General features: G+C 65.9%; 206 protein-coding genes, 3 tRNA genes and 3 pseudogenes (1 of these 212 only partly in view). 137 read left to right on the top strand and 75 right to left on the bottom strand.

Translation table 11 applies throughout. From position 1 onward, the window contains the following. A protein-coding gene (locus tag M9902_RS04085) for a patatin-like phospholipase family protein (RefSeq protein ID WP_297221292.1) crosses the window boundary here: on the top strand, positions 1-201 show its 3' portion. Its footprint begins 954 nt before the window's first position; 201 of the gene's 1155 nt are visible here — the last part of the coding sequence; its start codon lies off the left edge, out of view; the stop codon is at positions 199-201. 76 nt (positions 202-277) lie between these two features. Then, entirely contained in the window at positions 278-1063 is a 786-nt protein-coding gene (locus M9902_RS04080; RefSeq protein WP_297175012.1) for a 3-hydroxybutyrate dehydrogenase, read from the top strand. Here the strand turns inward: M9902_RS04080 and M9902_RS04075 are convergent. The 3 genes from M9902_RS04075 to M9902_RS04065 all read right to left on the bottom strand — a co-directional run bounded on the left by M9902_RS04075 (position 1053) and on the right by M9902_RS04065 (position 4577). Then, positions 1053-2843: an ABC transporter transmembrane domain-containing protein gene (locus M9902_RS04075; RefSeq protein WP_297221291.1), complete on the bottom strand. Its 1791-nt coding sequence runs from the start codon at positions 2841-2843 to the stop codon at positions 1053-1055. The two genes, M9902_RS04080 and M9902_RS04075, sit on opposite strands and share 11 nt — an antisense overlap. A gap of 73 nt (positions 2844-2916) precedes the next feature. Next, the gene (locus M9902_RS04070; RefSeq protein WP_297221290.1) at positions 2917-3972 is read right to left on the bottom strand and encodes a hypothetical protein; all 1056 of its coding nucleotides are present in this window, start codon (positions 3970-3972) and stop codon (positions 2917-2919) included. Beyond that, positions 3969-4577 carry an RNA polymerase sigma factor gene (locus M9902_RS04065; RefSeq protein ID WP_297221289.1) on the bottom strand — a complete coding sequence of 203 codons (609 nt, stop codon included), beginning with the start codon at positions 4575-4577 and terminating at the stop codon, positions 3969-3971. Before M9902_RS04065 ends, M9902_RS04070 begins: the two co-directional genes overlap by 4 nt. A gap of 114 nt (positions 4578-4691) precedes the next feature. Here M9902_RS04065 and M9902_RS04060 point away from each other — a divergent pair, with 114 nt between their 5' ends. Then, the gene (locus tag M9902_RS04060) at positions 4692-7556 is read left to right on the top strand and encodes an EAL domain-containing protein (protein ID WP_297221288.1); all 2865 of its coding nucleotides are present in this window, start codon (positions 4692-4694) and stop codon (positions 7554-7556) included. Positions 7557-7627: 71 nt separating this feature from the next. Here the strand turns inward: M9902_RS04060 and xseA are convergent, their stop codons facing one another. Further along, positions 7628-9058 (bottom strand): exodeoxyribonuclease VII large subunit, encoded by a 1431-nt coding sequence (gene xseA / locus M9902_RS04055; protein WP_297221287.1) that lies wholly within the window; start codon positions 9056-9058, stop codon positions 7628-7630. Between the two features lie 18 nt (positions 9059-9076). After that, a protein-coding gene (locus tag M9902_RS04050; protein WP_297221286.1) for an IS3 family transposase occupies positions 9077-10233 on the bottom strand; the annotation gives its coding sequence in 2 pieces (ribosomal slippage) (positions 9077-9993 and positions 9993-10233; 1158 coding nt in all). Positions 10234-10701: 468 nt separating this feature from the next. On the opposite strand from M9902_RS04050, the gene ispG reads away from it, so the two are divergent. Both ispG and M9902_RS04040 read left to right on the top strand, forming a co-directional pair. Then, entirely contained in the window at positions 10702-11955 is a 1254-nt protein-coding gene (gene ispG / locus M9902_RS04045; RefSeq protein WP_297221285.1) for a flavodoxin-dependent (E)-4-hydroxy-3-methylbut-2-enyl-diphosphate synthase, read from the top strand. A gap of 148 nt (positions 11956-12103) precedes the next feature. Further along, complete coding sequence (locus M9902_RS04040) at positions 12104-12451, top strand: hypothetical protein (protein WP_297221284.1); 348 nt, start codon at positions 12104-12106, stop codon at positions 12449-12451. A 94-nt stretch (positions 12452-12545) separates the two neighbouring features. On the opposite strand, the gene cysK is transcribed toward M9902_RS04040, so the two are convergent. Continuing rightward, complete coding sequence (cysK, locus tag M9902_RS04035; RefSeq protein ID WP_297221283.1) at positions 12546-13505, bottom strand: cysteine synthase A; 960 nt, start codon at positions 13503-13505, stop codon at positions 12546-12548. A 29-nt stretch (positions 13506-13534) separates the two neighbouring features. Continuing rightward, the gene (gene cysG / locus M9902_RS04030; protein ID WP_297221282.1) at positions 13535-14992 is read right to left on the bottom strand and encodes a siroheme synthase CysG; all 1458 of its coding nucleotides are present in this window, start codon (positions 14990-14992) and stop codon (positions 13535-13537) included. Positions 14993-15153: 161 nt separating this feature from the next. Between cysG and M9902_RS04025 the strand changes: the two genes are divergently transcribed. Beyond that, positions 15154-16137 carry a LysR substrate-binding domain-containing protein gene (locus M9902_RS04025; protein WP_297221281.1) on the top strand — a complete coding sequence of 328 codons (984 nt, stop codon included), beginning with the start codon at positions 15154-15156 and terminating at the stop codon, positions 16135-16137. 111 nt (positions 16138-16248) lie between these two features. Here M9902_RS04025 and M9902_RS04020 read toward each other — a convergent pair whose 3' ends face one another. The 5 genes and pseudogenes from M9902_RS04020 to M9902_RS04000 form a co-directional block, all read right to left on the bottom strand. Beyond that, positions 16249-16965 carry a phosphoadenylyl-sulfate reductase gene (locus M9902_RS04020; protein WP_297221280.1) on the bottom strand — a complete coding sequence of 239 codons (717 nt, stop codon included), beginning with the start codon at positions 16963-16965 and terminating at the stop codon, positions 16249-16251. Positions 16966-16989: 24 nt separating this feature from the next. Further along, a pseudogene (gene cysI / locus M9902_RS04015) lies at positions 16990-18697 on the bottom strand (assimilatory sulfite reductase (NADPH) hemoprotein subunit). A 209-nt stretch (positions 18698-18906) separates the two neighbouring features. After that, positions 18907-20745: an assimilatory sulfite reductase (NADPH) flavoprotein subunit gene (locus M9902_RS04010; protein WP_297221279.1), complete on the bottom strand. Its 1839-nt coding sequence runs from the start codon at positions 20743-20745 to the stop codon at positions 18907-18909. A 167-nt stretch (positions 20746-20912) separates the two neighbouring features. Then, positions 20913-21626, bottom strand: a complete 714-nt coding sequence (locus M9902_RS04005; protein ID WP_297221278.1) for an energy transducer TonB — start codon at positions 21624-21626, stop codon at positions 20913-20915. Between the two features lie 336 nt (positions 21627-21962). Further along, entirely contained in the window at positions 21963-22640 is a 678-nt protein-coding gene (locus tag M9902_RS04000) for an SIMPL domain-containing protein (RefSeq protein ID WP_297221277.1), read from the bottom strand. 243 nt (positions 22641-22883) lie between these two features. Here M9902_RS04000 and M9902_RS03995 point away from each other — a divergent pair, with 243 nt between their 5' ends. The 4 genes from M9902_RS03995 to tldD all read left to right on the top strand — a co-directional run bounded on the left by M9902_RS03995 (position 22884) and on the right by tldD (position 30409). Then, positions 22884-23453: a nucleoside triphosphate pyrophosphatase gene (locus M9902_RS03995; protein ID WP_297221276.1), complete on the top strand. Its 570-nt coding sequence runs from the start codon at positions 22884-22886 to the stop codon at positions 23451-23453. Next, positions 23450-24928, top strand: a complete 1479-nt coding sequence (gene rng / locus M9902_RS03990; RefSeq protein WP_297221275.1) for a ribonuclease G — start codon at positions 23450-23452, stop codon at positions 24926-24928. Before M9902_RS03995 ends, rng begins: the two co-directional genes overlap by 4 nt. Before the next feature lie 108 nt (positions 24929-25036). Next, the gene (locus M9902_RS03985) at positions 25037-28924 is read left to right on the top strand and encodes a YhdP family protein (RefSeq protein ID WP_297221274.1); all 3888 of its coding nucleotides are present in this window, start codon (positions 25037-25039) and stop codon (positions 28922-28924) included. Positions 28925-28969: 45 nt separating this feature from the next. Beyond that, complete coding sequence (tldD, locus tag M9902_RS03980; protein ID WP_297221273.1) at positions 28970-30409, top strand: metalloprotease TldD; 1440 nt, start codon at positions 28970-28972, stop codon at positions 30407-30409. Between the two features lie 140 nt (positions 30410-30549). Here tldD and yjgA read toward each other — a convergent pair whose 3' ends face one another. Further along, complete coding sequence (gene yjgA / locus M9902_RS03975) at positions 30550-31071, bottom strand: ribosome biogenesis factor YjgA (protein ID WP_297172156.1); 522 nt, start codon at positions 31069-31071, stop codon at positions 30550-30552. Between the two features lie 23 nt (positions 31072-31094). Between yjgA and pmbA the strand changes: the two genes are divergently transcribed. Further along, complete coding sequence (pmbA, locus tag M9902_RS03970; RefSeq protein WP_297172154.1) at positions 31095-32465, top strand: metalloprotease PmbA; 1371 nt, start codon at positions 31095-31097, stop codon at positions 32463-32465. Positions 32466-32658: 193 nt separating this feature from the next. Further along, positions 32659-33711: a lipoyl synthase gene (lipA, locus tag M9902_RS03965; protein ID WP_297221272.1), complete on the top strand. Its 1053-nt coding sequence runs from the start codon at positions 32659-32661 to the stop codon at positions 33709-33711. A gap of 243 nt (positions 33712-33954) precedes the next feature. Here the strand turns inward: lipA and M9902_RS03960 are convergent, their stop codons facing one another. Further along, positions 33955-34914, bottom strand: a complete 960-nt coding sequence (locus M9902_RS03960; protein WP_297172150.1) for a DMT family transporter — start codon at positions 34912-34914, stop codon at positions 33955-33957. Between the two features lie 230 nt (positions 34915-35144). Here M9902_RS03960 and M9902_RS03955 point away from each other — a divergent pair, with 230 nt between their 5' ends. The 8 genes from M9902_RS03955 (at position 35145) to M9902_RS03920 (ending at position 44688) form a co-directional block, all read left to right on the top strand. Continuing rightward, positions 35145-36686, top strand: a complete 1542-nt coding sequence (locus M9902_RS03955; RefSeq protein WP_297221336.1) for a serine hydrolase — start codon at positions 35145-35147, stop codon at positions 36684-36686. A 49-nt stretch (positions 36687-36735) separates the two neighbouring features. After that, the gene (locus M9902_RS03950) at positions 36736-37119 is read left to right on the top strand and encodes a YbjQ family protein (protein ID WP_297172148.1); all 384 of its coding nucleotides are present in this window, start codon (positions 36736-36738) and stop codon (positions 37117-37119) included. A gap of 12 nt (positions 37120-37131) precedes the next feature. Beyond that, positions 37132-37749, top strand: coding sequence for a DUF4126 domain-containing protein (locus M9902_RS03945; RefSeq protein WP_297221271.1), 618 nt, complete (start codon positions 37132-37134; stop codon positions 37747-37749). Between the two features lie 151 nt (positions 37750-37900). Beyond that, positions 37901-40504 carry a bifunctional aspartate kinase/diaminopimelate decarboxylase gene (locus M9902_RS03940; RefSeq protein ID WP_297221270.1) on the top strand — a complete coding sequence of 868 codons (2604 nt, stop codon included), beginning with the start codon at positions 37901-37903 and terminating at the stop codon, positions 40502-40504. A gap of 24 nt (positions 40505-40528) precedes the next feature. Next, entirely contained in the window at positions 40529-41995 is a 1467-nt protein-coding gene (gene murL, locus M9902_RS03935; RefSeq protein ID WP_297221269.1) for a UDP-N-acetyl-alpha-D-muramoyl-L-alanyl-L-glutamate epimerase, read from the top strand. A gap of 4 nt (positions 41996-41999) precedes the next feature. Beyond that, complete coding sequence (murD, locus tag M9902_RS03930; protein ID WP_297221335.1) at positions 42000-43394, top strand: UDP-N-acetylmuramoyl-L-alanine--D-glutamate ligase; 1395 nt, start codon at positions 42000-42002, stop codon at positions 43392-43394. Positions 43395-43492: 98 nt separating this feature from the next. After that, on the top strand, positions 43493-44275 hold the full coding sequence (locus M9902_RS03925) for a dienelactone hydrolase family protein (protein ID WP_297221268.1): 783 nt from the start codon (positions 43493-43495) through the stop codon (positions 44273-44275). Positions 44276-44388: 113 nt separating this feature from the next. Further along, entirely contained in the window at positions 44389-44688 is a 300-nt protein-coding gene (locus tag M9902_RS03920; RefSeq protein ID WP_297172133.1) for a hypothetical protein, read from the top strand. A 9-nt stretch (positions 44689-44697) separates the two neighbouring features. On the opposite strand, the gene M9902_RS03915 is transcribed toward M9902_RS03920, so the two are convergent. Continuing rightward, the gene (locus tag M9902_RS03915) at positions 44698-45687 is read right to left on the bottom strand and encodes a polyprenyl synthetase family protein (protein ID WP_297221267.1); all 990 of its coding nucleotides are present in this window, start codon (positions 45685-45687) and stop codon (positions 44698-44700) included. A gap of 142 nt (positions 45688-45829) precedes the next feature. Here M9902_RS03915 and ssb point away from each other — a divergent pair, with 142 nt between their 5' ends. From ssb to M9902_RS03860, 11 genes are all read left to right on the top strand, one after another. Further along, complete coding sequence (ssb, locus tag M9902_RS03910; RefSeq protein WP_297172128.1) at positions 45830-46342, top strand: single-stranded DNA-binding protein; 513 nt, start codon at positions 45830-45832, stop codon at positions 46340-46342. 125 nt (positions 46343-46467) lie between these two features. Further along, positions 46468-47805: a site-specific integrase gene (locus M9902_RS03905; RefSeq protein ID WP_297221266.1), complete on the top strand. Its 1338-nt coding sequence runs from the start codon at positions 46468-46470 to the stop codon at positions 47803-47805. 43 nt (positions 47806-47848) lie between these two features. Further along, on the top strand, positions 47849-49372 hold the full coding sequence (locus tag M9902_RS03900; RefSeq protein ID WP_297221265.1) for a site-specific integrase: 1524 nt from the start codon (positions 47849-47851) through the stop codon (positions 49370-49372). Beyond that, complete coding sequence (locus tag M9902_RS03895; RefSeq protein WP_297221264.1) at positions 49365-51212, top strand: hypothetical protein; 1848 nt, start codon at positions 49365-49367, stop codon at positions 51210-51212. The genes M9902_RS03900 and M9902_RS03895 overlap by 8 nt, the downstream gene beginning before the upstream one ends. A 6-nt stretch (positions 51213-51218) precedes the next feature. Then, on the top strand, positions 51219-51671 hold the full coding sequence (locus M9902_RS03890) for a hypothetical protein (RefSeq protein WP_297221263.1): 453 nt from the start codon (positions 51219-51221) through the stop codon (positions 51669-51671). A gap of 69 nt (positions 51672-51740) precedes the next feature. Next, positions 51741-53198 carry a type I restriction-modification system subunit M gene (locus tag M9902_RS03885; protein WP_297221262.1) on the top strand — a complete coding sequence of 486 codons (1458 nt, stop codon included), beginning with the start codon at positions 51741-51743 and terminating at the stop codon, positions 53196-53198. Next, positions 53198-54406 carry a restriction endonuclease subunit S gene (locus M9902_RS03880; RefSeq protein WP_297221334.1) on the top strand — a complete coding sequence of 403 codons (1209 nt, stop codon included), beginning with the start codon at positions 53198-53200 and terminating at the stop codon, positions 54404-54406. Before M9902_RS03885 ends, M9902_RS03880 begins: the two co-directional genes overlap by 1 nt. Next, a complete protein-coding gene (locus tag M9902_RS03875; protein ID WP_297221261.1) occupies positions 54403-56754 on the top strand; it encodes a type I restriction endonuclease subunit R in 2352 nt (783 codons plus the stop codon). The genes M9902_RS03880 and M9902_RS03875 overlap by 4 nt, the downstream gene beginning before the upstream one ends. Next, complete coding sequence (locus M9902_RS03870) at positions 56751-57506, top strand: hypothetical protein (protein WP_297221260.1); 756 nt, start codon at positions 56751-56753, stop codon at positions 57504-57506. Before M9902_RS03875 ends, M9902_RS03870 begins: the two co-directional genes overlap by 4 nt. Beyond that, positions 57503-58228 (top strand): DUF6602 domain-containing protein, encoded by a 726-nt coding sequence (locus M9902_RS03865; protein WP_343231869.1) that lies wholly within the window; start codon positions 57503-57505, stop codon positions 58226-58228. The genes M9902_RS03870 and M9902_RS03865 overlap by 4 nt, the downstream gene beginning before the upstream one ends. 288 nt (positions 58229-58516) lie before the next feature. After that, positions 58517-58999, top strand: a complete 483-nt coding sequence (locus M9902_RS03860; protein WP_297172125.1) for an acyl-CoA thioesterase — start codon at positions 58517-58519, stop codon at positions 58997-58999. A gap of 104 nt (positions 59000-59103) precedes the next feature. On the opposite strand, the gene M9902_RS03855 is transcribed toward M9902_RS03860, so the two are convergent. Together M9902_RS03855 and M9902_RS03850 are read right to left on the bottom strand one after the other, a co-directional pair. Beyond that, complete coding sequence (locus M9902_RS03855; protein WP_297221258.1) at positions 59104-59850, bottom strand: C40 family peptidase; 747 nt, start codon at positions 59848-59850, stop codon at positions 59104-59106. Between the two features lie 254 nt (positions 59851-60104). Next, entirely contained in the window at positions 60105-60653 is a 549-nt protein-coding gene (locus M9902_RS03850; RefSeq protein ID WP_297172119.1) for a C40 family peptidase, read from the bottom strand. Positions 60654-60714: 61 nt separating this feature from the next. On the opposite strand from M9902_RS03850, the gene M9902_RS03845 reads away from it, so the two are divergent. The 3 genes from M9902_RS03845 to M9902_RS03835 all read left to right on the top strand — a co-directional run bounded on the left by M9902_RS03845 (position 60715) and on the right by M9902_RS03835 (position 64258). Then, the gene (locus tag M9902_RS03845; RefSeq protein ID WP_297172116.1) at positions 60715-61197 is read left to right on the top strand and encodes a peptidylprolyl isomerase; all 483 of its coding nucleotides are present in this window, start codon (positions 60715-60717) and stop codon (positions 61195-61197) included. A gap of 234 nt (positions 61198-61431) precedes the next feature. Continuing rightward, complete coding sequence (locus tag M9902_RS03840) at positions 61432-62838, top strand: DUF418 domain-containing protein (RefSeq protein ID WP_297172113.1); 1407 nt, start codon at positions 61432-61434, stop codon at positions 62836-62838. Between the two features lie 148 nt (positions 62839-62986). After that, positions 62987-64258: an FAD-dependent oxidoreductase gene (locus M9902_RS03835; protein ID WP_297221257.1), complete on the top strand. Its 1272-nt coding sequence runs from the start codon at positions 62987-62989 to the stop codon at positions 64256-64258. 188 nt (positions 64259-64446) lie between these two features. Here M9902_RS03835 and M9902_RS03830 read toward each other — a convergent pair whose 3' ends face one another. The 3 genes from M9902_RS03830 to parE form a co-directional block, all read right to left on the bottom strand. Beyond that, positions 64447-66426, bottom strand: a complete 1980-nt coding sequence (locus M9902_RS03830; RefSeq protein ID WP_297221256.1) for an alpha/beta fold hydrolase — start codon at positions 66424-66426, stop codon at positions 64447-64449. A 121-nt stretch (positions 66427-66547) separates the two neighbouring features. Beyond that, positions 66548-66823: a hypothetical protein gene (locus M9902_RS03825; protein WP_297221255.1), complete on the bottom strand. Its 276-nt coding sequence runs from the start codon at positions 66821-66823 to the stop codon at positions 66548-66550. A gap of 32 nt (positions 66824-66855) precedes the next feature. Further along, entirely contained in the window at positions 66856-68745 is a 1890-nt protein-coding gene (gene parE, locus M9902_RS03820; RefSeq protein WP_297221254.1) for a DNA topoisomerase IV subunit B, read from the bottom strand. Positions 68746-68996: 251 nt separating this feature from the next. On the opposite strand from parE, the gene M9902_RS03815 reads away from it, so the two are divergent. The 7 genes from M9902_RS03815 to truD all read left to right on the top strand — a co-directional run bounded on the left by M9902_RS03815 (position 68997) and on the right by truD (position 76291). Then, on the top strand, positions 68997-70682 hold the full coding sequence (locus tag M9902_RS03815) for a CTP synthase (protein ID WP_297172098.1): 1686 nt from the start codon (positions 68997-68999) through the stop codon (positions 70680-70682). A gap of 199 nt (positions 70683-70881) precedes the next feature. Continuing rightward, complete coding sequence (gene kdsA, locus M9902_RS03810) at positions 70882-71715, top strand: 3-deoxy-8-phosphooctulonate synthase (protein ID WP_297221253.1); 834 nt, start codon at positions 70882-70884, stop codon at positions 71713-71715. A 330-nt stretch (positions 71716-72045) separates the two neighbouring features. After that, positions 72046-73437, top strand: a complete 1392-nt coding sequence (gene eno, locus M9902_RS03805) for a phosphopyruvate hydratase (protein WP_297221252.1) — start codon at positions 72046-72048, stop codon at positions 73435-73437. Between the two features lie 12 nt (positions 73438-73449). Then, the gene (gene ftsB, locus M9902_RS03800; RefSeq protein ID WP_297172091.1) at positions 73450-73815 is read left to right on the top strand and encodes a cell division protein FtsB; all 366 of its coding nucleotides are present in this window, start codon (positions 73450-73452) and stop codon (positions 73813-73815) included. After that, complete coding sequence (gene ispD / locus M9902_RS03795) at positions 73812-74498, top strand: 2-C-methyl-D-erythritol 4-phosphate cytidylyltransferase (RefSeq protein ID WP_297172087.1); 687 nt, start codon at positions 73812-73814, stop codon at positions 74496-74498. The genes ftsB and ispD overlap by 4 nt, the downstream gene beginning before the upstream one ends. A 118-nt stretch (positions 74499-74616) precedes the next feature. Then, positions 74617-75120 carry a 2-C-methyl-D-erythritol 2,4-cyclodiphosphate synthase gene (gene ispF / locus M9902_RS03790; protein ID WP_297221251.1) on the top strand — a complete coding sequence of 168 codons (504 nt, stop codon included), beginning with the start codon at positions 74617-74619 and terminating at the stop codon, positions 75118-75120. A gap of 31 nt (positions 75121-75151) precedes the next feature. Next, positions 75152-76291 (top strand): tRNA pseudouridine(13) synthase TruD, encoded by a 1140-nt coding sequence (gene truD, locus M9902_RS03785; protein WP_297221333.1) that lies wholly within the window; start codon positions 75152-75154, stop codon positions 76289-76291. Between the two features lie 42 nt (positions 76292-76333). On the opposite strand, the gene M9902_RS03780 is transcribed toward truD, so the two are convergent. The 4 genes from M9902_RS03780 to M9902_RS03765 form a co-directional block, all read right to left on the bottom strand. Continuing rightward, the gene (locus M9902_RS03780; RefSeq protein ID WP_297221332.1) at positions 76334-78040 is read right to left on the bottom strand and encodes a cbb3-type cytochrome c oxidase subunit I; all 1707 of its coding nucleotides are present in this window, start codon (positions 78038-78040) and stop codon (positions 76334-76336) included. After that, positions 78040-79014 (bottom strand): cytochrome c, encoded by a 975-nt coding sequence (locus M9902_RS03775; RefSeq protein WP_297221250.1) that lies wholly within the window; start codon positions 79012-79014, stop codon positions 78040-78042. Before M9902_RS03775 ends, M9902_RS03780 begins: the two co-directional genes overlap by 1 nt. After that, positions 79011-79277: a hypothetical protein gene (locus M9902_RS03770; RefSeq protein WP_297221249.1), complete on the bottom strand. Its 267-nt coding sequence runs from the start codon at positions 79275-79277 to the stop codon at positions 79011-79013. The genes M9902_RS03775 and M9902_RS03770 overlap by 4 nt, the downstream gene beginning before the upstream one ends. A 150-nt stretch (positions 79278-79427) precedes the next feature. Then, positions 79428-79964, bottom strand: coding sequence for a hypothetical protein (locus tag M9902_RS03765; RefSeq protein WP_297221248.1), 537 nt, complete (start codon positions 79962-79964; stop codon positions 79428-79430). Between the two features lie 76 nt (positions 79965-80040). On the opposite strand from M9902_RS03765, the gene surE reads away from it, so the two are divergent. From surE to M9902_RS03740, 5 genes are all read left to right on the top strand, one after another. After that, complete coding sequence (surE, locus tag M9902_RS03760) at positions 80041-80838, top strand: 5'/3'-nucleotidase SurE (protein ID WP_297172072.1); 798 nt, start codon at positions 80041-80043, stop codon at positions 80836-80838. After that, a complete protein-coding gene (locus M9902_RS03755) occupies positions 80835-81515 on the top strand; it encodes a protein-L-isoaspartate(D-aspartate) O-methyltransferase (RefSeq protein WP_297221247.1) in 681 nt (226 codons plus the stop codon). Before surE ends, M9902_RS03755 begins: the two co-directional genes overlap by 4 nt. Beyond that, positions 81512-82126 (top strand): YqaA family protein, encoded by a 615-nt coding sequence (locus tag M9902_RS03750; RefSeq protein ID WP_297172066.1) that lies wholly within the window; start codon positions 81512-81514, stop codon positions 82124-82126. The genes M9902_RS03755 and M9902_RS03750 overlap by 4 nt, the downstream gene beginning before the upstream one ends. Continuing rightward, positions 82123-82908, top strand: coding sequence for a peptidoglycan DD-metalloendopeptidase family protein (locus M9902_RS03745; protein ID WP_297221246.1), 786 nt, complete (start codon positions 82123-82125; stop codon positions 82906-82908). Before M9902_RS03750 ends, M9902_RS03745 begins: the two co-directional genes overlap by 4 nt. Positions 82909-82971: 63 nt before the next feature. Then, positions 82972-84240, top strand: a complete 1269-nt coding sequence (locus M9902_RS03740) for a TPM domain-containing protein (RefSeq protein WP_297221245.1) — start codon at positions 82972-82974, stop codon at positions 84238-84240. A gap of 25 nt (positions 84241-84265) precedes the next feature. On the opposite strand, the gene M9902_RS03735 is transcribed toward M9902_RS03740, so the two are convergent. The 5 genes from M9902_RS03735 to M9902_RS03715 all read right to left on the bottom strand — a co-directional run bounded on the left by M9902_RS03735 (position 84266) and on the right by M9902_RS03715 (position 87888). Beyond that, complete coding sequence (locus tag M9902_RS03735) at positions 84266-84937, bottom strand: DUF3108 domain-containing protein (protein ID WP_297221244.1); 672 nt, start codon at positions 84935-84937, stop codon at positions 84266-84268. Between the two features lie 43 nt (positions 84938-84980). Then, positions 84981-85625, bottom strand: a complete 645-nt coding sequence (gene purN, locus M9902_RS03730; RefSeq protein WP_297221243.1) for a phosphoribosylglycinamide formyltransferase — start codon at positions 85623-85625, stop codon at positions 84981-84983. After that, entirely contained in the window at positions 85625-86737 is a 1113-nt protein-coding gene (gene purM, locus M9902_RS03725) for a phosphoribosylformylglycinamidine cyclo-ligase (protein WP_297221242.1), read from the bottom strand. The genes purN and purM overlap by 1 nt, the downstream gene beginning before the upstream one ends. Before the next feature lie 259 nt (positions 86738-86996). After that, on the bottom strand, positions 86997-87491 hold the full coding sequence (locus M9902_RS03720; protein ID WP_297172047.1) for an SRPBCC family protein: 495 nt from the start codon (positions 87489-87491) through the stop codon (positions 86997-86999). After that, the gene (locus tag M9902_RS03715) at positions 87469-87888 is read right to left on the bottom strand and encodes a metalloregulator ArsR/SmtB family transcription factor (protein ID WP_297221241.1); all 420 of its coding nucleotides are present in this window, start codon (positions 87886-87888) and stop codon (positions 87469-87471) included. Before M9902_RS03715 ends, M9902_RS03720 begins: the two co-directional genes overlap by 23 nt. Positions 87889-87943: 55 nt before the next feature. On the opposite strand from M9902_RS03715, the gene M9902_RS03710 reads away from it, so the two are divergent. Genes M9902_RS03710 through hda form a run of 3 tightly spaced genes read left to right on the top strand, consistent with a single transcriptional unit; the run spans position 87944 to position 90989 of the window. Next, the gene (locus tag M9902_RS03710; protein WP_297172041.1) at positions 87944-89059 is read left to right on the top strand and encodes a DUF2066 domain-containing protein; all 1116 of its coding nucleotides are present in this window, start codon (positions 87944-87946) and stop codon (positions 89057-89059) included. 3 nt (positions 89060-89062) lie between these two features. Next, positions 89063-90283 carry an AI-2E family transporter gene (locus tag M9902_RS03705; RefSeq protein WP_297172038.1) on the top strand — a complete coding sequence of 407 codons (1221 nt, stop codon included), beginning with the start codon at positions 89063-89065 and terminating at the stop codon, positions 90281-90283. Beyond that, on the top strand, positions 90270-90989 hold the full coding sequence (gene hda / locus M9902_RS03700; protein WP_297221240.1) for a DnaA regulatory inactivator Hda: 720 nt from the start codon (positions 90270-90272) through the stop codon (positions 90987-90989). Before M9902_RS03705 ends, hda begins: the two co-directional genes overlap by 14 nt. A gap of 68 nt (positions 90990-91057) precedes the next feature. On the opposite strand, the gene M9902_RS03695 is transcribed toward hda, so the two are convergent. After that, entirely contained in the window at positions 91058-92962 is a 1905-nt protein-coding gene (locus M9902_RS03695; RefSeq protein WP_297221239.1) for an autotransporter domain-containing protein, read from the bottom strand. 121 nt (positions 92963-93083) lie between these two features. On the opposite strand from M9902_RS03695, the gene M9902_RS03690 reads away from it, so the two are divergent. After that, positions 93084-93653 carry a sigma-70 family RNA polymerase sigma factor gene (locus M9902_RS03690; RefSeq protein ID WP_297221238.1) on the top strand — a complete coding sequence of 190 codons (570 nt, stop codon included), beginning with the start codon at positions 93084-93086 and terminating at the stop codon, positions 93651-93653. 114 nt (positions 93654-93767) lie between these two features. Continuing rightward, the gene (locus M9902_RS03685) at positions 93768-96659 is read left to right on the top strand and encodes a serine/threonine-protein kinase (protein ID WP_297221237.1); all 2892 of its coding nucleotides are present in this window, start codon (positions 93768-93770) and stop codon (positions 96657-96659) included. A gap of 69 nt (positions 96660-96728) precedes the next feature. On the opposite strand, the gene murU is transcribed toward M9902_RS03685, so the two are convergent. Then, complete coding sequence (gene murU, locus M9902_RS03680; protein WP_297172023.1) at positions 96729-97430, bottom strand: N-acetylmuramate alpha-1-phosphate uridylyltransferase MurU; 702 nt, start codon at positions 97428-97430, stop codon at positions 96729-96731. Then, complete coding sequence (locus M9902_RS03675; RefSeq protein ID WP_297221236.1) at positions 97427-98452, bottom strand: phosphotransferase; 1026 nt, start codon at positions 98450-98452, stop codon at positions 97427-97429. Before M9902_RS03675 ends, murU begins: the two co-directional genes overlap by 4 nt. 51 nt (positions 98453-98503) lie before the next feature. Between M9902_RS03675 and M9902_RS03670 the strand changes: the two genes are divergently transcribed. The 4 genes from M9902_RS03670 (at position 98504) to fabB (ending at position 103675) form a co-directional block, all read left to right on the top strand. Beyond that, positions 98504-99907 (top strand): mannose-1-phosphate guanylyltransferase/mannose-6-phosphate isomerase, encoded by a 1404-nt coding sequence (locus M9902_RS03670; RefSeq protein WP_297221235.1) that lies wholly within the window; start codon positions 98504-98506, stop codon positions 99905-99907. Between the two features lie 147 nt (positions 99908-100054). Next, a complete protein-coding gene (locus tag M9902_RS03665; protein ID WP_297221234.1) occupies positions 100055-101803 on the top strand; it encodes a hypothetical protein in 1749 nt (582 codons plus the stop codon). 145 nt (positions 101804-101948) lie between these two features. After that, entirely contained in the window at positions 101949-102464 is a 516-nt protein-coding gene (fabA, locus tag M9902_RS03660) for a 3-hydroxyacyl-[acyl-carrier-protein] dehydratase FabA (RefSeq protein WP_297172009.1), read from the top strand. A gap of 2 nt (positions 102465-102466) precedes the next feature. Further along, on the top strand, positions 102467-103675 hold the full coding sequence (fabB, locus tag M9902_RS03655; protein ID WP_297221233.1) for a beta-ketoacyl-ACP synthase I: 1209 nt from the start codon (positions 102467-102469) through the stop codon (positions 103673-103675). An 18-nt stretch (positions 103676-103693) separates the two neighbouring features. Here fabB and M9902_RS03650 read toward each other — a convergent pair whose 3' ends face one another. From M9902_RS03650 to M9902_RS03625, 6 genes are all read right to left on the bottom strand, one after another. Continuing rightward, positions 103694-105394 (bottom strand): SulP family inorganic anion transporter, encoded by a 1701-nt coding sequence (locus M9902_RS03650; RefSeq protein WP_297221232.1) that lies wholly within the window; start codon positions 105392-105394, stop codon positions 103694-103696. Further along, positions 105394-105648 (bottom strand): helix-turn-helix domain-containing protein, encoded by a 255-nt coding sequence (locus tag M9902_RS03645; protein ID WP_297221231.1) that lies wholly within the window; start codon positions 105646-105648, stop codon positions 105394-105396. The genes M9902_RS03650 and M9902_RS03645 overlap by 1 nt, the downstream gene beginning before the upstream one ends. 252 nt (positions 105649-105900) lie before the next feature. Continuing rightward, on the bottom strand, positions 105901-106737 hold the full coding sequence (locus tag M9902_RS03640; protein ID WP_297221230.1) for an alpha/beta fold hydrolase: 837 nt from the start codon (positions 106735-106737) through the stop codon (positions 105901-105903). 17 nt (positions 106738-106754) lie between these two features. Then, the gene (locus M9902_RS03635; RefSeq protein WP_297171994.1) at positions 106755-108155 is read right to left on the bottom strand and encodes a PhoH family protein; all 1401 of its coding nucleotides are present in this window, start codon (positions 108153-108155) and stop codon (positions 106755-106757) included. Between the two features lie 202 nt (positions 108156-108357). Continuing rightward, positions 108358-108828 carry a peroxiredoxin gene (locus M9902_RS03630; protein ID WP_297221229.1) on the bottom strand — a complete coding sequence of 157 codons (471 nt, stop codon included), beginning with the start codon at positions 108826-108828 and terminating at the stop codon, positions 108358-108360. A gap of 5 nt (positions 108829-108833) precedes the next feature. Then, positions 108834-109394 carry a glycine cleavage system protein R gene (locus M9902_RS03625; protein WP_297172204.1) on the bottom strand — a complete coding sequence of 187 codons (561 nt, stop codon included), beginning with the start codon at positions 109392-109394 and terminating at the stop codon, positions 108834-108836. Positions 109395-109607: 213 nt separating this feature from the next. Here M9902_RS03625 and dapA point away from each other — a divergent pair, with 213 nt between their 5' ends. Both dapA and M9902_RS03615 read left to right on the top strand, forming a co-directional pair. Further along, complete coding sequence (dapA, locus tag M9902_RS03620; protein WP_297221228.1) at positions 109608-110510, top strand: 4-hydroxy-tetrahydrodipicolinate synthase; 903 nt, start codon at positions 109608-109610, stop codon at positions 110508-110510. Between the two features lie 11 nt (positions 110511-110521). Continuing rightward, the gene (locus M9902_RS03615) at positions 110522-111034 is read left to right on the top strand and encodes a hypothetical protein (RefSeq protein ID WP_297221227.1); all 513 of its coding nucleotides are present in this window, start codon (positions 110522-110524) and stop codon (positions 111032-111034) included. A 16-nt stretch (positions 111035-111050) separates the two neighbouring features. Here the strand turns inward: M9902_RS03615 and M9902_RS03610 are convergent, their stop codons facing one another. Together M9902_RS03610 and M9902_RS03605 are read right to left on the bottom strand one after the other, a co-directional pair. Beyond that, positions 111051-111230 carry a hypothetical protein gene (locus M9902_RS03610; protein ID WP_297221226.1) on the bottom strand — a complete coding sequence of 60 codons (180 nt, stop codon included), beginning with the start codon at positions 111228-111230 and terminating at the stop codon, positions 111051-111053. A gap of 105 nt (positions 111231-111335) precedes the next feature. After that, positions 111336-111411, bottom strand: a tRNA-Glu gene (locus tag M9902_RS03605). 608 nt (positions 111412-112019) lie between these two features. Between M9902_RS03605 and pcnB the strand changes: the two genes are divergently transcribed. The 4 genes from pcnB (at position 112020) to M9902_RS03585 (ending at position 116248) form a co-directional block, all read left to right on the top strand. Next, a complete protein-coding gene (gene pcnB, locus M9902_RS03600; RefSeq protein WP_297221225.1) occupies positions 112020-113390 on the top strand; it encodes a polynucleotide adenylyltransferase PcnB in 1371 nt (456 codons plus the stop codon). Further along, a complete protein-coding gene (folK, locus tag M9902_RS03595; RefSeq protein WP_297221224.1) occupies positions 113391-113948 on the top strand; it encodes a 2-amino-4-hydroxy-6-hydroxymethyldihydropteridine diphosphokinase in 558 nt (185 codons plus the stop codon). It begins immediately after the preceding gene. Positions 113949-113976: 28 nt separating this feature from the next. Next, positions 113977-114792 carry a 3-methyl-2-oxobutanoate hydroxymethyltransferase gene (gene panB, locus M9902_RS03590; protein WP_297221223.1) on the top strand — a complete coding sequence of 272 codons (816 nt, stop codon included), beginning with the start codon at positions 113977-113979 and terminating at the stop codon, positions 114790-114792. 88 nt (positions 114793-114880) lie between these two features. Beyond that, the gene (locus M9902_RS03585; RefSeq protein WP_297221222.1) at positions 114881-116248 is read left to right on the top strand and encodes a replication-associated recombination protein A; all 1368 of its coding nucleotides are present in this window, start codon (positions 114881-114883) and stop codon (positions 116246-116248) included. Between the two features lie 100 nt (positions 116249-116348). On the opposite strand, the gene M9902_RS03580 is transcribed toward M9902_RS03585, so the two are convergent. Continuing rightward, the gene (locus tag M9902_RS03580; RefSeq protein ID WP_297221221.1) at positions 116349-116927 is read right to left on the bottom strand and encodes a Fe-Mn family superoxide dismutase; all 579 of its coding nucleotides are present in this window, start codon (positions 116925-116927) and stop codon (positions 116349-116351) included. A 132-nt stretch (positions 116928-117059) separates the two neighbouring features. On the opposite strand from M9902_RS03580, the gene grxD reads away from it, so the two are divergent. The 6 genes from grxD to M9902_RS03550 all read left to right on the top strand — a co-directional run bounded on the left by grxD (position 117060) and on the right by M9902_RS03550 (position 125165). Beyond that, positions 117060-117383 carry a Grx4 family monothiol glutaredoxin gene (gene grxD, locus M9902_RS03575; RefSeq protein WP_297172754.1) on the top strand — a complete coding sequence of 108 codons (324 nt, stop codon included), beginning with the start codon at positions 117060-117062 and terminating at the stop codon, positions 117381-117383. Then, entirely contained in the window at positions 117380-118159 is a 780-nt protein-coding gene (locus M9902_RS03570; RefSeq protein WP_297172757.1) for an SDR family NAD(P)-dependent oxidoreductase, read from the top strand. Before grxD ends, M9902_RS03570 begins: the two co-directional genes overlap by 4 nt. Beyond that, a complete protein-coding gene (locus M9902_RS03565) occupies positions 118156-118749 on the top strand; it encodes a YhgN family NAAT transporter (RefSeq protein ID WP_297172760.1) in 594 nt (197 codons plus the stop codon). Before M9902_RS03570 ends, M9902_RS03565 begins: the two co-directional genes overlap by 4 nt. Positions 118750-119037: 288 nt before the next feature. Continuing rightward, positions 119038-122394, top strand: a complete 3357-nt coding sequence (locus tag M9902_RS03560; protein ID WP_297221220.1) for a TonB-dependent receptor — start codon at positions 119038-119040, stop codon at positions 122392-122394. Positions 122395-122475: 81 nt separating this feature from the next. Next, on the top strand, positions 122476-123894 hold the full coding sequence (gene ppnN / locus M9902_RS03555; RefSeq protein WP_297221219.1) for a nucleotide 5'-monophosphate nucleosidase PpnN: 1419 nt from the start codon (positions 122476-122478) through the stop codon (positions 123892-123894). 311 nt (positions 123895-124205) lie between these two features. Further along, a complete protein-coding gene (locus M9902_RS03550) occupies positions 124206-125165 on the top strand; it encodes a site-specific integrase (protein WP_297221218.1) in 960 nt (319 codons plus the stop codon). 52 nt (positions 125166-125217) lie between these two features. Here the strand turns inward: M9902_RS03550 and M9902_RS03545 are convergent, their stop codons facing one another. After that, positions 125218-125793, bottom strand: a complete 576-nt coding sequence (locus M9902_RS03545) for a hypothetical protein (RefSeq protein WP_297221217.1) — start codon at positions 125791-125793, stop codon at positions 125218-125220. Positions 125794-126401: 608 nt separating this feature from the next. Next, positions 126402-126737 (bottom strand): hypothetical protein, encoded by a 336-nt coding sequence (locus M9902_RS03540; protein ID WP_297221216.1) that lies wholly within the window; start codon positions 126735-126737, stop codon positions 126402-126404. A gap of 427 nt (positions 126738-127164) precedes the next feature. Between M9902_RS03540 and M9902_RS03535 the strand changes: the two are divergent. The 4 genes and pseudogenes from M9902_RS03535 to M9902_RS03520 all read left to right on the top strand — a co-directional run. After that, positions 127165-127448: pseudogene (locus M9902_RS03535) on the top strand (IS3 family transposase); the annotation flags it as partial. 632 nt (positions 127449-128080) lie between these two features. Next, entirely contained in the window at positions 128081-128335 is a 255-nt protein-coding gene (locus M9902_RS03530) for an SOS response-associated peptidase family protein (protein WP_297221215.1), read from the top strand. Between the two features lie 167 nt (positions 128336-128502). Beyond that, the gene (locus M9902_RS03525; protein ID WP_297221214.1) at positions 128503-128853 is read left to right on the top strand and encodes a helix-turn-helix domain-containing protein; all 351 of its coding nucleotides are present in this window, start codon (positions 128503-128505) and stop codon (positions 128851-128853) included. Between the two features lie 188 nt (positions 128854-129041). Further along, complete coding sequence (locus M9902_RS03520; RefSeq protein ID WP_297221213.1) at positions 129042-129860, top strand: site-specific DNA-methyltransferase; 819 nt, start codon at positions 129042-129044, stop codon at positions 129858-129860. Here the strand turns inward: M9902_RS03520 and M9902_RS03515 are convergent. After that, positions 129847-130026 carry a hypothetical protein gene (locus M9902_RS03515; protein ID WP_297221212.1) on the bottom strand — a complete coding sequence of 60 codons (180 nt, stop codon included), beginning with the start codon at positions 130024-130026 and terminating at the stop codon, positions 129847-129849. The two genes, M9902_RS03520 and M9902_RS03515, sit on opposite strands and share 14 nt — an antisense overlap. A gap of 70 nt (positions 130027-130096) precedes the next feature. Between M9902_RS03515 and M9902_RS03510 the strand changes: the two genes are divergently transcribed. Next, positions 130097-130294, top strand: coding sequence for a hypothetical protein (locus M9902_RS03510; RefSeq protein ID WP_297221211.1), 198 nt, complete (start codon positions 130097-130099; stop codon positions 130292-130294). A 58-nt stretch (positions 130295-130352) separates the two neighbouring features. Here the strand turns inward: M9902_RS03510 and M9902_RS03505 are convergent, their stop codons facing one another. Next, entirely contained in the window at positions 130353-130790 is a 438-nt protein-coding gene (locus tag M9902_RS03505; RefSeq protein ID WP_297221210.1) for a hypothetical protein, read from the bottom strand. 335 nt (positions 130791-131125) lie between these two features. On the opposite strand from M9902_RS03505, the gene M9902_RS03500 reads away from it, so the two are divergent. The 5 genes from M9902_RS03500 (at position 131126) to M9902_RS03480 (ending at position 134455) form a co-directional block, all read left to right on the top strand. Next, positions 131126-131350 (top strand): hypothetical protein, encoded by a 225-nt coding sequence (locus M9902_RS03500; RefSeq protein ID WP_297221209.1) that lies wholly within the window; start codon positions 131126-131128, stop codon positions 131348-131350. A 50-nt stretch (positions 131351-131400) separates the two neighbouring features. After that, positions 131401-132354, top strand: coding sequence for a hypothetical protein (locus M9902_RS03495; protein ID WP_297221208.1), 954 nt, complete (start codon positions 131401-131403; stop codon positions 132352-132354). Positions 132355-132475: 121 nt separating this feature from the next. Continuing rightward, positions 132476-132742 (top strand): hypothetical protein, encoded by a 267-nt coding sequence (locus M9902_RS03490; RefSeq protein WP_297221207.1) that lies wholly within the window; start codon positions 132476-132478, stop codon positions 132740-132742. Between the two features lie 1024 nt (positions 132743-133766). Beyond that, on the top strand, positions 133767-134183 hold the full coding sequence (locus M9902_RS03485) for a hypothetical protein (RefSeq protein WP_297221206.1): 417 nt from the start codon (positions 133767-133769) through the stop codon (positions 134181-134183). Further along, positions 134180-134455: a hypothetical protein gene (locus tag M9902_RS03480; protein ID WP_297221205.1), complete on the top strand. Its 276-nt coding sequence runs from the start codon at positions 134180-134182 to the stop codon at positions 134453-134455. The genes M9902_RS03485 and M9902_RS03480 overlap by 4 nt, the downstream gene beginning before the upstream one ends. Before the next feature lie 2437 nt (positions 134456-136892). Here M9902_RS03480 and M9902_RS03475 read toward each other — a convergent pair. Beyond that, entirely contained in the window at positions 136893-137123 is a 231-nt protein-coding gene (locus M9902_RS03475) for a hypothetical protein (protein WP_297221204.1), read from the bottom strand. A gap of 303 nt (positions 137124-137426) precedes the next feature. Here M9902_RS03475 and M9902_RS03470 point away from each other — a divergent pair, with 303 nt between their 5' ends. Beyond that, on the top strand, positions 137427-137684 hold the full coding sequence (locus M9902_RS03470; RefSeq protein ID WP_297221203.1) for a type II toxin-antitoxin system RelE/ParE family toxin: 258 nt from the start codon (positions 137427-137429) through the stop codon (positions 137682-137684). Beyond that, positions 137668-137994, top strand: a complete 327-nt coding sequence (locus M9902_RS03465) for a helix-turn-helix transcriptional regulator (RefSeq protein ID WP_297221202.1) — start codon at positions 137668-137670, stop codon at positions 137992-137994. The genes M9902_RS03470 and M9902_RS03465 overlap by 17 nt, the downstream gene beginning before the upstream one ends. Before the next feature lie 472 nt (positions 137995-138466). On the opposite strand, the gene M9902_RS03460 is transcribed toward M9902_RS03465, so the two are convergent. The 3 genes from M9902_RS03460 to M9902_RS03450 form a co-directional block, all read right to left on the bottom strand. Then, on the bottom strand, positions 138467-139387 hold the full coding sequence (locus M9902_RS03460) for a replication initiator protein A (protein ID WP_297221201.1): 921 nt from the start codon (positions 139385-139387) through the stop codon (positions 138467-138469). A 1-nt stretch (position 139388) separates the two neighbouring features. Beyond that, on the bottom strand, positions 139389-139709 hold the full coding sequence (locus M9902_RS03455; RefSeq protein WP_297221200.1) for a hypothetical protein: 321 nt from the start codon (positions 139707-139709) through the stop codon (positions 139389-139391). A 365-nt stretch (positions 139710-140074) separates the two neighbouring features. Further along, a tRNA-Val gene (locus tag M9902_RS03450) sits at positions 140075-140149 on the bottom strand. A 181-nt stretch (positions 140150-140330) separates the two neighbouring features. Here M9902_RS03450 and M9902_RS03445 point away from each other — a divergent pair. From M9902_RS03445 to M9902_RS03290, 32 genes and pseudogenes are all read left to right on the top strand, one after another. After that, entirely contained in the window at positions 140331-141047 is a 717-nt protein-coding gene (locus M9902_RS03445) for a polysaccharide biosynthesis/export family protein (protein ID WP_297221199.1), read from the top strand. 24 nt (positions 141048-141071) lie between these two features. Beyond that, the gene (locus M9902_RS03440; protein WP_297221198.1) at positions 141072-143357 is read left to right on the top strand and encodes a polysaccharide biosynthesis tyrosine autokinase; all 2286 of its coding nucleotides are present in this window, start codon (positions 141072-141074) and stop codon (positions 143355-143357) included. A 4-nt stretch (positions 143358-143361) separates the two neighbouring features. Next, positions 143362-144822 (top strand): DnaJ domain-containing protein, encoded by a 1461-nt coding sequence (locus M9902_RS03435; protein WP_297221197.1) that lies wholly within the window; start codon positions 143362-143364, stop codon positions 144820-144822. Further along, positions 144819-146078 (top strand): hypothetical protein, encoded by a 1260-nt coding sequence (locus M9902_RS03430; RefSeq protein WP_297221196.1) that lies wholly within the window; start codon positions 144819-144821, stop codon positions 146076-146078. Before M9902_RS03435 ends, M9902_RS03430 begins: the two co-directional genes overlap by 4 nt. A 50-nt stretch (positions 146079-146128) precedes the next feature. Next, positions 146129-146554, top strand: a complete 426-nt coding sequence (locus tag M9902_RS03425; RefSeq protein ID WP_297221195.1) for a hypothetical protein — start codon at positions 146129-146131, stop codon at positions 146552-146554. An 84-nt stretch (positions 146555-146638) separates the two neighbouring features. Then, on the top strand, positions 146639-148036 hold the full coding sequence (locus M9902_RS03420) for an O-antigen ligase family protein (RefSeq protein WP_297221194.1): 1398 nt from the start codon (positions 146639-146641) through the stop codon (positions 148034-148036). An 81-nt stretch (positions 148037-148117) separates the two neighbouring features. Then, positions 148118-149563, top strand: a complete 1446-nt coding sequence (locus M9902_RS03415) for a nucleotide sugar dehydrogenase (protein ID WP_297221193.1) — start codon at positions 148118-148120, stop codon at positions 149561-149563. 108 nt (positions 149564-149671) lie between these two features. Continuing rightward, positions 149672-149821 (top strand): annotated as a pseudogene (locus tag M9902_RS03410) (NAD-dependent epimerase/dehydratase family protein); the annotation flags it as partial. 70 nt (positions 149822-149891) lie between these two features. Beyond that, positions 149892-150401, top strand: coding sequence for a helix-turn-helix domain-containing protein (locus tag M9902_RS03405; protein ID WP_297221192.1), 510 nt, complete (start codon positions 149892-149894; stop codon positions 150399-150401). Continuing rightward, entirely contained in the window at positions 150398-151045 is a 648-nt protein-coding gene (locus tag M9902_RS03400) for a nucleotidyl transferase AbiEii/AbiGii toxin family protein (protein WP_297221191.1), read from the top strand. Before M9902_RS03405 ends, M9902_RS03400 begins: the two co-directional genes overlap by 4 nt. Next, complete coding sequence (gene galE, locus M9902_RS03395) at positions 151042-152070, top strand: UDP-glucose 4-epimerase GalE (protein WP_297221190.1); 1029 nt, start codon at positions 151042-151044, stop codon at positions 152068-152070. Before M9902_RS03400 ends, galE begins: the two co-directional genes overlap by 4 nt. Beyond that, positions 152010-153116 (top strand): dTDP-glucose 4,6-dehydratase, encoded by a 1107-nt coding sequence (gene rfbB / locus M9902_RS03390; RefSeq protein WP_297221189.1) that lies wholly within the window; start codon positions 152010-152012, stop codon positions 153114-153116. The genes galE and rfbB (M9902_RS03390) overlap by 61 nt, the downstream gene beginning before the upstream one ends. Beyond that, positions 153113-154000 carry a glucose-1-phosphate thymidylyltransferase RfbA gene (gene rfbA, locus M9902_RS03385; protein WP_297221188.1) on the top strand — a complete coding sequence of 296 codons (888 nt, stop codon included), beginning with the start codon at positions 153113-153115 and terminating at the stop codon, positions 153998-154000. Before rfbB (M9902_RS03390) ends, rfbA (M9902_RS03385) begins: the two co-directional genes overlap by 4 nt. Beyond that, entirely contained in the window at positions 153997-154557 is a 561-nt protein-coding gene (gene rfbC, locus M9902_RS03380) for a dTDP-4-dehydrorhamnose 3,5-epimerase (RefSeq protein WP_297221187.1), read from the top strand. Before rfbA (M9902_RS03385) ends, rfbC (M9902_RS03380) begins: the two co-directional genes overlap by 4 nt. Beyond that, positions 154554-155426: a dTDP-4-dehydrorhamnose reductase gene (rfbD, locus tag M9902_RS03375; RefSeq protein ID WP_297221186.1), complete on the top strand. Its 873-nt coding sequence runs from the start codon at positions 154554-154556 to the stop codon at positions 155424-155426. Before rfbC (M9902_RS03380) ends, rfbD (M9902_RS03375) begins: the two co-directional genes overlap by 4 nt. Positions 155427-155535: 109 nt before the next feature. Next, on the top strand, positions 155536-155868 hold the full coding sequence (locus tag M9902_RS03370) for a DUF4258 domain-containing protein (RefSeq protein WP_297221185.1): 333 nt from the start codon (positions 155536-155538) through the stop codon (positions 155866-155868). Next, a complete protein-coding gene (locus M9902_RS03365) occupies positions 155865-156359 on the top strand; it encodes a helix-turn-helix domain-containing protein (RefSeq protein ID WP_297221184.1) in 495 nt (164 codons plus the stop codon). Before M9902_RS03370 ends, M9902_RS03365 begins: the two co-directional genes overlap by 4 nt. A 92-nt stretch (positions 156360-156451) precedes the next feature. Further along, positions 156452-156784 carry a MarR family EPS-associated transcriptional regulator gene (locus M9902_RS03360; protein ID WP_297221183.1) on the top strand — a complete coding sequence of 111 codons (333 nt, stop codon included), beginning with the start codon at positions 156452-156454 and terminating at the stop codon, positions 156782-156784. 99 nt (positions 156785-156883) lie between these two features. Next, positions 156884-158194: an oligosaccharide flippase family protein gene (locus M9902_RS03355; protein ID WP_297221182.1), complete on the top strand. Its 1311-nt coding sequence runs from the start codon at positions 156884-156886 to the stop codon at positions 158192-158194. Positions 158195-158276: 82 nt separating this feature from the next. Then, positions 158277-159179 (top strand): sulfotransferase, encoded by a 903-nt coding sequence (locus M9902_RS03350; protein WP_297221181.1) that lies wholly within the window; start codon positions 158277-158279, stop codon positions 159177-159179. Next, entirely contained in the window at positions 159169-159765 is a 597-nt protein-coding gene (locus tag M9902_RS03345) for an acyltransferase (RefSeq protein WP_297221180.1), read from the top strand. Before M9902_RS03350 ends, M9902_RS03345 begins: the two co-directional genes overlap by 11 nt. After that, entirely contained in the window at positions 159762-160868 is a 1107-nt protein-coding gene (locus M9902_RS03340; RefSeq protein WP_297221179.1) for a glycosyltransferase, read from the top strand. The genes M9902_RS03345 and M9902_RS03340 overlap by 4 nt, the downstream gene beginning before the upstream one ends. Then, positions 160865-162061 (top strand): glycosyltransferase, encoded by a 1197-nt coding sequence (locus tag M9902_RS03335; protein ID WP_297221178.1) that lies wholly within the window; start codon positions 160865-160867, stop codon positions 162059-162061. The genes M9902_RS03340 and M9902_RS03335 overlap by 4 nt, the downstream gene beginning before the upstream one ends. Positions 162062-162081: 20 nt before the next feature. Beyond that, entirely contained in the window at positions 162082-163173 is a 1092-nt protein-coding gene (locus M9902_RS03330; protein WP_297221177.1) for a glycosyltransferase family 4 protein, read from the top strand. A 6-nt stretch (positions 163174-163179) separates the two neighbouring features. Further along, positions 163180-164241: an EpsG family protein gene (locus tag M9902_RS03325; RefSeq protein WP_297221176.1), complete on the top strand. Its 1062-nt coding sequence runs from the start codon at positions 163180-163182 to the stop codon at positions 164239-164241. Then, entirely contained in the window at positions 164241-165407 is a 1167-nt protein-coding gene (locus M9902_RS03320; RefSeq protein WP_297221175.1) for a hypothetical protein, read from the top strand. The genes M9902_RS03325 and M9902_RS03320 overlap by 1 nt, the downstream gene beginning before the upstream one ends. Further along, on the top strand, positions 165404-166261 hold the full coding sequence (locus M9902_RS03315) for a ChbG/HpnK family deacetylase (RefSeq protein WP_297221174.1): 858 nt from the start codon (positions 165404-165406) through the stop codon (positions 166259-166261). Before M9902_RS03320 ends, M9902_RS03315 begins: the two co-directional genes overlap by 4 nt. Then, positions 166254-167270, top strand: a complete 1017-nt coding sequence (locus M9902_RS03310; RefSeq protein ID WP_297221173.1) for an acyltransferase — start codon at positions 166254-166256, stop codon at positions 167268-167270. The genes M9902_RS03315 and M9902_RS03310 overlap by 8 nt, the downstream gene beginning before the upstream one ends. Positions 167271-167472: 202 nt before the next feature. Continuing rightward, positions 167473-168612 (top strand): glycosyltransferase family 4 protein, encoded by a 1140-nt coding sequence (locus M9902_RS03305; RefSeq protein WP_297221172.1) that lies wholly within the window; start codon positions 167473-167475, stop codon positions 168610-168612. Between the two features lie 126 nt (positions 168613-168738). Continuing rightward, complete coding sequence (locus M9902_RS03300) at positions 168739-169749, top strand: NAD-dependent epimerase (protein WP_297221171.1); 1011 nt, start codon at positions 168739-168741, stop codon at positions 169747-169749. Further along, positions 169746-170825, top strand: a complete 1080-nt coding sequence (locus M9902_RS03295; RefSeq protein WP_297221170.1) for a VanZ family protein — start codon at positions 169746-169748, stop codon at positions 170823-170825. Before M9902_RS03300 ends, M9902_RS03295 begins: the two co-directional genes overlap by 4 nt. Next, a complete protein-coding gene (locus M9902_RS03290) occupies positions 170822-171958 on the top strand; it encodes a nucleotidyltransferase family protein (protein ID WP_297221169.1) in 1137 nt (378 codons plus the stop codon). Before M9902_RS03295 ends, M9902_RS03290 begins: the two co-directional genes overlap by 4 nt. Here M9902_RS03290 and M9902_RS03285 read toward each other — a convergent pair. The 6 genes from M9902_RS03285 to M9902_RS03260 form a co-directional block, all read right to left on the bottom strand. Further along, on the bottom strand, positions 171941-172918 hold the full coding sequence (locus M9902_RS03285; protein WP_297221168.1) for a hypothetical protein: 978 nt from the start codon (positions 172916-172918) through the stop codon (positions 171941-171943). The genes M9902_RS03290 and M9902_RS03285 overlap by 18 nt on opposite strands. Before the next feature lie 314 nt (positions 172919-173232). Continuing rightward, on the bottom strand, positions 173233-175173 hold the full coding sequence (locus M9902_RS03280; RefSeq protein ID WP_297221167.1) for an asparagine synthase-related protein: 1941 nt from the start codon (positions 175171-175173) through the stop codon (positions 173233-173235). A gap of 17 nt (positions 175174-175190) precedes the next feature. Then, entirely contained in the window at positions 175191-176351 is a 1161-nt protein-coding gene (locus tag M9902_RS03275) for a 50S ribosomal protein L11 methyltransferase (RefSeq protein ID WP_297221166.1), read from the bottom strand. Between the two features lie 152 nt (positions 176352-176503). Then, a complete protein-coding gene (locus M9902_RS03270) occupies positions 176504-176677 on the bottom strand; it encodes a hypothetical protein (protein WP_297221165.1) in 174 nt (57 codons plus the stop codon). A gap of 144 nt (positions 176678-176821) precedes the next feature. Beyond that, complete coding sequence (locus tag M9902_RS03265) at positions 176822-177274, bottom strand: lasso peptide biosynthesis B2 protein (protein WP_297221164.1); 453 nt, start codon at positions 177272-177274, stop codon at positions 176822-176824. Between the two features lie 4 nt (positions 177275-177278). Continuing rightward, complete coding sequence (locus M9902_RS03260) at positions 177279-177572, bottom strand: PqqD family protein (protein WP_297221163.1); 294 nt, start codon at positions 177570-177572, stop codon at positions 177279-177281. A gap of 127 nt (positions 177573-177699) precedes the next feature. Between M9902_RS03260 and M9902_RS03255 the strand changes: the two genes are divergently transcribed. Continuing rightward, entirely contained in the window at positions 177700-179379 is a 1680-nt protein-coding gene (locus M9902_RS03255; protein ID WP_297221162.1) for an ABC transporter ATP-binding protein, read from the top strand. 356 nt (positions 179380-179735) lie between these two features. Continuing rightward, positions 179736-180089, top strand: a complete 354-nt coding sequence (locus M9902_RS03250) for a DUF559 domain-containing protein (protein WP_297221161.1) — start codon at positions 179736-179738, stop codon at positions 180087-180089. Positions 180090-180302: 213 nt separating this feature from the next. Here the strand turns inward: M9902_RS03250 and yeiP are convergent, their stop codons facing one another. The 6 genes from yeiP to M9902_RS03220 all read right to left on the bottom strand — a co-directional run bounded on the left by yeiP (position 180303) and on the right by M9902_RS03220 (position 188307). Beyond that, entirely contained in the window at positions 180303-180869 is a 567-nt protein-coding gene (gene yeiP / locus M9902_RS03245; protein WP_297221160.1) for an elongation factor P-like protein YeiP, read from the bottom strand. 295 nt (positions 180870-181164) lie between these two features. Further along, complete coding sequence (locus M9902_RS03240; protein WP_297221159.1) at positions 181165-181935, bottom strand: SDR family NAD(P)-dependent oxidoreductase; 771 nt, start codon at positions 181933-181935, stop codon at positions 181165-181167. A gap of 171 nt (positions 181936-182106) precedes the next feature. Beyond that, positions 182107-184722 (bottom strand): EAL domain-containing protein, encoded by a 2616-nt coding sequence (locus M9902_RS03235; RefSeq protein ID WP_297221158.1) that lies wholly within the window; start codon positions 184720-184722, stop codon positions 182107-182109. Continuing rightward, positions 184719-185612: a hydroxymethylglutaryl-CoA lyase gene (locus tag M9902_RS03230; RefSeq protein ID WP_297221331.1), complete on the bottom strand. Its 894-nt coding sequence runs from the start codon at positions 185610-185612 to the stop codon at positions 184719-184721. The genes M9902_RS03235 and M9902_RS03230 overlap by 4 nt, the downstream gene beginning before the upstream one ends. A gap of 8 nt (positions 185613-185620) precedes the next feature. Beyond that, positions 185621-186319 (bottom strand): hypothetical protein, encoded by a 699-nt coding sequence (locus M9902_RS03225; RefSeq protein WP_297221157.1) that lies wholly within the window; start codon positions 186317-186319, stop codon positions 185621-185623. Continuing rightward, positions 186316-188307: a biotin carboxylase N-terminal domain-containing protein gene (locus M9902_RS03220; protein ID WP_297221156.1), complete on the bottom strand. Its 1992-nt coding sequence runs from the start codon at positions 188305-188307 to the stop codon at positions 186316-186318. The genes M9902_RS03225 and M9902_RS03220 overlap by 4 nt, the downstream gene beginning before the upstream one ends. 260 nt (positions 188308-188567) lie before the next feature. Between M9902_RS03220 and rfbB (M9902_RS03215) the strand changes: the two genes are divergently transcribed. Genes rfbB (M9902_RS03215) through rfbD (M9902_RS03200) form a run of 4 tightly spaced genes read left to right on the top strand, consistent with a single transcriptional unit; the run spans position 188568 to position 191972 of the window. After that, entirely contained in the window at positions 188568-189617 is a 1050-nt protein-coding gene (rfbB, locus tag M9902_RS03215) for a dTDP-glucose 4,6-dehydratase (protein ID WP_297221155.1), read from the top strand. After that, a complete protein-coding gene (gene rfbA / locus M9902_RS03210) occupies positions 189614-190501 on the top strand; it encodes a glucose-1-phosphate thymidylyltransferase RfbA (RefSeq protein ID WP_297221154.1) in 888 nt (295 codons plus the stop codon). Before rfbB (M9902_RS03215) ends, rfbA (M9902_RS03210) begins: the two co-directional genes overlap by 4 nt. Then, the gene (rfbC, locus tag M9902_RS03205) at positions 190498-191058 is read left to right on the top strand and encodes a dTDP-4-dehydrorhamnose 3,5-epimerase (RefSeq protein ID WP_297221153.1); all 561 of its coding nucleotides are present in this window, start codon (positions 190498-190500) and stop codon (positions 191056-191058) included. The genes rfbA (M9902_RS03210) and rfbC (M9902_RS03205) overlap by 4 nt, the downstream gene beginning before the upstream one ends. Beyond that, the gene (gene rfbD, locus M9902_RS03200; RefSeq protein ID WP_297221152.1) at positions 191055-191972 is read left to right on the top strand and encodes a dTDP-4-dehydrorhamnose reductase; all 918 of its coding nucleotides are present in this window, start codon (positions 191055-191057) and stop codon (positions 191970-191972) included. Before rfbC (M9902_RS03205) ends, rfbD (M9902_RS03200) begins: the two co-directional genes overlap by 4 nt. A 73-nt stretch (positions 191973-192045) precedes the next feature. On the opposite strand, the gene M9902_RS03195 is transcribed toward rfbD (M9902_RS03200), so the two are convergent. The 4 genes from M9902_RS03195 to M9902_RS03180 all read right to left on the bottom strand — a co-directional run bounded on the left by M9902_RS03195 (position 192046) and on the right by M9902_RS03180 (position 195529). Beyond that, positions 192046-192828 carry an enoyl-CoA hydratase-related protein gene (locus M9902_RS03195; protein WP_297221151.1) on the bottom strand — a complete coding sequence of 261 codons (783 nt, stop codon included), beginning with the start codon at positions 192826-192828 and terminating at the stop codon, positions 192046-192048. Between the two features lie 145 nt (positions 192829-192973). Further along, positions 192974-193327, bottom strand: a complete 354-nt coding sequence (locus tag M9902_RS03190) for an FxLYD domain-containing protein (protein ID WP_297170204.1) — start codon at positions 193325-193327, stop codon at positions 192974-192976. Continuing rightward, positions 193324-193812, bottom strand: a complete 489-nt coding sequence (locus tag M9902_RS03185; RefSeq protein ID WP_297170202.1) for a polymer-forming cytoskeletal protein — start codon at positions 193810-193812, stop codon at positions 193324-193326. Before M9902_RS03185 ends, M9902_RS03190 begins: the two co-directional genes overlap by 4 nt. 106 nt (positions 193813-193918) lie before the next feature. Then, positions 193919-195529, bottom strand: coding sequence for a carboxyl transferase domain-containing protein (locus tag M9902_RS03180; protein WP_297221150.1), 1611 nt, complete (start codon positions 195527-195529; stop codon positions 193919-193921). Between the two features lie 96 nt (positions 195530-195625). On the opposite strand from M9902_RS03180, the gene rlmD reads away from it, so the two are divergent. From rlmD to M9902_RS03155, 5 genes are all read left to right on the top strand, one after another. Next, positions 195626-196981: a 23S rRNA (uracil(1939)-C(5))-methyltransferase RlmD gene (gene rlmD / locus M9902_RS03175; RefSeq protein WP_297221149.1), complete on the top strand. Its 1356-nt coding sequence runs from the start codon at positions 195626-195628 to the stop codon at positions 196979-196981. 110 nt (positions 196982-197091) lie between these two features. Continuing rightward, positions 197092-197616: a CYTH domain-containing protein gene (locus tag M9902_RS03170; protein WP_297221148.1), complete on the top strand. Its 525-nt coding sequence runs from the start codon at positions 197092-197094 to the stop codon at positions 197614-197616. Between the two features lie 3 nt (positions 197617-197619). After that, positions 197620-198672 carry a beta-N-acetylhexosaminidase gene (gene nagZ, locus M9902_RS03165; protein ID WP_297221147.1) on the top strand — a complete coding sequence of 351 codons (1053 nt, stop codon included), beginning with the start codon at positions 197620-197622 and terminating at the stop codon, positions 198670-198672. Beyond that, positions 198669-199226 (top strand): hypoxanthine-guanine phosphoribosyltransferase, encoded by a 558-nt coding sequence (locus M9902_RS03160; RefSeq protein WP_297221146.1) that lies wholly within the window; start codon positions 198669-198671, stop codon positions 199224-199226. The genes nagZ and M9902_RS03160 overlap by 4 nt, the downstream gene beginning before the upstream one ends. A gap of 167 nt (positions 199227-199393) precedes the next feature. After that, entirely contained in the window at positions 199394-200140 is a 747-nt protein-coding gene (locus M9902_RS03155) for an S-methyl-5'-thioinosine phosphorylase (RefSeq protein ID WP_297221145.1), read from the top strand. 106 nt (positions 200141-200246) lie between these two features. Here M9902_RS03155 and M9902_RS03150 read toward each other — a convergent pair whose 3' ends face one another. The 3 genes from M9902_RS03150 to M9902_RS03140 all read right to left on the bottom strand — a co-directional run bounded on the left by M9902_RS03150 (position 200247) and on the right by M9902_RS03140 (position 202345). Then, on the bottom strand, positions 200247-200552 hold the full coding sequence (locus M9902_RS03150; protein WP_297221144.1) for a hypothetical protein: 306 nt from the start codon (positions 200550-200552) through the stop codon (positions 200247-200249). 193 nt (positions 200553-200745) lie between these two features. Then, the gene (locus tag M9902_RS03145; RefSeq protein ID WP_297221143.1) at positions 200746-201045 is read right to left on the bottom strand and encodes a hypothetical protein; all 300 of its coding nucleotides are present in this window, start codon (positions 201043-201045) and stop codon (positions 200746-200748) included. A 124-nt stretch (positions 201046-201169) separates the two neighbouring features. Next, positions 201170-202345, bottom strand: coding sequence for an acetyl-CoA C-acyltransferase (locus M9902_RS03140; RefSeq protein ID WP_297221142.1), 1176 nt, complete (start codon positions 202343-202345; stop codon positions 201170-201172). A 158-nt stretch (positions 202346-202503) separates the two neighbouring features. Here M9902_RS03140 and M9902_RS03135 point away from each other — a divergent pair, with 158 nt between their 5' ends. Then, positions 202504-205428, top strand: a complete 2925-nt coding sequence (locus M9902_RS03135; protein WP_297221141.1) for an autotransporter serine protease — start codon at positions 202504-202506, stop codon at positions 205426-205428. A gap of 71 nt (positions 205429-205499) precedes the next feature. On the opposite strand, the gene M9902_RS03130 is transcribed toward M9902_RS03135, so the two are convergent. The 3 genes from M9902_RS03130 to M9902_RS03120 form a co-directional block, all read right to left on the bottom strand. After that, positions 205500-206660, bottom strand: a complete 1161-nt coding sequence (locus M9902_RS03130) for an isovaleryl-CoA dehydrogenase (protein ID WP_297221140.1) — start codon at positions 206658-206660, stop codon at positions 205500-205502. A 107-nt stretch (positions 206661-206767) separates the two neighbouring features. Continuing rightward, positions 206768-207868, bottom strand: a complete 1101-nt coding sequence (locus tag M9902_RS03125; protein ID WP_297221139.1) for a Glu/Leu/Phe/Val dehydrogenase dimerization domain-containing protein — start codon at positions 207866-207868, stop codon at positions 206768-206770. Between the two features lie 171 nt (positions 207869-208039). Continuing rightward, positions 208040-208867: a ChaN family lipoprotein gene (locus M9902_RS03120; RefSeq protein WP_297221138.1), complete on the bottom strand. Its 828-nt coding sequence runs from the start codon at positions 208865-208867 to the stop codon at positions 208040-208042. Positions 208868-208948: 81 nt separating this feature from the next. Between M9902_RS03120 and M9902_RS03115 the strand changes: the two genes are divergently transcribed. Both M9902_RS03115 and M9902_RS03110 read left to right on the top strand, forming a co-directional pair. Next, positions 208949-212626, top strand: a complete 3678-nt coding sequence (locus M9902_RS03115; RefSeq protein ID WP_297221137.1) for a methylmalonyl-CoA mutase family protein — start codon at positions 208949-208951, stop codon at positions 212624-212626. 76 nt (positions 212627-212702) lie between these two features. Continuing rightward, positions 212703-214196: a DUF5677 domain-containing protein gene (locus M9902_RS03110; RefSeq protein WP_297221136.1), complete on the top strand. Its 1494-nt coding sequence runs from the start codon at positions 212703-212705 to the stop codon at positions 214194-214196. A gap of 9 nt (positions 214197-214205) precedes the next feature. Here the strand turns inward: M9902_RS03110 and M9902_RS03105 are convergent. After that, positions 214206-215320 (bottom strand): IS3 family transposase gene (locus M9902_RS03105; protein WP_297221135.1). Its coding sequence is split into 2 segments (ribosomal slippage): positions 214206-215068 and positions 215068-215320, totalling 1116 coding nucleotides; the frame shifts between segments, so codons are not numbered across the junction. A gap of 329 nt (positions 215321-215649) precedes the next feature. Here M9902_RS03105 and M9902_RS03100 point away from each other — a divergent pair. Next, positions 215650-216348 carry a transposase gene (locus M9902_RS03100; protein WP_297221133.1) on the top strand — a complete coding sequence of 233 codons (699 nt, stop codon included), beginning with the start codon at positions 215650-215652 and terminating at the stop codon, positions 216346-216348. 23 nt (positions 216349-216371) lie between these two features. Here M9902_RS03100 and M9902_RS03095 read toward each other — a convergent pair whose 3' ends face one another. Genes M9902_RS03095 through M9902_RS03085 form a run of 3 tightly spaced genes read right to left on the bottom strand, consistent with a single transcriptional unit; the run spans position 216372 to position 219184 of the window. Next, positions 216372-216641 carry a hypothetical protein gene (locus tag M9902_RS03095; RefSeq protein WP_297221131.1) on the bottom strand — a complete coding sequence of 90 codons (270 nt, stop codon included), beginning with the start codon at positions 216639-216641 and terminating at the stop codon, positions 216372-216374. Next, positions 216638-217990: a TFIIB-type zinc ribbon-containing protein gene (locus tag M9902_RS03090; RefSeq protein ID WP_297221129.1), complete on the bottom strand. Its 1353-nt coding sequence runs from the start codon at positions 217988-217990 to the stop codon at positions 216638-216640. Before M9902_RS03090 ends, M9902_RS03095 begins: the two co-directional genes overlap by 4 nt. 21 nt (positions 217991-218011) lie before the next feature. Beyond that, on the bottom strand, positions 218012-219184 hold the full coding sequence (locus M9902_RS03085; protein ID WP_297221127.1) for an SPFH domain-containing protein: 1173 nt from the start codon (positions 219182-219184) through the stop codon (positions 218012-218014). A 309-nt stretch (positions 219185-219493) separates the two neighbouring features. Here M9902_RS03085 and M9902_RS03080 point away from each other — a divergent pair, with 309 nt between their 5' ends. The 11 genes from M9902_RS03080 to infB all read left to right on the top strand — a co-directional run bounded on the left by M9902_RS03080 (position 219494) and on the right by infB (position 230686). Continuing rightward, positions 219494-220039 (top strand): cytochrome oxidase, encoded by a 546-nt coding sequence (locus M9902_RS03080; RefSeq protein ID WP_297173003.1) that lies wholly within the window; start codon positions 219494-219496, stop codon positions 220037-220039. A 2-nt stretch (positions 220040-220041) separates the two neighbouring features. Then, positions 220042-221556: a cbb3-type cytochrome c oxidase subunit I gene (locus M9902_RS03075; protein WP_297221125.1), complete on the top strand. Its 1515-nt coding sequence runs from the start codon at positions 220042-220044 to the stop codon at positions 221554-221556. Further along, entirely contained in the window at positions 221528-222145 is a 618-nt protein-coding gene (locus tag M9902_RS03070; protein WP_297221123.1) for an SCO family protein, read from the top strand. Before M9902_RS03075 ends, M9902_RS03070 begins: the two co-directional genes overlap by 29 nt. Continuing rightward, a complete protein-coding gene (locus M9902_RS03065) occupies positions 222142-222729 on the top strand; it encodes a hypothetical protein (protein WP_297221121.1) in 588 nt (195 codons plus the stop codon). Before M9902_RS03070 ends, M9902_RS03065 begins: the two co-directional genes overlap by 4 nt. 83 nt (positions 222730-222812) lie before the next feature. Further along, complete coding sequence (gene deoC, locus M9902_RS03060; protein ID WP_297221119.1) at positions 222813-223550, top strand: deoxyribose-phosphate aldolase; 738 nt, start codon at positions 222813-222815, stop codon at positions 223548-223550. A 3-nt stretch (positions 223551-223553) separates the two neighbouring features. Next, entirely contained in the window at positions 223554-224759 is a 1206-nt protein-coding gene (locus M9902_RS03055) for a phosphopentomutase (RefSeq protein ID WP_297221118.1), read from the top strand. Positions 224760-224763: 4 nt separating this feature from the next. Next, complete coding sequence (gene deoD, locus M9902_RS03050; RefSeq protein ID WP_297221116.1) at positions 224764-225471, top strand: purine-nucleoside phosphorylase; 708 nt, start codon at positions 224764-224766, stop codon at positions 225469-225471. A gap of 104 nt (positions 225472-225575) precedes the next feature. Continuing rightward, a tRNA-Met gene (locus M9902_RS03045) sits at positions 225576-225652 on the top strand. Positions 225653-225832: 180 nt separating this feature from the next. Then, positions 225833-226465 (top strand): ribosome maturation factor RimP, encoded by a 633-nt coding sequence (gene rimP / locus M9902_RS03040; RefSeq protein ID WP_297221330.1) that lies wholly within the window; start codon positions 225833-225835, stop codon positions 226463-226465. 6 nt (positions 226466-226471) lie between these two features. Then, positions 226472-227959, top strand: coding sequence for a transcription termination factor NusA (gene nusA, locus M9902_RS03035; RefSeq protein WP_297172982.1), 1488 nt, complete (start codon positions 226472-226474; stop codon positions 227957-227959). 111 nt (positions 227960-228070) lie between these two features. Continuing rightward, the gene (gene infB / locus M9902_RS03030; RefSeq protein ID WP_297221114.1) at positions 228071-230686 is read left to right on the top strand and encodes a translation initiation factor IF-2; all 2616 of its coding nucleotides are present in this window, start codon (positions 228071-228073) and stop codon (positions 230684-230686) included.

Genomic DNA, 230686 nt, shown 5'->3' with positions numbered 1-230686 from the left:
ATCCACCGACCCAAGCCCTTCGAATCCCAGAACAAGGATTACGAATTTTCCGCGCAGTCGATGCGTGAGCACTGGGTGGCGGGCATGAGCGACATGCAGGGCTCGCTGGCCCTGCTCGACGCCCACCGGCCGCCGTGCGCGGGCGGTTTCTGCGTCATCGACCACCAGGCCACGCACTCCGAGCGTCGCTACGGCGAGTGACCGTTCCGCCGCACCCATTCCCCCGCAGTACAGGACAACCCCCATGAGCCAGAACATCGAAGTCCACGCCAGCCACCTGCTCAGCCTGAAGGGCAAGCTGGCCCTGGTCACCGGCGCTGCCAGCGGCCTCGGCAAGCGCATCGCCGAGGTCTATGCCGACGCCGGCGCCGACGTGGTCATCGCCGATCTCAAGCAGGAGATCGCGCAAGCCACCGCCGACGAGATCGCGAAGAAGGGCGTGCGCACGCTGGGCGTGGCGATGGACGTGACCGACGAGGCCGCAGTCGAGGCCGGTTTCGCGCAGGTGGAGCAGGCGCTGGGCCCGGTCGATATCCTGGTCAGCAATGCCGGCATCCAGATCGTCGCGCCGATCCAGGACTTCAGGTTCTCGGACTGGAAGAAGCTCATCGCGGTGCATCTGGACGGCGGCTTTTTGACCTCACGCGCGGCGGTGCGGCAGATGATCGCCTCCGGCCGCGGCGGCAGCATCATCTTCATGGGCTCGGTGCATTCGAAGGAAGCCTCGAAGCTCAAGAGCCCCTACGTCGCCGCCAAGCACGGGCTGGAAGGTCTGGCCAAGGTGATTGCGAAAGAAGGCGCCGCGCACAACATCCGCAGCAACGTCATCTGCCCGGGCTTCGTGCGCACGCCGCTGGTGGAGAAGCAGATCCCCGAGCAGGCGCAGGAGCTGGGGATCAGCGAAGAGGACGTGATCAAGAAGGTGATGTTGAAGGACACCGTGGATGGTCAGTTCACCACCGTCGATGACGTCGCGCAGGCGGCGCTGACCTTTGCCGCCTGGCCAAGCAATGCGCTGACCGGTCAATCACTGGTGGTCAGCCACGGCTGGTTCATGCAGTAGCCGGTGCGGGCGCGGCGGTCGCGTCGAGGAATTGCAGTTTCGCCAGTTCGGCGTACAGCCCGCCCTGGGCCAACAGCTGCGCGTGGCTGCCCTCGGCGACCACCCGGCCGTGGTCCATCACCACGATCCGGTCGGCCTTGAGCACGGTAGCGAGGCGGTGCGCCACTACCAGCGTGGTGCGGCCTTGCATCAGGTTTTCCAGCGCTTCCTGCACCGCGCGTTCGCTCTGCGCGTCGAGCGCCGAAGTGGCCTCGTCGAGCAGCAGGATCGGCGCATTCTTGAGCAGGGCGCGGGCGATCGCGATGCGCTGCTGCTGGCCGCCCGACAGGCGGGTGCCGCGCTCGCCCAGTTCGCTGTCGAAGCCCTCCGGCAGCGCGTCGAGGAATTCGCTGGCCTTGGCCGAATCGGCGGCGCCGCGCACCTCGGCGGCGCTGGCCTCCAGCCGCCCGTAGCGGATGTTGTCGGCGGCGCTGGCGGCGAAGATCACTGGCGCCTGCGCGACCAGGGCGATCGCGCCGCGCAGCTGGGCCGGGTCGAAGCGGCGGATGTCGGTGCCGTCCAGCGTGATCGCGCCGATTGCGGGGTCATGGAAGCGCAGCAGCATTGAAATCACCGTGCTCTTGCCGGCGCCCGACGGCCCCACCAGCGCCACCGTCTCGCCGGGGCGCACGCGCAGGCTGAAGTCTTGCAGCGCGGCCTGATCGGGCCGCTGCGGGTAGTGGAAGGTGACGTTGTCGAAGTGGATCTCGCCGCGCAGCGGAATAGGCAGCGGGCTGGGATCGGCGGGGGCGGCGATCGCCGGCGCCTCGTCGAGCAACTCATGGATCCGGCCCATGCCGCCGGCGGCCTTCTGCAATTCGTTCCAGACTTCCGCCAGGGCGCCGACCGAACCGCCGCCGAGCATTGCGTACATCACGAATTGGCCGAGCAGGCCGGCGCTGAGCTTGCCGCTGATGACATCGTGCGCGCCCGACCACAGCACCACGATCACGGCACCGAAAATCAGGGTGATGGCGACCCCGGTGACGATCGCCTGGGCGCCGATCCGGCGCCGCGCCGTGGCCACCGCTACCGCCATTGCGCTGGCGTAGCGCTGGCCCTCGTAGCCTTCGCGGGCGTCGGCCTGAACCGTGCGCACGGCGCCCAGCGCTTCGGTGGCCAGCGCGTTGGCGTCGGCGATCCGGTCCTGGCTGGCACGTGAGGTTTTCTGGATCCGGCGCGCGCCCATCACGATTGGAACTACCGCGCAGGGGATGCCGACCAGCGCCCAGGCGGCGAGCTTGGGGCTGGTGACGAACAGCATCACCAGCGAGCCGATTACGGTGACACAGCTGCGCAGGGCCACCGACATGCTGGAAGCAATGACGCTGCGCAGCAGTTCGGCGTCGGCGGTCAGGCGCGAGACCAGTTCGCCGCTGCGGCTGCGGTCGTAAAAACCGGCGTCCAGTTCGAGCAGATGCGAATACAGGCCGGTGCGCAGGTCGGCGACGACCTTTTCACCGAGCAGGGTGACGAAGAAATAGCGCGCTGCGGTGGCCAGTGCCAGCACCACGATGACGATCAGCACGAAGCCGAACACGCGGTCGATGTTGGCGCCGCTGCTGAAGCCCTTGTCGATCATCTGCCGAAAGGCGATCGGCAGGCTCAAGGTGGCGGTCGAGGAGCAGGCCAGCGCCAGCAGCCAGGCCATGAACAGCCCGGAGTGGCGGCGCATGAACGGCCACAGCGCGCGCAATGCGCCGATCGGCGCCTTGGGCGACGCCTGGGTTCGAGAGTTCATCCGCGCATTTTAGCGGTTCGGCAGGCGCGCCGGGCCGATCCAGGTCAGGCCGGGTGCAGGCTTCGCTGTCGGATCAACGCGGTGTCTCCTGCTCCAGCCCCTTCAGCACTGCGGGGATTCGCTCATTCGGATAGCGTCTGCGGAACTCGGCGAGACTGGCGCGTGCCTCATCCATGCGCCCCGCGTGGGCAAGCTCGGCGATCCGGCGCAGCCAGGCTTCGCGCGCCGAGGGCGAATCCATCGTCGCGGGCGGCAGGTCGGCGTCGGCGTCCTCGGTTTCCGCCGCGGTGCGTGCGGCGCTGGCCGCAGCCGCGGCCTGTGCCGGCGGCGTGGTCGTGGCGGCCGGGCGCGCCGCGGCGGCTGGCGCTGGCGAGGGCGCGGTGAGCGCTTTGGGCGCAGGTGCCGCTTCTGTTGCCATTGCCCGGCGCCGGTCTGCGCCTCCGTGCGTTTGGCGCACGCTGCGCGGGGCTTCATTCGCATCGGCCTCGGCTGGAAATGCGTTGATCGGGGCCGCAGGCGGCGGCGGTGCGACCGGAGCCGGCGGAGCTGCTGGCGCGGGTGCGGGATGCCCGGTTCCGGATTTTTCGGTGACCGATGGCGCCGCGAGGGCCTCCTGCGCGACCGCTTCGGGACGCGGCTGAGGCGGCGCTGCTGCTGCATCCACGGACGCAGCTGACGAGCGGGCAGGCGCGGCCTCGGGCGCCGCCGGAGCGGACAGGCGCCGGGTGCCGGCTTCCTGCGCGGGCGCGACCATCGGGCTGATCGCCGGCGCCGGCACGGCGGTCGGGGCTGGGAGTGCGGGTGGTGTGGGTGGTGCAGCGACTGCCGCCTCCGGTGCCGTGGCGACCGGCCGCGCGGCGTCCATCTGCGCGTGCCGGCTCGGCGCCTGCCGCAGCTGCCAGGCCAGCCCGACCGCCAGGCAGAGCGAGGCGGCCAGCGCGGCCGGCATCTGCCAATGGCGCGGCTGCCGCGGGCTGCGGTGGCCAGCTTCCGGCGGCGCGGTGCGGGCAGCGGCCAGAATGCGCGCGTCCAGTTCCGGCGCCGGTTCGCCGCGGCCACGCAGGCGCGGCAGCTGCGCCGCCAATGCGCGCTCCTCGGCATCCAGCGGTTCGGGCGGGAAGCGGTTCATGGCGCCAGCCTCGCACGCAGTTTGTCCATGCCGTAGCGCAGCCGGGATTTGACGGTTTCCCGGCCGGCGCCGACGATGGCACCGATTTCATCCAGCGACAGTTCCTGTTCGAGCCGCAGCAGCAGCACCTCGCGCTGCTCGCCGGGCAGGCCATCCAGGGCCAGCTGCAGCTGACGGCGGCGTTCGAATTCGGACAGCGCGCGTTCGGGCGTGTCGGGATCGGCGATCTGCGCCAGCCGTTCGTCGGCATCGCTCGGTGCCGGCGGGCGGTGCGCGCTGCGCCGCCAGTGATCACTCAATCGGTGATGGGCGATGGCGAACAGCCAGCTGGCGAAGCTGCCCTCCGGCCGCCATTGCGCGCGCGCGGCGATGATTTTTTGCCAGACATCCTGGAACAGCTCATCGGTCAACGCGTTGTCGCGCAGGTGCCGCAGCAGGTGTCGATACAGCCGTTGCCGGTAGCGCGCGTAGAGCTGTTCGAAGGCCCCGGCGGTCCCGGCCACCCAAGCCGCCATCAGGTCCTCGTCGCTGGCCTCGGGCACGTCCATCGGCACCAGACTATGCGCGGAACCGGCGTTCTGGAAGGGGCGTCGCGAAATTTCCACGCGGTGGATGGCAAGGTGCATACTTCGACAAACGCACCAGTATGTCGGTTGGGGTTGTCCGAGCAGTGGCAAGGATGGCGCCACCCCCGGCTTGCAGGCAATATGACGCGGACGATGAACGCCTTTTCACACGCTGCGCCACCGCCGTCCAGGGAAGCCGCCGTGCGGCAACGGCGCGGGGTGCTGGGCGGCGTGGCCGATCGCCTGGCTCAGACCCTGCCGGTCGGGGCGCGGGTGCGTTTGTCCTGGCAGCATCCGGCGCTGGGAACCGGCAGCGATATCGGCGTCACCGGCGAACCGGCCTCGGCCGGGGCGCTGCGGCTGGGCTGGACCGGCCCCGAAGGCATCATCCTGAACGTGGTGGCCAGCCATCCCCGAGACTGGCCCGAGGGGATTGCGCAGTATTGGCCGGAGAGCGCCCGCCAGCTGGTGGACCAGGCGGTGCTGGCGGTGCTGGCTACGCAGCAGATCGAATCCCTGCAGCGCTCCGAGCAACTGCGCCAGGCCCTGTTCGAGATCGCCGATCTGGCCGGCAGCGCGCTCGACCTGCAGGTGATGCTGCGCAAGGTGCATTCGATCATCGGCGAGCTGATGTACGCCGACAATTTCTACATCGTGCTGTACGACGATCGCCGGCAGGTGATGCGCTTCCTGTATTTCGTCGACCAACTCGACCCTTGGGTCAACGATCCCGAACAGGAGATCCAGGTCACCGAGGAAGGCAACACCCTGACCATGCACCTGCTGCGCAGCGGCGAGACCCTGCGCGGGCCGTCGACGATGTTGCGCGAGATGTTCGGCATTCCAGACCAGCCGGAAAACGGCCCGGACAGCGCCGACTGGCTGGGGGTGCCGATGAGCCGCGACGAGCGGGTCATGGGCGCGCTGGTCGTGCAGAACTATCGCAAGGCAAACGTCTACAGCGAAGACGATCGCATCCTGCTGGCCTTCGTGGCCCAGCACGTCCTGACCGCGCTGGAACGGCGGCAGACCCGCAAACAGCTCGAGTCGCGGGTGGCCGAGCGCACCGCTGATTTGCAGCGCGCCAATGACGAATTGCAGGCCGAGATCATCGAACGCAAGCGCGTGCAGGACATCCAGCGCGCCCTGTACCGGATCGCCGAGCTGTCGATGACCAGCGAGAGCCTCGGCCATTTCCATGCCGAGGTCCATGACATCGTCAGCGGGCTGCTGTATGCGCGCAATTTCTACATCGCCATGCTGTCCGAGGACGGCAGCATGCTCGAGTTCCCGTATTCGGTGGACGAACGCGACCCGGATCGCAAGCCGCGCAAGCTGGCCGATGGGCTGACCGAATACGTGCTCAGGACGGGCCAGCCGCTGCTGGCCGACCGGGAGCGGATCGGCGAGCTGGAAGCCGAGGGCAAGGTGCGCACCCACGGCACCCACGCGGCCTACTGGCTGGGCGTGCCGCTGCTGCACGGGGATCAGGTGGTCGGCGTGATCGCGGTGCAAAGCTATTCGGGTGACGTGAAGTTCAGCGCCGGCGACCAGGACCTGCTGACCTTCGTGGCCATGCACATCGGCAGCAGCCTCCAGCGCAAGCAGGCGCAGGATCGCCTGGTCCAGGCCCACGCCGGGCTGGAACAGCGCGTCAGCGAGCGCACCCGCGAGCTGGCGGAGGCCAACGTCGAACTGGTCGAGCAGATCAGCGAGCGCATGCGCGCCGAGCGCAAGCTCATCCACCAGGCGATGCACGATGCGCTGACCGGGCTGCCCAATCGCCTGCAGCTGCTGGATCGGCTGGGACGGGCGATTTCCTCGGCGGCGCGCGACCCGGAGGCCTGCTTCGCGGTCCTGTTCATGGACCTGGACCGCTTCAAGCTGGTCAATGACAGCGTCGGCCATGCGGTCGGCGACGAATTGCTGGTCGAGGCTGGCCGGCGGATCGTCGGCTGCGTGCGCGGCAGCGACGTCGTTGCGCGGCTGGGCGGCGACGAGTTCGCGATTCTCGCCGAACGCCTCGAGAACCCAGGCAAGGCCGAGGAGCTGGCGCACCGCGTGCTCGCCGCGCTGTCGGCCCCGGTCTGGGTGGCCGGGCGCGAGCTGTTTCCCAGTGCCAGCATCGGCATCGCGGTCTGGCATCCGCGCTACCACAGCGGCGAGGAGATGCTGCGCGACGCCGACGCCGCCATGTACCGGGCCAAGCAGGACGGGCGCGATCGCTGCGCGATGTTCGACGAGGAAATGCACCGCGAGGCAACCCGCAGCCTCGACCTCGAAGCGGACATGCGGCGCGCGATCCAGTCCGAGCAGTTCCTGCCGCACTACCAGCCGATCGTGGACATCCGCAGCGGCGAAGTCTTCGGCCACGAGGCGCTGCTGCGCTGGCAGCACGAGCAGCTGGGCCTGCTGCTGCCGGGCCAGTTTCTGGACATCGGTGAGGACAGCGGCCTGATCGAACAGGTCGATTGGCTGATGTATGCCCGGGTGATCTCCGACATCGCCAGTCATTCCCTGCCCGGCTATGTCGCGATCAACGTGTCGCCGCGGCATTTCCGCGCGGCGGATTTTTCCAGTCGTCTGCTCGGATTGATCGAGGGGGCCGGCCTGGGGCCGGATCGGCTGCGCGTGGAAATCACCGAGGTGGCCCTGCTCGATGACGCGCCACGCACCCGCGAATGCCTGGACGTGCTGCGCCGGCACGGCATCCTGGCCCAGCTCGACGATTTCGGCACCGGGTTCTCCGCGCTGTCCTACCTGCACCGGTTCCCGATCGCCAGCCTCAAGATCGACCGCAGCTTCGTATCCGGACTTGAGGGCAATGTGCGCCACGAAAGCATTGCGGTGATTCGCGCGATCATCGCGCTGGCCGGCAGTCTGAACATCGAACTGATCGCCGAGGGCGTGGAAACCGAGGGTCAGCGGCAAACCCTGATCGAGCTGGGCTGTACCCACGCCCAAGGCTTCCTGTTCGGACGCCCTGTGCCGCTGGCCCTGTCTGGATTGGACGGCTGATTCATATGGCACATTCGAGCGGTTGGTTCAAGCGTGACTTTTCGTGGCGACGGCTGCGACGCATGCGCCTCTCAGGTCGCGTTGCCGGTCCCGCGCTTGGGCAGGATGCCGGTGACCTGCAGCTGCAAGTCACCGTCCCCGACGCGCGCGCTGGCGCGTTCCCCGATGGCCACGCCGGCGACCGAACGAATGATCGAGCCATCTTCCCGCTGCAGGATGCTGTAGCCGCGATCCACGGTGGCCAGCGGGCTGATGGCATGCAGTGAGCGCGCCAGGCCGCCGAGATGGAGCACGTCGTTTTGCAGGGACTGGATCAGGAGCGCGCGCGGCCGACCGGCCAGCGCCGACAGGCGTTCGCGTTGGCGTTCGACTTGCTGGCGCGGATGGTTGGCGCGCAGGCGTGCGACCAAGGCCTGGAACTGTCCGCGCAGCTGTTCGGCACGCCGGCGCGGATGGCCGGCGCGCAGCTGCGCGACCAAAGTTCGCAGGGTTCCGGACCCTTGCTGCAGGCGCTGCGCCAGGGTACCGGCCAGTCGCAGCTGCGCGTGAACCAGGCGCTGGCGCTGCGCCTCCAGTCGCGCCTGCGGGCGCTGCGCGTGCAAGCGCAGGAAGGCGCGGTCGGCGCGCTGGGCGCGTTCGCGCAGGCCGGACTCGTGCTGGGCAAGCAGGCGGCGCTGCAGGTGCTCCAGCCGCGCGTGCAGTTCGATCGCGTCCGGGGCCAGCAGCTCGGCGGCGGCCGATGGCGTGGGCGCGCGCAGGTCGGCGGCAAAGTCGGTCAGCGAGAAGTCGGTTTCATGGCCAATCGCGGAAATCACCGGCGTGGCGCACGCCGCCACCGCCCGCGCCAGCGCTTCGTCATTGAAGGCCCACAGGTCTTCCAGCGAGCCGCCGCCGCGGGCCAGCACCAACACGTCATAACGGCCGCTGGCATCGGCGCGCGCCAGCAGCGCGCGGATCTGCGCGGCCGCGGCAGTGCCCTGCACCGGCACCGGCAGCAGCTCGACCTCCAGCAGCGGGAAGCGCCGCCGCAGCACGCTGAGGATGTCGCGGATCACCGCCCCGGACGGCGAGGTGAGCACCCCGATCCGACGCGGGAAGGTGGGCAGGGCGCGTTTGCGCGCGGGGTCGAACAGACCCTCGGCGTCGAGCCGTTGCTTGAGTTCCTCGAACGCCCGCCGCAGCGCGCCTTCGCCGGCCTCCTCCATGGTGTCCAGCAGCAGCTGGTAGTCGCCGCGCGGTTCGTACAGTGTCAGCCGTCCGCGCACCAGCACCTGCATGCCTTCCCTGGGGACGAACTTCAGCCATTGGCTCTTGGGCTTGAACAGCGCGCAGCGCACCGCCGCGCGGGCATCCTTGAGGGTGAAATAGAGATGCCCGGAGGCCGGGCGGGCGAGGTTGCCGATTTCACCTTCCACCAGCACCGCCGGGAAGCTGCCTTCGAGCAGCTCGCGCGCGAGGGTGTTGAGCTGGCTGGGTGTGAGGCTGGCGGCGGCTGCGGGCATGGAGGCATCGTAGGGGTTCTACCCCGAAATCACGGACGGTTTGGAAAGAGCTGAAAACTTCTGGTCTTGTCTGATGACTCTGCGTCGCATCCTTGGGTTATGGCGTCGTTCGATATATTCGAACACATCCGCCCTTGCAGCATCGAGTGTCGGGTACTTCGTGCGGTAGACGCGCTCGCGCTTGAGCAGGCCGAAGAAGCCCTCGCAGGCGGCGTTGTCGCCGCAATGACCCACGGCACTCATCGAGCACACCAGATTGTTGGCCGCCAGATAGCGCTGGTAATCGCCGCTTCGGAACTGGCTGCCGCGGTCGGAATGCAAGATCACCGGATAGCTTTCCTGACGCTGCCAGACCGCCATTTGCACGGCCCGGATCACCATCTGTCGGTCCTGCCGGTGATGCATCGACCAGCCCACGACGCGCTGGTCGAACAGGTCCAGCACGATGCACAGGTACAGCTTGCCTTGGCCGGTCTTGAGTTCGGTGATGTCGGTGACCCATTTGGTCTCCGGTTCCAGCGCAGTGAAGTCCCGTTCTAGGTGGTTGCGCACACCCAGAGGCGTCAGCGCGGGGCTCCCGCGCTGACCACGCCGCTTCGGACGCGGCCAGCCTTGCAGTCCGTCAGCAGCCATGATCCGTGCCACCCGGTTCAGGCTTGCCGTCTCGCCTTCCTCGGCAAGATCCTCCTGCATCCGGCCAGCACCCAACGTCCCCCGGCTGTCTTCATGCAGTTCGCGGATGCGGCCAAGCAGGCGCTGGTTGTCGCACTGTCGGTCGCTGGGCAAGCGCTTGCTCCAGTCGTAGTAGCCGCTGGCCGATACCTTCAGGCAGCGGCACATCAGTCGAATCGGAAACTCATCGCGGCAACGTTCGATCACCCGATACCTCGGGACGATCCCTTGGCAAAGAACGTCGCCGCTTCGCGCAAAAAATCCCGCTCCTTCTGCACCCGGGCCAGTTCGCGTTTGAGACGCGCCACTTCCTCGTCCCGGGGCGTCCCGGTGCCACCGAATGCGGTCTTGCCCTGGCTCTGGGCTTCCCGCTTCCAGCGCGTCAGCAGGTTGTCCCGAATCCCCAGCTCCCGCGCCACTTGGGCACAACTGACGCCAGGCCGGCTGGCCTGCTCAACCGCGCCACGCTTGAACTCCTCGCTGAACTTCCTTCGCATTGACATGAACACTCCTCATGGCCTCGATCGGCCTTCTCGTAAGTGTCCGTGAAAACGGGGGTGAACCCTAGCCGCAATCACGCGTATTGGCGTCAGCGGAAAGCCGGTGTGGTGCGGGGCTGGCTCTGGAGTGGCTTGGGCTTGGCTTGAGCCGATGGCGCAAGAAAATCACGGGCTTGGCTTGAACCCATTTCGGTTCGAGCGCGCCATGGATGGCGCGCGGCCGCGCGTCGTAGCCGGAAGCGGAGTTCGCGCGGCGAGCCGAAATGGGTTCAAGCCAAGCGGCGTCAGTGGTTGGCTCAGCGGCTCGGACTCTGCCCAAAGCAAGCCCGTCAGGATTTCGCGGAGGCATTTGACCGGCGCGCTCCACTCGACCCAAGCCGAACCTGCCCATCTGCCAATCTGGCGGCGAAGCCGACCAGGCACCATGCGAGCCTGACGCCGCTCGTCTGCGGCAACCGCTAAAATGTCGGCATGACAAGTCAGGTTCCAGACCGCTACGGCCCGCAGCCCCGCCGCATCACCCGTCAGGTGGATATCGACAGCGTGCGGGTGGGTGGCGGTGCGCCGGTGGTGGTGCAGTCGATGACCAATACCGACACCGCCGATGTCGTCGGAACCGCACGCCAAATCGGTGAGCTGTGGCGCGCCGGGTCGGAGCTGGTGCGGGTGACGGTGAACACGCCGGCGGCGGCGGCGGCGGTGCCGAAGATCGTCGAGCGGCTGGCGATGATGGGCATCAAGGTGCCGATCATCGGCGACTTCCACTACAACGGCCACCAGCTGCTCGCCAAGGAACCGGCCTGCGCCGAAGCGCTGGCGAAGTACCGGATCAATCCCGGCAACGTCGGCTTCGGCAAGAAGAAGGACATCCAGTTCGCGCAGCTGATCGAATTTGCGCTGCGCTACGGCAAGCCGGTGCGGATCGGCGCCAACTGGGGCTCGCTGGACGAGGCGCTGGCGACCGCGCTGATGGACGAAAACGCGCAGCGGGCCGAACCGTGGGACGCGGCGCGGGTGATGCGCGAGGCGCTGGTGCGCTCGGCGCTGGATTCGGCGCTGCGGGCGGTGGAGCTGGGCCTGCCGGCTGAGCGCATCATCCTCAGCGCCAAGGTCAGCGGCGTGCAGGAGCTGATCGCGGTCTACCGCGATCTGGCATCACGCAGCGATTTCGCCCTGCACTTGGGCCTGACCGAGGCCGGGATCGGCAGCAAGGGCATCGTGGCGTCGAGCGCGGCGCTGGCGGTGCTGCTGCAGGAGGGCATCGGCGACACCATCCGCATTTCGCTCACCCCCGAGCCGGGCAGCCCGCGCACGCAGGAAGTGGTGGTGGCGCAGGAGCTGCTGCAAACCCTGGGGCTGCGCGCCTTCACGCCGATGATCACGGCCTGCCCGGGCTGCGGCCGGACCACGTCGGAGTTTTTCCAGCATCTGGCCAAGGTGGTGCAGGATCACGTGCGCGAGAAGATGCCGGAATGGAAGATCAGCCGCCCCGGCGCCGAGACCATGACGGTGGCGGTGATGGGCTGCGTGGTGAACGGGCCGGGCGAGTCGCGCCACGCCAACATCGGCATCTCCCTGCCGGGCACCGGCGAGGCGCCGTCGGCGCCGGTGTTCGAGGATGGCCAGAAGACGGTCACCCTGCGCGGCGAGGGCATCGCCGAGGAATTCGTGGCGCTGGTCGATGCCTACGTCGATCGTCACTACCGGGGCGGCGCGCCGATCTGAGGCAATATCGAGTCATGCCGCATTGCCGTACGCCGCGCGGTGCACGCACTTGCGCGATGGTTCCGGGGTCGAGCATGCTTGGACGAGAGGCAATGTCCCGTTCCAATGTCCTATTCTCCGGCTGACCCCGACGCAGGCGTCCGTATCCATGCCAGACAAGTTCACGAAGCTGGAAGAACGTGGATCGCGCACGCAAATCCTGGTCGTGCTCGCGATCGTCATACTCGGCGCCATCGCGGTCTATCGTTGGGCCACTTCGGACTTTCAGCCGCTCCACGGGCGAGTCGAGGCGGTCGGTGCCGGCACAGTGTCGGCATCCGGGCGTGCCGTTGCGACGGTCTCGGTCCGCCTGCCGGATGGTTCACGCGTGGATGCCGAAGTCGTCAGTGGCGGCCCGCTGGCGGTCGGTGATCGGGTGCGTCTCGTGGTGGGGCCAGACTCTGCGAGCGGAACACCGTACGAGGTCGTGGCGAAACTGCCCGCAACTGCGCCCTGACGGTTCAAGATGCCAAGCCGGAGCAGCGCGTGCCCCACGCGCATGCCGGCCATCCCTGGCCGGCACCGCGTTTGTGCGTGCGTGAAAACGAAGCTCAGCCCTGTGCGGCCAGCCACTCGTCGTCGCTGCCCTCGTTGAGCACGGACCACAGCGGAGAGGAGAAATAGCGTTCGCCGGTGTCGGGCAGCATTGCCAGCAGCACGCTGCCTTCCGGCGCGGTTTCGGCGATCTTCAGCGCGGTGGCGGCGGTGGCGCCGGAGGAAATGCCGACGAAGATGCCTTCCTCGGCGGCCAACCGGCGCGCGGTGGCGAAGGCTTCCTCGTCGGTGATCGTGCGCAGTTCGTCATAGGCCTTGCGGTTGATGACCTCGGGCACGAAGTCCGGCGTCCAGCCCTGGATCTTGTGCGGGTTCCAAGCCTCGCCCTTGAGCAACGCCGCGCCGGCTGGCTCGGTGCCAACCACGCGGGTGTCGGGCCGCGCCAGTTTCAATACCTCGCCGACGCCGGTGAGGGTGCCGCCGCTGCCCCAGCCGCTGACGAAATAATCCAACCGCTTGCCGGCGAAATCGCGCAGGATTTCCGCCGCCGTGGTCTGGCGGTGGTAGGCCGGATTGGCGGGATTGGTGAACTGGCTGGCCCAGAACCAGCCGTGTTTTTCAGACAGTTCCCGGGCCTTTTCCACCATGCCCACGCCGCGGGCGGAGGCCGGGGTGAGGATGACCTTGGCGCCATAGGCGCGCATGGCCTTGCGGCGTTCGATCGAGAAGGTCTCGGTCATCACCGCGACGAACTTGTAGCCGCGCGCGGCGGCGATCATCGCCAAGGCAATCCCGGTGTTGCCGGAGGTGGCCTCGACGATCGTGTCGCCGGGCTTGAGCAGGCCGCGGCGCTCGGCATCGAGGATGATGCCCAGGCCGAGGCGGTCCTTGACCGAGCCGCCGGGGTTGAACGATTCGGCTTTGACGTAGACCGTCGCGTGTTTCGGTGCGAGGCGCTGGAGTTTGATGATCGGGGTGTTGCCGACGGTGTCGAGGATGCTGTCGTAGATGGCCATTGCGATGGGTCCTTTGCGGAAAACGGGATTCAGGCGGCGCGGGCGAGGTCGCTGTTGCAACATCGCTGGCTGGCGGAAGTGATGGGCGACTTGCCGAACCAATGCAGCGAGGTCGCCAGTGCGGCGACTTCACCAATGATCAACAGCGCCGGCGCCTGCACGGCGTGCGCCTGCGCGAGCTGTGGCAATTCGGACAACGGCGCGACCAGCACCCGCTGCTGCGGCAGGCTGCCGTTTTCGATCAGGGCGGCCGGCGTCGAGGCGGGCAGGCCGTGGTCGAGCAGGCGATCGCGCAGCCGCGACAGTCCGGACATGCCCATGTAGAAGGCCAGTGTCTGGCCGGATCGGGCCAATGCCCGCCAATCGTGTTCGGCTTCGCCGCTGCGGGTGCTGGCGGTGAGCAGTTGCAGCGCGCGGGCATGGTCGCGGTGGGTCAGCGGGATGCCCGCGTAAGCGGCGCAGGCAACGGCGGCGGTGATGCCGGGCACGACTTCGCAGTCGATGCCGTGCGCGCGCAGCGCCTGCAGCTCTTCGCCACCGCGGCCGAACACGAACGGATCGCCGCCCTTCAGCCGCACCACGCGCTGGCCGGCCAGCGCCCGTTCGACCATCAATGCGTGGATGCGGCGCTGGGTGGCGTCGTGGTCTTCGCCCACGCGCTTGCCGACTGCCAGGCGATCGGCATCACGCCGCGCCAGCGCCAGCACCTCGGCGCTGACCAGGCGATCGTGCAGGATCACGTCGGCCTCGTTGAGCAGGCGCAGGGCGCGCAGGGTGAGCAGGCCGGGATCGCCGGGGCCGGCGCCCACCAGCGCCACGCGGCCGCGTCGGCCGGCCGGCGCGGCTTGCAGCAGCGCCGTGAGGTGGTGGCGAGCGCCGTCCGCATCACCGCGCCGCAGCAGCGCTGGCACAGGCCCGGACAGGACCTGCTGGAAGAAATCGCGGCGCGCCGGGAGCTCGGGAAGCCGGGTACGGATTCGGTCACGCACTTCGATGAACAGCTGCGCCAACGCGCCGAAGCTGTCGTCGAACTGGAGTTCGAGCCGTTCGCGCAGGTGCCGTGCCAGCATCGGCGCGGCGCCGCCGCTGGAAATGGCGATCTGCAGCGGGCCGCGCTGCACCCGCGCCGGAAGCTGGGCGCTGGCCAGCTGCGCGTCGTCGACCACGTTGACCCAACGCTGGCGCGCCAGCGCCGCGTCGGCCACCGCCCGGTTCACCTCGGGCGCGTCAGTGGCGGCGACGACCAGCCAGGCCGCGTCGAGCTGCTCGGGTTGGAATGCGTCGCCCAGATGAGTGATCTCCCCGGTGCTGACCAGCGCTTCCAGCGCCGGGTCCAGCCCGGGAGCAACGAGCGCGACGTCGGCCCCGGAGGCGAGCAGCGCGGCGACTTTGCGGGCGGCCACGGCGCCGCCCCCGACCACCAGCACGCGGCGCTGGCGCAGGTCGACAAACAGGGGGAACAGTGGCGGAGCGGCGGCTGGCGACATGCGCCCAAACTAGGCCGCTTTCCGCAGATGGGGAAATGGTGGCAGGATTTCGTTTTATGCTGTCACGGCATAAGGCCTGTCTGGAAATGCTTTCAGAGCCATGTATAATTCATCGCTACATGCAGATAAAGCGATGAATTACTTCCTCGGAACCCGCCGCCATGACCCTGACCCAACTGCGCTATCTCGTCGCGATCGCCGATTCCGGCTTCAACATCACCCTCGCCGCCGAGCGCGTGCACGCCACCCAGCCGGGCCTGTCCAAGCAGCTCAAGCAGCTGGAGGACGAGCTGGGTTTCCAGCTGTTCCGGCGCAAGGGGCGCAGCCTGCTGGGCGTGGCGCCGGCCGGCGTCAAGGTGATCGAGCACGCGCGCCGGATCCTCGCCGAGGCCGCCAACATCCGCAGCTATGCCGCCAACGAGCGCGGCGAATACCGCGGTCGGCTGCGCCTGGCCACCACCCACACCCAAGCCCGCTACGTGCTGCCCAAGGTCATCGCGGATGTGACGCGGCGCTACCCCGAAGTCAGCGTGGACCTGTTTGTCGCCGGGGATGCCGAGGTGCTGGCCAAGCTCGATGAATCCGATTTCGCGCTGGTCAGCAGCGCCGGCCGCGTGCCGGAGACCAACGGCCTGGCGATTCCGCTGTTTCGCTGGCAGCGGGTGCTGCTGGTGCCCAAGCCCCACCCGCTGGCGCGTCTGGACGGGCCGCTGAAGGTGGCCGACCTGGCGCGCTATCCGCTGATTTCCTACGAATCCTCCAACCAGCCGGAGTCCTCCCTGCAGCGCACCTTCGCCGCCGCCGGCGTGACGCCGCAGATCGCGATGACCGCGCGCGATGCGAACCTCATCGAAGCCTACGTTCGCACCGGGCTGGGCGCGGGCCTGCTGGCCGAGATGGCGGTGGGCGGACGCAAGGACGATGACCTGCGGGTGCTGCCGGCGCCGGTGGAATTGCCCGAGTGCATCACCTGGGCGATCGTGCCGCGCGGACGGGTGTTGCGCGAATACGCGCTGACCCTGCTGCACGCGCTGGCACCACAGATCGACGGCCGTGACCTGCGCAACATCCTCGAAGGCAACCTGCCGCCGCTGTGGCCGGATCCGCCGCGCTGGCAGGCGAAAGGTGCGACGAATCCGGATTGAAGCGCGCAGGATTGAACGACGCGCCTCGGCGCCGGCGTTGCGCATCGACCGCAGCGCCGCTTCGATCGAACCGATGCCCGCCCAGGCTTCGCCGCAGGGTGCCGCGTGGCCCTACAGGTCGAAATGCAGTCCGCATTCGCGGCGCAGGCCGAAGAAGCGGGTCTGCTTGGGGCTCATGCCGGGCTGCAGCGGGCGGGTGGTGTGGACATCGCCCACCGAGACATAGCCCTGGTGCAGCAGCGGGTGCTCGGGCAAGCCGTGGCGGAGGATGTAGCTGCCGATCCCGAGATCGCTCCAGTCGGCGATCGGATGGAGTTTGAAGCGGCCGTCCTTCAGTTCGAGGAAGTGGATGTGCTTGCGGGTGGAGGCCTGTTCGCGGCGCAGCCCGGCGTGCCAGCAACCTACGCCAAGTTCGTCGAGCGCACGCTGCATCGGTTCGACCTTGTGCAGTTGGTTGTAGCGCTGGATGCCTTCGCTGCCGTTTTCCCAGAGCTTGCCCAGCCGCGCTTCCATCCAGGCGTTGCCGACGTCGGGGCGGTACACCTTCAGGTTGAGGCCGAGCAGCTGGGTCAGGTGGTCGGCGTAGCGGTAGGTTTCCGGAAACAGGTAGCCGGTGTCGATCAGGATCACCGCGATGTCGGGCAGCAGCCGCGTGGTCAGATGCAGGGTGACGGCGGATTGCACGCCGAAACTGGTGGACAGCGCGTGGACCCCCGGAAGGTGGCGCTGCGCCCAGGCGATGCGATGCTCGGCGTCGAGCGCGCCCAGCAGGCGGTTGGCCTCGTCCAGTTCCGCGGACGTGATGGTGGCGGGATGGTAGGTGGGCATGGCGACAGGTGAAATGCGAAAGGGTCAGGCGGCGCCCTCGTCGGGCGCGACGCGGACGTGGGTGGGATAGGACGGCAACGCCACCACACCGGTGCGGTGCAGGAAATCACCGAAGCGTTCGCCGGGCTGGCGCTCGGCGGCGTAGCGCGCCAGCAACGGGTCCGAGCGCGGCCAGAATGTCCGCCTCGGTGGCGTTGTCCAGATACGGCGTGTTCATGCGCTGGCCGCGGTGGTCGCCGCCGAGCATCAGGTTGTAGCGACCGGGCGCCTTGCCGACCAGGGCGATCTCGGCCAGGTACGGGCGCGAGCAGCCGTTCGGGCAGCCCGACATCCGGAACAGGATCGGCGTCTCGCGCAGACCGTGCTTGTCCAGCAGCGGCTCCAGCTGCTTGAGGAAGCCAGGCAGGTAGCGCTCGGATTCGGCCATCGCCAATGCGCAAGTGGGCAGCGCCACGCAGGAGATGGCAGCGCGCGCCAGCGCGGTGGGCGCCTTGTTCTCGCGGTCGAGCCGGTATTGCGCGACCAGCGCATCGATCAGGGCGCGGTCTTCCGGCATCACCCCGGCGATGATCAGGTTCTGGTTGCAGGTCATCCGGAAATGGCCTTTGTGGACCTCGGCGATTTCGCGCATTCCGGTGAGCAGCGGGCGGCCGTCGGGTAAATCGGCGACGCGCCCGGAGGGCAGCGACAGGGTCAGATGCCACAGCCCGTTTTCGGCTTCCACCCAGCCGAAACGGTCGCCGTTGTGGTCGAAGTGGTATGGGCGCGCCGGCTGGAGCTTGAAGCCGGCGCGTTCTTCCATCAGCGCCTGGATTTTGGCGCTGCCGTGGTCGTCGATGGTGTATTTGAAGCGCGCGTGCTTGCGATCGACGCGGTCGCCGAGATCGCGCTGCACGGTGACCGCGGCCTCGCAGATGGCGAACACCTGGTCCGGGGTGACAAAGCCGATGACGTTGGCCACGCGCGGGTAGTGGCTGGGGATGCCGTGGCTGGCGCCCATGCTGCCGCCGATGGCGACGTTGAACCCCGCAAGTTCGCCGCGCTCGTCGACGATGGCGATCAGGCCGACGTCGTTGGCGAACACGTCGACGTCATTCTGCGGCGGCACCGCGACGGCGATCTTGAACTTGCGCGGCAGATAGGCATCGCCGTACAGCGGCTCGTCTTCGATCGTCTCCGCCGGCGGCTGGTCCAGCCACACCTCGTAGTAGGCCTGCGTTTTCGGCTTGAAGTGCGCGGACAGGCGCTGCGCCCAGTCGTGCACCTGTGCGTGCAGGCCGGAGAGCAGCGGATTGCTGGCGCCCAGCACATTGCGGTTGACATCGCCGCAGGCGGAAATGGTGTCCAGCCCGGAAGCGTGGATGGCCTGCATGGCGGCTTTCAGCTCGCGTTTGATGATGCCGTGCAGCTGGAAGGTCTGGCGGGTGGTGACCCGCAGCGAATGGCTGCCGTGGGCGGTGGCGATGCGATCCAGCGCCAGCCACTGACTGGTGCTGAACACGCCGCCGGGTGCGCGGATGCGCACCATGAATTGGTGGGCGGGCTCGAGCTTCTGGCGCCGGCGCTCGTCGCGCAGATCGCGGTCGTCCTGCTGGTAGCTGCCGTGGAACTTGATGGTGCGCTGGTCTTCGAACGACAGCGAGCCGGTGGTGGCATCGACCAGCCCTTCGGCCAGGGTGCCACGCAGATGCCGACTTTCAAGTTTGATTTTTTCGACGGATGGATGACTCATTACGATCCTCTGCCTCTTGCCCCAATCCCGAATCACCAATCACCAATCACCAATCACCAATCACGAATCACGAATCACGAATCACGAATCACGAATCACGAATCACGAATCACCAATCACCAATCACCAATCACAAATCACAAATCACAAATCACAAATCACAAATCACAAATCACAAATCACAAATCACAAATCACCAATAACGGCCCTCAATACACATCGCGCGCATAGCGGCCTTCGCGCTGCAATCTGCTCAGGTATTCCGCCGCCGCGTCGGCATCGCCATCGGCGTGCGCGGCCACGATTTCCAGCAGCGCGGCATGCACGTCCCGACCCATGCCGATGGCGCCGCAGACGTACAGGTGGGCGCCGCCTTGCAGCCAGTCGAACAGCTCGCGACCGCGTTCGCGCAGGCGCTGCTGCACGTAAGTCTTTTCAGCCTGATCGCGCGAGAACGCCAGATCCAGCCGGGTCAGTTCGCCCTTGCGCAGTGCGTCCTGCCATTCGGTCTGGTAGTGGAAATCGGTGTTGAAGTGGCGCGCGCCGAAGAACAGCCAGTTGCGCCCGGAAGCGCCGATTTCGGCGCGCTCCTGGACGAAGCCGCGAAACGGTGCCACGCCAGTGCCCGGTCCGATCATGATCAGGTCGCGGCTGGCGTCGGCGGGGACGCGGAAGCGTTCGTTGGGCTCGATGTAGACCGGCAGCTGTGCGTCCTCTTCCAGCGCGGCCAGAAAGCCGCTGGCGGCGCCGCCGTGTTCGAAGCCATGGGTCTGATAGCGCAGCACGTCCAGGGTGAGGTGGGCTTCCTCGCCGACGCGCTTGCGGCTGGAGGCGATCGAGTACAGCCGCCGCGCCTGCGGCCGCAGTGCCGCCAGCAGGGCGCTGGCGTCCCACGCGGTCGGCCAGCGGCGGAGCACGTCGATGAGCTGGTGATCGGCCAGCAGCGCCGCCAGTGCGGCGTTGCCGGGTTCCAGCAGCGCTTCGAGATCCGCCGCCTGCGCGCGCTGTGCCAGTGCGGAAAGAAACGGCCTCGAAAGCCGCGTCAGTTCACGACGGCTTGCCAGCCATTCGGACAGCGCGAGGGTGTCCTGGTCCTGCGTCACGACGGCATCGCCGTCGAGGTCGGTGGTCTCCAGCACGTCCGCCACCAGCCGCGCCGGGTTGCTGTGGTGGATTCCCAGCGCGTCGCCAGGCTCGTAGCTCAGGCCCGAGCCTTCCAGCGAGAGTTCGATGTGGCGCACGTCCTTGCCGATGCTGCCGTATTGGCGGAAGCCGATGCTCTTGTATTCACGCCCGGTCAGGCGCTGGTTGGTCAGCACGGTGGCGGTGAAGGGCTGCTCCTGCGACCACTGCGGCGCGGCGTGCGGGCGCAGCGGGGTGACGCTGGCCAGATGGATCGCGGCGGCCGGCTTGAGCAATACGCGCGCCTGGGCGAGCGCCGCTTCCCGCCAGGGCTGGGCCGCCGTATCGATGTCCAGATCGGCCTGCCCGAGCGCGTGCGCGCGGCTGGCGCCCAGTTCGACCAGTCTGGCGTCGAGCTTGCGGGCGATGCCGCAGAAATCGGGGTAGCTCGAATCGCCCAGGCCCAGCACCGAGAACTTCAGCTGCGGCAGTTTGGGCGCGCGCCTGCCTTGCAGGAATTCGACGAAACCCAGGCTGTCGTCGGGCGGTTCGCCTTCGCCCTGGGTGCTGATGACCAGGAACAGCAGCTTCTCATTGGCCAGTTCGCGGGTGGGGAAGGCGTCGGCGCGCAGCAGTCGCACCGGCAGGCCGTCGGCTTGCAGGGCGGCGTGCAGCACTTCGGCGGCGCGCCTGGCGTTGCCGGTCTGGCTGCCATACACAATCGTGGCCGGCTGCGCGGCCGCGGTCGGAACTGGCGCAATGGCGGCAGGCGCCGCGCCGGTGCGCGCGAGGGAATGCGCCATCCCGGCCAGATAACCCGAGGCCCACAGCAGGGCGCTGCCGTCCAGGCCTTCGGCCAGGCGGGCCAGCGCTCCGGCAGTGTCCGGGTGCAGCGGCGCGGGCAGGGTGTTGACGGGCAGCGACATCGCGGGCACTCCGTGCCGTTCGAGGTGCTGCGATCATCCCTGCGCGGTTGCGTCCGTTGAAAGGATGCGCGGGCATGAAGCCATGAAAACGCAGGCCGGTGAACCTTCCGATTCGGCATGCACTCATGCCGCCGGCGCGCCTTCCGTGGCACGCCGGGGACCGCCGGTCAGCGTTGCAGGCTGAAGGTGATCGGGATCAGTCCGACCGCCTGCACCGTGCGCCCATCGCGCACGGCCGGCTGGAACAGCCAGCGGGCGAGGACCTGTTCGCGCGCGGCTTCGTCCAACTCGCGGAAGCCACTGCTGCGGTCGATCGTCACTTCCAGCGGGCGGCCATCGACGCCAACCAGCACCCGCAGTTGCACTGTCCCGGCAAAGCCGCGGCGCTGGGCGTTGCGCGGATAGACGGGCGGCGGCGCGCTGCGATAGGCCAGCTGCACCGGGGTCGGGTCGAAGCCGGCGCCGATATCCGTGGGCGGCGCCAGATCGTTCAGGTCGGATGTATCAAGAACCGGTTCGGTCCCGGTCGGCATCGTGAGCTGGCTGCTTGTATTCACGGTCGCCACGGCGTGACGCGGCGGCGCGACCGAATGATCGACCCGCGGCGGCGGGAGGACGGGCTTGGGGAGCTCGACCGGAACCACCACGGGTTCCACGGGCTTGGGCAGGAAGACGAAGGTCGGGTTGGCCGGCGCGGTCGACTCGATGACTGGCGGCGGCAGCGAGATCGGCAGCATGATCACCCCGCCCAGCAGCAGATTGAGCGCGAGCGCACTGCTCAGGGCGATGATGCGGCTGGCCTGCGGATGCGGCGCGGAGGCCGGGCGGATCAGGGCGAAACCACCGGCGGATGCGTGGGCTTTGGCGATGGCGTGGATCATGGTCGACCTCCTTCGGGCTGGGTTGCTGACACCTTGAACCATGCAACGCGCGGAGGCGGGACTTGGGGTTGCCGTCCACCGCGACGCGCTTTCAAGCTGCAACGAATGCGGCGATCCGGCAAGCGGGTTCCGACGTGCGGGAAAACCCGGCGGCGTGGCTCCGCAACACGTTGGAGGAAGACCCCTGGGGGCGGCCGAAAGCCTTGCCACGCCTTGGCTTCGGCGCGGTGCGCGGGCGCCACGGGCAACCGATGCCGGGTTGGCGTCGTGGCGACATTGTCTGAACGAACCTGCAACGGCCCGTTGCCGGTGCGGTTTGCGAAGGAGGCGAACGGATCAGCTGCCGAGCTCGAACTCGACTTCCACCTGCACGCTCAGCGTGGTTTCGCCACTGGCAATCGGCGTGGCGACGTCGGCGACCGGCGCGGCCATGGCGCGCATCCGCGGCATTGGCAGGTTGGCGCTGGCACCGCCTTCGTTGATGCGGATGATCCGCCGCACCTTCACGCCGAGGGCGTCGGCATAGGTCTGGGCCTGCGCCAGCGCCTTGCGCACCGCGTCGCGGCGGGCTTCGGCATAGGCGGCCTCCGGATGTTCGATGCCGAACTCGGGGCCATTGATCTGGTTGGCGCCCGGCGCGATCAGCGCGTCCAGCACCCGGCCGAGGCGCGCCAGCTCGCGCACCTTGACCGCCACCGCATTGTTGGCCTGATAGCCGACGATGGCCGGTGTCTGGTTCTGTTCGTAGCGGTACTGCGGTGCCAGCGAGACGCGACTGGTCTGGATGTCGCGCTCGGCGATGCCGGCGCTGCGCAGCGCGGCGAGCACCTCGTTCATCCGGGCGGCGTTGTCGCGCATCGCCACGTCGGCCGCGTCGGCCTGAGTGACGACCTCGGCGCTGACGCTGGCGAAATCGGGCGCCCGGCTGGCTTCGCCGGTGGCGGACACGGTGAGGGTGGTGCCCTGCGCGGCGGCGGCGACGGCGGGTGAAACCTGCTGGGCGGATGCGGTCATGGGCATGGCGGTAGCAAGAAGGCCGGTGAGCAAGAGCGTGCGGAAGGACATGGTGAACTCCGTGATGGGAGAGTAGCAGGCACCCGTTGGCGTGGAATCGAACGGGCACAATGGACAAATGTACGCATCGGGGCGCCGGCCGGGGTTGATCGTGCGGCCAGCCGGGCGTTCGCGCCTGAACGCGGGCTGGTGTGTACGGTGGAAGCGGGCGGGATGGCACCCGGCTTGCCTTAGACTGCACGCATGTTGCATCTGGCCTCGCGCTCCCCGCGCCGCGCCGAGTTGCTGGCCCGGCTCGGGCTGGAATTCGGCATCCTCGACCTCGACGTTCCCGAACGGCAGGGGGCAAACGAAGCTGCGTCCGACTACGTTCGTCGCGTGGCCCGCGAAAAAGCGGGCGCCGGCTTGCTCGCCGTGGTGGCGGTGGCGGGGGCGGTGGTGCTGGGCGCGGATACCGAAGTGATCCTCGAGGGCGAGGTGTTCGGCAAGCCGGCCGACGCCGCGGCAGCTGCGGCGATGCTGCGTCGGCTGTCGGGCCGCAGCCACGAGGTGCTGACCGCGGTGGCAGTGGTGTCGGCCGGGCGCGAGGCGCAGGCGGTGTCGCTCAGCCGCGTCACGGTGGCGCCGCTGTCGGAGGCCGCGATCGCGCGCTATCTGGAATCCGGCGAGTGGCGCGGCAAGGCCGGCGCCTACGCCATCCAGGGCGTGTTCGAGGCGCAGGTCGCGCGCCTGGACGGCAGTCATTCCGGTGTCATGGGCCTGCCCCTGCACGAAACAGCCGGCCTGCTGCGCCAGTTCGGGGTGCTGCCATGAGTGAGGAATTGCTGGTCAATGTGACGCCGCGCGAAACCCGGGTGGCGGTGGTCGAAAACGGCATGCTGCAGGAGCTGCACATCGAACGCGGCAGCCAGCGCGGCGTGGTCGGCAACATCTACAAGGGCAAGGTGCTGCGGGTGATGCCCGGCATGCAGGCCGCCTTCGTCGACATCGGGCTGGATCGCGCTGCCTTCCTGCATGCCAACGACGTGTACTGGGCGCCGCCGCTGGAGGTGGCCGAGAGCGAGGACGCCGCGCCGATCGCGCCGCCGCCGATCACCGAGACCCTGCGCGATGGCGCCGAGGTGATCGTGCAGGTCGTCAAGGACCCGATCGGCAGCAAGGGCGCACGCCTGACCACCCAGATCAGCATCCCTTCCCGCTATCTGGTGCTGTTGCCGCGTTCGAAGGTCATCGGCGTCTCGGCCCGGATCGAAGACGAGGACGAGCGGGCGCGGTTGAAGGAACAGGTCGGCGGGCTGGCCAGGGGCACCGGCCATGGCTACATCGTCCGCACCAATGCCGAGGGCCAGTCGACCGAAGCGCTGGCGGAGGATGTGGCCTATCTCGGGCGGGTGTGGGCGCTGGAGGAGCGGGCGGCCGCCGAGGCCGAGGTCGGCAGCCGGGTCTACGAAGACCTGAGCCTGCCGCTGCGCGCGGTGCGGGACTTGATCCGGCGTGACGTCGAAAAGGTCAAGGTCGATTCCAATGAAACCTGCCAGCGCCTGCGCGAATTCGCCGCCCGCTACATGCCGGCGCTGGCCGACAAGATCGAACACTATTCCGGCTCGCGCCCGATCTTCGACCTGTATGGCGTGGAGGACGAGATCCAGCGTGCGCTCGACAAGCAGGTGCCGCTCAAGTCCGGCGGTTATCTGGTGATCGACCAGACCGAAGCGATGACCACGGTCGATGTCAACACCGGCAGTTTTCTCGGCCAGCGCAACCTGGAAGAGACCGTGTTCCGCACCAATCTCGAGGCCGCGCAGGCGGTGGCGCGGCAGCTTCGGCTGCGCAATCTGGGCGGCATCATCATCATCGACTTCATCGACATGCAGGACGCCGAGCACCGTCGGCAGGTGCTGCGGACGCTGGAAAAATCGCTGACCAAGGACCACGCCAAGACCACAGTCTACGATTTCTCGCCGCTGGGCCTGGTCGAGATGACCCGCAAGCGGACCGTGGAAAGCCTGCAACGGCGGCTGAGCGAAACCTGCCACGAATGCGGCGGGCGCGGCATGGTGCGCACCGCCGAAACCGTCACCTACGAAATCTTCCGCGAGATCGTGCGCGCGGTGCGCCAGTTCGAGGCCGCCCGGCTGCTGGTGATCGCCTCGCCCAAGGTGGTGGCGCGGATCACCGAGGACGAATCGAACGCGGTGGCGGAGCTGGAGGAATTCCTCGGCAAGACCATCCGCTTCCAGAGCGATGCGCAGTATCTGCAGGAGCAGTTCGATGTCGTGCTGCTTTGAGGCCGTGATTGGTGATTCGTCATTGGTGATTCGCGAAAGCAGACGGTTGCTTTCCCCGATCACCAATCACCAATCACCAATCACCGATCCCGGCCAAAGGCCCCGCCCATGACGTTGCCGTGGCGACAGGGGTTGACCTGGCTGCGGCGGCATGTGTCGCATGCGTTCGTCGCGCTGGCGCTGTTGCTGGCGGTGGGCAACGGCGTGGGCATGCTGCTGCTGCCGGTGCTGGAGCGACATCCGCAGCGGGTGGCGGCCTGGCTGAGCTCACGCGCCGGGCGGCCGGTGGCGTTCGACCATCTGAGCACGCGCTGGACCCGCCGTGGGCCGCTGCTGCGGCTGGATGGTCTGCGGGTCGGCAATCCCGCCGACCCGGTGCGGATCGGTGCGGCCGAGGTGTTGATCGCGCAATACACCGGGCTGTTGCCGGGACGCTCGTTCACCGAAGTCCGCCTGCGCGGGCTGGATCTGACCCTGCGGCGCGCCGCCAACGGGCAGTGGCAGGTGCGCGGCCTGCCGGGGCAGCAGGAGGGTGACGATCCGCTGTCCGCGCTGGAGTCGCTGGGCGAACTGCAGCTGGCGCAGGCGCGCCTGCGGATCCTGGCGCCCGAGCTTGGTGTCGACCTGCGCCTGCCGCGGATCGACGTGCGGATGCAGGTGCACGGCCCGCGCCTGCGTGCCGGGGCGTTGGCCTGGCTGCGCGAAAGCACCGATCCGGTCGCGGTGGCGGTGGACTTCGACCGCGTCAGCGGCGATGGAAGCGTGTATGCCGGCTCGCAGCGCGCCGACTTGAGCCAGCTGGCCGGCGCGTTCGCGGTGGCTGGGGTGACCCCGGAAGCGGGCAGCGGACGATTGCGAACCTGGGGGCTGCTGCGTGAGCACCGCATCGTCGGCATCCGGGTGGATGGGTCGCTGCGCGAAGTGGCGCTGCGCGGTGCGGCGTTGGCGGGATCGCTGCCGCAGACGCGGCGCTGGTCGGCGCTCGACGTGGATGCGCAGTGGTCGGGCACGGTCCGGAATTGGCAGCTGCGGGTGCCGAAGCTGCGCATCAACGACGGCCGGGATTGGGTGCTGGACGGCGTGGCCGTGGCCGGTGGCCAGCGTTATGGCCTGCGCGCGCGTCGACTGCCGACGGCGCCGCTGCTGCAGCTGGCGGCGATCAGCAGCGCGCTGCCGGGCGGCACGCGGCACTGGCTCCAGGCCGCCGCGCCGGAAGCCCTGCTGGAGGACGTGGATGTGCGCGGGGCACGCGGTGACGGCCTCCGCGCCAGTGCGCGCATCCGCGATTTCCGCTTCAATCCGGTCCGGCACGAGCCGGGCATGCGCGGGGTGTCCGGCTGGCTGCAGGGCGATCAGGACGGGTTGCGGATGCGCTTTGACCGCAGCGCGCAGGTGGCGTTCGACTGGCCGGCCGGCTTCGGCGTCGTGCATGCGTTCCACCTGGACGGCGAGGCGGTGCTGTGGCGCGAGGCCGAGGGTTGGACCGTGCGCACGCCGGGCCTGAAGATCGACGGCGGGCAATTGCAGGCGCAGGCGCGCGGCGGGATCAGCTTCCGCAACGATGGCCGCATGCCGCACCTGGACATTGCGGCCGACATCGGCGACACCCCGATCGCGTTGGCCCACGGCTTCTGGATCCACCACCTGATGCCCAAGGCGACGGTGCAATGGCTGGATGCGGCGCTGCGCGGCGGCACCCTGCGCCGGGTCCACGCGGTCGTGGCCGGCGACCTGGGCGACTGGCCGTTCCGCAACGAACCGGGCCTGGCCGGTGCCGGCGTGTTTCGCGCCGAAGCGCACATCGACAACGGCACGATCAAGTTCCAGCCGGACTGGCCGGCCGCCGAGCGCATGGATGCCGACCTGAGCTTCATCGCCGACGGCTTCACCGTCAGCGGACGCGCGCAGCTGGCGGGCGTGCAGGTCGGCGCGCTGCAGGCCGGGATCCGGAGATTCAGTGAATCGGAGCTCAAGGTGGGCGCGGTGGCCGGCGCCGATGCGTCGCGTTTCCTCGCCATGCTCTCGGCCAGCCCGCTGCACAAGGACTACGGCGAGGTCATGGACAACCTGCAGGCGGAAGGCTCGGCGCGGGCGACGTTCGACATGACTCTGCCGCTGGGCGCCGACCAGCCGCATGCGGCCAAGGTCGATGGCACGGTGACGCTGGATGGCGTGCGCCTGCGCGAACAGCGCTGGAATCTGGATTTCCAGCAGCTGCGTGGGCAGGCGCGCTACGATCAGGATGGTTTTCTGGCCGAAGGGCTGCAGGTCAGGAATGAAGGCGCGCCGGGAACGCTGACGCTGCGCGCTGGGCCGAAGGTGCGCGACCCCGCGCAGGCCTTCGAGGCGCAGCTGCAGGCCAGCCACGAGATCGGCGGCCTGCTCGGACGAGTCGATAGCCTGAAGTGGCTGGTTCCCTACGCGTCCGGGCGTTCGACCTGGACCGCCGAGATCGCCATCCCGCGCGGTGTCGGGGTCGCTGCGGGAGCCGCTGCCCCGTCCGTTCTGCGGCTGCGGAGCGACTTGGTCGGCACCCGGCTTGACCTTCCACAACCGCTGCACAAGCCGGCGGCGCAGGTGCTGGCCACCGACGTTGCCATCCGTCTGCCGCTGGATCAGGGTGAAGTCGAGGCCAAGTTGGGGGACGTCATCGCGCTGCATGCGCGCACCCGTGGCGACAAGACCGGGTTGCGAATCGTGCTGGGTGGCGCGGCGGCCGGGGAACCACCCGCCAACGGCTTGTTGATCCAGGGCCAAGCCGAGCAATTCGATGCGCTGGAGTGGATTGGCCTGCTGGCCGGCGGGCAGGGCACGTCCCGGCCACCCTTGCTTGGCGCCAACCTCGGCGTCCAGCGCCTGCGCCTGCTGGGCGCGGAGTTCGCGGACGTGAGCTTGCGCATGCAGCCGGCCGGTCGGGGGAGCGACATCAGCGTGCAGTCCAAGGACATCAGCGGCCGCTTGCGGGTGCCGGAGGGTGCGGGTGCCCCCGTCACCGGGCGCTTCGAGCGCCTGCATTGGCCGGCCGCGGTCGGGCGATTTCCGGCGCCGGCCACGACGCGCGCGCCCGCTGCGACCAAGGACCTCACGCCGCAAATCAACCCGGCCGAGATTCCCGCACTGGCCTTCGACGTGGACGACCTCCGGCTTGGCAACACCGCCATCGGCCACGCCCGTTTCCGCACCTCGCCGATGGCCGGCGGGCTGCGCCTGGACGAGTTCGCCACGACCGGCGGCAAGCAGCGGTTCAAGGGCAGCGGGAGTTGGGTCGGGACCGGCGCCAACGCGCGCAGCGACCTGAAGCTGGCCGTGGACAGCGACGATATCGGGGCGCTGTTGAATGGATTGGGCCTGGACGGCCAGGTGGCGGGCGGCGAAGGGACCTTGAACCTCGTCGCGAACTGGCGCGGCAGCCCGGATCGTTTCGATCTCGCCAATGTCACCGCCGATCTGACGCTGGACGCCCGCGATGGCCGCCTGCTGGAAATCGAGCCGGGGGCCGGACGGGTGCTCGGGCTGCTGGGCGTCACCCAACTGCGGCGGCGCCTGACCCTGGACTTCAGCGATTTTTTCGCCAAGGGCTTCGCCTTCGATCGAATCAAGGGCCAATCGCATCTGGCCAACGGCCAGCTGCATACCGACAACCTGTCGATCCGCGGGCCGGCGGCGGACATCGCGGTGCGCGGCAACACCGACCTGCGCAACCAGCGCTTCGACCAGACCGTCGAGGTCAAGCCCCATTCCGGCGGATTGCTGACCGCCGTCGGCGCGCTGGCCGGCGGCCCGGCCGGCGCGGCCGTGGGCGCGTTGGCCAATGCGGTGCTGGACCGCCCGATGCGCGGCATCGGAGCCAAGACCTACCGCATCACCGGCCCCTGGTCCCAGCCCAAGGTCGAGGTGGTGCCGAACGCGGCGCCGACGGCCGCACCTGCGCCCGCGCCGGCCACCGTCGTCCCGGGGTCGGATGCCGCCAGCGCCAGCAAGGCCGAAAATGGCTGAAACCGGTTTGGCCCTGTCCCCCGCCTCTCGCACACTGACCCGCCAATGAATGCACTGACCCTTGCCGAATCCCGCCTGCTGACCCCGACCGGGTTGGACATGGCCACGCTGGAACGCACCTTCGGCACGCTGCTCGGGGCCGGCATCGATTTCGGCGACCTGTATTTCCAGCATGCCCGCCGCGAGGCGTGGAGCATGGAAGACGGCATCGTCAAGAACGGCTCGCACAGCATCGAACAAGGTGTGGGCGTGCGCGCCATCTCCGGTGAGAAAACCGGCTTCGCCTATTCCGATGAGCTCGATGCGCATGCGTTGATCACCTCGGCGCAGTCGGCCCGCGCGATTGCCCGCGATGGCCGCAGCTGCGGCGCGCAAGCGCTGGCACCCAGCGCGGGACAGGCGCTGTATCCGGCGCTGGACCCCGTCGATGTGCTGGACAATGCCGCCAAGGTCGAAGCGCTGCGCCGCGTGGATGGCCTGCTGCGCGCGCTCGATCCACGGGTGCAGCAAGTGATGGTCAGCATCACCGGCGGCGTGGACACGGTGCTGGTGGCGCGCAGCGACGGGGTGCTGGCCGGCGACGTGCGGCCGCTGGTGCGGATGAATATCCAGGTGATCGTGGAGCAGGGTGGCCGCCGCGAGTCGGGCTTTGCCGGTTTCGGGGGTCGCCATGGTTATGCCGAATTGCTGGCCGACGACCAACCGGAAACGTTTGCTCGCGAAGCGCTGCGACAGGCCTTGGTGAACCTGGAGGCGATCGATGCACCGGCCGGGGTGATGCCGGTGGTGCTGGGCCACGGCTGGCCGGGCGTGCTGCTGCACGAGGCCGTGGGCCACGGCCTGGAGGGCGACTTCAACCGCAAGGGCACCAGCACCTTCGCCGGCCGCATCGGCCAGCAGGTGGCGGCGAAGGGCGTGACGATCGTGGATGACGGCACCCTGGCGGGCCGGCGCGGCTCACTCACCATCGACGATGAAGGCACGCCTACGGCCTGCACCACCCTGATCGAAGACGGCGTCCTGGTCGGCTACATGCAAGACACCCACAACGCGCGGCTGATGGGCATGGCGCCGACCGGCAATGGTCGCCGCGAATCGTTCGCACACCTGGTGATGCCGCGCATGACCAATACCTACATGCGCGCCGGCAATCACGACCCGCAGGAGATGATCCGTTCGGTCAAGCGCGGGCTGTACGCGGTGAATTTCGGTGGTGGTCAGGTCGATATCACCAGCGGCAAGTACGTGTTCTCGGCCACCGAGGCCTATCTGATCGAAGACGGCAAGATCACCGCGCCGGTGAAGGGTGCGACCTTGATTGGCAATGGTCCGGAAACCATGCAGAAAGTGGCGATGATCGGCCACGATCTGGCGCTGGACGATGGCGTCGGCATTTGCGGCAAGGACGGCCAAAGCGTGCCGGTGGGCGTGGGCCAGCCGTCCCTGCTGATTTCGGAATTGACCGTGGGTGGGACGATGACGTGATTGGTGATTGGTGATTCGTGATTGGCAAGAGCGGTGACTTGAGGGCCGGGGCATGGCACAAATCGCGTTTTCCTGCTCCGGCTCTTTCGAATCACCAATCACCAATCACGAATCACCAATCACCAATCACCAATCACGAATCACGAATCACCAATCTCGCGCAGGAGACGGTACAACTCCCGATACGCGCGCGGCGGTTTGTTCTTCGTCTGTTCTTCGCGACAGTTGCGTACCAGCTGACGCAGTTTCTGGCGGTCGGCGTGCGGGTATCGGACCAGCAGTTCGGTCAGCGCGGCATCGCCGTCTTCGCCCAGCAGGGCTTCGCGCAGGGCCTCGGCGCGATGCATGACGGCGGTTTCGCGGCGGGCGGTCTCGCTGTCCGTGCTCATCGCGTCGCGGATGGCATCCAGCGCCTCTGCATCCAGCTGGCGCATCTGCTTGGCCAGGAAGGCCAGCTGCCGCTTGCGCGCCCCGTGCGAAGGAATGCGCTGGGTCTCGCGGATAGGCGTCAGCAGCTGCTCGGGGATCGGCAGATTGCCCAGCTGGGCCGGCGTCAGTGCCACCAGCCGTTCGCCCAGCGCCAGCACGTCCAGCGCCGCGCGGCGTTGTGCGCTGCGGCTGGGGCTGAGAAACTCCCCGGTGTCTTCGTCACGTCCTCGCATCCGCACAGGATAAGCCATTGCCCATGAGCCACCACGATGTTGTTTCCGCGCCCGACGACAGCCCGGCGCGGATTGCCCGCTTGTCCGACCTTGCCCAGCAGCTGCTGGGACGTGCCAGGGACATGGGCGCCGACCAGTGCGAGGTGAATTGCAACGAGGACTCCGGGTTGGCGGTCAACGTGCGCATGGGCGAAGTGGAAACGGTGGAAGCCACCCGCGACCGCGGCGTTTCCGTCACCGTGTATTTCGGGACCCGCAAGGGCAGTGCCAGCAGCGCCGACCTGCGCGAAGACAGCCTGGCCGCCACCGTTGCGCAGGCCTGCGCGATTGCCCGGCATACCGAGGAGGATCCATGCGCGGGGTTGGCCGATGCGGGCTTGATGGCGAAACACCAGGCGGAGTTCGACGGTTGGCACCCGCTGCCGTTTGACGCGGATCGGGCCATTGACGTGGCGCTGGCCTGCGAGGCCGCAGGCCGTGGCGTCGATCCGCGCATCGGCAATTCCGATGGTGCCTCGATGAATGCCAACGCCTCGCTCAGCGTGTACGCCAATTCGCACGGATTCTCGGGCGCCGAGCGGTCGACCTCGTACAGCATCGGCTGCGCGCTGATTGCCGGGGCTGGCGAAGCCATGCAGCGCGATGGCTGGTACAGCGTGGCGCTGGCGCCGCCTGATCTGGAGGCGCCGGATGCCATTGGCCGCAAGGCCGCGCAGCGCGCGCTGGCGCGGTTGCAGCCACGGCAATTGCCGACCGGACAGGTGCCGGTATTGTTCAGCGCGGAGATGGCGCGTTCGTTGATCGGCAGTTTCATCGGCGCGATCTCGGGGGGGGCGTTGTACCGGCGCGCCAGCTTCCTGCTGGACAGCGTGGGCACGCGGGTGTTTCCGGACTGGTTCGCGATCGAAGAGGATCCCTTCCTGCGGCGCGGCTTCCGTTCGGCAGCGTTCGATGCCGAAGGCGTGGCCACGCGACGTTCCATGCTGGTCGAAGCCGGCACCGTGCAGCGTTATGTGCTGGGCAGCTATTCGGCGCGCAAATTGGGGCTGCAAACCACCGCCAATTCGGGTGGCGTCCACAACCTCACTGTCAAGGCCAATGCAGGCGATCTTGCCTCGCAACTGGCGGCCATGGGTCGCGGCCTGCTGGTGACGGAATTGATGGGGCAGGGCGTGAATGCGATCACCGGCGACTACTCGCGCGGCGCGGCCGGGTTCTGGATCGAAAACGGGGAAGTTGCGTATCCGGTGGACGGCATCACCATCGCCGGCAATCTGAAAACCATGTTTGCCGGCATCGAAGCCGTGGGCAGCGACGTGGACCTGCGCTCGCATGTGCGCACCGGCTCGATCTGGATCGACCGGATGACCGTGGCCGGCACCGGAGCGGTCTGAGTGGGCTGAAGGGTTTGGGCGTGGACGGTGCGCGGTCTGGAATGCGCGATTCCGGTTTCGCGCCGCCAGCGCTGTTTTGCCCGGGAAGAATGTCTGTCAACTGCGATTGGTATGATGCGCAGGTTGCGCGGCACCACCCCGCGCCTTGGTTCCATGCGGCCGGCCGGCCGCGGCGACAGCAGGTTTCGAAACAATGAACGACACCAGCAGCGACAGCCTCCGCCCGCTTCCGGGCAGCAAGTTCGTCAGCCCGCAGGGCACCCCGGCGATCAAGGACGGGATCAAGCCGAACAAGCTCAGCGCGGTGCCGGACGTGGATCGCAAGCCGGCGTGGCTGCGGGTCAAGCTGCCGACCGGCGCGCGCTTTCAGGAGATCCGCGAGATCGTGCAGAGCCACAAGCTCTCGACCGTCTGCGCCGAGTCCAAATGCCCGAACATCGCCGAATGCTGGGGCCGCGGCACCGCCACCCTGATGCTGATGGGCTCGGTGTGCACCCGCGCCTGCAAGTTCTGCTCGGTGTCGACCGGCAATCCGAATGGCTGGCTGGACCCGCTGGAGCCGGCCAACGTCGCCGACGCGGTGGCGCTGATGCAGCTCAAGTACGTGGTGCTGACCTCGGTGGACCGCGACGACCTGCCCGACGGCGGCGCTGGCCACTACGCCGCCTGCATCCGCGCCATCCACGGCCGCATGCCGCAGACCGCGGTGGAAGCGCTGACGCCGGATTTTGGCGGCAAGCACGAACACGTCGCCACCGTGCTCGACGCCGGACTGGCCACCTTCGCCCAGAACATCGAGACGGTGGAACGGCTGACCCACCCGGTCCGCGATCCGCGCGCCGGCTACTGGCAGACCATCAACCTGCTGAAGTTTGCCAAGGGCTACGCGCCGCAGACCGTGATCAAGACCAGCCTGATGCTGGGCCTGGGCGAAACCGACGACGATATCGAGCGCACGCTGGACGACCTGAGCGCCGCCAATGTCGATGTGGTGACGATGGGCCAGTACATGCGCCCGACCAGGAACCACTTGCCGGTTGAACGCTTCGTCACCCCGGAGCAGTTTCACCAATACCGGGAAATGGGCCTGGCCAAGGGCTTCCTCGAAGTCGTCGCCGGTCCGCTGGTGCGCTCCAGCTACCGCGCCGAGCAGGTGCTGCAGCACAACAACGTCGGTCTCGAACGCGCCGCCTTGGATCCGGTCATCGCCGAAGGCATCCGCGAAGCGGCGTCGATGCGCTGTTGAGCTTGCACTGCGTTGAGCGGGCCGCCTGCTCAGGCGAGCACGGCTTGCCTCGCTGCCGCGGCGTCCGACCTTGCCGTACAACACGCACACCCGTTCGTCCAGCACCTGCACGACAGCCGGACCTGCGCCGGTGGCAGGCGTTGGATCAGCGCCAGTAGAGACGGAATTGCACGGATCCAGCGTCTGCCACCAATCACGGGGGCCCGGATCGCCTCCGCGCTCTTGATTCTTGTGAATGGCAGATCATTCCACCAGCTGCTTCGACTCGCTGATGCCGAGCAGTTCGACGTGTTCGTCGGCCGGGCCGGGTTTGCGGCGGCTGGCGAGGATGCCCTGGGCGAAGACGACGGCGAGGATGATGGCAACGCCGAGATAGAAGCGGGCGTGCAGTTCCTGCTGTTCGTCGAACAGCAGGGCGGCGAGGACGATCGCGTAGATCGGTTCGAGGTTGACCGAAAGCTGGGCGGTGAAAGCCGACAGGTGGCGCAGGGCGACCAGATACAGCGCGTAGGGCAGCAGGGTGCAGGCCAGGGCCAGCAGCAGCAGCCACAGCGCATCGGAGAGCGAGGGCAGGGTCAGCAGCGATCCGGCGAAGGCGGGCACCAGCGCCGGCATCAGCGGCGCCAGCAGGGTCAGCAGCAGGGTGCCAGTGCCCAGTTCCAGCGCGGTGACGGTGAGCGGATCGCCGGCATCGACCAGGCGCTTGTTGAGCGAGCCGAAGGTGGCCACGAAAAATGCCGACACCACGCCGACGAGAATCCCGATGTGCATGCCGGCGGGCACGCCGCCGACCACCAGCCAGATGCCCGGCAGCGACAGCAGGCCGAGCGCCAGGTCGCCGGGGCGGAAGCGCTGGCGGGTGAGCAGCGGCTCGATCAGGGCGGTCATCGGGGTGGCGAAGGCCATGCAGGTGGCGGCCACCGAGGCGTTGGAGAGTTTGATCGCGCCGTAAAAGGTCAGCCAGTGCAGGGCGACCAGCATGCCGATGCCGGCGTAGGCCAGCCGTGTGCGCGTCGACAGGGCCGCCAGCCCGCGCCAGACCCGCGGCAGCAGAGCCAGCGCCACCGTCACCAGCAGCATCCGCCACCACACCAGCGGCAGCGCGGGCAGGGTGATGAGTTTGCCGAGAATCGCGGTGAAGCCCCACAGCAGCACGCAAAAATGGATCTGCCAGAGGGCGCGGGTGGTGTCCGGGTTGCGCATCGGCGCATTATCCGGTTTCGGACGTGGCGCGCGTGGCATGACCGATGGCGGTTCGCGGCACGGCGCTCGCGGCGGCATACTGCGTCTGTTTGCTTCCGGAGCCTCCCATGCGCATCGCCCCGCTGAGTTTCACCCTGGCCGCCCTGCTGACCGTGCTGGCGCCCATGCCGGCGTGGGCGCAGCAAACCGAACGGACGGAGGCAAGGCCATTCCTGATCGACGACAGCCGCATGCCGCTGTCGGCGCAGCTTCCCGATGCTGCGCGGCTGGCGCAGTTCGATGCCTATGTCGCCCGCGTGCAACAACAGTTCAACGTGCCTGGCGTCGCGATCGCCATCGTCGCTGACGGCAAGGTGGTGATGGAGCGCGGCTACGGCGTGCGCGAAATGGGCAAGCCGGCGCCGGTCGATGCGCACACGCTGTTCGCGATCGCCTCCAACACCAAGGCCTTCACCGCGGCCGCGCTGAACATGCTGCAGGACGACGGCAAGCTCAAGACCACCGATCGGGTGATCGACCACCTGCCGTGGTTCCGCATGAGCGATCCCTACGTGACCCACGAGATGCGCGTGCGCGATCTGCTGGCGCACCGTTCCGGCCTGAGCCTGGGCGCAGGGGATTTGCTGTACTGGCCGACCACGACCTATTCCACCCGCGAAGTGGCCGAGCGGCTCAAGGACGTGCCGCTGACAGGTGGCTTTCGCGAGCAGTACGCCTACGACAACATCCTGTTCGGGGTGGCGCAGCTGGTGGTGGAGGAGGCGTCCGGGATGCCGTTCCAGCGTTTCCTGCAGACTCGCATCTGGAACCCGCTGGGGATGAGCGAAACCCGCTACAACAGCGACGATCTGAAGCCCGGCGACAACGTCGCGGTCGGCAATGCGCTGTATGACTTCAAGGACCTGCGCCCGGTCGCCGTCACCAGCTGGCGCAATGTCTCCGGTGCGGGTGGGATTTACTCCAGCGTCCACGACATGGCCAAGTGGATGAACGCCCAGCTGGCCGGTGGCGTCTATGCCGGATCGGGCGAGGATGCCAAGCGGCTGTTCTCCGCGCAGCGCCAGCGCGAGATGTGGACGATGCTGACACCGATTTCGGTGCGGCCATCATCGATCCCCGCGCTGGCCGATGCGACGCCCAATTTCTACGGCTACGGGCAGGGCTGGAACCTGTCGGATTACCTCGGCAACCGGATGGTCTGGCACACCGGCGGCTGGCCGGGACAGGTGTCGCGCTTGACCCTGCTGCCGGACAAGAAGCTCGGCGTGGTGGTGCTGACCAGTGCCGAAGTCGGCGCCGCCTTCAATGCAATCACCTATGAAGCGCTGGACATGCTGCTGGGCAATACCGGCCACGACTGGCTCAAGGGCTATGCCGAGGCGGTGGCCAAGGCGCAGGGCAATGCCGACGACAGTTGGCAGAAACACCTTGCCGCGCGCGATGCCAACAGCCGGCCGTCGCTGCCGCTGGCCCGCTACGCCGGCACCTACCGCGACCCGTGGTACGGCGATGTGGTGATCCGCCAGGGCGCGAAGGGCCTGGAATTGCAGTTCAGCAAGACCGCGCAGCTGCTCGGTGACATCAGCCACTGGCAGCACGACACCTTCATCGTGCGCTGGCGCGACCGCAGCCTGAATGCCGATGCCTTCCTCAGCTTCGCGCTGGATCCCGACGGCAAGATCCGCGAACTGCGCATGGTGCCGATCTCGCCGTTGACCGACTTCAGTTTCGACTTCCAGGACCTGCGGCTGGTGCCGGTGGCGGCGAAGTGAGCGACGCAGCGCTGACCGGATTTTCTGCAGCAACCCGAAGGAGAATGTGATGGCCGATCCCTACAATTCCGGTTCCCTCCAGCCCGGCATCCTTCCGCTGGACGACACGATGGTGACGACGGCGCTGGAACTTCCGGGGTATCGCATCGTCCGCAACCTGGGTCTGGTGCGCGGGATCGTCGTGCGTTCGCGCTCGGTGGTCGGCAATTTCCTCGGCGGGCTGCAATCACTGTTCGGCGGCAACATCACGATCTACACCGAGCTGTGCGAGCAGGCGCGCCACGAGACCTATCGCGACATGGTGCAGCACGCGCGCCGTCAGGGCGCCAATGCCGTGGTCGCGGTCCGCTACGATGCCACCGAGATCATGACCGGCCTGACCGAGGTGCTGTGCTATGGAACGGCGGTGGTGGTCGAGCCACAGCAGCCGTAGCAAGATGCGGCCATGAGCGAAGCGCATCTGTTCGTGATCGGCCTGCTGCTGGCGTGGCTGGCGGGGATCCGCGCGTACCTGACGGTGTTCGGCGTGGGCCTGGCTGGCGCGTTGGGCTGGGTGGACCTGCCGTCTGCGCTGCACGTCACGCAATCGCCGTGGGTGCTGGGCACCTGCGGCGTGCTGGCGGTTGCGGAGTTTTTCGCCGACAAGATTCCCGGTGTGGACTCGGTCTGGGATCTGCTGCAAACGCTGGCCCGGATCCCGGCTGGCGCGTTTCTGGCCGCCGCAACGCTGTCGCCGGACGGAAACCTGGGCGCAGGCCTGCTGGTGCTGGGCGGCGGCGCGGCCTTGGCCAGCCATGGCCTGAAGTCCGGCGTGCGGGCGATGCTCAACACCTCGCCCGAGCCGTTCAGCAACGGCGTCGTCTCGCTGATCGAAGACGGGCTGGTGGTGGGCGCGCTGGCGCTGGCCATCGCCCATCCTTGGCTGGCGCTGGGGTTCGGGGTGGGGCTGAGCCTGCTGCTGGCGCTGGGCGTGTGGGTGCTGTGGCGGCGGTTGTGGCGCGGCCTGCGTCGGCTCGGTGGAGCGCTCACAGGATCGGGCGCCGGTCCGCCAGCGCCGGGCTGAGCCGGATGGGTGGTGAAGCCAAGGCGAACCAAGGCCGAGCGAAGGCGACCATGAACAAACGCCATGTTGCGATGCCGCACGCGATGGCGTGCGCCCGCTAGAATGAGCCATCGCCCGCGCTCGCGGGCCTTCTTTCGCCCTGCATCGACCGATGTCCATTTCCACCGCTCCCGCGCCGCGCTGGCTGGTGCTCAAGTTCGGCGGCACCTCGGTGTCCGCGCGCGCGCGTTGGGACAATATCGGCGCGCTTGCCGCCGGTCGCGCCCGTGACCATGACGCGCGGGTGCTGGTCGTGGTGTCGGCGCTGTCGGGTGTCACCAATGCACTGACCGCAATTGCCGATGGCGCCGCTGACAGCGCGCAGCGGGTGGCAACGCTGGAGCAGCGCCACCGCGACTTCCTCGCCGACCTTGAATTGGACGCCGATGCCGTACTGGGTGAACGCTTGGCCGCACTGCGTGGACTGCTGACCGACCCGCGCGCCGAGTCGCGACCACTGGACTGGCAGGCCGAAGTGCTGGGGCAGGGCGAACTCCTGTCTTCGACGATTGGTGCTGCCTACCTGCGCGCGCGTGGCCTCGACATCGGTTGGCTGGATGCGCGCGACTGGCTCGCCGCGCTGCCGCCGCAGCCCAACCAGAGCGCCTGGGCGCAGCGGCTGTCGGTGAACTGCCAGTGGCAGGCTGAAGGCGACTGGCGCGTACGCTTCGCGATGCAGCCAACGCAGCTGCTGATCACCCAGGGCTTCATCGCCCGCCACGGCGAGGGCGGCACCGCGATCCTCGGGCGCGGCGGTTCCGATACCTCCGCCGCCTATTTCGGCGCCCTGCTCGGCGCGCAGCGGGTGGAGATCTGGACCGACGTGCCCGGCATGTTCAGCGCCAACCCGCGTGAGGTGCCGGACGCCCGCCTGCTGACCCGGCTGGACTATTACGAAGCGCAGGAAATCGCCACCACCGGCGCCAAGGTGCTGCACCCGCGCTCGCTGCGGCCCTGCCGCAACGCCGGTGTGCCGATGGCCATCCTCGATACCGGCCGCCCGCAGCTGCCGGGCACAAGCATCGATGATGCCGCCGAACCTGTGCCCGGGGTCAAGGCGATCAGCCGCCGCAACGGCATCGTGCTGGTGTCGATGGAGGGCGTGGCGATGTGGCAACAGGTCGGCTTTCTTGCCGACGTATTCGAGCGCTTCAAACGCCACGGCCTGTCGGTGGACCTGATCGGTTCGGCCGAAACCAACGTCACGGTCTCGCTGGATCCGTTCGAGAACCTGATCAGCACCGACGTGTTGGCGCGGCTGTCGGAAGATCTGGCGCAGGTCTGCCGGGTCAAGGTGATTGCACCGTGCGCCGCGATCACCCTGGTCGGCCGCGGCATTCGCTCGCTCTTGCACAAACTGCAGGATGTTTGGGCGATGTTCGGGCGCGAGCGCGTGCACCTGATTTCGCAATCGTCCAACGACCTCAACCTGACCTTCGTGGTCGATGAGGCGATGGCCGACGGCATGCTGCCCAAGCTGCACGCGGCGCTGATCGATTCCGGCGCAATGCCGGTGCACGAGAGCGATGTGTTCGGCCCGCGCTGGCGCGAGATCGAAGGCACGTTCCGGGCGCGGCCGGTACCGTGGTGGAGATCTCCGGAACAGCGTCATGCCCTGTTGGACCGCGCTGCCGCCGGCACTCCGCGCTATGTCTACCACTTGCCGCTGGTGCGCCAGCGCGCGCGTGATCTGGCTGCAGTGGCGGCGGTGGATCGCCGCTATTACGCGATCAAGGCCAATTCCCATCCGGCGATCCTGCGGGCGCTGGTCGAGGAAGGCTTTGGGCTGGAATGCGTGTCGCTGGGCGAGGTGGAGCGCGCGTTCGCCGCCGTGCCGACGCTGACGCCGGAGCGGGTATTGTTCACCCCGAGTTTTGCGCCGATCGACGAATACATCGCCGCGCTCGCGCAGGGCGTGACGGTGACGGTCGACAACGTCGAGCTGTTGTGGCGCTGGCCCGAGGTGTTTCGCAACCACGCGCTGTGGCTGCGGATCGACCTCGGTCATGGCGATGGCCACCACGAGAAGGTCAACACCGGCGGCAAGGAGGCCAAGTTCGGCCTGTCGGCGCAGCGGGTGGACGAATTCGCCGAAACCGCGCGCGCACTGGGCGTGCGCATCACTGGATTGCACGCGCATCTGGGCAGCGGCATCGAAACCGTGGGCCATTGGCAGGAAGTCGTCGACGAGCTGGCAGGCTTCGCGCGCCGGATCGGCAGCGTCGAAGTGCTCGACATCGGCGGCGGCCTGCCGATTCCCTACACCGATGATGACGAACCTTTCGATCTCGTTGGCTGGGCCGCCGGCTTGGCCGAGATCAAGGCCGTGCATCCGGAGTTTGCGCTTGCGATCGAACCGGGCCGCTTCCTCGTCGCCGAGGCCGGCGTGCTGCTGGCGCGCTGCACCCAGGTGGTCGAGAAAGACGACGTGGTGCGGGTGGGGCTGGACGCGGGCATGAACGCACTGATTCGCCCGGCGCTGTACGACGCCTGGCACGACATCGCCAACCTGTCGCGACTGGAGGCGGACGCACACGCAGACTTCGACGTGGTCGGGCCGATCTGTGAATCCAGCGACGTGTTCGGCCATCGGGTCAAGCTGCCGGCCGCCACCGCGCCCGACGACGTGCTGCTGATCGCCGACGCCGGCGCCTACGGTTTCACCATGGCCAGCGCCTACAATCTGCGGACGCTGCCGGCGGAAGACATCCTGTAACGGGGCCGGGCCGCACGAGACGCCATGACCGACTGGACTTTCCACCGCGATCAGATCCGCACGTTCCGCTTCGTGCGCAGCCGCTTCGATGCGCGCACCGGCGTTGCGCAGCTGATCTATGTCTTCGACGACGGCCCGGAGCTGGTCGAAACCGTCACCGTGCCGGGTGCGCCCTTTGTCATGGACGACGCCCGCGCCGCCGCCGCGCAGCGCGCGCTGCGCCTGCTGCATCTGATCGCGGGAGTGAGCTATTACAAGGCGGCGGTGCCGGCCGAAATCCGCATCGAAGACGAGGGCATCGATGCCGCCACCGCCGCGCTGCTGGAGCTGATTTATCGCAACGGCCTGGGCGAATTCGCCTACCGCAACGGGCTGGAGTTGCGTGACAGGATTCGCTTCCCCGCTCTGCTCCCCTCTCCCCCCGGGAGAGGGGCTGGGGGTGAGGGTAGGGGTGATAGCGCTGTCTCCGATGCAGTATCGGTCGAGTCCGAACCCTCACCCCAACCCCTCTCCCGGGGGGAGAGGGGCTTGCCAGCCGCGCTCGGCTTGCGCCCGCATGCCTTGGTCGCCATCGGCGGCGGCAAGGACTCGCTGGTCAGTATCGAAGCGCTGCGCGGCGCGGGCGTCGAACAAACCGTCACCTGGATCGGCGGCTCGCAGCTGATCGCCGCCTGCGCGGCGCGCACCGGCCTGCCCACCCTCAACATCGGCCGCCAGCTGGCGCCGCAGCTGTTCGACTTCAACCGCCGGGGTGCCTGGAATGGGCACATCCCGGTGACCGCGGTGAATTCGGCGATCCTGGCATTCGCCGCCGTGCTGCTGGGCGTGAATCAGGTGGTGTTCTCCAACGAGCGTTCGGCCAGCTACGGTTCGCTGATTCCCGGCACCGGCGAGGTGAACCACCAATGGTCGAAGGGCTGGGCGTTCGAGGCCGCGTTCGGCGAGCACCTGCAACGCCATGTCGCCGCCGACTTGGACTATTACTCGCTGCTGCGGCCGCTCTCCGAGCTGGCGGTGGCGCGCCAGTTCGCGAAAAGCGACCGCTATGACGATTGCTTTTCCAGCTGCAACCGCAATTTCCACATCCTTGGCGAACGCCCGACCTCGCGCTGGTGCGGGGTCTGTCCGAAGTGCCTGTTCGTGTTCCTCGCGCTGGCGCCGTTCCTGCCCAAGCTGCGGCTGGTCGGGATTGTCGGCCGCAACCTGCTGGATGATCCGGACCTGATCCCCGGCTATGACGCCTTGCTTGAATTCGGCAACCACAAGCCGTTTGAATGCGTGGGCGAAGGCCGCGAATCGCGCGCGGCGATGGCGGCGCTGGCACAGCGCCCGGAATGGCGCGAGGACGCCGTGATCAAGCGTTTCGCCAAGCTGATCGCGCCGCAGCTCGATCCTGCGGAACTGGCGGTCGAACCGCTGTTGGCGCTGCACGACGAACGCCGCATTCCCGCCGCGCTGTGGGAGCGCCTGCGTGACCGCTTCGCTGCCTGAGCATTTGCGCTTTGGCGACCTGGCCGGGCGTCGGCTGGCGCTGTGGGGCTGGGGCCACGAGGGCCATGCGGTTTACCATGCGCTGCGCACGCGCCTGCCGCAGCAGCCGCTGACCCTTCTGTGCAGCGACGCCGAGGCGGCCGAAGCGGCGGCGCTGGGCGATGCGGCGTTGCAGGTCGAAACCGAGGCAACGGGCGAGGCCTTGTCGGCGTTCGATGTGGTCATCAAATCCCCGGGGATCAGTCCGAACAAGCCGGAAGCCATCCAGGCCGCGCAGCACGGGACGCGCTTCCTCGGCGGCACCGCGCTGTGGTTTGCCGAGCATGCGCAAGACGGCACCATGGCGCGCACCTTCTGCGTCACCGGCACCAAGGGCAAGAGCACCACCACCGCGCTGCTGGCGCACCTGCTGCGTTCAGCGGGGCTGCGCACGGCCCTGGCCGGCAATATCGGCGTGCCGCTGCTGGAATTGCTGGGTGCACAGGCCGATGCCTGGGCAATTGAACTCTCCAGCTACCAGACCCGCGACGTGGCCGCATCGGGTGCGCATCCGCACATCGCCATCGTCACCAACCTGCATCCCGAGCATCTGGATTGGCATGGCAGCGAGGCGCGCTATTACGCCGACAAGCTGGCATTGGTGACGGAAGCGAAGCCGCGGTTCGCCGTGCTCAACGCCGCCGATCCACTGCTGGCGCAGTTGCGCCTGCCGGACAGCGAGATCCGCTGGTATGGCAATGCGCAGGGCTGGCATCTGCGTGAAGATGCGCTTTTTCGCGGTGACCGCCTCGTGATGGACACCGGCGCGCTGCCGCTGCCCGGCCAGCACAATCGCAGCAACCTGTGCGCCGTGCTCACCGCGCTGGAAGCCTTCGGGTTGGATGCGGTGGCGCTGGCGCCGCACGCGCTGGACTTCCGCCCGCTGCCGCACCGCCTGCAGCCGCTGGGCGAACGCGACGGCATCCTCTACGTCAACGATTCCATCAGCACCACGCCGATGGCGACGCTGGCGGCGTTGGAGTTGTACGCGCAGCGCCCGGTGGCGGTGCTGGTCGGCGGCCACGATCGCGGCCTGCCGTGGGACGAATTCGCCGAGGCGATGCGCGTGCGTGCGCCGAAGGCCATCGTCACGATGGGTCAGAACGGGCCGCGAATTCATTCTCTGCTCGCACCCATCGCTTCGGCCTCGGGCTTCGTGCTGCAAGCCGCGAACGATCTTGCCGACGCGGTGGCAACGGCGCGTGCAGCGCTGCCCGCAGGTGGGGTAATCCTGTTGTCGCCCGGTGCGCCCAGCTTCGGCCCGTACCGCAATTACGTCGAGCGTGGACGCCATTTCGCACGGCTGGCCGGCTTCGACCCGGACGCGATTGCCGGCATTGCCGGCATGGGGATTGCTTGAGATTCCCGGCGGACGGCGGCGCGCCTTCCGCCGCCGCGGACTTCACGCGCGCTGAATCCCGCTCGGTTAGCGTATCGGGATCTTCGCGGGGAACTTCCATGCGCCGCTTGCTTGCCGTCGTTATCCTGCTGCTGTGTTCGTTGCCGGGGTTGGCGAAGATGCAGACCAAAGCCGTGGCCTGGACGTCGGGCCAGACGCAGTTCCAGGGCTACGTGGTCTACGACGATGCCATCACCGCCAAGCGGCCGGGCCTGCTGATGGTGCCGGACTGGTATGGCGTGACGGCGTCGGCGCTGGACAAGGCGCGCCAGCTGGCCGGGCGCGAGTACGTGGTGTTCGTGGTTGACATGTACGGCAAGGGCGTGCGGCCGCAAAGCGACGGCCAGGCCCAGGGCTTGGTGTTGCCCTTGCTGTCGCAGCCCGAGCAGATGCGGACACGCATGCAGGCAGCACTGGCGGCCTTCAAGGCGCAGGCCGGGCGGGTGCCGCTGGATACCAGCCGGATTGGCGCATTCGGCTTCTGCTTTGGCGGTTCGTCGGTGCTGGAACTGGCGCGCAGTGGCGCGCAATTGGCCGGGATCGTCACCTTCCACGGGGGCTTGCAGACACGGTCGCCGGCACTGCCCGGGGCCGTCAAGACCCCGCTGCTGATACTCAACGGCGCCTCCGACCTGACCCAGAGGTCAGCTGTGCAGCCGTTCGAAGACGAAATGACGGCAGCCGGCGCCGACTGGCAGTTCGTCAATTTCGGCGGCGCGGTGCACTGCTTCGCGCTGGAAATCGCCAACCGCCCCGGCTGCAAATACGACCCGCGTGCGGCCAAGCGGGCCTACGCGATGATGCACGCATTCTTTGCCGAGCGGTTCGCGTCGAACAGGTGAGGTGATGGCATGGACAGCACGCGGCAGATGACGATCCTCGCCACATCGCCCGCACCCGAACGGTCGGGCAGCGCCGACTTCCCGTATGCACAGGCGGTGGCGTGATGCTGGAAGTGGCAGTCATTGTCATGGCGCTGGTGTTTGTGGTCTGGTTCTTCGCCCTGTTCCGGTTCCACCTGGCACTGGAAAAGGCCGACCCCGCGCTGTCGCGGGAGATCGGCAAGCCGTCCTTGTTCTGGACCGCGTTCAACGGCCACAGCCATCTGGTCAACCTGATGCGGCGCCACGATCTTGCCGATGGCCGCTATGCGCCGCTGGCCGGAATGGCCACGTTCCTGCGCGTGTGGGCGTTCCTGCTGCTGGCGTCGATGGCGTGGGTGAGCTGGGCTTATTGGCAGACACCGGGGTTTTGAACATGGCGCTCAGTGATCGCGCCCGAGTGCGTAACGCGCCAGCCCGCGCAAGGCGTCCGTGAACGGGGTGTCCGGGAGCGCGCCCAGCGCGTTTTCCGCCGCGTCCGCGTAGGCCTGTGCCCGCTGCCGGCTGTAGTCGAGGCTGGCGCAGCGCTGGATCGCGGCCTGCGCCACCGCCAGACCGTCGCGGTGGCCGCGTTCGATGATGCCGCGCAGTGCGGTGCGCGTGTCGGCGTCCGCATGCGCCATTGCGTGGATCAGCGGCAGGGTGGCCTTGCCTTCGGCGAGGTCATCGCCGAGGTTCTTGCCCAGCGTGGCCGCATCCGAGGCGTAGTCCAGCACATCGTCGGCGATCTGGAAGGCGTAGCCGAGATTCAGGCCGTAGCCGCGCAGGGCGGTGCAGGTCGCGGCATCGGCGCCGGCCAGGTGGCCGCCCAATTCCGCCGCCGCCGCGAACAGGATCGCGGTCTTGCGCTCGATCACCCGCAGGTAGGCGGCCTCGTCGGTGTCCGGGTTGTGGACGTGCAGCAGCTGCAGCACCTCACCTTCGGCGATCGTGTTGGTGGTGTCGGCCAGCAGTTTCATCACCGGCATCCGGTCCAGTTCGACCATCAGCTGGAAGCTGCGCGAATACAGGAAATCCCCGACCAGCACCGAGGCGGCGTTGCCCCAGACGGCATTGGCGGTCTGGTGTCCGCGGCGGAGGTCGGATTCATCGACCACATCATCGTGCAGCAAGGTGGCGGTATGGATGAACTCGACCACCGCCGCAAGCTGGTGCACGTCCGCGCCGCCGTGGCCGAGCGCGCGTGCGGACAGCAGCAGCAGCATCGGCCGCAGACGTTTGCCGCCGGCACCGATGATGTATTCGGCCACCTGCCGGATGAGGACAACGTCCGAATCCAGGCGCTTGCGGATCAGCGCGTCCAGCGCCGCCATGTCGGGCGCGGTCAGGGCCTGGATCGTCTTCAGGTCGGGTGCGGCGGGGGAGGCAGGCATGGGCAGACTCGAATTCGACCGCCCAGTATAAGGAATGCGGCATTTTCCGACCCCGATTCGCGGGTTTTGCCGGCTGCGCGGGCCGCCCGGCTATACTTCAATGGTCACGCCCGATCGGGGCGATACGAGACAAGGAAGAGCCATGGCACGCGGCGTGAACAAGGTCATCTTGATTGGCAATCTGGGCGGCGATCCAGAGGTCCGCTATACCCAAAGCGGTGCGGCGATGACCACGTTGAGCATTGCCACCACCTCATCGCGCAAGGATCGCGACGGGAACTGGCAGGAAAAAACCGAATGGCACCGGGTCAAGGTGTTCGGCAAGACCGCCGAGACCGCCGGCAAATACCTGACCAAGGGCGGGCAGGTCTACATCGAGGGGCACCTTGAGTACGGCTCCTACGAAAAAGAAGGTGTCAAGCACTTCACCTCCGACATCATCTGCGACGAAATGCAGATGCTGGGCGGCCGTGGCGGTGAAGGCGGCGGCTACGCACGTGGCGGCGGCTCGCAAGAGGGTGGCTACTCGCGTGGCGGCGGCGAGCGCCCGCAGCGCAGCGCTCCGGCGCCGCGCGGCGAATCCGGCGCGGCTCCGTCGAAGCCGGCCGAGTTCGGCAACGATGTGCCGTTTGCCGATGACGATATCCCGTTCTAGCGAACACATCCGTAGAGGCGTTGATAAAGAGTCAGAAAGGCCCCGTCACTACGGGGCCTTTTCTGTTTCATGAGCATCTTGCGGAGTCGAAAAAGAACTGTATAGTCGTACATATGCTTTAATCGGTGAATAAAGCAATGCCTACGCTGTCAGTTCATGTGCTTGGCGAGGGTGAGCGAGTCCCGATGCTCCACGATGAGCAGGGCGTGCCCCTCTTCTATCCGACGCTGTTCGCGACAAGCCAACTCCGGAATGCTGGAGCTGCCGTCAACACAATCCGCAACAAGCTGTCTGATCTCGTCGTGCTCATGCGCTGGGAACAGACACACGGGCGGGACTTGATCGCGGAGTTTCGCAGCAGTCGCTTCCTCACCGTCGCGGATGTGGACTCGCTACGCGACTTCGCCAAGCTCGACATGCGGCATTGGCAGTCCGATGGAGAAAGGGCATCACCACAGTCTGATGGAGTCATCGACTTTATCGAGGCCAGGGTTGCACGGAAGCAGACTCAACCCACAATTGGTGGTCAGCAGCACTTCAATCGCCTCAGTACCTTCGCGGATTACCTGGAATTTACGGCTTCCGTCGTCACGCAGCACCAGAATTCACCCAAGGTTGCGCAGGAAATCGCGCGGATGGCAAAGACCATTCGCAAACACCGGCCCAAAGGGCTGGCTAAGCAACTTGATGAGGATAAGGAACTCAGATCGCCACCGACGGAGCTGGTTGACCGCTTCATGGCGGTAGGGGCGGAAGGTGATCCACGCAATCCTTTCCGGGATCCCAGCGTCCAACTACGCAACGCAATCATCTTCGGCATGGCCCGGCTTACCGGCATGCGGCGAGGGGAGTTGCTCAGCCTTCGCATTGATCAGTTCGATCTGGGGCACGAACCGCATGTTTGGGTTCGGCGCAACCAGGACGACGCGCATGACTCGCGACGTTATCAGCCGGTAGCCAAGACCAAAGAGCGGCCGCTGCCGTTGTCAGAGTCACTGACAAACCAGATTGATCGATACATCTTTCAGGTCCGAGCCAAGATTGGCCCGGCCAGAAAGCACCCATACCTATTTGTGTCCCATCACAAGAGCAGGGGCTGGGGAAAACCGCTGTCAATCTCTGCGCTAAACCAAATGTTCGATCGGATGAGGAAGGTCGATCCGGCCTTTGCGGCTATCCACACCCATGCTTTCCGACACCATTTCAACTATGAGCTGTCCGTCAGTATTGATGAGAACAATGCCAAGGCGCGGGCGAAGGAAACTGGATCTGATTCGTCGCCAATCAGTGAGGCCCGGGAGCTGGACGTGCGCGCCTTCCTGAATGGCCATCGGAGCAAGGCTTCGGGGACAAGGTATAACCGACGTCACATCCGTGAAGCCAGCGACAAGGCGGCACGGATGGTGCAGGCAGGGATCGAGTGCGGTAAGGACCTAGGGGAGGACGGCGATGAGTCGCGTTAAGGCTGCGCCGCCAAGTGTCGGGAAGAGGCTGCCCGCACCTTCGGTGTCCAAGGACGGGTACTCGTTCGACGCATCCGCCGATCATTGGCGACTGAACAAAGACGTGCAGCTCTCACTGGTGTTTCCAACAGCGGTAGAGCCTGAAACCGAGGCGGGATTCCGCGCCACCTTGCGGCGCTACGCCGAAGAGGCTTCGGCGCGTCACGCACGCAACATGGAGACGCGATTCAAGCGATTTCTTAGGGACACTGGGACTGTGAGAGTGACCTCGGTCGATCTCATCAACTGGCGCGCCAGCTTGGGCACTGATGAGCAGTGGCAACTGGGTGGATTGAAGGGATTCCTCCTTGCCTGGGCCGACTATGGGTTTGAAGGGGTTTCCAAGGAGGTCGTTGACCTGCTCGAAGGCTGGCGAATCAAGGGTAACGAGAAGGGCGCTGCCGTTGCCGGTGGATGCCCCGAGACGGGACCCTTGACCGACCTTGAAATGGCGGCCTTGCTGGATTGGGCAAACATGGCGGTGGTTCGCAAGCACATTGCATTCGAAGACTACGCGTACCTGCTTTCTCTAGTGATGACGGCGCGACGCCCCGTTCAGATCGCAGCGCTCAGGGGACGGGATCTGGGTCAAGTGGCTGGCGAGGGGGCACCTCTCTACAGGTTGAATATCCCGCGAGCCAAGCAGCGAGGTGGGAGATTTCGCGGGACCTTTCGGTCCTTGGCCATCCTTGAAGACCTCTTTCTGGTCCTGAGGGCCCAGCACCAACAGTCCGTTGCCGCAGTCTCAGAAGCCATCGGAATGGCACTCGCCCCGGAATTGGCGGACGAGGTGCCAATATTCATCAACCGGAACAGCCTCAAAGACATCCACCGTGTCGATGAGCTTCAGGATTGCCTGGCCGGGCGCGCCCCGGACCTGCTGCACGCGACAACGGCACAGCTTAGGCAGGCCCTGCAGCGTTGTGCCAAAGCCTCTACAGCACGTTCAGAGCGCACCGGTGAGTTCATTCGCCTGTCGGCAACCCGATTCCGGCACACGCGCGGGACCAAGCTCCGGCGCGAAGGCTTCAGTGCCTTCATCATTGCCGAGTTGTTGGATCACTCCGACATCCAGAACGTGGGGGTATATACCGAGAACACGGCGCAAGAAGCCGTGGTCATCAATGAGCTGGTGGGGGCTCAGCTCGCTCCCTTTGCGCAGGCCTGCCTCGGCAAGTTGGTGTACTCGGAGCGTGAGGCAATCCGAGGTGACGATCCGCGAAGCCGCGTGCCCAATGATCGGCAGCACCCCGTAGGCAACTGCGGGAACTACGGTTTCTGCGCCAGCGGGTTCCGCGCCTGCTACACCTGCTACCACTTCCAGCCATGGGTCGATGGCCCGCATGAGGAAGTATTGGCAGACCTCTATGCTGAGAAAGACCGTGTCAGGGCGGCAGGCTGTCCGGAGGTCGTGGTCAATGCCAACGACCAGTTGATCTTGGCTGTCGAGCACTGCGTCTCGATGTGCAAGGAGGCTAAGACGCGCTTGATCGACGTGCGCCTTTTGGAGGCTGACTGCAATGGGTGAGATCGTTCAGTTCGTGCCTCGCGCCGACCGAGATGCCAGCGCCAATCTCGCTGAGTTCATCCGGCTGGCGAGGGAAGATCTGACCGCCTTCGCTAGCGGGGGGGCTTGGGATAAGGACAAGTGGAAGCACAACGAGACCGCCGTTGTCTTCGCCACGAAAACGGCTCCGCTCGACAGCTATTCCTTTACGCCTCTGGCGGATCCATTCAAGCAATTCGCCAAAGCCTACGTTCGGTACAGCTACAGCCAAAATCCAGTCAAAGACCTTAGCAGTACAGTGCAGGCTCTCCGTTGTGTGGAGGCCGGCCTATTGTCTGCATGTGGCCGTGCGGAAATTTCACTTCTAAGCGCGGCTGTCATGGATGTGTGTGCCGATAAGTGTAGGGCGTTCTATTTCAGCGCGGAGGTTCAGTGCAATACAGGAAGGAAGATCCAAGCGATCTTTGACTTTATGCGGGAGAAGCGCCTAGTTCCGTCGCTTCCGGCTTGGAAGTCACCATTCAAGAAGCCAGTTATCCTCACTGAGGATTTGGGTGAGGCGGGACAGGCACATCGCGCGGCAAAGCTTCCGACGAATGACGACATGCTTGCCGTCGCTGACCTTTTTGCGCTCGCGGACGACACGGAAAGTCGATTCTATTCGTCTATCTTCATCCTCCTGATGGTCGCGCCCAGTCGCATTTCAGAGGTCTTGAAGCTTCCTATCGACTGTGTTCAGTGGGAGAGCGACGAACGTGGACAGCCTCAAATGTTCATGCGCTGGCGTGCGGCCAAGGGTAAGGGGACAACCAAGAAGTGGGTCGTGCCCGCTATGCATGAGGTCGTTCAGGAGGCTGTGCGAAGGCTGGTTGAGATTAGCGGGCCCGCGCGTGAAGCAGCACGTCAGGCATTCAAGCACGCAGATGGGTCGCCGGAGGCAGGCGCACTGGCCAGTGTCGAAGAGTTTGGGGGCATTTACTGGCCCTACCTGGACGAAGAGAAGACCCTAAAGACTTGGGACGCGCTGTGTCTCCATCGGAAGAACGAGTTTAGTCGGGATCGGGCCATCCGGGAGGACTCCTGGCGAGTTCCCGATGCCAACGAGGTAAACAGACGCTTGGGCTCTGGATTGATCGAATCACTCTTTCAGCGTTATAGCCTGCAGCGTGCTGATGGCTCTCCCATCAAGCTAACGTCGCACCAACTTCGCCACTGGCTGAGCACCATGTCAGAGCGGGCCGGGATGGATGACTACACCCTTGCTCAATGGGCAGGTCGCGCGCGAGTCGCTGACAATCGGCACTACGACCACCGCACCCCCGAGGAGCGCCTTGAGGAAGCAAAGAAGCTGCTACCCATTCAGCCGACCCCACTGCTGGAGCGCATCAAGCATCGCCAGCCAGTCGCCTACCAGGAACTTGGTGTGGATCGATTGGGTACGGCCAAGGCCACGCTCTACGGCATGTGCGTTCACGACTACGCCATGGCGCCGTGTCAGAAACATCGCGAGTGCATGACCTGCAAGGAGCATGTCTGCATCAAAGGTGATTACGTCACACTGGAACGCATCCTCCTGCTGGAAGCGCAGACCGAGCTCTTGCTTGAGTGTGCTCAGAAGGCCCATGAAGACGGCGATTTTGGGGCAGACCGCTGGGTGGACAACCACAAATGGAAGCTTGCGCATGTCAGGGCCATGCGAATGGCGCTTGAGCACCCGAGCGTTCCAGAGGGGGCGGTGCTGCGGATACCTGACGAGCACGACCCCTCGCCAGTGCGGCGCGCACTCATGGACCTTGGCGTGATTGAGGTGCCCTCCTTGGAGGCCCTAAGTCCGAAGGCAATCCCGTTGGTTCTGGCCTGATTCCCTATGCCTAAGAAGATCATTACCAAGGCGACTCTGCCCAAGGTCATGCGCGAGCTGGATCGCTGGGAGGGCAAGCTCACATGGCCGCTATTCTGCGAGCGCATCGCAAAGATCCTCGATGTTGGCTCGGTGTCCAAGCACACCATGTACCTGTATCCCGCGATCAAAGAGCGATTTCAGCAGCGCCAGAAGGACTTGCGGGAGGTAAAGCAGGCACTGCCAAGGGATTTCACCTTGGAGGCGGCCACCCGGCGTATTTCCGACCTTGAGGCGCAGGTCAAGCGGCTCGAGGAGACCAACAATAGGCTCCTCGACCAGTTTCGGCGGTGGCAATACAACGCCTACGCCAATAACGTCAGAATGGACCTGTTGGCTTGGGATAAGCCCCTGCCCGAAATGAACCGAGCAGGACGGAAGCGCGGGAAGAAGAAGTCGAAGGAAGCGAAGAAGTCGTGAGTGGACAGATGAATTTGTGGAAGATGGAAGATATTGGGCGCCGAGTGTTGATCACGGAATCGATCCACCATGTTTGAACAGACCTTCAAGAATATCGACGACATCCTTCACAAGGATGCCGGCTGTACCAGCGAGCTCGACTACACCGAGCAGTCCTCGTGGCTTCTGTTCCTGAAGTACCTCGACGCGCTTGAAGCCGACAAGGCGAGCGAGGCCGCGCTTGAAGGCAAGCCCTACCGCTACATCATCGAGCCGGCCTACCGCTGGGAGAGCTGGGCCGCACCCAAGGGGCCGGACGGCAAGCTCGACCACAACGCGGCGCTCACGGGCGACGACCTGCGCGATTTCGTCAACGGCAGGCTCTTCCCGTATCTCGCAGGCTTCAAGCAGCGCGCCAGCGGCCCGAACACCATCGAGTACAAGATCGGTGAGGTGTTTGGCGAGATCAAGAACAAGATCCAGAGCGGCTACAACCTGCGCGACGTGATCGAGCACGTCGACGAGCTGCGCTTCGGTTCGCAGAGCGAGAAGCACGAGCTCTCGCACCTCTACGAAGCCAAGATCAAGAACATGGGCAACGCCGGCCGGAACGGCGGCGAGTACTACACGCCCCGGCCGCTGATCCGCGCCATGATCAAGGTGGTCAAGCCCAAGATCGGCGAGCGGATCTATGACGGCGCCTGTGGCTCGGCCGGCTTTCTGTGCGAGGCCTTTGAGTACCTCTCCAGCCGGCCGAGCCTGACCACGGCCGACCTCAAGACCCTGCAGACGAGCACGTTCTACGGCAAGGAGAAGAAGAGCCTCGCCTACGTGATCGCGATCATGAACATGATCCTGCACGGCATCGAGGCGCCCAACGTCATCCACGCCAACACGCTGGCCGAGAACATCGCCGACATTCAGGACAAGGACCGCTTCGACGTGATCCTGGCCAACCCGCCCTTCGGCGGCAAGGAGCGCAAGGAGGTCCAGCAGAACTTCCCCATCAAGACCGGCGAGACGGCCTTCCTGTTCCTGCAGCACTTCATCAAGACGCTGAAGGCTGGGGGCCGGGGTGCGATCGTCATCAAGAACACATTCCTTTCGAACACCGACAACGCCTCGACCAGCCTGCGCAAGCTGCTACTGGAGAGCTGCAACCTGCACACCATCCTCGACTGCCCCGGCGGCACCTTCCAGGGCGCCGGCGTGAAGACCGTCGTGCTGTTCTTTGAGAAGGGCACCAAGACGCGCCAGGTCTGGTACTACCAGCTCGATCCGGGCCGCAGCCTAGGCAAGACCACAGCGCTTAACGACGCCGATCTGGTGGAGTTCGTCGATCTGCAGAAGAGCTTCGCGGCCTCGCCAAAGAGCTGGACGCTGGACGCGGCCAGTATCGACACGACCACATATGACCTGTCGGTCAAGAACCCGAATGCCGGCGAAGTGGTCACGCTGCGCAGCCCGCAGGAAATCCTCGACGAGATCGCCGCGCTCGATGCTGAGAGTGCTGAGGCCCTGGCCACGATCCGGGAGCTGGTGGCGTGATGGGGTGGACGGAAGCTGTTCCCTTGGGAGCGCATGCGCAAGTGATTGCAGGGCAATCACCGGATGGCCGGTTCTATAACCAAGACGGCAACGGCTTGCCGTTCTATCAAGGCAAGAAGGACTTTGGTGCCTCGGAACTTCAGCCGCCTACGAAGTGGACCACTCAAGTCACCAAGGAGGCCTTGCCCGGCGACATCCTCATGTCGGTTCGGGCGCCTGTCGGCCCAGTCAACTTCACTCGAGAGAAGGTCTGCATCGGCCGCGGGCTTGCGGCCATTCGGTGCCGGAACAGCATGGACGCCGACTTCCTCTTCTACCAGTTGCTCGGTATGCAAGACCGGATCGCAGGGAAGGAAGGGGCGGTCTTTGCATCAATCAACAAGGCGGAAATAGAGGCGTTGCCGATCGTGGCGCCACCCCTCCCCGAGCAGCGCCGCATAGTCGCCATCCTCGACGAGGCCTTTGAGGCCATCGCCACGGCCAAGGCCAACACCGAGAAGAACCTGCAGAACGCGCGGGAGGTGTTCGAGCAGCAGCACGATGCGATCTTCGCAGACCTCGCGAACAGTGCGGAGCCTATTCATCTTGGCGAACTGGCGACTTTCCGGAATGGTGTCAATTTCACCAAGCGAAGCAACGGCTGCTCCATCAGGATTATCGGTGTCAAGGACTTCCAGAGCCACTTCTGGGCCCCACTTGATGACCTAGACGTGGTGACGCTCGACGGTGATCTGAGTCCCAACGACGCGGTATCCGAGGGCGACATCTTGACCGTTCGATCCAACGGCAATCCGGAGTTGATTGGGCGTTGCATGGTTGTGGGAGGCTTGAGAGAGCCTGTCACGCACTCCGGATTCACTATTCGGATCAGTGTCGATCGCGGCAGAGCAGTTCCGCCATATGTCTGTCAGTTTCTGAGGTCGCGTGTTGTGCGCCGCAAACTGATTGACGGCGGGAATGGGCTCAACATCAAGAGCCTCAATCAAGGCATGCTGGCTGAGGTCGCTGTCCCGTTACCGCCGCGTGATACCCAAGAGCAGTGTGTCGCCAGGATCGAGGCTCTGACAACTGCGACCCGTGATCTGGCCGATCTCGCTGATCGCAAGACTGCCGCCCTTGACGAGCTCAAGAAGTCCCTGCTGCACCAGGCCTTCACCGGCAAGCTCACGGGCAAGGCAACCGACCGGCAACTGGAAGCAGTGGCATGAACGAAGCCGACACCCGCGCCGAACATATCGACCCCGCGCTTCAGGCGGCCGGATGGGGCGTGGTCGAAGGCAGCCGCATCCGCCGAGAGGTCATCGCGCCCGGCCGCTTGCAGGGCAAGGGCCAGCGCGCAAGGGCGGAGATCGCCGACTACGTGCTGATCTATCGGAACACCAAGCTCGCGGTTATCGAGGCTAAGGCCTGGGACAAGCCCTACACGGAGGGTCTGGCGCAGGCCAAGCAGTACGCCAGGAAACTGGCCGTGCGCTTCACCTATGCCACCAATGGCCAAGCCATCTACGGCGTGGACATGGCCACGGGCGAGGAGGGCGATGTCGCCGCCTACCCGACCCCCGACGAGCTCTGGGCCAAGTCCTTTGCCGAGGCCAACGCCTGGCGCGACCGCTTCGCCGCCGTGCCCTACGAGGACAAGGGCGGCGCCTGGGAGAGCCGCTACTACCAGGAGATCGCGATCCGACGCGTGCTCGAAGCCATCGCCGAGGGGCGCGAGCGGATCCTGCTTACCCTGGCCACTGGCACCGGCAAGACGGCGATCGCCTTCCAGCTTGCCTGGAAGCTTTTCCAGAGCCGCTGGAACCTGACCGACTGGAAAGGGGATGGCGAGCCTTCACGCCGGCCCCGTATTCTGTTTTTGGCCGATCGGAACATCCTGGCCGACCAGGCTTACAACGCCTTCTCAGCCTTCCCCGACGATGCTTTGGTGCGCATAGCGCCCGACGAGATCAAGAAGAAGGGGAGAGTGCCAAAGAACGGCAGCATCTTCTTCACGATCTTCCAAACCTTCATGAGCGGCCCGCCCAAAGATGGCCAGCCCTCGCCCTACTTCGGCGAATACCCGCCGGACTTCTTCGACTTCATCGTCATCGACGAGTGCCACCGGGGCGGCGCCAACGACGAAGGCCAGTGGCACGCGATCCTGAACTACTTCGCCCCGGCCGTGCAGCTCGGCCTCACCGCCACGCCCAAGCGCCGGGGCAACACCGACACCTATGCCTACTTCGGCGAGCCGGTTTACACCTACTCGCTGAAGGAGGGCATCAACGACGGCTACTTGACGCCCTTCAAGGTCAAGCAGATCGCCACGACGATCGACGACTACACCTACACGCCGGACGATGCGATCGTCGAGGGCGAGGTTGTCCCCGGAAAGCGCTACGTCGAGGGCGACTTCAACCGCGTGATCATTATCCCCGAGCGCGAGGAATACCGGGTCAAGCTCTTCATGGAGATGATTGATCAGCGCGAGAAGACCATCGTCTTCTGCGCGACACAGCCGCATGCGCTGATGGTGCGTGACCTGATCAATCAGCTGAAGGCGAGCAAGGATCCCGACTACTGCGTGCGCGTCACGGCCGATGACGGTGCACGGGGTGAGCAGGCGCTGCGCGACTTCCAGGACAACGAGAAGACCATCCCGACGATCCTGACCACCTCGCAAAAGCTCTCAACCGGGGTGGATGCGCGCAACGTGCGCAACATCGTGCTGATGCGCCCGGTGGGATCGATGATCGAGTTCAAGCAGATCGTCGGCCGCGGCACCCGCCTGTACGACGGCAAGGACCACTTCACGATCTATGACTTCGTGAAGGCGCACCACCATTTCAACGACCCGGAGTGGGACGGAGAGCCGCAGGAACCGGAGCTCGGAGAGCCCGGAGAGCCCAGGGGGCCGCGCGAGCCGGGAGAGCCCGGCGAGCCCGATCCTCTGCCGCCAGGCGAGCCAGAGGCGCCGAAGCAGAAGGTCCAGGTCAAGCTGGCCGACGGCAAGGCTCGCGCAATCCAGAGCATGAGCGCGACGACGTTCTGGAGTGCGGATGGGCGGCCCATGTCTGCGGCCCAATTCCTCGAAGCCTTGTTCGGCACCCTGCCCGAGTTCTTCAAGGACGAGGACGAGCTGCGCCGCATCTGGAGCGCGCCAGAGACCCGCAAGAAGCTGCTGGCTGATCTAGCGGATCGTGGCTTCGGCAAAGAGCCGCTGGCCGAGATGCAGAAGATCATCGAAGCCGAGAAGAGCGACCTCTTCGATGTGCTCGCCTACGTGGCGTACGCACGAGATCCGCTGACGCGCGAGGCCAGAGCCGAAGCGGCACGTGCCGCGTCCGCCGGCGAGTTCACCGACAAGCAGCAGGCCTTCATCGACTTCGTGCTCGCGCAGTACGTCAAGCAGGGAGTCGACGAACTCGACGCGGAGAAGCTCTCACCGCTGCTGCGGCTTCGGTACAAGGCGCTGAATGATGCCTTCGCCGAGCTTGGAAAGCCGGAGCAGGTGCGCCAGGTGTTCGTCGGGTTCCAGCGGCATCTGTATGGCCAGGAAGGTGCCGTGCCATGAGCGACGACTATCTACGACAGGTTCTCGCCCAGTACGCTGTTGATGCCGGGCCCTACTCTGCCGTCCGCCAGGTGCAGGGGTTGCTCGAGCCGACGATCAATAAGTGGGGTGGGCAACTGGTCCTGTGCGTCGAGCCAAGTGGTTCGTTCGCGAAAGGCACGGCCATTCGGTCCGGTACAGACATTGATCTGTTCGTTTCGTTGTCCTCAACTACCGAGCACACCCTATCCAATATCTACCAGACACTCTTCAACGCGCTTGATGGAGCAGGCTTCAAGCCAAGGAAGCAAAACGTATCTATCGGGATGCGTATTGGGTCCTATGACGTGGATGTCGTGCCGGGTCGCAGACAAAGCGCCTACGGCAACGATCACTGGCTCTACAGCAACAAGCGGCAGAGCCACCTGCAAACAAACGTCTCTCGCCACATCGCCGCTGTATCTCAGTCTGGGAGGACTGACGAGATCCGCCTGCTCAAGATCTGGCGCAACCGTAGAGGCCTCACCTTTCCGTCCTTCTACTTGGAGCTTGCTGCCATCCGTGCACTTCATGGGCGCTTGACCGGCAACCTGTCTAGCAATGTGGTGGTCGCTCTTGAGTTCCTCCGCGATAGCCTCGAAGGCGCAAGGTTCGTCGATCCTTCCAATACCAACAACATCATCTCGGATGACCTAACGGCGAACGAAAAGCGCAGCATCGCCAGTGCGGCACGAGCAGCGCTACAGAGTAGTTGGGGGGCCGAGTTCGCATGAGTGGTTCATGGTCACTCCCAGGACTGTTTGATCATCTTCACCAGTCGGTAGAGGATGACCTTCGACGCGCACGCACAGCTATAGGCCATCCCACGGAGGTGGGAGATGCGAGCGAGTCCGTGTGGATCGAGGTCCTGAACAAGCACCTACCTCTCCGCTACAGAGCCACCAAGGCCCACGTCGTCGACAGCGAGGGCTCGTTCAGCGAGCAGATCGATGTTGTCATTCACGATCGCCAGTACTCGCCGCTAGTCTTCGACTTCAAGGGCAGTTTGGTGGTGCCGGCCGAAAGCATCTACGCGGTGTTTGAAGCCAAGCAAGAGATGACCGCCGGGCACATTCAGTATGCCCAGCAGAAGGTCTTGAGCGTACGTCGTCTACACCGGACCAGCATGCCGGTCCCCACCGTCGATGGCCCCAAGAGTCCCAAGGCACCCCCTCACATACTTGGCGGCCTCTTGACGCTGAACTGTTCGTGGTCACCGCAGTTCGGCGACACGATGGAAAAGCATCTAAGGAGCGATCTAGGTGATGGCCGGCTGGATCTGGGCTGTGTAGCTGAAGGTGGACTCTTTACGTTCGATGAGACCTCAAGCTCCTACAGCCTGCAGGCCGCAACTCGTCCAGCGACCCGATTCCTGTTCGAGCTCATTGCACGGCTGCAGGCTATGGCGACGGTTCCGATGCTCGATGTTCGAGCTTACGCAAGGCACATCCCCTGAGTGGCCTCGCTTGCTTTCCACGGATGCTAAGGAGGGGGCGTCGGACTAACCGAGATGGTTGAGCAAAAGGTACAGTGCTTAGAGATGTCGTCGGGTTCTCTACCAAAAGAGAGGGTGGGGGTGAGAAAGTCTTTGGAAAATAGATGCACATTCAGGTGCTTGCGCGTCAGGTTTGGTGATCGAGAGCTGAGTATGTGTGCACAACCGTTCTGAGACACTATCCAGCGCACCATCCAGCGCGCAGGGCGCGGCCCGCGCTTGCGGCTTTGGGCGGAACAAGGAGTGGGCATGAGCGGGCAGCAGCGCCAGTTGACCCTGAGTTTCCTCGCCGAGCCGTCGGACGTGAACTTCGGCGGCAAGGTCCACGGCGGGCAGGTGATGCGCTGGATCGACCAGGCCGGCTACGCGGCGGCGGTCGGCTGGAGCGGCTGCTACAGCGTGACGGTGGCAGTGGGCGGCATCCGCTTCGTCGCGCCGATCCGTATCGGTGACCTGGTCAGCGTCCATGCCACTTTGATCTTCACCGGCACCACGTCGATGCACTTTGCCGTGGATGTGCGCGCCCGTGATCCGCGCGGCGATGCCGGCAGCGCCCGACTGTGCACCCACTGCGTGATCGTGTTCGTGGCACTGGCCGGTCCGGAGGGTGCCTCGACGGCCGTGCCGCCGTGGACCCCGCAAACGGACGAGGATCGGCGTCTTTCCGAGTACGCCCAGCAGGTCATGGCGCTGGGCAAGGATGTCGAGAAAACCGTGGCGCGCTATCGCTAGGCAGCCGGGCGGGCGTCCGGGAGGCGCGTGCCAAGTGCTGGAATGCCGGAGACGAAAACGCCGCCCGACGGCGGCGTTTTGGTGCATGGAACAGGCTTGCTGCCTCAGCTGCCGACCGCCAGACGCCGGGCTTCGAGGAATTTCTGCGACCAGTAGCCCGAGGCCAGGCTGGACACGGTGACATCGCGGCCGGTGCGCGGGGCGTGCAGGAACATGCCGTTGCCGATGTAGATGCCGACGTGGTCGATGTGGCCGCGGCGACCGAAGAACACCAGATCGCCCTCGGCCAGCGCGCTGCGATCGGACACCGGGGTCCCTTCACCGGCCATCGCCCGCGACACCCGCGGCAGATCGATGCCGATGGTGCGGAACACGTAGCCGACGAGGCCACTGCAGTCGAAGCCGCTTTCCGGCGAGGTGCCACCCCAGCGATACGGGGTGCCGAGCAGGGTGAAGGCGCGCTGCATGACCGTGCGCACCAGCGAGCGGTCGTTGCTGGCGGCGGCCTGCGCACGTGCGGGTTGGACCGTGCGTGCCGCTTCCGGCGTGATCGCGGCCAAGCGCGGGACGGCCAGTTCGGAAGACAGCGAAGGGACGGCGGGAGTGGGCTGGGCCGGGGTCACGGTGGCGGCCTCGGCTGGCCGCTGGGCCAGCGCGGGCGGGATGGCGGTGACTGCCAGCGTCACGGTTTCGGCCGCCGCCGGCTCGGTGGCGCTGGTCGATGCGGCGGACGGCGGCTGGCTGGCTATCGCCGGGAGCCCTGCGGCAGCGAGCAGCAAGGCTGAAAGCAAGCGGACTGCCCCCCTGGCGGGGTGAGCGGGATGGTGGTGTGGCAGTGGGTCTGTCTTCACGCAGTCATCACGATGAAAAATCAGGCTGCACTATGCCGACCTGCGCCGGGCAAAGGGTTCAGATTTCGTTATTTCATAGAAGTATGAATGGGTTGGATTGCGAATTTCACCAATTCATTTATATGAATGGGCGAAATTCTTGCCCTGAGCTTGGCCGGAACCGGACTGAACTTGCGTTCCTACCAGATGGCGGGTTTGTGATCGAAGGCGCAGCTCCATGCGTGCGCAGCGTTTCTGCCGCGTGCTCGCACCGTTCAGAACAGCAGCCGCCGCGCACCGCTGTAGTGATCGCGCCACCAGGTGTCGTCCAAGCGGTCCAGCCGAACCGTGCCGCCGCTGCTGGGCGCATGGACGAAGCGGCCTTCGCCCACGTAGATGCCGACGTGGCTGACCTTCCCGCCCGCGCCGAAGAACACCAGGTCGCCGCCGGCCAGCTGCCCGGGCTGGATCCGCGGGCCCTGCAGCTTGATCAGTTCCGAGGTGGTGCGCGGCAGGCGCATGTTGAGCATGTCCCGGTACACGTAGTTGACCAGCCCGCTGCAATCGAAGCCGCCTTCGGGCGTGTTGCCGCCCCATTTGTAGGGCGTGCCGACGAGGCTGATGGCGCGGATCAGCACCGCGTTGGCCTTGGCCGGATCGGCCGGGGCAACCACCGGCCAGGCGTGTCGGCCGGCCGCCGGGCGCGGCGCCTCGACAACCTGCTTGCCACCAAAGCAGCCGGCCAGCAGGAGCAGCGATGGCAACAGCAGCGCGCAGCGTCGATAATGCGCATCCGGTCGCTGATTGCAGTCGGCTGGTCTCATCCCGCGCAGTGTCGGCCCAATATGGCGCGCCGGCAAGCGCCCAACCGATGGCAGGAGTTTCATGAAGATCGAAAAAGACCGGGTCGTGAGTTTCCATTACAGCGTTGCCGAAGCCGGCAAGGAGGCGCTCGAGAGCTCGAAGGACGCCGGCGAGCCGATGGCGGTGCTGTTCGGGCGCGGTCAGATCATCCCGGGCCTGGAGAAGGCGATGGAGGGCCATGAAGCCGGCGACAGCTTCAAGGCCGCGGTGACGGCGGCCGAAGCCTATGGCGAGCGCCGCGACGGGCTGACCCAGCGGATCCCCAAGAAGCATTTTGGCGCGCAGCGGTTGCATCCCGGCATGCAGATCGTGCTCAACACCAACCACGGGCCGCGTGCGGTGGTGATCGAAAAGGTCGGCATGAGCGTGGTTGATGTGGATCTCAACCATCCGATGGCCGGCAAGGACCTGGAGTTCGACATCGAGATCGTCGACGTGCGCGAGGCCAGCGCGGAAGAGCTGGCGCACGGCCATGTGCACGGTGCGGGTGGGCACCACCACTGATCCAACGTGGGCGGGCGATCGGCCCGGGGTTCCCCTGACCGTGGATGACGAAACGGCCCGCGTTGCGGGCCGTTTGCTTTGCCGGGCAAGAAGTCGGCGTGACATCCTGCACATGCATGCCCCACAGGCGCAGCATTAGGGTCCAAACAGGGCGAGTAGAGGCCAATCAGGGTCGGGGGTTGCTGCATGACTGTCGGGTTCTCTCCGGTTTCCAGTCGCGACCGCATCCAGGCGATGGACGTGATCCGCGGTTTCGCCCTGCTCGGCATCGCGTTGATGAATGTCGAATTCTTCAACCGGCCGCTGGCTGCGCTGGGCGATGGCCTGCCGACGGGCCTGGAGGGGGCCGATGCTTGGGCTGCTCTGGCGATCCACCTGTTCGTTCGCGACAAGTTCTTCACCATTTTCTCGATCCTGTTCGGCATGGGGTTCGCGCTGATGCTGGCGCGTGCACAGGCGGCAGGCCGCCACTTCACGACGCCCTACCTGCGCCGGACGGTGGCGTTGGCATTGTTCGGCTTGGTGCATGGAATGCTGATCTGGGCCGGCGACATCCTGCTCAGCTATGCCTCGGCGGCCGCGGTTTTGCTGGCGGTGTTGTTGGGGCGTGGCTGGATGATGTGGGTGGCCTTCGCACTGCTGATTGCAGTGGGGTTTGCCTTCAACTTGCCCGAAGACGCGGGGTTCACGGCATTCCTCCTGTTGATCGATGCACTGGTATTGACCTGGTTCAGGCGCGGTGCGGCGGCGGGTTCGCTGGCTTTGCAGGGCCGCAACCTGATGAAGGCTGGCCTGACCTTGTACCTGCTGCCGGCCGTGTTGTTGGCGTTGCTGGGGGGAATCCAATGGCGTGCGGAGGCGGCGAGGGCGGTGGGTCCCGTCGCCCAGATGTCCACGGAAGAAACGAGGGCGCGGGCGGAAGGCGAAAGACGGATGAAAGAAGCGCTTCGCCAGCAGGCGCAACAGGCAGCGATGGAGGCTTCGGTGATGACCCGGGGCAGCTACGCGGATGCGGTGAAATTCAGGGCCCCGCATTTCATCGCGGACTTTACCCGAGCCATCTTCTTTGTTCCGATGGCGATGGGGTTGTTCATGATCGGGGCGTGGTTGTTGCGTTCAGGAGCGGTCAATGAGCCCCTGCAGCACCTCGGGCTGCTGCGTGCATGGGCGTGGATCGCGTTGCCGGCAGGTTTGCTGACGACCCTGGCGAGCGCAATGATCGCAACCGATCCCGGCTCCGGTCAGGCGCGTTGGATGACTGCCGGCGGCTTGCAACTGATCGGCAGCCTGCCGATGGCGCTGGGCTATGTCGCCCTGCTGTTGCTGGCATTGCAGCGGCAATCGTGGCGTCGCGGTTTGGGGTGGCTGGCGCCCGCGGGACGCATGGCGCTGACCAATTACATCGGCCAGTCAGTGCTCTGTTCGCTGTTCTTCTTTGGCTATGGCCTGGGCTTCTGGGGCATGCCGCGGGCGCAGCAGGTGCTGTTCGTGCTGGGGATGTTTGTGCTGCAGGTGCTGCTGAGCCGTTGGTGGTTGGCGCGATTCCGCTTCGGTCCGCTGGAGTGGCTGTGGCGTTGGATGACCTATGGGGCTCGGCCCGCCATGCGCGTCGAGGTGCAGGCCGCGATTGCCGGACCCTGACCGTTGGGTGCGCCAGAGCCGAGAGGCCCCTGCTCGACCCGGTTGGGCCCGTGCGAGCGCGTGCCGATCCAGTTCCCATCGGACCGCGCGCGGATGAGTCGCACAGAGCGTCCATAATGACGCGTCTCATCAGACAAGGTCGGCCCACGTGAATGCAGCCGCGCCCGCGTTGTCCGCTGATTGCCTGATCATTGGTGCCGGCGTGTCCGGACTGGCGACCGCGCTGGCGCTGCTGGAAGCCGGGCGTTCCGTCACGGTCATTGATGCCAACACCGTCGGCAGCGGCGCCTCGCACGGCAACTGCGGCACCCTGACGCCCAGCCACGCACCGCCGCTGGCCGGGCCGGGGACGCTGTGGCGGGCGGCGCGCTGGATGTTCACCCCGGACGCGCCGCTGTACATCAAGCCAAGCCTCGATCCGCTGCGGCTGGGCTGGTTCCTCGGCTTTGCGCGCCGCTGCAACGCGAAGGACTACCGCGCCAGCGCGCAGGCCAAGTCGCTGCTGCTGGAAGACTCGCGGCGCCGCATCCAGGACTGGGTGAGCCGCTACGGGCTGTGCTGCGAATTTGCCGAAACCGGCGAGGACTACGTCTTCCGCACCCGTCGCGCGCTCGACCACGAACTGCGCGACCTGCCGCTGCTGCGCGAGTTGGGCATCGCCGTCGAGATCGTCGATGGCGCCGCGTTTGAAGCCAGTGATCCCGCCTTCAGATCCGGGGTCGTGGGCGCGATGCGCTTTCGTGGCGATGCCGCGCTGCGGCCGGATCGCTACGTGGCCGAACTGGCGCGCGTCGTGCGCGAGCGCGGCGGTCACATTCTGGAAAGCTGCCCTTTGCTCGGTCTGACGGAGGAGGGGCGGGGCGTCCGCGTGCAAACCGCACAAGGCGCATTCTCGGCGCGCGACGCGATCCTCGCCACCGGCGCCTGGACGCCGAAGATTGCCGCTGCCGTCGGCCTGCGCTGGCTGCGCAAGGCGATCCAGCCCGGCAAGGGCTATTCGATCACCTACAGCCGGCCAACGCAGTTGCCCAAGCGGCCGTCGATCCTGTTTGAACCCTCGGTTTGCGTGACGTCCTGGAGCGATGGTTATCGCCTCGGCAGCACGATGGAGTTTTCCGGCTTCGATGCCAGTCTCAACCCGCGCCGGCTGGCTGCGCTGGAACGCGGCGCGCGTGCGTTCCTGCACGAACCCGTTGGCCCGCAGGAACGGGAACGCTGGTGCGGCTGGCGGCCGATGAGCCGCGATGACGTGCCGCTGATTGGCCGTGCCCCCGGGCATGCCCACCTGTGGCTGGCAGTCGGCCACGGCATGATGGGCGTGGGCATGAGCGCCGGCACCGGCCAGCTGCTGGCGGATTTGCTCTGCGACCGTGCGCCCACCGTGGATCCGGGGCCGTTCGACCCGGCACGATTCGCATGAGCACCCAGTCGAATTGCCTGGCCTGCGGCGCGTGCCTGCCGGTCTGCCGCGGCCATGCTGCGCTGGCTTGGCGAAATCACGCTTCCGCTGCGCACGGGTTTCCGCATTTCCACAGATTGCAGAAACGGCGTCAGCAGCGATCTGACGCCTGACTTGCAGGAACCTTCGCGGACCTCAGGGTGGCCGGTTCAGTGCGATCCCGGGCCGATGTATTTGTCGAGGAAGGCCTGCACCCTCCGGAACAACTCGGCCCGGTTGTCAGGATTGACGAAGCCGTGCCCTTCGCCGGGAACGGCGAACAACTCTGCCGGCCGTCCTTGCGCGTCCAGCGCCGCAACCATTGCCTTGTATTGGTTGAAGTTGGCCGTGTGGTCATCCTTGCCGTGGGCCAGCATGACCGGTACCCGAAGGTCGGCGACCCGCGTCGTTGGCGAGATTTGCGCAAGCGCGGCCATGTCGGTTCCAAGCGTGCGGTTGAAGAATCGTTCGGTTCGTTCGGAAACGCCACTGTTCGCATCGGTTCTGCGCATGAGCGGAAGGTCATAGACGCCGACATAACCGATCGCGCATTTGTACATGCCGGGATTGAGGATCGGTTGGATCAACGCGGTGTATCCACCGAAGCTTCCACCGAAGGTGCAGATGCGCTGCGGGTCGGCCAGATTTTGTTGTATGGCCCAGCGAACACCATCGCTGATGTCGTCCTGGATCGTCGTGCCCCAGCCCAACCACCCGGATCGTTGGAATGCCTCTCCGCGCCCGCCGGAACCGCGGTAGTTCACCTGCAAGACGGCATAGCCGTGGGTGGCGAGGTACTGGACTTCGTCATCAAAGCCCCAGCTGTCGTACACGCTGAACGGCCCGCCGTGGGCCATGACGACCAGCGGTTTGGGCCCCGTTCCGATCGCGGTATAGAAGCCGTGGATGGTCTGCCCCGAGCGGTTGACGAATTCGATCGACCGCATTTGCGCCATCGATTCGGGCGCGAGCCAGGGCTTGTCGTCGATGATCTTCTGCGCTTGTTTGGTCGTCCTGTCATAGACGTAGTAGCTTCCGATGTCGCGGTCGGACCAGACCTTGAACAGGATCTTGTTGCCGTCGCGGCTGAAGCCGGTGAAATCGAGCATGTGCCCGGGGAAGGATCGCATCAGCCCGGCGTGCAGTTGTGCCCACGCGGAGTTCGGATCGAAGTATTGCAGGCTGGGTTTTGCCTCGTCGAAGGTGACCGCGAATGGAATCCCGCCCCTTCCTTCGTACATGAAACCGGTGACGGCGACGGTCGGGGAGCCTGCGAGCTTGGTGCGGGTACCGGCTTGCAGGTCGATGCGATACGCCTGGGCGGGTTCCAGCGCGTCACTCACCAGTGCGTAGACGGTGTTGTTGTCAGCGGCGAAACGCGCCCCGAAGAGGAGCCTTCCGGCGATGGATTTTGGCAGCGGAGTCCAAGCGTCGCCCGGGTTGCGGCGGTAGGACAAGACGGGTTCGTCGTCCTCGTCGAAGGTCGTGCGGAATCTCGCCACGCCGGTCTGGTCGAACTGGAAGCTGGCCCGGTTGTTCCCGCGCTCGACTTCCTTGCGGTTTCCGGTGCGCGTATCGACTTTGAAGATGACGGTGTCCGGGTTCTCACCGCAATTCCAGCAAGTGAAACGGACCAGAGCCATGCCGGGTTCGTTGTCGAGTACCTTGACCACGCTGGACCAACCCTCATCCTTGCGGCGCCCGCGACGGTTGCCGTCATCGCGGATGTAGCCGAACAGGACATCGCGATTCTTGCCCTGGATGTCGGATGTGTACAGATGGCCCATCGAGACCGGGCGTGCCTTGAGGGGTTCCAACTCCGCCTTCGCCACGACGACTTGATCATCTGCCGTCCACACGACGTCGGACACATGGAATCTCTGGCCAAACCGCAGGACTTGCGTATTGCCGTTGGTCAGGTTGGTCACCTCCAGCTGCGTCTCGAGCCCGTCCTGCGAAGGGATGGCGAGTGCGACGAATTCACCGGAAGGGGACAGCGAGACTTCCCACGCATTGGGCCTGCGCGTGAAGTCCGATGCGGACGGTGGCTGTTGCGCGAGGCATTGGCCGAACGGCAGCAGAAAGACGGCTGCCAGCAGCAAAGAAAGAGCGCGGCGTGGCGATTGGCGTGACTGGCTTGAACGCGGCATTTGAACCCCCTGCGAGTTGACATCGAAATTTTATATCGATGCAACAATAGTAGGAAGCAGTGACTATCGGGGGCTCTTGGTGATTGCAGTGTTTCCGGCGCAGGCAGGGCTCGCCAACCGCCTACAGGGCAAGCACGACGATCAGGCCCGCCGATATCGGCAGGATGAGCAGCAGGATCCAGCGCGGGCGTTCCTTGCGAACCAGCCCGACCACCGCGAACACCAGGGTTGCCAGTGCGCAGCCGGCGGCCAGCAGCACGCCCGATGCGTAGCTGCACATGCCGTCCGCGCATGGTCCGGAAAACCGGTCCAGCAGCGACCACAGTGGCAGGAACAGCGCCGTTGCCGCCACCGAAAGCCAGAGCCACAGGGGCTTGGGGTTTGCTGAATCGATCATGGGCGTCTCCTTCTCGTGGAGGGGCCGAAAATTCAAACCTCGAGCGTCGCCAGGTCGCCTTTCTGTTCCAGCCAGCTGCGGCGGTCGCCGGCGCGCTTTTTCGCCAGCAGCATGTCCATTAGACCACGGGTGGCGTCGGCGTCGTCGACGGTGAGCTGGACCAGGCGGCGGGTGTCGACGTGCATGGTTGATTCGCGCAGCTGCGCCGGGTTCATTTCGCCCAGGCCCTTGAAGCGCGTCACATGGACCTGGCCGCGGATCTTCTCGCGTTCGATCTTCTCCAGCAGCAGGCGCTTCTCGTCTTCGTCGAGTGCGTAGAACACCTGCTTGCCGACGTCGATCCGGAACAACGGCGGCATCGCCACGAACACGTGGCCGCCGCGCACCAGTTCCGGGAAGTGGCGCAGGAACAGGGCCGAGAGCAGGGTGGCGATGTGCAGGCCGTCGGAATCGGCGTCGGCCAGCACGATCACCTTGCCGTAGCGCAGGCCGCTGATGTCGTCCTTGCCAGGGTCGCAGCCGATGGCGACCGCCAGATCGTGCACTTCCTGCGAGGCCAGCACCTGCCCGGAAGCGACTTCCCAGGTGTTCAGGATCTTGCCGCGCAGCGGCAGGATGGCCTGGAAATCCTTGTCGCGCGCCTGCCGCGCGCTGCCGCCGGCGGAGTCGCCCTCGACCAGGAACAGCTCGGTGCGCGACAGATCCTGCGAGATGCAATCGGCCAGTTTGCCGGGCAGGGCCGGGCCTTGGGTCACCTTCTTGCGGACGATCTGTTTTTCGGTCTTCAGGCGGGCGCTGGCGCGTTCGATGGCCAGTTGCGCGATGCGCTCGCCCAGCGCGGTGTTGGTGTTCAGCCACAGGCTGAAGGCGTCGTGCGCGGCGCCTTCGACGAAGCCCGCCGCCTGTCGCGAGGACAGGCGTTCCTTGGTCTGGCCGGAAAACTGCGGGTCGGTCATTTTCAGTGAGAGCACGAAAGCGATCCGGTCCCAGACGTCTTCCGGGGCCAGCTTCACCCCGCGCGGCAGCAGGTTGCGGAAATCGCAGAACTCGCGCAGCGCGTCAGTGAAACCGGTGCGCAGGCCGTTGACGTGGGTGCCGTGTTGCACGGTCGGGATCAGATTGACGTAGCTTTCCTGCACCAGCTCGCCTTCGGGGATCCAGGCCGCGGCCCAGTCCACGATCTGGCCATCGCGCTGCTGGCTGCCGATGAAGATCTCCGGCGGCAGCAATTCGCGGCTTTCCAGCGCGCTCTTGAGGTAGTCGCGCAGGCCGTCCTCGTAGTACCACTGCACGCGCTCGCCGCTGGCCTCGTCGAACAGGCTCACGGTCAGTCCGGGGCAGAGCACGGCCTTGGCGCGCAGCAGGTGCTTGAGCGCGCGCAGGTTGAATTTGGGGGTGTCGAAATATTTCGGGTCGGGCCAGAAGCGAAGGCGGGTGCCGGTGTTCTTCCTGCCGACGCTGCCGAGGGTTTCCAGTTTGCTGGCGCGATCGCCGTGGGCGAAGGCCATGCGGTATTCGCTGCCGTCGCGTTTGATGTGGACGTCGACCCGGGTCGACAGCGCGTTGACCACGCTGACGCCGACCCCGTGCAGGCCGCCGCTGAAGGTGTAGTTCTTGTCGCTGAATTTGCCGCCGGCATGCAGGCGGGTGAGGATCAATTCGACGCCGGGGATCTTCTCTTCGGGATGGATGTCCACCGGCATGCCGCGGCCATCATCGGCGACCTCGCAGCTGCCGTCGGCGAACACGATAACGTCGATCTGGTGGGCATGGCCGGCCAGCGCTTCGTCCACCGCGTTGTCGACCACCTCCTGGGCGAGGTGGTTCGGCCGGCTGGTGTCGGTGTACATGCCGGGGCGGCGCTTGACCGGGTCCAGGCCGGTGAGGACTTCGATGTCGGCGGCGTTGTAGCGTGCGTTCATTCAGTGGCTTGGCAGTGGCGGCGCGCGCGGCGCGCGAAATTGGGGGAAATTGTACGCAAGGCGCTCGCCTGGCTTGGGTCAGCGCTGCGATCGAACCGGGGCGGTTGCGGCGAGGTGCTTGCAAGTATCTGATTGTTCGGGTGAATGGCATGGAGGACGACGGTGGGAAAACTTGCTGCGCTGCATCCGGCGGACAGGCGCAGTTGGGCGCTTGCCGTTAGAATGGCCCTTTCCAGCACCGTGCCAGTGCCATGACCGCGCCCGCCTCCGAAACGCCCCTTCTGTTCGTCACCGGGGGCGTCGTGTCCTCGCTGGGCAAGGGAATTTCCGCTGCGTCGCTCGCAGCGATTCTCGAAGCCCGCGGCCTGTCGGTGACAATGATGAAGCTGGACCCGTATCTGAACGTGGACCCGGGCACCATGAGCCCGTTCCAGCATGGCGAGGTCTATGTCACCGACGACGGTGCCGAGACCGATCTCGACCTTGGCCACTACGAGCGCTTCGTCAACACCCGCCTGTCCGGCCTCAATTCGATCACCACCGGCAAGATCTACGAGGCGGTGATCCGCAAGGAGCGCCGCGGCGACTATCTCGGTGGCACCGTGCAGGTGATCCCGCACGTCACCGACCAGATCAAGCTGTGCATCGACGCCGCGACGCGTGGCCATGACGTAGGCATCGTCGAGATCGGCGGCACCGTCGGCGATATCGAATCGCTGCCGTTCCTCGAAGCGATCCGCCAGCTGCGAATCGAACGTGGACCGGGCAAGGCGATGTTCATGCATCTGACCCTGGTGCCGTTCATCAAGGCGGCCGGCGAGCTCAAGACCAAACCGACCCAGCATTCGGTCAAGGAATTGCGCGGGATCGGTATTCAGCCGGATGTGTTGATGTGCCGCAGCGAGCATCCGCTGCCCGAGGGCGAGCGGCGCAAGATCGCGCTGTTCACCAACGTGCCGGAAAAGGCGGTGATTTCCGCCATCGATCTCGACAACATCCACAAGATTCCGCGCTGGCTGCACGCCCAGGGGCTGGACCAGCTGGTGGTGGAACAGCTCGGGCTGGCGGGCAAGGCGCGCGTCGTCGACCTGTCGGAATGGGATGCGGTAGTCGATGCCGCCGAGCACCCGCAGGACGAGGTGACGATTGCGGTGGTCGGCAAGTACATCGACCACAAGGACGCCTACAAATCGGTGGGCGAGGCACTCAAGCACGGCGGTCTGCGCCAGCGCACGCGGGTCAACCTGAAGTGGCTGGAGGCCGAGGACATCGAGCGTGAGGGGGCGGCGAAGCTGCTGGCGGGCGTGGATGGCGTGCTGGTGCCGGGCGGCTTCGGTGATCGCGGCTTTGACGGCAAGGTGCTGACCTCGAAATTCGCCCGCGAGACCCGGCTGCCGTACTTCGGCATCTGCTACGGCATGCAGGCGGCGGTGGTCGATGTGGCCCGCAACGTGGCCGGGCTGGAAGGCGCCAACAGCACCGAGAACGACCGCAACGCGGCGCATCCGGTGATCGGCCTGATCACCGAATGGCGCACCCAGAGCGGGGATCTGGAACAGCGCAGCGAGGAGTCGGACCTCGGCGGCACCATGCGCCTGGGCTTGCAGGAACAGCGGGTCAAGCCGGGCACGCTGGCGCACCGCCTGTACGGCAAGGACGTGGTCAGCGAGCGCCACCGCCATCGCTACGAATTCAACAATCGCTACCGCGTGCAACTGGAGCAGGCGGGGCTGGTGATTTCCGCCAAGTCGATGGACGATCTGCTGGTGGAGATGATCGAGCTGCCGCAGTCCGCGCATCCGTGGTTCCTGGCTTGTCAGGCCCACCCCGAATTCCTGTCTACCCCGCGCCACGGCCACCCGCTGTTCGTCGGCTTCGTGCGCGCAGCGCGCGAGCACAAGGCCGGCGGCAAGTTGCTGCGGGATGTGAGCGCATGACCCGGGACGGTCTTGGATTTTCCCCCCCGTTCGTCCTGAGCCCGGCGAAGGATGAACGGGTTGCGGCGGGTGCCGTTCATGGTTCGACAGGCTCACCACGAACGGAGTTGGGTGCACCACGAACGGAGTTGGACTCACCACGAACGGAGTCGGGTGCACGACAAACGGCAATGAGCACCCTACCCATGGAGATGGCGGCATGAAACTGTGCGGCTTCGAAGTCGGGCTCGACCAGCCCCTGTTCCTGATCGCCGGGCCCTGCGTGGTCGAATCCGAGCAGTTGCAGGTCGATACCGCTGGCACGCTCAAGGAAATCACCGGTCGGCTCGGGATTCCCTTCATCTTCAAATCCAGTTTCGACAAGGCCAACCGCACCTCGGTCCACAGCTTCCGCGGCCCCGGCATGGAAGAGGGTTTGCGGGTGTTGAGTGAGGTCAAGCGCCAGCTCGGCGTGCCGCTGTTGACCGACGTCCACGAATACACGCCGATGGACGAGGTGGCGGCGGTGGTCGACGTGCTGCAGACCCCGGCCTTCCTGGTGCGCCAGACCGATTTCATCACCAAGGTCTGCGCCACCGGCAAGCCGGTCAACATCAAGAAGGGCCAGTTCCTGTCGCCGTGGGACATGCAGCCGGTGGTGGAGAAAGCCAAGTCCACCGGCAACCAGCAGATCATGGTCTGCGAGCGCGGCGCCAGCTTTGGCTACAACAATCTCGTCAGCGACATGCGTAGCCTCGCGGTGATGCGGCAGACCGGCTGCCCGGTGGTATTCGACGCCACCCATTCGGTGCAACTGCCGGGCGGGCAGGGCAGTTCCAGTGGCGGCCAGCGCGAGTTCGTGCCGGTGCTGGCGCGCGCCGCGATCGCCGTGGGCGTGGCCGGGATCTTCATGGAAACCCACCCCGACCCGAGCAAGGCGCTGTCCGACGGCCCCAACGCCTGGCCGCTGGGCAAGATGGAAGCGCTGCTGGAAACCCTGCTTGAACTGGATCACGCAACCAAGCGCCACGGCCTGCTGGAGCAATCTCTTTGACCGCGAGCACCGAAACAGTTCGTTGCGAACCTGCTCCCGTTCGCGGTGAGCGCATTCCCGTTCGTGGTGAGCTTGTCGAACCATGAACGGAATCCGTCACAACCCGTTCATCCTTCGACAGGCTCAGGACGAACGGGTACATATGGAATCCGCAGAGCCTCACACCCACCATCGTTCGTGGTGAGCACATTCCCGTTCGTGGTGAGCACATTCCCGTTCGTGGTGAGCACATTCCCGTTCGTGGTGAGCTTGTCGAACCATGAACGACGTACCACCCGATGATTCCAGATCGAACAGCGACCGATTCCCCAACCCTCACCTGACATGCCCATGACCACGATCGCCTCCATCCACGCCCGCGAAATCCTCGACAGCCGCGGCAACCCCACCCTCGAGGCCGAAGTGGCGCTGGCCGACGGCAGTTTCGGTCGCGCCGCGGTGCCGTCGGGCGCGTCCACTGGCAGCAAGGAAGCGGTGGAACTGCGCGATGGCGACAAGACCCGCTACCTCGGCAAGGGCGTGAGCAAGGCCGTGGGCAATGTCAATGGCGCAATTGCCGATGCGCTCAAGGGCTTCGATGCCGCCGATCAGGCGGGTCTGGACCGGCGCCTGATCGACCTCGACGGCACCGAGAACAAGGGTCGCCTCGGGGCCAATGCGCTGCTGGGCGTGTCGCTGGCCGCCGCGCACGCGATGGCGGCATCGCGCAAGCAGGCGTTGTGGCAGTACCTGCTTGAGGTCAATGCTGCCGTCCATGGCGCAGCAATGTCGGCTCATGAAACCCCGGCCCGGCCATCCTTGGCCGGGCGCTCGCAGGAGCAGGCGTTGCCGATAGGGCAACGCCTGAGCGCTCCTGCTCTCCCGGTACCGATGATGAACATCATCAACGGCGGCGCGCACGCCGACAACAACGTCGACCTGCAGGAATTCATGGTGCTGCCGGTCGGCTTCGATTCGTTCTCCGAAGCCCTGCGCAGTGGCACCGAGATCTTCCACGCACTCAAATCCGTGCTGAAGGCACGTGGCCTGTCCACCGCGGTCGGTGACGAAGGCGGCTTCGCGCCTGATTTGCGCAGCAATGAAGAAGCGCTGGAGACCATCCTCGAGGCGATCGGCAAGGCCGGCTACAAGGCCGGTGAAGACGTGCTGCTGGGGCTGGATTGCGCGGCCAGCGAGTTCTTCGAGAACGGCAAGTACAACCTGACCGGCGAAGGCAAGCGCCTGAGCTCCGAGCAGTTCACCGACTTCCTCGCCAACTGGTGCGCGCAGTACCCGATCATCACCATTGAAGACGGCATGGCCGAGGACGATTGGGACGGCTGGAAGCTGCTGACCGACCGCTTGGGGAAGACGGTGCAATTGGTCGGCGATGACCTGTTCGTCACCAATCCGCGCATCTTCCAGGACGGCATCGCGCGTGGCGTCGGCAATGCCATCCTGATCAAGGTCAACCAGATCGGCACCTTGAGCGAAACCCTGGAGGCGATTGCGATGGCGGATGCCGCGAAATACGCGGCGATTGTCTCGCACCGCTCCGGCGAGACCGAGGACACCACGATTGCCGACATTGCGGTGGCGACCACCGCCACCCAGATCAAGACCGGCTCGCTGTGCCGCAGCGACCGCGTGGCCAAGTACAACCAGCTGCTGCGGATCGAACAGCAGCTCGGCAGCGCCGCGCGTTATGCCGGTCGCGCCGCGTTCGTGTCGCTGGCGCGCTGATCGGGCGAGTACATGAAGGCCTTTGCCGCCCTGGTGCTGCTGTTGCTGCTGTTGTTGGCAGGCTTGCAGTACAAACTGTGGTACGGCGATGGTGGGCAGGCGGAAGTCGCGGCCTTGAACGCCCAGGTCGAGGCGCAGCGCACCGAAAACGCCAGGTTGCAGGCGCGCAACGATGCCCTGGTGGCCGAAGTGGCCGACCTGAAATCGGGCGGCGAAGCGGTCGAGGAGCGCGCGCGCAGCGAGCTGGGCTTGGTGAAACCGGGCGAGACCTTTTATCGCGTGATCGATGGCGATACCGCCGCACCGGTGCAGCCCGAGGCCGCCACCGCTGCTACCGCCGCCGCTCGCGCCACCGCCACGGGCGAGCCCGTTCCGTGAGTTGGGCACTGGTGCCGGCAGCGGGCAGCGGGCGCCGCTTTGGTGGCGGGATTCCCAAGCAATATCTGCACGCGGTGGGCAAACCGCTGATCCAGCACGCGCTGGAGGCGCTGCTGGCGCATCCCGACATCGAAGGCGTCGTGGTGGCGCTGGCCGAAGGCGACCACCGCTGGCCGGGCTGGACGTGGCTGTGCGGCAAACCGGTGCTGACCTGCGTCGGTGGCGCCGAACGCGCCGATTCGGTGCTGGCCGCTGTGCAGGCATTGCCTGAAGCCGTGGAGGCGGACACCCTGTTGCTGGTGCACGACGCCGCGCGTCCGAACCTGCATCGCAACGACATCGACCGCCTGCTCGCCGCCGCGCATCTGTGTGCCGATGGCGCCATCCTCGCCGCGCCGGTGCGCGACACCCTCAAGCGTGGCGATGGCGAAGGCCATATCGTCGCCACCGCGCCGCGTGACGGTCTTTGGCGGGCATTGACGCCGCAGGCGTTTTGCCGTGACCTGCTGCAGCTTGCGCTGGGAGCCGCGCAGGACGACGGCATCGCCGTCACCGACGAGGCGATGGCGGTCGAACGCCTGGGCCGGCATCCGCAACTGGTCGAAGGCCGGGAAGACAACATCAAGGTAACGACCCCGGCGGATCTGGCGCTGGTGGAGTTTCTAATATCCAGGAATCTGTAGGCGCTCAACGCGGGGGCGCATTGTCTGAAGTCGCACCGCAGGGGCGCGACAGCAGGCGCGCAGGAAGCATCGCACCCCTGCGGGGCGCTCCTGCAGGGGCAGGACAGGAGACAGGCGTATGCAAATCAGGATCGGTCAGGGATTCGACGTCCACGCTTTCGGCACCGGCGACCACGTGATGCTCGGCGGGGTGCGGGTTGCGCACGCGCGCGGGGTCATGGCCCACAGCGACGGCGACGTGGTGCTGCATGCTCTGTGCGACGCCCTGCTCGGGGCGCTGGCGCTGGGCGACATCGGCCAGCATTTTCCGCCTTCCGATTCGCGCTGGAAGGGCGCCGACAGCCGCGCCTTCCTGCGTCATTGCGATGACCTGATCCGCGCACAGGGCTGGCAGGTAGGCAATTGCGACGTCACGGTGATCTGCGAGGCGCCGAAGATCGGGCCGCACGTTGCGGCCATCCGGGAAACGATTTCCACCATGCTTGGCATCGATGTGGATGCCGTCAGCGTCAAGGCCACCACCAGCGAACGCCTCGGTTTCACCGGCCGTGGTGAAGGCATCGCGGCGCAGGCGGTGTGCCTGTTGAGGCACCTTCTCCCTCCGGGAGAAGGTGGCGCGTAGCGCCGGATGAGGGTACGGAGTAGCGATGTTGATGAATCATTGCGATGTCACCCAACCCTCACCCCAACCCCTCTCCCGAGGTGAGAGGGGTGTTGAACTGCCGCGCGCCCACGGCGCGCCGGTCTTGGCGGCCGACATGCGCAGCAGTGATACGGATTTTTTCGTCGAGGAACTGCCGGGCTTTGACGCCAGCGGCGCCGGCGAGCACCTGCTGCTGACGGTCGAAAAACGTGGCATGAATACCGCATTTGCAGCAAAGCGCATCGCCGAATGGGCCGGCGTGGCGGAATCGGCGATTGGCTATGCCGGCCTGAAGGATCGCCATGCCGTCACGCGCCAGCGGTTTTCGGTGTGGATTCCGAAAAAAATCGCGCCCGAGATTGCGCAGCTCGAATCGGAGGAACTGCGCGTGCTTGAGCACTCCTGGCACGCGCGCAAATTGCCGCGCGGTGCGCTGGCCGGCAATCGCTTCGTGCTGACGCTGCGCAACGTGGCAGGCGAGCGTGCGCGGATCGAAGCGCGGCTGGCGGCGATCGCGGCGCGCGGGGTGCCCAATTATTTCGGCGAGCAGCGCTTCGGCCGCGATGCCGGCAATCTGCGCAAGGCGCTGGCAATGTTCGCCGGTCGCCGGGTGCGGCGCGAGGAGCGCAGCCTGCTGCTGTCGGCGGCGCGTTCGGAATTGTTCAACCGGGTGCTGGCCGCGCGGGTCGAATCAGGGCGATGGGACGCGGCGCAGGACGGCGAGGTGTGGATGCTGGACGGCAGCCACAGCGTGTTCGGGCCGGAGCCGCTGACGCCGGAGCTGTGCACGCGGCTGGACGCCTTCGACATCCATCCAACCGGCCCGCTGTGGGGCTGCGGCGAGCTGCGCAGCGCCGCGGCGGTACGCGAGATGGAGTGGGCCGCGTTGCAGGGGGATACCGCCAGCCGTCTGCGCGACGGTCTGGAGCGCGCCGACTTGAAGCAGGATCGACGTGCGCTGCGGCTGCGCCCTGAAACGTTGCGCTGGCGCTGGCCGGCGGCGGACGTGCTGGAGCTTGGCTTCAGCCTGCCGGCGGGCAGCTACGCTACCGTGGTGCTGGCGGAGTTGGGCGAGGTGGCCGACGTGGCCAGTCAGCGCGAACGGCCTGACGAAAACGCCGGGGCCCCTTGCGGAACCCCGGCGCCTTGAACCAGCGCAGCGGAACCGGCTCCGCTGCGTTTGGTTTGCCGATCAGGCCGGCTGTGCCAGCACCTGCGGAAGCGCGACGTTGGCCGGGTCCTTCGCCCGCGCATCCAGCGAGGCAAGGAAGCGCCAGACGAACAGCAGGGTGATCAGCAGCAGCCCCGGGTAGCCGATCCAAGCCAGGATGTAGGGCAGGGTCGGGTCGCCGGCACGCACGGATGCCAGGTTGAAGCTGAGCAGGCCGAACGTGATGATCGCACCGAAAATCCACATGCCCATCAGCCACAGCCCGGCCTCGTAGCCTTCCAGATAGCGGCTCCAGCGGCCCGGCGCATGGGCGACGGCCAGCGGGCCGGCATGCACGTCCGGGGCGGCAGCCGTGCTTTGTGCCGGTGCGCGCTTGCCCATGGTCATCAGGTCATAGACGATGATGCCGGTGCCGAACAGGAACACGGCGCCGAAGACCGGAACCAGGGCCTTGAAGAAATTCATCGCCGGGTAGACGTCACCGCCGAACCAGTCCAGGCTCAGGGTGCGGTAGATGAAGATCTGCGCGGTGCCGCCCATCGCGAAGGCGAACGCGATCCCCAGCATCCCGGTGAACACCAGCCAGAACGCGGTCTTGCCCAGGCGCTGGTCGAACTCCTTGATCCCGCGCATCACCGGAACGGCGAAGTAGGCGGCGGCGATGCCGAGCATGCCGAAGGTGCCGAACAGGGCCAGGTGGCCGTGCGCCGGGGTGATCCAGGTGCCGTGCGACCACACGTTGGTCAGGGCGAAGGTCATGGTGAAGCCGAGGATGCCGGCGCCCACCTGTTCGAGCACCACCGAACCGAGGATGAAGTAGAACGCCGGGGCATTCTTCAACGGCTTGCGGTCGTGGTGGGCGTCCAGATAGATGTGCCAGAAGCAGAACACCAGCGGCAATGGCTCCAGCGCGCTGAACAGCGAGCCCCAGAACTGCCAGAACTCCGGCGTGCCGATCCAGAAGTAGTGGTGGGCGTTGCCGATCAGGCCGGACAACCACACCAGCACCACGCCCCAGAACACCGCATAGCCCACGCTCTTGACGTTGGCGTCGAACAGCAGCACCAGCAGGAAGCCGATCAGGCTGATGTGGATGACTTCCCACACGCCTTCGACCCAGTAGTGCACCACGTACCAGCGGAAGTACTCGCTCAGGTCCTGGCGCTCGACGAAGAACATGCCGAACAGCCAGACGAAGGTGAGCGCAAGCACGCCGATGGCGAGGCCCCAGTGGATCTCGTTCCAGTCCTTGCGCGGCGGGAAGGTCCGCCAGACCACGTAGGCGAGGATCGAGAAGCCGATCAGGATCACCACGTCGGCGGCGCGCCCGGCTTCGAGGTATTCCAGACCTTCCTGGATCCACGGCTGCCCCATCCACCAGCCGGCGACGCCATCGGCGGCGAAGCCCTGCGAGATGAAGTTCCAGATCGTCACCGCGCACAGCGCATAGAACAGGAACTTGATCAGCGCCGGCGCGGCCAGCTCGCGCTTGGACATCAGCGGACCGACGAACAGGATCGTGCCGATGAAGCCGGCAAGGATCCACAGGATGCCGAGATTGAGGTGCTCGGCGCGGGCGATGTTGAAGTTGAGGGTCCCGGCCAGCAGGGTCGGATCAACGTGCTGCATGGCCAGGAGCAGGCCGAAGCCGACCTGGATGATGAACAGCACCGCCATGAGCATGAAGAAGCGCATGCTCAGACGCTGCGTCTGGTACTGGATCTGCATCACTGTCCACCTCCCTGCAGAGTGCGGATATAGGCCACGATGGCGGCGACCTGGTCGTCGGGAATCGTTGCGGCGTCGTAGGTCGGCATCAGGCCTGCGGTGTAGCCTGCGGGCACGCGGGCGTTCGGATTGCGGATCGATTCGGCCAGATAGGCCTCATCCGCGGTGACGGTGCTGCCATCAGCGAGCTTGACCGGATGACCGAACAGGCCGCCCCAGCCGGGCCCGACCTTCTTCGCCCCGTCCATCGCGTGGCAGGCGGTGCAGCCCATCTGGGTGGCAAGCTCCTTGCCCTGCGCTGCCGGATCGGCGGCGGCGGCCGGCGCGCCTGCTGCTGGCGTGGCGGCCGCGGCGGACGTCCCCGCCGCCTGCGGGAACGGCTTGGCCTGCGGGAAGCTCAGGCCGTCGACCTGCGGCTTCGGCGGCCAACCCATGGTGTTCATCGCCGAGGTGTACTTGAGGAAGGCGATCAGCTGCTTGACCTCGGTGCCGTTGATCGGCAGGTTCGGCATGTAGGTGTCATGGCCACCGCGGCGGGTGATGCGCTCGGCCGCGCCCGGGAACTGCTTGAGGTAGGCGTCCATGTCCTTGATGCCGGTGTCGGCCTGCTGGGCGGCGTCGGCCAGATGGACCTGGACGGCGGGCCGGGTGGGCCAGCCGCCGGCCGACGGCAGGAATGCCGCCAGCCACGCCGGACCGGCGTGCTCGTAGACGTTGGTCAGGTCGGGGCCGAAGTAGGCGCCGTTGCCGAGCAGGGTGTGGCAGCCCATGCAGTTGTAGGCCTGGAACACGCGCTTGCCCTGGACGGCGTCGAAGCCGGCGTAGTGCACCTGGTCGGGCGTCACCTGGTTGCGCGATTTGACGAACGAGGCAAACGACAGCAGCACGAAGATCACCGCCATCAGCAGCAGCGCGCCGAGCGCGCGGCCGCGCTTCTTACCCTCTTCGCAGGGTTGGCCGGGTGTGCAGGTCATGGCTGCCCCTCCGACGTGGTATTGGCGGCCTTGGCGGCCGCCTCGGCGTGCTCGATCGCGTCATGCTCGAACAGGGTGTGGAGCGCGCCGAGGAAGGCATAGAAGACGTAGATCGACAGCAGGAAGCCGCCGATGAAGTAGACCAGCCACATTTCCCTGGTCACGGCCCAGTAATTGAAGTCGCGCCAGAACGGCCACGACAAGGCCGTGGCGGCCACACTGGCAATGACGGACAGCCAGAAATCGACGGCGCGTTTGCGCATGCCCTGCTCCCGTATGGGTTGAGAAAGCCGTTGCGGCAAGCGCCCCGAAGAGGCCTTGCTGCAAGGACGTGCAACCCTAACAGTCAGCCGGCGTTCAGATGATTGACGCAGGTCAAGCGATCGCCTGTTGGGGCAGAGTGAGAAGCACTCTCAGGCGCGTCGGCCGGCGAGCAACACGGTCAGAACCAACGCGCCGCTGCCGCGCACAGCCTGGTATGCAATCACGGCATCGCGTTTTTCTAGCGCCCGTTCGATCGGATCGGCGTTGTCCGTCGCCGGGTCGTCTTCGTGCGCCGGAATTGGCAGCACGATCCGCACGCAGCCCAGCGATCGGGTTCGGCAGTCGTGCAGGAACCCGGTGATTTGTCGCTGTACGGACGCGCGCAATCGCGGGTCGGTGCGGAACTCGGCTTGAACCGCGAACGCGCCGTGGGCGAGTTGTTCCAGCAGCCGGGGCGGAACCCCGTCGCGTCGCCAGAGGCGGCCGTCGGGCTGCGCGGACGCGGCCAATTCCCGGAATTCCGCACGCGCCAGCTGCGCATCGCGTGCCGCCATCTTCGCCGCCGGAGCGGGTCGCGGCGGCGACGGCGGCAGCCCGGTTGCGGGCAACCGGCGCACCTCGCCGCGATCGGCTCCGATCGCTTCGCGGAACAGCCGGCCGCCATCACTGTCGTCGTGCTCTGGCATGGCCACAGCCTACCGCGATCCAGCGGCGCATCCGGTATCATGGGCACATGCACAGATTTTCGGGTTGCTAGGCGCCATGCGGGTACTCGTCAGCAACGACGACGGCGTCGACGCCCCCGGCATCCAGGTCCTTGCCCAAGGCCTGCGCGACGCCGGGCACGAGGTCGTGGTGGTGGCACCGGACCGCGACCGCAGCGGCGCCAGCAATTCCCTGACCCTGGATGCCCCGATCCGGGTCGTGCAGTGCGACCCGTGCACCTGGAAGGTCTACGGCACGCCCACCGACTGCGTCCACGTGGCGATCTCGGGGATGCTGGAAACCCTCGGACTGGAGCCGGATATCGTGGTCTCCGGGATCAACGATGCCGCCAACCTTGGCGACGACGTGATCTATTCGGGGACCGTGGCGGCGGCGATGGAGGGGCGCTTCCTCGGCCTGCCGGCGGTCGCGGTGTCGCTGGCGCCGGAGCACGGCGGGCGCGGCCGTCACTATGCCAGCGCGGCACGCGCGGCCGTGGCCATCATCGAACTGCTGCGGCGTGACCCGCTGCCGGCCAGCACCATCCTCAACGTCAATGTGCCGGACCTGCCCTGGGACGCGATTCGTGGTTTCGCCACCAGCCGGCTGGGGCATCGGAATCGGGCCGGCCCGTGCACCCCGCAGCAGGACCCGCGCGGGCGCCAATGGTGGTGGATTGGGTTTGCCGGCGATGAGCTGGACGCGGGGCCTGGCACCGATTTCCACGCGGTCCGCAGCGGCCAGATCGCGATCACGCCGATCCACGTGGATCTCACCCGTTATCAGGCGCTGGAACAGGTGGCGAAGTGGGTGGACGGCCTCGCGACTGCGCCCGTCCCGGAGCGGCAGGCATGATCGTGCCGCTGCGGCTGCGCCCGGCTGACGTCGGCATCGGGATGACCGGGCAGCGCGCCCGCGACCGCCTGATCGACGACCTGCGCGGCAGCGGGATTGCCGACGAGCGCGTCCTCAACGCGATCCGCACCGTGCCGCGGCATCGGTTCGTGGAGGAGGCGCTGGCCTCGCGCGCCTATGAGAACAACGCCCTGCCGATCGGCCACGGCCAGACCATTTCGCAACCCTGGGTGGTGGCGAAGATGACCGAAGCGCTGCTGAAAAACGCACCCAGGCGGGTGCTGGAGGTGGGCACCGGCTCCGGCTACCAGGCCGCGATCCTGGCGGCGCTGGGGCTGGATGTGTTCACCGTCGAACGGATCGGCGATTTGCTGCGCAGCGCGCGCAAGCGCTTCCGTGCCCTGGGCCTGCACGTGCGCAGCAAGCACGACGATGGCCGGATCGGCTGGCCGGAGGAAGCCCCGTTCGACGCCATCATCGTCACCGCGGCCGGCCCCGCCCTCGTCGATGCGCTGTTGGCGCAGCTTGCGCCGGGCGGGGTATTGGTGGCACCCGTCGGTGCATCCAGCGGCCAGGCCTTGCTGTGCCTGCGCAAGGATGCCGAGGGTGATGTCGCCAGCGAAGATCTGGGCGCGGTCAGCTTCGTGCCGCTGCTGTCGGGCGTGGTGGATCGGTGAAGCTGTTCGCGCCGCTGTATGCCCGCGCCATCGCCTGGTCGCGGCACAAGCGCGCGCCGACCCTGCTCGGCGTTCTCAGTTTCGCCGAGGCGATCATTTTCCCGATCATGCCCGAGATCATGCTGGCGCCGATGTGCCTGGCGCAGCCCAAGCGCGGCTTCCGCTTCGCCAGCATCAGCCTGGCTTCTTCCCTGCTCGGCGCAGTGATTGGCTATCTGCTTGGCCACTATGCCTATGAACTGGTCCGGCCCGCGCTGGACGGTTTGGGTTGGCTCGAACACATCGATGCCGAAGTGATGCGCCTGCGCGAGATCACCGCGCAGTCGCCTTGGAAGGCGTTCTGGCTGCTGGTGATCGGCGGTTTCGCGCCGATCCCGATGAAGGTGTTCACCTGGGCCAGCGGCGTGGTCGGGGTGCCGATGCTGCCATTCCTGCTGAGCATGGCGATCGGCCGCGGCAAGCGCGTGTACCTGCTGGCACTGGCGATCCGGCTTGGCGGCGAGCGCGCCGAGCGCGCCTTGCAGCGCTGGATCGAACCGATCGGCTGGGTGGCGCTGTTGTTGCTGGTCGGGATCGTCGTTTGGTTGCTGTTGCCCGGAGCTGCGGCATGATGGCGGGCATGCACCTGCGCGGGATTCTGGTTGTGCTGCTGGTGGGCCTGCTGGTGGCGTGCGGCCACAGCCGGGTGGTGCGTGAACCGCGCCACGGATCGTCGCGGGTCGGGTCGGGGCCGGTGCGGGTCTCGCAGCCGCGCTATGGCGCCACCGCCGTGGTGAAGCCGGGGCAGACCGTGTACCGGATCGCCACCGAGAACGGCATCACCGCGCTCGATCTCGCGTTGTGGAACGACATCGCGCCGCCGTACACGATCTACCCCGGCCAGCGCCTGCGCCTGTATCCACGCGATGGTCGGGCGAACGCTGCGCCGCGCAGCAGCCGCGCGTCCGCGCCACACCCACCGGCATCGAGGACGACTCCAGCGCCCGCGTCGACCCGCGCACCCGAGGCGCCGATCGCCGGTGCTCCCGCCTGGCGCTGGCCCACTGACGGCAGCGTGCTGTCGGGCTTTGCGGCGGGCGACCCGACCCGCCAGGGCGTGGATATCGGCGGTCGCGAAGGCCAGCCGGTGCGCGCCGCCGCCGACGGCGTGGTGGTGTATTCGGGCTCGGGCCTGGTCGGCTATGGCGAACTGGTGATCATCAAGCACAATGACCAGTGGCTGACCGCTTACGGCCACAACCGCGCCCGATTGGTGAACGAGGGGACGCGGGTGAAGGCGGGCGACCCGATCGCCGAAATGGGCCACAGCGGCGCGGCCCGCGACATGCTGCATTTCGAAATCCGCTACGACGGCAAACCGGTCGACCCGCAGGCCTATCTGCCGCGCCGCTGAGGCCTGCGGGCCAGCCTGCACGCCGCCCGCAAATCGCGGCGCGGGCGCTGCTACCATTTGCCCATGACCAGCGGCGATGACCCCAAGCAATCGGCCAGCCCGACCGGCTATGCGGAGAAGTCCAGGGACGGGCTGGCCGAAACCACCTGCCCGAAATGCGGCTCGTCGCAGGTCGTGCAGCATCCGGTGACCGGCGAGTGGACGTGCCAGTATTGCCGTGCCAAGTGGACCGCCACCCAGACTCCGGTGGTCTCGGTCGATGACGAAAACGCCGCGCGCGGGGACGATATCGCCGAGGGCCGGGTGTTCGTCTGCCCGAACTGCGGCGGCACCCAGCTCAAGCAGGACGGCTATACCGGCAAATGGATGTGCCAGGACTGCCGCAACGAATTCCTCGATGTCGATGCGCGGATGGTGGTCGTCGATTCCGCCGCCGTGGTTCGCAAGAACGATCTCGTCATCGATACCGCGAATTTGATGAACGATGCGCAAGAAGCCGATCTGCTGGCGTATTTCCGCTCGATCGAGTCGAAGATCGTGGTCGCGGTGGAGACCGTCAATACCATCACCGAGAACGTCGAGTATTACGCCCGTCGCCGTGCCCAGGAACTCGGCGTCGGTCGCGATGACATCGACAACGGCCTCTTCATCCTGGTCGTGCTGAATCCGCGCCGGATCCAGATCGTCGCCGGCAATGGCGTCGCGCGCAAGGTGAGTTCGGGCAATCTCAATGCCGTTTCCAGCCAGTTCATCGCCCCGAAATTCAAGCGGGCCGACTACAAGGCAGGGCTCAAGGCCGGGGTGGCGGAGATCCTGCGGCTTTACACGTTGCCGATGGGGCCGCGTGCCATGCACGCAGCGATGGAGCCAAAAAAAACGGTAGGCAAGACTGGCTGCATGATCGTGCTGGCCGTGCTGGTGTCCATCATCGGCGGCTGCTTTGGACTCGTAAGCTGGCTCGACAAGCAGCCGTACCACAAGTACACCAAGGTGACCGCGCAGGCCTTGGCTTGCGTCGATCACTACTACGTTTACAACGAAGAATCGAAAACCCACCGGCTGGCGTCGAAGACGGTGGTTCCGGCCGGCAACTGCGAGCACGAGGAACTGACCTCCAGCACGTGCAGCCAGGAGTACTACACCACTTACGAGACCGTCGATTGGCGCAAGGTGGCATTGAGCAGTCGCATCGTTCCCGGCGATTTCTGCTCAAGCAGCAGCGACAGCAGCAGTTACAGCAGCAGCGATAGCAGCAGTAGCAGCAGCGATAGCGGCAGCTCCTACGGCGGCGGCGACTTCGACTCCGGCTCCAGCGGCGGTTCCGACTGGTAGCGTGGAACGCGATGGTGCGCTGGACTCAGCGCACCGCGCGCAGGGTCAACTCCATCTCGTCCTTGCCGTCCTTGCGCTGCAGGATCCGCGCCGGGGTGGGCAGCCCGGCCACGATCCAGACGATGACCTGCTTGCGGTCGTCGCCGCGCATGACCTTGGTGGCGGTGCGCGGCTGGCCGGCGACGGTGATCTGCTCGGTGCCCAGCACGCGGTAGCTCTGAGCGCGCGCCGAGCCGTTGTCCACCAGCCGGTAGTTCAGTGGCCGGTTGGCCGTCACATCGCGCACGATCGCCAGATTCAGCAGCATCCCGTCCATGTCGCCGTCACGCAGCGGGACCGGGCCGGCGCGGTCGGGCTTCACGTTGCCGCTCCAACGCGCTTCCAGCCGAGTCCAGTCGTAGGTCGTTTCGATCCGCGATTTCTTGAACAACACCTGCACCGTATCCACGCCCGACAGCGGGCGAAAGCTGCCGTCGCGCTCATCGAACAGGGTCATCTGGCGCGCGCTGCCGAGCCGGTTGCTGATGCTCAGCTCGTAGCGCCAGCGGTCGCCACCGGCGCTGCTCAGGGTGATCTTGGCGTCGGCCTGCACGCCCTTCCAACTGGCGTCGTAGTCGGCGCTGAATGGCTGGATCGCCCAGGCAGGCAGGCAGGCGAGCAACAGCAGGAGGGCGGCGGTGATGCGAAAGGATTTCATCGGGAATGGGCTTCGATGCGTGACGAATGGGCGCGGAGCGCCGTCATGAATGGGCGAACTCTAGCCGCAGCGGGGTGTACGCGGGATGACCGTCCAGCAGCGGCTGACCGTCCTGTTCGCCGAGTCGGCCCGCGGCCAGCATGCGCAGGACCTCCACATACAGGGGGTGTTCGACCTTCAGCACGCGCGCGGCGAGGGATTCTGCATCGTCTCCCGGCAGCACCGGCACCCGCGCCTGCGCGAGTACCGCGCCGCCGTCCAGCTCGGCATTGACCAGATGCACGCTGGCGCCGTGCTCGCCGTCACCGGCCTCGAGGGCGCGCTGGTGGGTGTGCAGGCCCTTGTACTTCGGCAGCAAGGAGGGATGGATGTTGAGGATGCGCGCCGGGAAGCGTTCGACGAAGGCCGCGCCGAGGATGCGCATGTAGCCGGCGCAGACGATCCAGTCCGGTGCGACGGTGGCGATGGCATCGGCCAGCGCGGTATCGAAGGCCTCGCGATTGGCGAAGTCCTTGACCCGGCGCGACCAGCGCAGCGGGGCGGGGACGCGGTGCAGCGCCTGCGCAGCGGGCTGGTCGGAAAACACGCCGACCACCTGCGCATCCAGCGTGCCGACGGCAATCGCATCGAGGATGGCTTGCAGGTTGCTGCCACGCCCCGAGGCGAGGATGGCGAGGCGCAGCGTCATCAGCGGATCCGCAGGCGCTCGCCATCGCGCGCGGGCGTCACCTGGCCGATCTGCCAGTGCGCGAGGCCGAGTCGGCTCAGGTCAGCCGAGATGGCGGAGGCCGCTGCCGGATCGACCATCAACACATAGCCAATGCCGCAGTTGAAGGTGCGCCACATTTCCTCGCGGGCGACGCCGCCTTCGCGTTGCAGCCAGTCGAACACCGGTGGCAGCGGCCACGCCGAGGTATCGATGTCGAGGCCAAGCGGCGCCGGCACCACGCGGATGATTTTCTCGACCAGCGCGCCGCCGGTGACGTGGGCCATGGCGTGGATTGGAAAGTCCGCACAGGGATGTGCGGGCTCTTGCGAGGGATTCGCATGATTGTATTTGGCGAGGAGCTCGAGCACCGGTTTGACGTAGATCCGGGTGGGCGCCATCAGCGCATCGGCCAGGGTCACGCCGCCGAGATCGAGGTCGAGCCCGCCGTTGTCGGCGCTGGCACCGGCGCGCGCGAGGATCTTGCGGATCAGCGAATAGCCGTTGGAATGTGGGCCACTGGACGCAATCCCGATCAGCACGTCACCGGCGCGCAGCATGGACGAATCGATGAGCTTCGATTTTTCCACCGCACCGACGGTGAAGCCGGCGAGGTCGTACTCGCCCGGCGGGTACATGTCCGGCATCTCGGCGGTTTCGCCGCCGATCAGCGCGCAGCCGGCGATCTCGCAGCCCTTGGCAATCCCGCCGACCACGTTCACCGTGGTCTCGACGTCGAGCTTGCCGGTGGCGAAATAATCGAGGAAGAACAGCGGCTCGGCGCCCTGCACCAGCACGTCGTTGACGCACATCGCGACCAGGTCCTGGCCGATGCTGTCATGGCGATTCAGTTGCTTGGCAAGAATGAGCTTGGTGCCCACGCCATCGGTGCCGGACACCAGCACCGGTTCCCGGTAGCGGCCGGACAGGTCGAACAGCCCGCCAAACAAGCCCACCCCGCCCAGCACTTCCGGGCGCAGCGTACGCCGCACCAGGGGCTTGATGCGCTCGACGACGGCGTTGCCGGCATCGATGTCGACACCGGCATCGCGGTAGGTGAGGCCGGTCGTGGATGGCGTCGAAGGAAGCGTCACGGCGATTCCGCTGCGTGCGAGCAAAGGGCTGCAATTCTAACAGCCGGGCGCCGGCGTTGCCCGATCAGTGCCTTTGACGGAACGCTGCCATCGCCGGTCGTCGCTGCCATTCAATCCCCGAACGGGGAAAACTCACCACCGAACAATGGAGTCGGGTTCGAATACAGGATCAGCCTTGCGTCCCGACAGCCTGCGACCCACAAAACCCGCATCACTGCGGGCATTGCGGTTGGCCACGAGGTCAGTCGCGCTCGCACGATCATCCCGCCAGCAACGCATCCAGTTGCTTGAATTGCTCGGGCAGGGCTTCGGCCGAGCCGGCGAGGGCTTGGTCGAGGGCCTCCTTGCTGGGGTAGCGCTCGTGCAGGGTGACCCGGGTTTGCTCGCCGTCGGCTTCGAAGCTCACCGTGGTCACCGCGCCCTGGTCGCTTTCCTCGTTGGTCCAGACCAGGCGCAGGTTCGGGGTCACTTCGACATAGCTGCCGAAGAACGCCATCGGCTGTTCGAATATTGGATGCTGGAAGACGAGGCGATAACGACCACCGGTGCGGATGTCCATCTCGCAGGAGATCAGGCGCAGGCCGGCCGACGCCGGGACCCACCAGCGCTGGAACAGTTCCGGCTTGCTCCAGGCGTCGAACACGATGTGCAGCGGGGCATTGAAGGTGCGCGTCACCACCAGCTCGCAGTCGGACTTGCGCGCCACGGCGGTGGGGTTGCCGGCGCTGGCGCTAAATTCGGGTTCGCGTTGCATCTGCCTTCTCCTTGCGTTTCAGTTGCTCGACCAATGCGTCGAGGGCATCGAAGCGTGTGCTCCAGAGTTGTTGGTGGCGCGCGATCCAGGCGGCTTCGTCCTGCAATCGGCGTTGCCCGAGCGTGCAGGTGCGGACGCGCCCGACTTTCCGGGTGGCCACCAGTCCCGCCTGCTCCAGCACGCTGACGTGCTTCTTCATGCCGGTGAGGGTCATCTGGAAGCGTTGCGCGAGCTCGCTGATCGAGGCATCCGACCTGCCGAGCTGCTCCAGCACGCCGCGGCGGGTGCCATCCGAGAGCGCCGCGAAGGTGGAATCGAGGTGGGCTTGATACTGAACCATGAGGTTCACTGTAAGGCACGCATGGAGAGGCGACAACTGCCTGCCGATGGACGCCACCGCCCGCCTGCGGCACCATTTGCCGATTGGTCGCAGGTTTTGGCAGGGAGCGGTGATGCACGCGAGGTCGCAAACGGTGAATCGGTGGTGGCTGGGCCTGCTGGTGGCGGCGCTGGGCCTGCTGTGGGCCGGCAGCGCGCTGGCGCAGCGCACCGAGGGCGATCGTGCGGTGGCGCAGGGCGCCTACGAGGCCGAGGTTCCGGTGCGCAATCAGACCGACGCGGAGCGCAAGAAAGGCCTGGCGGCAGCGTTGGCGCAGGTGCTGGTCAACATGACCGGCGATCGCGCGGCGCTCGCGCGCGGCGGCGTGCGCGAAGAACTGGCTGACGCCGACAGCTACGTCGAAAGCTACGACTACCGGCAGGACGAAGGCGTCGGCTCGGCCGGCGCGCCGAGCTACCAGACCAAGCTGGTAGTGCGGTTCAAGCAGGATGCGGTGAACGATCTGATCGACCTGCTGGGCTTGCCGAGTTGGCCGCAGCCCCGGCCCAAGCCGGTGCTGTGGCTGGCGATCGACGATGGCAGCGGGCCGCGGCTGGTGGGGCTGGGACAGGCCAACGCCGCACGTTCGGTGCTGGACCAGGCCCGCGCCCGCGGTTATGCCCTTGGCCTGCCGTCCGGCGATGCCGCCGAACAGGCGGCGGTGGGCGCGATCTGGCGCGGCGACACCACGGCGGTGGCCGCACTGTCGCGGCGCTACAGCCCGCCGATCCAGCTGCTCGGGAAAATGCGCAAGACCCCCGGGCAGTGGCAGGTGGACTGGATCCTCGTGGATGGCGGCAAGGTCCTGAACCGCTGGCAGACCAGCAGTGCCGACGCGCGCCGGGCCATGGCCGGCGGCGCCGACGGGGCCGCCGATGCGCTGTATCGGCGCTATGCGCGGGCCGGCAGCGGCGGGAGCGGCGGCACCTTCCGGGTGCAGATTGCCGGCCTGCGCGATGCCGACGACTACCTGCGGGTGGCCGGTTATCTGGGTGGCATCTCGATCGTCAGGCGAATTTCCCCGGTGCTGGCCACCCCGGATCAACTCGACCTCGAGCTCGAGTTGAGCACCGGGATCGCCAATTTCTCCCGCTATGTCGGGCGTGGCAGCGTGCTGGTCGCGGTTCCCGCCGACCCGTCGACGGGTGATACCGGCGGGTCGACGCGTTTTCGGCTGGCCGGAGGTTGAAGCATGTCGAAGGAAGATGACCTGGCAACGATCGCGGGCTTTTTCCGGCGCTTGCAGTGGGGCGCGCTGGCTGTCGGCCTGGTCTGGGTGATCTGGCTGTTGACCCCGGTGCTGGTCCCGTTCGCGTTCGCGGCCTTGCTCGCCTGGATGGGCGATCCGATGGTGGACCGTCTCGAGCGTCGCAAAGTCGGTCGCAATACCGCCGTGATCCTGGTGTTTGCCGCCATCATCCTGATCCTGGTGCTCGTCCTCCTGTTGCTCATTCCTATCCTTGAACAGCAGATCACGACCCTGTTCGTCTCGGTGCCCAGCTATCGCGACTGGTTCCTCGGCACCCTCGTGCCCTGGTTCGAAAAGCGCACCGGCATGCAGTTGCACGTCTGGCTGGACACCGAGCACCTGCTTGCCCTGCTGCGCGAGCACTGGCAGAGCGCCGGTGGGTTCGCCGCGGTGGCGCTGGGCTATGTGTCGAAGTCCAGCTTCGCCCTGATCGGCTGGCTGGTGAACATCGTGCTGCTGCCGGTGCTGACCTTCTTCTTCCTGCGCGACTGGGATCTGATCGTCGGCCGCGTGGGTTCGCTGGTGCCGCGCGACCACTACGCCACCGTCAAGCGGCTGGCGCTCGAATCGGATGCGGTGCTGGGCGGCTTCCTGCGCGGCCAGCTGCTGGTCATGCTGATCCTCGGCATCCTGTACGGCGTCGGGCTGTGGGCCGTCGGGCTCGACCTCGGCATCCTGATCGGCCTGGTCGGCGGGGTGCTGACCTTCGTGCCGTATCTGGGCCCGGCGTCGATCATCGTGCTGGGTGGACTGGCCGCGCTGGTCCAGTTCGGCGATTGGCAGCATCTGGCCGGGGTCGCGGTGGTGTTCAGCATCGGCCAGATCATCGAAAGCTACATCCTGACGCCGAAGCTGGTCGGCGACCGGATCGGCCTGCACCCGATGGCGGTGATCTTCGCGGTGATGGCCGGCGGCGTGCTGTTCGGTTTCCTCGGCATGCTGCTGGCGCTGCCGGTGGCGGCGGTGGCCAACGTGCTGCTGCGCTACGCCCAGGAACGCTATCGCCGCAGCGGGCTGTATGCGGGCGATACGCCGGTGATCCTGCTGGATGCCGAAGGCTTCGTCGGCGTGCCGGACGAAGCCGCCCCGGAGGCTGCGAGCGTCGCTGCGGGTGATCGTGAGCCCGGTCCGGATCAGCGCCAAGGTGAAAATGACGCCTCCTGACGTGGAAGCGATCGGTTCGCAGCTCCCGCTGGCGCTGCGCGCGCCGCCTGACCAGCGCTTCGAGCGCTTCGTCGCGGCGCCGACGGGGTTGCTTGACCAGCTGCGCGCGCTGGCGCTCGGGCGCCATGTCGACCCGATCTTCCTGTCCGGCCCGCATTCCAGCGGCAAGACCCACCTGCTGCTGGCGGCCTGCGCAGAAGCCGAGGCGGCCGGCCGGCGCACGGTCTATCTGTCCCTGCGCGGTTTGCGCGGACGCGTGGGCGAGGCGCTGCAAGACGTCGCGGCCGAGCTGGTGGCGCTGGACGATCTGGATGCGGTAGCCGGGGAGCGCATCGACGAAATCGCCCTGTTCGATCACCACAACGCCCAGCGTGATGCCGGGCGCGGCAGCCTGTACGCCGCGATCGAGGCGCCTGACGCGCTGCCACTGGCACTGCCCGACCTGCGCTCGCGGTTGGCGCAGTGCGCCCGCTGGCAGTTGCCGACGCTGGACGATGCCGGCCGCGCGCGGATGCTGCGCGCACGCGCCACCGCCCGCGGGCTGGATTTCGACGCCGCCGCACTGGACTGGATGCTGCAACGCTGCAGCCGCGATCCGGGCAGCCTCGCCGCCCTGTTCGAGCGGCTCGATCACGCATCGCTGGTGGCCAAGCGGCGGCTGACGGTGCCGTTTTTGCGCCAGGTGCTGGGGCCGGAACTGGGGTAGGCGCGCCTTCCCTGGCGCGCTGGAATGCCGTTGAAGCCGGCCCTCCCCAGGCTCTCCGCTGCCTGCGCTCAGAACTGGAAGCGCAGACCCAGATTCACGCTGTCCCGACGCTGGCTGGCGTCGGCAAACCGGCCGCTGTAGCCGATCCATCCCGACAGGTTGGGGCTGAAGTCGCAGCCCAGCCCGAGGTCCACGCTGGCCCAGTTGCGATCCGGGCTGTAGCCCTGCAATGCGAAACTGCCCGCCATGCTGACCAGACCGGCGCTGACCAGGCGCGGATCCGCCTTGGCATCGTGGTGCCAGGCGATGCGTGCGTAGGGATACAGGGTCTTGCTGCCGGAGGGCAGGCGCGCCGCCAACTGCCAGCCGAGACTGCCGATCATCGCCTGGCGCTGCTGGCGGCCGAACCACATGGCGGTGGATGCGTTGCCCGCTTCCGCATGACCGTCGATGCGGATGCGCTGCCAGCTCAGATCGGCGAACGGTCCGGTTTTCCACGTCCCCATGTCGAACCACCAACCGCCGGTCAACGTCAGCGCCGCCTGGGTGCCGGAGGTGTCACCGCGCTCGCGCCGCAGATCCGGGCCGATCGCGACATTGCGATGGATGTCGCGGAAGCGCAGCTGGCCATAGCTGGCGGCGATGCCCGCAAATGCGTGTTCCGAACGCCAGGCCAGATAGCCGGTGCCGAGGGTGTCATCGAGCCGGAAGCCGCCGGCATTGCCGGCAAACGCATCGCGCTGCCGGCCCAGGCTCACGGCCAGGCCGGCCGTCAGCGTCGGGCTGGCCTGGATGTCGGCACCGATGCTCAGGGTATTGGATTCGGCGCGGTTGGCCGGCGAATTCACCTGTGCATCGAAGCGATCGCGCATATGGCTGAAACGGATCCACGGACGCCACCCGGAGGAGGCATCCGCAGTCCGGAGCAGGGCCTGATCCAGTGCCCCATGTTGCACGTCGTTGCCGAATTGCAGCGGCGCCTCGCCCAGCAGCGACATCTGTCCGGGCGCTATCACTATGGATTGTGCGTACTGCGCCAGCATCTTGTGCGCGGCGGTGCCGGGGTGGCCGAAATCCGCGAACAGATACGTCATCTCGGTGCCCAACGCATAGGTGTAGGGCATGCCGGAGCCTTGCGGCCCGCAGTCCACCGCCAGCGAGCCAGCGCCGCAGGCTGCATCGGTGACATTGCCCAGGCCGTAGCGCGACGGGTCGGCGACGAATTCGCTGAACAGCCCGAACGTATTGACCGGAATCACGTTGAGCCCGGTATTCCCCAGCCCGGCGTTGAGCGCGTCGTTGTAGATCCGGGTCATTTCGGTGAGCTGTGCGGCCACATCGGGGCCCAGCGCGACGATGTCGGGCGACAGCCCTAGATCGGGCAGGTTGAACACCATCACGTAGCGCGCGCCGGCCTGCTCCAGCTGGTGGAGCATGTCGAGTTCGGCCTGCGCATCCAGCTTGAGATTGGCGGCGGCTTCTTCCGGGGTCAGCAGCCCCATTCCCACCGAGGTGAAGTTGGTGAACACGTCATTGGCGCCGCCGACGATCGTGTACAGCGTCCTCGGGTCGGCCTTGCCACCGTTGGCCTGCAGGCTCATCGCCAGCTGCTCGGGCAGCGAGGGCACGCCGGGCGAGGGTTCACGAACGCTGGCGAAGGCAAACGCGTAATTGCCGCCGCCTTGTTCCGATGCCGCCAGCGGCATGCCGAAGTAGTGGGCGAAGTATTCCACCGCCACCAGACCCGGATTGGTGGTGAAGCGCGATGCTTCCGGATAGCCCATGGCGAGCGAGAAATTGCCGCCATCGCTGAAACTGTCGCCATACACCACCATGTTGTCGAACAGGCCGGCATAGGGCGAGTTGGCCGGCGTGGCGGACTGCGCCTGCGCGGCGGGGCTGGCGATCGCCAGTGCGGTCGGGATGGCTATACTCGCCAATGCCGTGGCGATGGAGGTTTTGCGGTGTTTCATCGTGATTTCCTCGATGGCGGGGCGACTTGGGTGTCCTCCCTCACAGGGCAAAGGCGCAAGCCGAGGCCGAAAGTGGCCATCGCCGGTGAAATTTCCCGTGGGCGCGCCGCGGAGGCAGGCCGTGGCTGATCCAGCGGCCGACGTCACCGGGTTGCTGAAAGCCTGGACCGGCGGCGACGAGGCGGCGCTGGCCGCGCTGACCGAGCAGGTGTACGCCGAACTGCACCGGATCGCCCACCGCCACATGCGCGCCGAGCGCAAGCCGGACACCCTGCAAACCACCGCATTGGTCAACGAAGCCTACCTGCGGCTGACCAATGCGGCGGCCGTCGACTGGCGTGACCGGGCGCAGTTTTTCGCCGTGGCCGCGCAGATGATGCGGCGGATCCTGGTGGACGCCGCACGCGCCCGGGACGCCGACAAGCGCGGGGCGGGCGTCGTGCACGTGATGCTGGACGAGGCGGCGCTGGTGCCGGAAACGCCGGATCCGACCCTGCTGGCCCTGGATGACGCGCTGACCGCGTTTGCACAGGTGGCGCCGCGCCAGGCCAAGGTGGTCGAGTTGCGCTATTTTGGCGGCTTGGGCGAGGACGAAGTGGCCGCGCTGCTGGAGGTGTCGCCGCGCACGGTGCGGCGCGATTGGGATCTGGCCAAGGCCTGGCTGCTGCGGGAATTGCGCGGGGAGATTTGATTCAGGGATGCGCTGGAAAATCAGCGTTGCCTTGGCCGGTCAAGCGTGACCGCCGGCGCCGGAACGATCGCCGGAACAACCTGTTCAGACCTTTCTTCAAGGGATTGACGCGCCATGGATCCGCGGCGTTTCCAGCAGATCGCCGAGCTCTACCACGCGGTCCGCGAGGCCGGCGCCGAGGCGCGCGCCGCGCTGCTGGAACAGACCACACCTGAGCTGCGGCGGGAAGTGGAATCCCTGCTCGCGCAGGACACCGACGCCGTGTTCCTGGATCGCCCGCCGGCATTGGATGCGCTGTCTCTGCCCTCTGGGCCCGCGCAGGCGGCGTGGCCCGTTGGCACGCTGCTGGGGCCGTACCGCATCGAGGGCAGCCTGGGCAAAGGCGGGATGGGCGAGGTGTATCGAGCCACCGACACCCGCCTGGGCCGCAGCGTCGCCATCAAGCGCGTGCAGGAGCGGTTTGGCGCCCGGTTTCGCGACGAGCAGCGGGCGATTGCGGCGTTGAACCATCCCAACATCTGCGCGTTGCATGACGTTGGTCCGGATTACATGGTGATGGAGCTGATCGAGGGCGACACCCTGGCCGCGCGGCTGCTGCAGGGTGCGCTGTCGGTGCACGATGCGCTGGCCTGCGCCGCGCAGATCCTCGCCGGGCTGGCGGCGGCGCACGCCAAGGGGATCACGCATCGCGACCTGAAGCCGGGCAACATCATGCTGGCCGGGTCCGGGATCAAGATTCTGGATTTCGGGCTGGCCCGGTTTCATGCCGATGAATCCACCACCGCGATCGGCAACGTCATGGGCACGCCGGCCTACGCTTCGCCCGAGCAACGCAAGGGCCAGCCAGCCGACCCCCGCTCGGACATCTATTCCTTCGGCTGCGTCCTGCATGAAATGCTGACCGGAAGCCGGGTGGGGCAGGCCGGCGCACCGATTCCGTCGCGGCCGCTCGCAACCATCATCGCGCGCTGCCTGCAGGAGGATCCTGCCCAGCGTTGGCAAACGGCCACCGAACTGGCACAAGCGCTGGCAGCGGTGGAGGCCGCGCCGGCATCCGGCTGGCGGTCGCCGCAGGTCCGCCGGTTCGCCTTGGCCGTGGCGGTGCTTGCAGTCATCGGCGTGGCGACCTGGGGTTTCCTGCGTCCTCCGGCACGCGCGCTGACCGACCGTGACACGGTCGTGCTGGCCGAATTCGACAATCGCACCGGCGATCCGGTTTTCGATGACTCGCTGCGACAGGGCCTGTCGATCCAGCTCGAGCAATCTCCATTTTTGAGCATCGTCACCGAGGACCGGGTGCGGCAGGCGCTGGTGATGATGGGCCGAAGGTCCGATGCGCGGCTGGATGCCGCCACCGCACTGGACCTGTGCCAGCGCGTGGGCGGTGCGGCGGTGATCGAAGGCACGATCGCGCAAGTCGGGGCCCCCTATCAGCTCACCCTGCGGGCGCGAGACTGCGCCAACGGCGAAACCCTCGCCAGCACCGAGAGCGAAGCGGCAGGCAAGAGCCGCGTGCTTGCCACGCTGGGAAGCCTTGCATCCCGCCTGCGTGGCCACCTGGGCGAGGCTTTGAGCAGCGTGCGCCGTTTCGATACACCGCTGGAGCAGGCCACCACGCCGTCGCTGGACGCGCTCAAGGCCTACAGCCAGGGCATGCGGGTGCTGTGGACCCACCGTGATTCCACCCAGGCCATCCCGCTGTTCAAGCGGGCCATCGCACTCGACCCCGATTTTGCGTTGGCGTACGGGGCGCTCACGATCGAATACACCACTCTGGGCGAATCGCGCATCGCCGCCGACTACGCGCGCCGCGCCTATGCATTGCGCAGCAACGTCAGCGAAGCGGAGCGCTATTTCATCGTTGCCCGTTACGGGCGCAGCGGCAATGGCGATATCAACAGCGCCGTGCAGGCCAGCCTGGCCTGGATCCAGGCCTATCCGCGCGCGACGATGCCGCGCATCCTGCTGGCCGGTTCGATCTATCCGGTGCTCGGTGAATACGAACGCGCCCGGATGCAGGCGCTCGACGCGATTCGCCTGGCCCCCGCCAACGCCTTCCCCTACGCCTTCCTGATGGATGCCGACATTGCGCTGGATCGCTTCGATGCGGCCCGTGCGGCTTACGCCAACGCCCGCAAGCGTCAGCTCCAAGCGTCGTCTTTTTTCATCCTTGATCTTTACCAATTGGCCTTTCTGAGCGGGGACACGGCAGGCATGGCACAGCAGGTGGCCGCGGCCAGCGGATTGCCTGGCATCGAGGATCAACTGCTGGCCAGCGAGGCCGAAACCGCGGCGTATCACGGCCGGCTGCGGGATGCGCGGCGGCTGTCGGAGCAGGCGATGGCCACATCGCTGCGAACAGGAGGGCAGGAACCCAGCGCCACTTATCTGGCGATGTCTGCCGTGCGCGAAGCCCTGTACGGACAGCCGGACGCGGCCAGGCAAGACGCCAAGGCGGCACTGGCGCGGGTGCCGTCGCGGGATGTGCTGTACGGCGCCGCACTGGCCTATGCCGTGATCGGCGATACCGCGCAAGCCACGCCGCTGGTTGCGCAACTGGCGCGCGATTATCCTGAGGATACCTTCGTCCAGTTCAACTACCTGCCCACATTGCGCGCCCGGTTGGCACTGAATCGCGGTGATGCGGATGCGGCGCTCACACTGCTGCGCGCCGCTGCGCCATTCGAGTTGGGGGTCACACGCTCCAGCCCGCTGTGGTGGACCACGCTGTACCCGATCTACATGCGCGGCGAAGCCCATGTGGCCGCCGGGAATGAGCAAAAGGCCATCTCCGAGTTCCAGCGCATCCTCGCGCACCGTGGGCTGGCCATGAACCTGCCGGTCGGTCCGATGGCGCGTTTGCGCTTGGCCGAAGCGTTGGCACGCGCCGGGGATCGCGCGGGTGCCGCCCGCGCCTATTCTGAGCTGCTGGCGCTCTGGAAGGAGGCCGATCTTGAGTTGCCGGTGCTGCGGCGCGCCCAGGCCGGGCTGGCGCGCTTGCAATGAGGGTCGGCGGAATTTCGAAACTGCGGTTCGCTTAGCGGGAGCCGAGGTGAGGCATCGTTTCGATCACCCCTACTTTCGCAGCGTGGCATCAAGTTCGGCCAGTCGCTGCGGCGTGCCGACGTCGGTCCAGCGGCCGCGGTGGTGCTGGCCGGTGACGGCACCGCGCGCCATCGCCGCGCGCAGCAGCGGTGCCAGCTTGAAGCGTGGCGGTGTTGCTTCGACGCCGGGCACCGCGCCGATCACCGTCTGCCAGCCGTCGAGCAGACGGGGGCGGTACACGCCGATGCCGGCGAAGGTCAGCCGCTGCGCGCCTTCGGAATGGACCTGACCCGTGGTGCCGAGCGCGAAGTCGCCGGCCGGGTTGTGCGCGGGATTGTCCACCATCACCAGATGCGCATCGCCCACGGGTTCGCGCGGCAGTGACGCGTAATCGAGATTGCTCCAGATGTCGCCGTTGACGGCGAGGAAGGGGGCATCGCCCAGCAGGTGCAAGGCGTGCCACATGCCGCCGCCGGTTTCCAGCGGGGTCGGGCCTTCGAACGAGTAGTGAATCCGTAGCCCCCAGCGGCTGCCATCGCCCAGCACGTCCGGAAACTGCGCGGCGAGCCAGGAGGTGTTGATGACGACGTCGCGCACGCCCAGCGCGGCCAGCTTGTCCAGATGCCAGACGATCAGCGGCTTGCCGGCGATGCGCAGCAGCGGCTTGGGCGTGTGGTCGGTCAACGGACGCATCCGCTCGCCGAGGCCGGCGGCGAAGATCAGCGCGTTCACGATGACGGCACCTGCGGCGCGGCCGCGAGGGCGGGCCGCACGCGGGCATCGAGAAAACCGCGCAGGCCGTCGAGTTCACGGTAGCGTGGCAGCGTGGCGTCGAGATAGCGGAAGAAGCGCGGCACGTCGGCAAGGTATTTCGGTTTGCCATCGCGGTGATGCAGGCGGGCGAAGATGCCGATCACCTTCAGGTGGCGCTGGACGCCGATCAGGTCGGCATCACGACGGAACTGCGTCCGCGACGGCACCGGCAGGCCGCTGGTGGTGGCACGAGCGTGATAGTGGTCGAGCCATGCGTCGACGCGCGCTTCGGGCCAGCTCAGGAAGGCGTCCTTGAACAGGCTGAGGGCGTCATACGCAAGTGGCCCACGCACCGCATCCTGGAAATCCAGCACCGCCGGGCCAGCGCTGGCCGGCATCAGGTTGCGCGGCATGAAATCGCGGTGCACCAGCACCTGCGGCTGCGCCAATGCGGACTCGATCAGGAAGCGATGGGCCTCTGCCAGCACGCCGCGTTCGGCATCGGACAGCGCCAGGCCCAGATGGCGCTCGCAAAACCATTCGTCGAACAGGCGCAGCTCGCGCATCAGCATCGGTGCGTCGTAGGCAGGCAGTTCGGCGGGCGTGGCGATGTGCTGGATCTTCAGCAACTGCTCCAGCGCGGCATCGAACAGGGCATCGGCATTGTCCGCGTCGATGACCTGCAGGTAGGTGTCACGGCCGAGGTCTTCCAGCAGCAGGAAACCGGCCTCGACATCACTTGCCAGCACCTGCGGCACCCGCACGCCGCCGCCTTCCAGCAGGTCGCGCAGGCGCAGCCACGGACGCACGTCTTCCTTGTCGGGCGGCGAATCCATGACGATCCGGCTCGGCCCCGGACCGATCGTGCGCCAGTAGCTGCGAAAGCCGGCGTCGGTGGAGGCGCGTTCGAGCTCCGCGCCGGGCGCGTTCAATGCGGCGCGCGCCCAGGCCAGACGTTGCATGGCACGCGCGTCGTGCGGATCAGGGCAAGTGGAGGTCATGGGTCAAGGGTAAACTGGCGCGGAGTCACAAGCGAAAGGAATCCAGAGCAAATGATGACATTGCAGCCGGTCTTGCTGTCCGGCGGGTCGGGGACCCGCCTGTGGCCGTTGTCGCGGGAAGCCTATCCGAAGCAGTTCCTGCCGCTGGCTGGCGAGGAGACCATGCTGCAGGCGACCTGGCAGCGGGTCGCGGCGATTGCGGATGTTGCACCAATCGTCGTGGCCGGCGAAGAACACCGCTTCCTCGTGGCCGAGCAACTGCGCCAGATCGGTGCGCCGGTGCCGGCCATCCTGTTGGAGCCGCTGGGCCGCAATACCGCGCCGGCCATCGCTGCTGCGGCGTTGCAGGCGATGGCCGGCGGCGAGGACCCGTTGTTGCTGGTGCTGCCTTCGGATCATGTGGTGCGCGATCCGGCCGCGTTCCGGGAGGCGGTGCGCGTGGCCAGCCCGGCGGCGGAAGCGGGCGCGCTGGTGACCTTCGGGATCGTGCCGACCGCGCCGGAAACCGGCTTCGGATACATCCAGGCGGCGTCCGGCGAGGGCGTGCGCAAGGTGCTGCGCTTCGTCGAGAAGCCCGATGCGGCCACCGCACAGGGCTATCTTGCGAGCGGTGATTTCTTCTGGAACAGCGGCATGTTCCTGCTGCGCGCCTCGCGCTTCCTGGAGGAGTTGCAGCGCTTCCGGCCCGCGATCGCGGCAGCGGTACGCGCGGCCCATGCCACCGCCGCGCGCGATGGCGATTTCATCCGTCTGGACAAGATCGCATTCGCCGACTGCCCGTCCGATTCGATCGACTACGCGGTGATGGAACACACCGATGCCGCGATGGTGTTGCCGGTGAACTTCGGCTGGAACGACGTCGGCTCGTGGTCGTCGCTGTGGGACGTGAGCGCCCAGGACGCCTCTGGCAATGCCTGCCGTGGCGAAGTCATCACGGTTGATTCCCGCAACAGCTACGCCTGGGCGCAGCGGATGGTGGCGCTGGTGGGCGTGGATGACATCGTGGTGGTCGAAACCGCCGACGCCGTGCTGGTGGCGCGCAAGGATCGGGTTCAGCAGGTCAAGGAGGTGGTCGCGCAGCTGAAGGACGCGCAGCGCAGCCAGGTCGTGTTCCACCGCGAGGTTTACCGTCCCTGGGGCAGCTACGACTCGGTGGACGTGGGCGATGGCTTCCAGGTCAAGCGCATCAAGGTCAAGCCGGGCGCGCGGCTGTCGTTGCAATCGCACAAGCGCCGCGCCGAGCACTGGGTGGTGGTGCGCGGCACCGCGCGGGTGACGCGTGACAACGACGTGTTCGAGCTGTACGCCAACCAGTCTGCCTACATCCCGATCGGGGCGCGGCACCGTCTGGAGAATCCAGGTGCGGACGTGCTGGAACTGATCGAAGTCCAGTCCGGCGATTATCTGGGTGAAGACGACATCGTGCGCTACGAGGACCAGTACGGGCGGACTTGAAGCCCTGCCAACGGGCGAGGCGGGGTGGTCCGAACGGTACCGTGTCAGGTAATGAGAATCAATACCATTTAGGCGAATTTCCCGGTACACTGCGCCCGCCCTCGTCACCTATGCGACGGGGATTTCCCTGGAAGCCGAGGAGTGCCCGTGGTCCTGTCCCAGTCGCGCTGGTTGCGTTCGCTTGTCGCCGTCCTGTTCTTGATTGTCGCGGTGGTCGCTTTGCCTGCCGCCGCGCAGGTGCCGGCCAATGGCGTGCTGGTCATCACCCCGGACCGCGGTTTCCTCGGCAATGCCGAGATTGGCGATGCCTTCCAAGCCTTCGCGCAGGGCCGCAATGCCGAGTTGCTGTATGTCACCGATGCCCGCAGCGAAGCGGTGCTGGATACCCGCTTGGCCGCGCTGCGCGCGCGCGGAGCGCGGACGGTGACGGTCCTGCCGCTGTTTGTCTCCGCGCAGGAAGCACGCTGGCAGCAGGCGCAGGGCTGGTTGCAGGCGCGTCAGGCGCAGGGCGTGACGATGGCCTATGCCAAGCCTTACGGGGCCTCCTATCTGGCGGTTGAAGACTTGTCCGCGCGGCTGCGGGACGCGTCGGCGCACGGGCAGCGGCTGTTGCTGCTGGGCTACGGCGCGGGCAGCGCCGCCGCGGCGGAAGCCATGCGCTCGGAACTGCGGCGCATGGGCGGATTTGCCAGCACGCTTGCGCCCGACGCGATCGATGCCACGGTGTATCCGGAGCGCCGGGTGCCGGACGCGGAAGCGCTGCGGGCGCGTTTCAGTGCGGCGGTGAGGGCGGCGCAGGGCGCGGTCGTGGTCCCGGTCGCACTGGCGCCGCGGGCCGACACGATGATGGAGTTCACCGGCTGGTTTGCCTCCGACTTGCCGAAGGACGCGCAACTGCTGGCTTCACCGCTGGCGACCACCGACGCGCTGGTGCAGTGGATGCAGCGCGCCTTCGCGCAAGTTGCATTGCAACAGCCGGCGGCGGACTCCTCGCGCATCGGGGTGGTGGCGTTGACCCATGGTGCGGACTGGTTCTGGAACGACGCCATCGAACAGGCGCTGGCGCCGCTCGCCTCGCGCCATCCGCTGGCGTTCGCGTTCTCGATGGCGGACCCGCCGACGGTCGATCGCGCCGTGCGTGAACTGGAGCGCGCGAACGCGCAGGCGGTGGTGGTCGTGCGTGCCTTCGGCATGGCCGATTCGTTCCGCAGCGATGTGGATCGAATGCTGGGGCTGGACGTGGAAAGCGGCGCAGCGCCGGCCGCGCACGGCGGGCACGCGATGGGTGGCATGCACGGCATGGACATGGGTGGCCACGGCATGGAAGCGGGCATTGCGGCCGCGCCGCGGATCCGTTCGGCGCTGCCGATGGTGACGGTGGGCGGGGTCGATGCGGATCCACTGTTCGCCCGGGCACTGCTGGCCAACGCCCTCAGCGTGTCCACCGACCCGGCCAGGGAAACGATCATCCTGACTGCCCACGGCCAGGGTGAGGACGCGGCCAACCAGCGCTGGCTGGACCTGCTGGAGAGCCTTGCCAGCCAGATGCGCGCCATCGGCGGCGATCATTTCCATGCGTTTCGCGTAGCCACCTGGCGCGAAGACTGGCCGGACAAGAACAAGCTCGCCGTGGCCCAGGTGCGGGCGATGGTCGAGGAAGCCGGTCGTGACGGCGGCCGTGCGCTGGTCGTGCCGGCGCGGATCAATGGCCGGGGTGCCGCAGATCGTTACCTTGTGGGACTGGATTTTGGCTGGAGTCAGGGCTTCGTGCAGACGCCGTATTTCGCGCAATGGTTCGAAAAGGAAATCGGCAAGGGCCGTGAGGTCCTGCAAGCACCGGCGGCCGTCGAACCGGCTGTGCCCGCCGCCGTCGATCACAGCCATATGCGGCATTGACGGCGCGCAACCGAGGCAACGCGGAAAAAATCAGCGTTGCCCTGGGTCGCGTTCTGGCGATCGGGCATCGCCAGATACGCAATACGCGTAGGTATGTCGTGGCCGTCGTGCTTACAATCAGCCGTTTACCGGATTGATGCCTGCCATGACCCGCGCTTCCTCGTTCACCCGCGAGCAACTGCTTGCCAGCGCCCGCGGGGAACTGTTCCCGAACAGCACCGCGCGGCTGCCGGCCGACCCGATGTTGATGTTCGATCGCATCGTCGAGATCAATGACGACGGCGGCAGCCACGGCAAGGGCTTCGTGCGTGCCGAGCTCGACATCCATCCGGACCTGTGGTTTTTCCAGTGCCATTTCCTCGGCGACCCGGTGATGCCCGGCTGCCTCGGGCTGGATGCGATGTGGCAACTGGTCGGGTTCTACCTGACCTGGCTGGGTTCGCCCGGGCGCGGGCGCGCGCTGGGCTGCGGCGAGGTCAAGTTCACCGGGCAGGTCCTGCCCACTGCCCGCAAGGTCAGCTATGAAATCGACATCACCCGCGTCATCAACCGCAAGTTGGTGGTCGCCCAGGCCGACGCGCGCACCCTGGTCGATGGCGAGGTGATTTATTCCGCCAAGGATCTGCGCGTGGGCTTGTTCGAAGCGGTTTCCGGAGGATGAACATGGGTCGCGTCGCCATCACCGGCATGGGGATCACGTCCTGCCTCGGCAATGACCTCGACAGCGTTTCCAGCGCACTGCGCGCGGGCCGTTCCGGCATCCGCCTGCTGCAGGACGCGGTGGACAATGGCCTGCGCAGCCAGGTCGGCGGTGCGGTCGAGCTTGATCTCGATGCCGTCATCGACCGCAAGCTCAAGCGCTTCATGAGCGATGCCGCCGCCTACAGCTACGTGGCGATGCGCGATGCAATCGCTGATGCTGGGTTGTCCGAGGCCGAGGTCAGCGACCCGCGTACCGGACTGATTGCAGGGTCGGGTGGCGGCTCCAGCCACTGGCAGGTGGAAACCGCCGACATCCTGCGCGCGCGCGGCGTGCGCAAGGTCGGCCCTTACATGGTGCCGCGCACGATGTGCTCCACGGTCTCGGCCAACCTCGCCACCGCGTTCAAGATCCGCGGCCTGAGCTATTCGATCAGCGCCGCCTGCGCGACCTCCGCGCACTGCATCGGCGCGGCCGCCGACCTGATCCGCCACGGCGCGCAGGACATCGTGTTCGCCGGCGGCGGCGAAGACCTGCACTGGACGATGACGGTGATGTTCGACGCGATGGGCGCGCTGTCCACCGGCAGCAACGAAGTGCCGGAAAAAGCCTCGCGCCCGTACGACGTTAATCGCGATGGCTTCGTGATCGGCAGCGGCGGCGGCATGCTGGTGCTGGAAGACTGGGACCACGCGGTCGCGCGCGGTGCCCGCATCCACGCCGAACTGATCGGCTATGGCGTCACCTCCGACGGCGCCGACATGGTCGCGCCCAGCGGCGAAGGCGCGGTGCGCTGCATGCAGATGGCGCTGGCCGGCGTGGATCGTCCGGTCGATTACCTCAACACCCACGGCACCTCCACACCGCTGGGCGACATCACCGAACTCAACGCGGTGCGCGAAGTGTTCGGTGCCAAGGTGCCGCCGCTGTCGTCGACCAAGGCCCTGTCCGGGCACTCGCTCGGTGCCGCCAGCGTGCACGAGGCGATCTACAGCCTGCTGATGCTGCGCGACGGTTTCATCGCCGGCTCGGCCAACATCGAGACCCTCGATCCCGGCGCGGAAGGCTTCCCGATTGCGCGTGAAAGCCGCGATGCCAGGCTCGACGTGGTGATGTCCAACAGTTTCGGGTTTGGCGGCACCAACGGCACGCTGGTGTTTGCGCGGGTGTGAAGCTGGCGAGCGCCTGATTCAGGCGGGCGGTGCCGGTGCGGTCAGGCGTTCGGCCAGCGCGACCGCCGCGTCGAAATCGCCGACCAGATGCACGTTGCCTGCATCGGCGATGTCCATCTGCGCCAGCACCCGCGCCGGCTGGCCCTGCAGGCCGGAGAGGATCAACGTGATCTCGCGCTTGCGGCAGCGCGTGACCAGCCCTTTCAGCGCGTGCACGCCGCTGGCATCGATCATCGGCACCAGTCGCATGCGCAGGATGAACACCTTGGGCGGGCTGCGGAAGCGCCCCAGCAGGTCGTCGAGCCGGCCCGAGGTGCCGAAAAACAACGGGCCATTGATCTGGAAGGCCTCGGTGTCCTTCGGCAGGCGCTGGCGCTGGCGGGCGTCGTCGGGATTGTCGGATTCCTCCGAGCCCAGCAATTGCAGTCCCGAAGAGACCTCGACGGTTTCGGCCATGCGGAACATGAACACGAAGGCCGCCACCACCAGGCCCGCTTCGATCGCCACCGTCAGGTCGAAGGCCACGGTCAGGCCGAAGGTGAGCAGCAGCACCAGTCGATCTCCTTTCGGTGCCGACAGCGTGCGCTTGAAGGTTTCCACCTCGCTGATGTTCCAGGCCACCATCAGCAGGATGGCGGCCAGCGCGGCCAGCGGGATGTAGCGCAGCACCGGCGCCAGCGCCAGCATGAACACCAGCAGCAGCACCGCGTGCAGGATGCCGGCCATCGGGGTGGTGCCGCCGGCGCGGATATTGGTGGCGGTGCGCGCGATCGCGCCGGTTGCCGGCAGGCCGCCGAACAGCGCCGAACCGACGTTGGCGGCACCCTGCGCGATCAGCTCGGCGTTGGAGCGGTGGCGGCGGCCGGTCATGCCGTCGGCGACCACGGCCGACAGCAGCGATTCCACCCCGGCGAGGAAAGCGATGGTGAAGGCGCTGGGCAGCAGTTCGGTGATCCGATCCAGCGGGATCTGCGGCAGGCTCAGCGCCGGCAGGGCGGCGGGCAGGGTGCCGAAGCGGCTGCCGATGGTGTCCACCGGCAGCGCCAGCGCCAGCGCGGCCAGCGTGCAGGCCAGCAGCGCCAGCAGGAAACCGGGCCAGTTCGGGCGCCAGCGGCGCAGCACCAGGATGACCGCCAGGCCGAGTGCGGTCAGCGCCAGCGTCGCCGGCTGCAGGCTGTCCAGGTGGCTGAAATAGGCCTGCCAGCGCGGCAGGAACTCGCCCGGCACCGCGCCCATGCGCAGGCCCAGCGCGTCCTTGATCTGGCTGGAAAAAATGCTGACTGCAATCCCCGCGGTGAAGCCGGTGATCACCGGCTGCGGCATGAACTTCATCAGCGCGCCCAGCCGCAACAGCCCGGCTGCGATCAGCATCAGCCCGGCGAGCAGGGTGCACAGGATCAGTCCGCCGTAGCCGTGGTGCTGGATGACCGAAAATACCACCGGGATGAAGGCGGCGGTTGGCCCGCCGATCTGCACCCGCGAGCCGCCCAGGGCCGAGATCAGGAAACCGGCGATGATCGCGGTGTGCAGGCCCTTCTCCGGCGCCGCGCCGCTGGCGATCGCCAGCGCCATCGCCAGCGGCAGCGCGACCACCGCTACGGTGAGTCCGGCGATGGCATCGTTGCGGAACCTGGCAAGCGAATAGCCTTCGCGCAGAACCGTCACCAGCTTCGGCTCGAACTGGCGCCAGACGGGTTCCGCTGCGGAAGGCACGGGCATCACTGGGGAGTTTTGAGGCGGACGCCGCGCCCGCGCCCCTGGCTGGGATGGTCGTTGCCGATCAGCTCGATGCCGGCGGCGTCCAGCGCCGCCACAACTTTCGTCAACGTCGACACCACCCCGCGCACATGTTCATCGCGACTGGCTTCCATGCGCTGGATGGTGGGTAGGGACACCCCGGCCAAGGTGGCCAGCGTGCGCTGGTCGATGCCGAGCAGGGCGCGCGCGGCGCGCAGTTGGGCGGCGGAAATCATCGTGCAATTGCAGCATGACGGGCGTGTCAGTGCAAGTTTTTCGCATCATTGTTGATGTTTGAAACATGGTGATTGGTGATTGGTGATTGGTGATTGGTGATTGGTGATTGGTGATTGGTGATTGGTGATTGGTGATTGGTGATTGGTGATTGGTGATTGGTGATTGGTGATTGATGATTGGTGATTGGGGATTGGTGATTTGCAAGAGACAAAGTGCTTTTCCAAATCACGAATCACGAATCACGGTTCAGGCTACGGTTGCTCGTGTGTCAGCTGATCGGCTAAGGCGTCGGGCTGGCGCATCCAGCCGTAGTGGTCGGCGGGCGCGGCGAGCGCCGCTGCGTCCAGGGTCATCAGCCGGGTCCGGGCGTCAGCCAGTTTGCTGGTGAGGTGGCGCAGCGAGGGCAGCGGGCCCAGCCAGTCGTCGGCCAGCGCGATTCCGCGCAGCCGGCCGCTGAACTGCGCCATGCCGGCTTCGAGGTCGGCGTCGATTCCGTATGGCAGATAGTGACCGGACAGTCCGCTGCGGCCCCAGTCCGCCATCACGCCGGCGGCTTCGTTGCCGCCAAAACCGATCCTGCGTCCCGGCAGGTGGCCCACGCGCCGCGCCAGCCACGGCAGGAAGCGATAGGCCAGCGGCAGCCACCAGCGTGTCGGGCGTGGGAAATTGCGCCAGTAGGGCGTGCCGCTGGCGACCAGCCAGAGCGCGTCGGCAGCTTGCGGATCGAGCCCCAGCCGGCAGCAGGCGAGCTGGCCGCCGAGGCTGTGGCCGCCGAGGATGCGCTCGACCGTTGGCAACTGCGCGTTGCAGGCGGCCTCGCTGGCGCGGATGTCATCGAGCAATTCGCAATAGCCCCAGTCCACGCCGCGCCGCGCGCGCAGGGGGCTGCTGCCGTGGCCGCGCCATTCGTGCAGGAAACAGGCGATGCCGCGCGCCGCCAGCGCTTGCGCAAACGGGCGGTAATGCTTGGCCGAGACGCCCAGTGCCGGCAACCACAACAAGCGGGCACGTGGATTTTCCGGCACATGCGCTTCCAGCGTGAAGCGGTGACCATCGTCGGCAATCACCGCCAGTTGATCGACCTGCACCGCGCCCATCCGTTGGCCTACAGCAGCGCCTCGGAGGCGTAGTCGGCCAGCCGCGAGCGCTCGCCGCGGCGCAGCGTCACGTGGGCGCTGTGCTGCCAGTGCTTGAAGCGGTCCACCGCGTAGGTCAGGCCCGAGGTGGTCTCGGTCAGGTAGGGCGTGTCGATCTGCTGGACGTTGCCGAGGCAGACGATCTTGGTGCCCGGGCCGGCGCGGGTGATCAGGGTCTTCATCTGCTTCGGCGTCAGGTTCTGCGCCTCGTCGAGGATGAGGTAGCGCGACAGGAAGGTGCGTCCGCGCATGAAGTTCATCGAGCGGATCTTGATCCGCGAGGCGAGCAGGTCATTGGTCGCCGCGCGGCCCCAGCTGCCGCCTTCCTGGTTGTGGGTGAGCACTTCGAGATTGTCGGTGAGTGCGCCCATCCAAGGCGTCATCTTTTCTTCCTCGGTGCCGGGCAGGAAGCCGATGTCCTCGCCGACGCTGACGGTGGCGCGGGTCATCACGATCTCGCGGTAGCGCTGCACGTCCATGGTCTGCGCGAGGCCGGCGGCCAGCGTCAGCAGGGTCTTGCCGGTGCCGGCCGTGCCCAGCAGGGTGACGAAGTCGATCTCCGGATCCATCAGCGCATTCAGCGCGAAGTTCTGCTCGCGGTTGCGCGCGTTGATGCCCCAGACCGAGTGCTGGCTGTGGCGGAAATCATCGACGATCTGCAGCGTCACCTTGTCGCCATCGAGCTTGACCACCTTCAGTTCCGACTGCTCGTCGCCGGGCAGGAAGGCGAACTGGTTGGGATGCCAGTCCTCGTCGTCCGTGCGCGTGATCTCGTAGCAGGTGCGGCCCTTTTCGGTCCACGAGCGCAGATCCTTGCCATGACGCTGCCAGAAGTCCTCGGCCAGCTCGGTTGCGCCGGTGTAGAGCAGGTTGAAATCGTCCAGCGCGCGGTCGTTCTCGTAGTCCTCGCTGGCGATCCCGGCGATCGAGGCCTTGATCCGCAGGTTGATGTCCTTGGAGACGAACACCACCGGCGCGCCGGGATCGGACTCCTTCAGCACCAGGATCGCGCCGAGGATGTTGTTGTCCGGGATCACCGTGCCGAAGCGCTTGCCGGCGTCGAAATCGGAGGTCTGGAAGCGCAGCAGGCCGGCGCTTTCTGCGCCGCGCAGGCGCAGGCCCTGCGGACGGACCAGCGGGATGCCGGCATGGATGTCGGTATTGCCGGAGGCTTCGATCAGTTCATTGAGAAAGCGGCTGACCTGACGCGCGTTGCGGCTGGCCTCCGAGGTGCCTTTCTTGCCGTTGTCGAGCTCCTCCATCACCTGCATCGGCAGGTACACATCGTGTTCCTCGAATTTGAACAGCGCGGTCGGATCGTGCATCAGGACGTTGGTATCGAGGACGTAGATGCGTTTGCCGTGGGTCATTCGGAGGGTCTCGGTGGGTGGGTGCCGGTCATGGACATTTCCTTCTCCCCGCGCTGCGGAGAGAGCGCGCTTTGTTTTTCCTTCTCCCCGCGCTGCGGAGAGAGCGTGCTTTGTTTTTCCTTCTCCCCGCGCTGCGGGGAGAAGGTGCCCGAAGGGCGGAAGAGGGGCAGCTTTGCGCGCCTGCGGGGCAGGGGATGGCCGATCACTTGGTCTGCGTCGCTTTGAGCGCATCCAGCACCGCCTGCGCGTGGCCGGGGACTTTCACCGGCTGCCATTTCTGCCGGATCGTTCCGCTCGGATCGATCAGGAAAGTGCTGCGGACGATGCCGAGGTATTCGCGGCCGTAGAGTTTTTTCGGCTGGATCACGCCGAAGGCTTCGCACAGCGCGCCATCGGCATCGCTGACCAGATCGAACTTGAAGCCCTGCCTGGCGCAGAAGTTGTGGTGCGATTTCAACGAGTCCTTCGACACGCCCAGCACCACCGCATTGGCGTGCTTGAACTTCGGCAGCAGGGCGTTGAAATCCAGGCCTTCGGTGGTGCAGCCGGGGGTGCTGTCCCTGGGGTAGAAGTAGAGGACGAGCCAGCTTCCTGCGTAATCGCCGAGCGTGGCGCTCGTGCCGCTGGAAAGCGCCAGCGGCAGGTCGGGGACGCGGTCGCCGGGTGCGCTCATCGGGCTCAATACTTCATCGGATCCATGATCGCATCGAGGTTGAGGTGGTCGCAGAATTCGAGGAAGTCATCGCGCAGGGTCGCGATGTGCATGTCTGCGGGGATGCCGACGGTGAGCTGGGCCGAGAACATGTCGGCGCCGGTCTGCATCGCCCGGTAGCGGGCGCAGTGCAGGCTTTCGATGGTGATGCCCTGCTGGTCGAAGAAATCGGCGAGCTGGAACAGGATGCCGGGCTTGTCGGCGGCGATCACCTCGACCACGTAGGGCAACAGGCTCGACTGCAAGGGCTTGGGTCCGGTGCGGTACCAGACCAGCTTCAGGCCTTCCTCGCGTTCGAGCTTGGTCAGCATGGTTTCGAGCTTGGCCACCGCGTCCCACGAGCCCGATACCAGCGCCGTCACCGAGACGTCGCGGCCGACGGTGGCCAGCCGGGTATCGACCAGATTGCAGCCGGAGTCGGCGATCCGGCGGGTGACGGGAAGCAGCGGAGACTGCGGGTGCGTGGTGTACGCGTTGATCAGCAGGTGGTTTTCGGTTGGCGCGGGCCGGGCGGCGGTCTTGCTCAAAGCGGTGTCCCAGAACGAAGGGGCCGCGAAGGTGGCGGCATGGGGCGCAGCATACACGCACTGGCCGCCGGTTTGCCGCTGCCGGACATCCCGGCCCGGCGCCGGTTTCGCTTCGCGTCGCGCTCCGCTAAGATTCGGCGGAGCACGCATTCCCACCTTGCGCCGGCGCCCTGTGCGCCGCGCCCCGCACCGCGAACCAATCAGGCCACCACCTTGCGACTTTTCGGCAGCATCACCGCGCTGGCGACGCCGTTCACGGCAGCCGGCGAACTTGACATCCCCGCGTGGCAGCGCCTGCTGCACGCGCAGCTGGAGGCGGGCACACAGGCCGTGGTCGTGGCCGGCTCGACCGGCGAGGCGGCGGCGCTGGTCGATGAGGAATACGACCAGCTGTTGCGGATCGCGGTGGAAACCTGCCGGGGCCGGGTGCCGGTGCTGGCCGGCACCGGCCAGTCGAACACCGCCAAGACCATTCGCTTCAATCGTCGCGTGGCGGCCTTGGGCGCCGATGCCGCTCTGGTGGTGACGCCGCCCTACGTGCGCCCCACCCAGAACGGGCTGCTGGCGCATTTTCGCGCGGTGGCCGACGAGGGCGGGCTGCCGGTCGTGCTCTACAACGTCCCCGGCCGCACCGGCTGCGACATGCTGCCGGAGACCACCGGCGCGCTGGCGGCCCATCCGGGGATCATCGGGGTGAAGGAAGCGCGCCCGGAAGCGGAACGGATGCAGGCACTGCTGGCCTTCCGCAGCGAGGAATTTTCGGTGCTCAGTGGCGACGACCCGACGGCGGCGCGGGCCATGCTGGCCGGGGCTGATGGCCTGGTTTCGGTGGCCTCCAACGTCGTGCCGCAGGCGATGCGCCGTCTCTGCGATCTGGCGCGGGGTGGCGATGCCGCCGCGGCCGCGGCGCTGAACGCGGCGCTGGCCGAACTGTTCCGCTTTCTTTCGATCGAGCCCAATCCCATCCCGCTCAAGGCGCTGCTGGCGCTGGACGGGATCGGTCACGGGCTGCGTTTGCCGCTGCAACCGCTATCATCGGCACACTCCGCCCAGGCCGAACGCCTGCACGCGGCCATTTCCGAAATTGAACAACGCAGCCGCGTCGCGGCGGCCTGACAGGAGACACCATGCACCGTTCCGCCCGCGCGACCCGCACCCTCGCTCCGCTCGCCACGGTTTTCCTGCTGGTGAGCCTGTCCGGCTGCCACTGGTTCAGCAAGACCAATGATGCGTATCTGCAAAGCGCGGAAAGCCGGCCGCTGGAAATTCCGCCGGATCTCGACCGTCCTGCCGCCGATCGTGCCATGAACCTGCCGGCGACCACGGCGACGACCGCGACCGCCAGCGCCGCCATGCCGGCGATGGCCCCGCTCGGGTTCAACCTCGCCGTCGATCGCGACACCGCCTTCGCCAAGGTGGGCGAGGCGCTGGCCGCGGTGCCCGGCGTCCGCATCGCCAGCAAGGCCGAGATCCTCGGCACCTATGATGTCGATTATCAGGACAGCAAGTTCCTGGTCCGCGTCTCGCGGGCCGGCAATGGCACCTGGGTGTCGGCGGTCGATCCGCGCGGCCTGCCGCCCACCGGCGAAGCCGCCGGCAAGCTGATCGGCACGCTCAAGGCGGCGCTGGGCGGGCAGTAAGCCGCGGGCGGTTGCCTCAGCCGGATGCCGAATCGTCGGCGTCCGGCTTTTGCGTTGTTTGGACCTGACCTGTGGCTGGCGCGCGGAGGTGTTCCGGCGGCAGCGGCGGAGTGTCGCTTGTGCGGAGCGTCGGGGCCGTGTCGTCGCCTTCGAGATCCTTGCAAACGATGCAGTTGGCGGTGACGACGTAGGGCATGGGTGTGGGCTGTTGAAAGACGAAGCTGCCGGGATTGTACGCTCGGGTCCCTGCAGGGCAGACAAAGAAAAACCCCCGTGCCTGCGGCACGAGGGTTTTCTTTGTTGGCGCTCCCTACGGGATTCGAACCCGTGTTTTAGCCTTGAGAGGGCCACGTCCTGGGCCTCTAGACGAAGGGAGCATTGATCGTCGGGACGGCGATTCTACCCTACGGGATAGACGCGGCACATCCCTGTGCCGCGCGAATTCAGGCCAGACGGCGCGAATGGCGTGAGTCGGGGGCTGCCTGGCCGGGCTCGGACAGGCTGGGGATGGCCTGCGTATTGTGAAGATGCGCTGGCGTCAACGACGGCCGCCTGCCTGCGTGATCGGCCCGCCGCGCAAGCTGCGCTTCCAGCTCCGATGCGCGGCCGCGGGCCATCCATGGCCCGCTCGGACCGGTCACGCAGGCAGGCGACCCTGTGGCTTAAGCGAAGCACGTCAGGCTTTGGTTGCGTTTGTCCGAGAGCTTGACGTAATGGGCGCGCCGGAAATCGCTATTTGAGACTGCCGGCCGCGTGAGGCTACAAGTCGCGGGTTGCCCGGTCGGGTTCGAGCAGGCCAAGGATGGCCTGCGTCCGTGAATCGAAGCTGGACGCGGAGTGTTGAGCGGCGAACCCGACCGGGCGACCCGCGACGCATCTCAGCCCACGCCATGCACTTCCCGATCGGGCGGCGCGGTGCGACTGGTAGTATTTGCACGGGCGGCGATCCGTTGCGCTTCCCGTTCCTCTTTTCCTGCAGCTGCGAATGAGCGAAACCCCGAACCCGAACGCGTCGGCTGCGCCGGCATTGCGCGTGATTCCACGCGATGTCCACGGCGTCTCCCGCAAGCAGATGAGCCGCAACGCGCTGCGGGTGCTCTACCACCTGCGCGAGTCGGGCTTTGCGGCCTATTTGGTGGGTGGCGCCGTGCGCGACCTGCTGGTCGGGCGGGCGCCCAAGGATTTCGATGTGGCCACCGATGCCACCCCCGAACAGGTCAAGGCCGCGTTCCGCAATTGCCGCCTGATCGGACGGCGGTTCCGGCTGGCGCACGTGGTGTTCGGGCGCGAGATCATCGAGGTGGCCACCTTCCGCGCCAATGGCGGCGATGACGACGAGGAACCCGGCCGCGAAGTCCTGGAAAGCGGACGGCTGGTGCGCGACAACGTGTACGGCAGCATCGAGGAAGACGCGATCCGCCGCGATTTCACCGCCAACGCCCTGTACTACTCGATTGCCGATTTCGGCGTGCATGACTACGTTGGCGGCTTCGCCGACGTGCAGGCGCGCACCCTGCGCCTGATCGGCGAGCCCGAGGCGCGCTATCGCGAGGACCCGGTGCGGATGCTGCGGGCGGCGCGGCTGGCGGCCAAGCTGGGGTTTTCGATCGAGTTGGCCACCGCTGAACCGATCCCGCGTCTGGCTGGGCTGCTGGTCGACGCTTCGCCGGCACGCCTGTTCGAAGAGACGATGAAGCTGTTCCTGTCCGGGCATGCGCTGGCCAGCTTCGAACATCTGGAACGGCTCGGCCTGCTGCCGGTGCTGCTGCCGGAAACCGCGCAGTCGCTGGCGGCGAACAAGTCCGGCGCGCTGCGGCGGATGCTGGTGCAGGGCTTGCGCAATACCGATGCGCGGGTGGCCGCCGAGGAGCCGGTCTCGCCCGCGTTCCTGTTCGCGGTGCTGCTGTGGCCGGCCTATTGCTACGCGCTGGCGCAGCTGCAAGCGCAGGGCGTGCAGGCGGCCGAGGCCCAGCGCCGCGCCGCCGACCGCGTCACGCTGCGGCAGGTGACGCGCACCGCGCTGCCGCGGCGGTTCTCGCTGCCGATGCAGGAGATCTGGCTGCTGCAGCCGCGGTTTTCACTGCGCCAACGCAAGCGCGTGCAGCGGCTGCTGTCGCACCCGCGCTTCCGTGCCGCGTTCGATTTCCTCGAACTGCGGCTGGCGGCTTCGAATTCGCATGTGGACGACGTCGCCTTCTGGCGACAGGCGCAGAATGACCCGTCGGTTGCCGGGGCGGTTGTGGCGCCCGCTGCGGAACTGGCAAAGGAGCCGCGGAACGTGGTGGAATCGAAGCCGCCCGCGACCAGCAACCGCGCCGCCGCGGGGCCGGACGCATCCAGTCACGGAGACACCTGAATGACAGTGCCAATCCAAGCCTGCATCGGGCTGGGTGCCAATATCGGCCACCCGGCCGCCGCCGTGCGCACCGCCATCGCGGCGCTGGCGGAATTGCCCGACACCCGCGTGCTGGCGTCCTCACGCTTGTACCGTACCCCCGCCTGGGGCGGCGTGTCCCAGCCCGATTACGTCAATGCGGCGGTCCTGCTGGAAACCCGGCTCTCGCCCGAGGCGCTGCTGCACGAGCTCTTGTCGATCGAGCGCCGCGCCGGTCGCCTGCGCACCGCCGAGACGGCTTCGGTCAAATGGGGGCCGCGCGCACTCGACCTCGACCTGCTCCTGTACGGCAATCACGCGATCCACCAAGCTGGCCTGCGGGTGCCGCATCCGTACCTGCACGAACGCGCGTTTGCGCTGGTGCCGCTGGCGGAAATCGCCCCGGACATGGTCATCCCCGGGCATGGCATGGTGGTCGAGGCGCTGCGTCGGGTCGACGCCGAAGGCATCGTGCCGCTGCTGCCGGCCGCGTTGGGTGTGGACGCCGACACGCTGCCGCGACGCGGCGATGCCGGATAATCCCGGTTCCACCAAACCCGGGATGGCGATGAGCGTTCATTCGGAAACCAAGGCAGTCAGCGTTCCGCAGTTGGCGCAGGCGCGCGCCGAAGGCCGCAAGCTGGTGATGTTGACCTGCTACGACGCCAGCTTCGCGCGCGTGATCGACGCTGCCGGCATTGACCTGATCCTGATCGGTGATTCGCTGGGCATGGTGGTGCAGGGGCATGACTCGACCTTGCCGGTGCAGGTCGAGGACGTGGTCTACCACACCGCCGCAGTGGCGCGCGGCGCGCGGCGGGCGCTGAAGATCGCCGATTTCCCGTTCGGTTCCGATCCCGCGCCAGCGCAGGCCCATGCGGCGGCGGTGCGCTTCATCCAGGCCGGCGCGGCGATGGTCAAGCTGGAAGGCGCGGGGCACAAGCTGGAAACGATCCGCTACCTGGTCGAGCGCGAAATCCCGGTCTGCGCCCACCTCGGTCTGACCCCGCAATCGGTGCTGCGGATGGGCGGCTTCAAGGTGCAGGGACGTGAGCAATCGGCGGCCGAGCAGTTGCGCGCCAGCGCCTTGGCGGTCGCCGAAGCCGGCGCTTCGCTGCTGGTGCTGGAAGGCGTGCCGGCGGCGCTGGCGTCAGCGATCACCGCGGCCAGTCCGATCCCGACGATCGGCATTGGCGCCGGCCCCGGCTGCGACGGCCAGGTGCTGGTCCTGCATGACCTGCTCGGGATCGACACCGGCCACCGCAAGCCGAAATTCGTCAAGGATTTCCTCGCCGAAGGCGGCTCGATCGCCGGCGCGATCCACGCCTACGCCGCCGCGGTGCGCGCAGGCACCTTCCCCGGGCCCGAGCACGCCTACAGCTAGGGCGCTCTGGTCAGTCTGCATCAAGTCCTCGCGGGGCCGCCAAACCCGCGTCGCAACCCCTGCGACCACGCGCCCGTACAATGCCGACATGGCTGCGCCGCGCAAATCTTCCGGATCGCTGGACCTGCCGATCGGCGCGTCCGACGGCGACGCGCTGCGGCCGTTGGCCGAGCGCATGCGGCCACGCACCTTGGACGAGATGGTCGGCCAGCCGCGCCTGCTGGCGCCGGGATCCGCCCTGCGCAAGGCGATCGAGGCCGGGCGCCTGCATTCGATGGTGCTGTGGGGGCCGCCCGGCTGCGGCAAGACCACGCTGGCGCTGCTGCTGGCCCACCACGCCGAGGCCGAGTTCGTCGCCATATCCGCCGTGCTCTCCGGCCTGCCGCAGGTGCGCGAGGTGCTGGCGCGGGCGCAGGCGCGCTTCGAGGCCGGCGAGCGCACCCTGCTGTTCGTCGATGAGGTGCACCGCTTCAACAAGATCCAGCAGGATGCCTTCCTGCCGCACATCGAGCGCGGCAGCATCCTGTTCGTCGGCGCGACCACCGAAAATCCTTCGTTCGAACTGAACTCGGCGCTGCTGTCGCGCTGCCGGGTTCACGTGCTCGACGCGGTGTCTGCCGAAGACATCGTCATGGCGCTGCGGCGCGCGCTGGAGGACGAGCAGCGCGGTCTGGGCGGGCAGGGGCTGCGCATCGACGAGGTGGCGCTGGCCGAAATCGCGGGCGCCGCCGATGGCGACGTGCGGCGCGGCCTGACCCTGCTGGAAATCGCCGCCGACATCGCCCGGCAGGAAGGCGGCGAGGTGACGACCACCACCTTGCATCAGGTGCTGGCCGACCGCAGCCGCCGTTTCGACAAGGGCGGCGAGCAGTTCTACGACCAGATTTCGGCCCTGCACAAATCGGTGCGCGGCAGCCATCCGGACGCGGCGCTGTACTGGCTGGTGCGGATGCTCGACGGCGGCGCCGACCCGGCCTATCTGGCCCGACGCATGACCCGGATGGCGGTGGAAGACGTCGGCCTGGCCGATCCGCGCGCGCTGCAGATGGCGCTGGAGGCCTGGGATGCGTACGAGCGACTGGGCAGTCCCGAGGGCGAACTGGCGCTGGCGCAGGCGGTACTCTATCTGGCTAGCACCGCCAAATCGAACGCCGGCTACAAGGCGCTGGGTGCCGCCCGCCGCGACCTGCGCGAATTCGGCACCCAGCCGGTGCCGATGCATCTGCGCAATGCGCCGACCAAGCTGATGAAGGAGCTCGGCTATGGTGACGGCTACCAGTACGACCACGACGTCGAAGGCGGGGTGGCGCTGGATCAGGTCGCCTTCCCCGAGGCGATGGGCGAACGCGCCTACTACCACCCGCTGGCGCGCGGGCTGGAAATCAAGCTCAAGGAAAAACTCGACGCCCTCCGCGCCGCCCGCGCGCAGGCAAGGCGCGGGCGCAATGGCAGCTGAGCGTCAAAATGGACGCCGGCCCGCGCCGGCATGACGAGCCCGCGTCTCCCGAATCCCGAATCCCGAATCCCCGTCGCGCGCAAGGCGCGCTTCCCACGGCTTACTTCATCTGCGCCGAAGCGAAATCCCAGTTGACCAGATTCCAGAACGCGTCGAGGTACTTCGGGCGCGCGTTGCGGTAGTCGATGTAGTAGGCGTGTTCCCACACGTCGCAGGTCAGCAGCGGCGTGTCCTGGCCGGTGATCGGGGTAGCCGCGTTGGGCGTGCTCGCCAGCGCCAGGGTGCCGTCCGGGCGTTGCACCAGCCAGGCCCAGCCGGAGCCGAAGGTGCCCACCGCGGTCTTGGTGAACTCGTCCTTGAACTTGGCGAAGTTGCCGAAGGCCGCATTGATCGCGTCCAGCAGCTTGCCGGTGGGCTCGCCGCCACCGTTCGGCTTCAGGCAGTTCCAGTAGAAGCTGTGGTTCCACACCTGTGCGGCGTTGTTGAACATCCCGCCCTGCGCCTTGCGGATGATCGACACCAGATCGTGATCGGCGAACTCGGTGCCTTCGATCATCTTGTTCAGATTGGTGACATAGCCCTGATGGTGCTTGCCGTAGTGGAAGTCGATGGTTTCCGCGGAAATGTGCGGTTCCAGCGCGTTGTGGGCGTAGGGCAGGGCAGGCAATTCGATGGCCATGGGCGGAGTCTCCAAGCGGATGGGTGGAAAGCGCGGTCGTAGCCGCGCGACGCATTACAATGGTGGATTGTAGCGAGCGATGCCGTAGTCGCCCCGTGAAGCGGCCATGCCGCGATTTGCAGGAGTCAACAGGTGCCAACCGTGACCGAGCGCATCCGCGCCGAAATCGCCAGCCATCCGGTCGTGCTGTTCATGAAAGGAACGCCGGAGTATCCGATGTGCGGCTATTCCAGCCGCGCCGTGCAGGCCCTGCAGGACGCGGGCGCCGAGGTGTTGCACACGTTCAATGTGCTGGAAGATCCGGAAATCCGCGCCAACCTGCCGCGCTACTCCGACTGGCCCACCTTCCCGCAGCTGTACGTGCAGGGCGAGCTGATCGGCGGCTGCGACATCATCGTCGAGCTGGCCGAATCCGGCGATCTGGCGCGCATGCTGGCCGACGTGGGCAAGCCGTGAGCGTGCATGCCGCGAGCGGGTCGGGCCGTCTGCAAAACCGCGTCATCCTGATCACCGGCGCGGCCGGCGGCTTGGGTTCTGCCGCGGCGGTGGCCTGCGCGCAAGCCGGCGCCAGCGTGATCCTGCTTGGCCGCAAGCTGCGTGCGCTCAACAAGCTGTACGAAACGGTCAAAGCCGCCGGCCCGGATCCGATGCTGTATCCGATGGATCTGGAAGGCGCCACGCCGGATGATTTCGATCAGCTGGCCCAGGCGATCGAAGGCGAATTCGGCCACCTCGACGGTCTGCTGCACTGTGCCGCCGAATTCCGTTCCCTGACCCCGCTGGCGCACACCGACCCGGCCAATTTCGCCCGCGCCATCCATGTCGACCTGACCGCGCGCTGGTGGCTGACCCAGGCCTGCCTGCCGCTGCTGGCCAAGTCCGATGCCGGTGCCGCAGTGTTCGTGCTGGACACCCCCGAGCGTCGCGGCAAGCCCGAAGCCGCCGGTGCGTTCTGGGGCGGCTATGGCCTTGCGCAAAGTGCGCAGGCGGCGCTGGTGCCGATGCTGCAGGCCGAGCTGGGCGCCGCCGGTCCGCGCATCAGCGGCCTGCGCCCCGGCCCGATGCGCACCGGCCTGCGTGCCACCGCCTACCAGCTCAACGTCGATCCGGAAGCACGGCCCGCCGCCGACTATGCCCCCGCCTGCGTTGAACTGCTGGCGCCCGCCGCCTCCGCCTGGCGCGGGAAAATTCGCGATCTCCAGCCCGCCTTCGCCGCGGCCGACCTAGCATGACCATCACCTCCGCCGCCCTGCTGCTGTTCTTCATCCTCGATCCGCTCGGCAACATTCCGGTCATCCTCAGTCTGTTCAAGGGCATTCCCGCCGCCCGCCAGCGCCGCATCCTCGCGCGCGAACTGGTCATCGCCCTGGTGGTGCTGCTGCTGTTCCTGTGGGGTGGTCAGCACGTGCTGTCACTGATGCACCTGCGCGAGGAATCGGTGTCGATCGCCGGCGGGATCGTGTTGTTCCTGATCGGCCTGCGGATGATTTTCCCGACTCCGGAAGGCGTGATGGGTGAAGTGCCGGGCGGGGAGCCCTTCATCGTGCCGGTGGCCATCCCGATGATCGCCGGTCCCTCCGGCATGGCGGCGGTGATGCTGCTGGGCTCGCAGCAGCCTGCGCGGATGGGCGAGTGGATGCTGGCCCTGACCCTGGCCTGGGGCGCGACCGCGTTGATCCTGTTTTGCGCGCCCTGGTTGCAGCGGCTGCTCGGCAACCGCGTCCTGGCCGCGGTCGAACGGCTGATGGGCATGGTGATCGTCGCCCTCTCGGTGCAGATGTTCCTCGACGGTGTGGCCAGCTATCTGCACGGCGCCGGCTGAGTCGGTTGAGCACTGGCAGGGGTGCGGGTGTGACGACAGTGCTGAATATCGAATGGTTTCAATAAGGTGGCGCATGCACATACGTTGTGACGTGAGCTTGTCGCCCCAGCGTTTGCATGATCCAGAGCACGTTTGCAAGCGTGTTGACGTGTTAAACTTCCGTAACGGCGTACCTCTGCGTACGGCGTAGGGGCTTCAATCAAACGTCCTGCGGCGCCTGCCCGTGATTTCCGGCGGCGACATGCGGGGAACATGCGTTTTTCCTGTCAAAAATTCAGAGGTCATGCCATGAATCACCTGCACCGCGTCCGGCTGTCGAGGCTGTCACTGGGTCTGATCGTCGCGCTCGCCGCGGCTCCCGTGTTCGCACAGAGCACCTCGTCCGGCGTCGGTGGCCTCGTCACCGGCACCAGCGGCCAGCCGGTCGCCGGCGCCCAGGTCACCATCACCCACGTCGAATCGGGCACGGTCAGCCGCGCCGCCACCGATGCCAGCGGCCGCTACAACGCCCGCGGCCTGCGCGTCGGCGGTCCGTACACCATCACCATCACCAAGGAAGGCGAGGGCACCCGGACCCAGGAGAACGTCTACCTTGGCCTCGACCAGGTGGCCACCGTCAATGCCCAACTCAATTCCGAAGGCGCGACCACGCTGGGCGCGGTCGTGGTGGTCGGAGCTGGCGCGGACACCTTCGCTTCCGACAACCGCGGCATGGGCACCAATCTGACCCGCGCGGACATGGACCGCATGCCGACGCCGGATCGCTCGATCCAGGACGTGGTGCGCACCGATCCCAACGTGGTTGTCACCGACCGCGACCGCGGCGCGTTCTCGGCCATGGGCCAGAACTTCCGCTACAACAGCATTACGGTGGACACCATCCAGGCCGGCGACCCCTTCGGCCTGAACGACAACGGCTTGCCGACCAAGGGCACGCCGATTTCGCAGGACGCCATCCAGAGCTACAACATCTCCACGGCCAACTACGATGTCACCGTCCGCCGCGGCGTGGGTGCCTGGGTGAATGCCGTCACCAAGTCCGGCACCAACGAGTTCCACGGCTCGCTGTACTACGTCTACCAGAATGCCGACAGCATGATCGGCAAGGGCGGCAACAACCGCAATGCGCTGACCGATTGGACGGGCTACGGCAAGGACACCACCTGGGGCGTCACCCTGGGGGGCCCGATCATCCAGGATCGTCTGTTCTTCTTCCTGTCCTATGAAGAGGGCAAGAAGACCTCGCCAGGCTCGCTGTGGGGGCCGACGGGTTCCAGCGCCGCCTCGCAGGTCAACGGGCTGACCCAGACCCAGCTCGACCAGATCATCACCACGGCGCAGGCCTGGGGCATGGATCCCGGTGATGCCAGCTCGGCCAGCACCGACATCGATTCCAAACGCGCCCTGGTCAAGCTGGACTGGAACATCAACGATTTCCACCGCGCCAGCTTCCGCTGGAGCCGAACCACGGAAGTCGAACCGATCATCACCAACAGCAGCCAGACCCTGCTGACCCTGTCCAGCAACTGGTACGTGTTCGACAAGAAGAGCACCAGCTACGCCCTGAGCCTGTACGACGACTGGACCGAGAATTTCTCGACCGAGTTCTCGGTGGGCTACAGCCAGTTCGACCAGACCCGCGGCCCGCTGGTGGGCGGCTACCAGCCGGAAGTTTCGGTGCGCCTGAACGGCACCGACTCCGGCACCATGGTGCGGCTGGGTACCGAGTATTCCAGCCAGGCCAACGTCATCAGCGTCAAGACCTGGAACGCGTATTTCGCCGGCACCTGGTATCTGGGCGACCATGTGCTCAAGGCCGGCGTGGACTATCAGTCCGACGACTACTACAACCTGTTCCTGCAGCGCTACAACGGCCAGTACACCTTCAACTCGATCGCCGATTTCGCCGCCGGTCGTTGGCGCGAGTACCGGCTGGCGCTGCCGGCGCCGGGCTACACGCTGGACAACGTCGCTGCCCGTTTCACGATGAAGCAGTACGGCTTCTTCATCCAGGACACCTATCAGGTCAACGACCGGCTGTCGATGCAGTACGGACTGCGCTATGACATCCCGAAGGTGAATCCGGACCCGACCTTCAACCCCTGCTTTGCGGCCGCCCCGGGCACGCTGGGCAACCTCGGGCCGTGCGGCCTGCGCGCCAATGCGGGCAATCCGAACGCCGCCAAGGGCGGGTTCGGCTATACCAATGTCACCACCATCGACGGCAATGGCGTGCTGCAGCCGCGCTTCTCGTTCAACTACACCTTCGATACCGAACGCCCCACCCAGCTGCGCGGTGGCGCGGGTCTGTTCCTGTCGAACACGCCGGCGGTCTGGATGTCCAACCCGTACTCCAACAACGGCGTGGCGGCGGCCACCTGGAGGATCAATCGCTATCGGCTGCCGACCGATCCGCTGTTCAGCGCCGATCCCTACAACCAGAACGTGCCGGGCGGCGCGCTGACGCCTCCTGGCCTGGGCAGTTCGTCGATGACCGTCAACGTCGTCGATCCCGACTTCAAGCTGCCGACCGTGGCCAAGTTCACGCTGGGCTTCGATCGCCAGCTGCCGTGGTGGGATTTGATCTTCACCGCCGAATATCAGCATCTGGACGTCGTCAACGGCATCCGCTATGCCGACATCAACCTCGGCACGCCGACCGGGACCCTTCCGGACGGACGCTACAGCTATGCCCGGTACCCGAATGCGGCTCCCGGCAGCGGCAACTCCACCTACTGGAACAGCAATCCCTCATTCAGCAACACCATCCTGCTGACCAACACCGATCGAGGCGGTTCGGACAACTTCACCCTGTCGCTGAAGAAACCGTTCAATGGCACCTGGAGCGGGATGCTGGCTTACACCCGGTCGCACGCCACCGACGTCAACCCGGGCACGTCCAGCGTCGCTTACAGCAGCTATCAATACCGCGCCTTCACCAATCCGGGCGAGGACGAAATCGGCATCTCCAACTATTCCATCCCGGATCGCGTGCTGGCCCGCATCAGCTGGCAGCACAACTTCTTCGGCGACTACACCACCCGCATCTCGGCGATCTACGACGGCCACGACGGCGCGCCATACAGCTGGGTGTTCGGCAACGACGTCCAGGGCATCGGCATGAGCGGTCGCTCGCTGGCCTACATCCCGAAGGGGCCGGATGACGTGGTCTGGGCCAACCCGACCTCGGCGGCGATGGCCGATTCGTTCTGGGCCTACGTCAACAACGACCCTGCCTTGAACGGCAGCCGTGGTGACATCTTCGGGCGCAACCGTTCCCGCGCGCCCTGGGCCAACCAGCTGGACCTGAGCTTCTCGCAGGAAATCCCGGGCTTCATGGCCGGACACAAGGGCGAAATCCGCCTCGATATCTTCAATTTCCTGAACATGCTCAACCACAACTGGGGTGTGGAATATCGCGCCGACTTCCCGCTGATCCGGCAGTTCGCCAACTTCGCCGGCGTCTGCACGGCGGTCAGCCCGGTCTGCACGGCGGGCGACATCGGCAAGTACATCTACGACATCTCCAGCACCAGCCTGTACAACAAGGGCGGCGTGTATTCGCCGAACACGCTGGACGTGAACGAATCGAACAATCCTTCGCAGCGCTGGGCCATGCGCCTGACCCTGCGCTACACGTTCTGATTTCTCACGGTTTCCAGCTGCACAAAACGCCCGGGTTTCCCGGGCGTTTTGTTTCAGCCGTTGCGATAGACTCACGCCCCTATGGATGACAACAACAAACCCCTGCCACCGGATGCGGTCGGTTCCGCCTCCGCCTCCGCCGCCAGCTTGCCCACCGTCTCCACCCACATCTACCCCAAGGGCGCGCTCGACGTGCTCTCGCGCGAGGAAGTGGCGCGCCTGCGCGATGCCTCCGGCGCCGGCCTGCACGACCTGCTGCGCCGCTGCGCGCTGGCGGTGCTCACCTCCGGCAGCGCCAACGACGACCCGCGCGCCGCCCAGGAGCTGTATCCGCACTTCGACATCGAAGTGAAACAGCAGGATCGCGGCGTGCGGCTGGAGCTGCGCAATGCGCCGGCGATGGCCTTCGTCGACGGCCAGATCATCCGCGGCGTGGCCGAACTGCTGTTTGCGGTGGTGCGCGATCTGGCCTTCACCGCGATCGACCTCAACGGCGATCCCGAACTGGGCAACTCCGCCGGCATCACCGATGCGGTGTTCCGGCTGTTGCGCAATGCGCGGGTGCTGTTCCCGGCCGACCCGAACCTGGTGGTGTGCTGGGGCGGCCATTCGATCGGCCAGGACGAATACAAATACACCAAGCAGGTCGGCTACGAGCTGGGCCTGCGCGGGCTCGACATCTGCACCGGCTGCGGCCCGGGCGCGATGAAGGGGCCGATGAAGGGCGCCACCATTGCCCACGCCAAGCAGCGCCGCCGCCGCACCCGCTACATCGGCATCACCGAGCCGGGGATCATCGCCGCCGAATCGCCCAATCCGATCGTCAACCACCTAGTGATCATGCCGGACATCGAAAAGCGCCTGGAGGCCTTCGTCCGCATGGGCCACGGCATCATCGTGTTCCCCGGCGGCGTCGGCACCGCCGAGGAAATCCTCTATCTGCTCGGCATCCTGCTGCGCGAGGAAAACGCCCACCTGCGCTTCCCGCTGATCCTCACCGGCCCCACCGGTGCCGCCCCGTATTTCGAGCAGATCGACAAGTTCATCCGCCTGACCCTGGGCGACGAAGCCGCCAGCCTTTACGACATCATCGTGGCCGATCCGATCCAGGTCGCCAAGCGCATGGGCGGCGGCATCCGCAAGGTCAAGGAGCAGCGCGTCGCCCAGCGCGATTCATTCTTCTTCAACTGGGGCCTGGACGTGCCGCTGGCCTTCCAGCAGCCCTTCGTGCCGACCCATGAGCTGATGGCCAGCCTCGACCTCCACCACGGCCGCAAGCCGCACGCACTGGCCGCCGACCTGCGCCGCGCCTTCTCCGGCATCGTCGCCGGCAACGTCAAGGAAGCGGCCATGCGGCAGATCGAGGCCCGCGGCCCGTTCGAGATCAACGGCGATCCCGACATCATGCGCGCCCTCGACGCCCTGCTGCGCGCCTTCGTCGAACAGCGCCGGATGAAGATCTCCGGCGACTACCAGCCCTGCTACAAGGTGGTGGGCTGACCGCGCCCGGTGGGGCGCATCCAGGCACAAAAAAAACGGCCTGAGCCGTTGATTTTGCTGGTGGGCGGTGCAGGGATCGAACCTGCGACCCTTGCCGTGTGAAGGCAAAATAGAGCCTAGCACCGCCAACGTTTACAGCGTAACTTTACCCCGATTGGGACAAAACGGGGACAAATGATATGGCGACATTCGTCCAAAGACCATCGGGGCGGTGGCAAGCGAAAGTGCGACGGAGAGGGGATAGAGTCACCTCCCAAACCTTCGCCACAAAACCTTGAGCACAGGCCTGGGCGCGCGAGCAAGAAGCCCAAATGGAACGGGGCGCGTGGGTCGATGTCACGGTAGCGCATCGCACCACGCTTGGCGAACTACTGGCAGATTACGTCCAAACGGTTGCGTCCAAGCGCGGCTCTCCCGCAGAGATGGGCCGATTGGCTCGGTTCGCTGAAGACCTCGGGCATTACCGGCTCGACGCGCTGACGCCTGCCGTCCTGTTGCGTTGGCGCGACGAACGGCTACGTGTCGTTGCTCCTGGAACGGTGGCCCGCGAAATGGGCGTGCTGAGTGGCGCATTGACCTGGGCACGCAAGGAACGCCTGATCCCGTTGCCCCAGAACCCGGTTGCCGCCATCGCTGCACCAGTCGCCGCCGACGCAAGGGATCGTCGGTTGGTGAAGGACGAACAGGCGCGGCTGCTGGCAGCGATGGAAGATCAACCCGCACCGAGTTGTGGCGCAAAGCGTGCCGGCAACTATCGCACCGGTACGCGGCAATCCAACCTCAAGCCGCTGGTGCTGCTGGCGCTGGAAACCGCGATGCGTCAAGGTGAGCTGCTGGCGCTGGAGTGGGAGTACATCGACCTCGAAGCGCAAACAGCGCACTTGCCGATGACGAAAAATGGCGAGCCGCGAACGGTGCCGCTGTCACGGCAGGCTGTTGCCATCCTGCACGATCTCGGGGGCAGTGACGCCGACTCCCCTTCCGGCAAAGTGTTCAGGCTGACCGCCGATGCTCTCAAGAAGGCGTGGGTACGCACCATTGAGCGGGCACGCCGCCGCTACGTCCAGGAATGCGCTGACGCGGGCCGCAAGCCGGATGCGCGGCTGACCGACCTGCGATTCCACGACCTGCGCCACGAGGCCACATCGCGCCTTGCGGAGAAATTACCCAATCTCGTCGAGCTGGCCGCTGTCACCGGACACAAGGATCTGCGGATGCTCAAACGCTACTACCACCCACGGGCGAGTGATTTGGCGAAAAAGTTGGGGTAAGCAGCCTCTCAACAGCTGATAGCCGCCATCTTGGTGGCTGCTGCGATTGCTATCAGTCGTAGTCGTCGGCCAGCGCTCCGCCAAAGAGGCCTGAAAGGCCTGCTGCGTCCGTGACACCCGCGATGGCCTTGCGTACTTGGTCGTTCGTCAAATCCAGAACCCGCAGCTTGCCCTTCACCTCGGCGACGGATTCGATGCGTCGATAGGCCTCGGCGTGCGTCTCGGCGTAGGTGGCCAATCCCTTCAGCTTAGGTACCGCATCGGCCAGGTGCAGGCCATGAGGGTCAACAAGGTCAACCACCACCTTCCCATCCTGCTCGGCGAAGAAAACGAAGTCCGGGCGGACGATCTTGTATTGGTCGCCATCGATGTAGGCGATGCCCAGCGACGATTGCCCAGGTTGCCCAGGGTTGCGATACCAGAAGGTGAAGCCTTTGCGCTTGCATTCGGTCTCCACAACCACACGCTCCCAACCCTTCAGTTCTGACGGATAGTTGCCGGCATCGTCGCACAGCAGGTGCTGCTTCCATGTCGGAAGCACGATCACGTCGTCGTTTTCCTTCGCCTTGGTTGCTTCAAAGCGGGCCTCTGGCTTGACCAGTTCCACGTCCTGCGGCTCGGTGCTCATCTCGACGATCTGGCGGTATGACTCTCTGCGGTCATCGCTGAGCGCCTTGATCTGCGGTCCGTACTTGGCCAGCCATGCGTTGGCCAGCTTGTCGGCTTCGGTACGCGCACCGCCACCTTCCAGCCCGCGTGCCCAACCCTACCGTCCTGCGCCCGAACTTGGCATTGATGCGATCCAGCACCTCCATGCCGCTTCGACGCGGATCCGGTGCTGAGAACATGTCCGCTTGGCTTAGTTCACCTCTCACCAGATCCGCCAGCCTGACACCTCCGCGCTTGAATTTCTGCCCCGGGCGCGATCGATGTGGCCAGCCAGCGCACGGCACGCAAGACATCGGGTATCCCGGGTCGGGATCGGCAGCGGCACGGCGCGTGAAGCGTGGAAGCCGTCGCCCCGGTGCGCATTGCCGTCCAGCCAGACTATCCGCAGCGGCGGCAAGACCGCGCTGGCGGTTTTCGCAGGCCACGGTTGTTAGGTGGCCAACGCTTCGCTGATCGGCAACATCGCGCCCGAAGGTGCGCGACCGATCTGCCGCGATCCGGCACCTCCAGCGCCAAATCGCCGCAAGATGCCCGCGCAGTTGCACCTTGCCAGCACCACGCCAGTGGTCAGGATCCGCAGGCAGGCCAGGTCGGCAGCCAGTTCACGCCTCGTGCCAATCGTGCGGAACAGCGCGGGCCAACGCCCAGACGTCCCTCAACAGGATGGTGGATGTTGCCCGTGGCATGACACACCGCCAGTGCCCCGGCCTTCACCGCCCGACGCGACTGCACCTTCGCCAGCTTGCTGCCGGCTTTGGCCAGCGTGCGCGTGCTGCCAAGACCGACACAGCAGGGGATACCGACCCATTGCAGGATGCGCTCCCGGGCTTCCAGACAGAGTCGCTCGGGATTCTTGATGCCCTCGACATCGACGAAGTTCTCGTCGATCGAATAGACCTCCACCCGCGGAAACAGGTCACTGGAGGCTTGATGCGCGCCGACAGGTCACCGTACAGGGCAAATTGGCCGAACGCACCTGCACCTGCTCCCGGATGGCTTCGGGCACCTGGAAGATCGAAGCACGCCTTCGCCGTCCGGGAGAGTTGCCGTCGCCAGTCCCAACACCAGCGGCATGGGCACACGCAGGCCGGCATCACACCGCCGCAGTGACACGTAAAATGTGCGTAGGATCCTGAGCCGTAAGGTGGCAGTAATAAGGCCACCATCGCCCTGACGCGTCCGGAAGGGAATCGCAGCGGGAGCCCTGCGCGACGTCATAGACTTCCTGAACGCAACCACCTAGAACGACTCACGGTGCTGGACCGGGCCTGGGTCACCGATATACGAAAGGCGATCACGGGTGGTGATGCCGTAAATCGAATCGAGCGGCCTGTTCACCAGAGTCGTGGGTTGGTCGATGCATCACCGGCAGGACCGCCAGCTGGTGAGCCGGGCTGCGCAAATGGCGGTCTGGCAGCGTCAGGAGTCAATCCGGTGTCTTGCATGCCGGACCGCGGCACCAGTTCCGGAACGGGGTACCAGCGCTATCTGGCGGCCAACCTGCGTGCCATGAGTGCCGGTCATTGCGGCGACGACGCCGCCTGCGAGGGCTTCTTCGCTGCTCAGGCGCGAGCGCGTCTACCGCACGAAGTACCGACACTCGATGCTGCAAGGCGTTTGCAGGACGTACCGAACGACGCCATAACCGGCGACGCAGAGTCACAGACAAGACAGAAGTTCCCCAAACGGCCGGATTTCGCGGAGAACCCATTTCATGCGACCCCGAACGAGCTGGAGCGGAATATCCAGGATCTCATCGCCGAATGGAACGGGCGCAAGCTTGCCGAGAGCGAGATCGAACTCGCTAAACAGCAAGCCCGACTTGCCGCAGCCGAAGCCAAGTTAGCATCAAGAAACCGGTCACGCACAACGAGCAGCGGATCGCCAGCAACAAGATCAAATGATGCACGCTGACCAGGACGCCAAGCGCACCCGACATGATCCCGCACGAGATGACCGCATCTTTCCCGACTGGTACGCCCCGGTGCTCATCATCGAAAACGGAAAGAAGGTCATCCGTCCCATGCGCTACCACTGCCGGCCCGCAGGGATGGATGCTTCGATCGATCGCACCAAATCGGGCCAAGTCTCAGGCACCTACAACGCCCGGCGCGACAACCTGACACGGTTCTGGCGTCAACAATTCGGCCACACGCATGCGCTGATGTTGGCCGAGACGTTCTACGAGAACGTGGATGACGGTAAGGGCGGTAGTCGAGATCAGACGCCCACGTACGGGCGAAACGATGTACATCGCTTGCCTCTACTCCCACTGGGTCGATCCCAAGGGCCTGGAGCCCGACCTGTGGTCCTTTGCAGCGATCACCGACGAACCGGAGCCGGAAGTAGCCGCTGCCGGGCACGACCGCACCATCATCAACATCCGGCCGGAGCACGTGGATGCATGGTTGATCCCGGAAGGACTCGCTGACGCAGAGCTATTCGAGATCTTCGATGACCGGCGGCATCCGTATTACGACCTGGTCGCACAGGCTGCGTAATGGTGGCGGCACAGAACCACAATAACCGGGTCGTCAACGTCGATGGCGAAAGCGGCATGGCGTAACATATCATCTGGTGATTGCATGTCTGCAACACACGACCAAAGTTTGGATAATTTGTTGTTGCTGCATGGCAAGGTTGACCGCGTGTTGAAGGAGGCAAAGGCATGAAGAAGATCGTCATTGGCATCGCCACGCAGGAAGCCATCCGCGAACGCTCACTGGCCATCGCACGCGGCGAGCGCAAGCCGGCGGCCGGCGAGCCGAAAATCTGGTTCACCTCCATGCGCTCGCTGGCCGAAGTGTTGTCCGACGATAACCGCGCCTTGCTCAAGCTGATCCGCGAGCAGAAGCCCGAGTCGCTGAACGCCTTGGCCGAACTCAGCGGGCGCGCACCCAGCAATTTGTCGCGCACCCTGAAGACGATGGAGCGCTATGGGTTGGTGGAGCTGCGCCGGCAGGCACGCCATGTGCAGCCGGTGGCGAAGGCCAGCGAGCTCCCGATTCAGGCCGCGTGAGATAAGGAAGCCCGTGGCGCGGCCGCTGCGGGCAATGTTGATGCACTGCCCGCAAGGGACTGAACAGGATTCCGCATGCCGATACTCGACTGGGTGAACAAGGTGCAGGCCGCCGTTGCCGCGAACGAGGTGCCTTACCACCTGCTGCACAGCAATCCTGTACGGGCGATCCTGCCGCCGACAATCAGTTGATCCAGGGCGACAACCTGCTGGCGCTGAAGGCGCTGCTGCCCTATCGCGGGCGGGTGAAGTGCGTGTTCATCGACCCGCCGTACAACACCCAAAGCGCGTTCGAGCACTACGACGACAAGCTGGAGCACTCGCAATGGCTGTCGATGATGGTGCCGCGCTTGCAGTTGCTGCGCGAGTTGCTGGCCGAGGACGGTTCGATCTGGGTCACCATCGACGATAACGAGGCGCACTACCTCAAGGTGCTGATGGACGAGGTGTTCGGGCGACCAAACTTTGTGGCGGACGTCACTTGGCAAAAGAAGTACACAATCGCGAATGACACGAAATACCTGTCCGACAACCACGACCACGTTCTTGCATTTGCCAAAAACAAGGACAAGTGGCACCCCTACCGCCTGCCACGTACAGCCGAGATGAACGCGAGGTACCGAAATCCCGACAATCACCCGAAAGGCCCATGGAAGGCAACGCCGCTCCACGCAAAGAGTGGGTCAGCAGCCAACCAACATTTTATGTACACGTTCGGGAACGGCGTGATATGGACGCCACCCGCTGGCACGTACCCACGCTTTTCCGAGGCAGCGTTACAAAGGCTGGATGAGGCCGACGAAATTTGGTTCGGAAGTAATGGAAAGGCGGTGCCTTCGCGCAAGACGTTCCTAAGCGACCTCGATGCTACCGGAACCCCAAGCCCTACGGTTTGGTTGCATCAGGATGTTGGTAACAACCATGAGGCTAGAAACGAAGTCAAGGCGCGTTCAACGCCCCCGACCCCTTTCGCCACCCCAAAGCCGGAAAGGCTCACAACGACTTGAAGCTTGCAACAACCCCAACGACCTCGTTCTCGACAGCTTCCTCGGCTCCGGCACCACGGCCGCCGTCGCGCACAAGATGGGCCGCCGCTATATCGGCATCGAGATGGGCGCGCACGCGCGCACGCATTGCCTGCCGCGACTGGAAAAGGTGATTGCTGGCGAGCAAGGCGGCATTTCGGAGGCGGTGAACTGGCACGGCGGCGGCGGCTTCCGGCTTCTACCGGCTTGGCGAGCCGGTGTTCGACGCCGAGGGCGATATCCACGAGGGCGTGCAGTTTTCGGCGCTGGCGGCCTACCTGTGGCACTTCGAGACTGGCGAGCCGGCGCGGCAGGCGTTCGCCACGCCCCTCCTCGGCGCGCACCAGGGCACGGGCTACTACCTGCTTTACAACGGCATCCTGGCGACCGGCGCCCGCAGGGCGGCAACGTGCTGACCAGCAAGGTGCTGGCGTATCTGGAGTGCGAGCTTCCGCACGATGGGCCGCGCGTGATCTACGGCGAAGACCTGCTGGGCGAGGCGCGTGCCGTGAAGCTGGCATCGTTTTCAAGCAGATTCCGTACGACATCAAGGCGCGCGGAGCCACGTACGCACCGAAGGACTATCAGCAGAAGGCATTGGCGGCGCTGGAAGGCTTTTTCCGCAAGCTGCGCGGCGGTGGTCTGGATGCGGCGTGGGAAGCCTGTGCGCCACTCGATGAAACGCCCGACGGTGGCCTGCAGCGTCAGGCCTACAGCCGCGCCGCGCTGGGCGAGGTTCCGGCGGTCTGCGTGCGTATCCCCACCGGCGGCGGCAAGACTTTCCTCGCCGCGCATGCCGTGGCCCAGGTGGGCAAGGCGCTGCAGGATACGGATGCGCCGATCGCCTTGTGGCTGCGTGCCGTCCGACGCGATCCGCGCGCAGACGCTGGAAGCGCTGTCCAGCCCACGCAACCCCTGCCGCGAGGCCTTGGCGACCTACTTCGGCGAGCGCGTGCGCGTGTGTGCGCTGGACGAGCTGGCCACGGTCGGCCCGCAGGAAGTGGGCCGTGTGGCCGTTGTCGTGGTGGCGACCATCCAGTCCTTCAACGTGAAGGAGAAGGCGCAGCGCACGGTGTATTCGTTCGACGAGAGCCTTGCGTCGCACTTCCAGGGGCTGACGCCGCAGGACGAGAACCGGCTGGATCGGGTGACCGAGGCGGACATTGCCGCGCAGCCCTACCTCACATTGGCCGACCTGGGCCGGGTGAAGACTTCCATCGCCAACGATCGCCCTGCGCCGACCCATCGTGATCGTCGACGAAGCGCACAACAACCGCACCCGCACGCTGCGCAACCTGCATCCGGCCTGCCTGATCGAACTCACCGCCACGCCGGCCAAGGACAGCAACGTGCTGTACCACGTCGGGGCGCTGGCCCTGCAGCGCGAGGACATGATCAAGCTGCCCATCGTGCTGATGGAGCACCCGACCGGCTGGAAGGACGCGGTTGCGACGCCATCCTCACAACGGTGACCGCCTGGAACTGCTGGCCGCGAAGGAGAACGACCAATATTCGCCCGGTGATGCTGTTCCAGGCCGAGGAAGAACGGCGAGGTCACCGTGGAAAGCTGCTGAACATCACCAGCGCGGACGGCGAAAGATCGACCGCGTTCGCAGATCGTGGTGGCCACCGGCAGCCAGAAGGAGCTGGACGGCATCAACCTGAGCGACCCGGCATGCACCGTGCGCTACGTCATCACGGTGGAAGCGCTGAAGGAAGGCTGGGATTGCCCGTTCGCCTACGTGCTGCAGCCTCGCAGGACGCCCGTAGCGCCAAGGACGTCGAGCAGTTGCTGGGGCGCGTGCTGCGCATGCCTTACGCGCGCCCGCGCTTGCAAACGGACATGGGCAAGGCCTACGCGCACATCGTGGCCGAGGGTTTCGCCCGCGTGGCCGATTCGCTGGCCGACCGGCTGGTGAACAACATGGGCTTGAGCGCTACGAGGCAGCCCAGGCGCTGGCCCCGGCGCAAGGCGTTTGCCGGTGGCCGGTGGCAGCAGCGACGGCCGAAGCCGGCCGAGGCCATCGTGGCCTTGCCCGCGATGCCGACGGCCGAGGTGCCGGCCGCGTTGCGGGACACCTTGGAACTGCGCCCGACCAGCAGCGGCGCGACGGCCATCGTGCGCGGCGAGTTGAGCGCGGAGGTCGAGGACTCGTTGACCAGTTGCAAAGCCGGCAAGCAGCAGGATGCGGTAAAGGACGCCATTGAGCACGAGCGCATGCGGCAGGCGGCCTTGCTGGCGCCATCGGCACGCGGCGTGCGCTTTGCGCCCCTGCCGCAGCTGTGCCTGGACTTCGACGGCGCGCTGCAGCCGGTGGAACAGCGCATGCTGGCCGAGCTGGGCCAGTTCGATCTGTTCGCCGAACCGGTCAGCCTCGCCAACTTCGATGTGCGCGAACGCGGCACGTGTTCGAGATCAACCTGGCCGAGGAAGCGGTGCGCTACGAGGTGGCCGACAGCACGCAGTTGCACTTGAACGAAATCGCCGCACACGCGAACGAAGACGATCGGGTGTACGCTGATGCGTACACTGGTCAATGAGTGCTCGGCAATGGGATGTGTTCCCAGCCGACTTGCGCAGTGCAGTTGCTGGCCGTGTGTGGCACCTGCAGGCCGACCGGCGCTTCACGCTCACGGCTCTGGTGCGCCGCTTCGTGCTGGCGGAAGCCATTCGGCATGAGATCGAGCGACGCCGCAAGCTGGCCATCGGCAAGGGCTTCCAGACGTCGCTACCGGGCTTTGTCTGCGCGCCACCGCAGGGGAGGCCTTCCGCTATGCCTTCCGCTTCGAGCCGAACCAGTACCCCGGTCGACCGCCGTTCTATTCCGGGCGGTTTCGCTTCAAGAAGCACTACTACCCTGTGATCCACGACCTGCGCGAGAAACGCGCGAACAAAACGAGTGGGCCGAGGAGTTCACATGCGCCCAGGCCATCGAGATACACCCGGAGGTGAAACTGTGGGTGCGCAACGTGGAGCGCGAGCCACGTTTCGCGTTCTGGCTGCCTACCGCCACCGACTACTTCTACCCCTGATTTCATCGCCGAGCTGAAAGACGGGCGGATTCTGGCCGAGTACAAGGGCGAGCCGTACAAGACCAACGACGACTCCCGCGAGAAGAAAGCCGGGTGCCAGTGGGAACGCTCCAGCGGTGGGTGTCTGTTTCTGATGGCCGTCTCCGACGCTAGCTGGCCGCGACGTGGCGCGCAGATCGACGACAAGATTCGGGGCGTGAGTTGCCAAATGAGATCAGCGGTGTGCTATGCGGTCGTGGGCATCACGGATAACTGAATCGGGAAACTCGGAGCGGGGTGCGTTTGTCTTACGGTACGAGACAGACAAACGGCAATCTGCTATATCAATCCGGCTGAGGAATAGGCTGGGGGGAAGCCTTCACAATGACGGACGTACCAAACGAGCAGCCGCAGCCGGAGACCGTAGATAGCGGCGATTTCGTGCGCGTGCGCTTTGCTGGCGGACGCTTCGACTCCCATACCATTCCGTTCGACGTACTTCCCGACCTTGCGCCTATCGTGACTTAGTGGTGGAGGTTGCGAAGCACCTATTCCGTGAGCGAAATAACGACCGGCGGCGAGTGCCCAAGGGGTTCGAAGAGTCATTCCAACTCGGCTTGTCCCAAGTCATTCAGGGCAACAGTAACGGCGCTACGCAAAAGGTTGGAGACGCTGAAGGACCAGCCCGCAAATGCTGCTCAGGCGGGCTTCGGCTTCCCCAGTATGGCGAATTTGAGGAGTGCGACCTGTTTGACCGTGTGATGGCGGCTGCCAACGATGGCCAAGCTCTACCCCAAGAGTTCCCTCGTGCACTAGTCGGAAAATTCAACCGATTTGGACAAAGCCTCAGAGCCGGGGAGCATGCCGAACTCTCGCATGGGCGCACGATTCCGGTTCGCTACGACAGCGAAACGCGCAAGCGCATTGTGTATTCGCCAACGCGACTTACGAGAACGCGCTCGACCAGAGATTTACACTAACCGGTGGGAAATTCGCGCCTGCATCGTGCATCTTGCCGACAAGGATGGAGCTCGGTTCGATCTGCAGGTCGATACCGACGAAGAGTGTGAGAAGGCGATCATTCGACGACGGCACCAGGTCAGAGTTATCGGTGTCGGACTTTTTGATCGCCAAGATCGTCTGACGAAGATTACAAAATACAAGGAACTCCTCTACACGGACGATGAGCGGCAGCAGCCTTTAGACGAGCGTTTAGGGAGATCGCATGCACTCCGGCAGGCTGGTACTCGGGCGAAAATCCAGCGCCGGATGCGTCGGCCATTGCTCGGATGAGTGAGCTGGTGGCGATCATCACTACCGAGACTGGCGTGCCTACGCCGTACATTTACCCACTACCTGATGGAAGCATTACGGCTGAGTGGACGCGTGGCGATTGGGAAATCAGCGCGACTGTTACGCTGCCGAGCCTTGCCATCGAACTTCACGCGTTGAACGTAGAGACTGACGAAGAACTGGACGTCGAGATTGCGCAGTTCGACGAGCATACGCTGTCGGAGTTTGGTCGTTTCTGGAGTGAAATGGATTCTGATACGGGGGGGCAGTAATGCCGGTTGGAGAAGAACACAAGCTGGGCGATCACGATGAGCTTTTGCTTCGTCAAGTCATTGAGATTTGGATACAAGAAGGTAGGCCGGCGACCCGTGCTTTCCAGCCCAACTCAAATGATGGTGGCCAGCTTTCTTCAGATCGCAGCAGCATGGTGACGCCACGCGAGGCATTCGAGGCTTACCTCGCAATTGGTCGCAAGTCTGCGGCGTGTGGGCAGTAGCGGTCGGCGAGTACGCGGCAGAGAACGTCTTTGCTTACTCTGATCCTTTGCCCGACAACGCGGCCCATGCGATCGTTAACTACTTGCCATTCGCTGAGAAGGACTGGCGAAAGTTGAGTAAGAAGTTCCACGCGCATGCAGTGCGGCGCGGTTGTCTCTTTTCGGCCGACGAAGCTGCATGAGTGTGACTGATCTACAAATTCATCAAGGCCGGACAGAAGCAGTGTCGGCGCCAGCGGCGACCTTGACGGCGCTGTGTCCAACATCGAGACCAATGGCATTCATGCAGCGGTTCCTTGGGTGTGGTGCAGGCACCCTAACACCACACCGCAGAAAATATCCACATACATCCCCATACATATACATGGATGTATGTGGATATATGTATATGTATGTATACCGAATTAAATGCGGCAGTAAATCAGCAGGATAGATGAATTTTGCCGTTTGACGCAGGCCGGTTGTTCGTCTGGTTCCGCGCCAGGTGACAGGGCGACAACGCCATGTCACCAGCCCGTCAACGCCATGTCACCACCGCGCTGACAGCCCCTTGGGCGAGACCTGCGCGGTTGAGCTTAAACCCATACTGTCGCGTTTCTGTCCCCATCGTGGCACTACGTTATAGCGTGTCACGTTGTTCGCAAACTCTCGATGGCCGGGAAAAGCGGGGGCAATCATGCAGTTGGAGGCGTCCGTGCGGCGGTAGGTGGCGATCTCGATGGCCGGGTGGTGGTTCGCAAACTCTCGATGGCCGGGTGCGGTTGTAGGGGCAATCAAGCAGGCCTGGGAATGGCTGTTCGTGTGGTCACGATGGCCGGGGTGGCGATGGGCGGCACTCATGCGGATCGGGGTGGCAATGGGTGGCTGAGTCGATGGCCGGGTGGCAATGGGATGCGGTGAGGTGGTTGCGGCTGGCAATAGGGGTCGAGTCGATGGCCGGGTGGCGATGGGGTGATGGGTGATGGATCACGGTAGGACGGTGGGCAGTGGCTGTCTGGGCGGGCATTTGGGCAGCGGGTGCATAAATGGATGGATTTCGGTGCAGGAAAGGGCGGCGTGATGAATAAATGGATGGATTCTGGTGGGCCGATGGATAAATAGATGGATTTGGCGGTGGTTGCGGCGGCGGATGAATAAATGGATGGATTCTGGCCGGACGCAGGCAGGCGCGCAGCGCCTCCACCGCGCACAGCGCGTCATGGCCGGCGAGCGCGCAGCGAGCCGGCTGTCCGGCGCGAAGCGCCTGACCCACAGGTGCGCAGCACCTTCACGCAGGGCGCAAAGCGCCTCAAGGACCCGACCGAAGGGAGGGGCTTAGAACAACCCCGCGGTTGCCCTGGCTGGTTTCAGCCAAGCCCCAAAACCGCACAGGACGCGCTACAGGGCCGACCTGTACCCGTCCGCGGTGTTGGCCGCTACCACCCGGCAGGACGGGCGTGGCGGCGCTGCTGGATGCCTTCTCGGCGACGTGGTAGGGCGCTCGCCGGTGTCACCCCGTCGCCTGTCCTTTCCGGCCGCCGCCCAAAACCGCACAGGACGCGCTACAAGGCCCGTCTGGCGCTGACCCGCTACCAGCACCCCAATCGACCCCTGCGCGAGGCGTGGCGAGGCTGCTGAACGCCTTCCCGGCGCCGTGGTGGCGGGTGGCGTGTGTGGGCTGGCGCGCTTCGCACGCGCACGCGGGGGTGGGCGGCTCGCCCCGCTCGCCGCCAAGCTCCACCGCAGCAGGACGAGGGGAGGCGGTTGCCCTTCCCTTCGCCCAGCGTCCTGGCTCTGGCGGTTGCTCTGGATCTTCCATCGACGGGTTGGAGCGTGAGCGAACCGGCGCCCCCAGCGCCGGGGTCGCGCACGCGCTCGCGCTTCTCGATAGGTAGAACTAGATACCTAGCTAGAAAAAGCTAGGTATCTACTAGAATAAAGCTAGACCCCCCTCGGCGGGTTTCCGATTTTCTCGCCTAGAATCAATAACTTGCGCGCCTGAATGGGGAAAAGTTGTCGGCGCGATTTCCTCACTTGTCGGCGCGATTTCCTCACTTGTCGGCGCGATTTCCTCACTTGTCGGCGCGATTTCCTCACTTGTCGGCGCGATTTCCTCACTTGGACGGAGGCCGTCCAATTTCGCTGAATGGGGGTTTGCGCCCTTTTGGTGCGAGGTGCGCCCCGCGTTCCGGGTGCCGTTTCCTCACTTGTGAGCGCCGTTTCCTCGCCCGATCTCAGGGGTTCCCCGCCAGCCATGCGCCCACCCTTGCCTGATGGGGCGGGTGGGCCAGGTTGAACACCGGGACGCGGTAGGTGGCCGCAATTCGCACCGCCTGCCCGGTGCCGCCCGCCACGTCCACCACCCGGCCTTCCTCGTCCAGCGTGGAGTCGGGTGCCCAGCAGACCACGAAGGCGGCGGGGGAGAGGCAATCGCGCCCCATGACCTGCATGACATTGCGCGTCATGAGCTTGCGCACGGCGGGGGTCAGGGCGTCCCAGGCGGGGTGATGGGCGGCGGCGATTTCCTCGGCGTGGGCGTAGCTCGGGAGTCGGGTACTGCTGTGGTGCTAGGCTAATGGCATGGCTGGATTAGCTATCTTCTTGTGTGCGTGCATTCCGGCTAGCTGCGGCCTATGGATGCGCTGGGCGTATGACCGCGAGCAGGCGCGCCGCAGTTCGACCGCGTAGCTAGGGCGGGTGACCGCTACGCCCAGCCTGTTGGCGGCATAATCGTTGACAATGCTTATTGAACGCTTATATTGGCGTGAATGAACCGCATCGACTGGACGCCAAAAGCCGCCAAGCAACTGCGCAAGCTGCCGAAAGTCGCCCAGGTGGACATCCGTGACGCGGTGCAGGGCAAGCTGCCGCACTTCCCGAAGTGCGGTGGCGTCAAGGCGCTGGTGAATCACCAGTATGGCTACCGCCTGCGGGTGGGCAATTACCGGGTGTTGTTCAACTTTGAGGGCACCATCACGCTGGTTCGCATCGAAGAGGTAGGCAAACGCGATGAACGCACTTACTGACATTCAGACCATCAAGGGCGCGGACGGGCATCCTGCCTTCGTCGTGGTGCCCTATGACGAATATCTGCGCCGCTTCGCCCATGAGGAGGGACTGATCCCGCATGAGGTGGTCAGCGCCACCGTGGACGGTGCCAGCCCGATGAGGGCGTGGCGCGAATATCTGGGCTTGACTCAGGCTGTCGTTGCGGTGCGCCTTGGAGTGTCGCAAGCCGCATACGCACAAACCGAAGCCGCAGCAAGGCCGCGCAAGGCCACTGTTGCGCGGGTTGCGCAGGCGCTGCGCATCACTGTGGAGCAACTGGATTTCTGAAGGGCTTTGGCGGGTCGGGTGTGCTCGAAGTTGTCGAAGATGACGCAGGCGCGGAGGGTGTAGGGGCGGCAGCCCCTACGAAGACGGGGCGCGCCAGCGCCCGCTCTGGCTGTCGTGGCGCCGGTAATGCGACAAGGCCAGGTCGCGGCGATGGCATCCGCCCTGCGACTGACTCACTCGCGCCCTGATGACCGCTCTGGCTCTGGATCTCGGATAGCTCTGGTGCTGGGATGTGGCGTAGCTGCGACTTATCCACAGGTCGAGCCCGTTAAGAGCTTTTAAGATTAAAGCGTTAAAAAACGCGCGCGCGCGTTACGGTTTTTGAAACCCTTTTGGCACAACGGTTTGAGGGGTGGTCGTGCAGGTGAAAGCACGAAGTAAGGTGCAGGTGAAAGCACGTGTCTGTGCAGGTGAAAGCACGATGCGGGTGCAGGTAAAAGCACGTGTCTGTGGATAAGTCGCACCCGGCCAGCTAGCTGGCTGGCCTAGCGAACGTCACCATGTCGCGGGCGGCGTCGTAGGCCATCAGGTAGTCGGGCAGATCGCCAGATTCGGCCAACGAGCGCACCGCCACACGGAAATTTCGCAGCGCATCAGTGCTGCCGCTCTTTTGATGCAGCGTGGCCAGCGACACACGCCAGCGAGGCTGCTGCCCGCAATGCTTTCGCGCCAGCTCGTAGATACGCCGATCCAGTGGTTTGCGCAGCCGAAAATAGTCGGGGGAAATCGTGAGTACCTGTCCAGCATCGACGGAGCGGTACAGCCAACCCGGCAAGTCCACCTGAACAGCCACCATGCGTTCGTCATCCGGGGACTTCTCGACTACCTGCCAAGCGTCGATCAGGCCAAAGCCGCGCCGCTCGCGCTGCCCGTTCGTCTCGATGTTGGTTTCGATGCGCGTACCGGCTAACCGCCGCATCATGTTGGCCATGCGCTCGTAGGCGCGGCCGCTGGTGTCGCGGTTGGTAGCCTTCAAAAAGTCATAGGCGGTATAGCGCACGGTCGGCGTAATGGCCCGGCCCCGGTTCTTGGCTTCAACCAGTTGGCTGATGCAGTAAATCCACAAATCCTTGTCGTGGATCGTCGCGCATCCGCCAGCGCCGGGCATCACCACGACGCTATTGCCGTTGCGTTCGTAGCGTCGCACGCGCATGTCGCCGGCCCGCAAGGCAAACAAGGGATGCTCCATGCTCACCGTGTCGTCCTTCGGCGAGGCGTCGAGAATGTCGGCGACGAAGAAATCGCCTTGTGTTTTGCGGTCTCGCGCAAGGTGCGGCGCAGGTTTAGGGGCGGAGACGGGAGGTGAGACAGCACGGCGCCGGGCGCTGTCGGCGCGCATCCGCTCGACCACAGCATGTAGCTCCATCCCGTGGGTCTCCGGGAAGGTGGCCACGTCAGCTCTCCGCGCCAGCTACCTTCCGGGGTCTACCCGGCTTGCGGCGGGGTGGCACCACGGGCGACGGCGCGGTGGGGACAGCGTCGCCGGCAAGCCACTGTGCGATGTCTGCTGCGCGGTAACGCAGTGGCGTGGACTCACTGATTGGTGCCGGCATACCGTCGGTGCGCTGGCGGGAGCGGCGCAAGTAGATGACGGCGCGGGTGCATCGCAGCTCGGTCGCGATGTCGTCGACGCTGAGCAGCGGGCCGTAACGGTCGAGCAGGCGCGAATACAGCTGCACCGTCATCGTCATGGCTGTGGGAAGTTCGTCCTGCATGGCGCTACCTCGTCGGGTCGCGCCAGCCAGGCTACTTAGTCAGGATCCACGCTCGGCTGACGCGACCCATGGACAAGGATCGGTAGCGCTCCTGATAAGTAGCCGGAGACTTTCCGGCTTGCAAGTTCACCCTACCACACTCGACAGGAAGAACCATGAGCGCATGGCCACGGGTCAGGTGGGGACAATTCGGGGACAGCGGGATTGACAGTGCGTGATAAGCGCTGACAGATGCCGATAAACGGGGACAAAACGGGGACACTAAATTTCAAAAAACGCCAAAAATCGTTGTTATTGGCGTGCTGGTCCGCGTGTGCCTGAAAACAAAAAACCCCTGTAAAAACAGGGGTTTGATATGCGTTTCTTGGTGGGCGGTGCAGGGTTCGAACCTGCGACCCTTGCCGTGTGAAGGCAATGCTCTACCGCTGAGCTAACCGCCCGGTGAGGCGCGCATTCTACAGGATCGCGGGCGGAGGGCAACGTGCGGGGTCGGCGAATATTGGCCGAATGGGTGCCCCGGCCCGAGCCGCGGCCGTTCAGGCGGACTTCCGGAGTTGCGGTCATGGGTTGCACTCGCACGCTCGGGCGGCATAATTGCCAGTCCGGGAACAAGGAATGTCCATGCGACGCTTGCCCACGCTTTGCCTGCTGTTGCTTCTGAGCCTGCTGCTGGCCGCCTGTGCCAGCGGTGGTGGCGCCCGTGGCGTTCCGCGCGCCGGTTCGGGAGCCGCGGCGCTGCCGCCGCCGGATGCCAGCAATACGGAAGTGGCACTCGCCGAGGCGACGGACTACCGCATCGGAGGCATGGACTTGCTCTCCATCAGCGTGTTCGGCGTTGACGCATTGAGCAAGGAAGTTAGGGTCAACGCAAAGGGGCAGATTTCTCTGCCCTTGATCGGCACGGTGCCGGCTGCCGGTATGACCACCCAAGAGCTGGAAATCGAGCTCAAGCGCCGGTATTCGGCCAATTACCTGCAAAACCCGCAGGTCAGCGTGTTCGTCAAGGAATTCGCCAGCCAGCGTGTCACCATGGAAGGCGCATTGGGAAAGCCGGGAATTTATCCCATCAGTGGCAAGATCACCTTGCTACAGGCGATTGCGCTTGCGGGTGGCCTGGACGAGCAGACCGCCGATCCACGCGGCATCGTGATCATGCGTCAGGTCAACGGCCGCCGCATGGCGGCGGCCTACGATCTGCGGATGCTGCGCAATGGCAGCATCGAAGATCCGCAGCTGTACGGCGACGATATCGTGGTCGTCGAAGAATCGGGCAGCAAGACGGTGTTGCGCAAGTTCCTCGATGCCATGCCGATCATCGGTCTCTTTCGCTGGCTCTGAAGCCTCAACGAGGACGCGTTTCCAATGACTGACGACAAGCTGCCGGTCGACCCGGCGCAAGGCGGTGACCGGCTTCCGGCGCGCCACGATCCGGCCGACCCGCGGGCGCTGGCGTTCGTGCACGGGCGCGGCGCGCTGAGCCTGTTCGAGGGAAGCAATGAGGACGATCCGGACGAGATCGACCTGCGCGCCTATCTGCACATCCTGATCAAGTGGCGCTGGCTCGTGGTCAGCATTGCCGCCGGCATCACTGCGCTGGCGCTGATCCAAGTGCTGCTGACCACGCCGATTTATCGGGCGTCGGCGCTGATGCAGATCCAGAACACCCGCACCAATGTCGTTGCCAGCGATCAGGGTGCGGTTCTCGGGTACGACTGGAACAACCAGTACCAGCAGACGCAGTTGGAGCTGCTTCAGAGTCGGAGCATGTCCGAGCGTGTGGCCAAGCGCGTCAATCTCGACCGCATTGCAATCGATCGTCTCGATGCGCCGGGCTGGATGGGGCGGTTGCTGGGTTTGTTCCGAGCCAAACCTGCTGCGCCAGCATCCGCCACGCAAACGGCAAGGGACTCCAAGGCGATGCAGAACGAGGCGGTGGGCATTTTTCGCGGCGGCTTGAGCGTCGAACCGGTCAAGGATACCGAACTGGTCTGGGTCAACTTCGATAGCCCGGTGCCCGCGTTTTCAGTTCAGGCGGTCAACGCGATAGCGGAGGAGTTCGTTGCCGCCAACCAAGATCAGTACAACAGCCGCTCGAACTTCGCCGGCAATTATCTGGAAGAGCAGTTGGCCATCGCCAAGGCCAAGCTGGAAGAGTCCGAGCGCAAGCTGATCGAATACGCACGAACCCAAGGTCTGACGGTGACTGACGACCAGGGGCGGACCTTGGCCATGAACACGCTGACCTCGCTCAGCGAGGCGCTGGCGCAGGCCAAGCAGGCCCGCATTCGCGCGGAAGCGCGCTGGCGCAGCAATGCAACTTCCACCGAGCAGCTCACCGCTTCGGCCATCGGGCCGCTTCAGCAACAGCGCGCCGTGCTGATGTCGCAATACCAACAGAAGCTGGCGACGTTCAAGCCGGACTATCCGGACATGATCCAGCTGCGCCAGCAGATCGATGAGATCGAGAAGCAGATCGCCATCGAACAAAGGCGCATCGGCGGATCGGTCAGGGCCGAATATGAAGCCGCGTTGGCGGAAGAGTCCACTTTGTCGGCGCAGGTGGAACAGCTGCGATCGCAGGCCTTCACCACCAGCCAGAACACGGTCGAATACACCATTCTGAAGCGCGACGTCGATACCAATCGACAGCTTTACGACAGCCTGCTGCAGCGGTCCAAGGAGATCACCGCCACCAGTGCGGCGACGGTGAACAACATCAGCATCGTGGACCGGGCGGTTGCAGCGGCAAAATTTTCGCCGCGTCCGATCCGCAGCCTGCTGCTGGGCGGATTGATCGGTCTGGTGCTGGGCGTGTTGATTGCCTTTATTCTTGAATTCCTCGATGACACCCTGAAAACCCCGCAGGATGTCGAACAGAAGCTGCGGCTGGCGGTACTGGGTGTGGTTCCCCGGCTCAAGCCGGGGCAAGCGGTCGCAACGGCGGCTGCGGATGCTCATTCGGGTTTTTCCGAAGCCTACCGCTCGGTGCGGGCGGCGTTGCAGTTCACCACCGACCATGGCGTTCCGCGCTCCCTGCTGGTGACCAGCTCGGGGCCCGGCGAGGGCAAGTCCACGGCTGCGTTGGCGCTGGCGCGCAATTTCGCGCGCCTGGGCAAGCGCGTGCTGCTGATCGAAGCCGACCTGCGCAATCCCTCGCTGCATCGCACGCTGGGCCTGAAAACGGCGGCCGCCGGACTGAGTGGGCTGCTGTCCGGGGCCGAGGCATTCGCCAACGTGCTCGAGCCCAGCGGAGAGGACGGGCTGCAAGTCATCCTAGCCGGACCGCTTCCGCCCAATCCGGCTGAGTTGCTGTCCGGTAGCAAGCTGGTGTCGATGCTGACCGTGGCCACCGAGCGCTTTGACCAGGTCATCATCGACGGACCGCCGGTGTTGGGCCTGGCGGATGCACCGTTGCTGGCGAATACGGCCGATGGCACAGTCATGTTGGTCAATTCCGGCAGTACCAAGATCCATTCTGCGCAAACCTCGCTCAAGCGGCTGTACGCCGCACGCGCGCGGTTGGTGGGAGCGCTGCTGTCGCGCTATGACGCCAAGACGGCTGGTTATGGGTATGGGTATGGGTATGGGTATAGTTACGACTACGGACAGGGTGCACGCGATGGAAAGCTGAAATTGGCAAAGGGCTGAAGTGATGGACGGTGCGGGCGGTACCGCGCTGGACTGGGCGCTGACGCTGCTGCGCACGCCGACGGAGCGCTACCGCCTGCGACAGCGCCCGCTGCCCGACGGCGTCACCGAACTGCTGGCGATCGCGGCCGGCGCGGGCAGCGATGAATCGGCGAGAGCGGCCGCACGTTTGCGCGAACGCCCGGAAATTTTGTGCGAAGCCGCGCGCTTTTACACCCGCGAAATCCTGTTCCACGCCCAGGCCGATGCCTACCGCACGCTGGGCGTTGCCCTGGATGCGCCGGCCGAGCAGATCCGCCAGCACTTTCGCCTGCTGCAGGCCTGGTTGCACCCCGACCGTCAGGACAGCGGCGATGATTCGGTGTTTGCCGCGCGCGTCAATGCCGCCTGGAACGAGCTTCGCAGCGGTGATCGCCGCGCTGCCTACGATGCTCGTCTCGCCGCGGCCGCAGCGGCGGAACTTGGCTCTCCGGTTGAGCATCCGGCAGCTGTGGCCCAGCTCTCCGTTGCGCTGTGGAACCCGCTGGAGCGTTCCACGCCGCAGGCGCGGCGCCGGCACCGGATCGTGGTGGCCGCGCTGCTGGGCGTCTGTGGGGCGCTGGGCTGGCAGGTCATCCAGCAGTCCGAGCGCGAGCCGGACCCCTGGCCCGGCGAGGGCGCGCGGCCGGCGGAGGCGCGCGCGGAGCGGCCATCCGAGCCGGGTGCGGTGGTGGTGCAGGCTGCCGCCCGCAGCGTGGCCTCGGCCCAGGTGCCGCAGGCCGGATTGCCTCCGAGCCCTGAGGTCTTTCCGCCGCTTCCGGAGACCGCGCCGCCGCCGGACTGGCCGCTGCCGGATGACTATCCGGACGCGCTGCCCGCACCGGTGGCCGCAGTGCCGGTTCGCCCGGTCGCCCCCGAGGTTTCGCATTCGCTGCCGCCGCCCGTCGCCATAGCGCCAGTCGCGGAATCCGCCGTCCGCCCGGTTCTTTCACGCCCGGTTCCGCCCTCATCGGGCGCAAAGCCGGCGCCTGCCGATCCGCCCGCGGCACCCGTGGCCGCGCCTTCGGTGGCGGCGCCTGCTATGGAGCCATCCCCTGCGCCTGGTCACGATATCCCTGCACGAGGCGACCAGCGCAGCACCGCGCCGGGGCTGGCCGTGGATGGGTTGGTGGACTACGGCCACATCCAGAAGGCACGCCGGGTGGGCACCCAGTTCCTGGATTTCATCACCTCCGACAGCGGCACGCCGCCGCCGATTTGGTCCAGCGCGGCAGCGCTGGATCGTGCCGACGGCCTGCGTCGCGCGCTGCTCCGCGCTGGCGCGCCGCGCCTGGGTGAGCCGCAGTGGCGGATCGGTCGGGACAGCGCCGCCTTGACCAGCCGTTACAGCGTCGGCGGCGAGCCGCGCGGCGCGGTGTCGGCGGTGCTGGTCTGGCGTGAAGACCGCTGGCTGGTCAGCTCTGTGGTCGTGGAGGTTGCGCCGTGAGCCGGCCCGTGCGTGCGCTTGTGATCGCGCTGGCACTGGCCTTTGCCGCGCTGGCCGGCTGGCGAATTTTCGGGATGTTGCGCGCCGAAGGTTTGGCCGGGTCGGATCCGGAGCGAGCACTGCAATGGAGCGCGGGCGAGCCGGATGCGCTGTGGGCGCTGGCCGAACGCCGACTGGCCGAAGGTGACCGTGCCGGCGCTGCGCGCAGCGCCCGCGCCCTGCTGGCCCGCGAGCCGCTGCAGGGCCGCGCGTTCCGGATGCTGGCCCGGATCGCCGCCGAAGAGGGGCGCAACGATGAGGCATTGGCGCTGTATCAAATCGCGGCCAGGCGGGCGCCGCGCGACCGGCCGGCGGTGCTGGGCCTGACCCAGCAGCTGCTGGATCGCGATGACACCGCGCAGGCGCTGCGCTGGATCGATTTCTACTTGCGCACCAGCGGCGACGACAGCCGGGCCAAGGGGCAGGTGCTGGCCTGGCTGACGGCGATGGCCCAGGACGGGCGCTTTGCCGGCGCGCTTGCCGACCGGCTGCGGCAGGGGCCGCCCTGGCGTGGGCAGCTGGTCAACCTTCTGGCGCGTAACCCTGCGGCCGGAAATCGGGTGCTTGGCGAGCTGAGCGACGGCGGCGCGCTGAAATCGGAGGAATTCGATGCCTGGATCAATGGCCTCATCACCGTCGGCGACTGGGAAGAGGCCGACAGCCGCTGGCGCGCGCGCTTCGGTGCGGCGGACGGGCTGGTGCACAACGGAGATTTCACCCGCGATCCGCGCGGCGTCGGCTTCGACTGGCGGTTCCCCGGTGGCGCGGATTTTTCCACCGATTTCGAATCCGTGGCTGGAACCGGGGGCAGGGCGCTGGTGCTGCGTTTCTACGACCAGCGCGCCCGCGGCAGCCTGCTGGAGCACGCGCTGAAGCTGACCCCGGGCGACCACGCGCTGCGCCTGCGCCTGCGCGCGCGGGCGCTGCGCGCCGAGGTGGGCTTGGTCTGGCAGATCTTTTGTTCGGGAAATTCCAACCCCCTGGCCACCGGCGCGCCGATTTCCGGCAGCCTGGACTGGACTTCGCGTGAAATGGCGTTTTCGGTGCCGGCGGAAGGCTGCTCCGGGCAGTGGTTGCGGCTGTCCAGCCCGGTGGCAGGGGCCGGACAACCCATTTCCGGGGTGCTATGGGTCAAAGATGTGCAGGTTGAATCCGTCGGGAAGGCGCCGGGAGCCGTCGTGGAAAGCAGCTTGACATCCACCGCTTCCAGCGGTTGAATACATATCAACCGTTTTATGCCTGTTGTCGAGACGATAAGGACAAGCTGATGAAAAAACTGACCATTCTCATGGTGGCTTGCAGCGCGCTGTTGGCGGGCTCGGTGTATGCGCAGCAGGCACAGGAGAACATCACCCTGCGGATCAAGAACGGCGCGGTCATGACCAGCAACGGCGGCGAATTCGTCACCGCGCAGAGCGGCCAGGGTCTGGTTCGCGGCGAAAAGCTCTCGGTCAGCAATGCGACCTATGCCCAGGCCGTCTACGATCGTGGCACCGAAGACACCCGCGACGATTGCATCATCGAGTTCAAAGCCGCAGGCGTTTATGAAGTGCCGGGCGACTGCAAGCCGGCCGGCGCATGGCAGGCCAATGCCGGTGGCGTCAACATGTGGATCGTCGCCGGCGTGGCCGTGGGCCTCGGTCTTGAGCTGGGCAATGGCAACAACACGCCGGTCAGCTCGGGCGCACTCTGATTCAACCCGGTTCGGCGTGACATCCCAACCGTTTGCAAGTGGGGCAGGTCTTCGGGCCTGCCCCGCTGCCTTTGTGGTCGCGTGATGGGTAGCAGCGCGGTACGGCCCTTTGAACACGCCAGTGGCGACGGCTGGCTTGCCCGCTGCAGCGTGGTTTCCTTGGGCGTCCTGCTGCTGGCGGCCTGGCTGTTGGGCGGTGCCACGCAGGACCGCACTTGGCACGATGAAGCCGTGCAGCTGCTGGCGCTGCCGGTGCTGCTGCTGGCCTGGGTGGTTTTGCTGCGCACGCCGCCGCGCACCCGGCTGGCGCGCACTGCCGTTGCCGTCGCGCTGGCGGGCTTTGCGCTGGTGGCCCTGCAATTGCTGCCGCTGCCGTTCGGGCTGGGCGCGCTGTCTGCCCCACGTCAAGCACTGGTCGCCGATCTGGCCCGCGCCGGCGTGGCCCACGAAGCCACGCGCTGGAGCCTGGCCCCGTATGCCACCGAAGAATCGCTGTGGCGGATGCTGCCCGCGCTGGCGGGATTTTTCGGCGGCCTGATCCTTGCACGACAACAGCGCCGAGGTTTTCTGCTGGCCATCATTGCGCTGACCCTGGCCAACGCAGTGTTGGCGTTCCAGCAGGTCGGCCTGCCTGAGGACAGCCCCCTGCGCCTGTACCCCTCACTTGGAAGCCGGTCCGCGTTCAGCGGCATCTTCGTCAACCGCAATCATTTCGCTACCGCCCTGATCGTGGCGATGGCACTGGCCGTGGCGCTGGCGGTGGACAGCTGGCGGCGGCGCATGCCGGGCGATGCCCGCAACCGGCTGCGGACGCTGGCGCTGGCGGCGGCGGCGGCGCTGTGTTTGTTTGCCGCGCCGGTGACGGCTTCGCGTGCGGGCATGGTGCTGGTGCTGCCGGCGCTGGCGGCCTGCCTGCTGTTTTGCGGAATTCCGCGGCTGGAATGGATTGGCCGCCGCCCGGCGCTGGCCGGGCTGGCCGCGGCCGCCGGATTGGCGGTGGTCGGGTTTGCGCTGCATGTCATGGCGCTGGCCAGAGCCTCGGAAGACCTGCGCTTTCCGGTGGCCAGCAATGCCTTCCATCTGGGCCTGAGCTACCTGCCTTGGGGCAGCGGCGCCGGCAGTTTCACCTCGGTGTTTGAAACCGACCTGCCGCAGGCGCTGTGGATTGCCGAGTACTTCAACCACCCGCACAACGAGTACGCCCTGTGGCTGCTGGTGGGCGGACTGCCGGCCGTCGTTTTGCTGGCCTGCGCCTTGGTCGTGCTCGCGCTGGCCGGGCTGCGCATCTTGCGTCAACGCGGGCAGCGCTCCGCTGCAGTGCAGGCGGCCGGCTGCTGGGTGGCCATTGCCGCCGCGTTGATGCACTCCTGGGTGGACTACCCGCTGGGCACCACTGCGCTTGCGACCACGGTAGCGCTGCTGGCCGGCGCGCTGTTTTCCTGTCTGGAAGAAATCAGCGTGCGCAGCGGCGACAAATCCTGAGGTCCGCCGCGCCCGCGTTGCGCCAACCGCGCGCGAGCCGGAAAATGGCGCGTTTGTTTCATCAACGGGAAGTTGCACGCGATGTCACGATTGGATTCGGTTCGCCTTGCCGTCGTCGGCCTGGGCTACGTCGGCCTGCCGCTGGCGGTGGAGTTTGGCAAGCATTACGACACGCTGGGGTACGACCTCAACGGTGAGCGGATCGACGAGCTCCGGCGCGGCCACGATCGCACCCTGGAGGTATCCGGCGAGGAACTGGCGGTGGCCACGCATCTGCGCTACAGCGCCAGTCTGGAAGAGTTGCGCGACCGCAACGTCTTCATCGTCACCGTGCCCACGCCGATCGACGCCGCCAAGCGCCCGGATCTGACGCCGCTGGTCAAGGCCAGCGAAGCGCTTGGCAAGGTGCTCAAGGCGGGGGATACCGTCATCTTCGAATCCACCGTCTATCCCGGCTGCACCGAGGAAGTTTGCGTGCCGATTTTGGAACGGGTGTCCGGATTGCGTTATGAAGCGCGTCCGACTGCCGGCCCGGCGACCGCCCCTCATCCGGCGCTGCGCGCCACCTTCTCCCCGCAAGGCGGGGAGAAGGAAGACCGCGAAGATGCATTTGATCTTCCTTCTCCCCATGTCCATGGGGAGAAGGTGCCCGAAGGGCGGATGAGGGGCGCTCTGGACGGCGCCACCTTCGCCATCGGCTACTCCCCCGAACGCATCAACCCCGGCGACAAGCAGCACCGCGTCACCACCATCAAGAAAGTGACCTCCGGTTCCAGCCCGGACACCGCTGACTTCGTCGATGCGCTTTACGCCAGCATCATCACCGCAGGCACCCACAAGGCGCCGTCGATCAAGGTGGCCGAAGCCGCCAAAGTGATCGAAAACACCCAGCGCGACCTCAATATCGCGCTGGTCAACGACCTGGCCATCCTGTTCCACAAGCTCGGTATCGACACCCTCGACGTGCTCGAAGCCGCCGGCACCAAATGGAACTTCCTGCCGTTCCGGCCCGGCCTGGTCGGTGGCCATTGCATCAGCGTCGATCCCTACTACCTCACTCACAAGGCGCAGGAAGTCGGCCATCACCCGCAGGTGATCCTCGCCGGTCGCCGCACCAATGACGGCATGGGCGAGTTCGTCGCCGATCAAACCCTGAAGCTGATGCTGAAGAAGGCCATCAACCCGGTGCGCGCCCGCGTGCTCATGCTCGGGCTGGCGTTCAAGGAAAACTGCCCGGATCTGCGCAATACCCGGGTGGTGGACATCATCGACACCCTGCGCGGCTTCAACTGCACGGTGGATGTGCACGACCCCTGGGCCGACGCTGCCGAAGCCCGTCACGAATACGGCCTGGAACTGACCGCCGCCCCGCAGCACGGCGGCTATGACGCCATCGTCATTGCGGTAGGCCACGACCAGTTCCGCCAGCTCGGCGTGGACGGCATCCGCGCCTTCGGCAAGCCCGAATTCGTGATCTACGATGTCAAGCACGTCCTGCCCCGCGATGCGGTGGATGGGCGGCTGTGACTCACTAAAATTGAATGGATAATCGGATTTAAACCGATTATCCATGCAATAACGAAGCATTTGGCCGCCGCGCTATTTCCGCGACCTGGCCGAGAAGGTGACATGCACATGAATATCCACGTCACCGGCGGCGCCGGCTACATCGGCAGCCACACCTGCGTGGCGCTGCTGCACGCCGGGCACGCTGTCACCGTCATCGACAACCTCTGCAACAGCCGCGCCGAGGTGCTCGATCGCGTGCAGGCGCTGGGCGGGCGGGCGTTTTCTCAAACCGCAACATGTCGGATATATTTGACATTCAATCCTTGTTTCAAATAATCTGTCCTCCGTGTCCACCCTGCATGAACTTGGCAATGCCGTGCATGCCCGTCGCTCCGAAATGGGGCTGACGCAGGCACGCGTGGCCATGCTCAGCGGCTTGACGCGGCAAACCGTCAATCAGGTGGAAAACGGCACCGTCGGCGACCTCAGCCTGAATCGGGTCAACCGCTTGGCTGAGGTGCTGGGCCTGTCGCTGGCGATCCGCGATCCGTGCGCAGAGGTGCCTTCCGCAGCGGGTGCACGCAGCTCTGCTCTGGCGCTTGCCGCACGCAGCGCAAGCGTCAGCTACCGGCAGGCGATGGCACCGTCACGCCTCCGCAAGATTCTGGAAGCAGGCACCGTCGCGCCCGGCGACGCGCCGTACCTGCATGCACTGCTGGACGACGCACCAATCTCGCTGCTGGCCGCGCTTGCCGAACAACTGCACCGCGAATCCGGGATGGATCGGACGCAGGCTTGGCAGCACTTCCGCCACCTTGCGCGCCAAGTGCTGAGCAAGCGGGACATCTGGCAGTGACCACGCCAGACCTGGATCGTCCCGGGCCATGGCGGGCGCTGTTCCCGCATGCGCTGACCTTGATGGCACATCTGGAAGTGCATGTGCCCGGCGTGACTTGGACGTTTGGCGGGGGAACCGTGCTGATGCTGCGTATCGGCCACCGTCACAGCAAGGACATCGACCTGTTCGTTGCCGATCCACAGGCCCTAGGCTGGGTAAACCCGAGGCTGAGCGAGCTGGCCGAGCAAGTCAGCACCGAATACGAGGAAGGTGCAGAATTCATCAAGTTGTTCCTGCCTGCCGGCGAGATCGATATCGTTGTGGGTGCTTCCTTGACAGACCAGCCTTGGCAGGTCGTTGCATACCAAGGACGCGAAATCAAAGTCGAGCGCTGTGCCGAAATCATCGCCAAGAAGATGTGGCATCGCGGCGACCGTGCCAAGGCGCGCGACCTGTATGACCTGTGTGCGGTGGCGAACGCCGAACCTGCGGCCCTGGAGGCGGCGCGGCCGTGGTTTGCAAGGCATGGCACTGCGTTTCTGGCAGGCATGGAAGAACGGGCTGAGCTCGCGCGCCGCGAGTTTCAGGCGATCGATACCATCGGCCAGCCACTCGATTTCGACCAGTGCCTTGAACAGGCGCGTTGGATCCTCAAACCATGAACATCCTCGTCACCGGCGGCGCCGGCTACATCGGCAGCCACACCTGCGTGGCGCTGCTGCACGCCGGGCACGCTGTCACCGTCATCGACAACCTCTGCAACAGTCGTGCCGAGGTGCTTGATCGCGTGCAGGCGCTGGGTGGGCGCACGCTGCGCTTCGTGCAGGGCGATATCCGCGATCGCGATGCGCTGGCCCGGGCATTCGAAGATGGCATCGACGCGGTCATCCACTTCGCCGCACTCAAGGCCGTGGGCGAAAGCTGCGCCCAGCCGCTGCGCTATTTCGACAACAACATCGGCGGCACCATTGCGCTGATGCAGGCGATGGAAGCGGCCGGCGCGCAGCAGCTCGTGTTCTCCTCCTCGGCCACCGTCTATGGTCAGCCTGACCGGGTGCCGGTGAAGGAAGATGCGCCCCTTCGCGTCACCAACCCCTACGGCCGCACCAAGTTGGTGATGGAACAACTCATCGGCGACTGGTGTGCGGCCAACCCGCAGGCCAGCGCCGTGCTGCTGCGCTATTTCAACCCGGTCGGGGCGCATCCCAGCGGCCTGATCGGAGAGGACCCGCGTGGCGAACCGAACAATCTGATGCCCTACATCGTTCAAGTCGCCAGCGGCCAGCGCCCGCAGTTGCGCATATTCGGCAATGACTACCCCACGGTGGACGGCACCGGGGTGCGTGACTACCTGCACGTGGTGGACCTGGCCGACGCCCATGTGAAAGCGTTGGACTACGCCAATGCCCATACCGGCTGCGAGACGCTCAATCTCGGCACCGGCAAACCGTGCAGCGTGCTGGAACTGGTGCACGCCTTCGAGCAGGCCACTGGACAACCCATCCCGCATGAAATCGTCGCCCGCCGCCCCGGCGATGTGGCCGAATACTGGGCCGACCCCGCCCGCGCCAATGCCTTGCTTGGATGGACGGCGCAGCGGGATCTGACGCAGATGTGCGCGGACGCATGGCACTGGTGGTCGCAGGGCGGCGGGCTGGCAAAGAACAACAAGGAGCAGGACTCGTGAAAATCCTCGTTACCGGCGGCGCCGGCTTCATCGGCGGCAACTTCGTGCTGGACGCGGTGGCGCGCGGCGATACCGTCATCAATCTGGATGCGCTGACCTACGCCGGCAATCGCGATACCCTGGCCAGCATTGAAAACCACCCCAACCACGTCTTCGTCCAGGGCGACATTGGCGACGGCGCGCTGGTGACGCGGCTGCTGGCACATCACCGCCCCGAAGCGATAGTGAACTTCGCCGCCGAAAGCCACGTCGATCGCTCCATCGACGGCCCGGCCGCCTTCATCCAGACCAACGTGGTCGGCACCCTGGCCTTGCTGGAAGCCGCGCGCGACTACTGGAAGGCGCTGGAATACGACACCATACAGCGCTTCCGCTTCCTGCACGTCTCCACCGACGAGGTGTACGGCGCGCTGGGCGCCACCGGCTTGTTCACCGAAACCACGCCGTACGCGCCCAACTCGCCGTACTCGGCCAGCAAGGCCGCCTCGGACCACCTGGTGCGCGCCTTCCATCACACCTACGGCCTGCCCACGCTCACCACCCACTGCAGCAACAACTACGGCCCCTACCACTTCCCGGAAAAACTCATCCCGCTGGTGATTGCCAAGGCGCTGGCCGGGCAGCCGCTGCCGGTCTATGGCGACGGCAAGCAGGTGCGCGACTGGCTGTACGTTGGCGACCACTGCCGCGCCATCCGCACCGTGCTGGAGCGGGGCAGGGTGGGTGAAACCTGGAACGTCGGCGGCAACGCCGAAAAACAGAACATCGAAGTGGTGCAGGCCATCTGCGCGCTGCTGGACGCCAAACGCCCGCGCCCAGACGGCCAGCCCTACGCCCGCCAGATTACCTTCGTGGCCGACCGCCCCGGCCACGACCGCCGCTACGCCATCGACGCCAGCAAACTGCGCGATGAACTGGGCTGGCAGCCCGAATACAGCTTCGAACGCGGCCTGGCGCAAACCGTGGACTGGTATCTTGCCAACCAGCCTTGGGTGCAGCGCGTGCTGGACGGCAGCTATCGGCTGGAAAGGATCGGGACCGCATGAAACAACGCAAAGGCATCCTTCTGGCCGGCGGCTCCGGCACCCGGCTGTATCCCATCACCCAGGCAATCAGCAAACAGCTGCTGCCGGTGTACGACAAACCGATGATCTACTACCCGCTGAGCGTGCTGATGCTGGCCGGCATCCGCGAGGTGCTGGTCATCAACACTCCGCACGAACAGCCGCTGTTCCAGCGCCTGCTGGGCGACGGCAGCCAGTGGGGCATGCGCATCGAATACGCCGTGCAGCCCAGCCCGGACGGGCTGGCGCAGGCGCTGCTGATTGGCCGCGCGTTTCTGGATGGCGCGCCTTCCTGCCTGGTGCTGGGCGACAACATCTTCCACGGTAGCGGCCTGATTGACCTGCTGGCCCGCGCCAACGCCCGCGCGCAGGGCGCCACCGTGTTCGGCTACTGGGTGCGCGACCCGCAGCGCTACGGCGTGGCCGAGTTCGATGCCGAAGGCAAAGTGATCGGGCTGGAAGAAAAGCCCGCCCAGCCCAAGTCCAACTTCGCCGTCACCGGCCTGTATTTCTTCGACGAATATGCCAGCGACCACACCGCCGCGCTCAACCCCTCCGCGCGCGGCGAGCTGGAAATCACCGATCTCAACCGCCGCTATCTGGAAGAGGGCCACCTGCATCTGGAACGCATGGGGCGCGGCTACGCCTGGCTGGACACCGGTACCCACGAATCGCTGGTGGAAGCGTCCAACTTCATCCAGACCCTGCAACTGCGGCAGGGCCTGCAAGTGTGCTGCCCGGAAGAAATCGCCCACATAAACGGCTGGATCGACGCCGCGCAGCTGCGCGCGCTGGCCGCGCCGCTGGCCAAAAACGGCTACGGCCAGTACCTGCTGGGCCTGATCGAGCAGGGGCCGGTGGCATGAAGCTGGTCGAAACCGAACTGCCGGAGTGCAAGCTCATCGAGCCCGCCGTGTTCGGCGACGCCCGCGGATTTTTCTACGAATCCTGGAACGCGACGCGCTTTGCCCAGCACGGCCTGCCCACACAGTTTGTCCAGCACAACGTCAGCCGCTCGGCGCGCGGCGTGCTGCGCGGGCTGCACTATCAATGGCCGAACAACGTGCAAGGCAAGCTGGTCAGCGTGCTGGAAGGCGAAGTGTTCGACGTGGCGGTGGACATCCGCCGCGGCTCGCCCAACTTCGGCCGCTGCGCCACCGCCCGCCTGAGCGCCGACAACAAACGCCACTTCTGGGTGCCCGAAGGCTTTGCCCACGGCTTTCTGGTGCTCAGCGAAAGCGCGCTGTTCACCTACCTGTGCAGCGCCCCCTACGACCCGGCCAGCGACTGCAACCTGCGCTGGGATGACCCGCAGCTGGGCATCGACTGGCCGCTGCGCGAAGTGGCGCGGTCGGCCAAGGACGCCAGCGCGCCGCTGCTGGCCGAGATCCCCGCAGACCGCCTGCCGGTCTGGCGGGCATGAAACTGCTGCTGCTGGGCGGCAATGGCCAACTGGGCCGCGAACTGCGGCGCAGCCTGCCCGCGCTGGGGCAGGTGATCACGGTCACCCGCGACGGCACCCAAGCCCAGCGTGCGGCCAACTTCCTGCACCCGGAAACGCTGGGCCCGCTGATCCGCGACGTGGCGCCCGACGTGGTGGTCAACGCCGCCGCCTACACCGCCGTGGACCGGGCCGAAACCGAGCGCGAAGCCGCCTTTTGCGTCAACGCCCGCGCACCCGAAGCCCTTGCCCGCGCCTGCGCCGAAACCGGCGCCCTGCTGCTGCATTACTCCACCGATTACGTCTTCAGCGGCACCGCCAGCCGGCCTTGGCGGGAAACCGACCCCACCGCCCCGCTGAACGTCTATGGCGCCAGCAAACTGGCGGGGGAGGGCGCCATCCTCGCTAGCGGCGTCCGCCACATCATCCTGCGCACCGCCTGGGTGTACGCCGCCCACGGCCACAATTTCCTGCAAACCATGCTGCGTCTGGCGCGCGAACGCGACACCCTGCGCGTGGTGGCTGACCAGATCGGCTCGCCCACCCCGGCCGCCTGGATTGCCGACGCCACCGTCACACTGCTGGCCCGGCCCAACCCGCCCAGCGGCCTGTGGCACCTCACCACCACCGGCCAAACCAGCTGGCACGGCTTTGCCGAAGCCATCATGGAAACAGCCCACGCCCGCGGCCTGCTGCCCCACCGCCCCGCCGTGCAAGCCATCACCACCGCCGACTACCCAACCCCCGCCCGCCGCCCCGCCTGGTCCGTGCTGGACACCGGCAAACTCCAACACGACTTCGCCCTGCACCCCCCCACCTGGCGCCAAGCCATGCAAACCACTCTGACCTAAGCCTGTGGAGTGCGCCCTGCGCGCGGATACCCGCCCGCACAAATACAGGCCCCTCTTGACAAGCACACCTGCCAACCTATCATTTTGATAGACGAAACGGAGTTCGCCGATGCCTGAGTCACCGTCCACGGTAGCCAATCTGCGACTCACGCCCGCCGCAGCAGAACAACGCATTCATCGACGAGCTGTTGACACTTCGAACGTGGCGCTCACCAAGCACGCCAAAGAGCGGATGCTGGAGAGAGACATTTTCAGCCCCGACCTTTACGAAATCTTGAGAACCGGACACGTCGAAGGATCCCCGTTCAAGACACCTGAAGGGGAATGGAAGTGCAAGATCACGCGGCAACTGAAGGGACGACGAGTGGCCGGTGCAGTCGTGGTGCTGACCAATAAAGAAAAAATCGTAGTCATTACAGTGGAATGGGAAGACGGGAAATGAACGCCAAACGCTACAAGTACGAAGGAGAAAGCGACAAGCAGCCGTATCACTACACGGAGTGTGGCCTGGATGATGTTTATCTCATCGGGGGCTATGAGGTGGAGAAAACGCCCTATGGCGAAGCTGTTTCCGTAAAAAATGCAGATGAACTGCATGAAGTGATCGGGTTCCATCTGGCTATCGACAGGAAAGTATTGGCAGGCAAGGAACTGCGCTTCCTGAGGAACCAAATGGGCCTTACGCAAGCCGAGCTTGGGCGCCGTTTGGGGCAAACATCCCAGTCCGTGGCGAGGTGGGAAAAACAGGATATTTGCGACAGCAATACATCGGCCGAACTGCTGGTGCGGTTGCTGTATCTGGACCACCTTGGAAAGATGCCCAAAAGCATCACCGCACTTCTCGAAAAAATTGAAGAAACCGATGCGGCAGACAATGGGAAACATCTTTTTGAGCGCAAGTCTGGTGGTTGGAAACCGCGCCTGGCGGCTTGATTCCAAAGGTTCTTGAAGAACCCGCCCCAACCCCATTGCCAACCCACCCCCCACCCGCTACCCTGCATCACCGTTCACGCACTGAACACCCCGTGCCCGACACCCCCGACAACCTCAGCATCAGCCTGCTGCGCCGCCTCACCGAGTCCCCGCAGGCCAGCCAGCGCGAGCTTGCCCGCGACACCGGCGTCTCCCTGGGCAAGCTCAACTACGCCCTGCGCGCCCTGATCGACAAAGGCTGGGTGAAAGCCGGCAACTTCAGCCGCAACCCGCACAAGCTGGGCTACGCCTACCTGCTGACCCCAAGCGGCATCGAGGCCAAGGCCCGGCTCACCCGTGCATTTCTTGCAAGAAAATTGCGTGAATATGACGAATTGCGCAAGGAAATTGCTGATTTGCAGGTAGAGGTCGGAGATGGTCAATGATGTCCGCCTACGTAACTGGCTGCGCCGGTTGATCCGGGAATTGTTCGTGTGATTTCTTCATTACGGAAATATTTGTCCGGCTCGGGCTTGGGTCCAGTGATGGTCAAGGCCGTGACGGGGAGCGCGGGTCTGCGTATCGCAGGCATGGGGCTCGGGTTTCTTGTTGGTGTTCAGTTGGCACGTGGGCTGGGGGTTGAGAATTACGGAATCTACGGTGTAGCGGTTTCTTTGGTTTCTCTGTTGGGAGTCCCCACAGAATTTGGACTACCGCAACTGGTTACTCGTGAGGTGGCGGCACGGCGCGCACGGGGTGCTTGGAGTGAAATACCAGGCGTTCACAAATGGGCCGTGCGGACGATTTTCATCATTTCGGCAATTACTGCAGCATTGGCGTTGCTTTGGACAGGCTGGCGTAGCCGCGGTGGCTGGTCAGTGCTTGAGACCACTGTCGCAGTCGGCCTGTGCATGATTCCATTCGTTGCGATTGGGAAGGTACAAGGCGGCACGTTACGAGGGCTGCATGAAATAGTCAAAGGGCAGATTCCGGATAGTCTTGTGCGGCCGGCAGCTTACTCGATATTGCTTTTCTTTCTGTTTTTATTCACGCATAAGTTTTCACCGGTGCAAGCAATGGGTGCTGGTGTAGTATCGACTATATGTGCCTGTATTGTTGGTGCATTTATGCTGCGCGGCCGGTTGTTGCAGAATGATGTGTTTCTTCCGAGCCAGGGCACAATACGCGGATGGTATGGCAGCGCGCTTCCAATGGCGTTGACTCGCGGGATGCGGGTGCTGCAGGGGAACGTCGTCATTGTGATTTTGGGGATGATGGTCAGCACGCGGGATGTTGGTTTGTTTCGTATCGCCAGTTCCATATTGGTTATGGTGGGGGCGCCCGTAGCTGTGTTCACATTGGTCGCGGCTCCCATTATTACCGACCTCTATTCCAGAGCGGAAATTGCCCGTCTTCAAAAAGTGTTGGCTTGGGTCAGCTTTGGGATGGTGGTTGCTACAGCCATCCTCGTGATTCCATTTTTCTTGTTCGGTGCGTACTTGTTGGGACGGATATTTGGTCAAGAATATTCGGGAGCATCCGGCGTCCTCATGATTTTGTGTCTAGGCGCGTTGTTTACGGCTAGTGCTGGTACGGCCGGCACGTTATTGACCATGACAAAGTATGAAAAACTGGTAACTCGTGCCACGGCGCTGTTCATTGCAGTTCTGTGTTTTACGGTTCCGGTTTTTACTTATTTATATAGCATACATGGGGCGGCGTTTGCGTCAGTCTTGAGTATTACTTTTTGGCGCTACCTGCTTGTACATGACTGCAAGAAATTTCTCGGACTGGATACGACAATGCGCCCATTGTTGCAGCTTTATTGGCAAAACAAGGTGAGCGGGCGCTCGTAGGAAATTAACAAATGGATCTTCTATTTGAATATAAGTTGTCATCTGTGCTTCGATTGCATTTTGTTGGATTTCGATAAATATCGTGAAGCGTCCAAACCTATTCATTCTCGGCGCGCCTAAATGCGGGACAACCGCTTTGACGAATTGGCTTTCAAGGCATCCGAACATATTTGTTCCGTATGTCAAGGAGCCGCATTATTTTTGCGAAGAGTATCGGTTGACGGCGTCACTGGAAACCTACGAGCGGTTGTTTCTGGACGCCGACGCGGGCACGCATCGTTATGCGGTCGATGCCTCGGTCTGGCATTTGTTTTCCAGCACTGCGGTGGAAAACATCTTGCGTTATTCGCCGGAAGCGCGTTTTGTCGTGATGGTTCGCAATCCGCTGACGATGGTGCCCTCCATGCATGGGCACCATCGATACAACGGAAACGAACTGATCGAAGACCTTTCCGAGGCATGGCAGTTGCGGGGTGCGCGTAGCGCGGGACAAAAAATTGGCGTGCGCGACGGTTACCTCCAGCCGCAGCATCTGGCTTATCATGAAAGTTGCGCGTTGGGTTGGCAGTTGCAGAGGTTGTTTTCGCAGGTTGCACGGGAACGCGTGCATGTCATCGTGCTTGAAGACATCGTGGTCGATGCAAACCTCGTCTATACGGGCGTGTTGGACTTCCTTGGTTTGCCCGAAGCGCACTCGTTCGATCTTGAACGTGTCAACGCTGCCAAGACACGTCGCGCATTCTGGTTGGATACGCTGGTTTTGAGGTTGGCGGCCCTCAAGCAGCGGCTGGGTATCACTGGCCGGCTTGGGCTGCTGGCTTGGCTGCGCCGTTGGAACACCAAAGGCGCTGTGCGCCCGGCGTTGACGCCACGACTGCAGCACGAAATGGCGGTGGCGTTCCGTGACGATGTGGCGCTACTTGGGCAGTTGCTCGGGCGTGACCTTACCCACTGGCTGACGGCAGAGTTGCGTGATGGTGCCTGAGCCGCTGCGACGCATCATCCGGGCGACGCTGGCGCGATTGCGGACGGGTACCTTTGCTGTCCGGCGGTGCTGGCATGTACTTTCCAATCCTGGCGTATGGATGCTCGGGAACGGCCAACAGCTGGCTGCCGGTGTTCAGTTGCGTGCCACCGGCGACGGCATAATTCAGCTTGGCGAGGGTGCCGTGCTGGGGATCGGTGTTGCGATCGTTTGCCAACGTGGTTGCATTGGTGTCGGCGCACACACATTCATCGGCCCATGGAGCACGCTTGTGGCAAAGACGGGAATAATGATCGGAGCGAATTGCTTGATCGCGGAGCGGGTCACCATTCGTGATCAGAACCATGCGATCCACGGTCGATTGGAAACACCCATCGCGCAAGCCGGCTTCGAGACTGCACCGATTGCCATCGGCGATGATGTCTGGATCGCCGCCGGCGCCGTGATTCTCAAGGGTGTCACCATTGGCCGGGGGGCGGTGGTTGCCGCCAATGCGGTGGTCAATCGCGACGTGGCTCCGTATGAAATCGTGGGCGGCGTTCCGGCCCGGCGGATCGGGATGCGCAAGCAGGCGCCTGCGGCGTGAAACCGTCCATCGCAATCCTGCTTCCCGACCTGCGCCCCGGTGGTGCCGAGCGCTTGCACGTCACGCTGGCGCGGGAGTGGATGGCGCGCGGCTTTGGCGTGGATTTCGTGCTGCGGCAGGCGCGCGGCGAGTTGTTGGAGCAGTTGCCGGTGGGGGCTCGGGTGGTGGATTTGCGGGCGGCGCGCGTTCGCAACGTGCTGCGGCCGTTGGTGCGCTATTTGCGGCAGTCGCGGCCTTCCGCGTTGCTGGCGGCCATGTGGCCGTTGACGACGGTGGCGCCCGTGGCGGCGCGGGTTGCCGGTTATCGGGGCCGGGTGGTCGTGAGCGAGCACGCGCCGCTGTCGCGGGGCTATGCGCACAAGGGGCGGCTGCATCGGCTGGGGCTGCGGGCCAGCACGGCGCTTGGCTATCGCCTGGCCGATGCGCGCATTGGCGTGTCTGCCGGGGTGGCGGATGATTTGGCGCGGCTTTCCGGGCTGGCGCGTGAACGCTTTTCGGTGGTTTACAACCCGGCGGCAAGCGGCGCGGTGGCGGGTGCGGTGCCTGCTTTGCTGGCCGGTGCGGCTCGGCCTGTGATTTTGACCGTGGGCACCTTGAAGCCGGTCAAGCGGCACGATCTGTTGCTGGATGCCTTTGCGAAGGTGGCGGCCAGCACGTCGGCCACCTTGTGCATCCTCGGGGATGGGCCGCAGCGTGCGGCGTTGGAGGCGCGCGTCGTCGCGCTGGGGCTGGACGGGCGCGTGCTGTTTCCCGGTTATTCGCCCGATCCTGCGGCGTGGTATGCGGCGGCGGATTTGTTTGTCTTGTGCTCGGATCACGAAGGCTTCGGCAACGTCATCGTGGAGGCGATGGAGCAGGGCACGCCGGTGGTGTGTACCGATTGCCCCAGCGGCCCGCGTGAGATCCTGTGCGGCGGCAAATACGGCGCGCTGGTGCCGGTGGGGGATGCGGGCGCGCTGGCGGCGGCGATGCAAACGGCGCTGGCGGCCCCGGTGGACCGCCAGGCCTTGCAGGCGCGGGCGCGGGATTTCTCTTCGGATAAAATTGCCGATCAGTATCTTGATCTGCTGTTGCCCGGTTGGCGCGAAGGATTGCCCGCTTGAACCCGCTGCTTTACATCGCCTACGACGGCATGCTGGAACCGCTGGGCCAATCGCAGGTGCTGGCCTATCTGGAAAAGCTGGCGACAGACCGGGAAATCCACCTGCTCAGCTTCGAGAAGCCGGAAGACTGGGCGGACGAAGCGGCCCGTGCGACGGTGGCGCAGCGCATCCGCGCTGCCGGCATTCGCTGGCACCCGCGCCGCTACCACAAGCGGCCTTCGGCGCTGGCCACGACCTGGGACATCGGCGTGGGTATCGCCTGCGGGCTGTGGCTGGTGCTGCGGCATCGCGTGCGCATCGTGCACGCCCGCAGCTATGTGCCGGCGGTGATGGCGCTGGTGCTGCAAAAGCTGGTGCGAATCCGGTTTCTGTTCGACATGCGCGGCTTCTGGGCCGACGAGCGCGTGGACGGCGGGCTGTGGCCGCGCGGTGGACGCATGTACCGGGTGGCGAAGTGGTTCGAACGCAGGTTTTTGCGCAACGCCGACCACGTGGTTTCCCTGACCCATGCGGCGGTGCGGGAAATGCGCGGCTTCGACTGTCTGCAGGGCCGGCAGCCCGCTTTCACGGTCATTCCCACCTGCGCGGATCTTGAGCGTTTTCACCCGCAGCCGCGTCCGGATGCCGCTGCCCCGTTCACCTTGGGCTACGTGGGTTCGGCGGGCACCTGGTATCTGTTCGATGCGGCGGTGGCAGCGTTCAATGCCCTGCGTGAAGTGCATCCGGAGGCGCGCTGGCTGATCGTCAACCGTGGCGGCCACGCCTACATCCGTGAGCGGCTGTCCGCCGCCGCCGTGCCGGAAGACGCGGTGGAGCTGCTGGAAGCCAGCCATGCGCAGGTGCCGGCGCTGATGGCGCGGATGGATGCCGGGGTGTTTTTCATCAAGCCGGTGTTTTCCAAACAGGCATCGGCGCCCACCAAGCTGGGCGAGTTTCTTGGTTGCGGCATTCCGTGTCTGGCCAACGGCGGCGTGGGCGACATGGCGCAGATTCTGCGCGAAGGCGGCGTTGGCGTGGCGGTGGACGCATTTGACGGTGACAGCCTGCGCGCCGGCGTGCAGGCGCTGCTGGCCCTGACCGCCAGCGCCGATATCCAAAGCCGCTGCCGCGCCGTGGCGGAACGCGAGTTTTCGCTGGCGGAAGGCGTGGCGCGGTATCGCGCGGTATATCGGAGCTTGGAGGCCGCGACGTGAACAATCCGCCCCTGCGCATCTTGTTCCTTACCCGCTATCCGGTGGAAGGTGCGTCCAGCCGCTACCGCGTGTTCCAGTACCTGCCGCATCTTCGCGCGCGGGGGCTGGATTGCACGGTGCAAAGCTTCATGGACGGGGAACTGTATGCGCTTGGCCAGATGCCGGGGCGAACGTTGCGGAAAGCCTGGGCCACGCTGAAAGCAAGCTGGCGACGTATTCGGGCGGTTGCGGCGCACGGCCGCTACGATGTCGTTTACATGCAGCGCGAACTGCTGCCGTTCGGCCCGCCCGTTCTGGAGCGTTGGATGGCACGGCGTGGCACGCCGCTGCTGTTCGATTACGACGACGCCCTGTTCATCAAGAAGGCCAGCCGCTACAACCCGCTGGCCACACTGCTGCGCGCGCCGGAAAAGACGTTCGAGATTTTCAAGCTGGTCGGATGCGTGGTTGCCGGCAACAACTGGTTGCGGGATCAAGCCTTGCAAAACGGGGCAAAGCGGGCGGAAACCGTTGAAGTGGCGGAGGATACCGGGCGCATTCCGATGCGCGCCGTTTCGGGCCCGTCCCAGCCGGTGACGATTGGCTGGCTGGGGTCGCCTTCTACGGCCAAATATCTGCATCTGATTGGCCCGGTTCTTGGAAAGCTGGCAAGCAGGCACCCCGATCTGCGTTTTGAGCTGGTCGGCAGCGGCGAGTTCCACATGGAGGGTGTGCCCTGGGTATTGACACCGTGGTCCTTGCAAAACGAACTGGATGCGCTGGCGCGGTTTGACGTTGGCCTGATGCCGTTGCCGCTGGAGGATTGGGCGCGCGGCAAGTCCGGCGGCAAGGCCAGAACTTACATGGCAGCGGGTGTGGTTCCGGTGTGTACGGGCATCGGCTACAACCTGGAGCTGATCGAGCACGGCCGCACGGGCTTTTTGTGCGTGGATGAACGGGATTGGTTGGACATTTTGGAGGAACTTGTTGACGATGCAGCTTTGCGGCGGCGGGTGGCGGTGGCCGCGCGCGCCGAGGTTGTCAGCAGGTTCGATCCCGGCAAGCAGGCCGACGCTCTGGCTTCGCTGATTCAAGAAACGGCGCGCTTGCGCGCCTGCGCACGACGGGACTGATCGCCCATGGCTTTGTATGTCGGTTTGTATTGGTTCTGGGCGTCGCTAGCCGGCTTGGTGCGCAAGCGCGGTTCCAGCCGCGTTCTGGCGTGGGTTTTTCTGATTTTCCTGCTTGTGTTTGCGGGAGCGCGTCTTGGCGTGGGCTGTGATACCAGGGCATATGCCCTGAGGTTTTCCACCATGTACCAAGGGATGGGGTGGCAAGACGCGCTCCATATGGGAGAAGGGTTGTTCAACTGGCTGAACATGTCGGTCATCAACCTTGGTGGGTCATTTTCCACGCTGGTCTTTGTTTGCACGCTGATTTTTCTCGTTTGCCTTTACCGATTCTCGTTGCTGGCCGCGAGCCCGGTTTCCGTGATGGTGCTCTCTTTCCCGGTGCTGGTGGTGCAGCTGGCAATGTCGGGCTTGCGGCAGGCGCTCGCGGTGGCCATGTTGATGCTGGCGTTTCGGAGCTTCGTTTTGCTGCGCCGCTGGCAGGTGGTGTTCTGGATTCTGGTGGCTTCCCAATTTCATACATCGGTGCTGGTTTTTCTTCCGATCGCGGCGCTGGTTGGGCGGCAGATTTCGTTGATGCGCTTGATCGCTGCGATCACGGTTCTTGGTCCATTGGCCATGTTTTTCCTTGGATCGCGCCTGGAAGTTTACAACGACCGCTACGTGGATCAGATTTACGGCTCCCAGGAATCTTCGGGCGCGTGGTTGCGATATGCGTTGGTAGTATTCCCGTTCATCGTGTTCGAATGGAAACGCCGGCTTGTGAAAGCGCGCTTTCCTGAGCTGTTTCCCTTGTTCAGGCTGTTTGCCCTGATCACGTTTGCATTGGTGCCTCTGGGTTTGGTTTCCTCGGTGGCGTTGCATCGGTTCGTTTTCTACATGATGCCGGTCAGTATCCTCGTGCTGCTGTGCATCGGGGCCGTGGCATTGCGCAAGGAACAATGGCGCATGGGGGCGGCTCTGCCTTTCCTGGTCCATGGTGCCTATATTACGGTCTGGTTTTCGATGTCCAGTCACTCGACGGTGTGCTATGTGCCGTACAGCAACTGGCTGCTGGCGGGGACGTTGTGATGGATGCAGTTGTTCTGGGGGCTTCGCCGACGGGACTGTATGCACTGCGTGAGCTGGCGCGCGCCGGTCACGCTGTTGCATTGGCGGATATCGCTGATGGCTGCGCGTTTCATTCGCGGTTTGTGCGGGGCAGTGCCCGTCGCTTTTCAGGGGATCTGGGCGCGGTGGAACGCTGGCTGGATGGGTTGGCGGCCAAAGCCGGGCACCGACCGTTGCTGGTCCCGACGAATGACGTGTTCATCGAGTTCATTCTGCAACGCGCCAACCGGTTGGCGGAGAAATTCGTGTTCCCGGACGGCTATCGCGGCTTGGCGGCGCGGTTGTTGGACAAGATGTCGTTCAATGCGCTGTGTCTTGAACATGGAGTGGCGACTCCGGGCGTCTGGCAGGCGCCCGACCGGGACGCTTTGGCGGCATTGGCACCGAGCCTGCCGTTTCCCTGCATCCTCAAGCCGGCGCTGATTCACCGTGCGCGGGAGTTTCTGCGAGGGAGAAAGGTGTTGCTGGTGCGAAATCGCGCAGAGTACGAAGCCTGTCTGGCGACGATGCCGGATGGTCTGGGAAAGTGGTTTGTGCAGGAAATCATCCCCGGTCCGGAGTCGAACATCACCCTGTTTGCGGGGTATATCGACAAATGCGGAACCGCGCAGCAGACGTTTACCGCACGCAAGCTGCGCCAGTATCCGCCCGGATTCGGTTCCGCTTCACTGGTGACCAGTGAGCGCTGTGAGGAAACCGAGGCAACCACCTTGCGTTTTCTGGATCGCATCGGGTTTCACGGTATTTGCGGCGCCGAATACAAGCGCGATCCACGCGATGGCCAGCTCAAGATCATTGAAATCAACCCACGCCCCACGCTGTGGTTCCAGATCGCGCACGATGCCGGAAGGCGGGTTGTCGAAGCGGCGGCGCACGATCTGGGCCAAGGTGAAGCGCCAGTCGAGCGCCCGCAAGAACCTTCCGTATGCTGGCGCTATTCCATCAAGGATCTGGCTGCCGCCCGCTTCTATCGGCGCAAGGGTGACAGCTTCGTTTTCCCGGCTCCGGATGTTTCCACGGCGGCGCGCCCGGCGCGATGCTCCTGGCCTGTGTTCGCGAAGGATGACCTGATGCCGGCGCTTTTCGAGCCTGTGGGCTATGTGCGCAAAGCGTGGAAACGCCTGTGAATCCAAGGCTGCTCATCGTCAATGCGGATGATTTCGGGCTTGTGCCTGCCGCCACCGATGCCATTTTGGAGTGCCACGCGGCGGGTACAGTCACCAGTACCACGCTGATGGCCAATACCCCGGACGCCGAGCGTGCGGCGGGCTGCGCCAAGCAGGTTCCAAAGCTGGGTGTTGGGCTGCATTTCAACCTGACTTGGGGGCGGCCACTGGCCTCCGTGCAGGAAGTTTCCGCGCTTGTCGGGTCGGACGGTGCGTTTTTCAGCCGGGGACGGTTGGCCCGTCGCCTGTTGGCGGGGCGGGTGCCAGCGGTGCAGATAGCCGCAGAACTGCAGGCGCAGTTGCAGCGTCTGGATGAACTGGGTATCCAGCCGACGCATATTGACAGCCACCAGCATGTGCATGGGTTTGGCCCGGTGTTTGACGCCATTGCGCAGCATTGCAGCCGTGTCGGAATCCCGATGCGGGTGCCGTGGGTCGCTGCTGACCGAAATGCGGGCATGGGCCGCCGGTTGCGGCGAGCTTTGCTTGCGGTGATGCTGGCCCGCTCCACGCGGCGCTGGCGCGGTCAGGTGCGCTGGAACGATGCCATCGGCAGCGTATTCGACCTTGGCGGCGGCGCGCGGGAGTACGGTGACGTCGATTATCAGCAAGTGGTCTTGCAGGGGCAGGGCCAGACATTCGAGCTGATGGTGCACCCGGTCAACGATGCGCAGGCGATGGAAGGCTACACGCGGGTTGGCACGGTGGGCCAGGCCGAGTGGAAATATCTGCGAACCGGCGCTTTGCGCGCATTGGCACGCGATAATGGTTTTGCGCTTGGCAGCTATCGGGACATTGGGGGCCAGAATGGCTGAGCGAAAGCTTGAGTGGATCGAAGTGATGCGGGGCGGTGCGGCGCTTTGGGTGCTGTTGCATCACGCCAAACAATCCGTAGATCACTTTGTATCTAATATGGGACCCCAGCCGTGGTTCGAACATGGCTATTTCGGTGTGGATTTTTTCTTCGTTTTGTCTGGTTTCATCATTGCGTTTGCTGCGCAAAGAATGGTTGAACGGGGCAGGGGGCTGAGTGATTACGCCAAGGCTAGGGTCATTCGTATTTATGTCCCTTATCTTCCTGTTGGCATTGCTATGTATTTTTTGTATTTGTTGCTGCCGGGTATGAGCGAAAGCGATCGTTCCCCCAGTGTGTTGACCAGCTTGACATTGTTTCCGGACAATCAGCCGCCTGCGTTGTCGGTGGCGTGGACATTGGTCCATGAGATGATGTTTTATGTGCTGTACTCCATTTTCTTCGTTGGGCGTCGTTCATTTCGTATAATTTTTTGTCTATGGGCCGTGGCGATCTTGTTTTTTTATTGGCAGGGTGTTGTGCTCCCGCTCGCCGCCAGATACCTGCTGTCGCCCATCAACTTGTGTTTTGTTCTTGGGGTCGTCATCTTTCAGACGAATCGTCGGGTTCAAGTGCGCGGATTTTTGTTGCTTCCGTTGGTACTTATTGGTGTTGGGTTGGTTATATGGCAAACCATGACAGCTGTTCCTAATCGAATTTTGGTTGCCGCTGGGTTTGGTTGCATGGTGTGGGCTGCTGCCTCGCCTGTGTCCGCGAAGTTGATGCCGTGGCGTTGGCTTATGGCACTAGGTGCGGCTTCATATTCGGTGTATCTCGTACACAACCCTCTGCTTTCTTTTCTGGTTCGGTTGGTTCCGCAAGGCGTTTCTGTCGGCATCGCGTACTGCGCTATATCTGCTACTGCGCTCGCCGGCGGAATGGCCTACTGGTATTTTTACGAACGACCGATGCTGGTTCGAGTTCGGAACTGGGTAAACGGCTGGCGCCGGGCCGAGACTGGAACTGCGTGATTAGGAAAATTTTATGAAGGCGCAATCTACGTGCGGCGGGTATGCGACAAATTCGTGGGAGCGCGTCTTGTAGGAGCGCGCCCTGCGCGCGACAGATGTGCAACAAACCCGTAGGAGCGCGCCCCGCGCGCGACGGAAATGCCAAACACCCCCAGTCGCGGGCAGGGCCCGCTCCTACAAAAAGATCGCTCCCCCTGATTCAATGAAAATCGTCCTGTTCGCCAATACCGATTGGTACCTCTACAACTTCCGGCGTTCGCTGGCGCTTGCCTTGCGCGACGCCGGGCATGAGGTGCTGCTGCTGTCGCCCGATGGGCCGTATGGCGAAAAATTGCGGGCGCTGGGCCTGCGCTGGCAGGCGCTGCCGATGGACCGCCGCAGCCTGAATCCGCTGCGCGAGGCGGCGCTGCTGTGGCATCTGTGGCGGTTGCTGCAGCGCGAGCAGACGACGCTGGTACACGGTTTCACCATCAAGTGCGCGGTGTACGGTTCGCTGGCGGCGCGGCTGGCCGGGGTGCCGGCGCGGGTGAATGCGGCCACCGGGATGGGGTATGTGTTCATCAGCGGCTCGCTCAAGGCGCGGCTGCTGCGGCCGCTGGTGCGGGCGCTGCTGAAGCTGGCGCTGGGCGGGAAGGGCGCCCGGCTGATTCTGCAAAACCCCGACGACGTGGCGCTGTTTGCGCGGGCGGGCTTGGTGGCGCCGGACAATGTGCGCCTGATCCCCGGTTCCGGGGTGGATTGCACGCGCTTTCACCCCGACCCGCACCGCACGCCCGGCCAGCGGCTGCGGGTGCTGCTGCCGGCGCGCCTGCTTTGGGACAAGGGGCTGGCGGAGTATGTGGAAGCGGCGCGGCTGCTGCGCGAACAGGGCCGGGCGGTGGATTTTCTGCTGGCCGGCGCGCCCGATCCCGGCAATCCGGCCTCGGTGCCCGCGGCGACGGTGCGCGACTGGGTGGCCGAAGGCGTGCTGGAGTGGCTGGGGCAGGTGGACGACATGCCGGAGCTGCTGCGCGGCGTGGACGTGGTGGCGCTGCCCAGCTACCGCGAAGGGCTGCCGAAGGGCCTGATTGAAGCTGCGGCCAGCGGCTGCGCCCTGATCGCCACCGACGTGCCCGGCTGTCGCGAGGTGGTTCAGCACGACGTGGACGGCCTGCAGGTGCCGGTGCGCGACGGCCCCGCGCTGGCGCAAGCCATAGCCCGCCTTCAGGATGCCCCGCCCCTGCGCGCCCGCCTGGCCGAAGCCGGCCGCCGCAAAGCCCTGACCCGCTTCGACGAACGCATCGTCATCCGCGACACCCTGGCCGTCTACCGCGAACTGACCCCCGCACCAGCCACGCAATAACCCCCCCTCCCGTAGGAGCGCGCCCTGCGCGCGACAGGTGTGTTTTGATGCACGGGTCGCGGGCAAAGCCCGCTCCTGCGGGCAAACCCGATAGAATTGCGAGCTGCAACACTTTTTGAGAGCTGCATGAAAGTTCTGGTCACCGGCACCGCCGGGTTCATCGGTTCCCACGTGGCGATGCGGCTGCTGGCGCGGGGGGATGAGGTGGTCGGCATCGACAACCTCAATGATTACTACGATGTCAGCCTCAAGCAGGCGCGGCTGGCGCGGTTCGCGGACAATCCGAATTACACCCACGTTGCCGCCGATCTGGCCGATCGCGCGGCCATCGAGGCCGTGTTTGCCGCCCACAAGCCCAACCGCGTAATCAATCTGGCGGCGCAGGCGGGCGTGCGCTATGCGGCCGAAAATCCGCATGTCTATGTGGCCAGCAATGTGACGGGCTTCCTGCACATTCTGGAAGGCTGCCGCCATCATGGCGTGGAGCATCTGGTCTATGCCTCCACCAGTTCGGTGTATGGCGCCAACCGCGCGATGCCGTTCTCGGAGCACGCCTCGACGGAACATCCGCTGACGCTGTACGCGGCCAGCAAGAAGGCCAACGAGATGATGGCGCACAGCTACGCGCACCTGTACGGACTGCCGTGCACGGGGCTGCGCTTCTTCACCGTCTATGGCCCCTGGGGCCGGCCGGACATGGCGCTGTTCCTGTTCACCAAGGCGATCCTTGCCGGCGAGCCGATCAAGGTGTTCAACCACGGCAAGCACAAGCGCAGCTTCACCTACGTCGATGACATCGTGGAGGGCGTGGTGCGTGCGCTGGATACGGTGCCGGGCAAGAATCCTGCGTGGGATGCAATGAATCCGGACCCTGCCACCAGCGGGGTGGCACCGTACCGCCTCTACAACATCGGCAATCGCGACATGGTGGATCTGCTGCGCTACATCGAAGTGCTGGAGCAGTGCCTGGGCAAGCAGGCGGTGGTGCAGATGCTGCCGCTGCAGGCCGGCGACGTGCCCGACACCGAAGCCGACGTTTCCGATCTTGCCGCCGATGTCGGCTATGAACCGCAGGTTTCGGTGGAAGAGGGCGTGGCCAATTTCGTGTGTTGGTACCGCGAGTACTACCGCGCGTGAGTGAGGCCGCGCGGTTTTTCATCGGGCCGCGCTGGCTGCGGGAAACAAGCGCACGCCGCCGCGGCGCCTGGCTGCTGCTGGCGCTGTGCGCGCTGGTGGGCGTGGTGATGATGCTTTCGTCCGGCCAGATGAGAGCGCTGCGGTTTTCGGCGCCGCCGCTGAGCCGCTTCATGAGTTGGCTGGAAGGGTGGCCTGGCCCGTTCGACATGGACCACGTGGCGTTTTTCACGGCGGTCGGAATCGGCCTGCGGCTGGTGTTTCCGCGCTGGCCGTGGTGGCGCTCGCTGCTGCTGCTGGCGGCGCTGGGGGCGGGCACCGAGCTGATGCAGTTCGCCTCCCAGGGCCGGACGCCGCACTGGCAGGACGCCCGCGACGACGTGCTGGGTGGCATGCTGGGCTTGGCCATTTGTGCGCTGGCACAGGGCTGTGCGCGTTGGGTAGGCAGCATCCGGCTGGTGGCGGCGGCACTGCTGCTGTTGGGTACGATGCTGTTGCCGTGGTCGGCGGCGGTGTGGGGGCGCGTGTTCGGCTATCCGCTGTTGGCGTTCGACGCGCTGTTCGCGCTGGCGCTGGGGCTGCGCTTGTTCGTGTTCCTGTCCGGCCGCGCGCCGCTGCACCTGAGCTGGATGCCGCTGGCCGTGGGGCTGATTCTGGCAGGACTGCTGACGCTGCTCCTGCTGCGCACGCCGGGTCGCGACGTGCTGGTGGCGCAGGGCTTGGCCTGCCCGCGGCCGTCGGCGGCTCGGCTGGCGGCTTGGACCGTCTGGCTGGGGACGGCCTGGCAGGCCGCGATGGCGCTGCTGGTTTGGGATGCCATCGTGTCTTGGCCGCTGGCGTCATCAATCCGCGTTGTCCGGATTGCCCGCCTGCGCTGGCCGCTGGCCGCGGTCGCGTTGGCCCTGCTGGTGTGGACAGCTTGGGGCGCTTTCGCCGCGGTGGTGCAAACTTTCGACATGGAAAGCCTGCTGGCCGCGTTGCGCTGGAAATGGCTGCTGACCGGGCTGGCTGCCGGCGCGGCGGGTCTGGCCTGGCGCCACCGCGCACTGATCGTGCGGCCGGTGGAGCAGGGCGCATGAACGCGCCGGCGGCGGATTTTGCGGCGCTGCGTGCACTGTGCGCAGACTGCCTGCGCGAAACGGTCTTGCCCGCACGCTGGGAGGCGCTGGCTGCGGCAGGCGAACCGGCGCTGGATGTGGCTCAGGCGCAGGGCGTGACGGCGCTGCTGGCCGCCGCGGTGGCCAAGGTGCTGCCCGCGTACCCGGAGCTGACGGAACTGCACGCAGCCCTTTCCGTGCGAAACAAACGGGAAGCCATGCAGGAGATGCAGCGCGGTCTGATCGCGCGCGAAGCGATTGCGGCGCTGGCGGAAGGCGACGTGCGCGTGCTGGTGCTCAAGGGCACCGCGCTGGCGCACTGGCTGTATCCGCAGCCCTGGCAGCGGCTGGGTTGCGATGTGGACCTGCTGGTGCCGGAACTGGCCGCGGCGGAAACGGCGGTTGACTGCCTGCAGGCGCGGGATTTCATGCTGCAAACCTCGGTGCGACCCGCGCAAACGGCGGGTTTCGAGGCCGCGCTGGAAAAGCGGGGCCGGCGCGGATTTGCCGTGGACCTGCACTGGCGCATCGCCAACCGCGCGCAGCTGGCCAAAGCGCTGACGTTTGACGAGTTATGGGCGGCGTCCATCCCGCTGCCGGACCTGCACCCGGCGGCGCGCGGGCTGGGCCCGCTGCACGCCCTGCTGCACGCCTTGCTGCATCGGGTGACCAATTTCCCCACCGGCGAACACGACCGGCTGATCTGGCTGTTCGACATCCACCTGCTGGCGCGGTCGCTGGACGCTGCGCAATGGCAGACTCTGCTGGCGCTGTGCGCCCGGCGCGCCATCGCCACGCCCTGTCTGGACGGCCTTGAAGCCAGCCGGCTGGCGTTCGCCACCGCAATTCCGGACGCCGCGCTGCAGTCCCTGCGCGCGGCAGCGGCGCAGGAGCACTGGCAACTTGGCAGCACGCTCGATCAAGCCGCGATGGACCGCGCCCACCTGGCCGCGCTGCCCTGGCGCGGCAAGCTGGGCTGGCTGCGCCGCAAGCTGTTCCCCTCGCCTGAATTCATGCGCTATCGCTACAGCATCAGCGGCACATCTGCCGCGCTGGTGCGCGCGTATTTGACGCGCTGGGTAACTGGGGTCGTGCGTTTATTCAAACGCGGCTGAAACGGCATTGACGACTTCAGGCAACAGGGTGTAGTCACGCGGATACTGCAACGCGTATACGCGGACGTTCTGGCAGAGTCGTGCGGCAGTGGCCAGCTGCCGTGCCATGTGGGCAGGGTTGTTCGGGTCGATCACGAAGCTGTTGGCGATCAGCGCCATGCAGGCGTCGCTGGCGGTCATCGGTTGCAGGGAAATGGCGCAGACATCGCCCGTTCCCTCGCTCAGTATCGCAATGCCGGCAATGGGGGATGCCGGTGAGCGGAGCTGTTCCCCTGCAGGCAGCAGGCGGCGCTTGCTGGATCCGGAGGCGAAGGGCAGGCCGTGATCCGCGCGCTCGGGGAACAGTTCGTCGAATGAATCCGGCCACAGGCGATAGCCGGGATACGTGGGCAATACGCGCGACGCGTTGCCGTCGAACTGGACGATGACGCCGTCGTCCCCCAATGCGCCACCACCAAAACGTTCGAAGCCGGCGGACAGCGTGGATTTCCCCATGCCGCTTCGGCCGAGCACGACAACGGTGCGCGCCGTCCGGGTGACGACGGCGGCACCGTGCAGCACGAGAGGTTCATGCAAGGACAGGACGCGCGGCAGGATCTGATCCAGCAGTACATGCCGCAGGGTAACCGCATCGATTTCGGCGTCGGCATGCAACTGGATGTCGCGCCCGTCGGACGCGATGACCGCAGTGGCGGTGTCGGGGAACTCCAGTCGGTAGCGTCCATCTTCCCAGCGTTCGCCGAGGATGCAGGCGTTGCCGTCGTTGTCGTTCCAGACGTGCTGGCGTATTGCACCGCCTGCGGGTGGCGCAGGTGGCCGAACAGTTCGCACGATGTGCAGAACCGGGTCGGGGAGAGCCGGTCGCGATGGCAGTTCCGCAAGTTCGGGAAGTTCCAGCGCAGTCAGCAGACAGCCGTTGCCGTAGTGGTAGGTGTGATGAGGGGTCAGATGCGCGGACACTGATCTGCAGATGGTTACTGCAACAGGGAATCAGCAGCGGATGAAGATGCTTTGGGAGTCACACGACCATCGCCAGAACTCGGTGCCATTGGGTCTGCTGCCACCTGCCGTGTTGTTGGCGATACTGCCGAGCCGGGTCAGTACGGGGGGGGACCAACGGCGGTTGCGTGGGTGCGCCGGGCTGTCCTCCCTCACGCGCATCTTCGGGATGGCGGAAATCGAGGTGGCAGACGGAGCGGTGAAATCTTTCATGGATGTAAAGCCCCCTGTAGAAAAAACATAACTGCCCATGATACAGGAGTTTTTGCAAAGGTTCAGTCTCCTGCAGCGGTGGGCTGGGTGTTGTGATGTCGCTCCAGCCACAATGCCAGCGCCAATGCTTGCAAGATGTCTCCCTGGGTGTCTGCGTTGGCCTGTGCCCACGGGATGGCGATGGCGCGTTCAAGTTTCCCGCGTGCGATATAGGGTGCCAGCAGGTCGCGGCGGTCGCCCAGTGCCTGGGTCGGATCGACGCCGTGGGCAAGCACGCGCAGGGTGACATCGCTGCCCAGATGTTCCTTGCCGGTGCGCCAGCACACGCTTTCCGGCAGGCGTCCGCGCATGGCGTTGCGCAGCACGAATTTGGTGTGTCCGTTGCGGAAGCGCTGGTGGTCGGGCAGGTTGACGCACAGTTCCATCACTTCGCGATCGTTGAATGGATGGCGCGGATCGACACCATGCCAGCTCGCAACCCGGTGGTAGCGTTCGAAACCGCCAATGGTGCAGGGGTGCAACAGTCCGACGGCAGCTTCCTCGGGTGCCGTGTGTTCCAGCACAGGGGGTGACCAGCGCCCGAAGGTCGCCAGGCGGTCTTCAAGGCGAACGGCGGCGGCGAACTCGGGTGCAATCCAGGAGTGGTCGAGGCTGTCCCGCTGCCGCAGCCTGCGGCGCAGGCTGCGCAGCGGTGGGCGCGCCCAATCGGGCGTCAGTGCGGAACGTGTTGCACCGGCCAGCGTGCGCCATGCCGGCAGGTCGGGGTAGTGGCGCTGCTGGCCACGGGCGTTGCGCCATGCGGACACCCAGTGCCCGTGGCGGATCTGGCGGGTCAGCGCACTGCCGCTGCTCAGCAGAACGTCGGCATCGATTCCGTCCATCACGGCGGTCATTCCAGAGCGCGCGGCCATCAGGTATTGCGCATGCACCAGCGACATCCAGATATCGAACGGTTCTTCGCAGGCGAACAGTGCGGCGTGCAGTTCCGCGGCTATGGCGTCCACCTGGTCGGGGTCAATCAGGGTGGGGGCGAACCCGGGCTGGGTCAGGACGGCACGGATGGCGATGGTTTCGGCGCATCCTTCGACACAGTCGATCGAGGAAAACGTGGCGATCGAAGCACGCCCTGCGCGGATGCGCTGGTCGCGCGCGATGGCGGCGAGCGAGGAGGAATCCATGCCACCGCTGAGCATGCAGCCCACCATGTTGCCCTCGCCCAGATGGGCGGCAACCGCGCGCTCCAGCACCTCGGTCAGCGCTTCTGCCCAGCCGGCATCATCGCGTGGCAATGGTGCCACGCGTCCGGGACGGGGCTTCCAGTAGTTGCGAAGCGACAAGGCATCGGGCGTGACGCGGCAGGTATGCGCCGGCGGCAACCGCTGGATGGCCGCATGGAACGTGCTGGTCTTGTCGATGATCTCCAGGGGCGTGACCAAGGCGTCGGCGATGCGCCCCGGGTTGAGATCACGCGGCACTTGCGGCAGGGCCAGCAGCGCGCGTGCGCGCGAGGCGAAGGCGAAGAATTTCCCGGGGACGTGGTGCAGATAGAACGGGCGCACGCCCATGCGGTCACGGGCGCAAAACAACACCTGTTCGCGAGGGTCGAACACAGCAAATGCGAAATCACCTTCAAGATGGTCAACGCAGTCTTCCCCCCAACGCAGCCAGGCATGCAGCAGCAGTTCGGGCGTACCCGCAGTCGTATTCCCGAGGCTCAGGGCAGCGCGTAGTTCTGATGCGTTGGCAATACGCGCATCGACGGTTGCGATGCAGCCGGTCGCGGCGTGCATGCCGGTTTGCGGTTCCGCAAGCGTGTCCGGCTGCTGGCTCCAGCGCGCGGCGCCAAGCGCCAAGGCGTCTTGTATCCGGGCGTCGCTGCGCAGCCGGCCGCTGGATTCGGTGAACGTCGCGGGGTTGTAGACCAGCGCCTGCCGCAGTGCGTCCAGCGCAGCGGGCGGCGCGGCTTGTCCTTCCAGATGCAGGAACCCGCAAATCGCCTTCATGGCGTCATGCTGTTGGATCAGCCATGGCGCTTGGACAGGTCGGCGGCGATGTCCAGTGCGCTTTGCCGATCCTTGAGCCAATCCGGGAAGCGGGTGAGCAGCAGTTCTGCAATGTCGCCGAGGCTGCGCTGCCCGTCCATGGCAAGCAGTGCTTCGCGGCGAATCTGCCCGTCCTGGTCCAAGTTTGGGGTGTAGTCGGTCGCCATTTTTCGCAGCACGTCGGCCTGGCTGGGCGGCAGGCGGAAGCTGGTTTGCCTGAAGTTGCCTTTTACCGTGCCGTCCGTGCCTTCGATGCGGGTTTCCCAGCGGTAGATGTAGTCATTCCGCACCCGGTTCACCGCCAACCGGCAGTGAATGCGGTCGCCGACAACCACGTCAAAGGCGCGTTCCAGCGGGGCGAAATTGCGCCCGTAGACGAGTTCCGGAAGCAGGGGGGAATTGCTGAACCCGAGTCCGTCGTCCACCACGCCGTCAAACCAGAGGTAGAGCCCATGCAGGGTTCCGGCGCGTTCGATTGTCCATTCCAGCGTGGCGTCGGCGCGGTCGGCGGCACCGGCCGCGTAGTCGATGACGCCCCATTGCTGCGGCGCTGCCAGCAGTTGTTCGGGCGCGATCGGGGCACTTTGCGCGCGTGTCAGGGTACTGGTGACCCAGGGCAGGCCGGCGGACAGGTCGAGCCCGAACGCATTGGATTGCCACGGAGACTCGATGTAGCTGAATTCTTTCGATGATTGTGCCGGTGCCGCCAACAGCAGGTCGCGTTGCGGCAGCATGCGGCCACCGGGCTTGAGGTGGCGGGTGCGCGCATCGGCAAGCGAGGCGATGTTGCCGGTGTAGAACGGCATCGAACCATGCAGGTCGCCGATCACGAGATCTGCGGGTTCCGGCAGGGTGATGCGAGTGGACAGGTCCTGGATCCAGGTGATCCGCTCACTGCCCGGGATGTTGCGGGCGCAGAGTTTGGCGACTTCGATGGAGGCGTCCGGTTCGACCGCATACACCTTGCGTGCGCCGAATTTGCAGGCCAGAAATGACAGGATCCCGGTACCAGCGCCAATGTCCAGCACCACCGAACCGGCAGTGACACGGCGCTTCAGGGCTTCGGCAAAAGGGCGAAAACGTGCCTCATCGTTGACCATCGCGCCGTAGTCGCGGATGGAATAGCCGTCACTGTACATACCGTCCTTTGTTCACGGCGGCGGTGCCTCTGCTGCCAATGCCCCGCCAGCACTGGATACCTGAATGGCGCTGCAGGCCGGAGCAGGTAGATGGCGAGCCGCTCCGCTCGTGCGTCACCCATTGAAAACCGGCGGCAAACCACCAAGTGAGATCAGCAGTACTTCTTGAGAGCATTACCGCAGCCCATGCCCATTGCGGACATGCTTTCCTGCACGGAACCCACCCCACCAGCGGTCAGCGCACCGATGCCGCCGAAGCGCTGCAATTTGGGAGCCGCATAGACCTTGCGAGCTGCGGTGGTGCGGTGGTTGTGGGCGACGCTCATGGGTGCGCTCCTTGCTGGGTTTGATTGGTTGAACCTTGCCAACGATCTTGGGTGACCCCGGGCAGGCGACTGTCGTAACACTGTGACCCAAGCTCAGTTTCAGGGAGTTCCGCGGGGCTTGTCAAGCGGTTGTTATGCTTGCTTTCAGAGAGGTGGTGGTGGCTGACCGGGGATGAAGGGGGTGTAGCGAGCATCGCCCGGAAGCAGGGGGGCACCTTCCACCTCCACCCAGGCGTGCGCCATGAAGGTGGCAGCTTGAGGTTGCACGGGAAGACCGAGGCGCAGGATCGGGCGCAGGCCGCGCCAGCGCAGCAGTCCGTAGGTGAGCAGTGCGCAGCGCAGGCAGCTGCGGCGTACCGGGCCGTGGCGACCTACCAGATCGACCCGCCACGCCAGCCGTCTGGCGCGGTCGAGGGCGGTGAGGTTGCCTACCTGCGGGGCATTTCGCTGACTCAACCGTTCGACTGCGCGCAGGGTGCGCCTGTAGCCGAAAACGGCCAGAGCTAGATCAACGAGCACGACACCGGCGAGCAGCAGCGGCAGCTGGACAAGTTCGCCCCAGCGCAGTTTGCGCAGGCGCGCCAGCTTCGTGAACACGGCGCTAGCCGATGCGAACCAGCCCCGCAGCGGCCAGCTCGTTGATCAGGGTGTGCAGGTCGGAAGCGATCTGGTCGGGCGCCGCGTCGAACTCCTGCTGCAAGGTGGTGACCATGGAGGCGATGCTGGGTTCGTGTTCCAGCAGTTCCCAGATGCGGGACCCCACGGCATTCAACCCGAAATACTGTTCGCCGGCCAGATCCAGCAGCACGGTTTCGTCGCCGACCTGCTGGGCGAGCACATTGTCGCTGCGCACGACCCGGCGCGTGGAGTCGATGCCTGAAGAGGTGGCGGTCACTTGGGCGATACCTGGCCTGATTGCATGGTGCCGTATAGCGTAGCAAACACACCCGAGGGATGCGGAAGTCGCGGCAGGCAGATCAAACCGGAGTGGACGCAATCGAGGGGAGGCTACACTGGCGACCATGACAGACACGGCAGAAACAGCTGCGGGGGACTCGGGAACGTGCCCGCGCACGATCCGGCACCTGCTGCTGCCGGTATTGCGCCCGCACCTGCCGGCGCTGGTGCTGGTGCTGGTGCTGATGCTGGTGCAAAGCGCAGCGACGCTGGCCCAGCCATGGCTGGGTGGGGTGATGACCGACCGGCTGATGCTCAACCAGCATCTGGGCGCTCTGCTGTGGCTGCTGTTCGGATTGATCTGCGCCCAGCAGGGGCTGGGCTACGTGACGGCGATCCAGCTGCAGAAAGTGTCCGGACGGCTGCAGGCGGACGCCGGTTCGGAGCTGTACGCGCATTTGCAGGCGCTGCCGCTGGAATGGCACAACGCCCGCCAGCGCGGCGACGTGCTGGCGCTGCTGTATGTGGATATCTACCGGATCGGGCGTTATGTGACGGGCACCTTGCTGCCGCTGCTGCCGCTGCTGTTCACCTTGGTTGGCGCGCTGGCGATGATGCTGCATCTGGCGCCGCTGATCGCGGTGACCGTGGCGGTGCTGATGCCGGTGCTGTTTCTGGCGCTGAAGCTGGTCGGGCGCAGGTTGCGGCCGCTGTCGCACGCGTCGGCGCAGGCCTGGGCCGAGCAGTCTTCACTGGCCGAGCAGAATCTGGAATCGCTGGCGCTGATCAAGGCCTTCGGCACCGAGCCGACGGAGGACGCGCGCTTTCGCCAGCGCGCCGATGCGGTGTATGCCGCAGACCTGCGGCTGGCGAAGTGGCAGGGGGGGATCCATCCGGCGGTTTACGTGATCGGGGCCGGCGCGATACTGCTGCTGCTGGGCTTGGGCGGGCGCATGGTGGTCAGCAGCGAAATGCGGATGGGCGAGCTGGTCAGCGTGTTCCTGTATGGCATGGTGCTGGTGGGACCGGTGGGCAGTCTGGCCTCGGTGTATGGCAGCACGATGGCGGCGATGGGCTCGCTGCGGCGGCTGTCAGACGCGCTGGACGCGCAGCCCGAGGTGGACGCGGGCACGCAGGAGCAGCTGCCGGCACGCGGTGACGTGGTGTATGCGGGCGTGGACTTCACCTATCCCGGCCGTGAGCCGCTGTTTCGCGGGCTGGATTTGACCATCCGCGCCGGTGAGACGGTGGCGCTGACCGGGGTCAACGGGGCCGGCAAAAGCACGCTGGTGCATCTGCTGCTGCGGCTGGTGGAACCGCAGGCGGGGCGGGTGACGATCGGCGGCATCGACTTGCGCGACTTCCGGTTGCAGGCGCTGCGCAACCAGATCGGGCTGGTGGCGCAGCAGGTGCTGCTGTTCAACGCCACGGTGCGCGAGAACATCGCCTACGGGCGCAGCGATGCGGCGCAGGACGCCATCGAGCAGGCGGCGCGGGCGGCGCGGGCGCATGATTTCATCCTGGCTCTGCCGGATGGCTACGACACCGTGATCGGCGATCAGGGCGTGCGGCTGTCGGGCGGGCAGCGGCAGCGGCTGGCGCTGGCGCGGGCGCTGCTGCGCGACCCGGCGATCCTGATTCTGGACGAGGCGACGGCGATGTTCGATCCGGAGGGCGAGCTGGAATTCATCGAGGCATGCCGCGACGTGCTGGCCAGCCGCACGGTGATCCTGATCACCCACCGTCCGGCGAGCCTGGCGCTGGCCGACCGCGTGCTGCGGCTGGAGGCGGGGCGGCTGGTGTAGGCGGGTTTTTTCTTCTCCCTTCGGGAGAAGGTGGCGCGCAGCGCCGGATGAGGGGCGGGGGCAATCGCTGATTTTCCTTCTCCCTTTGGGAGAAGGTGGCCGCAGGCCGGATGAGGGCGATCTTGCACTGCCGCGCTCGCTGCGCTCGCGCCCCTCACCCCGACCCTCTCCCCGTTGTCACGGGGAGAGGGGGTTTGACGATACGGCGCTTTTGATCTTCCTTCTCCCTTCGGGAGAAGGTGGCGCGCAGCGCCGGATGAGGGGGCGCTTTCCGATGCAATCCGGCGACATTCTCCGATCCCCTCCGGTTCGTCGGGCTGCAACGATGCTGCCCACCGCCGTTTGCTTTGTCTTCCATGCGAGGAAAATCCGACCACACCCGCACGCGCAGTCTGCGTGCGAGTCAAACCGAAGCCGAGCGCATCCTGTGGCAGCAGCTGCGCGCACGTCGTCTGAACGGCTGGAAATTCCGCCGTCAGCATCGCATCGGGCCATACATCGTGGACTTCGTCTGCCTGCCGGCACGACTGGTGCTTGAACTGGATGGAAGTCAACACCTGCAACACGTCGCTTACGACAGCGCCCGCACGCACTATCTGGCGCGGCGCGGCTACGCAGTGCAACGTTTCTGGAACGACGACGTGTTTTTGCGTTTGAATGATGTCCTGAACGCAATCGCGCTGGCGCTGCCATCAAGCCATCTTGCTTAGACGGTTGAAGCAGGAGCAAAAGCGCCCCTCACCCCAACCCTCTCCCCGCAGGCGGGGAGAGGGGGCTCGACGATGCGGCGTTTTTGATTTTCCTTTTCTCCGCACGCGGGGAGAGGGGGACAAGCGTGGATTTTCCTTCTCCCCGCTGTGCGGGGAGAAGGTGGCGCGCAGCGCCGGATGAGGGGCGCTCCGCTCGCGGGGAGGGGGAGCAGCTTACTCCGCGCGGCCGGCGAATTCGCCGGTGGTGGTGTTCACCCAGACTTTTTCGCCGCTGCCGATGTATTCAGGGACCATGATCTCGATCCCGGTGGACAGCTTGGCCGGCTTGGGGCGCTTGGTGGCGGTGCCGCCCTTGAGTTCGGGTGGGGTTTCGACGACGTCCAGCGCCACGCTTTGCGGTAGTTGGATCGCTACCGGCGCGTCCTCGATCAGCTGCACGTAGATGCCGGTCAGGCCATCGGTGATGTAGCCGGCGGCATCGCCGATGGCATCGGCGTCCAAGGTATACGGCGTGTAGTCCTCGTCGTCCATGAACACGAAGGCCTCGCCGTCCTTGTACGAGAAAGTGGCCTGGCGGCGGCTCATGTCCACTTCGCGCAGGTCATCGTCGCCGTCGAAGCTGGCGTCGAGCTTGCTGCCGCCGGGGATCGCGTACATCACGAAGCGGAAGCGCACGTTGCCGCCGCGTCCCTGCGGGCTGCTGCGCTCGATGTCGCGGATCTGGTACACGCCGCCGTTGTATTCAACAACGTTGCCTTTCTTGAGGTCGTAGGCTTTCATGGGATTGTGGTGTTGTGTTGTGTGGGGAGATGGGTTGCTGATCGGATCATGAAGTAAATCGCCGTTCGTGGTGAGCCTGTCGAACCACATCGGCGCCACGACAATCCATGCTACGACCCAAGGCTTGGTGATTGGGCGGCCCCGTTCATGGTTCGACAAGCTCACCACGAACGGGGTGGGACCTTACGAACGGGGAGCGGGGTCTCACGAACGGGGGCGGGCCTCACGAACGGCACGTCCTGCGTGTATACCGTTTGATGCTCTTGCGTCTCCCGTCTCCCGTCTACCCGAACAGTCACTTCGGTGCCAACCGCGTCGCGCCGTCCAGGCGGATGGTTTCGCCGTTGAGGTAGCCATTGCCGAGGATGTAGCCGACCAGATCGGCGTATTCCTCGGGGCGGCCGAGGCGGGCGGGGAAGGGAATGGTGGCTTCCAGCGAAACACGCACGGCGTCGGGCATGCCGTCCACCATCGGCGTCCAGAACACGCCGGGAGCAATCGTCATCACGCGGATGCCGAAACGGGCCAGTTCGCGCGCCATCGGCAGGGTCATGCCGACCACGCCGCCCTTGCTGGCCGAATACGCGGCTTGGCCGATCTGCCCTTCATACGCGGCCACCGAGGCGGTGTTGACGATCACGCCGCGTTCGCCGTCGGCATCGGCGTCGTTGTGCTGCATCAGGTCGGCGCAGGCCTTGGCGACGTTGAAGCTGCCGATCAGGTTGACCATGACCGTGGTGCGAAACTGCGCCAGCGGCATCGGCCCGGTCTTGCCGAGCACGCGCCCGGCGCCGAGGATGCCGGCGCAGTTGACCGCCACGTTCAGGCCGCCGAGGCAGTCTTTGGCGGCAGCGACGTTGGCGGCCACGGCGGCTTCATCGCTGACGTCGGTCTGGAAGAAGCAGGCATTGCCGGCGCCCAGCTCGGCTACCGCGGCCGCGCCTTTTTCTTCGTTGACATCGAACAGGGCCACCCTGCCGCCGTGGGCAACGAGGTGCCTGGCGGTGGCGAAACCCAGTCCGGAAACGCCGCCGGTGATCACGGCGCGGGCGTTGGCAAGCTGCATGGGAGTGTCCTGCGGAGGAAAACGAGGATTTTAGCGGATGGGAGCGGTGGGGATGTCGGCCATCTCACCCGATTCGGGTGGCTTGCGCTCTGTTCGTCATGCCGGCGCAGGCCGGCATCCATTGGCGCCGCGATCCGGAATCATCTGGTATCGGTGCGCGTTGGTCAGCGCTCAGCCGGTCTGCGCCAGCAGGCGTTTGGCCAGTTCACCCGGCGGCAGGCCCGGCTGGAACAGGTAGCCTTGACCGACCGTCACCCCGAGGCGCAGCAGGAAATCGCGCTGGGCCTCGGTTTCGATCCCCTCGGCGATGATATCCAGGCCGAGGCTGCGGGCGATGCCGGTGACGGCCTGGCAGATCGCCACGTCGGAGCGGTTGTCGGGGATGCCGTGGACGAAGCCCTGGCTGAGCTTGAGGCCGTGGAGCGGTAGCCGCCGCAGGTAGTTGAGGGCGCTGTAGCCTTCGCCGAAATCATCAATGGTCAAGCGCACGCCGAGGCTGCGCAGGCCGTCGAAGACCAGCGCGGTATCGCGGGTGTCTTCCACCAGCACGCGCTCGGTGATTTCCAGTTCCAGCGCGTGGCCGGGGATGCCGGTGTCCTTGAGCATCTGGCGCACGCTGGCGACCATATCCTCGCCGACGAACTGGCGGTAGGACACGTTCACGGCGATGCGCTGGATCGGCAGGCTTTGTTCCTGCCAGCGGCGCATTTGTGCGCAGGCTTCCAGCAGCGCCCAGTGGCCGATCCGGATCACGTCGCCAGTGTTTTCGGCGAGGTCGATGAAGCGCTCCGGCGCGACCGTGCCCAGATCCGGGCTGTTCCAGCGCAGCAGCGCTTCGGCAAACAGGATGCGACCGCTGCGCAGGTCCACTTGGGGCTGGTAGGCGAGATGGAATTCGCCGTTGTCGAGGGCGCGGCGCAGCCGGGTTTCGATCTGCACCCGCTCCTGCTGGGCCTGTTCCAGCGCCGGTGAAAAATTCTGGAAGCCGTTGCGATGTTTGCGCTTGCTGACGTACATGGCGAAATCGGCGCTCTGGATCAGGCGCTCGGGGGTGGTGCCGTCAGTGGGCGCGCGCGACAGGCCGATGCTGGAAGACACCGAAAACTCGGTCTTGCCCAGCAGGAATGGCGGCTCGAAGGCGGTCTGGATCCGGCGCGCAAGTCGTTCCGGGCGCTGCGGGTCGTCGGCAATGCGGCAGGTGACGAGGAATTCGTCGCCACCGAAGCGGGCGATGGCGCCTTGTTTCCCGACCGCTTTGCGCAGGCGCTGCGCGACCTCCACCAGCAGCCGGTCGCCGGCGTCGTGGCCGAGCGCGTCGTTGACGATCTTGAAGCGGTCGAGGTCGATGTAGAGCACCGCCAGGTCGGGGCCATCGTCGGCGGCCAGGCCGTCGCGGATCGATTCGAGGATGGCGTCGCGGTTGAGCAGGCCGGTCAACGCGTCGGTCTGCGCCTGCGTCCGCAGGGCGTCTTCGGCGCGTTTGCTTTCGGTGATGTCCTGCAGGGTGCCGGTGAAGCGGTTGTGGCCGGGGTCGAGCGGGTCGGGCTCGCCGATCATGCGGATCCAGAACGGCGCCGCGCGCTGGGTGCGACCGCGCAGTTCGAGGTCGAAGCCGGTGTCGCCGCGGATCGCCTTGAGGGTCTTGCGCAGGCGCGTGCCGTCCTCGGCGTCCAGGCAGTTCAGCAGGGCCTCCATCGCGGCGGGCGGGCGCCGCTGGCGCAGGATGCGCATCGATTCGCTGGTCAGGTGCAGGGCGTCGCTGCGGCGGTTCCACTGCCAGCCGCCGATCTGGGCCAGCTCCTGCACCCGTTCGAACAGCGCCTTGTCGCGCTGCAGGTCGGTGATCTCGCTGCCGAGCATCAGGGCGCGGTCGGGGCGGGTGGAGCCGGGGTCGTATTGCAGGACAATCGTCACTGACAGCCAGGTCAAGCGCTGGCTGCTGTGCTGGTACAGCCCGATGGTGGCGTTCACGTCCTTGCCGTCGCGCAGCGCGCGCGCCAGCGGGTAGGCGGCGGGCGCCAGCACCTGGCCTTGCGGGTCGACGACGGTCCAGTCGTCGCTGTCGCGCAGCGGCCGGCCGAGCGCGTGGCTGTCCAGGGCGTACATGCGCGCCGCCGCGGGGTTCAGGTACAGGATCAGGCCGTCGCGGTCGTGCAGGGTGATGGCGCGGTCGATCGCATCGGCGAGGCTGGTGTAGCGGGTTCCGGCGTCGGTGCGGGCGCTCAGGTCGCGGGCGATGGCGAGGATGACCGGACCGTCGGCGCTGGTCAGTCGCGCCGAGTGCACTTCGACCGGGAAGCGGGTGCCGTTGCTGTGGACGTTGATGGTCTGGGCGATGTGGGTTTCGCCGCGATCGATCATCTCCAGGACCGGATCGAGAAAATTGTCCGGCAGGCCGGGATTGAGCCGGCGGACCGGGTGCCCGACCAGCTCATGGCGCTGGCGCCCGTAAGTGGCCAGTGCGGCCGCGTTGGCGTCGAGGATTACGCCGGTGCGGGAAATGATCAGGGTGGGATCGGGAATCGCGTCGAGGAAGGCGCGGTGCCGGCGCTCGGCCGCAGCGGCCGGTTTGGCGCCGCTTTCGGCGAGTGCGGCGGCGGCCTTGCGCAGCAGGGCGCGCAGGCGCGCCGGCAGTTCGGCGTTGGCGGCGGTTTTCGTCAGGCGTGCGGCCAGTGCCGCCGGATCGGGTGGTTTGCGGGAAGTCGGGGCACGCGGGGTGGCGGGCTTGCCGGACGGTGGTTGCGTCGAAGCCGGCGTGCGCGGGGCGGCGGGCTTGCGTGCACTCATCGGGCGGACAGGGCCTTGCTGGCGCGGCTGTTGGTGTCGCGCCCGAGCAGGCCGGCCAGCCAGCGCCCGGTATCGGCCAGTGCGGTCAGGTCGACGCCGGTTTGGATGCCGAGGCCATCGAGCATGTACACGACATCCTCGCTGGCCACGTTGCCAGTGGCGCCCTTGGCGTAAGGGCAGCCGCCGGCGCCGGAGACCGCGCTGTCGATCACGGCGACGCCTTCTTCCAGGCAGGCCAGGATATTGGCCAGCGCTTGCCCGTAGGTGTCGTGGAAATGCACGGCCAGCGCCGCCATCGGCACCTCGGCGGCGACCGCGCGCAGCATCGCGCGCGCCTTGCCGGGGGTGCCCACGCCGATCGTGTCGCCCAGCGAAATCTCGAAGCAGCCCAGCGCGTGCAGCGCCTTGGCCACGCGCACCACGTCGGCCACCGGCACCTCGCCCTGGTAGGGGCAGCCGAGCACGGTGGAGACATAGCCGCGCACCGGCACGCCGTCGGCCTTGGCGCGCTCGAGCACCGGCGCGAAGCGTTGCAGGGATTCGTCGATGCCGGCGTTGGTGTTTTTCAGGTTGAAGGCTTCCGAAGCGGCGGTGAACACGGACACTTCTCGCGCCCCGGCGGCGCGGGCGCGCTCGTAGCCTTGCAGGTTGGGGGTGAGTACGGGGTAGGCCACGCCGGGCGCGCGCCGGATCCCGGCCAGCACCTCGGCGGCATCGGCCATCTGCGGCACCCACTTCGGACTGACGAAGGCGGTGGCTTCGATCGTGCGCAGGCCGGTGCGGGAGAGCCGGTCGATCAACTCGATCTTGGCGGCGGTGCCGATGTCGATCTTCTCGTTTTGCAGGCCGTCGCGCGGGCCGACTTCGACGATCCGGACCTGGGCGGGCAGCTCGCGGTTCACTGGCCGCCGTCCTCCGCCTGCGGCTGTGGGGCGGCGCGGGTTTCCGACGGCTGCGCGGGAGCGGTGGCTTCCGGCGTCGTCGGCGCAGGCGCGGCGGGCGGCGCGGTGTCGCGCTCCAGCACGGTGGTCGGTTCCGTCACGAAGAATTCGGGATGGCGACGCAGGATGCGGGCGATCTGCGCCGGATTGCCGGCGACGAAGTTGTGGTAGGTGCGCTCCTGGCCTGCGGGCAGCGTCTCCGGTTGCGGGTATTGGTAGCCCTTGACCTGGCCCTTGGTCAGCGCCTGGGCGATGCGCGCATGGTCGGGCATGTACAGGCGCATTTGATCGCCGACAATCTCGTAGCGCAGCAGGAAGTGGCCGCAATAGGTGTCGTTGTCACCGGCGCAGTCGAGCTTGCCGGAATCGTTGAGGGCTTCGACGTAATTGCCGGCACGGGTGTGCACGAAGTTGGCCTGGATGGGTTTTGTCTGGCCCTGGTCGATCACCGTGCGACAGTCGGCGGCGATCTCCAGCGGGCGCGGCAGGGCGTTGTCGGCGGCGGATTCGGTGCGGGTGACGATCCAGCGCCCGGGCAGGGCCGGATCGCAGCTCGTCACGGTGCCCTCGGGCAGCGATTCGAACAGGCTGGAGGAGCAGCCGCCGAGGCAGAACAGGCAGGTCAGCAGCAGGCTGGAAAAAATGTGCATGGTCATTGCTCCAGGGTGGCAAGAATGGCGTCCGCCTCCACGAATTCACCGGGCTGGGCGCGGATCTCCGCGATGACGCCGTCGCGCGGGGCTTTCAGCGCCAGCTCCATTTTCATGGCTTCCAGCACCAATACCACATCACCGGCGTGCAATGCAGCGCCGGGGCTGGCCTTGACGACGACGACCCGGCCCGGCATCGGCGCGCGGATGCGGTGCTCGTCGCTGGCGGCGCTGCCGGCATTGCGGCGCGGGCCGTCGGCACTGCGCAGGCGCAGGCGGCGCTCGCCGTCGTGGACGTCGATGAACGGCCCGAACGCGGCGGCGTGGAAGCGGCGCATCTGCCCGTCGGTGCGCAGGCTGGCAGCGCCCTCGGCAAAACGCGCGCCGGCGATGGTGTGACGGGTGCCCTCTAGCGTGATGGCGTAGTCCCCTGCGTTGCCGGTGGCCTCTAGGGTGATTTCCCGGGCATCGTGTTCGAAGTCGAGGCGTCGCGCGCCGGGTGCGCCCAGCCGCCAGCCGTCGCGCGCGTGCCACGGCGAGCCGGGATCCCGGGTGTTGGCGGCGGCGTTGGCTTCGGCTTCCTGTTGCAGCAATGCCACGGTGGCGGCCGCGAGCAGCAGCGACGGATCGTCCTCGGCCGGGGCGAAGAATTCGTCGAGGTGGCGATCGAGATAACCGGTGTCGATGGTCGCCTCGACAATGGCCGGATGTCGCACCAGCCGTTCGAGGAAGGCGATGTTGGACTTCGGGCCCTGCACCCGGCACTGGGACAGCGCCCCGCGCAGCCGCGCCAGCGCGCGCGGGCGATCCTCGTCCCAGACCACGAGCTTGGCGATCATCGGATCGTAGAAGATGGTGACGGTATCGCCTTCGATCACTCCGGATTCGATCCGCACCTGCCGCGAGGGCGGCGGCAGTTGCAGCGTTTCCAGCGTCCCCGAGCCGGGCAGAAAGCCGGCGTCCGGGTCTTCGGCGTACAGCCGCACCTCGATCGCGTGGCCGCGCTGGACGATCTGCTCCTGCGCCAGCGGCAGCGGCTCGCCCGCAGCCACCCGCAATTGCCATTCGACCAGATCCAGTCCGGTCACCTCCTCGGTGACGGGGTGCTCGACCTGTAAGCGTGTATTGATTTCCATGAAGTGGAAATCGCCGCCGGCGCCGACGATGAATTCGACCGTGCCGGCGTTCTGGTAATCGATCGCACGCGCCGCCAGCACCGCCGCCGCGCCCATCCGCGCGCGCAGATCGGGGGTGACGAAGGCGGACGGCGATTCTTCCAGCACTTTCTGGTAGCGCCGCTGTGCCGAGCACTCGCGCTCGCCGAGGTGGATGGCATGGCCGTGGGCGTCGGCGAAAATCTGGAATTCGATGTGGCGCGGATGTTCGACGTAGCGCTCCAGCAGCACGCGGTCGCGGCCAAAGGCGTTCTTCGATTCACGCTGGCAGCTTTCGAGATGGGCGAGGAACTCGTCGCGACCGCGCACGATCCGCATGCCCTTGCCACCACCGCCGAAGGCGGCCTTGATCATCAGCGGATAGCCGATCCGGTCGGCCTCCTGCTGCAAGTGCGCCGGGTCTTGATCGGTGCCGGTGTAGCCGGGCACCACCGGCACCCCGGCGGCGGCCATCAGGTCCTTGGCGCCGGCCTTGCTGCCCATCTTGCGCATCGAATGACCGGGTGGACCGATGAAGACCAGTCCGGCCGCCGCGACCGCATCGGCGAAGTCCGCGTTTTCGCTGAGGAACCCGTAGCCGGGATGGATGGCCTGGGCGCCGCTGGCCTTGGCCACCGCGATGATGGCCTCGCCGCGCAGGTAGCTGTCCTGCGGGCGTGGGCCGCCGATCGGATGGGCCTCGTCGGCCAATCGAGCGTGCTGGGCGTCGGCGTCGGCCTCGGAATACACCGCGACGGTGTGGATGCCCAGTCGGCGCGCGGTGCGAATGACCCGGCAGGCGATTTCGCCGCGGTTGGCGATGAGGATCTTCGAGAACATGGCGTCTATTCCGCTCGTTCGGGTGGACGTCGAACCAGGTTCACGAGACATTGGAACTTGCGCCGTCGATCCTGGGAGCATTGGCATTGGCTTGGGATAGTGTCCGCGCTGGCGGCACCGATGTCACGCTTGGCGGGTCCCCGGCGGGGTTTGACCTGAGCTGCGGGCCATCTGGACCTTGGCTGCGCTGGTGGGAAACAATGTGACCGAGGCGTGCGGAACCACGCCCGCTGCCTGCCCCACATGAGGCCTTGCGTTCGATGAACTTCCTTGTCACCGGCGGCGCCGGTTTCATCGGTGGCAACTTCGTGCTGGACGCGGTGGCGCGCGGCGACACCGTCATCAACCTGGACGCGCTGACCTACGCCGGCAACCGCGACACCCTGGCCAGGATTGCAGACCATCCCAACCACGTCTTTGTCCACGGCGACATCGGCGACGGCGGGCTGGTGGCGCGGCTGCTGGCCGAGCACTGTCCCGAGGCGGTGGTGAACTTCGCCGCCGAAAGCCACGTCGATCGCTCCATCGACGGCCCGGCCGCCTTCATCCAGACCAACGTGGTCGGCACCCTGGCCTTGCTGGAAGCCACGCGCGATTATTGGAAGGCGCTGGAAGACGGGCCGAAGCAGCGCTTCCGCTTCCTGCACGTCTCCACCGACGAGGTGTACGGCGCACTGGGCGCCACCGGCTGGTTCACCGAAACCACGCCGTACGCGCCCAACTCGCCGTACTCGGCCAGCAAGGCGGCCTCGGATCATCTTGTGCGCGCCTTCCACCACACCTACGGCCTGCCCACGCTCACCACCCACTGCGGCAACAACTACGGCCCGTATCAGTTTCCGGAAAAGCTCATCCCGCTGATGATCGCCAAGACGCTTGCGGGTGAGCCGCTGCCGGTCTATGGCGACGGCAAACAGGTGCGCGATTGGCTGTATGTCGGCGACCACTGCCAAGCCATCCGCACAGTGCTGGAACAGGGCCGGGTGGGCGAAACATACAACGTCGGCGGCAGCGCCGAAAAACGCAACATCGACGTGGTGCAGGCCCTCTGCGCGCTGCTGGATGCCAGGCGTCCGCGCCCGGACGGCCAGCCCTATGCCCGCCAGATCACCTTCGTGCCCGACCGTCCCGGTCACGACCGCCGCTACGCCATCGACGCGAGCAAACTGCGCATTGATCTTGGCTGGCAGCCCGAATACAGCTTCGAACGCGGCCTGGCCGAAACCGTGGACTGGTACCTTGCCCACCAGCCGTGGGTGCAGCGCGTGCTGGACGGCAGCTATCGGCTGGAAAGGATCGGAATCGCATGAAACAACGCAAAGGCATCCTCCTGGCCGGTGGCTCCGGCACCCGGCTGTATCCGATCACCCGGGCGATCAGCAAGCAACTGCTGCCGGTGTACGACAAGCCGATGGTCTACTACCCGCTGAGCGTGCTGATGCTGGCGGGCATCCGCGAAGTGCTGGTCATCAATACCCCGCACGAACAACCGCTGTTCCAGCGCCTGCTGGGCAATGGCTCGCAGTGGGGCATGCACATCGAATACGCCGTGCAGCCCAGCCCGGACGGGCTGGCCCAAGCGCTGCTGATCGGCCGCAAGTTTCTGGACGGCGCGCCGTCCTGCCTGGTGCTGGGTGACAACATCTTCTACGGCAGCGGCCTGGTTGATCTGCTGGCCCGCGCCAACGCCCGCACGCAGGGCGCCACCGTGTTCGGCTACTGGGTGTGCGACCCGCAGCGCTACGGCGTGGCCGAATTCGACGCCGAAGGCAAGGTGATCGGACTGGAAGAAAAACCCGACCAGCCCAAGTCCAACTACGCCGTCACCGGCCTCTACTTTTTCGACGAACGCGCCAGCGACTACGCTGTCGCGCTCAAACCTTCCGCGCGCGGCGAGCTGGAAATCACCGACCTCAACCGCCGCTATCTTGAGGCAGGCCACCTGCACCTGGAGCGCATGGGCCGCGGCTACGCCTGGCTGGACACCGGCACCCACGAATCGCTGGTGGAAGCCTCTTCCTTCATCCAGACCCTGCAACTGCGGCAGGGCCTGCAGGTGTGCTGCCCGGAGGAGATCGCCTTCAACAATGGCTGGATCGATGCCGAACACCTTCGCGCGCTGGCAGCGCCGCTGGAAAAAAACGGCTACGGCCGCTATCTGCTTGCGCTGATCGAACAGGAATCCGATTCGTGAAAGCCATCGATACCGAATTGCCGGGTTGCAAGATCATCGAACCTGCGGTGTTTGACGATGCCCGCGGGTTTTTCTATGAAGCCTGGAATGCGGCGCGCTTTGCGCAGCTTGGATTGCCGGCGCAGTGCGTCCAACACAACCTCAGCCGCTCGCAGCACGGGGTGCTGCGCGGACTGCACTACCAATGGCCGAACCACCCGCAGGGCAAGCTGGTCAGCGTGCTGGAGGGCGAAGTGTTCGATGTGGCGGTGGACATCCGTCGCGGCTCGCCCGGCTTCGGCCAAGCCGTCGCCACGCGCTTGAGCGCCGACAACAAACGTCAGCTCTGGATTCCCGAAGGCTGCGCCCACGGCTTTTTGGTGCTCAGCGAAAGCGCGCTGGTCAGTTATCTGTGCACCGCGCCCTACACCCCGGCCAGCGACTGCGGCTTGCGCTGGGACGACCCGCAGCTGGGCATCGACTGGCCGCTGCGTGCGGTGGTGCTGTCCGACAGGGATGCCGCGGCTCCCAGGCTGGCCGACCTGCCGGAAGGTCGCCTGCCGGTCTGGCATCCGTGAAACTGCTTCTGCTGGGTGGCAACGGCCAACTGGGCCGTGAATTGCGGCGCAGCCTGCCCGCGCTGGGGCAGGTCATCACGGCCACCCGCGACGGCACGCAAGCCCAGCGTGCGGCCGATTTCCTGCAACCGGAAATGCTGGGGCCACTGATTCGCGACGTCGCGCCCGATGTGGTGGTCAATGCCGCCGCCTATACCGCCGTGGACCGAGCCGAAACCGAGCGTGAAGCCGCCTTTTGCGTCAACGCCAGCGGACCCGAAGCCCTTGCCCGCGCCTGCGCCGAAACCGGCGCCCTGCTGCTGCATTACTCCACCGATTACGTCTTCAACGGTACCGCCAGCCGGCTCTGGCGAGAAACCGATCCCACCGCGCCACTGGGTGTCTACGGCGCCAGCAAACTGGCGGGAGAACGCGCCATCGCCGCCAGCGGTGCCCGCCACATCATCCTGCGCACCGCTTGGGTGTACGCCGCCCACGGCAACAACTTCCTGCAAACCATGCTGCGGCTGGCGCGCGAACGCGACATCCTGCGTGTGGTGGTCGACCAGATCGGCACGCCCACCCCGGCCGGCTGGATTGCCGATGCCAGCGCCAGCCTGCTGGCCCGGCCCAACCTGCCCAGTGGCCTGTGGCACCTCACCGCCGCCGGCCAAACCAGCTGGCACGGCTTTGCCGAAGCCATCGTGGCAGAAGCGCAGGCGCAGGGCTTGCTGGATCGTTGTTCGGTCGTCGAAGCCATCAGCACCGCCGACTACCCAACCCCCACCCGCCGCCCCGCTTGGTCCGTGCTGGACACCCGCAAACTCCAGCGCGACTTCGGCATCGTGCCGCAGGATTGGCGGGCGGGTCTGGCGGCGACGCTGGCGGAAATGCGCTTGGATTGCCCAGCAGCTTCCGGCCGCTCACGGGACTGAATCCAACCGCTACGGCGAATCGGCGGTGCATCGGGTGACGGCATGCGTCGTCGGGGAGGCTCTCGGCGGACGGCTAGCGGGCCCAACCCGGCTTGCGTTTTTCGAGAAACGCGGTCAGGCCCTCCTGGCCTTCCGGTGAGACCCGCAGGCGGGCGATCAGGGCGGCGTTGTCGGCGTCGTGGCGTGCGCCGTCGGAGTGGGCGATGACATCGCGCACCAGCCGTTTCGCGTTGGCGCTGGCGCTGGGACCTGCATTGAGCAACAGGTCGACTTGCCGTTGCACGGCGTTGTCGAGCGCGGTGGCGTTCACCACCTTGTGCAGCAGGCCGATGCGCTGTGCTTCGACAGCATCGAAGATTTCCGCCGTGGCGAAGTAGCGGCGCGCCTGGCGCGGGCCGATCGCATTGATGACGTAAGGCGAGATCACTGCCGGCAGCAGGCCGAGCCTGCTTTCGGTCAGGCCGAACTTCGCCTCCGACGCGCCGATGGCGATATCGCAACAGGCCACCAGCCCGACGCCGCCGCCATAGGCCGCGCCTTGCACGGCAGCGATCGTGGGCTTGGGCAATTCGTCGAGCGTGCGCATCAGTCGCGCCAGCGCCAGCGAATCGATGCGGTTGGCCTCCTCGCTGGCGGCGGCCATGCCGCGCATCCAGTTGAGGTCGGCGCCGGCCGAGAACGAGGGGCCTTCGGCCTCCAGCACCAGCACCCGCACCGCGGCGTCCGCGCCGATGGCGACCAGCGCCTCGGTCATGGCCGCGACCAGATGATCGTCAAAGGCGTTGTGGACCTGCGGGCGGGACATCCGCAGGCGTGCCACCGGGCCGTCCCGGAGCAATTGCAGGGCTTGGGTCATTGTGATTCCGTAGGCGATTCAACGCCGCCCATGATAGCCGCGCAGGCGCCGGCAGGGCGGCGCGGCCGGGTTCACCACGGGTGCAAGCATCACTGTCGAAGCGCTATCCGCAAAGCTGTTGCGCTCGATGAATCCAGCGTGGCTTTCAGTGCCGAACGCGGCGGCGGTCGGGCGGGGCGGGGACGGCCTCGACGGTGACGGTGAAACTGCGTTCCTCGCCCGGAAACACCGCGCCCACGCCGGCGACGTGGCGGCCGATTTCCTTGCCGCGCTCGTCGCGGATCACCACCACCACGGTGTATTCAAAGGCGCTGTCGCGGGTGCCGCTGAGCGTGCCCTCGACCTGCAGAGGTACCTGCTTGGTGTCAGCGGCAGCTGGAGAATCGAACCGCAGATGCCCTCGGCACGCAGGGCAGACCTGCGCGCTGTCGAGGATGGTGGTCTTGCAGTGCGGGCAAGTGCGGGTCGCCCCCACTGCGCCCGGGCGTGGCCCGCTCATGCGGTCGGGCCACCCTCCGGCTTGCCGCTGTCCTTGCCCCAGCCGCATTCGACGTGGCCGCGGATGCGCGAGCCGGGAGCCACGGTCAGGCTACCGGCCTTGACGTCGCCGGTGATGGCGCCGGAGTTGAGCAATTCGACGTGCTGTGCGCCAGAGATGTTGCCTTCCAGTTCACCGGCCAAGGCGACCTTGCTGGCGGCGATCGCGCCGGCCGTCACCTTGGCGCCCTTGTCCACGGTCAGGTTGCCTTGCACCTTGATGTCACCCTTGAAGCGGCCGGCGATGCGGACGTGGCCGCTGCCTTCGATCTTGCCTTCGACGGTCAGGTCGGAGGCGATCACCGACTCGCGGGCGCCGCTGTCGGCGGCGCGCGCCGGGGCCGGGATCGGGGCCACGGGTTCGATCGCGGCTGGCTGCCGCGGCGGGTCAACGTGGATCGGATCGGCGGGCTTCGGAGTGGGTTGGGTGTCTTTCCAGATGGCCATGGGCAGGTCTCCTCGGGGGCGGAATTCCGAGGCTACCACCGATTTGGAGCATTTTGTTGCCTGAATGGGTGAACTGCCGTGCGCAACCGCATACAGGTGCTGGAAACTACATCCTGAATACGCCAAACCGCGTGCGCTCGGCGATCGGCGCGTTGAGGGACGCCGACAGCCCCAGCCCGAGCACGCGGCGGGTATCGGCCGGGTCGATGATGCCGTCGTCCCACAGCCGCGCGGTGGCGTACCAAGGACTGCCCTGGTCCTCGTACTGCTGGCGGATCGGCGCCTTGAAGGCGTCTTCTTCTTCCGCCGTCCACGCGCCGCCCTTGGCTTCGATGCCGTCGCGCTTGACCGTGGCCAGCACGCTGGCGGCCTGTTCGCCGCCCATCACGCTGATCCGCGCGTTCGGCCACATCCACAGGAAACGTGCGCCGTAGGCGCGGCCGCACATGGCGTAGTTGCCGGCGCCGAAAGACCCGCCGATCACCACGGTGAATTTCGGCACGTGTGAACACGCAACGGCCGTCACCATCTTGGCGCCGTCCTTGGCGATGCCGGCCTGTTCGTACTTCTTGCCGACCATGAAGCCGGTGATGTTCTGCAGGAACACCAGCGGGATGCCGCGCTGGTTGCACAGTTCGATGAAGTGGGCGCCCTTGAGCGCGCTTTCGGAAAACAGGATGCCGTTGTTGGCGACGATGCCGACCGGATAGCCGTGCAGATGTGCGAACCCCGTCAGCAGGGTCTTGCCGTAGCGGGCCTTGAATTCCTGGAAGTCGCTGCCGTCGGTGATGCGGGCGATGACCTCGCGGATGTCGAACGGGCGACGCGTGTCCTTCGGCACGATGCCGTACAGCTCGCTGGCCGGATACAGCGGTTCGCGCACCGGCAAGGTGGCGACCGGCAGCGTCTTCTTGCGGTTGAGGCTGGACACGATCCCGCGCGCGATCTCCAGCGCATGCCGATCGTCCTCTGCGAAATGGTCGGCCACGCCGGAGATGCTGGTGTGGACGTCGGCACCGCCCAGGGTTTCGGCATCCACCACCTCGCCGGTGGCGGCCTTCACCAGCGGCGGGCCGCCGAGGAAGATGGTGCCTTGTTCCTTGACGATGATGGATTCATCGCACATCGCCGGCACGTAGGCGCCGCCGGCGGTGCACGAGCCCATCACCACGGCGATCTGTGGAATGTTCTCCGCGCTCAGTTGGGCCTGATTGTAGAAAATGCGCCCGAAGTGCTCCTTGTCCGGGAACACCTCGTCCTGCAGCGGCAGGAAGGCGCCGCCGGAGTCCACCAGATACACGCAGGGCAGGTGGTTCTCACGCGCCACTTCCTGCGCGCGCAGATGTTTTTTCACCGTGATCGGGAAATAGGTGCCGCCCTTGACAGTGGCGTCGTTGGCAACGATGACGACTTCCTGCCCGCACACCCGGCCGATCCCGCAGATCATCCCGGCCGCCGGCGCCTTGCCCTCGTACATGTCTTCGGCCGCCAGCGGGGCGATTTCCAGGAACGGCGAGCCTGGATCCAGCAAGGCGTCGATGCGCGCGCGCGGCAGCAGCTTGCCGCGCTTGGTGTGCCGGGCGCGGGCTTTCTCGCCGCCGCCGTCGGCGGCGCGGGCGAGGCGGCGCTTGAGTTCGGCGACCAGTTCGCGGTGGAAGGCGGCGTTCTCGACGAATTCGGGCGCACGGGGGTCGAGCTGCGAGACAAGGGCGGGCATTGCGGGCTTCCGAACCGACAAGACCGCAAGGATACCGCCTCACGGTTTGCGGCTGCAGCCGGGTGCGGCGGTTTGCGACAATGGCGGGCCGTCCCGATGCGCATTGCCGTGGCCCGACTCGACCAGACCCCCAAGACCGTCGTCATTTCCGATCTCAGCCATGACGGCCGCGGCGTGGCGCATTGGCCGGAAGGTCACGCGCAGGCCGGCAAGGCCGTGTTCGTGGTCGGCGCGCTTCCGGGCGAAACCGTGGTCGTGCAGCAGACCGGGCGTTCGAAGCATTTCGATGAGGCCAGAACGCTCGATGTGCTGGATGCCTCGAAGGATCGCGTGGCGCCGCGCTGCCCGCATTTCGGCGTGTGCGGGGGCTGCGTGTTGCAGCACCTGGAGGCCGACCAGCAGATCGAATACAAGCAGCGGGTGCTGCTGGACAATCTGCAACGCATCGGCCACGTGCTGCCGGGCATGGTGCTGCCGCCGCTGCGTGGCGACAGCTGGGGCTACCGGCGCAAGGGCCGGCTGTCGGTGCGGCGGGTCGAGAAGAAGGACAAGACGCTGGTGGGGTTTCGCGAACAGGATCCGCGCTTCGTGGCCGACCTGCGCGAATGCCACACCATCCTTCCGCAACTCGGGTTCAAGCTCGACGTGCTGGCGGCGCTGGTGGACGGCATGGACGGCCGCCGCGACATTCCGCAGATCGAATTCATCGCCGGCGATGCGGCGATCGCGCTGGTGTTCCGGCACCTGCAACCGCTGGGCGAGGCCGATCGGGCGCGGCTGGCCGCGTTCGGGCAGGCCCACGGGTTCGTCATCTTCCTGCAACCCGGTGGCGTGGATTCGGTGCAGCCGCTGGCAGGCGAGGCGCCGCCGCTGTCCTTCCACCTGCCGCAGTGGAACATCGAGTTGGTGTTTCGCCCGCTCGACTTCATCCAGGTCAACGCCAAACTCAACCAGGCGATGATCACCCGTGCGCTGGAGCTGCTGGACGTGCAGCCCGGCGAGCGCGTGCTGGATTTGTTTTGCGGGCTGGGCAATTTCACCCTGCCGCTGGCGCGGGTGGCGGGCGCGGGTAGCGTGGTCGGCGTTGAAGGCGATGCCGGGCTGGTGGCGCGCGCGCGCGCCAACGCCGCGCATAACAGTTTGGCCAACGTGCAGTTCCACACCGCGGATCTGGCCCAGGACCTGCGCGGCCAACCTTGGCTCAAACAGGGCTTCGACAAGCTGCTGCTGGATCCGGCCCGCGCCGGCGCCCTGGAGGTGCTCAAGCAATTGCCGCTGAAAGGCCTGAAACGCATCGTCTACGTGAGCTGCCACCCCGGCTCGCTGGCCCGCGACGCCGGGTATCTGGTCAATGAAGCCGGCTGGACCCTGCAAGCCGCCGGCGTGATGGACATGTTCCCGCAGACCGCGCACGTGGAGTCGGTGGCGTTATTCGGGATTGGTGATTGGTGATTGGTGATTCGGAAGAGCAAAAGCCCGGTTTCCCGTGTGCTTTACGTCCCGGCATGCGATCCTTGGCCCTTGCGAATCACCAATCACCAATCCCGAATCACCATTCCCCCGTGCCCCTCGAAATCGAACGCAAATTCCTCGTCACCCATGATGGCTGGCGCAGTCAGGCGCAGCGGGTGATCGTGATGGCGCAGGGCTATCTCAACGATGTGGGCAGCGTTGACTCCGGGAGGATGCGGGCGTCGGTGCGGGTGCGGCTGGAAGACGATGTGGCACGGCTGAACATCAAATCGCGCGAGCTGGGTGCGACCCGGCAGGAATTCGAGTATCCGATCCCGGTGGAGGACGCGCGGGCGCTGCTGGCGCTGTGCGTGGGCGGCCGGGTGGAAAAACGCCGCCATCTGGTGCGGCATGCCGGGCATCTGTGGGAAGTCGATGAATTCCTCGGCGACAACGCGGGGCTGGTGGTCGCGGAAATCGAGCTGGGCAGTGAAGCTGAACGCTTCGTGCATCCCGACTGGCTCGGAATCGAGGTGACGACCCTGCCGCGCTACTACAATCTGGCCTTGGCCTCGCATCCGTATTCGCGCTGGAACGCGGACGAACGCGGCCCCACGGCACCCAAGGACAACTGACGCATGCTGTTGATCGGAGTTTCCGGCCACGCGCTCACCGCCGCCGAGCGCGACTGGCTCCAGCATCCGGCCTGCGCCGGCGTGGTGCTGTTCGCCCGCAACTTCGCCTCGCGCGAACAGGTGGTGGAGCTGACGCAGGCCATCCGGGAAGCCGCGCCGCGGCCGCTGCTGGTGTGCGTGGACCAGGAAGGCGGGCGGGTGCAGCGCTTTCGCGATGGCTACAGCCCGCTGCCGGCGCTGCGCGGGCTCGAAGAGCTGTACCTGCGCGACGCCGACGCCGCGCTGCGGCTGGCGCGCGAACACGCCTGGCTGATGGCCAGCGAAATCCGCGCGACCGGCCTGGACCTGAGCTTCGCGCCGGTAGTCGATCTGGCGCGCGGCAACCGCGCGATCGGCAACCGCGCCTTCGCCCAGGATCCGCAGATCGTGGCCGCCTTCACCCGCGCCTACGTAGCCGGCATGCACGAAGCCGGCATGGCCGCCACGCTCAAACACTTCCCCGGCCACGGCTCGGTACTGGAAGACACCCATTTCGATGCCGCGGTGGATCCGCGTCCGCTGGAGCTGTTGCGCGCCCAGGATCTGGTTCCGTTTGCCGCCGGGATTGCCGCCGGGGCCGACGCGGTGATGCTGGCGCACGTCACCTATCCGCAGGTGGCGCCGGAACCGGCCGGCTATGCGCCGCGCTGGATCAAGGACATCCTGCGCGAGGAAATGCACTTCCGCGGCGTGGTGTTTTCCGATGACATCGGCATGGCGGCGGCGGGCAGCGCCGGCGGCATCCAGGCCCGCATCGGCGCGCATCTGGACGCCGGTTGCGACGTGGTGCTGGTCTGCCATCCGAATTCGGTGGAAGAAGCGTTGCGGGCGGTGGCAGCGCGCGCGCTGCCCTCGGTCGCCCTGACCGGCCTGATCGGCCGCGGCGCGCTCGGCTGGGATGCGCTGCTGGCGGAGGGGCGCCACGCGCAGGCGCAGCGGGAGATGACGCAGATGCCCAGCGTCGGCGCGGATGCCGCGCGCCATTCCGGCGCCAACGACGTCGGGAGCGTGGCATGAGCCGGCCCAAGCTGTCTGATGCGCTGCGCACGGCGAAAGTGCTGTTCGAGCGCCCGGCGCTGGAAGCGGCGATCGCGCGCATTGCCGACGAGCTGCGCGCCGCCTATACCGACGGCGAGGTGCCCGTCCAGCTCACCGTCATGAACGGCGCGATGCCGTTTGCGTCGCAATTGGCTTTTGCGCTGGGCGAACGCGGCCTGGATCTGGAATTCGACTACCTGCACGCCACTCGCTATCGCGGTGAAACCCACGGCGCCGACCTGGTCTGGAAGCATCGACCGGAAACTCCGCTGCAGGGCCGCAAGGTGCTGCTGGTGGATGACATCCTCGATGAAGGCCACACCTTGCTGGAAATCCGGCGCTGGTGCGAAGCCCAGGGCGCCGCCGAGGTGCGGATCGCGGTGCTCACGCGCAAGCTGCACGACCGCTGCGTCGCCGGCATCCACGCTGACCACGTCGGCGTGGAATTGCCGGATGCGTTCGTGTTCGGCTACGGCATGGATTACTACGAGCAGGGGCGGAATCTGCCGGCGGTGTATGCGTTGGGTGACTAGGGCCCGGCGCTACCTTCGCGCGATCCCGGGCCGGCACTGCCTTTTCCGGACACGCCGTGAATGCGTCCATGCAGGCTTTTCGGCGACGTCCCTGTCGCCGAAAGTCCGGCAAAGGCAGCACCGGCCCGGGCTCGTTTCGGGACTGTGACGGGAAAGGAAACGGGTTGATGGCTATCGAACTTGCGGTCATCGGCGGCACCGGCGTATATGCCTTGGGAGAGCTGACCGATGTCGAAACCCGACGGCCGGAAACGCGCTACGGCGCGCCGTCGGGGCCGATCCGCGTTGGCCAGATCGACGGCAAGCGGGTTGCCTTTCTGGCTCGCCACGGCGAGGGTCATGCGCTGCCGCCGCACAAGATCAACTACCGGGCCAATCTGGCCGCGCTGAAGGCGGTGGGCGCAACCCGCGTGCTGGCGCTGAACACCGTGGGCGGCATCACCGAACGCTTCGGCCCGCGCGTGCTGGCCTGCCCGGATCAGCTCATCGACTACACCTGGGGCCGCATTTCCACGCTTTGCGAGGACGGCGGCGAAGTCCTGCACGTCGATTTCGGGGAACCCTACACGCCGGCCCTGCGCGCGCAGGTGATCGTCGCGGCCAGGCGCGCCGGCGTGGCGCTGGTGGACGGCGGCTGCTACGGGGCCACCCAAGGCCCGCGGTTGGAGACCAGGGCGGAAATTGCGCGACTGCGCCGCGATGGCTGCGATCTGGTCGGGATGACCGGCATGCCGGAGGCCGGATTGGCGCGTGAGCTCGGCCTGGACTACGCCTGCCTGGCGATCGTGGCGAACTGGGCCGCGGGCGCGGGGCCGGACGCCGATGAAGTCATCACCCTGCAGGACGTGCTGGACAACGTCACAGCGGCGATGGGGGACGTGGCCAAGGTCGTGCAGGCACTGTTGGCGGACTGAAAGGTCAGCAGGGGACGCTTCGGCGCGTCCGACCATTTTGTCGCGCGCACAAAAAACGGGCCCGCCGTTGCCGACGGGCCCGTTCGGTGTCCCGATGACTCGGGTATTACTTGCCTTCGGCCGGAGCAGCAGCGGCGTCAGCCGGAGCAGCGGCGGCGTCAGCCGGAGCAGCGGCGTCGGCCGGAGCAGCGGCGTCGGCCGGAGCAGCGGCGTCAGCCGGAGCGGCGGCGTCGGCCGGAGCGGCGGCGTCGGCCGGAGCAGCGGCGGTGGCGTCGGCCGGAGCAGCGGCGTCAGCCGGAGCGGCGGCGGCATCAGCCGGAGCAGCGGCGGCGTCGGCCGGGGCTTCGGCCTTCTGGCAGGCCGACAGGGCGAGCACGCCAGCGGCGAGCAGAACGATGAGCTTGTTGTTCATGGAAATTACCCCAATGAGTTGATTTGCGTGGTTGGAACGGACAATGCCAGTGCGCTTAGCGGGCCGGCGTCGCCGGTGGTTCGTTCACTGACTGGAACAGCTCCGGACTGAACCGAAGCACGAAAAAGCCGCCGGCGCACCGACGGCTCCCCCGATTTTTGCTGAAACCCTGGCGTCTACTCCGCCAGTTGGCTTACTTGGCCTCGCTGCTGGTCGCAGCCTGCTCGGCCTGGTCGGCCGCCTGCTGGGCCGCTTCCGGCGTGGCAGCGGCGTCGGCCGGAGCAGCGCCGGCATCGGCCGGTGCGGTGGCGTCGACCGGAGCTGCGGCGTCGGCGGTGGCGTCGGCCGGAGCCGCGGTGGCGGCGTCAGCGGCCGGGGCTTCGGCGGCCGGCGCTTCGGCAGCGGCGGTAGCGTCGGCGGCGGGCTCTTGCTGGCTGCAAGCGCTCAGGGCAACGCCCAGCGCCATCGCGAGCAGGATCTTGTTGATGGACATGATACGGGTTCCTCGTCGTTGAATTCGTTGCGACGCAAACAGTGGTCGCGGCTACTATGATGGGGATTCGGCGCCGGCTGTCAAGGGTTTGGCCGGTTTTTTTTCGTTCCGGCGTTAACGTTTTTCATACAAGTTCGATCGCCATGGCGGTGGCTTCACCGCCGCCGATGCACAGCGAGGCCACGCCGCGGCGCTCGCCGCGGGCCTGCATCGCGTGCAACAAGGTCACCAGCAAACGCGCGCCGCTGCAGCCGATCGGGTGTCCCAGCGCCAGCGCGCCGCCGTTGACGTTGAGCTTTGCGTGCGGGATGCCGAGCTCGCGCATCGGGATCATTGCCACGCAGGCAAACGCCTCGTTGATTTCGAACAGGCCGACGTCGGCCACGGCCCAACCGGCTTTCTCCAGCACGTTGTGCACGGCGGCCACTGGCGCGGTGGTGAACCATTCCGGCGCCTGCGAGTGGGTAGCGTGGGCGACGATCCGGGCCAGCGGCTTGACGCCCGCGGCCGCGGCCGCGTCGGCGGACATCACGGCCAGCGCGGCGGCACCGTCGGAGATTTTGGAAGACGAAGCTGCGGTCAGCACGCCGTCCTTGCCGAATGCGGCGCGCAGCCCGGGGATGCGACTGACGTCGATCTTGCCCGGCTCTTCGTCCTGATCGATGACGCTCTCACCCTTGCGGGTCTTGACCGTCACCGGAACGATTTCGGCGGCGAACGCCCCCGCGGCCTGCGCCGCCTGCGCGCGCTGGGCGCTTTCGGTCGCGAAGGCGTCGATGCTGGCGCGGTCGTAGCCGTACTTGGCGCAGGCCATGTCGCCGAACACGCCCATCGCCTTGCCCTCGTAGGGATCGGTCAGGCCGTCCCAGGCCATGTGGTCGAGGAACTCGGCGCTGCCGTAGCGGATGCCGGTGCGCGAACCGTTGAGCAGATGCGGCGCATTGGTCATCGACTCCATGCCGCCGGCGATCACCGCCCGCGCCGAGCCGGCCTTGATGATGTCGTGGGCCAGCATCACCGCCTTCATGCCCGAGCCGCAGACCTTGTTGATGGTGGTGCAGCCGGCCGCGTCGGGGATGCCGGAGGCGCGCGAGGCCTGGCGGGCCGGGGCCTGGCCGAGGCCGGCCGGCAACACGCAGCCCATGATGACTTCGTCCACCGCCTCGGCGCTCAGCCCGGCGTGGGCCAGCGCGCCGCGGATGGCGGCGGTGCCCAAGGCAGGGGTCGGTGTGCCGGTGAACTGGCCGAGGAAAGAACCAATGGCAGTGCGCTTGGCACCGACGATGACGATATCGCTCATGGGGGACTCCGGGCTATGCAGGTCTGAGCCCCCGATTATGGCGCAATCCGCGTGAGGTGTTGCGGTGCGTCATGGTGCCACCCGCCGGGAGCGTTGCGCCGAGCGCTGGAGCGGATTACAAAGTCCAGCATCGGGGACGGCAACGTGGAGCAAATCAGATGCGCAAGCACTTCATCGGCACGCGCCACAACGCAGGCTGCGCGCGGGCGCTGCTGCCCGCCGTGATCGCGCTGGTACTGGCGGCTTGCGGCGGTGGCGGTGGTGGGGTTGTCCGTTCCGATCCGCCACCGTCGACGCCGGGAACGCCGCCGCCGCCGGTTCCGAACTTCACGCCCAACGTGGCCAATGACGCCGCTCTGGTCGTCAATCCGCCCAACATCCCGACGCTGGGCGCGCCGCGCCTGCTTCCGCAATACAGCCAGCACCTGGCACTGACCAATGCGGCCGGGGCACTGGGCGCGGGGCTGACCGGGCAGGGCGTCACCATCGGCCTGCTCGATACCGGGGTCAACGGCAACCATCCGGCGCTGCAGGGACGAGTGACGGCGCATTTCACCCACGTCGATCCCGCCACCAACGATACCAGCGTGGACGATGTTGTCGGCCACGGCACGGTCGTGGCCGAGATGGCCGCGGGCCAAGCGATGGGCAACTGGGGCGGCGGCGTGGCGCAAAGTGCCAATATCGTCGTCTCGCGCATCATCGATGATCATCCGCCGCCGGACGACGGTTCCGGCGAGGGCACAGAGATCCATCCCGGGGATGGCTTCGGCGACTTCTTCATCGCGGTCAATGCTGAACTGGCCGATGCCGGTGCCAAGATCCTCAACAACTCCTGGGGTGGCGTCTACTGGACCGATCCGGCCGTCACGGCGGAACTGGACGCGGCCTGGCGGCAGTTCGTGATCGGTCGCGGCGGGCTGATCGTGTTTGCCAACGGCAACAGCGGCGAAGATCCGCGCTTTGCCGGGGAACCGTCCGACATCGCGCGGCTGCCGACGCTCGCCAATGACCCGGCGCTGGAAAAAGGCTGGATCACGGTCGGCGCACTGGACCCGAACAACCCGACCCAGCTCACCTCGTATTCGCAGCAGTGCGGTTCGGCGATGAACTATTGCATGGTCGCGCCCGGCAACGTGGTGTTCATCGATCCCAAGGCCAAGGTCGGCGACAGCAGCTACAACCTGTATCAGGGCGGTGGCACCTCGTATGCCGCGCCGCAGGTGGCCGGCGCGGCCGCGGTGGTGTGGTCGGCCTTCCCGTATTTCAGCAACGATCAAGTGCGGCAAACCGTGCTGGCCGCGTCCAAGGACCTCGGCGCGCCGGGCGTCGATCCGGTGTTCGGCTGGGGCCTGCTCGACGTGACCAAGGCGGCGATGGGGCCGAGCAATTTCGCCTGGGGGGATTTTTCGGTGACGTTCACCGGCAACTCCGTCTGGCGCAACGTCATCGTCGGCAGCGGTGGCCTGATCAAGGGGGGCAGCGGGATCCTGACCCTGGCCGAAGCCGGCAAGTTCACCGGGGCGACCAAGGTCAATGCCGGCGGGCTGGACGTGCGCAAGGGCTTGCTGTCGGATCTGACCATCGCCAGCGGCGCGACGGTCTGGGGCAGCGGCAGCTTCGGCGGTTTCGTCAACAACAGCGGCCACTTCCTGAGCGGCGCCTCCAGCCCGGCCAGCATCGCCGGCAACTTCACCCAGTCCGCCAGCGGCAATCTGGGCGTGTGGCTGGGCAGCGCCCTCAATATCACGGGCAGCGCCACCCTGGCCGGCACCCTGTCGATCCTCGGCGTGCGCTCGGGCTACACCACCCAGGCCAGGGAAACCCTGCTCAACGCCAACGGCGGCATCAGCGGGACGTTCTCCTCGCTCAAGGCGGCGCCGAACGTGTTCCTGATTGCCTCGCTGGCCTACGACCCGAACAAGGTCTATCTCGACATCAGCCGGATCGACGTCAGCAAGGCGGTGGCCGGGATGGGGCTCAGTGGCGCCAGCGCGGAGACGGCGGTGCGGGTCGAATCGGCGATGCAGGCTCTCGACGCGCTGGGCGGCCGTGCCGGCGGCGGCGTGAGCGCGGGCTTCATCGGCGCGGCCGGCGCGTTCCAGCAGGCCGGCAGCGCCGCCCAAGCCGACCTGTCGCTGCGCAGCCTGTCGGGCGAAATGCACGCCGCCTCGGCGGCGCTGACCTTCGATGCCATCGATCGCGGCCGGCGCACGCTGGCGCAGCGCCTCGACGGCCTGGCCCGCCGCCCGGCGCGGGCCGGCGGCTGGTACCGCGACCTGGCCAGCGGCGGTCAATTCGCTCCGGCCGGCTATGATCGCATCGGCGTCGCCTCCAGCGGGTCGATGATCGGCAACGATTGGCGCGCAGGTCACGACGCGGTGCTGGGCGTGGCCATGAACCGGCTCGAACAAAGCAGCTGGCTGGGCGCGCTGGGGGATTCCAGCCACGGCTACCAGAGTGAAGTCCAGCTGTATGCGGCGACCTGGCGCGGCCCCTGGCAGGCGCAGGCGCAGCTCACCGCCGGTACGTTCCAGCGCCAGCTGCAGCGCAACCTGCTGCTGGGTTCCTTGCAGGAGGCGGTTGCGGCGCGGTTGTCAGGACGCTACCAAAGCCTGTCGGTGGAAATTGGCCGCCGCGTGGAGATGGGCGGTTTCACCTTGATGCCCTATCTGGGCAGCAGCTACGTGCATCTGGCCAATGACGGGTTCGATGAGGGCGGGCAGACCGGTTTCGGCCTGCGCGCCCATGCTTGGGATGCCAGCCGCTGGCAGGCGCTGGCGGGCCTGCGGGCCGAGCGCGGCTGGCGCGTTGGTGACGTTGATCTGCGCGCCGATGCGTACGCCGAGTGGCAGCAGACGTTGGCGATGAACGGCCTGTTGTTCGATGCCAGCTTCACCGGCATCGAGCAATGGGCGCCGCTGCAGGGCATGGCGCTGTCCCGCCATGGTCGGCAATTCGGCTTGGGGTTGTCGGCGCTGTTCGGCCAGAAGGCGATGCTGCGCTTCGACCTGAGCCAACGCCGCAGCGACACCGGACGCGCCGGCACGGCGATGTTGTGGGTGGTGATTCGTGATTGGTGATTGGTGATTGGGAAAGGCGCGACTCGTGCGCGTTCGAGCTTTATTGTTCTTGCGAATCACCAATCACGAATTCACCAATCACGCCCATCAAACAACTCCCGCCCGATCAGCATCCGGCGGATCTCGTTGGTGCCGGCGCCGATGGCGTAGAGCTTGGCGTCGCGCAAAATCCGCCCGGTGGCGAATTCGTTGATGTAGCCGTTGCCGCCGAGGGACTGGATGGCTTCCAGCGCCACTTGCACCGCCGCCTCAGAGGCGTGCAGCAGGCAGGCGGCGGCGTCGATCCGGCTCTTGTGGCCGGCGTCATAGTCGCGCGCCACCTGATAGGCGAAGGCGCGCGAGGATTGCAGCGCGGTATACATGTCGGCGATCTTGGCCTGCATCAGTTCGAAGGTGCCGATGGCCTGGCCGAACTGGCGACGCTCGCGCACATATGGCAGGGCGATGTCGAGCGCGGCCTGCATCAGGCCGATCGGGCCACCGGAGAGCACCAGACGTTCGGTATTCAGACCGCTCATCAACACCTTGACGCCGTTGTTGACCTCACCCAGCACGTTGTCCTGCGGGATCTCGCAATTCTCGAACACCAGCTCGCAGGTATTGCTGCCGCGCATGCCCAGCTTGTCCAGCTTCTGCGCGGTGGAAAACCCCGGCATGCCTTTTTCGACGAGGAAGGCGGTCATGCACTTGCTGCCGTGCTCGCGGCCGGCGGTGCGCATGTAGACGATCAGCACGTCGGCCTCGGGGCCGTTGGTGATCCACATCTTGTTGCCGTTGGCCAGCCACACGTCGCCCTTGAGCTCGGCGCGGCAGGCCATCGAGCCGACCACGTCGGAGCCGGCGCCCGGCTCGCTCATCGCCAGCGCGCCCTTGTATTCGCCGCTGCACAGCTTCGGCAGGTACTTGCTGCGCTGTGCGTCGTTGCCGTTGGCGTACAGGTTGTTGACGCAGAGGTTGGAATGCGCGCCGTAGGACAGGCCGATCGAACCGGAGGCGCGGCTGATTTCTTCCATCGCGACGAGGTGGGCGAGGTAGCCCATGCCGCTGCCGCCGAATTCGGCGGGGACGGTCATCCCCAGCAGGCCCAGCTCGCCCAGCTTGGGCCACAGCTCCTGCGGGAACCAGTTGTCCTCGTCGGCCTTGGCCGCACGCGGCGCGATTTCGGTGTCGGCGAAACGGGCCACCGCCTCGCGCAGGGCATCGATGTCTTCGCCGAGGGGAAATGGACGCATGGCGGTCGGATCCTGCTCTGAAATGGGGTCAGGTTCAGTTTTCGAAAACGGAGAACGAAGTCGGCAAGAGGGCAGGCTGAAAAGTGAACCTGACCCCTTTTCGGCGATCAGGCGCTGCGGATGCGGCCCTGGAAGCGCGGCTGGCTGCGGCCCATCGGCAACTTGAGCTTGCCGATCGCGCTGATGCGCTCTTCGGCGAGGCGGTCGGCGGCGCGGTAGGTCGGGATGCCGTCGCGGTCGGCGATTTCGTAGATGCGGGTGAGGTTGTGGTAGATCGTGCGCATCATCCGCATCGCGCGTTCGCGGTTGTAGCCGTCGAGCTCCAGCGCCACGTTCATCACGCCGCCGGCATTCACCGCGTAGTCCGGCGCGTACAGGATGCCGCGCTTGACCACTTCATCGCCGATCGCATCGGTGGACAGCTGGTTGTTGGCGGCGCCGCAGATGACCTTGAACTTGAAGCGGGGCAGGGTCTGCTCGTTGACCGTGCCGCCCAGCGCGCAGGGCGAATAGACGTCGGCTTCGACGTCGTAAATGGCGTCCGGCGCAACCGCCTCGGCGCCGAAGTCGGTCACGGCCTTTTCGACCCGATCCTTGTGGATGTCGGTGACGAAGATCTTGGCGCCGCGCTCCTTCAGCAACTTGACGTATTCCATGCCGACGTGGCCAAGGCCCTGCACGGCGTAGGAATACTTGCCCACGTCCTCGTCGCCGAACTTCTTGTTCAGGGTGGCCATCAGGCCCTGCAACGCGCCGTAGGCGGTGAACGGCGACGGGTCGCCCGAGCCGCCGTGGATCTGGTGGACGCCGGTGACGTACTGGGTTTCGCGGTAGACGTATTCCATGTCGTTGACGTCGATGCCGACGTCCTCGGCGGTGATGTAGCGCCCGCCCAGCGAATCCACGAACTGGCCGAACGCGCGGAACAGCGCTTCGGACTTGTCCTTGGCCGGATCGCCGATGATCACCGCCTTGCCGCCGCCGATGTTGAGGCCAGCCACGGCGTTCTTGTAGGTCATGCCGCGCGACAGCCGCAGCACGTCGTTCAGTGCCTCGGCCTCGCTGGCATACGGCCACATGCGGGTGCCGCCGAGGGCCGGGCCGAGCACGGTGTTGTGGATGGCGATGATCGCCTTGAGGCCGGCATCCTTGTTGTGGCAGAAGACGACCTGCTCGTGGCCGAAGGTGTCGAGGGTTTCGAAAATCATGGCGTGGCTCCGGCCGGCGTCGCACAGTAGGCGACGGAACCGGCGGCAGGGGTGGACGATGGCGGAAGTGCCGACGGCGAGACGGTCATTCGTCCTGCCGCAGCCGCCCATTGTAGTCCATCGCCTGAAACGAACCTGCCGTACGCCGTGGTACGGAATCGCCGCCGTGGCTCAGTTTCCGGACTTCGGCGGCTGGAATTGCGCGCAAGGATCGGGGCGCACGGTTTTCGGAATCCGGTGGACTTCATCGAAGCGCTCGGGCGCCGCATCGGGTTCGATGAAACCGACCGCATGCGCCGGCAAGCCCTGCTGCCGCAGCCAGTAGGCCACCGCGATGTCGCCGCGGGTGTGGCCGTTGCCGGCGATCAGGACGATGCCGTGGTCGGCGTGCTGGCGCAGGGTGTCGGCCATCACCACGTCGCGGGCGATCTGGGCCTTGGCCATCGGGGTCACGAATTGTTCTGGCAGGACGCCGCAGTGGCTGTCGCGGACTTCGGTTTCCTGTGCTTTCAGGACGTCTTCCGGGAGGGTATCGAGGTGGTAGCGGGCCATGAGCTCGGGCGACAGCGCCGCGGCAAAACCTTCCTTGACCACTTTCGAGGCCGCACCGCGCGACAGGTTGGCCGCATACAGCGGCAGGTGGTATTCGAGCGCCAGTGTGATCACTGGTTTGTAGTAGTCCCAGGTCCAGCCGGACTTGCCGGTGATCACCCGGGCCACCACGCAGTCGGCGTCACGGCACTCGCGCATCGCCGCGTCCAGCGCCGGCTGCTGCTCGGTGTCGAATTGCTCCATGGCGATCGCCGGCCGCCAGCCGGCTTCGAGCTTGGCGCGCAGCAGCTCGGCGCGCGCGGCATGGCCGGCGGCGCTGTCGTGGACCTCGCCCAGCAGCTGGATCTCCGGCGCGGCTGCGGACGTCCGCGATTGCGCCGCCTGGGCGGAAGCGCCCAATGTGACGGCGCCAGCGATGGCGAGGGAAAGCCAGATACGTTGCGCCATGACGACATGCTCCGAGGGAAAGGGACGTTCAGACTTGCGCGCTACACTAAAGGGTCAACCTGAAGATGTGTACAACCGTCCATGAACAGCCCCGCATCCGCCCCGCAGGACGCCAAGTCGCCGCCGCTGCGTTTCGTCACCGCCGCCAGCCTGTTCGACGGGCATGATGCCGCGATCAACATCATGCGCCGCCTGATCCAGGCGCAGGGTGCGGAAGTGATCCACCTCGGACACAATCGCAGCGTCGAGGACGTGGTGCGCGCGGCCTTGCAGGAAGATGCCGATGCGATCGCGCTGTCGTCCTATCAGGGCGGGCACATGGAGTACTTCAAGTACATGGTGGACATGCTGCGCGAACGCGGCGCCGGCCACATCCGCGTGGTCGGCGGCGGCGGCGGCACCATCACGCCGGAGGAAATCCGCGAGCTTCAAGCCTACGGCGTCGAACGCATCTACCACCCCAACGACGGCATGCACATGGGGCTGGTGCCGATGATCGAGGACGTGATCGCCCGCGCGAAAAGGTGTCAGGGACAATTTCGCGCGTCCGGACAGGCAGCACAGGCAGCACCGAGCGCGGTTGGGGAAATTGTCCCTGACACCTTTTCACAAAAGCCGGCGTTCGATGACGAGATCGGCATCGGGCGACTGCTTAGCGCCATCGAAGATGGCCTGATTCCTGAAGCGGAGCTTGCCCGGCTCCGCGCCGCGTGGGCCACAGGGTCTCACGAATCACGGCGGTCTCGCACGCCGGTGATCGGCATCACCGGCACCGGCGGCGCCGGCAAGTCCTCGGTGACCGATGAATTGCTCAACCGGTTCCTGGCCTGTTTCCCGCAGATGCACATCGCGGTGATCTCGGTCGATCCGACCCGGCGCCGCACCGGCGGCGCGCTGCTGGGCGACCGCATCCGCATGAACTCGCTGCGCAGCAAGCGCGTGTTCATGCGCTCGATGGCGACCCGTCGCCAGCACGTGGCGACCAATGCGGTTCTGCGCGACTGCATCGGCCTGCTCAAGTCGCTGGGTTTCGACCTGGTGATCGTCGAGACCGCGGGCATCGGCCAAAGCGATTCGGAGATCGTCGATCTGGTTGATTTTTCGACCTACGTGATGACCAGCGACTACGGCGCGGCCAGCCAGCTGGAAAAGATCGACATGCTCGATTACGCCGATCTGATCGTGCTCAACAAGTACGACCGGCGCGGGGCCGAGGACGCGCTGCGCGATGTGCGCAAGCAGTGGCGGCGCAACCACGTCAAGTTCGACCTGCCCGAAGAACAGGTGCCGGTGTATCCGACCATCGCCAGCCAGTTCAACGACCCCGGCCTGAACTGGATGTTCGTGAACCTGTGCCGTCTGCTGCGCGAGAAGTCCGGGCTGGCGCTGGAAGATGCGTGGCAGCGTGGGTCCGCCCACTGCAATTTCAAACCTGAAATCGACACCACCCTGAAGGAGCCCCGCGCCACCGTGCTGATTCCAGGCAGCCGGGTGCGTTATCTGGCCGAGATCGCCGAGCAGGGCAGGGCGATCAACCGCCAGATCGAAACCCAGGCCGAAATCGCCGACCGCGCGCAGTCGCTGTGGCAGGCGCTGAAAGAGTTGGGGGATGTCAAGCAGCCGAAGGCGCTGGAGTTGTACAACGTCGATGCTTTGCTTCCCTCTCCCCCCGGGAGAGGGACCGAGGGTGAGGGTTCGGCGGGCGGAGCGAATTCAGATGTGTCGAGCCCTCACCCCAACCCCTCTCCCGAGGGGAGAGGGGCTCAGGACGCCGACCGCTCCCTGCTCACCCTGCGCCAGCGCTACAACGAGGCCGTGCAGACGCTGGCGGCCGAGAACCTGCGCCAGCTGCGCGAGTGGCCGGCGCGGCTGAAGTCGATCGTCGATGCGGCCAACGAATACGAGGTGCGCGGCAAGGCCATCCGGGTCGAAAACTATCGCGAATCGCTCAGCCACCAGCAGGTGCCCAAGATCGCCGCGCCGACCTACAAGAGCTGGGGCGAGCTGCTGACTTTTCTCGGCAAGGAAAACCTGCCGGGCAGCTATCCCTACACCGGCGGGGTGTATCCCTACCGCCGCAGCGGCGAGGATCCGATCCGCATGTTCGCTGGCGAGGGCACGCCCGAGCGCACCAACCGCCGCTTCCATTACCTGTCGACCGGGCTGCCCGCGGCGCGCCTGTCCACCGCCTTCGACAGCGTCACCCTGTACGGCGAGGACCCGGCGCCGCGCCCTGACGTGTACGGCAAGATCGGCAATTCCGGGGTCAACGTGCCGACCCTGGACGCGATGAAGAAGCTGTATTCCGGCTTCGACCTGTGCGCGCCCAATACCTCGGTGTCGATGACGATCAACGGCCCGGCGCCGATTATCCTGGCGATGTTCATGAACACCGCCATCGACCAGCAGGTGGAGAAATACCTCAAGGCCGACGGCGACCGCTGGAACGGCGCGCAGCGTCGGATCGAGGCTTTCTTTGCCGACCGCCAGCGCCCGATCTACCACGGCGATCTGCCGGACGGGAACGACGGCCTCGGTCTGGCCTTCCTCGGCATGACCGGCGACCAGCTGGTCGATTCTGAAACCTACGCCCGGATCAAGACCGAGACGCTGAAAACCGTGCGCGGCACGGTGCAGGCCGACATCCTGAAGGAAGATCAGGCGCAGAACACCTGCATCTTCAGCACCGAGTTCGCGCTGCGGATGATGGGCGACATCCAGCAGTATTTCGTCGATCACGGCGTGCGCAATTTCTACTCGGTGTCGATCTCCGGCTACCACATCGCCGAGGCCGGCGCGAACCCGATTTCGCAGCTGGCCTTCACGCTGTCCAACGGTTTCACCATCGTCGAGTACTACCTGGCGCGCGGGATGAAGATCGACGATTTCGCGCCGAACCTGAGCTTCTTCTTCAGCAACGGCATGGACCCGGAATACACGGTGATCGGCCGTGTCGCCCGCCGGATCTGGGCGCGGGCGATGCGCGAGCGCTACGGTGCCAGTCCGCGCAGCCAGATGATGAAGTACCACATCCAGACCAGCGGCCGCAGCCTGCACGCGCAGGAAATCCAGTTCAACGACATCCGCACCACCTTGCAAGCGCTGTACGCGCTGTTCGACAACTGCAATTCGCTGCACACCAATGCCTATGACGAGGCGATCACCACGCCGACCGAAGAGAGCGTGCGGCGCGCGGTGGCGATCCAGATGATCATCAACAAGGAGCTGGGGCTGAACTTCTGCGAGAACCCCTGGCAGGGCAGCTTCGCGGTGGAATACCTCACCGATCTGGTGGAAGAGGCCGTCTACAAGGAGTTCGAGGCGATCAGCGAGCGCGGCGGCGTGCTCGGCGCGATGGACACCATGTACCAGCGCGGCAAGATCCAGGAAGAATCGCTGTACTACGAGCGCAAGAAGCACGACGGCAGCCTGCCGCTGGTCGGCGTCAACACCTTCCTGCCGAAGGAGCACGGCGGCGAGATCGCCACCGAGATCGAGCTGATCCGCTCGACCGAAGGGGAGAAGGGGCAGCAGATCGAGAACGTGGCCGCGTTCCAAGCCAACCGCAATGACATCACCCCCGTTCGTGGTGAGCTTGTCGAACCACGGGCGGGCAGTGGACTTGCCTATCTAAAGGCGACGGCACGGGAGCGCCGGAATGTGTTTGAATCGCTGGTGGAAGCGGTGAAGACGCATTCGCTGGGGCAGATCAGCCATGCGTTGTATGAGGTGGGTGGGGAGTACCGGCGGAATATGTAATTTCAATCTCGGCATTACCGCTGTCTACGAGGGCCCGCTGAAGCGGGCCCTTAATTTGACAAGGGGCAGTGAAGCTATGAATAAGAAGCGTGGAAAAACAAAGCGTCGAAATCGCTCGAAAAGCAACAACAGTGCGCTTTCGCAGCACAAGATGATTGGGAAGAAGCTGCTTCCGCCTATGTTGCACATGCTTCCGCAGGAAAAAATGAAATTTTCCTCGTGGGTCAATAATCGCCTCCCTGAGGTTCTTTGGGCAGCACTGGCTGCAAATGCGCTTCCACGAGAAGATTTGCTTCATATGTTCCTCCAAATTGCGGAGCAGTTGTGCAAGTCGGCACATGCACAAGGTGATGCCAAAGAATTCGACTTAACGCATTCAGCGCTGGAGTTGTTCCCAGGCAGTATCGAGCATCTGAGCGCGATTCTGCTTGAGCACCCGGCGGGTCTATCGGCGCTTAGGCCTTTGCTGTTGTTTGAGGGGATTCCTGCACGTGACCGTTGGGTATCTGCATTGAATGTTGAGCCTACGGAAACGGATGGTGCTGCACTCGTAGCAGCGGTTGGTGGGTGCTTGGATCACCAGTCTCAGCAATCTACGGACATTCGTTGGCTGACATTGATGTTCAAGATTGGCGCAGGCAAGGCCCAATTCCCTGCGGACATGATCAAAAACCTTTTGAGATATCTGGATCTAACGCCTGAAGCTGAGGAGATGCGCTACATAAGGCCTTCGATTCGTGCGGCCGAGATGGCTTTTAGGGTGATGTCGCCTAACGAAGAGGAGATTGAATCTCCTTGGTGCAATTCGTTCTGGATGGAATGCCTCGAGCGTAGTCAGTGCGCCCCCTATGAAGGTGTAGGCGATGATTCGCCTGTTCTCTTATTTGACGAAGAGAAACTTCAAAAGTCTTGGTTTGAGAAGCAATACGAGTTGGTCGAGCGTTTTTCGCAGGTGCAAGCGACTACAGGCGTTGATGCGCGATTTGATGCGGTCTTCGGGATAGCACTATTTGCGGGCAACCTTTTGCTTGAAGTGATGCATGGAAGAAATCGGATTGGCATCAGTGGACGCTTGCTTCTCAGGAGTCTGGCGGAGTGTCGGATCACCTTGTCATATCTGATCGCTCGGAATGACGATGTCCTTTGGGCTCGTTTTAGGCAATTTGGTATTGGTCAAGCAAAACTTGCTTTGTTGAAGTTTGACGATGCAGTGGTTCCGCCGAAGTTCTTGAGTGAAAAGGCGCTGGCAATTATTGCCAATGAAGACGCTTCTGAGGAGTTTGTAGCTGTTGACCTTGGGCATTGGTGCGATCTTGATCTGCGCAAGATGGCTGAGTACGCTGATGTCAAATATGAATACGATGCATATTACGGATGGTCGTCTGCGTTCGTGCATGGAAGCTGGTCTGCGATCAGGGATGCCTCATTGGCCACGTGTATAAATCCACTACATAGACTGCACCGCGTTCCTAGAGGTATTCAGCGCCCCATGGAGGATGTCCTTGAAGATGCGGTGGGTCTATTCAATAGAATTTGTGCCGATGTCGATAAAGTCTACGCGGGAGCGTAAGCTCCCCCGTCAAGCGTACATTTCAGAAGTAGAACATCTGGCGGATAGATTGCGGTACTCGATGGGTGTCATGCCGTTGAGTGCGTCGTGCTCGCGGTGCTCGTTGTAGTCGATGAGGAACCGCCACGTGGCTTCACGTACGTCGTCCAGTCGAGCGAACATGTACTGGTCGAGCACGTCTTCGCGATAGGTGCGGTTGAAGCGTTCGATGTAGGCGTTCTGGTTGGGCTTGCCGGGCTGGATGTACTGGATGGCCATGCCGTGGGCCTTGGCCCACGCGGTGAACGCATCCCCCAGGAACTCGGGGCCGTTGTCGGTGCGCAGCACCTGCGGCAGCGGTCGTTCCTGACGGATCTGCTCGAAGATGCGAACCAGCCGTTGTGACGTGATCGAGGTGTCCACTTCGATATGCACGATCTCCCGGTTGAAGTCGTCGATGATGTTGAAGGTGCGGAAGCTGCGGCCGCAGGCCAGTGCATCCAGCATGAAGTCGGCGGACCAGACTGTGTCAGGGTGCTCCGGCACGTACAGCGGCACGCGCTCGCGCTTGGGCAGGCGGCGCGAGGCCGCCCGGCGCAAGTTGAGCTTCATCGCGCAGTACACCCGGTAAATGCGCTTGTCGTTCCAATGCGGATGGCTTCTCTCCAAGCGTTGGCAACACTTTCCGTACCCGCGGCTGGGCCGCTCCTCCACCAGCTTCGCCAGGGCAGCGATCAACTCGGCATCACGCACCGTCCAATCCAATGGCGGCGCATACCAAGCCGAGCGCGACAGGCCGACACAGCCGCAGGCTCGGCGAAGCGGGCGTCCCTGCGTCTCCATCAGGAAGCGAACCGCCTCGCGCTTCTGCGCCGGCCCTACAATTTTTTTGCGATCAACTCCTTCATCGCCGCGTTGTCCAGCGCCAGCTCGGCGTACATCCGCTTGAGCTTGGCGTTCTCGGCTTCCAGATCCTTGACCCGCCGCAGATCCGACGCCTCCATGCCGCCGTACTTCGACTTCCACTGGTAGTACGTGGCGGTGCTGATTCCGGCCTGTCGGCACAGATCCTTGATCGGCACGCCGGCATCGCCTTGCTTCAGGGTCGAGACGATCTGCGCCTCGGTGAACTTCGATTTCTTCATGGAACCTCCTGGCGGAAAGATGCCAGAAAGTTCTACTTCTCAGGTGTTCGCGATAAGGGGAAGCTTACGGGAGCATCGGAGGAGTTGGTGCTGCATCGCGCACAGGAAGCTTCAGTCTCTGCGACAGATGACAGTTGAAAGTAGAGGCGGGGAGTAATTCCGTTCGGCAAGGCTTGCTGATTGAGCTACATCAACAGGAAAATGGTGTCAGGGACAATTTTGGGGAAAACAGAAAATAGTGTCATGGACAATTTTTAGAGCTAATCTCTGACCGACGGCTGCTGGTTTCCCTGATTGCCCGGTACCGTACAAGGCGGCACGCTGCAGGTATGGCCCGCCATCCTCGCTCCGACCTTCCCGGCATCCCGCAGCACATTGTGCAGCGGGGCAACAATCGGTTGCCCTGTTTTCTCGACGACGAGGATCGCCAGCATTACCTGCAGTGTCTGTTGGAGGCATTGGCCCGATTCGGATGCCAACTGCATGCCTATGTGTTGATGGACAATCATGTCCATTTGTTGATGACGCCGGGCGAGGTGGGGGCGATGTCGCGGCTGATGCACACGTTCGCGCGCAACTACGCCGGATTGTTCAACCACCGGCATGGGCGCACCGGCACGTTGTGGGAAGGGCGGTACAAGGCTTGTCTGGTGGCTTCGGACGCCTATTTCCTCGCCTGCAGCCGCTACATCGAACTCAATCCGGTGCGCGCCTGGATCGCGGCGCAGCCGGCGGACTACCTATGGTCGAGCCATCGTGCGAACGTCGGCCGCACTCGCGATCCACTGCTGAGCCCGCACGCCTGCTACCTGGCGCTCGGTCCCGACCCGGAGTCACGCGCGATGGCCTATCGCAGCTTCTTCGATGAGGCTCTAGCGGATGACATGGTTGCGGAAATCCGGTGCTACCTGAGGCAACAGCGGGCGTTGGGGTCGGATCGCTTCCGGGAATGGGTCGAGGCGCGCACCGGGCGATTCGCGACGGCACGGCCACCCGGGCGACCGCCGCAAAGTTCGAATTGTCCCTGACACCGTTTATCGGCCGTGCCGGTTCAGGAAGAATCGCCCGTCTCCACCCGCTGCACGCGCTTGCGGTACTCCTTCACGTTGTCGCCTTCGATGCGCGGATTCCGGGTGCCTTCGGTCTTGCCGACCTTGTGATCGAACTCGGTGCCGGTGATGGGCTGCGCTTCGACCGCGGTCTCGTGCTCGAAGTCGTGGGATTTGTCGGTGTTGCGGTAGAACCGGTACAGGTACCAGTACAGGCCGGCGCCACCGGCCGGGCCAAGCAGGAGCAGGGCCAAACCGCCGTCGTCGCTCATGTCAGGATCCAGATGGCAAAGGTTTCGAGGATGGTGCCAACCGTGAGCGCGGCCAGCAGCAGCTTCCACTGCTGGACCGGGACGCTGCCCATGGTTTCGCCGGTGCGGCCGTTGACTGCGATGTAGTGCAGCATGCCGCGACCGCTGCCGCTTTTTTGCTGGTAGGAATACAACCACACCGGCAAATACATCGATACCCAGCGCGAGCCGTGCACGCTCAGGCCTTCCTGCTCCCAGCGCACGCCGCGGTCGTAGCGTTTCACCGTGGCCTGCACCTGGGCACGGGCCACCGACATCAACTGGTCTTCCAGATGCGGGAGCAGTTGTTCCACGTTCTGGTCGCGCTTTTCCGAGCTGTAGCCGGACAGGTAGGACGCGTTCCACTTGACCGCGTTCTTGGTGTCGAACGGCAGGATGGTGTTGATGATGTTGTTGGTGTTGACGCTGGTGTTGAGGTTGCCGCGACTGGCCGAGGACTCCATTTGCAGGTCGTCCACGGTGAAATCCACGTGCCGCTGGATCTGGTAGATGTCGGCGTCGTAGTAGGTCTGCTTGTTGTTGTTGCTGCCGCGGGTGTAGCGCCGGGTCTCGATTTCGCCATGCCCGGCGACGTCGGAGCTGGCCTTGGCATCGACGATCATGTACGGCAAATACACGCCGATGACGTTCTCGGGCGTGAATTCCTGCTTGAACGCCTTGAGCGCGAACAGCTGCCGCTTGGCCACGAACTGGCGGATGCGGGCGACCGCGTTGTCTTTCTTGATGTGGAAGGGCAGCACCGCATCGGGCACGGCGCCGTTGGAGACCTGTTCGTTGACGCCGAACACGTGGCGACACCAGTGGCAGCGCGCGGTCATCGCGTTTTCGGTGTTGACCGTCACCTCGGCGCCGCAGCCGGTGCATTTGAAGCTGACCAGGCTGGAGCTGTCGGCGGCGATGTCCTGCGCGCCGGAGGCGATGATCGTGCCTTCGAGGTTGTCGAGGCCCTCGCCCAGCCCGAATTCCTCTTCCACCCGGGCGCCGTCCCACTCGTGGCGGCAGTACATGCAGATCAGCAGGTCGCTGCCGGGCTTCTGGCGGATTTCGGTCGCGCCGCATTTCGGGCAGCGGTTGGCGCCGTCCTTGAGCTCGGGCGCGGCGGTGTCGATGGCAACCGGATCGGGGGCCAGGATTTCGTCGCGGATGGGTTTGGGCAGGGTGTTCGGGTCGATCGCCGAACTTCCCGGCGCGGGCGGTACGTCGCGCGGCGAGCCGGGGCCGGTGGGGAGCGGAGGCGGTCCTCCCGCGCCGGCGCCGGAGGGCGGCGGCGGGGAGGACGGCAGCGGTGGCGGAGGGGTGCCGTTGGCCATGGAGAGTCCGCGCTGGAGGGTTTACAGGCCGAGTGCCTTGGCCTTGAGGGCGTCGTAATCGCTTTGCGTGATCAGGCCGAGGTCGAGCATGTCCTTGGCCTTCTTGAGCTTGGCGACCGGATCGTCCGCGGCCGGTGCCGCGGCCTGCGGCGCCGCCACCGCCGCGGCGGCGACCGGCTGCTGCAAACCGCCCAGGCCCACCGCGCCAGCCGCGATGCCCAGCCCCATGACGCCGCCGGCACCGCCGGTTTCACCGGCGGACTGGAAGCCAGAGGCCACGCTGGCCTGCAGGTTGGAGTTGCCGCGCGCGCCCATGAGCGCATCGGCGCGCTGCACGGTCTTGAGCAGTTCCCTGGTGTTCTCGTCGTACTCGATCGAGACGATCGCGGTCTTGACGATGCTCAGGCCGCGTTCGGTGCGCCACTGGTAGCCGGCTTCGACCGCGTCCGAGAGGCTCTTGGCGAAGCCCAGCGAATCCTGCTGGAGCTTGGTGATGCGGTTGCCCTTGCTCGGATCGTTGGTGTAGGCGCTGAAGGCGGGCGCCAGCGAGCCGACCACCTCGTTGAAGAGCTGGCTGGCGGCGGCGTTGTCCAGATCGGTGAAGTCGAAGATCTGGCCGGGCTGCATGTAGGTGGCCGGCACGAAGTTCTTCACGAACAGGATCGGATCGACGATCTTCATCGTGTAGGAGCCGCGCGTCACCGCGCCGACCTGGGCGTTGAGGTAGCCGTCGTCCCAGTAGATTTCCGACTGGGTGCCGAAGCGGTTGTCGGGCAGCTCCTTGAGCGAGACGAAGATGGCGATCTGCTGGGCGCCGGGCTGGCCGCCGAACTTGAAGCGCTCCCAGCTTTGCATCAGCAGCGGGTCGAGGATGCCGTCGCCGGCGAAGATCGACTTCGAATTGATGTCATCCGAATGCCATTCGTAGCCACCGGCCTCGGCGGCCAGGCCGGTGATCTTGCCGTCCTGGAAGGTCAGCAGGCCATAGCCTTCGGGCACCAGGATCTTCGAGCCATTGGTGATGATGTTGGAAGATGCCGAGGTGTTCGAACCGCGCCCGGCGTTGGTGCCACGCGGCACGGCGCTGAACAGCGCGGCCGTTGGCGGCAGGTTGTCGGGGACCGTAAGGAAGTCCTTCCACTGGTCAGCCAGCATGCCGCCAACCGCACCTTTCACCGCCTGAATAAGACCCATTGCACTCGTCTCCGTGGTTCGTGGCTGGGCACCGTGCCCGCCGTTGACAAACGACACATTACATCAACGCGCAAAGCCTTCGCGACCGGACAGGCCGGGGCTGGGCTCCGACCGCGGTCGGGTTGCGGGGCGCGTCTCCACGCGAAGCTGGAACCATCGCCCAAGCCCATGATTTGACGGTATGATCAGACCACTGTGCAGGGGGCACAGTGGACCCTGCGCGCGCCTCGAGCCCGGCCGTCATGACCCCGCCCGTCGCCTGCGCGTCAGGCGAATTGCTGACCGTCGCTTGAACGAGGAGGCAAGGCCATGATCCTGCAAGACATCATCTGGACGATCGCGCTCTCCGGCATCGCGGTCGTGGCGTTGGTGTTCATCTACATCCTGCTGGGCACCGGCAAGGCGGCCGACGAAGCCGCGATGTCGAAAGCGGCGCGCACTGCACGCAAGCTGCAGGGCGGGCTGTTCGTGCTGCTGCTGCTGGGCTTCGCGTTCGGCACCTGGGCCACCCTGCACAAGTTCCCGATCCCGAAACAGGACGGCGCGCTGCAGGCCGACCAGGTGGTCGACGTGACGGCGCGGATGTGGAGCTGGACGATGCGGCCGGCGTCGGTGGCGGCGGGCAAGACGGTCGAATTCCGCGTCACCAGCGCCGACGTCAACCACGGCTTCGCCCTGTACGCGCCGGATGGCCATATCGTGATCCAGACCCAGGCCATGCCGGAATTCACCAACCGGATCCTGTACCGGTTCGATGCCCCCGGGGTTTACACGGTGCAGTGCCTCGAATACTGCGGGATCGGGCATGCACCGATGAAGGCCACGTTCAACGTGGTCGCGGCGAAGGGAGAATGACGATGGCCTCGCTCACCCTCTACCCCGAAGACGAACGCCTGAGCGGCAGCGCCCGCACCGCGTTCAACCTCTACATGGTGACCGCGATCCTGCTGTTCGTGGTGATCATGAGCGTCGGCCTGACCATGCGCCTGTCCCAGGCCACCTGGCTCAAGGTCGCGCCCAACCTGTTCTATGAACTGCTCTCGCTGCACGGCGCCGGGATGATCGGCACCATGTCGCTGGCCAGCACCGCGGCGATGTGGTTTTTCGTGCGCAAGTACGTGCAGCTGCGGATGTGGGCTTTCGTCACCAACTACGTGCTGTTCATGCTGGGCGTGGTGTCGATCCTGCTGTCGATCTTCATCGGCCACTACGGCGCGCTGTGGACCTTCCTGTATCCGCTGCCGGTGCAGGGCATGGGGCTGTGGACGCCGCAATGGTCGGCGCTGTTCATGCTCGGCTACCTGTTCATCGGCGTTGGCCAGCTGCTGTTCTATCTCGACGTCGCCCGCGGCATGACCGCCAGGTTCGGCAACCTGGCGCGGGCGATGGGGATGCAGTGGCTGTTCGGCGGAACCGTCGATCCCGACCATCCGAAGGCGATCGTGGCCGGTGCCGGCGTGCTGATCGCCAACTCGATCGGCATCGTGGTCGGCTCGGTGGCGCTGGTGATGAGCCTGGTCAACGTCTTCTATCCGGAGGTCAAGCTCAACCCGCTGGTGATCAAGAACCTGATCTACTGGTTCGGCCACATGTATGCCAACGCGACCATGTACATGGCGGTGATCACCGTCTATGAGCTGCTGCCGCGCTACACCCAGAAGCCCTACCACATCGGCCGGCCGTTCCTGTGGGCGTGGCTGGTGACCGCGCTGTACGTGATCGTGGTGTTCCCGCATCACCTGCTGATGGACTACGCGCAGCCGCGCTGGGTGTCGGTGATGGGGCAGGTGGCCTCCTGGGTCGGCGGCTTCCCGGTGTTCCTGGTGACGGCCTTTGGCGCGCTGAACAACCTGCACCATTCGCGGATCCGCTGGAACATGCCGGCGCGGCTGCTGGTGCTGTCGATGTTCGGCTTCGCGGCCGGCGTGGTGCCGGCGATCCTGGATGGCACGATCCGGGTGAATCTGGTCATGCACAACACCCAGTGGGTGCCCGGGCATTTCCACTTCTACATGCTGCTAGGGACGATGGCGATGGTGCTGGCGCTGATGTACCACGTCGTCGGCAGCCTGAAGTGGACACCGCCCAACAGCGGCATGGATCGGCTGGGCTTCCCGGTGTTTTTCATCGGCGGACTGATCTTCGTGTTCGGCTTCCTCGCCGGCGGCCATGCCAGCGTGCCGCGGCGAATGGCCCAGCACATGGTCGAGGCGTGGACCGTTTCCGACAAGTTCGGCGCGGTTGGCGGCAGCTTGGTCGTGCTGGCGATGCTCTACTTCGCGCTGCGGCTGGTGACCGGCCTGCTGGCCGCGCCGGCACCTGCGCCAACGGCCGGGCAAGGCCATGTCGCGACCGCGGACGCTGCTGGCTAGCCTGCTGATCGCCGCGGCGGGCGTTGCCACGCTCGCCGCGGCCAGCGACGGATTCCGCGCCTACACCAGCCAGACCGCGCTGCGCCTGAGCGTGGCGCGGCAGCCCCGGTCGCTGCCCGCGGTGGTGCTGGAAACCGCCGACGGCCAGCGGATCGCCGCATCCGCGCTGCGCGGGCGCTGGCTGCTGGTGGATTTCGTCTACACCCGCTGCACCACCTGGTGCCTGGCGCAGGGCGGCACCTTTGCGCGGTTGCAGCGTGAACTGGCCGGGCCGATCGCGCAGGGCCGGGTGGCGCTGCTGAGCCTGAGCTTCGATCCTGCCCGCGACGATCCCGAGGCGCTGGCAGCCTATCGCCGGCGCATGGGCGGACGCGCGGGCGGCTGGGTGGTGGCGCGCCCGGCCGATGCGGACGGTCTGCAGGCGCTGCTGCGCACGTTCGGCGTGGTCGTGCTTCCCGATGGACTGGGCGGCTATGTGCACAACGCCGCGATCAACGTGGTCGACCCGCAGGGCCGGCTGGTCGCCGTCACCGATTGGCAGTCGCCCGACGCGGCATTGGCGGTCGTTCGACAAGGGCTGGCGGAATGAACGGTGACGCCCGCCGCGCGCTCGCGTTCGCTCTGGGCCTGTGGCTCTTGCTGGCGCTGCCGCCGCTGCGGCGAGCGCTGGAAGCCACGATGACCTTGCAGATGCTGGTGCAGATGCCGCTGCTGGCGCTGGCAGGATGGTGGCTCGGCCGGGCGCTGCCGCCGCGCATCCAGGCCGTGCTGGCGCCCTGGGACCGCTGGGGCGTCAGTGGCCTGCTGCTGGCTTCGCTGGCTTCGATGCCGTGGATGCTGCCGCGGGCGGTCGATGCGGCCCTGCAACTGCCCTGGGTGGAAGCGGCGAAGTTCGCCAGTGTCCCGCTGCTGGTGGGCCTGCCGGTGGCCCTGAGCTGGCCGCGCGCGGGTTTCGTGCTGCGCGGGATGGTCTTGCTGGAAGTCGTGGCCACCGCGTTCCGGCTTGGTTGGCTCTATCTCGCTTCGCCGCTGCAGGTGTGCAGCAACTATCTGGTCGATGACCAGCAGCTGGCCGGTCGCTGGCTGCTGGCGGTCGGCGTGGCGATCAACCTGGTGTTGGTCTGGAGGCTGATCTTCGGGCGTCTGCAAGGGGCGACCGCGCCGCGCGATTGAGCACGGCGGCGGGACGCAGGCGTTCAAGGCGCGTTGCCGCTGAAGCGTTAAGCTGGCGGGATTACCCAGAACATCGCTTGCCTATGTCCGACAACCGCCAATCCCTTGCCCGCCAGGTCCTCGGCCTGCTCGACCTGACCCGCCTCGGCGAGGACGACACGCCCGCGCAGATCGAGGCGCTGTGTGCGCGTGCGGTCGGCCCGCAGGGTCAGGTGGCGGCGGTGTGCGTGTATCCCGAGCACGTCACCACGGCGCGACGGGCGCTGACCGGCAGCGGCGTGAAAATCGCCAGCGTGGTCAATTTTCCCGACGGCGGCGAGGATCCGGGGCGGGTTGAACGCGAGACCCGACGTGCCATTGCCGCCGGCGCTGACGAAATCGACATGGTGCTGGCCTGGCGCGCCCTGCAGCGCGGGGAGGCGGCGATCGCCCGCGCCGGCGTGGATGCCTGCCGCGCCGCCTGTGGCCCGGGCATCGCGCTCAAGCTGATTCTGGAAACCGGCGAACTGGCCACACCCGAACTGATCCGCACGGCGGCCGAACTCGGGCTGGAAGCCGGTGTGGATTTCCTCAAGACCTCGACCGGCAAGGTGCCGGTCAATGCCACGCTGGATGCCGCGGAAATTTTGCTCGATGCCATCGCTGCTCGGGGCGGGCAGTGCGGCTTCAAGGCCGCGGGCGGGGTGCGCACGCTGGACGAAGCCTCGGCCTACGTGGCGCTGGCCGAACGTCGGCTCGGCGCGGACTGGGTGACGGCGGCGCATTTCCGGATCGGGGCCAGTGCGCTGCTGGACGCGATCACTACCGAACTTGGAGGCTGAACGATGGCGCGGGCGGTATGGCTGGTCATGGATTCCTTCGGCATCGGCAATGCCCCCGACGCCGCCGCCTACGGCGATGCCGGCGCCGACACCTTCGGCCACATCGCCGCTGCCTGCGCCCGCGCGCCGCGCGGACCGCTGCGCCTGCCGAACCTGACCCGCCTGGGCCTGCCGCAGGCGCACGCGCTGGCGACCGGTGCGCCCGCGGCCGGGTTCGAGCAAGTGCCCGCGCCGGAAGCACTGTGGGGTTGCATGGCCGAGCGCGCCAGCGGCAAGGACACGCCTTCCGGCCACTGGGAAACCGCCGGCGTGGTGCTGGAACAACCTTTCGGCCTGTTCGATACGCCCGAGCACAGCTTCCCGCCGGAACTGCTGGCCGCGCTGATTGATCAAGCGCGGCTGCCCGGCGTGCTGGGCAACTGCCACGCCTCCGGCACCGAGATCATCCAGCGGCTGGGCGCCGAACACATCGCCAGCGGCAAACCCATCGTCTATACCTCGGCCGATTCGGTGTTCCAGATCGCCGCCCACGAACAACACTTCGGGCTGGAACGGCTGTATGAAATCTGCCTGATCGCACGCCGGCTGCTGGAACCGTGGAACATCGGCCGGGTGATCGCGCGACCCTTCGTCGGCACCGCGGAAGCCGGGTTCACCCGCACCGGCAATCGCCACGACTACGCGCTGGAACCGCCCGGGCACACCCTGCTCGATGCCGTCTGCGCGGCCGGTCACGCTGTTCACGCGATCGGCAAGATCAGCGACATCTTCGCCGCCCGCGGCGTCACCCGCAAACGGCTGGCCAGCGGCCACGATGCGCTGTTCGAAGCCACCTTCGCGGCGCTGGCCGAAGCGGCTGACGGCGATCTCATCGCCACCAATTTCGTCGATTTCGACAGCGTTTACGGCCACCGCCGCGATGTCCCCGGCTATGCCGCCGCGCTGGAACATTTCGACGCCCGCCTGCCGGCGCTGCTGGACGCCTTGCGCCCCGGCGATCTGCTGGCGATCAGCGCCGACCACGGCTGCGACCCCACGTTCCCGGGCAGCGATCACACCCGCGAACAGGTGCCGCTGCTGGCGTTCGGCCCCGGCCTGCCGGCGCGCGCGCTGGGCCGGCGCACGAGTTTTGCCGACCTCGGCCAGGGCCTGGCCACCCATCTTGGCCTGCCGCCGCTGGCGGCGGGCCGCTGCTTCCTCACGGAGTGATTCGATGGCGACCACGCATATCGATGCAGAACCCGCCGACATCGCGCCCACCGTCCTGCTGCCCGGCGATCCGCTGCGCGCCCGCCACATCGCCCAGACCGTGCTGGACGATGCTCGCCAGGTGACGGCGCGCCGCAACATGCTCGGCTACACCGGCCACTGGCAGGGCCAGCCGGTCACGGTAATGGGCGGCGGCATGGGCATTCCCTCCACCGCGATCTACGTGACGGAGCTGGCGCGGACCTACGGTGTGCGCCGGATCATCCGGATTGGTACCTGCGGCGGGCTGGGCGCGGCCAATCTGGGCGACGTGCTGCTGGCGCAGTCGGCCAGCACCGATTCACGCTTCAATCGCATGCAGTTCGGCGGCCACGACCTGTCGGCGGGCGCCGATTTCGGCCTGCTGCGGGCGGCGGTCGATGCCGCCACCGCCATGGGCCTGCCCGTGCGGGTGGCGCCGGTGTTCAGCAGCGACTGCTTCTACGACGGTGCGCCGGATCTGCTCGACCACCTGCGTCGGCACCACATCGCCGGCATCGAAATGGAAGCCGCCGGCTTGTACGGACTGGCGATGCGCGAAGGCTTCGCCGCATTGGCGATCCTGACCGTGAGCGACCAGCTCGACCGCGGGCAGCACATGCCTGCCGAACAACGCGAGCAAGGGCTGGAACGCATGGCGCGGCTGGCGCTGGCGAGTGCGGCATCGGCGTAAGCCGGTTCGCGGGCGTCCGCTGGCGCCGCTGCCCTGGCGCCGGTTTTCGGGGACGGCTTTTCATTGCTTCGCCCAGGACAGCCGTGTACAATGGCCGACTCTGCTGCGGGGTGGAGCAGTCTGGCAGCTCGTCGGGCTCATAACCCGAAGGTCGCAGGTTCAAATCCTGCCCCCGCTACCAAGTTTCAATGTTGGATGTTCAACATCGGACTCGGGCTCGTGAAGGCGTCTGCTGGCCTTCACATCCAGCGTCATCGGAAAAGGGCCCATCGGGTCCTTTTTTGTTTTCCGGGGCGGCGCTGGCGCCGCACCATTGCAGGACGCTACAGGCAAGACGCATCAAGGCGGGATGGATCGCGACGTGACCGACAAGGCCGATGAAATCGCAGCATTGCTTGCGCCCACGGTGGCGGCCCTCGGGCTGGAACTGCTGGGCGCGGAGTACCTGACCGCCCCCGGTGGGGCGGTGCTGCGGCTGTACATCGACGTGCCCGAAGCCGAGGCGGCGTCGCGCTCGGTGGGCATCGACGAATGCGAGGCGGTCAGCCGCGAGGTGTCGGCGCAGCTGGATGTCGAAGATCCGATCAGCGGCAATTACACGCTGGAGGTGTCCTCGCCGGGGCTGGATCGGCCGCTGTTCTCGGCGCCGCAGTTCGCGCGCTTCGTCGGGGAGAGCGCCAAAGTCACGCTGAAGCTGCCGCAGGACGGTCGCCGCCGGTTGCAAGGCGCGATCCTGCGTGTGGATGGCGAGCGCATCGTGTTCGATCTCGATGGCGCCGAGTTCGCGACCGCGGCGGAGAACATCGAGAAAGCCAGGCTCGTTCCCGATTGGGTGGCGCTGGGCCTGGCGCCGGCGCAGGACAAATCCGGGCGCGATGCGCGGCCGGGCAAGCAGAAGTCGAGCAAGAAGAAGGACGTTGCGGGCAAGGCGCCTGCGGCGAAGAAAAATTCAACCAACCACCCGGCGGCCAGCGGGCCGCTTGACGCGGAGTAAGCGGGCATGAGCAAGGAACTGTTGATGGTCATCGACGCGGTGGCGGCCGAGAAGGGCGTGCCGGAGGCGGTGATCCTCGAAGCGATGGAAGCGGCGCTGGCCTCGGCGGCCAAGAAGCGCTACGCCGAGCAGGACGTGCTGATCCGGGTCCAGATCGACCCCAAGGACGGCAGCTACGAGACCTTCCGGCGCTGGGAGGTGGTGGCCGATGACGTGGTGATGGAATCGCCCGACCGCCAGCTGCGGCTGATGGACGCGCTCGACGAGAGCGAGGACGTCGATGTCGGCGACTACATCGAGGAGCAGATCGACAACCCCGAGTTCGGCCGCATCGCCGCGCAGGCCGCCAAGCAGGTGATCGTGCAGCGCGTGCGCGAAGCCGAGCGGGCGCAGGTGGTGGATGCGTGGAAGGACCGCATCGGCGAGCTCGTCACCGGCGTGGTCAAGCGCGTCGAGCGCGGCAATGTCTATGTGGACCTGGGCGGCAATGCCGAAGCGATCATTCCCAAGGACAAGGGCATCCCGCGTGACGTGCTGCGCACCGGCGACCGCGTCCGCGGCTACCTGTTCGACGTGCGCAGCGAGCCGCGCGGGCCGCAGCTGTTCATCAGCCGCGCCGCGCCCGAGTTCATGATGGAGCTGTTCAAGCTGGAAGTGCCGGAAGTCGGCCAGGGTCTGGTGTCGATCAAGGCCTGCGCGCGCGACCCGGGCGACCGCGCCAAGATCGCGGTGCTGGCGCACGACAATCGCACCGATCCGATCGGCGCCTGCATCGGCATGCGCGGTTCACGCGTGCAGGCGGTCACCAACGAGCTCAACGGCGAGCGCGTGGACATCATCCTGTGGAGCGACAACCCGGCGCAGTTCGTGATCAACGCGATGGCGCCGGCCGAGGTGCAGTCGATCGTGGTCGATGAAGACAAGCATTCGATGGACCTGGCGGTGGCCGAGGAAAACCTCGCCAAGGCCATTGGCCGCGGAGGCCAGAACGTGCGCCTCGCCAGTCGCCTGACCGGCTGGCAGCTCAACGTGATGACTGCCGACCAGGTGCGCGAGAAGTCCGAAGCCGAACAGGCGACGGCCAAGGCGCTGTTCATGGAGAAGCTCGAGGTCGATGAGGAAATCGCCAGCATTCTGGTCGGCGAGGGCTTCAGCACGGTCGAGGAAGTGGCGTATATCCCGGTGGGCGAACTGCTGGCGGTCGAGGATTTCGACGAGGACATCGTCGAGGAGCTGCGCTCGCGCGCCCGCGACGCGCTGCTGCACGACGCGCTGGCGGTGGAGGAAGGGCTGGATGAAAACCAGCCGGCGCAAGACCTGCTTGACCTGCCCGGCATGGACGAAGCCACCGCCTACGCCTTGGCCGAGCGCGGCGTGCGCACGCGCGAGGATCTGGCCGAGATGGCGACCGATGAAATCGCCGATGTCGAAGGCCTGGACGAGGAACGCGCGGCCGCGCTGATCATGGAGGCGCGCCGGCACTGGTTCGAATGAACGCAGCGCGCCGTCACCGACGGCGCGGGGCCTGAGTCATCAGGAACGCGATAAAATCGCCCATTCATGCCGGATCGGTTCGCCGATCCAGGCAAACACCCCGGAAACCGAATGTCGCAGCAAACCACCATCCGCAAGTTGGCCGAACTGGTGAACACGCCGGTCGATAAATTGCTGGAGCAGCTGGCCGAAGCCGGCATGAAGTTCAGCGATCCCGACCAGGCCATCACCAGCGTCGAAAAGCTCAAACTGCACAATTTCCTCCGCCGCGCGCATGGCAAGACCGCGTCCGTTGCGGAGGAGCCTGCGGCGCCGGGCAAGATCACCCTGAGCCGCACCCGCAAACAGGAAATCACCGTCACCGGCGGCGCCAAGGGCAGCCGCAGCGCCAGCACGGTCGAAGTCGTCACCCGCAAGAAAATCACCCTGCGAACCGGCGCCAAGGGCGGCGACGGCGCGACGAAGGTCGATCCGGCGCTGGATCCGGAGCGCGCCGAGGCGCTGCGCAAGCTGGAGGAATCGCGTGCGCGCAACCTGGCCGAGCAGCAGGCGCTGGTCGAGCGGGATCGCCAGCGCGCTGAGGAGCTGGCCGAGATCCAGCGTCTGGAGCGCGAGGCCGCCGAACGGGCCGCGGCCGAGGCAGCGGCGGCGGCGCTGGACGCGGACACCGGCGCCGGGCGCGAGGACGCCGGCAAGTCCAAGCACCACGGGCATGCCAAGCCCGCGCCGGCGACGCCGCGCGCCGGCGACAAGGCCGGCCCCGCCAAGGGCAAGGCCCATCGCGGTTCGCATGCGATGGTCTCCGGTGTCGAGGACGACGACAGCACGGCGCGGTTTGCCGGCAAGCTGCACCTGTCGGCCGGCGACCGGGCGCGCCGCACCAGCGTACGCACCAAGGGCCGGTTGCAGAAGCGCGGTCCCGATCCTTCGCGTACCGGCACCGGCTTCAACAAGCCGACCGCGCCGGTGGTGCGGGAAGTCGCCATCGGCGAGGCGATCACCGTGGCCGATCTGGCCCAGAAGCTGGCGCTGAAGGGCGGCGACGTCGTCAAGATGCTGTTCAAGATGGGCGTGATGGCAACCATCACCCAAACCATCGACCACGACACCGCGGTGCTGGTGACGGAAGAACTCGGCCACAAGGCGGTGGCGGCAGTGGCCGACGACGCTGAATCCGAACTGCTGGCGCGGGTCGGGGGCGACCAGCGCGAGCTGGCGCCGCGTCCGCCGGTGGTGACGATCATGGGTCACGTCGACCACGGCAAGACTTCGCTGCTCGACTACATCCGCCGGACCAAGGTGGCCACCGGCGAGGCCGGCGGCATCACCCAGCACATCGGCGCCTACCACGTCGAGACGGACAAGGGCACGATCAGCTTCCTCGACACCCCCGGCCACGCCGCCTTCACCCAGATGCGCCAGCGCGGCGCCCGTCTGACCGACCTGGTGGTGCTGGTGGTGGCTGCCGACGACGGCGTGATGCCGCAGACGATCGAGGCGATCCACCACGCCAAGGCCGGCAACGTGCCGCTGATCGTGGCGATCAACAAGATCGACAAGTCCGACGCCGATCCCTCAAGGGTCAAGAACGACCTGCTGGCGCACGAGATCGTGGCCGAGGAATTCGGCGGCGACGTGCAGATGGTCGAACTGTCGGCCAAGACCGGCCTCGGGGTTGACGACCTGCTCGACGCGATCATCCTGCAGTCGGAGGTGCTCGACCTCAAGGCTGCGCCGGAGGGCCGCGCCTCGGGCGTGGTGATCGAATCCGCGCTCGACAAGGGCCGCGGCCCGGTGGCCACGGTGCTGGTCCAGCAGGGCCGGTTGTCCAAGGGCGATTACCTGGTCTGCGGCATCCAGTACGGCCGCGTGCGTGCGCTGTTCGACGAGACCGGACGCCAAGTGGCGGATGCCGGCCCGTCGATCCCGGTGCAGGTGCTCGGCCTCTCGGGCGTGCCGGATGCGGGGGATGACTTCGTCGTCGTCGCCGACGAACGCCTGGCCAAGGACGTGGCCCAGCAGCGCGAATCCAGGCGTCGCGAGCTGCGGCTGGTGGCGTCCGCCGGCAACCGCATGGAAGACATCATGGCCCAGATGGGCGATGGTGCTGCCCAGCAGACCCTGAACCTGGTGGTCAAGGCCGACGTGCACGGCACCATGCAGGCGCTGCGCGAGGCGCTGGAAGGCCTGTCCAACGACCAGATCCGGATCAACGTCATTGGCTCCGGCGTGGGCGGCATCACCGAGTCCGACGCCCAGCTGGCGGTGACGTCGAAGGCCACCGTCATCGGCTTCAACGTGCGCGCCGATGCTTCCGCGCGCAAGGTGATCGAAGCCAACGGCGTCGACCTGCGCTACTTCTCGATCATCTATGACGTGATCGACCAGGTGAAGCAGGTGGCCTCGAACGTGCTGGGCAAGGAAGTGCGCGAGGAGATCATCGGCACCGCCGAGGTGCGCGACGTGTTCCGCAGTTCCAAGTTCGGCGCGGTGGCCGGCTGCATGGTGACCGAAGGCGTGGTCAAGAAGTCCAAGCCGATCCGCGTGCTGCGCGACAATACCGTGATCTTCGAAGGCGAACTGGAATCGCTGCGGCGCTTCAAGGACGCGGTCGACGAGGTGCGCGTCAACACCGAATGCGGCATCGGCGTGAAGGCCTACAACGACGTGCAGCCGGGCGACGTGATCGAGTGCTTCGAACGCGTCGAGGTGCAGCGCACGTTGTGA

Source organism: Thermomonas sp. (assembly GCF_023953935.1).
Taxonomy (GTDB): domain Bacteria; phylum Pseudomonadota; class Gammaproteobacteria; order Xanthomonadales; family Xanthomonadaceae; genus Thermomonas.
This window is presented reverse-complemented; position numbering and strand designations above follow the sequence as displayed.

Excerpts from the sequence above, each read along its gene's own strand:
- pcnB (WP_297221225.1), top strand. The coding sequence starts at position 112,020 with ATGAGCGAAACCCCGAACCCGAACGCGTCGGCTGCGCCGGCATTGCGC.
- M9902_RS03455 (WP_297221200.1), bottom strand. The coding sequence starts at position 139,709 with ATGCAGGACGAACTTCCCACAGCCATGACGATGACGGTGCAGCTGTAT.
- M9902_RS03840 (WP_297172113.1), top strand. The coding sequence starts at position 61,432 with ATGGACGTGATCCGCGGTTTCGCCCTGCTCGGCATCGCGTTGATGAAT.
- M9902_RS04070 (WP_297221290.1), bottom strand. The coding sequence starts at position 3,972 with ATGAACCGCTTCCCGCCCGAACCGCTGGATGCCGAGGAGCGCGCATTG.
- M9902_RS04010 (WP_297221279.1), bottom strand. The coding sequence starts at position 20,745 with ATGTCGCTGCCCGTCAACACCCTGCCCGCGCCGCTGCACCCGGACACT.
- deoC (WP_297221119.1), top strand. The coding sequence starts at position 222,813 with ATGTCCGACAACCGCCAATCCCTTGCCCGCCAGGTCCTCGGCCTGCTC.
- M9902_RS04040 (WP_297221284.1), top strand. The coding sequence starts at position 12,104 with ATGCCAGACAAGTTCACGAAGCTGGAAGAACGTGGATCGCGCACGCAA.
- M9902_RS03585 (WP_297221222.1), top strand. The coding sequence starts at position 114,881 with ATGGCTGCGCCGCGCAAATCTTCCGGATCGCTGGACCTGCCGATCGGC.
- M9902_RS03095 (WP_297221131.1), bottom strand. The coding sequence starts at position 216,641 with ATGAGCGACGACGGCGGTTTGGCCCTGCTCCTGCTTGGCCCGGCCGGT.
- M9902_RS03100 (WP_297221133.1), top strand. The coding sequence starts at position 215,650 with ATGGCCCGCCATCCTCGCTCCGACCTTCCCGGCATCCCGCAGCACATT.
- pmbA (WP_297172154.1), top strand. The coding sequence starts at position 31,095 with ATGAGCCACCACGATGTTGTTTCCGCGCCCGACGACAGCCCGGCGCGG.
- M9902_RS03425 (WP_297221195.1), top strand. The coding sequence starts at position 146,129 with ATGAAAAAACTGACCATTCTCATGGTGGCTTGCAGCGCGCTGTTGGCG.
- yeiP (WP_297221160.1), bottom strand. The coding sequence starts at position 180,869 with ATGAAAGCCTACGACCTCAAGAAAGGCAACGTTGTTGAATACAACGGC.
- M9902_RS03115 (WP_297221137.1), top strand. The coding sequence starts at position 208,949 with ATGAACAGCCCCGCATCCGCCCCGCAGGACGCCAAGTCGCCGCCGCTG.
- M9902_RS03270 (WP_297221165.1), bottom strand. The coding sequence starts at position 176,677 with ATGAGCGTCGCCCACAACCACCGCACCACCGCAGCTCGCAAGGTCTAT.
- M9902_RS03275 (WP_297221166.1), bottom strand. The coding sequence starts at position 176,351 with ATGTACAGTGACGGCTATTCCATCCGCGACTACGGCGCGATGGTCAAC.
- M9902_RS03875 (WP_297221261.1), top strand. The coding sequence starts at position 54,403 with ATGAACGAAGCCGACACCCGCGCCGAACATATCGACCCCGCGCTTCAG.
- yjgA (WP_297172156.1), bottom strand. The coding sequence starts at position 31,071 with ATGCGAGGACGTGACGAAGACACCGGGGAGTTTCTCAGCCCCAGCCGC.
- ssb (WP_297172128.1), top strand. The coding sequence starts at position 45,830 with ATGGCACGCGGCGTGAACAAGGTCATCTTGATTGGCAATCTGGGCGGC.
- rlmD (WP_297221149.1), top strand. The coding sequence starts at position 195,626 with ATGCGCATTGCCGTGGCCCGACTCGACCAGACCCCCAAGACCGTCGTC.
- M9902_RS03860 (WP_297172125.1), top strand. The coding sequence starts at position 58,517 with ATGAGCGGGCAGCAGCGCCAGTTGACCCTGAGTTTCCTCGCCGAGCCG.
- eno (WP_297221252.1), top strand. The coding sequence starts at position 72,046 with ATGACCACGATCGCCTCCATCCACGCCCGCGAAATCCTCGACAGCCGC.
- M9902_RS03065 (WP_297221121.1), top strand. The coding sequence starts at position 222,142 with ATGAACGGTGACGCCCGCCGCGCGCTCGCGTTCGCTCTGGGCCTGTGG.
- M9902_RS03940 (WP_297221270.1), top strand. The coding sequence starts at position 37,901 with ATGTCCATTTCCACCGCTCCCGCGCCGCGCTGGCTGGTGCTCAAGTTC.
- tldD (WP_297221273.1), top strand. The coding sequence starts at position 28,970 with ATGAATGCACTGACCCTTGCCGAATCCCGCCTGCTGACCCCGACCGGG.
- M9902_RS03110 (WP_297221136.1), top strand. The coding sequence starts at position 212,703 with ATGAATAAGAAGCGTGGAAAAACAAAGCGTCGAAATCGCTCGAAAAGC.
- M9902_RS03370 (WP_297221185.1), top strand. The coding sequence starts at position 155,536 with ATGCCTGAGTCACCGTCCACGGTAGCCAATCTGCGACTCACGCCCGCC.
- folK (WP_297221224.1), top strand. The coding sequence starts at position 113,391 with ATGACAGTGCCAATCCAAGCCTGCATCGGGCTGGGTGCCAATATCGGC.
- M9902_RS03945 (WP_297221271.1), top strand. The coding sequence starts at position 37,132 with ATGAGCGAAGCGCATCTGTTCGTGATCGGCCTGCTGCTGGCGTGGCTG.
- M9902_RS04000 (WP_297221277.1), bottom strand. The coding sequence starts at position 22,640 with ATGACCGCATCCGCCCAGCAGGTTTCACCCGCCGTCGCCGCCGCCGCG.
- M9902_RS03365 (WP_297221184.1), top strand. The coding sequence starts at position 155,865 with ATGAACGCCAAACGCTACAAGTACGAAGGAGAAAGCGACAAGCAGCCG.
- M9902_RS03155 (WP_297221145.1), top strand. The coding sequence starts at position 199,394 with ATGGCTATCGAACTTGCGGTCATCGGCGGCACCGGCGTATATGCCTTG.
- M9902_RS03630 (WP_297221229.1), bottom strand. The coding sequence starts at position 108,828 with ATGAGCGCACCCGGCGACCGCGTCCCCGACCTGCCGCTGGCGCTTTCC.
- M9902_RS03635 (WP_297171994.1), bottom strand. The coding sequence starts at position 108,155 with ATGACCCACGGCAAACGCATCTACGTCCTCGATACCAACGTCCTGATG.
- M9902_RS03755 (WP_297221247.1), top strand. The coding sequence starts at position 80,835 with ATGATCGTGCCGCTGCGGCTGCGCCCGGCTGACGTCGGCATCGGGATG.
- M9902_RS03685 (WP_297221237.1), top strand. The coding sequence starts at position 93,768 with ATGGATCCGCGGCGTTTCCAGCAGATCGCCGAGCTCTACCACGCGGTC.
- M9902_RS03740 (WP_297221245.1), top strand. The coding sequence starts at position 82,972 with ATGACCAGCGGCGATGACCCCAAGCAATCGGCCAGCCCGACCGGCTAT.
- purN (WP_297221243.1), bottom strand. The coding sequence starts at position 85,625 with ATGACGCTGCGCCTCGCCATCCTCGCCTCGGGGCGTGGCAGCAACCTG.
- M9902_RS03475 (WP_297221204.1), bottom strand. The coding sequence starts at position 137,123 with ATGACGCGCAATGTCATGCAGGTCATGGGGCGCGATTGCCTCTCCCCC.
- M9902_RS03080 (WP_297173003.1), top strand. The coding sequence starts at position 219,494 with ATGATCCTGCAAGACATCATCTGGACGATCGCGCTCTCCGGCATCGCG.
- M9902_RS03325 (WP_297221176.1), top strand. The coding sequence starts at position 163,180 with ATGGCTTTGTATGTCGGTTTGTATTGGTTCTGGGCGTCGCTAGCCGGC.
- rfbB (WP_297221155.1), top strand. The coding sequence starts at position 188,568 with ATGAACTTCCTTGTCACCGGCGGCGCCGGTTTCATCGGTGGCAACTTC.
- truD (WP_297221333.1), top strand. The coding sequence starts at position 75,152 with ATGAATCATTGCGATGTCACCCAACCCTCACCCCAACCCCTCTCCCGA.
- M9902_RS03890 (WP_297221263.1), top strand. The coding sequence starts at position 51,219 with ATGCCTAAGAAGATCATTACCAAGGCGACTCTGCCCAAGGTCATGCGC.
- ispG (WP_297221285.1), top strand. The coding sequence starts at position 10,702 with ATGACAAGTCAGGTTCCAGACCGCTACGGCCCGCAGCCCCGCCGCATC.
- rfbD (WP_297221186.1), top strand. The coding sequence starts at position 154,554 with ATGAAACTGCTGCTGCTGGGCGGCAATGGCCAACTGGGCCGCGAACTG.
- M9902_RS03240 (WP_297221159.1), bottom strand. The coding sequence starts at position 181,935 with ATGCAGCTTGCCAACGCCCGCGCCGTGATCACCGGCGGCGTTTCCGGA.
- nagZ (WP_297221147.1), top strand. The coding sequence starts at position 197,620 with ATGCTGTTGATCGGAGTTTCCGGCCACGCGCTCACCGCCGCCGAGCGC.
- fabB (WP_297221233.1), top strand. The coding sequence starts at position 102,467 with ATGGGTCGCGTCGCCATCACCGGCATGGGGATCACGTCCTGCCTCGGC.
- M9902_RS03870 (WP_297221260.1), top strand. The coding sequence starts at position 56,751 with ATGAGCGACGACTATCTACGACAGGTTCTCGCCCAGTACGCTGTTGAT.
- M9902_RS03705 (WP_297172038.1), top strand. The coding sequence starts at position 89,063 with ATGTCGAAGGAAGATGACCTGGCAACGATCGCGGGCTTTTTCCGGCGC.
- M9902_RS03955 (WP_297221336.1), top strand. The coding sequence starts at position 35,145 with ATGCCGCTGTCGGCGCAGCTTCCCGATGCTGCGCGGCTGGCGCAGTTC.
- M9902_RS03310 (WP_297221173.1), top strand. The coding sequence starts at position 166,254 with ATGGCTGAGCGAAAGCTTGAGTGGATCGAAGTGATGCGGGGCGGTGCG.
- M9902_RS03345 (WP_297221180.1), top strand. The coding sequence starts at position 159,169 with ATGGTGCCTGAGCCGCTGCGACGCATCATCCGGGCGACGCTGGCGCGA.
- rfbA (WP_297221188.1), top strand. The coding sequence starts at position 153,113 with ATGAAACAACGCAAAGGCATCCTTCTGGCCGGCGGCTCCGGCACCCGG.
- M9902_RS03710 (WP_297172041.1), top strand. The coding sequence starts at position 87,944 with ATGCACGCGAGGTCGCAAACGGTGAATCGGTGGTGGCTGGGCCTGCTG.
- M9902_RS03280 (WP_297221167.1), bottom strand. The coding sequence starts at position 175,173 with ATGAAGGCGATTTGCGGGTTCCTGCATCTGGAAGGACAAGCCGCGCCG.
- M9902_RS03895 (WP_297221264.1), top strand. The coding sequence starts at position 49,365 with ATGGGTGAGATCGTTCAGTTCGTGCCTCGCGCCGACCGAGATGCCAGC.
- M9902_RS03825 (WP_297221255.1), bottom strand. The coding sequence starts at position 66,823 with ATGATCGATTCAGCAAACCCCAAGCCCCTGTGGCTCTGGCTTTCGGTG.
- M9902_RS03780 (WP_297221332.1), bottom strand. The coding sequence starts at position 78,040 with ATGCAGATCCAGTACCAGACGCAGCGTCTGAGCATGCGCTTCTTCATG.
- M9902_RS03485 (WP_297221206.1), top strand. The coding sequence starts at position 133,767 with ATGGGCGCACGATTCCGGTTCGCTACGACAGCGAAACGCGCAAGCGCA.
- ftsB (WP_297172091.1), top strand. The coding sequence starts at position 73,450 with ATGAAGGCCTTTGCCGCCCTGGTGCTGCTGTTGCTGCTGTTGTTGGCA.
- M9902_RS03300 (WP_297221171.1), top strand. The coding sequence starts at position 168,739 with ATGAAAGTTCTGGTCACCGGCACCGCCGGGTTCATCGGTTCCCACGTG.
- M9902_RS03765 (WP_297221248.1), bottom strand. The coding sequence starts at position 79,964 with ATGCCAGAGCACGACGACAGTGATGGCGGCCGGCTGTTCCGCGAAGCG.
- deoD (WP_297221116.1), top strand. The coding sequence starts at position 224,764 with ATGGCGACCACGCATATCGATGCAGAACCCGCCGACATCGCGCCCACC.
- M9902_RS03775 (WP_297221250.1), bottom strand. The coding sequence starts at position 79,014 with ATGACCTGCACACCCGGCCAACCCTGCGAAGAGGGTAAGAAGCGCGGC.
- hda (WP_297221240.1), top strand. The coding sequence starts at position 90,270 with ATGACGCCTCCTGACGTGGAAGCGATCGGTTCGCAGCTCCCGCTGGCG.
- M9902_RS03235 (WP_297221158.1), bottom strand. The coding sequence starts at position 184,722 with ATGAGTGCACGCAAGCCCGCCGCCCCGCGCACGCCGGCTTCGACGCAA.
- M9902_RS03160 (WP_297221146.1), top strand. The coding sequence starts at position 198,669 with ATGAGCCGGCCCAAGCTGTCTGATGCGCTGCGCACGGCGAAAGTGCTG.
- M9902_RS03440 (WP_297221198.1), top strand. The coding sequence starts at position 141,072 with ATGACTGACGACAAGCTGCCGGTCGACCCGGCGCAAGGCGGTGACCGG.
- M9902_RS03075 (WP_297221125.1), top strand. The coding sequence starts at position 220,042 with ATGGCCTCGCTCACCCTCTACCCCGAAGACGAACGCCTGAGCGGCAGC.
- M9902_RS03125 (WP_297221139.1), bottom strand. The coding sequence starts at position 207,868 with ATGATTTTCGAAACCCTCGACACCTTCGGCCACGAGCAGGTCGTCTTC.
- M9902_RS03985 (WP_297221274.1), top strand. The coding sequence starts at position 25,037 with ATGACGTTGCCGTGGCGACAGGGGTTGACCTGGCTGCGGCGGCATGTG.
- M9902_RS03770 (WP_297221249.1), bottom strand. The coding sequence starts at position 79,277 with ATGCGCAAACGCGCCGTCGATTTCTGGCTGTCCGTCATTGCCAGTGTG.
- M9902_RS03720 (WP_297172047.1), bottom strand. The coding sequence starts at position 87,491 with ATGCAACGCGAACCCGAATTTAGCGCCAGCGCCGGCAACCCCACCGCC.
- M9902_RS03185 (WP_297170202.1), bottom strand. The coding sequence starts at position 193,812 with ATGGCCATCTGGAAAGACACCCAACCCACTCCGAAGCCCGCCGATCCG.
- M9902_RS03250 (WP_297221161.1), top strand. The coding sequence starts at position 179,736 with ATGCGAGGAAAATCCGACCACACCCGCACGCGCAGTCTGCGTGCGAGT.
- M9902_RS03255 (WP_297221162.1), top strand. The coding sequence starts at position 177,700 with ATGACAGACACGGCAGAAACAGCTGCGGGGGACTCGGGAACGTGCCCG.
- M9902_RS03180 (WP_297221150.1), bottom strand. The coding sequence starts at position 195,529 with ATGCCCGCCCTTGTCTCGCAGCTCGACCCCCGTGCGCCCGAATTCGTC.
- M9902_RS03525 (WP_297221214.1), top strand. The coding sequence starts at position 128,503 with ATGAAGAAGATCGTCATTGGCATCGCCACGCAGGAAGCCATCCGCGAA.
- M9902_RS03290 (WP_297221169.1), top strand. The coding sequence starts at position 170,822 with ATGAACGCGCCGGCGGCGGATTTTGCGGCGCTGCGTGCACTGTGCGCA.
- M9902_RS03305 (WP_297221172.1), top strand. The coding sequence starts at position 167,473 with ATGAAAATCGTCCTGTTCGCCAATACCGATTGGTACCTCTACAACTTC.
- M9902_RS03845 (WP_297172116.1), top strand. The coding sequence starts at position 60,715 with ATGAAGATCGAAAAAGACCGGGTCGTGAGTTTCCATTACAGCGTTGCC.
- M9902_RS03320 (WP_297221175.1), top strand. The coding sequence starts at position 164,241 with ATGGATGCAGTTGTTCTGGGGGCTTCGCCGACGGGACTGTATGCACTG.
- M9902_RS03950 (WP_297172148.1), top strand. The coding sequence starts at position 36,736 with ATGGCCGATCCCTACAATTCCGGTTCCCTCCAGCCCGGCATCCTTCCG.
- murL (WP_297221269.1), top strand. The coding sequence starts at position 40,529 with ATGACCGACTGGACTTTCCACCGCGATCAGATCCGCACGTTCCGCTTC.
- rng (WP_297221275.1), top strand. The coding sequence starts at position 23,450 with ATGAGTGAGGAATTGCTGGTCAATGTGACGCCGCGCGAAACCCGGGTG.
- M9902_RS03915 (WP_297221267.1), bottom strand. The coding sequence starts at position 45,687 with ATGCCTGCCTCCCCCGCCGCACCCGACCTGAAGACGATCCAGGCCCTG.
- cysK (WP_297221283.1), bottom strand. The coding sequence starts at position 13,505 with ATGGCCATCTACGACAGCATCCTCGACACCGTCGGCAACACCCCGATC.
- M9902_RS03745 (WP_297221246.1), top strand. The coding sequence starts at position 82,123 with ATGATGGCGGGCATGCACCTGCGCGGGATTCTGGTTGTGCTGCTGGTG.
- M9902_RS03130 (WP_297221140.1), bottom strand. The coding sequence starts at position 206,660 with ATGCGTCCATTTCCCCTCGGCGAAGACATCGATGCCCTGCGCGAGGCG.
- M9902_RS03880 (WP_297221334.1), top strand. The coding sequence starts at position 53,198 with ATGGGGTGGACGGAAGCTGTTCCCTTGGGAGCGCATGCGCAAGTGATT.
- M9902_RS03830 (WP_297221256.1), bottom strand. The coding sequence starts at position 66,426 with ATGCCGCGTTCAAGCCAGTCACGCCAATCGCCACGCCGCGCTCTTTCT.
- rfbB (WP_297221189.1), top strand. The coding sequence starts at position 152,010 with ATGGCACTGGTGGTCGCAGGGCGGCGGGCTGGCAAAGAACAACAAGGA.
- M9902_RS03090 (WP_297221129.1), bottom strand. The coding sequence starts at position 217,990 with ATGGCCAACGGCACCCCTCCGCCACCGCTGCCGTCCTCCCCGCCGCCG.
- M9902_RS03470 (WP_297221203.1), top strand. The coding sequence starts at position 137,427 with ATGAACCGCATCGACTGGACGCCAAAAGCCGCCAAGCAACTGCGCAAG.
- M9902_RS03545 (WP_297221217.1), bottom strand. The coding sequence starts at position 125,793 with ATGAGCACCGAGCCGCAGGACGTGGAACTGGTCAAGCCAGAGGCCCGC.
- M9902_RS03960 (WP_297172150.1), bottom strand. The coding sequence starts at position 34,914 with ATGCGCAACCCGGACACCACCCGCGCCCTCTGGCAGATCCATTTTTGC.
- M9902_RS04020 (WP_297221280.1), bottom strand. The coding sequence starts at position 16,965 with ATGCCCACCTACCATCCCGCCACCATCACGTCCGCGGAACTGGACGAG.
- M9902_RS04005 (WP_297221278.1), bottom strand. The coding sequence starts at position 21,626 with ATGATCCACGCCATCGCCAAAGCCCACGCATCCGCCGGTGGTTTCGCC.
- ispF (WP_297221251.1), top strand. The coding sequence starts at position 74,617 with ATGCAAATCAGGATCGGTCAGGGATTCGACGTCCACGCTTTCGGCACC.
- infB (WP_297221114.1), top strand. The coding sequence starts at position 228,071 with ATGTCGCAGCAAACCACCATCCGCAAGTTGGCCGAACTGGTGAACACG.
- rfbA (WP_297221154.1), top strand. The coding sequence starts at position 189,614 with ATGAAACAACGCAAAGGCATCCTCCTGGCCGGTGGCTCCGGCACCCGG.
- rfbC (WP_297221187.1), top strand. The coding sequence starts at position 153,997 with ATGAAGCTGGTCGAAACCGAACTGCCGGAGTGCAAGCTCATCGAGCCC.
- M9902_RS03565 (WP_297172760.1), top strand. The coding sequence starts at position 118,156 with ATGACCATCACCTCCGCCGCCCTGCTGCTGTTCTTCATCCTCGATCCG.
- cysG (WP_297221282.1), bottom strand. The coding sequence starts at position 14,992 with ATGTCGCCAGCCGCCGCTCCGCCACTGTTCCCCCTGTTTGTCGACCTG.
- M9902_RS03610 (WP_297221226.1), bottom strand. The coding sequence starts at position 111,230 with ATGCCCTACGTCGTCACCGCCAACTGCATCGTTTGCAAGGATCTCGAA.
- M9902_RS03995 (WP_297221276.1), top strand. The coding sequence starts at position 22,884 with ATGTTGCATCTGGCCTCGCGCTCCCCGCGCCGCGCCGAGTTGCTGGCC.
- M9902_RS03120 (WP_297221138.1), bottom strand. The coding sequence starts at position 208,867 with ATGGCGCAACGTATCTGGCTTTCCCTCGCCATCGCTGGCGCCGTCACA.
- M9902_RS03695 (WP_297221239.1), bottom strand. The coding sequence starts at position 92,962 with ATGAAACACCGCAAAACCTCCATCGCCACGGCATTGGCGAGTATAGCC.
- M9902_RS03220 (WP_297221156.1), bottom strand. The coding sequence starts at position 188,307 with ATGTTCTCGAAGATCCTCATCGCCAACCGCGGCGAAATCGCCTGCCGG.
- M9902_RS03140 (WP_297221142.1), bottom strand. The coding sequence starts at position 202,345 with ATGAGCGATATCGTCATCGTCGGTGCCAAGCGCACTGCCATTGGTTCT.
- lipA (WP_297221272.1), top strand. The coding sequence starts at position 32,659 with ATGAACGACACCAGCAGCGACAGCCTCCGCCCGCTTCCGGGCAGCAAG.
- M9902_RS04060 (WP_297221288.1), top strand. The coding sequence starts at position 4,692 with ATGAACGCCTTTTCACACGCTGCGCCACCGCCGTCCAGGGAAGCCGCC.
- M9902_RS03145 (WP_297221143.1), bottom strand. The coding sequence starts at position 201,045 with ATGTCCATCAACAAGATCCTGCTCGCGATGGCGCTGGGCGTTGCCCTG.
- M9902_RS03675 (WP_297221236.1), bottom strand. The coding sequence starts at position 98,452 with ATGACCTCCACTTGCCCTGATCCGCACGACGCGCGTGCCATGCAACGT.
- M9902_RS03355 (WP_297221182.1), top strand. The coding sequence starts at position 156,884 with ATGGTCAAGGCCGTGACGGGGAGCGCGGGTCTGCGTATCGCAGGCATG.
- M9902_RS03530 (WP_297221215.1), top strand. The coding sequence starts at position 128,081 with ATGTACATCGCTTGCCTCTACTCCCACTGGGTCGATCCCAAGGGCCTG.
- M9902_RS03085 (WP_297221127.1), bottom strand. The coding sequence starts at position 219,184 with ATGGGTCTTATTCAGGCGGTGAAAGGTGCGGTTGGCGGCATGCTGGCT.
- M9902_RS03195 (WP_297221151.1), bottom strand. The coding sequence starts at position 192,828 with ATGACCCAAGCCCTGCAATTGCTCCGGGACGGCCCGGTGGCACGCCTG.
- M9902_RS03925 (WP_297221268.1), top strand. The coding sequence starts at position 43,493 with ATGCGCCGCTTGCTTGCCGTCGTTATCCTGCTGCTGTGTTCGTTGCCG.
- M9902_RS03465 (WP_297221202.1), top strand. The coding sequence starts at position 137,668 with ATGAACGCACTTACTGACATTCAGACCATCAAGGGCGCGGACGGGCAT.
- M9902_RS03445 (WP_297221199.1), top strand. The coding sequence starts at position 140,331 with ATGCGACGCTTGCCCACGCTTTGCCTGCTGTTGCTTCTGAGCCTGCTG.
- M9902_RS03135 (WP_297221141.1), top strand. The coding sequence starts at position 202,504 with ATGCGCAAGCACTTCATCGGCACGCGCCACAACGCAGGCTGCGCGCGG.
- M9902_RS03480 (WP_297221205.1), top strand. The coding sequence starts at position 134,180 with ATGAGTGAGCTGGTGGCGATCATCACTACCGAGACTGGCGTGCCTACG.
- M9902_RS03815 (WP_297172098.1), top strand. The coding sequence starts at position 68,997 with ATGACCGCGCCCGCCTCCGAAACGCCCCTTCTGTTCGTCACCGGGGGC.
- M9902_RS03885 (WP_297221262.1), top strand. The coding sequence starts at position 51,741 with ATGTTTGAACAGACCTTCAAGAATATCGACGACATCCTTCACAAGGAT.
- M9902_RS03865 (WP_343231869.1), top strand. The coding sequence starts at position 57,503 with ATGAGTGGTTCATGGTCACTCCCAGGACTGTTTGATCATCTTCACCAG.
- M9902_RS04025 (WP_297221281.1), top strand. The coding sequence starts at position 15,154 with ATGACCCTGACCCAACTGCGCTATCTCGTCGCGATCGCCGATTCCGGC.
- M9902_RS03420 (WP_297221194.1), top strand. The coding sequence starts at position 146,639 with ATGGGTAGCAGCGCGGTACGGCCCTTTGAACACGCCAGTGGCGACGGC.
- M9902_RS03070 (WP_297221123.1), top strand. The coding sequence starts at position 221,528 with ATGTCGCGACCGCGGACGCTGCTGGCTAGCCTGCTGATCGCCGCGGCG.
- nusA (WP_297172982.1), top strand. The coding sequence starts at position 226,472 with ATGAGCAAGGAACTGTTGATGGTCATCGACGCGGTGGCGGCCGAGAAG.
- M9902_RS03190 (WP_297170204.1), bottom strand. The coding sequence starts at position 193,327 with ATGAGCGGGCCACGCCCGGGCGCAGTGGGGGCGACCCGCACTTGCCCG.
- panB (WP_297221223.1), top strand. The coding sequence starts at position 113,977 with ATGAGCGTTCATTCGGAAACCAAGGCAGTCAGCGTTCCGCAGTTGGCG.
- kdsA (WP_297221253.1), top strand. The coding sequence starts at position 70,882 with ATGAAACTGTGCGGCTTCGAAGTCGGGCTCGACCAGCCCCTGTTCCTG.
- M9902_RS03435 (WP_297221197.1), top strand. The coding sequence starts at position 143,362 with ATGGACGGTGCGGGCGGTACCGCGCTGGACTGGGCGCTGACGCTGCTG.
- M9902_RS03650 (WP_297221232.1), bottom strand. The coding sequence starts at position 105,394 with ATGCCCGTGCCTTCCGCAGCGGAACCCGTCTGGCGCCAGTTCGAGCCG.
- fabA (WP_297172009.1), top strand. The coding sequence starts at position 101,949 with ATGACCCGCGCTTCCTCGTTCACCCGCGAGCAACTGCTTGCCAGCGCC.
- M9902_RS03550 (WP_297221218.1), top strand. The coding sequence starts at position 124,206 with ATGGAACGGGGCGCGTGGGTCGATGTCACGGTAGCGCATCGCACCACG.
- galE (WP_297221190.1), top strand. The coding sequence starts at position 151,042 with ATGAACATCCTCGTCACCGGCGGCGCCGGCTACATCGGCAGCCACACC.
- M9902_RS03150 (WP_297221144.1), bottom strand. The coding sequence starts at position 200,552 with ATGAACAACAAGCTCATCGTTCTGCTCGCCGCTGGCGTGCTCGCCCTG.
- M9902_RS03615 (WP_297221227.1), top strand. The coding sequence starts at position 110,522 with ATGCACCGTTCCGCCCGCGCGACCCGCACCCTCGCTCCGCTCGCCACG.
- M9902_RS03850 (WP_297172119.1), bottom strand. The coding sequence starts at position 60,653 with ATGAGACCAGCCGACTGCAATCAGCGACCGGATGCGCATTATCGACGC.
- M9902_RS03495 (WP_297221208.1), top strand. The coding sequence starts at position 131,401 with ATGCTGTTCCAGGCCGAGGAAGAACGGCGAGGTCACCGTGGAAAGCTG.
- surE (WP_297172072.1), top strand. The coding sequence starts at position 80,041 with ATGCGGGTACTCGTCAGCAACGACGACGGCGTCGACGCCCCCGGCATC.
- M9902_RS03580 (WP_297221221.1), bottom strand. The coding sequence starts at position 116,927 with ATGGCCATCGAATTGCCTGCCCTGCCCTACGCCCACAACGCGCTGGAA.
- M9902_RS03415 (WP_297221193.1), top strand. The coding sequence starts at position 148,118 with ATGTCACGATTGGATTCGGTTCGCCTTGCCGTCGTCGGCCTGGGCTAC.
- xseA (WP_297221287.1), bottom strand. The coding sequence starts at position 9,058 with ATGCCCGCAGCCGCCGCCAGCCTCACACCCAGCCAGCTCAACACCCTC.
- M9902_RS03735 (WP_297221244.1), bottom strand. The coding sequence starts at position 84,937 with ATGAAATCCTTTCGCATCACCGCCGCCCTCCTGCTGTTGCTCGCCTGC.
- M9902_RS03670 (WP_297221235.1), top strand. The coding sequence starts at position 98,504 with ATGATGACATTGCAGCCGGTCTTGCTGTCCGGCGGGTCGGGGACCCGC.
- M9902_RS03225 (WP_297221157.1), bottom strand. The coding sequence starts at position 186,319 with ATGACCATGCACATTTTTTCCAGCCTGCTGCTGACCTGCCTGTTCTGC.
- M9902_RS03055 (WP_297221118.1), top strand. The coding sequence starts at position 223,554 with ATGGCGCGGGCGGTATGGCTGGTCATGGATTCCTTCGGCATCGGCAAT.
- parE (WP_297221254.1), bottom strand. The coding sequence starts at position 68,745 with ATGAACGCACGCTACAACGCCGCCGACATCGAAGTCCTCACCGGCCTG.
- M9902_RS03645 (WP_297221231.1), bottom strand. The coding sequence starts at position 105,648 with ATGATTTCCGCCGCCCAACTGCGCGCCGCGCGCGCCCTGCTCGGCATC.
- M9902_RS04075 (WP_297221291.1), bottom strand. The coding sequence starts at position 2,843 with ATGAACTCTCGAACCCAGGCGTCGCCCAAGGCGCCGATCGGCGCATTG.
- M9902_RS03560 (WP_297221220.1), top strand. The coding sequence starts at position 119,038 with ATGAATCACCTGCACCGCGTCCGGCTGTCGAGGCTGTCACTGGGTCTG.
- ppnN (WP_297221219.1), top strand. The coding sequence starts at position 122,476 with ATGGATGACAACAACAAACCCCTGCCACCGGATGCGGTCGGTTCCGCC.